This is a genomic window from Providencia sp. JUb39 (assembly GCF_012272845.1).
GTDB lineage: Bacteria > Pseudomonadota > Gammaproteobacteria > Enterobacterales > Enterobacteriaceae > Providencia > Providencia lanzhouensis.
Window position 1 is genome coordinate 2,821,357 of record NZ_JAAWXD020000001.1, and the last position, 230,686, is coordinate 3,052,042.

The following is a 230,686-nucleotide window of genomic DNA, read 5'->3' on the forward strand; positions in this document are numbered from 1 at the left end:
TTCATCCCGACATGCTACCGCGGGCTCAAAATAAGGGGGATTACTCACGATTAAATCATACTGATGGTTAGGCCGTTCGCTAAACGTAATAATGTCCTGATGGAACACTCGCAGCCGTTCAGACCATGGAGATTCATCAAAATTTTCCTGCGCTTGTAACGCCGCAGCGTCATCAAGTTCAACCGCATCAACCTGCACTTGCTCACTACGCTGAGCCAGCATTAAGGCTATTAATCCGCTCCCACTGCCTATGTCCAACGCATATTTTGTTGCATTAAGAGGCGCCCACGCACCGAGTAATACCCCGTCAGTACCAACCTTCATCGCGCAACGATCATGAGCAACAAAAAATTGCTTGAAGGTAAACCCGCCTTTTCGATAACTCTTTTTTTGTTCGCTCATACTGCCACTCTGGTTTAAATAGGATTTGCGTGAATATTCTCAATTTCAATCCACAAATCTGCAAATTTAATCTAATTCTAATAATATTATTCTCACATAATGAGAATGTGATTTGTTAGTGATTTTTTTTACTGCTAAGTTCGAGAAAAAGGAGATGCCATGAACAGTATTAATAGAACACTAGATATCTTATCGTTTGTCACGACTTGCGCGTCTCCAATCACACCGCAAACCATTTCCAAAGAGTTAGATATTCCTCTCTCAACGGTTTATCGGCTTTTAACTATTCTCATAAATTGGGAATTTGTGACTTACTCTAAGCAATATGGCACTTATACCGTTGGTGCGCAGAGTATCAAAACTCAAGAAAAATACTATCACCACAGCTTGTTGATGACCTCGTCAAAATCAGAGCTGCACGCATTAGCGAAAAAAACCCAAGAGACTGCGGCAGTTATCACCGCCAACCTACGGGAAACCATCTGTGTCGATAAAATTGATAGTGAACAAGCCGTACGCTGCTCTTTTATTGTGGGACATGGCAATACCGTGATCCGCGGCGCTAGTGCAAAAACCCTCTTAGCCTACCGTGATGAACAATACCAAGAATTGGTCTTCGAAACTCACGCCAAGCAGCTACACAAAGATAACTATTTACAGAAATTAAAACAGGATCTGATCCAAATCCGTCAACAGGGCTATGGCATTTCTGTTGGTGAAATTGATGCTGGTGTTTTTGGCGCATCGGCACCTGTTTTTAAAGGCAATGATATTTTAGCTGTCGTCTCTGTCATGGCACCCGAATTTCGTGCCGTCAACCGTGTCGATGAGCTAATTAAAGCCACATGCCAAACGGCCCAAAATATAACAAAACTAATTAACTTGGAGTAACTATGACACAACCTTTTCAATGGCAGGGTCGTACTGATGGTGAAACACAGGAACATTTACGCATTCACCAAGTCATCAACCAGCGTTCACCTGCAGAGTTTGCCATTATCGGCTTCGCTTCGGACGAAGGTGTTCGTCGCAATAAAGGCCGCCAAGGCGCTAAAGCTGGTCCTGATGCTATCCGCCGTCAACTTGCTGGCCTGCCTATCCACCAGCCACTGGCTATTCGTGATGTGGGAACAGTAAGTTGTGAGGATGGTAATCTGGAAGCGGCTCAACGCCGACTGTCCGATGAGATAATCTCAGTGTTAGAACAGCGCCAAAAACCCATTGTTTTAGGTGGCGGTCACGAAGTCGGCTTTGCGAGCTTCCAAGGTGTTTTCGATTTCGTTCAAAAACATCAACCAGAAAAAACCATTGGGATCATCAATTTTGATGCACACTTTGATTTACGTGAAGCCCCAGAAGCCACATCCGGTACGCCATTTTTACAATCGTCGCAATTGTGCGCTAAGCATCAGCGCCCTTTCAATTACCTATGTTTAGGCATCGCAGATCACGGTAATACCAAGGTGTTATTTGATACAGCGGATCGCTTAGGTTGCCACTATATTCGCGATAAAGCCTTAACCGCGAGCTTATTACCCCAAGCAATTGAGCAAATCAAACAATTTATAAATTCGGTGGATTACCTGTATGTCACTGTGGATTTGGATGTGTTCTCTGCAGGTATCGCACCGGGAGTCAGCGCGCCAGCCGCTCGAGGGATTTCTACTGAAACATTTGATGAATTATTTAATGTCATCAAATCTAGCGGCAAGATTGCGCTGTTTGATATCGCTGAGTGCAATCCTGAATTTGATATTGATAACCACACATCAAAACTAGCAGCTTACTTGGTTTACCAATATTTATTCTAAAAACAACAAACACAATAAAACGACTGATAAACAACTTTACCTTGTCTTTCAAAATATAAATAAAAGCTTAGTCAACTAAGCAACTAGTTAAAAATAAACAGCACTGAGGTTCGAAATAGCCAACAACACTGTAGCTTGAAAATTAGGCGTATTTATCTCTTTCATTATAAAGATATTTATACCCTTGGATTTCGAGTTACAGCTAGGCGGCTAGAGAGGATATCCCTAGGAGCATACATAAGTGTGTGACTAGGGTAGCCGAACGCGGCCAACAACGCTGTAGATTGAAAGACATGGTATAAATAAAGGGAAAAAAATGACATTCCAAATCGACACACTCACCACCCTCTTCCTGACTGTAGTTTGCCTACTGATGGGTGTTCACCTCAAAAAACGCATTGAATGGCTGCAACGTTTCTGTATTCCTTCACCGGTCATTGGTGGTTTTTTGATCAGCTTACTTATTTGGGGATTAAAATCTTTCGATCTCGCTGAAATTACGTTCGATACCAGCTTGCAGTCATTCTTAATGGTGGCATTCTTTACAACTGTTGGTATTGATGGCAGCTTCCGCATATTAAAAAGCGGTGGGCGCTTACTCATTACTTACCTGTTAATTTGCTGGACATTGGTTATTTTCCAAGACACCTTTGGTGCCGGTCTGGCGCATTTATTAGGTATCGACCCGGTTATCGGGATCATGGCTGGCGGTGTTTCCTTAACAGGTGGACACGGTGGTGCGGCGGCATTTGGTGGTATGGCTGAAGGTCTTGGCGTACAGTCTGCAACTGTTGCGGCTATTGCAGCAGCAACGTTTGGTCTGATTTCAGGAAGCTTATTAGGTGGCCCTATCGCGAGCTATTTAATTAAAAAACACAAAGTCACTATTCAAACCGAAGAACACATTGAAAGCGTGAAAGTTGAAGAGAAATTGGCTGGCAAAATCGATTCTATCGATGCCCATGCATTCTTAAAAATGTTAGCGCTTATTTTAGGTGTAATGGTTGTCGGTCAATTTGCTTCTGCGCAATTTACTAAAGCCACGGGATTCTCTTTACCAAGCTATGTCGGTGCAATGATTATCGCGATTATTGTGCGTAACATTAACGACCAAGTTGAAATTGTTCGTATTAACCAAAAATCCATCAACCTAATTTCAGATGTTTCACTGGGCTTATTCTTAACTATGGCGATGATGTCGCTTAAGATTTGGGAATTGAAAGTCATCGCCCTGCCATTATTCATCATCTTACTGGCGCAAACTATTGCCATCATCCTGTTCGTTGTTTTCGTCGTCTTCAGACTATTAGGCAAAAATTACGATGCTGCAGTAATGTGTTCAGGCATGATGGGACATGGTTTAGGGGCGACACCGAACGCAATGGCAAACATGTCATCAGTCTGTGAGCGCTACAAACAAGTTTCTATGAAAGCGTTTATGATTGTGCCATTAAGCGGTGCTGTACTTATCGACCTCGTGGGAATTCCTTACCACACTTGGTTAATTAACATGCTCAGCTAATGCCACTTCATCCCTCTTACCAACCATACGACAGAGTTTGGTAAGAGGGAGCATTATCAGTAAGCCACTTCCTTGTATACCCCCCGCCAACAAAAACAGGTAAACTCTGCACAAAGCTGATTTTTGTGGTGAACAATTTTGCTAACCTGTTTATAATCAGCGCCCCAAATAGAGGTATATCATGACTGCATCCACTTTTTCTGAACTTGAGCTTGATGAGAGCCTGATCACCGCGCTGACCAATAAAGGTTACGAGCGCCCGACGGCCATCCAAGAAGCGGCTATCCCTCCTGCAATGGATGGACGCGACGTTTTAGGTTCAGCCCCAACCGGAACAGGTAAAACTGCGGCATTCTTATTGCCAGCCATTCAACATTTACTTGATTTCCCAAGAAAAAAATCAGGTCCGCCTCGCGTTCTGATTTTAACACCAACTCGCGAACTCGCTATGCAAGTCGCTGATCAAGCTAAAGAGTTGTGTGCACATAATCATTTAGACGTTGCCACCATTACAGGCGGCGTTGCGTATATGAACCACGCTGAGGTTTTCAGCGAAAACCAAGATATCGTCGTCGCAACCACCGGACGTTTGCTGCAATACATTAAAGAAGAAAACTTCGATTGCCGCGCCGTAGAGATTTTGATCCTCGATGAAGCTGACCGTATGCTGGATATGGGCTTTGCGCACGATATCGAAACTATCGCAGGCGAAACCCGCTGGCGCAAGCAAACCATGTTGTTCTCTGCCACTCTTGAAGGTGAAGCAATTCGTGATTTTGCTGAGCGTCTACTCGAAGATCCTATCGAAATTGAAGCAGATCCTTCACGCCGTGAACGCAAGAAAATCCAACAATTTTACTATCGCGCTGACACGTTAGAGCATAAAACTGCGCTGCTGTGTCACCTTATCAAGCAAGAAGACGTCACCAAATCGATAGTCTTTGTGCGTAAGCGTGAACGCGTTCGTGAAGTTGTCCAATGGCTGCGTGAGGCAGGGATTGAACCTTGCTATATCGAAGGCGAAATGGTGCAAGCGAAGCGTAACGAAGCTGTTCGCCGCTTAGTGACTGGACAAGTTAAAGTCCTCGTTGCAACAGACGTGGCTTCTCGTGGATTAGACATTGAAAACGTCAGCCATGTTTTTAACTTCGACTTACCGCGCACCGCGGATGTCTATTTGCACCGTATCGGTCGTACCGGTCGTGCTGGGCGCAAAGGAACTGCTCTTTCTTTAGTTGAAGCGCACGATTTCCCTCTACTGGGAAAAATCACTCGCTACATCGAAGATCCAATTAAGATGCGTGTGGTAGATTCATTACGCCCAACAACCAAAGCGCCTTCTGAAGCGATGCTGAATAAGCCAAAACCATCTAAGAAAGTGCTGGCTAAGCGTAAAGAGAAGAAAAAAGAAGAGCAAAGCAAGAAAAAAGAAAAAGTACGCCATCGCGATAAGAAAAATATCGGTAAACGTCGCACTCCAGCTGTATCCTCTACAACTACGCCATCTGCAACTGCAGATAGCAATAAAACCAAGTAAAACTCAATCGAGTGATACTGACAAAAGCGGGCTTCGGCCCGTTTTTCATTTATTAACTTAAGTTCATTAACTTATAGACCTTCTCCCTCATAACCCGACTTTCATTGGTTAACGCTTCTGCTTTTATCATATGATTATCTAAAATATCTCGGCAGTTATAACCCTGATTATTTTCCATTCGCCAATCTGCGCCATTTGATAATAATAATTCAGCAACATCTAAAGAGTGGCTATTTAAAGCATCATGCAACGGGGTATTTCCCAAATTATCTCTCACGTTGACCATTAAACCATTACTCAGCAAAATTTCTGATTGAGCCATTCTCCCGCTTTGAGCCGCTAAATGTAAAACTGTTTTTTGCTGAGCTAACTGCATTTTTTTAATTCCCTGCCCGTATGGAGATTCCAATAATACTTTTATAAATTGGCTATTACCTGCACGAACAGATTGCATTGCGAGTTTATCAATATCGCAGTGCTTATTTTTCATTGAAAGCAGCACTTTAAATTCACTAATATTTTCTTTCTTAATTGAATTCTTACAACTTTCTTGCCAATTAAAACTTTGTTTCTGCTCTACGTTTGGAAATTCATTCAACATAGAATCCGCTGTTTTATCAAATTCACCTGTAATCGCATTCCAATTATTCCATGGTTTATGTTTGCACATCATCCTAATAATCTTAACCATTGAATGTGCAATAAAGCTCCTGGTCAACAAACGGTGTGGTAACCAGTCTTTCCAAGAATTATGTTCGCTGTAAGCCATTTTGATACGGTTTCCCAACGCAGAAGGGATTGGTAACGTGTTTTGAAGTGCATCAAGCCAATCATATTGAACAGTATAAAAGCGTATCAAACCTTCATCTGCTTGTTGCTTAGCAATGTTATAATCCATTCCAATTTTATGTACTGTGTTTTGTGCAAGCCCTGAAGGACTAAATGAAATACAAGGTGATTGACTCGCCAATGCGGCTATTGATGCAAGACCGCCCCCTAGAGAGTGCCCTGTACAGATAATATTACCTTTCACGGCTCGATATAAAATATTAGTTAACCCTACCGCCTGAAAGAATTGAGGTTCGTAATATCCTAGCCCTTGCCGAATATTGGCATAAAAATCGACAATATCATTCGTTCCCGCAAAGCAAATAATATACAGACCATTAAAACAACAAATATTCGATTGAAAACCTGTAAATTCATTATTTAAAAGTTCTGCATCTATGCCTAATTCATTAATTTTTGACGTGCTGAGTTTATTTACTCCTTGAATATCACGCCAATTACTATGATAAGCACCTTGTGATAGTAACGCTAAAAGATAATCTTTATTCTGTGCATCTCTTCCTAGAAACTCCTCTCTCGTAACATTTTTAGACCATTTATCACGAGGGCTACATAATGAATCCGAAAATGTATTTTGTTGATATAAATTTAAACCTTCTTCAACAAAAGAAAGTTCGTCCTTACTTACTGTCTGCTGTATTGCTGTACTGAATGGCATAAATTCTCCCTAACAAATGCTGTATGCTGGAAGAATATTGAAATATAAATAACCAAGGGGGGAAATAATCAACTTTGTTAGGGGCAAATAAAAAAGCCATTGAGAACAATGGCTTTTAGAATTTATTAAGATAAGAGATCTATTGACCCCTTAATGTTTATTACAGGCTTTCAGTGAAAGTACGAGTAATAACGTCACGCTGTTGTTCAGGTGTTAATGAATTAAAACGCACCGCATAACCAGAAACACGGATAGTTAATTGCGGATATTTCTCTGGGTTTTTAACTGCATCTTCTAATGTTTCACGGCTTAATACGTTAACATTTAAGTGCTGACCACCTTCTACGCGAACAGTTGGTTTCATTTCCAAAGGAACTTCGCGGCTCTCAAAAGCTCCCAATTCATCTTTAGGAACAACCTGACCTTCGCTATAATCTGCTTTCGCACATACGCAACGAGCTTCATTTGTCTCGCTATCGATTAACCAGAAAGAGTTCAGCAGTGCTGCATTATCACTTTTAGTAATTTGAATACCAGTAATCATCTCGACCTCCACGTTCGAATCAGATTTTGATCAATCTTTGCTAACTGTTTTTAATCGCTGTTGATTGGATAATTGGTCTAACCAACCTGTTTATCTAATATATACCAGCTAGAACCCCCAGATTCTTTGATATTTATCAAATGTTTCGTATGGTAATTAACCATAGCGGTGCATCTTTATGATTTAAATCAATATTCACATTTGGACTTTTTAATTATTTTTGTAAATTTTCAAATTAATTTTAATTACTTTTAGGGAGTTAGCGCGGAACAACACTTTATCTATGCGCCATGAACCAGTAAGCTACGAACTATAAAATACATCACTATGGGATCATTCATGTCAAATACGATGACTTGGCACGACGTAATTGGTGCGGAAAAATCACAAACCTATTTCAAAGAGACTCTCGCGTTTGTCGCAAAAGAAAGAGAAAGCGGAAAAGTAATCTACCCACCGCAAGAAGATGTTTTCAATGCGTTTCGCTATACCGAATTAGCGGACATCAAAGTCGTGATCTTGGGGCAAGACCCTTATCATGGACCAGGACAAGCACACGGATTATCCTTTTCTGTACGTCCGGGAATTAAAGCACCGCCTTCACTCGTCAATATGTATAAAGAGCTTGAAAAAGATATTCCTGGGTTCGTCCGCCCGGGACATGGGTACTTGCTTAGCTGGGCGCAACAAGGGGTTTTACTCCTCAATACAGTATTAACTGTAGAACAAGGCAATGCGCACTCACATGCACATCTAGGCTGGGAAACGTTTACAGATAAAGTGATTCAGGCGATTAATGACCATACTGAGGGCGTTGTTTTTCTTTTATGGGGCTCTCATGCACAGAAGAAAGGTCGCATTATCGATACTAAACGCCACCATGTACTTAAAGCACCTCACCCATCACCACTTTCTGCGCATCGAGGCTTCTTAGGATGTGGTCATTTCTCGAAAGCTAATCAATTGCTTGAACAGCAAGGCCGCGCACCTATTGATTGGTATCCAGTTATTCCTGAATAGATGCATTCTATAGCGATAAAATGCATTGGTGATAAAGTTCGTAGAAGTTCGCAATAGAAAAATGGGATGCTCAGCATCCCATTCTCGTTATATACCCTAAAACTATTTATGCTCTAAACTTATTTAGAAACAATGACCATTGCAGGGCGCAACAGACGGTTATTCAAGGTATAACCCTTTTGCATCACGTTAATCACTTGACCTGCACTATGATCTGGAGATTCAATCATGGTCATTGCTTGGTGAACTTCCGGGTTGAATGGCACATTTGCCGCATCAACAGGCTCAATACCAAACTTAGAAACGGCATCTAAGAACGTTTTCAACGTAAGATCTAAGCCTTCTAGCATCGCTTTGGACTCTTCGTTGTCACGATCAGCTGCCTCAATTGCACGCTCTAAGTTATCAATAACAGGCAACAATTCATTGGAAAACTTCTCAAGCGCAAACTTGTGGGCTTTTTCAATATCTTGTTCTGTACGACGACGAATATTTTCGATTTCAGCGTGAGCACGTAACATCGCTTCGCGTTCAGTTTTACGGGAAGCTTCAAGTTGCTGTTCAAGCTCAGCAATACGCGCTGCTAACGCTTGTTCTTCGGCTTGTAAATCAGCTTGTTGAGTATCAACTTCTTGCTCTGCTTGCACTTTTTGTGTTTCATTTTGCTCAGAAGCTTGCTCATCATGCATGTTTTGTTCTTTACTACTCATGAATATCTCCGCGTATTTAGCAATAATTCTATCTATGAGAGTATTATGGGGATCTAATACAGGGATTCAAGGGAAGTCATACAACGAGGAGTTAAAAAAGTATGCAAAAGGCTAAGATGACACCATCTTCACAATTTAAAACTATCGGTATTGTCGGACACCCAAGGCACCCTGAAGCACTGGCGACCCATGAACTTATCTATCATTGGCTGATTTCAAAAAATTACCACGCAATAATTGATAAACAAGTGGCTAAGGATTTGAAATTAAAAGATGCCAATACAGGAACTTTAACAGAAATCGGTCAACAAGCCGATTTAGTCGTTGTGGTTGGCGGCGATGGCAACATGCTTGGAGCTGCGCGAATTTTATCCCGCTATAACAATAAAGTTATTGGTGTCAACCGAGGTAATTTGGGATTTTTAACCGACCTAGACCCCGACAATGCCCTTCAACAACTGTCCTGTGTTCTTGATGGGGAATATCATGAAGAGCAGCGCTTTTTATTAGAAGCTCAAGTAATCAAGGCAAATCAAAAAGCCCGTAAAAGTAGCGCCATTAATGAAGTGGTTCTGCACCCAGGTAAAGTCGCACATATGATTGAGTTTGAAGTTTATATTGATGAAAAATTTGCCTTTTCACAACGCTCAGATGGCTTAATTATTGCGACCCCGACAGGCTCAACAGCCTACTCTTTATCCGCTGGGGGACCTATCCTAACACCAAATCTAGACGCTATTGTACTCGTGCCGATGTTCCCACACACCCTATCGTCTCGCCCATTAGTTATCAGCAGCGACAGCAGTATCCGCTTAAAATTTTTACGAACCAATATTGATTATGAAGTGAGTTGCGACAGTCAAATTATGCTACCTATACAGGATGGCGAAGAGGTGATTATAAAGCGCAGCTCGAAGAGCCTGAATTTAGTTCATCCAAAAGATTACAATTATTTCAATACATTAAGTTCAAAACTTGGTTGGTCTAAAAAAACTTTTTAAATTTTTCGCACTGCCTCTTTACTGTATAAAAAAACAGGTTAAACTGTATGAAAGCACAGGTGTATATTTAAACAGGAGAGCGCAGATGCTAACCCAACTAACCATCAATAATTTTGCTATCGTTCGTGAGTTAGAAATTGATTTTCGTAGCGGTATGACGACAATTACAGGTGAAACCGGTGCGGGTAAATCCATTGCTATCGATGCTCTTGGTTTATGTTTAGGTAACCGAGGTGAAGCCAACATGGTTCGCCCTGGTGCTCAACGTGCCGACTTGTGTGCTCGCTTTTCACTGTCTGACGCTCAAATGGCAGCAAATTGGCTCATTGAGCATCAACTTGATAATCAAAATGAATGCTTACTGCGCCGCACCATCGCAACCGATGGGCGCTCTCGAGGCTTTATTAACGGTGTCTCCGTTCCCTTATCGCAATTACGTGAACTTGGCGCATTACTGATCCAAATTCATGGTCAACATGCTCACCAGCTATTATTAGATAATGATCATCAACAATCCCTACTTGATGCCTATGCTAATCAGCAAGAATTACTCGCTCAAATGAAGCAAACGTGGCAAAAGTGGCATGAGTCTTGTCAGCAATTAGCTGTTTTTCAAAAACAAATGCAAGAGCGTGAATCTCGCCAGCAATTGCTGGATTATCATTTAAAAGAGTTAAATGAGTTCCTACCCGTTCAAGGGGAGTTTGAGGAAATTGATCAAGAATATAAACAGCTTGCTAATCACGGGCAATTTTTAACTATTGGGCAAACAACAGCACAAATTCTGACAGAAAGTGACGATGCGAACGTTATCAGCCTTCTCAATATGGCAAAAAATGAGCTTTCTGATTTAGTCGCTCTGAATCCTAAATTTTCAGGGTTATTGGATATGCTGGAAGAAGCGGCCATCCAAGTTAGTGAAGTCAGTGATGAAATTAAACATTACTGCGATCAATATGAATTAGACCCAAATCATTTATTCGAATTGGAGCAGCGAATTTCCAAACAAATTAGTTTGGCACGTAAGCATCACGTCACACCTGAAGCCCTACCTGAACTTTTTCAACAATTAGTTGAAGAACAAAATCAGATAGCTAACCAAAATGAAGATTGTGAAGCTTTAAATGCGCAAGTCATTGCTGACCACCAAAAAGCGTTAGAATGTGCGGAACGTTTACATCATGTACGTCTGCATTATGCACAAGAGCTCAGCCAGCTAATTACCAGCAGTATGCACCAACTTTCAATGCCTCATGGTCTATTCACGATTGATATAAAATTTGTTCCCGAACATTTGCAAATTGATGGCGCCTGCAAAGTCGAATTCAATGTCACCACTAACCCAGGACAGCCACATCAAGCATTAGCGAAAGTCGCATCAGGTGGTGAGTTATCTCGCATCGCTTTAGCCATTCAAGTGATCACCGCAAAAAAAATGGATACTCCAGCTTTAATATTTGATGAAGTGGACGTGGGAATCAGTGGTCCAACCGCCGCTATCGTCGGGAAATTACTCCGTGAACTTGGTGAGTCCACCCAAGTTATGTGTGTAACTCACTTGCCTCAAGTTGCAGGCTGCGGTCATCACCATTTTTATGTTAGTAAAGAAACGAACGGTGTGGAAACCGAGACTCATATGCAGTTACTGGATAAAAAATCTAGATTACAAGAACTTGCACGGTTACTCGCTGGTTCAGAGGTAACAAAAAATACGTTGGCTAATGCAAAAGAGTTGCTCGCAGCTTAAATTTCGACAACTTTTTTTATCTCCTGTTGTCTTAGAGTCGATCTGGAAGGTTTTAAATTGTATCAATGTCGATTATCATTGATGTTCTGACTCCAAAAGGAATGAGATATCCATGCGTTATAAATTGTTAACTGCTGCAGCACTATCATTCGCATTAATGTCCACGGGCTGTTCAATGATGGAACGTCTTGTCTATCATCCGGATATTAACCAAGGTAACTACCTAACGGCGAAAGATGTTGCGAAGATTAAAAAAGGAATGACACAGCAACAGGTTGCTTATGCTTTAGGCACGCCAATGATGACTGACCCGTTTGGTTCTCAGACTTGGTTTTATGTTTTCCGCCAAGAGCTGGGGCATGACCCAGTGAAGCAAGAAACATTGACGCTGACGTTTGATCGCAACGGTATCCTGACAGATATCAAAAACGAAAAAAACCTTGAAGCACAACAAGCCATGGAAGCTGGTGAAGTTAAAGCATCAGAACCAAAAGCAGCGGAATAACACCCTATATAGCGTAATGCTTGAGCGTGTATAACTTGAGTATATAAGTAACTACCTGCCCAATTTATATGATGGGATAACAAACAGGTAGTTACTTTAGTGCTTTTATTTATCCCTTTATAGCTTCTCGCCAATACATAAAAGCGCCATTCTCTACGTTCTAGCCTATCAATCGACGCATCCACAAAGAAAAACCTATAAATTAAACACAAAAAACCGAGCTTTCACTCGGCTTCATATAAAATTGATTCGCTCACTGCGCAATATCTTATTTATTATTCTCTTTCGATTTTTCAGCTCGTTTGCGGCGTAGCTCTTTCGGGTCGGCAATCAATGGGCGATAAATTTCGATTCTATCCCCTTCTTGAACGGCATCTCCCAATTTCGCAGGCCGACTATAAATGCCCACTTTATTTTTTTTTAAATCGATATCCGAACGCAACGTTAAAATACCCGATACAATAATTGCATCTTCAATCGTGGTTCCTTCTGCAACCTTTACAGAAAGCAAATATTGCTTTTCAGGTAACGCGTAAGTCACTTCAATATTGATATCAGACACGGTAAACGACCTTAGCACGAGACGTAAATGCTTGAACCATATTGTTGGCCAGCTCTTTGAATATTTTACCGAATGCTAACTCAATCAGCTTATTGGTAAATTCAAAATCAAGATGAAACTCAATTTTACAGGCGTCAGCACTCAAGGGAATAAACTGCCATCCCCCAGATAGAGTTCTAAAAGGACCTTCCACTAACTGCATTTGGATACGTTTATTATCTTCCAGCGCATTTTTAGTAATGAAGGTTTTGCTAATTCCCGCCTTTGAAACCTCAACTGATGCCGTCATTTCTTCTGAATTTTGGCTAATAATTCGGCTTCCAACGCATCCTGGTAAAAAACTTGGATATGAAATCACATCATTCACAAGTTTATACATTTGTTCTGCGCTAAAAGGGACTAACGCAGAGCGACTAATCTGTGGCATATCAATTCCTATCCCCAAAAACTGCGCATATAATAGCACCATTGATGGGTTACTCAAAAAACAAAACCCGTGCAGGGCAAGAAATGCACAATTGCAAAAATATCAGTGTTGAACGATTTCATTCAACGCATCTTAACGTATAATGAATGAACTATGACAAAGAAAAAACCATATAAACCCGGTTCAGCAACAATTGCTATGAACAAACGTGCTCGCCACGAATATTCTATCGAAGAGGAGTTCGAGGCGGGTTTATCCCTACAAGGTTGGGAAGTTAAATCATTACGCGCGGGCAAAGCCAACATTGGCGATAGCTACGTTTTACTGCGCGATGGTGAAGCCTATCTGTTTGGTGCCAACTTTACACCACTGACAGTCGCATCATCCCATGTTGTCTGCGACCCAACCCGCAGTAGAAAACTACTTCTTAATCAACGTGAATTAGACACCCTTTACGGTAAAGTTAACCGTGAAGGTTATACTGTCATCGCTCTTTCCTTATATTGGAAAAACGCGTGGTGCAAAGTGAAAATTGGCGTAGCCAAAGGTAAAAAAGCCCACGACAAGCGTTCTGATATCAAGGATAGAGAGTGGCAATTAGATAAAGCACGTATAATGAAACATTCTAATCGCTAAGTCCTAGCTTTATAGAGTTATTTTCTGTTATACTGCACTCACAACTTGGGGCTGATTCTGGATTCGACGGGATTTGCGAAACCCAAGGTGCATGCCGAGGGGCGGTTGGCCTCGTAAAAAGCCGCAAAAAAATAGTCGCAAACGACGAAAACTACGCACTAGCAGCTTAATAACCTGCTTAGAGCCTTCTCTCCCTAGCCTCCGCTCTTAGGACGGGGATCAAGAGAAGTCAAACCCAAAAGAGATCGCGTGGATGCCTTGCCTGGGGTTGAAGCGTTAAACTTAATCAGGATAGTTTGTTGGTGGCGTGTCTGTCCGCAGCTGGCAAATGAAATTAAAGACTAGACTAAGCATGTAGTACCGAGGATGTAGAAATTTCGGACGCGGGTTCAACTCCCGCCAGCTCCACCAAATTTTAACTGTCAGTGATGTGACAACAACTTTAAAAACAGTAAGTTAGTAAAGTTGAGCAGACAGTAACATTACCCAGAATGGACTTCGAAATGCACGTGAAATGCACGCGCACTAGAAAAATAGAAAAGCTCACTTCGGTGGGCTTTTTTATTCTCTATTGTACTAAGAGATAAATCTAATGAGAAAGGCTTGTATTGAATTACATTCAACAATGCAATATCGATGAAATAAATTTAATGATTTAAAAACACCAAGTTACCTTAAATAAGGTCATTATTTAAACACAATTCTTATACATTATCTTATACACTTGATTTCATATATGACAAAACTGTTCCATTTCTAGCTACTCCTTCTAAAAGAACATTTTGCTTACACTCTCAAGCCTATTCATTTAAGTACTGAATAAAGCAAACTGGTACTTATATATTCAAATTCTTAACATAAAAAATTGTAATATTAGTTGTGGTCGTTAATTTCACGATGTAATCCTAAAAAATCACTGACTAAATTTGATATTCTATAAAAGTCATTTCACTTAAAATTTCACTTCAAAATATTGGAGACTTCATGAATATCACTCAATTATTTCTATTAGCTTTAAATTGTATCAATGAGCATCGGGAACCATCACATACTGAGCAATCAATAATTTATGTATTCTATAGAACAAACATTGCTGGATTGATTTCTATAGATGAATTTATGGACAAATTCGTTGAGCTATCCGTTTACTGTGATTCATCAAAACAAAACAAAGCGTTTGCTATCAAACTTATTGAAAAACATTTACATCTATCAGCAAACAAACTGACAGTGATAAAAAGTATGCCTACCTAATAGTAGGCACTCCAAAACTACTCTTAATAATGAGGAATGCCTAACTAATTCACTTAATAGTTAACGCTACTGAACTTCCCACATCACCTCATTAAAAAATTCTTTAATATCAACACGTAAAATCTTAAGAGCTGAAACCAAAGTATCTATATCTATTTTATTTATTCCTCGTTCATAACGATATAACTGCTGTGCGCTTTTACACCCTATCAGTTGAGCAAATTCAACAGCTGTATATCCAGCGTCACGTCTCAGACCTTTAATCTTATTTCCAATCAATGTTGTTACTAAGCCATCAGAATTCATGCTTCGATACTCCATTCCTATAATTAGACACAATCTATCGGGCTCTCCAATTTATGGATTACTAACTATCCACATTCTTATCTCATTTATAGATAATCAACGAAAGATAATTTTGACTTGATAAATTTAAATTAATCTTCTAATAATATTGACTTTGCTAATGTTTCTTATTATTTATAGGTAATAGACTTATTTCAATAGGCATTACCACTAAAAAATGAAGAGGAATATTTATGAATAAGTTTCTAATTTCTGCTTGTATGATTGCATCAAGTGCTCTGTCCTTTAATGCATTAGCCGCAGACAAAATGACCTCAACTCCCGAAAATATGACATGTAAAGAGTATGTGGACTTAAACCCTAAAAGCTGGGCTCCAGTTGCCTTATGGGTAACATCACAAGATACTCAGTTTAAAAGTGGAGACTGGGTGGCATTATCTGAACAGAGCGTTGCGGAAGCTCCTTTAATCCTTGAGTTTTGCAAGAAAAAACCTGAAGGAACTTTAAAAGATTACCTTGCTAGCAAAAAATAAAATTTTTTAACTGGTAATAGCCGCAGTTTAATCTCTGCGGCTATTTAGATTACTCACAGCAATTCTATTTGCTCTCCCCCCATCCTTGATACCAATACAGTGACCGTTTTATAAACTTCACGGCTTCAATGAGTTAAATAGAATCACTCAATATTAACTGAGATTGATCTATTTATTGCTTTAATGCACGCCCGCCTCTTCGTTGAATATTTCAGTTCGCTTTATATTTGTAGTACTCGATACAACGACTGCATATGCACGCAAAGATACAAATAGCCTTCCTCCAAATCCTGTGGTTCAAATAGGAATGTCACTGCTCATTAATAAGCTATATGGAAATAAATGAAGAAGAATTATGTTTACAAGCGATAATCATCGCGGGATGAATTGTAGTCTTGCAACCATTTTTATGGTACGTGATATATCTAATTGTCACCTTCACATCTTTAACTTCAACTCTGAGTGTGACATACAGAGAAAAATTAGCCTTCGAGTTCTTTCTACCACAATTATCGTAGTTTGAGGCGAGTATTTAATGTCATTGAAGATAACGTCAACACGAGTAGAAAGGAACACTCAGGACACAGATCCCACCAGCTCTACCAAATTTTAACTGTCGTGATGTAATAACATATTAAAAACAATAAATTAGCAAACTGAGCAGACCGTAACATTACCCAGAATGGACTTCGAAATGCACGTGAAATACACGTACACTATAAGAATAAACAAGCTCACCCTGGCGGGCTTGTTTATTTATTCTCAAATTCTGACTTTACCATCTAGTCCTTAGATAACCTAACTTCATAATAATTACCTCAACCTTATACAATAATCTAAAATAGGCTACACTATAATGGAGTATCTCTGTGTGAAAATGTTGAAACAAGCTTATAAAATCAATTAGGTATAGTGTTCAAAATTAGTATTTCACCTTATAAAACTGGAAAATTATGGTATACCTTATCAATAATGACATTGAATTCATTTATGAAAGAAATGTTCTATATTCTAGGAAATTAAACCTAGAACAATCTTTACTATCTCCATCTTCAAGAATATTAAAATATCTTATTGAAAATAATGGGTGCGTAATTACTCAAAGCACTCTTTTTCAGATCGGCTGGGAAGATAAATTAGAATATGTAACAAACAATGCTTTCTATCAGAATATTTCACTACTTAGGAAAGCATTTGAAATCTTGAATCAAAAAAATAAGTTAATTATAAATTTCCCCAAAAAAGGCTATTCATTAGATAAAAATGTTATTATTGAAATAATCACAGCCCCTTCCGATTCCATTAGTATTATCGAAACAGCTGAAACCATCGAAACTGCTGAGACTGCTGAGACTGCTGAGACTGCTGAGACTGCTGAGAAAAATATTAAAGGAACAAAGAAAATTAGACTTGATTTTTTAATATTAATAACAATTCTAATTATATCCCCTTTTTATTTTTACAAAAGCGCTGGAAGTAATAATGATTTGTATAGTTATGATTATTGCGGAAAAGATGAAGGAGTTAACTTTTTTTGTGAAAAAAACAGTATAATTAATGATAATCAATTTAGGAATATTATTAATAAAATAAAAAAATCAAAGTCAAAATACAATTACATCTACTTTAGAAAAAACATTCACAATGAAGTAGGATACTCATTTTTAAACTGTAAATCTGAGTTTATGATAATTAATTTAACCCCAAACAATTGTATTTCATATTATGCTATCGAAAAATAATGAAAAATTAACCAGATTGGTTCTTACATATATTCTAATAACCCTAATTTTTTCTATTCTAATATTTATTTTTTCTCCTGAGAATCACTCTAATGAAAAAATAAGCTGTGACTCTAATATTTACCTTGATGACCAGAGAAATAATATAGTGGCTCATGGGTATTATGTATTCTCTCTTGATGGAGACAATGGGTGGTTAAAGTTAAAAGGTGAAGTAACTAACGAGAACAAATCATACACAATAAATAGAAAGTTATATTTTACCAGCAGTAGAAACTGCTGTGTTTTTGTATTAACCGTGAATTCAATAGTAAAATCCAACGATGATAACTCTCCTGATTCTTTATTATCAAAATTCTTACCTTTGGCATATATAAAGAAAGGAAATAAAATGGACATTTTTATTTACCCTCAAACTGATGGTGGCTACCTATTCACATCTAGTAATCTTTATAGCTTTTATTGTGAAAACTTAAAAAATTAACCCTTAAATATCATTGTGTTATTTTAACTCCAATAGATATACCCCAAAGATTTTCATGGGGGTATATCTATGTACTGAGGATTAGGTTTTGTGCCGACAACATAATAAAATCTAATAAATAATATTATGTTATTTTGTTTTATTTACGCAATGTATCTAAGTAGATATTTAAAGTGAAATGGTATTTTTGTATGTTTTAATTATCAAAAAATATGTTTAATAATTATCCCTACTGACTTATAGGCTTAATTAGTGTTGAGCCTTCTTTATATATTTCAGCTCTTTTTGTATTCGAGAAAGTAAATTTTACATATCTATTCGTATTACTTGATACAGTAACCGTATGCGCACGCATATATACAAAGATACTTTTCCCACGCCCTAATGCTGGAATAGGAATATCATTCACAGTTAATGTCATCTTCAATCCTTTATTGATATCTTCTTTAGCCTGACTGCTTGAAAGTGTCTTTATTCCACCTTTACCATCATCAACCCCCACTAAAAATGCATATGTTGAATAATTAACCCCGGGAGATGCTCTAGATGTTTCAAAAGTACAAGACAAACCGGCATCAAATACACGCTCAAAGTTATCAGAACTGATTTCAATTGCTTTAACCCAACCTGTTTCAAGTGCTCCTTTCGGAAAGGTTTTGTTCAATGGCGTTCCTAATATCTTTTTATTTGTTGCAAAATACACATCTCCCAAAACTTTTTTCGCATCCACAGTTCCTCTGAAGTGACCATCAGCCCCATCAATTCGTCCTCGGAATGTCACCGCATTAAATTCAGCATTACCATTTTTATTAATTTGCCATCCTGATTTACCCGAAACGAAGTTATTCGACTGAATAACATTTCCTATCTTAGCGTTACTAATCGATGCATCCGCGATGAATGACTCGCGCATGTAAATCTGCCCATTTTTCATGAACATCAAGGGTTCCATCTTTCCTCGTGTTGGATTAAAAAAAGCAAAATTATTTGCATTAAACCCAATGAACGATTCAATTTTCCCCGCCTTCACTTCAGCACTAATAACCATACTCGCGGCACTATATTTTTTCCCATCCACCATGATTGTGATGTTTGTATTGTGCATCGCGTACCCGGTATTTTGTTTAAATTCCGCCTGCATCTTGGAGTTAATCAGCGCACCTTGATTATCCAATTTCGCCTGAACTTGCTTCTGTGATTCACTGAAAGACCTGTCTAAATTCGTCACCGCTTTATCAAGCCGAACAACGCCTGCGTTTACCCCATTAATTGATGCGGTCACTTGTGCGTATTTTTCTGCCCACGATTTTCGTTCGTCAGCAAACGCTCGCTCTAACGTTTTATGTTGAGATTGCGACTGTTCATGGTTTACCGTAACCTCTTTCTTCACTTCTTTAATTGCCGCACTATTGACTAATATTGACTCATTTAACCAATCAAGTTCTTGAGAGAGCTGTTTCCCAGCTTCTGTCGACATGAAATGCTCGTTCAAATCCGGCAAGATGGTATTCACATCAAACTCTGACTCTCCTCGTACCCATTGAGTCCACTCGGATTCATTACCCGATTTATCAACAAGTCTTGCTCTGAAGTAAAATACGACGCCAGCGGCTAAACCTGCCATCTCATAGTTTCTTGACGGATAAGGGACATCAGATAACAGCATCAAATCTTCACCATTAGGGGTCTTACTGTACTGAATTTCCGTTTTCAATGTGTCACTGGTATTTTCATCAAACCCCCAATCCAACTTAATGCCAAACACCCTTGGCGAGGCTTTAAAATTGACAGGCTTCGGTGGATTACCCACTTTTCCTGTCAGGCTAGTTTCAGGGGCATTCGCCCAAATACTGGAGATTTCAGACGCATTAACCGCTCGGACTCGCACTTGATATCGACCAGAATAAATTCCATCAACCTCAAACCCTAGCGAGGACGTTCGAGGCACGTTGATCCAGTTACCGTTATCGCGGCGCCACTGCGCTTCATACGCAATCGCACTTTCTGGCGCTTCCCAACTGACACTCAGCGTAGAAAAAGCAATGCCCTGCTCCACTCTAGAATAAGATGAGATTTTGACGTTTTTCGGTGCAGGCTGAACGCGAGGCGGAATAACCGTTACGGGACGTTCGTCAATGCGAGCACCTGAATCGATATGGTCATAATGGTCAGGATTATGGATAGCACCGCTAATGGTGTAAGTGTTATCGCCGTTATCGCTGATATTAATCACTCGATATAGCTGGACCGCTAAGTCATCAGAATCCACCACCCACACGGTCTCTTTCTGTGGTATTTGGGAATATTCAACAGAAACTGTAACCACTTTTTTATTTACTGAAGTAACGGTTCTCCCTTCTGATTTTCCGTCTGGTAAGTTGATGATCAGGCGATCACCCGCTTTAATTGATGTCTCTCTATCAAGAGTAATACTCCTTCCTTTCGCGGAAGAGATACGCCCACCGTTATCACGCCCAGCTAAATTTGAATCAGCTACCGCGATAATATGACCCGGTGAGGGAATTGCCCCTTCTAACCCCGTGGCAAATGTGATCATGCGGTCATTTGCGTTAGTCAGTAATGCCCAGCGACCACGTCGATTCGCTTCACTTCGACGGGTACACCCAATTGCAGAGAGTTCTACTCTACGCACGCCATAACGATGCTGAAGTTTTAAATCTGCGACCGCCTCGATATCATCTTTGCTATGGTTATCAGTATCCGTAAATGAAACCAAGGCTTGGGTGTAGCGATTTTGGATACTGCCCCCCGAGTAAGACGGTTTTCCCCCAACGATATTGGCATTGGTAAATGTACGAAAAATACTGGCTGGCATATCGGCAACCGCATTGACTTTATTGTCCGCCCAGAAGGTCATTCCTCGAAAAATAGCCGCAATATCCCGTAATACGGTATACGCTGCCTCTTGTGATTGAATATACACATCACATAAAAAACGAGGCTCTTTTCCCTCTCCTCCTCGTCCATCAGGCACCCATTCATCACAATACTGTGCGATTTTGTACAAATCCCACTTTTCAATCTGATGGGCTTTGATTCTGTCACCACTGCCATAACGATTGTTCAGGACTAAATCATAAAACACCCAGGCGGGGTTATTGGTTGCCGCCAGCTTAAACGTTCCATCCCAAACACCCGCGTACGTTCGATTCACAGGATCATAATTTGTCGGCACTTTAACTAACAATCCCCCTTTCGGGCGAACACTAATTTTAGGGATACGGTTATTAAATTGACGGGCATTAAATGTCACAAAGAGAAGCGCCGTATTGGGGTAACGTAACTTGGCGTCAATCACCTCGGTGACCGCAGCAATCGAGACTTTATCGGCAATACGAGCGGTATTCTGATTTTTGGTGAGTCGCCGAACGCGCAATTGCCAGCCTGTCGTGGCTGAGGGTAAATCGATACGATGGGTGCGCTGATATTCACTGGTCGTTTTACCATCAAATGCAGACTTAACGAGTTCTTGATACCCAGCACCATCTGTAGATAAATCAATCGCATAGACAATGCGATATCCCGTTGTATCACCATTATCGTGTTGACGCATTAACTGAGGCACTGAAAAGCGAAGGCGAATAGCGGATAACTGCGTATTATTAATCATTCGGATATACGGCTGATCGTCTCGCAGCTCTACCCCCACGGCGATGTCATTATCAACCGACGGTATCCCTTTGATATACTCTTGTTGCTCGCTACCGGGGCGAAACTCCCATGTTACCCCTTCGAAGTTTTTCGTTCCATCCGCATTACCAATTGGCGTCTCATCTAAAAAAATACGCGTATCATCCAAGCCCCCCGCCATTTCCCCCTCAGAAATGGCTAACAGAATTTTTGCAGTCGATTCTGAAAGCAAATTATCTTTGGCTTCTACGGGCGTATGACCGCCCCCGCCGCCACCTTTAGCGCCGTATATCGTTTCCATATTTCACCCATAAAAAAACGGCACTCAAGCCGTTTCCGTATATGATAAAGATTAATTTTGTTATTTTTGGTCTTCGGTATAGATACCCGCGGAGATAATCGCACCTCCGACTTCACGGCGGTCTAGTCCATATAACAGCGGCACAGGATTGCCCTGCGCCGTGGTATTTACAGCACCACCAAATGCATAGGATGGCTTATTATCCGCATCTTGTCGCATGGATAAGCCTTGAGGCTGAGGTGAGAGCATTTGCACCAAACCACCGATTGCCATAGCAGCACCACTCAACGCCAATGCCCCTCCCCATGTCCCTGCAGCGGTAAATGCGACAGAGAGACCTCCCGATAAAAATGCGGCAGCACCAATTAGTGCAACCCCTAAAATAGTTTGGAAGAAACCACCCCGCTTACTCCCTTTAATTACCGGAGCAATGCGAATTTCTTCACTGGTATCAAGATGCAATTCATCTTCAGTAATATTGCGCTGACCTTTGAAAACAGCAAATTCCAGCCCTCTCAGATGCGCATTGGCAAGGAATTGCTCGAATCCATCATAGAGTACCGATAACGCTTTAATCGCTTCACGCGGAGAATCGATAGCAAGCCGATGTTCTCGACCAAATTGGGTACCCAAAACACCATAGAGCCGTATTGTTTTTAAACTCATGCCAGCTCCTTACGTCGTACTATCTTGACCGTTCTATCGCGCCAATAGTCGCTGTAAGGAACAATGCGACTTAGCTGCCCGTAAAGATGATGTAGAAGCATGCCATTCACTATCACACCGGCATGATTAGGGACATTTGCTTGCACTTGCATAATGACCATATCACCGTCTTTTATGTCACCAGAAAACTCAACAAACCCTTCTTGCTGCCAGTTATCCATATACAAGTTTTCACCCTCTTCCCACCAGTGTCTCTCAACGCTGTAATTATGCAGCTCAATCCTGTGCATCTGTCGGTAATAATCCATAATGAGCGACCAACAATCTGCGTGACCAAGCACAAACGGACGACCTTCTAACTCACGCTCAATTCTAGGCTGGATTATGCGGATATCACCTTCCGGATAGGAAGCTATCACCCACGGTAGTCCCGAAGCATCACATTGCAATTTGTCTATTTCGCTCGGTTGAGACGTCACTCCATCCCCGCAATGGCTATGAACAATCGCTATTGGATTGCCCCAATCTTCGGCTGCGGCATAGTCTTCTGGGGAAAGTTCGAAATGATCAGTTGGATTATCGGAAAGATTTCGGCAGGGAAAATATTTTTTGACTCGACTTTTTTGGCAAATCACGCCACACGCTTCTTTAGGGTATTCCGCTTTGACATGCTGAAATATTACCTCTGTTAATTTCTTCGTGATCATCGTACTAACCCCGCGGCAGGGAATCCTCCAAAATCCAAAGGTTCATTTTCGCCAAATCGTTTTTTACAATCGCTAATGAGTCCACCGCACTTATCTAATGCCGGATCATCAACCGGTTCACCACTCTCATCGAAATATTTATTGCCCGTATAATTGCAACCTCGCCCGCTTCGATAATCGCCTTTCATACACCAGAAACAGAGGTTGTGGATTTGGCGACCGGGGATCATAACCCCTTGCAAGTCGAACGGACTCGACAACTCAAATTCAACTGCTTCTCCCGCGACTTCGCTCATTTTTCTGTCGATGAAATAAACCTGTTTGAAAAATTCTTCAGGGTTAGCGGTAGGATTTCCCTCTGGAAAATTCTTAGCATCTAGATAGTGCGCGAAGGTTTCATAAATAGTCACTTTCGCCAGTGCCATATCATCGAATTGCAAGCACAACGAGGATATCAAACCATCGACATTCGCCACTCTTAATAAGGGTCTGGCTGGACTACCATCACTATTTTTAGCTATGCCCTCGATTTCATAAGCCCATGCGCCATATTCATTTCCTTGCCACCAAATGGATTTTGGCTTGATACCCCCCTCTGCAACGTCAATTTCTTCGGGTGTATGCGGCAAGTTGTAGGCATGGAATCGAAGAGTTGGTCCATCAAACTCACTGCCGTCCACTTCAATTAATTGAACCCTACTTCCCGGCTCTAATTTTTGAATGTCAGATATTATATTCATGCACTAAACGCCTGTTCAAAGGTTGCAGTTATAGTGATAGAGCTACCGCCAATTGGCTTTAATGTAATGGAATCAGCTTTCACTCGATATAGTCCTTTATCTCCCAAAGGTGGCACCCATAGAAATGATTTTGCTGTATGTGAGCGAATAAAGGAAAAAATAGGCATTACCTCTGACTTATGCCCCGTATAGGTAAATCCCCATGATTGAGATTCAGTATTGAGACCATCGCCTGAAACTTGCTTATAGCCATCACCAAATGCCACTTCTTTTATTCGATGCTTAAATTCGCCAGTTGGCGAGTCTTGGATTTGAGTTCGCCACTTAAACTCTTCAATCATTATTACCCCTAAATAAAAAAGCCACCCGAAGGTGGCTATGTGAGGATCAATCTAGATAATCTTTACTGATTTAATAATTTGATAGTTTTTCGTGCGTGATCTTTAGCTTCGTCAAAGTATTCGGCTAGCGGTTTACTAGAGTTCAAGTTTGTTTGGTAGACTATATTTGCCAATACGAAATCAACACTATACTCATCACCTTTATAAACATCGACAGGAATGCTGATTTGCTCATCTTCTGGGTTAATGATTACAGTTCCAAGTTTTAATTCCATTACTACCTCTCATTAATTTTTTAATACTGTTCTTATCTTCCAACAGAAACAGCTTTGATTATTTTGTACAAATCACCACCTTCACGCCCCTCTATTGCCATGAAGCGCTTAAGCTTATTATTTAAGGATTGCTCCGCAGCTCGGATATCAACATTCTGCATAGAACCTTGCTGTTGAGCACCACTTACAACGCTGATGCCACCAAAATTAAGATTGACGTTAATCCCACCAGCAGGATGAGTGCCGTAAACTTGCACTCGAGGCTGACTCACTGACATTGGCTGAGAACCACCTACATATCCACCAGATGCATAACCTCTCTTTCCTGCATCCATTAACCGATATAGATTAGCTTTACCTAATTTAGCCGTACTCTCTTTGTCAAATACAAACTCACCCTTGTGAACAACCCCAGCAGGCTCATATTTGCCACCATCCCCAGTGTATCCGCCGCCAGAAAAACCAAGAAAGCCACCTATGGCTGTTCCACCAAAAGCTGCTTTCATAGCATTCAGCATCGCCATTTGCATAAGCATTTTAGTCGTCATTTCTAAAAATGAGCGAGTAAAGTCACTAAAGCTAGCTCTGCTTTTTAAAACAAAATCGGCAACGCTATTACTCATACCTTGAAATACTGATTGGCTAATTTGAGATACGTTACCATAAACATTGGAGGCTTGGTCTTGAAATTCTGCAAATCCCCTTTTAACTCCCGCCTCCCAATTGGTACGTAACGAATCTTCTTTACTGTAATAATCCTCTAATGCCTGCTTCTCTGCTGGTGATTTAGCTTGCTCAAGTGCGATGTCACGTTGGTACATACGGTCAGATTTACCGATGCCCATATCCAGCGCTCGACTCTTAGCTTTTATTTCTTCAACTCGTTTTAGTTGCCTATCTAGCTCTCTATTATGTTGTTTTTGACGCTCTACTTCATCGCCAACTACTGCTAATGCGCGTTGAGAAGCTAATACATATTCTTTTTTAGCCAATAACGATTGCTCATCATTGGTAAGCTTACGTGTCGCTTTTGCTTCTTCTAATACAGCTATTTTGGCTTCCATATCCCAAAGCTTTTTACGCTCTGAGCTAATCACATCAGCAATAGTTTTATGCTCTTTTAATACTTTAAGTTGAGCCTGTAGAGAAACGAGAGCTTCATTAGCTGACTCATCCCCACGAGTGCCATAGTCAGGTCGATATGCTTTAGGTTTCTTTTGCCCTCTCAGTTTTTCTTTCTCATACCGTTCTTTTTCACGACGAATTGCTTCATCCTTGATAGCCTGAGATGCATGCTCTTTATTTTTTATTTCACTTAATTTTCGTTGGTGTTTCTCCTCCGCTGTCTCATATTCTCGCCTTAATGCTTCATCAGCTAAAAGCTGAAACTTTTTAGCCTCTTCCTGTTTTCTTGCCGCCTCATTTCTCGCATTCTCAATATCCCTCTGATATTTCTCTTCGTTTAGTAAATCCAGTTCTCGCCTTAAATCTTCAGGTGTCTGGCCTGTTTTATAATGATGTAGTCCTTTAGCTGCAGGATTTAACTGAAACTCAAGAAGTTTCTCTTCATATTCTTTAATCTTTTGGTCTAGCGTTCTTTCTCGCCCTATATTAAGCATTGCATCCCATGCATCGCTTGCCATATCCTTAACGCCTTTCCAAGCTGACTCTAAAAAACCTAAGTTGTTTTCAATTTGCTGACTACGCTCCTGCATTGCATTGGCATAAGACTCCATCGCTATCTTTGCAGCCTCATGCTCCTTCCCCTGCTCTTGCAGTGTCATTATTTGTTCTAACTGAGTAGCTGTTAAAAAGTGAAGGGATTTATCTAGTTCAGTAACAGCTTTAACCGGCTCCTCTTGTAAACGCTGAAATTGCTTAATTGTTTTATCAACTGACTGACCAACAGCTTTTTCCATTGCCGCAGCTGTTTGAGAAACCATCTCAACAACATCACCAGAAAACTCTCCCGAGCCAACGACTTTTGATATAGCACCAGCCATACCATGCTGAGTAATACCATTTCCTGAGATTTTCCTAGCAAGAGCATCTAATTGTGCCGCAGTTTTTCCTGCATACCCTCCAGTAAGAATAAGTTGTTTGTTATATTCACTAAACTCTTTAGAGCCTTGATATGCAGCAAGAGCGACAGCAGAAGCGGCACCAACAAATCCAAACATAGCAACTCTTGCTGGGGTAATTAGTGATGCTAACGCCTTCAATGAGTTCCCTAGACCACCGAAGGAATCTTTTATCTGACCACCTTGCTGTATCATCACCATCCATACAGGCATTCCTGATGCTAATGATGTGACAATATCCGTCATTTGAGCGGGTAATTGCCGCATAGCATTTCGATATTGACCAATCGTGATTGAACCGTTTAAAAATGCTTTCTCTTGCTCTTTCAGCTTGGAAATCATAGGCGCAGCCTGCTGAGAAATACCCATTTGCGCTGCTTTCAATTCTAAAATTTCAGTTTTGGTTTTTCCTATAAAATCCGTCTGATTTTTAAGAGATTGTAAAAATTCATCTGCGGCTTGCTTTGCTTTATTCGTTGCAGCTTCCTGAGCTAATAATGCTTGCCCTTCCGCAGTCAGAGACATATGCATTCTTTGCAGCTTGTCTCTAGTTTGGTCTAATATGCTGGTATAATCTTTGAATTGATCTTTGGGAAGTAACCCTTTTTTGCTTGCTGCTACTAGCTTTGTCTGCCAGTCATCTAATCGTTCAAAAGCTTTATTTGTAGGGTTCAGCTGATTAAGTAACTCATGAAGCTCTTTGCGCTGTTTTTCAGCTGCTTGAGCTGCTTTTTTCTGATTATCTACACCGCGTTTAAATTGCTCATTCAGGTCTTGGGCTGAGCCATTTACCTTTTCCGCTGTGCTGCCAAACTCCTTTAATTTTTGAGTCCCACGCTCTAAATCAGACGTATCAGCTTTAAGCGAGATGGTTGCTATATCTGCCATTTACCTTTCTCCAGATATAAAAAAACCACCCATCGGTGGTTAGATTAGCTTCTATGTAACTTTTATTTAAATTAATGCCATATTATTCTAGAATTTCGTTTTCCAACATTCGTCACTAACCAGATAACCTTTAAACACACAAAGGATTATTAACATGCTTAGAAAATTGACACTCATCGCAACCCTTTTCATCGCAGCCAATGCTCATGCTGGCAACGAGTTAACTATTAGTAAGTTAGCTAGTGATGCAAATACTAAAACAGCATTCCTTCAAGTTGTAAAAAATAACGACCTCCCATCATGGGTCTTAACTGGTGGTACTGAATCCCCATCAAATACTGTGACTTTAAACGGTAATGAATACCAAGTAGCAACAGCGTGCAAACCTCACAATTGCCCAGCAGAGCGAATTGCGATTATGTACTCTAAAGAAAAGAATGTTATGGCTGGTGTATTCTCTTCAAATAATGAAAAGAACAATACTGAGGATTTACTCTGGTTTAATATCACCGATGATTTATCAATCGATGGGAAAACGGTTTTATTTGCAGCACTTACGGGCAGCCTCGATAATCACCCTAATGATTTCAATTATAAGTAATTAAATCTAACATAATGAACTGGTATCGGTTAAGGATGCCAGTTCAATTACACAAACTTCAACCAATAAAAAACCTGCCGGAGCAGCTTTCATCAATTATTTACATTTCTCATACCATATCTTCTGGAAATCTTCTTCAGATATAGATTCACCTTCAAAATCAAATAATGGGTTTGAAAACATGCGCTCACCATCATTGCTAGAGGAGACTACAACAATAAATCTCTTATACTTATAAGGTAATTCATCTTTAAATGTAAATACTTCTCCGCAAACGTCACCAACAACCTTGCGACTCATACTTACACCTGCAGGGTAAAAATTAACATTTCTCATATCAGCAGCTTGTGGCTGGTGCATAAAATCAATCACAATTTGCTTAGCTCCGTCAATAATTGTCGGTTTTTTACTTATGCCAACTGAGATCCCTACAACAAAAGCTAATAATATCAACAGCAAAATACACAGAACTCGCAAAATTTTAGCATGCACGCCAAATTACCACTCGTTAAATCAAATGATTGAAATGTACCCTCAATGCAGAGTTCAGGCAATAAAAAACCCACCGGAGTGGGTTATTAACACTATTTATAATTGAGCACATGTACATTAAAAATTACGAATATTAGCAATCTCTTCTTGTGTGACTTCTAGAGACTCTAGAGATCTCTGGTATTCATTGGGTTCCATTCCTTCAAATTTTTGATGTCACTCTCATCTATTCATGGTTTTTTTTTTAAATAAAGCTATTATCTATAGAGGAGTCAACTGTTTTCGTACTTGCAATCAGCTAGACCGACACTAATTTCTTGACCTTTGTTGCTATTGTGCAAAATAACTTTAACACCCATTCTGTCGTATATCATATAAGCAAATGTAACCCCTGAATTTTCACTAAAATACACAGTAGCTTTAGCATCAGTTGAAAGCAACTCAAGCTTTGGTGATGTTATAACTACCCCTGTATCAAAGGTTATATTTATCATTGCATTGTTATAATCTGCATGCGGAGTTACTTCCAACTTAACAGTCCCGATTTGCACTCCGTTATATCTATTGCTATCACTAAGGTCATCAGGTATGGAATAAACTCCACAGTTATACTTTCCCGCCAAAGCCAAAATATTATAGTTATTATCTCGATATAACCCCATGTCATTCTCGTTATTAGCAGACAGGGTATATCCAGAAAATAAAATAAACAGGGCGCAAATATACTTAACCATCATTAACCTCATTAATAAATTAGCCCCCTGAATATACCTGAATAGCTTTACTACACATAATCGAACTCTTTAGTTAAAAATAATTATGTGATCTAGAATGCAAGCCCATCCTTGGGTTATGTGTAGGTTAGGCAACTTCCTTCCCGTGAATAATATGGCGTAACGCGCTAATACCGTTCTCATTATAACGGAACGCTTCAACCTGCTTTGATGAGTGAGCTGACTTGTCCAAAAAGAACTTACCGAATTCGTCAGTTTTCAATCCGTTCTTGTTTGCAATACGACCAATTTTATTTGCTGACACTTCTAACCATATTCTTAATCACAAAGAGGGCTTCTGATTTAGAAGCCCTCTAATATTAAACTCGCTTAACTACATAAATTTTACATTAATGACCGGACGTTTTAGCTTCACGACAAGCCTCGAATAAAAACCAGACACGGCGTTCTGTTTCATCAATCCAGTTTTCTATTAGGCTTGTAGTGGAATAATCTCCATGTTCTGCACATACTTCATGTGCTTTTCGAAATTCTGAAGCCAACATTTTATTATCTTCACAAAGCTCAGCAAGCATATCTAAAGGTTCTACGTATTCCGCATTGTTATCGCTAATCCTTTGCATTTTTGATATTTGCCCTATAGAACGTATAGTCACACCACCTATTTTACGAACTCTTTCAGCTATAGGGTCTGTCATGGAGTATAGTTGCTCACTTTGTTCATCAAGCAATAAATGATAATCGCGGAAATGTGGGCCACTCATGTGCCAATGGAAGTTTTTAGTTTTTAAATAAATAGCAAAAATATCAGCCAAGATTGCATTCATTGCTCCACTGATATCTTTTGTTGCTTTTGGAGATAAATCTGTTGGCGTTTTAAGTGGGCGAATTTGTAGTTCTTTAGCTTTACTCATAATTAACTCCTAAAGATAGTCACATCTGTTTTGATATTAAAGATGTTGAAACAAATTATTACACTAATGTTCTTTCTATATATCTCTTAACTGGTTATGAAACTATTTAGCCAACATTGCTTTTCAATATGTGCTGATTATTTTAATTATGTACTTAATGACATCATTCATTGATCTACGTCAAATTTCAATACATTAAATAAATTAACTAAAAAAACAAAATTAAATATTAATCTTTATGTACCTACCTAATTAAATTCAACCTTCAGACTTTAAAGCTAACTTACTGAATTTAAAGTCTTGCAATCCTTAATATGCTAGATTTTAGCTACAGGCAGTTCATTAAAATTTGTCGTGTACGCTGGTGATAACATTTCGCGCTTCATCTGATATCCACTATCACCCCCTTTCACGGCAAACCAGACTTTACCTAAGCCACTATTATTTATTGTGTCTAATGTTTTCATAAGTTCATCGCCATTCTTAAATGGTTTTTGAGTAGAAAACATATCAAACTGAGTAACATCTGAATCTGTGAAGTCAGATAACATTATCCCGGCTTTATAGTAGCGGTAACCATCTCGCCATATAGAATCTAAACCACGCATAACAGCATTAATGATGTCTCGCGTATCGCTGCTAGGGTATTCAAGCTTAATGCTGGCACTGTTAGCATAATCTTCACCTGATGCATGGCTGCTGGTTTGAATAAACAGGTCAATAATTCGACATCGCTGCTTTTCTTCGCGTAGCTTCTCTGCTGCCCGTTCTGCATAGTCACAAATAGCCTTGCGCATGGTTTCGATATCTAAAACTTTCTTACCGAACGAGCGAGAGCATAGTATTTGCTGCTTAACCTTCCTGACTTCTTCAAGCTCAATGCACGATTCGCCATTAAGCTCTCGGAGAGTTCTTTCTAGCGTCACACCAAACGTTTTACGTATTGTAGACACAGGTGCATTTGCCAAGTCTAAAGCGGTATAAACACCCATCGCTCTTAACTTGGCTGAAATCCTTCGCCCTATTCCCCACACTTCTTCAATCGAAATCAGCGACAGTAATTTTCTTTGCCGACTTCTATCAGATAGCTCGACCACTCCTCCCGTTTTCTTCCATATTTTAGCTGCATGATTAGCAATTTTAGCCAGCGTTTTAGTCGGACCGATACCAACACCTACTGGCAAATGAGTTCGCTGCAATATCGTTGATTGAATTTCTCGCCCGTACTCTTCTAAATTAAAGGTATGAACCATGCCAGTGAAATCAAGAAATGCTTCATCAATTGAATACACTTCCAAACGCGGAGCATACATTGATAGCAAAGACATCACTCTGTTGCTCATATCAGCGTATAACGCATAGTTTGAGCTAAAAATGTTAATGCTATTTAGCAGGTAATAGTTTCTTCTCTCATAGTAAAGCTCTCCCATTTTTACACCGAGTTTTTTTGCTTCGGCGGAACGAGCAATGACACAGCCATCATTATTACTCAGAACAATTACTGGCTTTCCTGCTAAGTCAGGCCTGAAAACTTTCTCACAGCTCGCATAAAACGAATTTACATCAACTAAGGCAAACATTACTGAGCCTTATGAATAATGAATGTGACAACGCCAAATATCTGTAAATCCTGCGCATCACCAATATGTATTGGTTGAAAATCAGGATTCATTGGCATCAACATCGGTGGATAAGACTTTAATCTCTTAACAGTAAACTCACCATCAACACTGGCGATAACAATATCCCCATCTTTTGCTACCAATGCGCTATCGACAATCACAACATCACCATCGTTAATGTTAGCGTCAATCATAGAATTACCTTCTACACGCAACATATACGTACTATCTGGGTGCTTAATCAATGTGCTGTTAAGGTTTATTCTTTCCTCCATGTAGTCAGCCGCAGGAGATGGAAACCCCGCAGCCACTCTATCTAAGAATAATGGAATATTGAGAATTGATTCGGAATCGATAGGCTCTAGCTTCATAATGCACCAAATTACTGTATTTATATACAGTATATTGTAAGCATTTTAGTTGTAAAGATCATTTTCAAGTATCAAAAGACTAGAAATATGCAATCCCCTCCTAGAAAATCAGACCTACAGTGTCGTTATTCTTCCTTCATTTACTTTTTATAAAGTAAACTTATGGCTTATAACTATTAACTGCATTGCCGAAAATATGAAATATACATTATTGTTACTAACATCAATTCTAATGGTTGGATGTCAAGGGAGAAGTTATTCAGAATTAACTCCAGCAGAAAAAGCTGAAGTCAGAGCTGCTCATGATAAAAGTGCCAAAATATCTAGAAAATGCAATCGTATAGAAAATCAATCTAAACGTACTGATTGCTTTCTCGATAGAGACGACAATGACTTTAACCGGCTCTATTAATTTAAAGTTAATACTGGAGGCATTACAGCCCCTGACTACTTGTTTATCAACTCAAGAGCCTTTAGCTCCATAACCCTTAAGTCATCAAATATGGTCGCTTTGCTTTTGATGTTAAGTAGATCTAAAACATTGGGAATCACGCTATAGTCAAGTCCCGTAGCACCATTCATACCAACTCTCCACTGTGTACTCATCGCAGAAAATACCAGATATGACTCCCATACATCAGGAACAACTTCAACATCATCAAGATCAGGAGGAAAGCCAAAAGCTCGCTCAAAATTTTTAGCCTCTTGCTTTGTCATTCCCCCATACATTGCTTCAGCGACCGATATTAGTTTTTTTCACGATTACCTAACAATTCATTGTAATACGTTGTTGTAATAGCCCCTGCGGCTGATGGATAGTTGTCAAATAACAACTTCAAATTATCTTCGTTATAAGGCTCTTCAATTGCCCAATCAGCAATAATTTGAGTAAAGAATTTGTTTACTGACTCATTTTTCAACTCTTCCAATTTACTCATTGGTAAATGATTGAACGTAAATGTCACAACCTCCGGCTCGCTTTTGCCAGCCACACGGATTTTTACATCAGCCTTAAATATTGGATTGGGATTCAGAGTGAATTTCGCCATTAGGTTTCCTTAAAAGCCCCGAAAGGGGCTGTTATTATGCGGTAGTGTAAATTTGCATATCTGATTTAAGAGAGAAACGTGCAGATACGTTTTCAACCTCGTTAATTGCAGTATTAGGAACACGCTGGAATGACACACTGGCTGAGTAGTAACGGTCTTCACCAGCCCGTTTATTATAAAAACGAATCGCTGTTAACTGCTTTGTATCATCCAAAGACATTAATAACCCTCGAATAGGTAATTTCGCATCATGAGCAAATGTATAAACCTGCACGATACCCGATTTATAGGTATCAACCGTTTCTGCTTGCTCATCTTCTAAGAATTGAATTTCTTGCGTTTGCTGCTCACCACCTTCTGTTGATAAGGTCATGACTTGGGGCATAACCTCCCATTCTTGAACTGACTTTAGTGTTCCTTTGCCGCCGCCAATCGGAAAACGTTCGGTATCTGTCGTATCAACACCGTCAAGCGTGATACTTGTGTTTTCTGCTGATTTCACACGAAAGACACCGGACATTTGTTTCCACCCAGATGTAACGAGAACAACATCTCCGGCTTTAATGCCACTTGACGCTGTGACAGTAAGTACAGCTTCAGAGGCATTACTTGCCGCCGTAAACTCAACATCTTTTCCGTATTTACTCGCCACATAAACGCGCGAGCCATTAGGAATGTTATAAGCCATTATTAACCTCATTTTTATGCATAAAAAAACCGCCATTTAGGCGGTCGTTTATCGGATTGGATGACATCGATAGGATGTACGTATTGGAATGATGTAGTTGATATCACTGGTAAGTGGCGGTAGCTGATTTGGTTCACTGTCTAGATACAGCGACTCCGTGAGTGTTAGACCATTTTCAAGCTGCTCTTTGATGGCATCAACCAAGCTAATAACCATCGAATCACCATTACCAATCTTTTCAACAACATTAAGTTGAATAACACCTTTTTGAACTGGCATGTCTAACGCTAGACCTAGATTTTCGGTTATGGCTGGCATTATATGTAATTGCAAATATGGAGTACTAATATCGTCAAACTCAATATTTGACCAAGCCACCTTTATCCCTTCTTGCTTAGCAATTTTAGCCACCAGCGCACGAATATACTGATTAATTTCAGATTGTTTCATTTACTTCATCTCTACGATAGCGTCTCTAAAGAACTTACCTACGTTTTCAGCGGTAATTGCAATCATGCCATTAGGAGCTTGTCTTGAATGCCCCATTTCCAACCTGTAGGCATAAGGAACATTGTTAGTAAAATAGATAGCATTCATACCCACTTTGAACTGCTCAAGCACATAATTACCAACCGCCTTAGTCATATTGCCTGATTTATCAACTCGCCCAGTTTCACCATCAGCAGGTGAATCAAAAGTGACTTGCCAATTCCCACGGAATCGCCCTCCTGTATACCCCGGAGGTGCCTTGATATCCATAGAGTCATTAACGCGAACTCGTTTTTTTAACAAACCCCTTTTCGGTGTCAGATTATTAGGGTCTTTTCTCAGTGCTTCATTGTGCTCAAACACAGCTTGATTATAATTAACAGCCGTCTGATTAACTTCCCATAGTTCAGGATTACCAACCGGAGACATTTCAACTAACTGTGCGAGAATCTTGAATCCCGTTTTACTTACTACCGTTTCCATATTTGCTTGAGATTTCTCTACAAACAAATTAACGGACCTCATGAATGAATCAGTCATATCAAGCCCTCAGCTGAGGTTTGTAGCAAATAACAATATCAGCAGGTTTCACGGGGTTAGGCTCATGCACGCGAAGCCAGATACCATCAACAAGAACAGAATCCCCTTTTCGAATATCAACCTCTGGAGAAAGAACCATTTTAATATCCGTAGAGAGAATTAGAGTTCCATCAATTTCATATGGTTTGTACAAAACCTTTACACCAATAATTGAAAATAGAGACTCAGGCTCATGATGCTCAACACCATTATCATCAACCCAATGCTTGCCAGCGCGTTTCACTTGATATGAAGCACCGTACTTTTTCAGTATTCGTAATGCTGTGTGACAACCTCGCTGATAAATATTCATCACTACCTCACTGCAAATGTGTTAATCGCCAAGCCTTCTGAGCTATCAATCAAGCCATATAGCAAACCTTTCAGCCAAGCAAAATTAGGCACGCCAGTATTTGTGCCTTCTGCATACTTCAAGTCAATTGCCCCCTCTATACGCTCAGAAATGATTTCCGCACCTAATGTTGGCTGTAATTCATTCTCTTGTGCTTCAAGTGCAAGGCGACACTGAGCCTGTATAACCTGATTAGGAATCGCATCACTAGCAATTGCAACCCCATCACGAAATAATCCAGTACGAGGAAAAGATAATGGCTGCGTACTGTCGGAACGACTACCCTTCCATTTTTGGGATTCTAAGAAGTCCATAGCAACGATGAGTAATGACTCGAGTGACTTGCTGTCTGACAGAGGTAAATTCCTGACTTTCGCATATGCTTTTAAATCTTCAATACCAGCATAACTATTAAACGTAGGTGAGTTTTTATCGGCATCAATCATGACCACCTCAAAATAAAAAGGGGCACTACGCCCCTATCTTCACTTGCCATCAGTAGTTTTTTTCCTTTTCACTACTTCAGGCTCTATTGCTTTGCTGCATTTTTGCTCTGGGCAGTTAATTTAATCATCACACCTGCTGTCAATTTGTTGCTCGTAAAGTGTTTTTTCCAGTTACCCGCAGTACCTAACTTGGTTAGGTCTGGATTTTTGCCTTTTGATTCATCCCAGCTATAACCAAGCACGCCTACGTTAACAACGCCTTCGCCACGATATCCAATCTCTAGGTTTTCCTTATCATTAATCTCAAATGAGCGGAAGGTTGGCTCTTGTGACTCGATGATAGTCACCGCCCCCGGAACAAGACCAAAAATAGCATCAACTGGCGCACTGTCTGTTACCAAGACGGGTTTACCTAACGTTCCCGGCTGCCCACCATAGATAACCACACCAGCCTCTTCGTATACTTTGTTATCAATCGCTTGGTCAACAATATCGAAATACGTAGTAGAGTGCATGACGAAGAGATTTACACGGTTAAACTTGTCCCCATATCGACGCAGCCCTTTGGTGAGTGTTTTTTTCCCATCTGTAGCAATGTCTGCTGTCACGACCATATCAGTATTACTACCGATAGCTGCCCCCAATGCGGCTAAGGAATATTTAATGTAACCTTCTAGAGATGCATCAGCAGCATCAATACCAACTAGCTCAGAAAATTCAGATACATCTCGTCCTCGACGTTTAAATGCCTCTTCCGTTGTTGCATATGGACCATATTTCCATGGAGCTTTCACTTCAACAGATTCGCCCGCACCAATTTTTTTACTCTCTACTGTCCCTGTTGAATCAACATCACGATGCTCAATCGAGCCACCAATTTGATAGAAAGCACGCTTACGGAAATCTCCTTCAATAAAAATGTTATCAAGCACAATGGCACCATTCGATGCCTGATTAAATACTGCTAAATTATCTTGGCGACGCTCTAAAAACGCTGTTTGCGCCAAGTCGTTGTAAATTACTAAATCGCTATTAGTCGTCGTAGCCATTACTTATCTTCCCTTACTCTTTGGGTAGTTTTAAAAATGTGTCACGTCCGTATCTGCGAATATAATCAGCTTTCTCACTCGCAGACATTTGAGAACGTTTAAGGTGTGCACCACCTTGTTTATGTTTTCCTGCATCCGTCCCTGAAGCAGCAGGGAACAAATGAGGCGCGCTTTCTTTTAATGATTCGACCCATTCAACGGGTGATAGCGGTGTTCGACCGTCTTTCCCCATAATTGGATTACCATCATCATCAACGGCTACGGCCTGACCTTCATCGTTGATTTGGAAAATGCCTTTGGCACGTAAAATTAAGTCTTCTTGTGCGCTAGCTAATGCGCCGGCTTTACCAGCAGCAGAGCGCACTTCATCTCCCAATACACGTTGGCGAAATTTATTAGCAAAAGCCTCAGCCCTTTCCACTCGGCTATTGGCTTCTTTCAGTTGTTTATCAACGTCATTGCGTAAGCGCTCAGTACGTTTATTAATGACTTCATCAATTTTGCCGTCAGCGATTAACTTGGCTTCTTCATCATTTTCAAAACGTTTGAGAATTCCACGTACAGCATCGGGATCAATACCATCAAAACGCTTGAGATTATCGTTTTGCTCTTTGAGCTTACCCAATAACTCATCACGTTTAGCCTTCAACCCAGCTACTTGCTCACCGACTGCTTTATCGATAATGGCTTGAATTTCCGGTGTGATTACAGGTGCCGTTCCACCGCTTCCACCACCAGCTCCATCATCAGCCTGTGAGTAATATTTGCGTTCGATATTCATAAATAACATGTTGTTCCCCTTGGGATTCATTGCGCCTAGCGCGTTAAAATAAAACCAGCCCTTGGCTGAATTTAGACAATAAAAAAGGTCACCGAAGTGACCTTGTTAAATCGTTAATTGATTAGCTATAACCCGCATCCTTAAATGCTCTTTCATCTAGTTTTTTGAGTTGCTCTAACGAAATAAACTCTCCCTTATCGGTATAAAACTCAGAAGGATGCATACCGCCCTCTTTCATTAATCTAAACCGTGTTTCACCGAATACTTGCCGTTGTCGCCATTCTGGTTGTCGCTGTACCCAATCAAGAAAATTGGTCTCTGCTGGAACTTGCCCATCCATTGATGCTCTCGTTCCTGCGTCCATCTCATTCACATCAAAACCTAATTCACGCCATGACTTAGTGATGAAAGTTTCCGTTGAGCGACAATTAAAATGGATTTTACCGGGACCTTGTAGATAGGGGATTTTGTGTCCTATTGGTTTACCTTCCAATGTATACTTCAACCTATCCCGCACAATGCAGACATGAGAGGTTTTATTATCAAGAGTTGATAACCATTGTTTGCAATTGAAAATGTCTTTATTCGCCTCCGCAAATTGCTCTCGTGCAGTGGCTTGCAAGTGATTAATTGCTGTCTTTGCTATTGCTGTCGCGTTAGCTCGACTTAGCTGTAATACGCCATCTTTGTAACCTTGGCTTGCATGGCCACGAATCTTGCAACCAATTTCTACCGAGCTATCACCATTTAAAAAACCATTACGAACAGCATTATTTATACGTGTCATACGGTCAGATTCTAATCCAGTGGCCCATTCAGACAGTAGTTTCCCTTGCAATGGGCGAGACATTACTGAGGAAAACAACATCTCCTCAGTAATGTCCATAAGCGGATATTGACGTAGAACAGCATCAGGCAATAAAGCATCAAGTAATGAGGAATAATAACCCGTTTCATACAATGCATGTTCTCTCATTTCGTCTGTTAGCAACGTAAACGCACTATCAATTGCACGTTTATTAATGGCTTTCACGCTAGACAGTAATGACTCTAATCGTCTTACAGTAAAACTATTTACATCAATAGTGACATCATCTAAGGCTGCAATAAGCGAAGCAGTTAATTCAGAGTCAAACTCATTGAGAGCTTTTATCATGCGCCTTGCAACACCCGTAGAATAACGACCAGAAAACAACGAGTGAGCAATCAATTCATCCCTTAACCGCTCATTCACTGATTTCATGTTTTACCAACCATTGTTGGCTCCTGATTGTTAAGTTCATCGACGACCATATCAACGTCATCAGCGGGGTCGATAACATCATATTTCTGTAAACTTCTCACCAAATCAGACTTGCGTGTTGCACCAGATTGCCATGCAGACACAATTTCACGGATCATAGCGCTATCAGCAATGTGATTAACGAGGTCTTTGTTAATTTCAAAAGACGTATCTTTAGTATCTAAACCTAAGTATTCAGCGCACCACATTAACGCTTTGCTAAACGCATCTGAGACATTTGAGCAACAAATACTGAGAATAGAGGTTTGAGCACTTTGCTCCCCCACAGATTGAATAATCGTTTTGGCTTTACTATCTGCAGAAACTAACTGAGCGCCTAAAGCCACCATGTAATCGCGCTTACTGTCCATAGCTTCTTTAGCCAACATATTTGGCTGAGCTTGAACGTATCCATAAGAACCTTTATCAGGCAATAAGATTGGTGAACGAGAGCCAACCATGACGCCTTTTTCTTGCAGCCAGTCGCGCCACTGCTCACTTAATCCACCAATGTAAGGCTGTACTTGCCCACAAAAAAACACTGAATCTTCGTAGTCTGCAGAATTTCGATAATGCCCTAGGTTGATTTTTGCTAGCCCTAACAATGGAGCTTCATCAATAGTGTGATCGTTATTCTGAGCGCCAATAAACGTAAATGGAATTTCATCCCAAGCACCACTACCTGCACGTTCAGGAATATATTCAGAGTGGATTTGATACACATTGCTACCAGCTGGCTTGCGATATACTCTACAGATAAACTTGCCATCTTCTATCGCTAGTACTCGGTATTGAATGGTATCTTTAAATCCAAAACCATCCTCTTCCTCAACCATTTCACGAAGAACCACCAACGTTAATATGGTTCGACCGTTGATACGGTCTGCTCGCCAGTTAATGATATCCTCAGCTTGATATTGAAATATGTACGGGAGCTTAGAGTCGCTGTTGTAATCAACATATAGCCCATGTCGTCCCACTTCCAATACCGATTCAAGAGAGGATTGAGCTAATTGGTAAATGCTTGAACCTGCGCCATCTGCATCATCTTTTAAACAAGACAGTTTTTCAGTAACCGCAACTAATGGGTCTTTCTTGAATGCCATCCCTATCATACCGTTACGAGTGTAACCTGTTATTGGGTAAAACACCGCACGGTCTTGATAGTCCTTATTACGTTTCTTTTTACGCTTGTTGTCTTGTTCTTCAAGTTCAGGAAGATAATTTTTTATGTCATCCCCACCCCGACAAACAGCGCGAACTAACTCCCACTGAGGAGCAGCCGTTTTATACTCCGGTCGAGTAAAATCAACATTATTTATACTCATCAGAAGGTTGTTCCTAAGTTAATTTCAAATGCTGGTCGTTTAACGTTCCGTCTACTTACAGCAAAATATCTAAACCCATCAGCATCATGTGATGTGTAATCGTGAAGTGGTTTATCTTTCCAGCAACCTCGTTTGTCATCCCACTCTTTTCGGTATGCTTCGAGATGAGCAATGCCTTCACCACATTTATGTTCGTCAAAGACACACAGAGGAAGAATTTCACGTACAGCCTCAATACCTTCATCAATAGAAAGCTTTGGCACTACGTCAAATTGAATCGAGTAAATTTGCCCGTCAATTTCATACCCTTCACGAGCTAGTTCTCTACGCGATTTCGCATCTGAACCAAATTCACGGTTATCAATATCATGTGGTCCATTATGACTCGCGTATGTGTAGCCTTTATCTTTCAGCACTTTCATATAATGTCTTAGACCTTCACCACTGTTTGAGTAATGGTCTATCACGTGGAATTCATTACCGACTTCACGAATAAACCAGATTGACGTTGAATCACCAACGCCGATATCCCAATACGTATGAACAGGTAAGTGAGAATTATCAGGAAGTGTGCCAATGCGTTTATTTTCGTACAGAAAGCGGAATTGCTTAGCATAGTAAGCACCTTCAACTGATTGCTGGAATGCCTCTGAGGGTATTGACGGGTATTCCCGCCTCATATCATCGCCAAGTGTTTTTTCTTTTGCGTAGTACCACGCTTTCTGATGCTCATCTAAGTGAATGCCATGCTTGCGGGATAGCTCATCAAAATAATCGATTAATCGCTGCGGCAATTGCTCAACAGGATCAATCGCATACTCAGGATTCTTCCACCATGAAAAGAAAAAGAATTTCCAATCTAAGTTAGATAGAGTTTTACACTGAATTTGCGCTTTCTCGGCCGACTGACAATAATCATAAAAATAGCCCGCCCGCCCCTCAGCAGTACTTTCAATTGTTGTAAAACAGTCACTTGATACAGCTTCAAACGCACCAGTAACTATCTCACGAGCTTTTTCAGGGTACTTTGCACATATCTTTCCGAACTCAGATACATGCAAGTATCGAAGAGTGCCACCACGAAATGACGTGCTGATATAAAGTGACCCTCCTTTACTAAAAACCAATTCACCCGCCGCATCATTACTCGCCGGATTTGCAGCTTTAATTTCTTCGGGTAGCTTTTCGTAGGCATACTTTATTTTTTCTCTGAATAACCGTTTGGCATCGTTCAGTGTATGAGCTATCAACGCACATTTAGCAGCTTCAAATAGCGCCGCATCTAATTGGATAATGCAAACCTCAGTCGTAAAACCAAGCTGACGAGCCTTTAAGATAATGTTTCGCGTATGCATCCCTTCAAAGTATTCAAGCTGCTCAGGCGTCATTTTAAATCGAACTGGCTTACCTTCTTTGTTGGTGATCCAGTACAAGTGATTCAGTCGCCAGAGCTTATCTCTTAATAATGCAAGATATTCTGGCTTCATACTTATTCCTTCGATAGGTCGTCCATCAGTGACGATATAGAGTCGGATACTTTATTCTGCTGTGCGTCATCCAGCCCATATGCCTGGCGCTCAAGTCCAATTAGGTTTTTAAGTGTCTCACTTAATGCTTTAGCAGATTTAACACGTTCGGGGAGGGAGATGATTGAATTGTAGAGTTCATTGAGTTTGTCTCGCCCATTGCTATCAGGCTCAAACATTAATTCACCTAGCTTCCTTAAAGCAGGTACATCAGTACATTCAGCGGATAGCTCATTAAATAAACCGTTAGTTAACTCCCTAGCCCTGCGAATATCCCCCCTATGTTCAATGCGAACATTGGCAATGACTTCAGCATTAGCTTCGATAAGTTGCCGCTCAGAAATAGCCTTCTCGGCGGCAACCAGAGTGGCAACCTCTCTTTTGGCAACCAAGTTTTCAGCCCTAGCCTTAACCTTTGCCTTTAAATCTCGTTCCCATCCTTCTTTCTTTGCCCGTTTACTTATCGCTTGATGGGTTATCTCATATTGAGAGGCTATTTCTCTTATAGACATTACGCCAGCTCGGTAAGCCGACTCAATAGCCTCCCAATCTGGTCTTTTGAACATTATTCACCCTCATGATAAATCAAAAAGCCAACACAAAAACAAGATTTGTATGATTTCACAAAAACCTTTAATTTGATTTAAATCAGAATAATAATAATTAAATTAATGTATTTTATATATTCATTGTTAATTCCATTGCCAAATACAATATTTAGTATTATTGCAATCTCCCTTATTGTGTTCGTTGCAATAAGGGATTTTTTATCTACGCACTTATCTTTACATCTTAGTAGCCAATTATTTTGTCGATTGGTTTCACCAAAAACCTTGAAGTCTTTTAGCAAGAAAACAACTTGTCCTTCAAGTATGAATATTTCTTAAAGAATTTCTCATAACAAATTAAAAACTCACCATTTTGAGCTTTATTATTTACAATAAAAAACCCGCACTAGGCGGGTTGTCTATTACAGTAATTACATTTGTACTTGTTAATAAATTAATGTCGTAACAAGTAATTGACTTGTGATTCTATTGAAATATCAATACTCTTTGCCTGTCAAAACCATTAACACTAGCAAAGTTAAGGTATTCATCTAAAAGTTCTGGCGGCATAGTTGGTGTACGCGATAATACCCATAAGTAATCTTTATTAGATCCCACAACTAGCGAATATTGATAGTTGTCATCAAGCTTAATAATGTTATAGCCACCGTAAAAAGGACCGAAAAAAGACACTTTCAAGGCACCTACATCCAACGATTCAACAAAATAAGCTTTTCCTATGCTCTCTTTCCACTTTTTCCCGTTTGAATCCCATCCTCTATTGACTACCTTTACACCACCATCATTGCGTAGAGAATAGCTTGCAGAAACTTTACTTAGCCCCTTTTCAAATCGATTATCTATTCTAGCCACTTCATACCATTCACCAAGATAGCGAGATAGCTCAAAATGTTTAATAGGGGTTATGTCAGATGGCACCTTAACACTACACCCATTAAGTAAAAGCATACTTACAAGCATAAAAACTGACTTTATCTGCATTACAACCTCACAGAAAATTTATCTATAAGATACTTTCGCATAAAAAAGAGTGTAGAGCGACTATAGTGATTTAATATTTCGTAACTATAGAGCCCTAGCATTTAAATAAAGTCATTGCCGCGCTAACCCGAATTACCCTAACCAGTGTGGTAAAGCGATTGATGATAATATTAAAAGAATACCGACTAAAAGGTATTGAAAAACATGAAGCATACGGATAAATAACTCTTTTAATATCATAGAGTGTACCCCTTATTGCTAATGTTATTTTATTATCAAAATGAATAGCACCACCTAAAATATAGCAGCTCTTTTTAATTTGTCAGATATCATATCTCACTAAAGCACTTAGCTATTGCTTATAATCATCTATCACATTACATATCGTTCCAATAAACAATCAAATTATTCTGCTATAATGAAAGACGACCTTTGTAGCTTATAACCTCACACAATGTAAGGAAGGAAGTATGATTAAAAAATTCAGTTTCCTCATATGCTCACTAGTTATCGTTATGAACTTGGCTGCCTGCAATACGACTAAAGGCGTAGGTAAAGATATAGAAGCCAGTGGAGAAGCCATACAAAGAGCTGCTGAGTAAAATTAAACTTTGCCCAATCCTAAAAGTTTAGATATAAATACATCCTCTTGAGCCTTAATATTTAAGAAATAAAATAGCATAGCCCGTATTAATTGATGAAATTGAATGTTTGACGTCAGATTCATCATTATAATTTTTAGGGTGAATTTTCATTAACTGATTCTAACTTATAAGAGATATTACATATGAAAAGAAGAATAATTATTGCTACATTAATGACATTATTTATTCCAGCCATTGCGAGTGCTTCATGCGAAAGCGTTGTTGAAGAAATTACGCAAAAAATTATTAACAATGGCGTGCCTGAAGAGAGCTTTACCATTACCGTCGTTTCAAATGAAGAAGCAGCCTCACAACAAGGTACTGTTGTAGGTAACTGCTCTAATGAAACACAGAAAATTATTTATACAAAAAAATAACTCATGCTATGCAGAGGGCTCTAAATGAAGCCCTCTCGCTTTTTATTCTAGTTGTAGAACGCCATATTATTCAGAACTTGAATAAGCGATCAAGCCTACATATATAATTTCGTCACCTTCACTAATAATGTCAATTCAATTGTATAAAGCTGTTCTTCTTCGTGCGCAAATTCATATAATGGCTTAATTTTCTACTATGTTAATACAAACTTACTAAGTTGAGTGATAATCCCATTTGGATTAGAAAATAAATAGTGATACTATTTTCTCGCTGGTCAAGGATGACTAGCCCTACAATAATTATGAGTTAATCTTAAAAACTCCCCTTTAACTGAAGGTTTTTTTATTTTTTAGGAACAGTCTTATTCACTTATTTGTGAAATTAGCATAGCGCCTTTCAATTAAAAATTGCTTTATTTCTATGTTTGTTGTTGTTTAATTTTCCGGATTACTTTTTTGCAAAAAAATCGCCATTTCTCGAGGCTCTGCTTTGTAATATCTTATTGAGATTACTACCTTTTTAAGGTTGCCCCCATTCACGATTAACGTATAGTGACGCTTATTCATAAGTAGTTATTCTCATTTAGCCTCGATATCTGGGGCATTTCTTTATTGTTCAATTTTCCGTATTGCTTTCCTATTGAAAATATACTTATACTACTGGATTAAACTTTCATTACATAAGAGAACTGTATCAATATATATATGTATAATAACCCCGTTACTCTCTTACTAATATTTATCCCTACTCTTGCCTGCATCCTATTGATTATTGTTAAAGATAAAAAACAACCAAATATAACGACACTTTTTTTAAAATTCTCTATCTACCTGTTAAGCACTCTGACTTTCATAAATTTAATTTTTTTTGCAAGGGCATTTACTGATTGGTATTAACGTAAACACTCGGTTCTAATGTAATCTTGCAAACCAAGTATCATATTCTTGGATTCTGCGATTCGCTGCCTGAGTAGCCAATAATTTCCGATAGCGGAGTCAGTAGGTCTGGCGGTTGTTCCATCATCCAAGCCGGAGGTGGAATTGGTTTCGACTTTCTGGCAGCTGGCTCGAATGTACACCCGCTCAGGATTACGCTCAGCAGCAATACGCAACTCATCAATTTCAATTTTTGCATTGGCTAGTTCCTGAATATGTTTAGTATCGAGTTTATGGAGAGATTGGACACGTTCTTGGTAATCCTCATTAATTTTGACCTGCTCTGTCAACTCAACGAGTAGTCCGGCATTTTTGGTATTTAACTCACCTATCCTCTCGTGTTGTTTCCACATTCCCCATATCGCTATCAATGCGACAATAAATAACAATACGCTGACTTTATTCATGGCGATTACCATAAAGACGTTTAAAAATTAACTTGCCGACCTTTGTAATGCTCGATAGCTTTTTGGCAACGCTTCTCTAAACTTACCTTGTCAGTGCCACCACAAGTGTCGTCTCGAAGTGCGTATACGCCAATTGCCAAGTAGATGGGTAGACAGATAATAAAGTAGGATAAGCATAAGCAAACTCGCCAAGACACACGGTTTTTTCTACCTCTCGTCTCGTCATTAGCCCTTTCCACGCCTTCCCCCCTGCATATATCCAGCGTTTTAGTTCATTACATGCCCCAGCTTGGTCACCAGCATTAAGTTTTTTAAGTAATGTTGAGCGCGAGAAAGCACCTATTCCCACGTTATAAGTAAATGAATAAAGTGCCGCTCTGGTGTAATCAGGAATATTGACTTTAATTAAGGGGTTTACTGCTTTAGCAACGATTGCTAAGTCTTTTTCCAGTAACTCGTCACACTCGACTTTTGTATAGGTTTTCGTCGGAATAATGTCCGAACCTGTATGTCCATAACACACCGTAAGAACACCAACTACATCACGGTAGGGCTTGGGCTCATATCCCTCAAAATTAGTCACCATTGCAATAGTTAATGTCATCAGCCCACCTGTCACAGCGGCTATTTTTATTTTATTTGGTATCTTTGTCACTGTCAGCCTCTCTTAATTTGAATTCTTTCCGTTTGTAGTACCAATTCACCAAGAAGGTAGCGACAGTACAGATAATCCCGATGAGCACCGCCCACTGATCTAGTGATAACGCCCCAGCTGCAGTAGTGATAACTCCAAGAGCATAAGAAAAGGGGCTAGAGTATTTTTCGTTCATACGCATATCACCCCCAACGGAGTGGTCCAAGATTTGGTTAATAGAAAGCCACCAGCTATAAAAACTAGAAGGTGTTAATGAAGTCAGTTGAAATTTAGGCAATAAAAAAGGTCACCGAAGTGACCTTAGTAAATTCTAGATAATTAATTTTTTTTCTTACCAGTTATAGCATCGTAAACAACACTTAAACCATAAATAATAATGGCTAGAGGCAACCCCCACTTCACATCTCCGGAGATGACACCATAATTTTCGAGTAATGTAATTATGCCCGCGAAGACAATAAATATACCAAAAAACATAAATACCTCATTCATGTATATGTGAGAATACCATTATACATAAAGATTAATTTAGCTTACATCTTGAATAGAGATAGCCGTACACAATCACCATTCGTCAAATGATTTAGATTGATTAAAATATTGAGGTAATCGCGTATTTAGCGCACCAAAAAAGACTTAAATCTAAACAGTACAATTATGATTTACTAACTTTAGCTTTGAACGACGAATTCAAACAAAAAACTGCACTAGGTAGGATATTTTCATCGTATTACCTCGCACTTCTACTGGTGCAACATGCACATATTTTAATAAGGTTATATCCTGAAGCTTTAGCTGCTGCTATTGCATGTATAGCATTAAATAGGTTACCTAGGTAGAAACGATTTGAAGTCATCGGCATTTGTTTACAGCCAACTTTGTGTATTTTGTAATTACCTTTTGGTCCCATCGTCGTCTGAATGTAATAGTTCATACATCTCCGCATTTACATTGTACAAAAGATTTATAACTTATGGACCGCCATCGAGGTATCGAACCCCGACTCTTAGTTTTGCTAAGACTAAATACTCTTCCAATTGAGTTAATGGCGGAATGATTTTACATCCAGTAGACCAATGCAAGGGAGGCTAAAAGCAGCCCTAAAATAGTTAGTGCATTTTGCGTTAGTGACAAAATTCGTTGATAAAAGGTAGGTAAGTTCATAGGTGATCCCTTAGGAAATGAATCCTTTGGATACCGCATCTATTTTTAAAATAAAAACTCGCAACTGCAAGATTTGCTTTTATAGCAATGAGGTATGATGTCACAGCTATTGTAACACATAACTCTCTCACTGGGGGGTTGTAATGATATATAAAACAAAAAAACCCCGCTTTTTGCATGGTTTCATAATCTATACGTTAATTAAGCTAACGTCATATTAGATTTACAGAAAATACATTTAGCACCAGAAGGGTTACTTTTTGTTACTTCAAAATGGTATCGTCTGTACTGAGACCCTTTACAGCAAGGGCATCTCATAAAGATATCGCCCTTAAAGCGCCACCACGTTTGCCGCAGCTGGACCTTTTGCGCCATTCTCTACTGAGAAGCTAACTTTTTGTCCTTCGTTCAGCGTTTTGAAGCTGTCACTTTGAATTGCAGAGAAGTGTACGAACACATCTTTGCTACCATCAGCAGGCGAAATAAAGCCAAAGCCTTTAGATTCGTTAAACCATTTTACTAAACCAGTCATTGTATTAGACATATTGAATTCCTTTGAATTTTTAATTGTTGCCACATGGCGTATAGGTTTGATGTTTCTTGTTACTTATGGAACTAATTAGGAGGAATTCACTACGAATGGGTATCTATGGGATAACGCTAAACGGGGGAACTTTTCAAAACTTGCTTTCATAAATAGGTCTGTACTTCCAAACCGATGTGCACATTTACTCATACCTCCTTACGTATAGCAAGTTTTTTATCATAGGTACTACAATTATTTTAATAATCAATCTGGCTTTAACGATATATTCGATACAATCTCAGAGAAATAACCCAATGATAAATAAATATTTAATGCTCTAACAACCTATACATCAAATACTATTTAATAAAAGCTACGTAAAACGCAGCTTTTATTAGTAAAATGTGGTTACGCTAGAATAACGTTATCTTGTTGGTCCCATGCAGAACCCATCATTACAACTAGCAAATCCAGCTATCGCTTTATTAGAGAAAGTGTGGATAAATTTTGGGTTAGTCCATACATTTGGCTGGACATACAACCTTACTTTATTTCCAGTTGTATAATAGTAATAAGCTTGCTGAAAAAACTGATCATAAGATGATGTCCACTCTGATTTATTAGAAACTGCACAGGCGACAACATCGCCACCATGATTCACTCCTTTCACACAAAAATAGCGCCCCCCTTCTATTTGTCCCGAACTAAAATTAACTAAAGTCACATCTGAATAATATTCAATCTTAGGGTCCAATGTGTCTATAGCAAATGCAGTCGGGGCAATTAATAAAAATACAGGGAATAAACTACTCAATCTCATACAATTCACTCAAATTTTGCAGAAAATAAAGCTACACTGAAGCGAAGCTCATAAGCTGCTCACCTAGTAGTCATTCTTATCACAATATCAGCTATTTTACGATCGTAAAGTATTTTATTAAATATTCTCAACATGTTTCCTGCCTACATATATCTCTCCCCTCTACAGAATGTTTCGATGTTTAGTTAATAGAAAATTCACCAGCCACACAATCTAGTGTAAATTAATGAATTCATTTAATATTTAGGTTAACTTAGAGGCTCAACCTGCGTGACTTACCGAAGTAATGGTTGATTAACTTCGGGGGGAGGTTTTTGATATATGCATTTCCATTTAGCTAGCGTTCAAGGTGTTGATTTTACGAAAGATACAAGTATACTTGATATAACAATGTGTGATGATAACCAATCACGTTTTTCATTTAAAATAGAAATTCCCAATGCAACTGTAGCAGGTCTAACCTTAAAAGAGACTGAAAAACTTGCCATTCAACACGCAAAAACCAACTTTATAAATTGTTAAATTTTCTTTCATATAATATGCCAAAGGTTACATATTTTAACATTTGGCATTATGACTGTCTTGGTTTAGTTAAACTATTAAGATATTCTGAGTGTATAAATAATAAAAAATATAAGTACAAATACTATTTAAATATAAACTTAATTTTTAGCACTAATTAATTACTGTAAACTTCTGAAGTTATAAATTTGCCCATGTATCACCCATACCACACCATTTAGATTAGCCTACTTATTACTAGACACTACCAAACGGTCTTAGCTTGATTGTTATTGCCTAGAATCTAATTCCTATGTAAAAAAACATATCCCGGTTCATTTCAATTGTTATAATCATCATTTTTTACTAAATTTATACATATGTATTTTATTCTTTATTCTTTATTCTTTATTCTTTATTCTTTATTCTTTATTCTTTATTCTTTACATTACAGCACAGAGAACATGCTGTAACATTTGTAAAAAAGTCTTTTTTAGCAATGTAAATAGCAAGCTCACAATCATCAAAACTACCTAAAAATAATCTATGTGTAGGGTCTGGAATTTTTTGACAGTTCTCTTTATGTAATTGATGAGTAGCACAATAATCAATTAATGTATCAATGTAATAATTCATATTATGACCCTTTTTATGGAATATATTAAGATACAGGATTGTTAATGCATTTAAAAAAATCATTCAACCATTTATATACTCATCTTCATTATAAAACAATTTAAATCTATTTATTATGAAAGCGAATAAAATATAGCTTCATATCACATTATAGAACTATAATTTCAGTAAAAAATTACGAATAAATAAAAAAACTAGTCAATGAAAGCTTATCCCTCTGAATTAAGTAAATTTACTTAATTATGGTACATCTATTTTATCCTGCAAACATTAGATTCTAACAATAATCTCTAAAAAACACATATAGCACAACTTTAATTTACCCTCCTATTAAAATTCAAAAATAAACAAAGATTGATTTACTATAAGACATTACAATTAACTTTATTTTAATATTTTTATGGTGAGTTATATTTATTTTAGATTTAATTACCAGATATATACTTTATGTCTATCTTTGACCAAACTTAACATCAAGTCTTATATGAATTTTAAATACAAAAAACCCCACCTTTTGTGGGGCTTATAATCTATATGTTATTTAAGCTGGCTTCATATTAGATTTACAAAAAATACATTTAGCGCCATATGGATTGCTTTTTGATACATCAAAGTGATAGCGTCTATATTGAGATCCCTTACAACAAGGGCATCTCATATTAATGTTGTCTTAAAGTGACACCACATTAGCAGCCGCTGGACCTTTTGCGCCATTTTCTACCGAAAAGCTGACTTTTTGTCCATCATATAATGTTTTGAAATCATCGCTTTGAATCGCAGAGAAGTGAACAAATACATCTTTGCTTCCATCTTCAGGAGAGATGAAACCAAAACCTTTAGATTCGTTAAACCACTTTACTAAACCTGTCATTGTATTAGACATAGAATTTCCTTTAATTTTTTGATTGCCATAAGGCATAGATGAGGTTTGATTTTTATTTTTACTTATGGGAATTAATTATAAGGAATTCGCAATGAAGGGGTATCTTAGATAACGCTAAATGGTGAACAACTTTAAACTGACTAGCATAAATAGGCCTGTACTTCCAAACCGATGACTTGATTAAGCCATACAAACACTGGGATAGCAAATTTAATTTTCACTCTCACCATAAAAGCGTTGATTTTGCTTAAGACACCACACATTCATCATCAATAACTTTTCCAAACAAATCATATTGATAACCAACTTATTATCAATCCAATTATTTTTGCAATAGTATTGATTTGATTAACTAAGGTTACATATGAAAAATCCTCGCTAGGTGACTTATGTAAATATGGATGATTTCGTTCATCCCGACAGTTATACGCTAACATAGCTTTTATGTTCAATATTCATATGACTGGAAGAACCAATCATATGAATAACTTTGAAATTCTGAGCATTATTTTTAATATCATAACCCATATCGCAGTCTTAATGACTGAGGATAAGGATGAAAATATTTTTGATTATTCAAATAGTTATCAGGGTACTCAGATAAATAGTGCGTAATTAATGTTAATGGAGCCAATAAAGGCTGTGTTCCTTGGCGGTATTCGAGGATTAACTTACTCAATGCTTGCCTTTGGTTTGATGTCAGATAGCGTTTAAAGTAACCTTGGATATGCATAAGCACATTAGTGTGATTGCGCCTAGTTGCTTGGTGTTGTAATAAATTCATAAACTTATTTCGATACTCATCAAAATAAGAGTCGATTGAATCCCATTCATTGTTACTAGCAACAAAACGACCAAGTTCTCGATAAAGAGGTTGTGAATGAGCCAATAAAAGGAGCTTATATCGAGTATGAAAGTCGATTAATGAGTGACGATTGAAGGCGTTTTTCTTTAGTTCATTTAGCTCATGAAGAGCAAATACCCGTATAATAAAATTTTCGCGAATATGGGGATCACTTAACCTACCATCTTCCTCAACTGGTAACCAAGGCATTACTTTTAGTAATTGTTCAGTAAAAAGCCCCATTCCAGATTTTTTATTACCATTGCCAACAGAATCATACACTCGAACCCTTTCCAAGCCACAGCTAGGTGAGTTTTTACATACAATATAACCACTTAAATCTGAAAGCCCACTCAAATAGGCGGTCGAAAACTGGACCATTTCTTCAGTTAAATCGCCTTCCCGACCATCACTGAATTTGAGCCTAACGTTATTTTCTTCAGATTTAACTAGCCTCAATGCGGGTCTAGGTGTAGGTAAGCCAATTGCCATCTCTGGGCATGCTTGTTGGTATTCGAAATAATCTGATAACTCATCTACAGCAAAATGAAAACGCTTATGACCACCATCAAATCTAACACTATCACCCAATAAGCATGAGCTAATACCTACAGTGATTTTTTTACCTGATGTATTGCTCATATCACTAGAGGTAAGAAGATTAACCATCATTGCCACCTTATATGAATCACTTATATACGAAATTGGTTTATAGTAATAATTGAAATTCATATTAGTAACATTGCACTTTATTTACTAGCTTTATAAACCATGACTCTCCACTCTAATAAAACAAACAAAAAAGCCCCACAAATATGAGGCTCTTAAGCTGCTGACGTTGTAGTCATTCTTATCACAATATCAGTTATTATTTTATTGAATTTTCTCTACATACCCATCTAACTCTAACTTTATATCCAACATCATCAACATTCCGTCAATGACCCCCTCCGCTTTTTGAAGTTTTTTCCCTATATGGGTATCTGAGCATTTATGTTCTCTAGCTAGCTGCATAAATGTTTTCCCAAATAAATAATAATCCAGTAGCAGGTCATGCATCTCTCTATTCTTTATACTTAATTGAGCCATACAGCTAGAGATAATCATTGCGTCATCTTCACAACATTGAGGTCGAGATTTCACCTTACTAGGTATTAAGCGGCTAAATCCTGCAGCTGTCGAATACCATTGAACTGACTCGATGTTATCCGCAGCCCATGCGCCCCACATTTCTAGTACTTGTTGAATATTACGCATCCGTTACCTCGTATTAATTTGCGAGCTTTTGCCGTCGGATTCAGCGTTAATACGTTTAGCTATAGAAATGGCACTATCTGATTCTTTGGCGAGATTTGAAGTGCCTCTATCTCTTGTCTTGTACATAGTCATTAATCGCCCATTTATCACAGCATGACTTTCAGCATTAACATCGGTAGAGTATTTTTTTACTGTCGCGCGATAACATCCCAAGTACCTAGAAACCTCTGCCATATTTCCATATGTCCTAATAAGCAATTCAGGTATAGTCGTAATTTCAGCTTTCATAAATCCCCCATCTGGTAAGTGATCCCCTGCTGATACCAATCAGGCAATGTGAACTCAATCCTACCTATTACACCGCTAGCCCGTAGCGCCTGAATCCTTTTAAGCTCAATCTTCATGTGTTGATATAACTCATCCATTTGCCACGGTTTCAACTTCACTGAAGTACCGGCTAAACGAGCTACGCGATCAATGGTCATTTCGCTGTAAGTGATAACAGCGTGAGCATTGAATTCGTGTGGGTCTTCGCCGAGTTTTCGATGGCAACCTACACAGTGAGCGAAAGCATTAAAGGGATGGTATCGGGTTGATTTGTGTCGTCGTGATTTGAAATGTGAACAGTGGAGTTTTGAAGGTTCGTGTCTAAATTGTCTTCCGCAGTAGTCGCATTCATAATTTGCTCTTTCTCGGACCAACTGCGAAAACACAATATCGTGCTTGTCGCGTTTTAATGCCATTTATTTCTCCTGAATACCCCACTCAGCGACTACAATCACAACCATCGGGTTTTCGCTTAACTCTATCGTCCTCATAGTATCTACTGCATGCGGTAATATAAATTTGCGCTTTAACATTCCAGCACACTTCCTGACCGCATCATTTGATTTATGAATAGCCCAGCATAATTTAAGGGTAGTAAGTGCGCTCATAAACACTTCAGCCTCATCTCTCATCTCTCTTGTTGCTCCTTAAGTTTCATATACTCCGAGTTATTGGGAATGATGATTGGGATGCCTTTCTCAATACACCATTGTTCATGCTTCTCCATCATTAGAAGCATCCGTGCTTTATCCATCTTGCGGGTTTTCTCACGCTCTCCGTTTTCATCACGACCTAGCCAGTGACCGACAAAATATTCATGAGTTTCTTCATTAGTGATTGGCTTTGATAGAACGACTTCACCTGCCCCATTTTTAATATCAATGACAACACCACGCGCACGTAGCCAATCGCCTGTGGTTTCTATCCACATGCGCCATGTTCTGTTCATTGGTATTGTTCTGAGGTCACGCCATTCAGTAATTCTGATTCGATATCGCTTACCAGTTTCTGTTAATTCTGAGAGGGTTTTGAATATGCCTTTGAGATTAGATTTGTGGAGACAGATGCCATCTGTCAATTAGCCTCCTATTTTACCCTTGCGAAAATTAGTTTTGAGGCGTAGCCTAATAACGTTAACTCGTTAATTAATCAGTTTTTACCTAGCGGCCATCGTATAATGGCTATTACCTCAGCCTTCCAAGCTGATGATGTGGGTTCGATTCCCACTGGCCGCTCCAATCGTCTTATCGCTCCCCTGACTTAAATCCATATTTGTTTTTCCAATCGGCAATGATTGATAACGCTTTGTCACGCTTAGTGGGTATCACTAGGCTTTCAAGTTGCAAAACTGGATCAGGTATTTTCTCACCTAATTTAATACGATTAGCCATAGCCTTAAGCTCCGACGCGCAAAGTTTTATAACCTCTGAATCCGATAAGTTTCGACTTCGCATTTCTGAGTAAATTTTAGTGACCATCCAATAACAAGCGTTCGACTGCCAATTAAATCTACGCCAACCTCGCTCAGAGCAATACTTCTTGAACATGTCGTATAGTTCAGTTTCTGTGGGCAATCCGAGCTGAGTAAAGTCTTCCTGTTTGCACCACTTGATGAATTGACCGACTGCGGGGAAAAAAGGCGAATCACTTGCCCTCGCGTGTCTCATTCCGTTTTGAAGTTGCTCGCGGGTAGTAATTCCATTTTCAGCAAAGGCGGCAACCCACTGTCGCTTAGCCGCGAGCTCGTCACTTTCATTTTTGAATATGGTGTTTACTGCAGCAGGAAAGATTTGTTTCAGGTTTCGGAATAACACATCAACGAGTTGCTCAGCTTGTGGGTTTACTACTTTTTGCGGCGTACTGTCTTGAGCAATTTTAGCCAGTGCGCCTGCATCACGATTAGCAATTGCAGTTTCCAAATGAGATTTCATATAAATTCATTCTCCCATGCTTCACGAGTATTCCAGCTTTGTGTTGGCTCTTGCTCTACAGCTCGTTTGTTTCGGTTTGGTTGCTGACTTTGAATGACTAAAGTCGCCCATTTTTTGCGAAGTTTTGCAGGAGATAACACGACGCTACACCAGAAGGAATCGCGATTAGCCCATTGGAATAATCGGCAAATATCTTTGTGGGAATACCCGTCTAGTTGGCGCATCAAGCGAATATCATTAGCCCATGATGACCAGTTTGGCTCTTTGGATGTAGGACTGATTATCAACACTTGCGAGTAAATCCATTGAGCTGCCTTAAGGTCATCAGCATTTCCCCACTTATTACCTTTGGGGGAACAAACAACAGCATCAGCCTTCAAGGTTAAAATGTTATCCAGTGAGTGGTCAGAGGATTCGTTAGAATTCTCGGACGAAAAATTATTAATATTATTGTCTTTGGTAAGACTGTTTTTGGTGTTGGGTGATTTCGCCAAACTAGAAACCTTTTTTTGCCCAACTTTTTGGGCGATTTCGCCCAACTTTTTTTGTGGTGTTTTTGGGCGTTTTTTGGGCAGTCTTTCTAACTGCCATTGTTCAAGATTTACGTTGACACTTACCAGCTTAAATCCGCCGATTTTTCTGAGATTGATAATTTTTCTCTCAGCCAAAACCTTTAACGCATTACCGATATCAGAGTCATCTAACCCTGTCATTTCTGCTAGATAGGTGTTGGTTACCTTATCCTCTGATTTATTCCAGCCATATGTGCAATCAATCACAGCATCGAATACCTGATGCTCTCTTCCAGCCATTTTTAGCTTTGGCTTGAGCCTACTGATACTGGTAGCTAGACGCATATAGCCATTATCAAGACTAGCCACTTGCTCCCCCGATTTATCAGCCAATCGTCGCTTATTAGCAAAATCCACATGCCTAACAATACTCATAGCGCCCTCCATATCGATTTGTTGTGTAATTAAATTTTTTATTCATGTATAATTACCTCTGTAGTTTCTATTTAAATAAGTTCTATTTGAGCCTCACTTTGTGCCACATTTGAGGCTTTTCTTTTTTAGAACATTGAAACTTGCTTACTAGACTGCTTCGTTCTTCGCTTACTTCCCGTTGGTTGCTTGTCACCATATTTTTCTATCCATGTCTTAGCTGCGTGATAACAATCCTCAAACATTGCTCCACGACGACTAGCTTGTGAGCATCTTCTAAAGTGAGATAACCCCTCATCAGCGGCTAATTCTAAAGCCCCCCCTGATAACCTGAATCAGTGAGTTTTTTAATGATGTTGCTGCGGATAAATTCATCAGGACTCATTGATATTTACCTCCTGTAATGAACCTGTTTTCCATAGCGAAAACTCAGCCATTTGCTTCCACAAAAAGCGATATTCCTCTTCACTAATTTTCTTTTCACCCGGCAAAACAAAATCAATTATCCCTGCCGCTGCTAATATCTCGCATAGCTCAGGTATCTTTTCGGTTCTACGAGTGATAGTTGAATCATGAACGCCTAATGATTTAGCGATGACGGTTTGAGATGTTGTTCTGATAACTTGATAAGCGGTTGCCACCAAGTGATTAGATACAAATCGATTAAACGATTTGCGTGAATTTGCGTTTTCCATAATTTATATTCCTTCATATACAGTTAATCCGTTGCCCACGATCCTGTGGGGGTGTTCATATTTGGTAAAGCTGCCGCTTTATCAGCGACTCCGTAGCAGTCAAGAATCCTGCGATTGTTAAAGAGCTAAAATTTATGCTGTTTGCGGAGGGAAAACATCATCTAGGGAGCATTTTGCTCCAAGTTTTTGCAGTGCCTCGACAATTACTCGACAATCATTAAGGCTAGGTGTTCTGATGTTTGACTCGTAGTTTGCGATACGAGATTGACCCCACCCGATTGATGAAGCTAAAACAGACTGAGAAATTCCTAATTTTTTTCGCTGTTCCGCAATGTTATTCATATGAGCATCCTCCATGTTTACAAGCCACATTACACACAATATGTGATTACCTGTCAATCACGAATTGTTTGAACACTTAAACCACATTTTGTGTTAAAAGATTAATATGAAAAAAATAAATGAAATCATTGGCGAAAGACTAAAATCTATTCGTGAATCAAGGAAGTTAAGCCAAGCGCAACTGGCAAAGCTGTGCGGGTATTCTGCTGCTTCTAGAATTGGAAATTATGAACTCGGGGAAAGAAAAATAAGTGCTGATGATGCATTGGTCATCAGCGAGGCACTTGGTGTATCACCAGCAGAGTTAATGTTTGGTGCTCAAAGCGATCAAGTTATTAGTAATTACGAATACCCATTACTGACCAAAATTCAAGCAGGCGCGTTTACCGAAAATAGTAACTCTTATACAGAGAAAGATGCCATCGCATGGATACCTACAGCGAAGAAAGCAAGTGATCGCGCTTTTTGGCTTGAGGTTGAAGGTCATTCAATGACAGCAGCACAAGGAGGTAAACCTAGCTTTCCTGAAGGAATGTTGATACTTATTGACCCAAAAGAACCAGTGAATATTGGTGATTTTTGTATCGCTAGGCTAAACGGTAACGAATTTACATTTAAAAAATTAATTAGAGAATCAGGGCAAACATTCCTTGAACCTCTTAACCCGAAATTTGATTTAATCCCAATAAATGAAAACTGCGAAATCATAGGTAAAGTTATAAAGTGTCAATGGTCTGATGACACCTTTTGAGGAGAAAGCATGGCATTCAATGATATTGAACTAGCAAATATTGAAAAGTGCATGGAATTTTTCTTAGAAAAACGCCGCCCAGCAGAACATCTAAGAGATGAGCTCGATTTACAGTATCGTATTGAAGATGACTCGGTCGTTATATTCGAGGTTAGACAGCTAACATGGAGTGATTCAAGAGTAGAAGAACCTGTAGCAAAAATAATACATAACAAAATCACAGGCTCTTGGTCACTACTATGGATGGATAAAGACAGTAACTGGCATCATTACGATGAAAAAATGTTAGGTAGTTTTTCAGATGCTATTAAGCTTGTAGAAGATGACTTGCAAGGTTACTTTTTTGGTTAATGGAGCTTTCAACATAAAGCAACACAGCCCAAAAAAAACACATTAAACCACTGATAATATAGTCATCTTTCAATACACAGTGTTATTCTACTGTTACTAGTTACCTTCAATAGCCATTAATCTGAGTAGATGAAAAAATTGTGGAAGTACATAAAGGACCATAAGTTAGTAATACTGTATTTTATTGCTATAGTCATTATTGCTTTCTTGATTGACTTTGATGATGACGCGTTTTGGCAAATATGGTCGATGGTTTTCTGATGCATGACGCCCCTTTAGGGTGTGATTGACAGAGCAAAAGTAAAACTTAAATTTGGTTGACGCGTTTTGTCAACCAAAGCCAACAAACAAAAATAATAATAACTGTATCGCTTATTTTAACGCCAGATTATTCATGTTTAACAAGATTAAAGGCTGAGCAAATGGATGTTATAAAAATAACCAACCTATCTGAGGTTTCGTTAGTTATAAATAGGATTATAAAAGGCGAACAGTTAGATATAGATCAAATTGATCTATCGGAACTAGCTAATGTAAAAATTAAAGCTTTTGGTGAAGGAGACCAGTTTACAGGTCAATTAACATCCTCAATTTGTAATGGATTGAGAGACTTCCATAATGAACTTCTAAAGGTTTACTGTATTATTAGGTATGGCTCTGATAACCTAAGATACCTAAAAGACTCAGAAAAAGAAGCTTTAGAGGTAATATTCAAGATAGAACCTGGTTGCACTCAGTTATTAGCAGAATTTAAAGATGCAATAACTGCGTGTGGGGATGCATTCAAAAAGGTGACTGAAGGCATGAATGGGAATTTAAAAGCTACCTGCTATATAGTGACAGTGCTCACAATTGCTGGGTACTTCGCTTTGGACAACCATTCAACTAGGCAGGCAGAATTAGAGAAAGAAAAAACAGAGCTATCAACTACACTGGAGCTACAAAAAACACTCAAAGATGGGATCATTGAAGCCCTTAAAGTCAATGGTGGGAAGCCAGCTATCCTTGATGAAATAGAAGCTAAGTCATCACAAGCATATGAAAAAGCACTAAAACCATTCTCTAATGCTGATAAAGTAGAGATATATTCAGCAGGGAAGACATCAACTCTTGGAAATAAAGAGCTTAATGAATTCTTAGCAAACCCTACACCAAAACTAGAAACAAAAGACTCCATTAAGAATTTAGAAATAGAAGGGATTAAGCGCAGCCCAGATAAGCTGACTGTAACTTGCAGTGAAAAAGGGTCAGATATTTCATTTCCCCTTTACGTTGACCTAAGTTTCATCACTCAAACAGAGGTCGACATCTTGTTTGATGCATTTAAGAAAAACAAACCTGTCACAGTTCAAGGGAGCTATAAGGAGCGTTCAGGTTTAATAGAAAGAGCTAATGCTTCAACCATAACTCATTACCAACAGAATTAACCCCCCCAGCCCTTCTCTCGAGGGCTTTTTTGTATATAAAACCCACGTCACCTAAATGGATAACCATATGAAAAAAATCATGCTTTTATCAGCTTTAATTTCGTTAACTGCCTGCTCTTCAGGAAAAAATGAAAATCCGCCAACACAAGTAGGAATGGCTAACCCTGCTTCTGTTTATTGTGTGAAAGTTGGCGGGAAACTAGATATAGTTAACACCAATGATGGACAAGTCGGATATTGCACCCTCCCCTCTGGTGAAAAAATTGAAGAGTGGTCTTTGTACAAAAGAGATCACAAATAAACATAAGAGCCCTAAGGGGCTTTTTTTATGCCCTCACGCCCCTACGAATGTGAATTAAATCACAAATCGTGTCTAAAGATAAAATATTTTTCATTTAAAATCATCACGTTAGTATATAAATCGATAATTAAACACAATTTGTGGTTGACATTAAAATCACGATTTGTGAATATTATAAACATCAACGGAACACAGCTCGTTGGTGCTCTTTAACAACGATGATAGTGAGCTGTGTATTAACTATCAGAATGGAGTCGCTGATAAAGCGGCAACCTTCTCAGAAGGTTTTTGTGAGAATAAGGTGTTCACTCACTCCAGAGAGTTCTGCCCCGACATGGGAAACCGCCCTGTCAAAACAGATATAATTAAGGGTTTCAATCCTTATTCTCACCAAAACCAACTATTTGGAGGGCATATGGCAACTATTTATGTGAAAAAATCACGCAAACCAGAATTTTTGCGAGGATTATCTAGAAATAGGCGTCACGCTAGACGAAAAGCTGAAGCTATTTCGAAAAAAAATATTGAAATGAAATTGGATTCAATATCTCCAACAAGAAAAAATGTAAAACCAATTAGCCGAGTTGAAAAAGCAATATCAATTCACAGTACTAAAGTTTATGACTCAGTAGATAATACCTGCTTACCCAACGCTAGTATTTACTCAGCCAAATATCGTAAATCAGGAACGCTATTAGAATCTGGCGAAGTAACGGCAAGAGCTTAAAAGCCCATTCAGTGAGTGAGCTATGGTGAGTAACTAGGAGGAAATGAAAGTATGATTTAAAGAGTTTACATCACACGGTAGACAGGTTTTGGTAAAAAAAACGCATAACCCTGATGAGTCAAAACTATCTGTTCGTTTCTGTTGGTTTGAAGAAAACTTTCAAGTTAAATTCGGAACTTCTTTTAAGTTCAATGACATCAGCGAAGAAAGCTTTAATAAATCCAAACCCTTAGAGATAAGTACTTCGAAGTAATCAACCAAGAAGAAACCGACAAAGTTGTGGCGGCAATCATGCCAGAAATTTAATCATTCATCGAGTAGCAATACTTACTCTAGCGTCTTTACGAGGGCGCTAAGTTGAATAACAAAGGAGATTCATGTGTGTAAAATTTATTTATTAAAATATCCAGTGAATTGTCTAACACATTCTGAGTAATAATCTGGGTTAATTATAAATTCATTGGCGTATCTCATACTCAAATGCTTTGACGAATCATGGAGAATGTCTTTATCCAACAGTGAGTTAATAACAGGGTCATTTCTTTTCCCGCCTAGAAACTCCTTTCCAGTGTCAATGAACATGGCTAGATAGCCCTTTTCATCTTCGGAAAGATTTGAAATAACAGATGATATTTTATTTTGATTTTCCCGTTTTATTGCTTTTTCCTTTATGGGTTCAATAATACCGAAAGTTAATTTATATACTCTTTTTGTTGCGTCTGAAAGTAGGAAGCTGACTGGAATAATAGAAAGAATAGCGTTGATATTATTTACCGAACCAATGATCGGCTTTGCGTTAATAAATTCAAAAAATGATTCTGGTAAAAGCACCCACAGAGCGACCAAATACAGTAACCACACCATAGCAAACCTCAGCGATACTTGATTTTTCAAATAGGCAATTACTGCCTCAATCCAATTTGGCATGGCTGTATATCTCTTATCTGTAGAGGTGAGCGGATTATAGCCTATTTCTCTCTGTAGGGGTATAGAGGGAACCACCTCGCCTGACGTGGTTAAAAGCAGGCAATTTGATACTTATTTCACTCAAAAAAAACACACATAAGGAGGCAAAATGCCACACGCTAAAGCATCAGTAGATATTAATTTGAAACTCATTCTGTCTGATGAAATGCAACCAAAAGTAAAAGGTATGGCTGAAATATCCGTACCTGAAAATGAGCCAAATATTCAAATGCTATTGGATGAATTTGTGAAAAATCTAATCGGGAATACCGCGGTGAAAACTGCACTCAAAAAAGCCGCATTAAAAACACTAGTCAGAGACATTATCCATTAAAAAAGACCTACATCTTTCATATTTAACCGAATAAATATTACCAACACCAGGGTACTTTCTATCGCTATCGCAAGATAAGTGAGGATTTCGCACATCCGGAGATAAGCATGAATATTGATAAATACAAACTTTGTTTAGCTCAATCACAAGCTGGAATTGCACGCTATCTCAAGGATGAGAATGGATGGAGCGAAGCAAATGAAACATTAAAGAAAGCATATGGAGTCAAATATGAACGCAAAGCAGAAATACATAAAACAGCAAATATTCGCCCTACTGCGCGAATCTGACATGACTGATAAGCAAATAGACGAATTAGTCGCTGATTGGAAATTTAAGCAGCAATGCGAAAAAACAAATCGAATCCTACGTCAAGTTAACTCTCGTGGGTCATACGCATTCACGTAAGGATGAGATATGAAAACTTCAGAATGTGAACTAAAGCAAAGGCTGGATGCCGAGAAAAGACGCAGAGAGCGCGAAGAAGAAGCTGAATACTATCGCATGGAAAGCTTAGGTGTTCAGCAGCAATCGACCCCTATTCGATGGATGAGAGGTGAATATGGGTAAATATCTAGTTAGATGCTTTCCATCTCATCCTATAAAAGAAGTAGCGTTAAACTCAGCGATAGAGCAAATCAAATTATCTAGGCAAGGAAAGCCTCAAGATATAAACGCATCAGGGAAGCAACGCGAAGCCACAAGTGTATGGCAATCAAATCTAGCAATGTCGAAATTTTTCCCTCCTCTACCAGATCACATCGAACAGCAACGGATTGCAGAAGACCTGATGAGATATGCGCGTTATATAGCGAAAGGAATCGCTCCAGACAACTACGGCTATGGTCAAGGTAGAAATATGGGCGACTAAATTTAGGAGGTAATTATGAGTGAGGTATACAAAGCAATAAGTAATGTTGCCAAGGAACTAGCAGAAAAAGGCATTAGTAAGGAAAAACCAGAAGGTGGTGGCGTTAATTATGCGTTTAGGAGTATTGATGCGGTATATAACGCCCTAGCCCCCGTATTAGTTAAGCATGGATTGCTTATCTTAACTCGCTGTACTGAGCGCTCTGTATGTGAACGAACTAGTAAGGGCGGAGGCGTATTAAATTATGTCACTGTAAAAGCTGAGTTTGATTTTGTGTCTGTCTCAGATGGCAGCAAACACACGGTCATGACTTATGGTGAGGCGATGGATAGCGGAGACAAAGCCACAAATAAAGCAATGTCGATTGCATACAAGTATGCAGCATTTCAAGCGTTCTGTATACCGACCGAGGAAACGGCGGTTGACGCTGACTCGGAGGTACATGATGTAGCACCAAGAACACCAGAGCAAATATTAAGTGATTACACAGGCTTTTTGTATAAAGCAACTAGCGAACTAGTGATCACAAATGAATACAAAAAAGTATGGAATGAACTCAACGGAAACAGTACTCAGCAAGAAGAGTGTAAACGGTTAACAGGAATAAGAATTAACGAACTTAAAAAGGCGGCATAAATGGCAGATAGAGGAGTAAATAAGGTCATCATTATTGGTTATCTAGGTAATGACCCAATAGTTAGATATGCACCAACTGGTACTGCATTTGCTAGTTTTTCAGTTGCGACAAGTGAAATATGGAATGACCGAAATACTGGCGAACAAAGAGAACGCACTGATTGGCATAATATTTCCATACAAGGAAAGTTAGCGGAAATAGCCGGACAATATCTAAGAAAAGGCAGTCAAGTTTATATCGAAGGTAAACTCCGAACTCGTAAATATCAAGGGAATGATGGGCAAGAAAAAAATATTACTGAAGTTTTTATAGGCATCAATGGAACAATGCAAATGCTAGGTAATAATAGCCAAGCAAGAAGCTCGGAACCACGACAGCAAACACAGCGGCCTAGTCAACACCAACAACAAGCATCACAACATATTGAACCACCGATGGATTTTGACGATGATATTCCCTTTGCCCCTATCGGACTCCCCTATCCTCGCCACGCTATTTATTTGATTTAACCAAAGGATATATTTGCAAGGATGCAATAAAAAAACCGTCAACTTAGACGGTATAATTCTAACAAGGGAATTAATCATTAAATGAAGCTTAAACCTAGCCCCAACAACCAAAGTACACGAATAAAAACAAATAGATACTATTATTTTGAAAGTTTGCAAAAAAAAACCGACGCATGGGAGCATCGGCAAGGACTATAAAAATAATTAGAAAGTTCTAATTAACTATAGGCTATAAATTTAAAAGGCTGATGAAACGTTTTAATCCTAGCGATTAAACAAATGCAATGAAGAGGAATGAATATGATTGAGAAGCCGATTTATTATATATCAGCGGAAAGAACAACCATTAAAAAGAATCACTTCTTACTTTGCATCGTTGCAGTCTCTGGTGATGGTTACGAACTTTAGCTGAAAAGAAGTTTGTTGTAAAACCGACAAGGCGGCAAATACGGAAGGTAACTAAATTTGTAATAAATCACATTAAAAGGTGGAGTGATGGATAAATCAAGGCTGCAATTTGAAGAATGGTTTAAAAAAAAGTATCCGTTAATTGAGTCTCAATCAGAAAATACTTTACTTCAATCCGTAAAACGTCAATGCCACAAAGCATGGCAAGCATCACTCCAGAGTTTAGAGGTTGAATTACCAACTAAAGAACCTAACCCATCACAAGGTAATAGCTACGCGTTTGGGTATAACAGGGCTATTACAGAATCAATTGAATTATTAAAGAGACGGGGAGTGAAAATAAAAAATGAAAGTTAGCGATGAATTATTAGAAATAGCGGCAAAAATTGAACTTGAACTAAAAAATAGTAAATCATCTAAGATTAATATTGAGATAATGAAGCATGAAGCTCAAATTCTAATTTATCACTTTAAGGGGCTAAGTAGAAATAATCCAATTGGCTACATGTCAGTAACCGGAGTTGAAAATATACACGATTGTGGCTGTTCTACTGTGTATGAAGAATCAGACGATAAACGAAACATTCCTGTATACATCCAATATTAAATAACCATGCCAATAATCGGATATATATTACTGCTTGTAATACGAGGTTCTACTGTAAAATAGCAAGAATGTGAGAGCCGTAATGAGGCATCTAAGAGAGAATCAATAATTAAATCCATCTATAGCAAAATATGGAGACTATTATGCATACAAACCTTTCTGTTGAGTGCTTACCAATATCTAAATACTGCGAATTGTTTGGTGAGAGCACTGATGCAATCAATAAACGAGTTCAAAGGCGCTTCTGGCAAGAGGGAGTGCATGTATTAAAGGTCGATGGTTCAAAGGAGCGTTGGATTGATATAAAGGAAGTCAACAAGTGGGTCAGAAAAAACAAGCAGGATACCTATTACCAAGAGGCGTAACCATCCGTCAAAATAAAACCAAAAATACGTTGGTTATTACATTCACTTATAAAGGGGTTCTGTGTAGGGAACCCCTATCCAGACTAACCGTAGATAATAAAAATATTAAATATGCAGAAAGGCTACTCGCTGAAATTCAAAATAATATTGAAAAAGGTACATTTAATTATCACAAGTATTTTCCTAACTCTAAAAAATCAAATTTCTTCGGGGATAATAATCGTGAAAAAAGAGTTATTGATTATTTGGAGGAGTATCTTGTAATTTGTGAAACTAGAAATCTGTCACCATCGACTATCAAAGGCTATGAAAAGTGTAAAAATGCCTTATCAGATTTACACCAATTCCATGTTTCATCACTTACTCCTGCTATTCTTAAAAATTGGATACAGAAGCAAACGACAGTATTAAAAACTATCCGTAATCAGCTCTCTTTCTTGCGTAGCTCGCTAGATGAAGCCATTACTGATGGGATTATATCAATTAATCCTGTCAGCTTAGTATCAGCATCAAGATATCAATCAAAAAATAGTGGTGCCGAAAGTAACTATATTGTTGATCCATTATCACCTAAAGAAGTCTGCGCCCTACTCGCTGCGGCAAGATATGAGCAATGGAAAAACTTATTTCAGTTTGCCATTAATACTGGTTTAAGAAGCTCTGAATTATGTGCATTGAGATGGAGTGATATCGATTTCATAGAAAATACCGCACACGTGCAATCCGCCAGCGTCGTCGGTGTTATTAAGAAAACCAAAACCAAAGCAGGTACCAGAAAAGTTGAATTGAATAATGAAGCCATGAACGCCATAAATGAGCAAAAGCAATTCACATATATGAAAGATGGTGTAATTTTTGAAGACCCGAAAACAAATAAAGCCTGGGCAGGCGCTGATGCAATCAGAAAGAAAGCATGGGTGCCAACGCTGAAGAAAGCAGGTATTCGGTATCGTAATCCTTATCAAACGAGACATACCTTTGCTACAAGACATATCAGCCAAGGTGCTAACCTGTTTTGGTTAGCTGGGCAAATGGGACATAAGGGACCTGAGATGTTGTTTAGGCACTATGGGGGGTATCTTAAGGAGTATGATGGGGGGACTGTGAATTCTAGCCATGCCTTCATTTGTTAATATTAAATAAAAATTCCTAGCTTAGCTATTATAGCTTATCATGAAAAATGATTATTTAGATTAATATTATGGTGGTTTATATGGACTTTCAAAAAATATGTAATAATACTGATATCATTGAAAATTTAAATTTATCTTTTTCTAAAGATTTTGATAAGAATTCAATGCTTAGAATAATTGAATTATACAAGCTAAGAGATCTGGTCATGGGGTATCTTGAAGAACAAGAAAGCATAATCCCTCCGCCTAAAGATGATAAAATTTATAGACAACACTCAATTTATACGTCTTTATTACATAGTATTGACTTATTAATTTATAATTTTGTTAATGATGAGTCACTAGTTGTTCTTCATAGAGAGCCTGTGAAATTAACTATGGGCGTTTGTACTAAAGGTTTATTTAAAGAAGGATATAGTTTTCCTCGACAGGATCGAGGATTGAAGGAAATTCAAAATTTATATGTTAATAGAAATGATGAAATGATAGGAAGTATGTTTTTAGATTTTTCCACCGCGATTTTTTCTGCTTTTGAAATGTTTATTTCTGATGTTTATTACCTAAAAGAAAGTAAAGAAAAAATTGCCAACAGTGAGAACTATTATCATAAAAATATTCCAGCAAAAAACAAAATAGACTCAGTGTTAAAACTTTGTCAAAAAACTGAGAAACCAATAAGTAAGGAAGATAAAATAAAATTCTTAGAATGCATTAATGTTCTTAGGGAAATGAGAAATACTATTCATACATTGGGATATTATACAAAAGATAATGATATAACATACAGCATTAACGAGATGACTGTTTTTCTAAAAAAATCCCACCCTGTGACAACTAGTGATCATAGGTTTCATTTTTTGATATGTAGAGATATTTTGGAAATATATCGAAAAATTTGCAATATATTGAATGTTGAGCAGATAAAATATATAGATTTTAGCAAAAAACATATTTAATACTGATTATGTAATTTCATCACTATATTGAATTTTAGCTCATTCATGTAGTTGGGTTTTAAACACGCTCTCCAATATGAAGACCCCATGACCTCCGTGTGCACGTCTAGTGCACATGATTGAATCCCCTTCAAAATACCCTTTAATAATCAATAAATTGAAAAAGGTCGAATGCGGATTCAACTCCCGCCAGCCCGCCAATTCATCATTAGCGGGCTTTTTTATATCCTGCGCAGCCTAATATAATATAACCTAACTACCACTTTAGGCTGCCTCCAACAACCCATCAATGATGCATCATTTCATGCACAATATCCTTACCGCTCATAGAATATGGATAATACGTTGGCCAATTCTCTAATTGAGTCAATAAAGCCTCTTGAGATTCATTTCCCATATAGAGATGAAAATGCCCAGCTTTTTCTGGCGCAATAATATGATCACTGAATTGGATAAACTTAGGAGCTTGACTCTTTCTATCCTTACACTCAAATAAATAACGGACGCCCTTCTTACCCGAAGAATAATTTAAAACTCGGTAACCCGCGTAATCATATTGGCACTGAGCGACCTTATCCCCTCGGTGGAATTCAATAGTATTATTCTCAATACCAATCATATCCACATCGGTTTTATATCCTTTGGCATAATAATCTCGATATTCTTGCGCTGTTTTATCCTTATTCTTTGCAGCCTTATCCTGCAGTACAGGATCTAACGTTCCATTAGCAAGATAAGGCTCCACAGATTGCCAAACACCGTCCCAATCACTCAATTGACGGTCTTTAATATCACTATTATCAAAAATACCTTTTGCAGCATTGCGTTGTGCTTCCGTTTGCGGCTTATCATGATGATGTTCATGCGCCATTGCTGTGTGACTGAATAAACCAGCAAGCACAAGTAATGAAAGAATATTTTTTACCATCATTTTTCTTCTCTCGTTTGAACAAAATTCCCAAAACGCTTATTAAAGCGAGCAACGTTCCCTTCCTGTGAATGGGTTTTCTGTTTCCCTGTATAAAACGGGTGTGAATGAGAGGACACATCGAGAAGAACATATGGATAACTTTGCCCTTCAAACTCAACAGTTCTCTCTGTTTTTATCGTCGACCCAACTTTGAAATACACATCAGCAGCGGTATCGTGAAAAATCACTGTCCGATAATCCGGATGAATATTCGGCTTCATAGCCCCTCCATTTGTTATGTTATAATATAACAATAATATTTTTTTTCATCGTTGACTACTCTTTTTTAGCCTTAATATTTGTATGGTTTATTCAGCTTATTGTTGGCTGATGATTAAAAATACCAAACAGTACGATCGGAAAACCAAACGAGAGCGATGAAACAAATCCAAAGTTGATGGTAAAAATTGTAGTCAATGATGAGTAATGAAAGAGTTTAATGATCAATAGCAATTCATTTTTATAAGAAGAGAATTAAGGTAGAAGCAATTCTAAACTCTAGATTTTGATAACAATTAATACTCCGCTATCGCCCTACCCATAAAAAATTCACCGTTCAAAACATCATGTTAATTGTATATTTCTCATCAAGGGCTCCAACTTGACAGTATTTAATCCGACATAACTACTATTAAGTTACTATTTAGATAAAACAACTGTATTTTTGAATTAGCAAGGATAAACATCCGTATTTTATCGCGCCGTTTACCTGAAAAATGACGCCCTACTCTATGATTGTTTCATTAAATTTAATATAAGAATAAAGAAATAACCTAATTTAGTCTGAACCAAACAGTTTTAATAAAAAAAACTAATGATTATTTTTATATCTTACTCGTCTACGCATTTGAGGTTTTATACTTATTTAATTAGAATTTTTGCCTATTGATGTTAAGCACTACTCAAACTTATATGTCATGAAGGAAATGAAAATGACAGGAAAATATCCTATTGCCAAAATAGTGGGGAGCAGAATAAAAACACTTAGAAAAGAGTATGGGTTAACAGGAACAGAAATTGCTTCGTATTTAAATGTGAGTCAACAACAGTTTTCTCGTTATGAACGTGGTATCAATAGAATTGATATAGACTCTTTAGTTATGATAGCTGATTTTTTTAAGGTGAGCATACATTACTTTTTTGAAGATATTTCAACAGTACAAATAAATAATTGGATGGTGAATACAGAAACGTATTAATAAGCAATTGCATTAGACCTAGCAAGCTGTAGCTTTTAAGGATCCCCTTATATTTATTTATCCTCTTCAAGAATAATCTATGTTCATGTTTTTGGGCACTATAAATCGTTAAAATTAATGAACACTTAGATTTCCATCACATCACTGTGGTACCGATGTATATTGGCATCACATTATTAACCTACTAAGGCAAAGTCTTAGTTTATTAAAATTAATACTATCTATTAAGGATTTAAAAATGAAAAAGACGTTATTAGCCTCTTCTGTTATCGCATTAACTTTAGGTGCGGCATCCACTGCATTTGCAGTAGATGTAGGAAGCGGTACTATTGAATTTAATGGCACAGTGAATACTGGTGCTTGTTCAATTGCACCATCGTCAATCAACAAAGAAGTTCAATTAGGTTCGATACCTGCAGTATCATTAAAAACTGCGGGTGCACAAGGTCCTAACGTAGACTTCACATTAGAGTTATCTAACTGTGTATTAGACCCATCTGCAAGCGGAACAGATTTTTCTAAAGTAAAAGTCAGCTTTACAGGGCAGATGGATCCTGCGGGTAACTTATGGGCAAACAGCGGTACTGCACAAAATGTTGGCGTATTATTCCAAAATGATGCAGGCCAAAGCATCAAGTCAGGCGATACTATTACCCAAAATATGACTGCTGGAGCCAATACCATTAATTTATCTGCACGTATGCAAGCGTTAGGTCAAGCGACTTCGGGGTCTGTTAAATCAACCGTAGCTTACGTTTTAGATTACCAATAATTTTTAAGATTAATATTATATAATCATTATATTAAATTTTAATTAGTAATTAATTTACTGGGTATGCTGTGTCTTTTAGTTATAGCATATCCAGGTTTATTGAAATAATAAAAATAAAAACAATATTTTATAGCATACTCCGGCCAATAAAAATGAACAAATTTAATAAAAACATAGTGACTAGTTTAATTTCTAGCTTATTTCTATATACAAACTATGTTAATGCGGACTCTGTTCAATTTAATCAGGATGCTTTGTCTATTTCAGGTGACACTAATATTGATTTGAGTTCATTTGAAAAAGGAACCTCACAGGAAGGCTCTTATTTCTCTAATGTCTCTGTCAATGGACGAAGAATAAACTTTTTTGATAAAATCGATTTTCTCAAAAGAGATGGCGTTGTACAGCCTTGTATTTCAAAAAATCTAATAGAAACTATCGGTCTAAAAAAAGTATTTATCGATAAGATACCTACGTGGGCAGAAGGTCAATGCTATGACTTATCTGTTCAAGATAAGAATATTACATCGCACTTTGATGATGAAAAGCAAGAGCTCGCATTATCAATACCACAAGCCTATTTTTTATATTCAGATGAAAACTGGGTCCCCCCAATGCAACGTGAAGTGGGTATTAATGCACTTGTATTGGATTATAATATTATTGAAAACTACATCAAATATAAAAATACGCAAAATACAAATAACTTAAGCTCATTTGGTACCATTGGTGCTAACGTTGGGCGCTGGAGACTCAGGAGTAATTATCAATTCCAAAAAGATTTTAATGACAGTAAGAATGATAATTTCAAATGGGTTCAAACATATATTTTTACTGATTTACCCGATTTATCAGCTAAATTTTTTGCAGGAAAATATTATACTGCGAGTCAAATTTTTGATTCCGTACGCTTTAATGGTGTCAGTGTTTTTACTGATGATAATATGCTACCTGCAGCTCTAAGAGGTTATGCTCCGAATGTAACAGGGACAGCAACCAGTAATGCAACTGTCGTTATCTCTCAGAATGGTCGTATATTAAACCAAGTCAAAGTTGCACCTGGACCTTTTTCAATTGATAACTTAAGTTCTGCTTTATCTGGAACATTAGATGTAAAAATAACCGAAGAAGATGGGTCGGTGAGAGAGTACCAAATATCATCAACAAATATCCCATTTTTAACTCGACCTGGCATGTTGCAATATAAATTAAATGCAGGTCAATTAGCCCCAATGGATGATAAAAATGTCGATAATAACTTTATCTCAACAGAATTTTCTTGGGGATTATTGAACAACTTATCCGCCTTTGGTGGATTATTTGCAACATCAGATAACGAATACCATGCATATAATGCAGGTATAGGCTTAAATATGGAGCGTTTTGGGGCCATATCATTTGATATTACGCAGTCTAAAAATCGTTTACATACCACTAACTCAGGTACTGGGGAAAGTTATAGAATCAACTATGCAAAACGATTTTCCAATTCAAGTCGACTTGATTTAACGGGATATCAATTCTCAAATGAAGGATTTATGTCCGTAAATAATTTTATTTATACAAAAGGTAATCCAACGAATATTAATTATCGCCAAAAAAATGTTTTTACTACTTCATTTACACAACAAATTCCTGATTTAAATTCAGATGTGAGTTTAAGCTATTCGAGAGAAAGCTATTGGAATGAATCTAAAAGCAACGATACTTTAAACTTATCATTCAATAAAACGATTAATAATGATTTTTTTGATAATGCACTTTTATCATTATCTATTAGCGAAAGTAGCTATGTGAAAGGAAAACGATCTAAACAAGCTTATCTTTCTTTAAGCGTTCCTTTTGGTGGCGAAAAAAATTCACGTTTACAATATTTTGGTTCTTACAACGACCGTGATAAAAAATACAGTAATAACGTTAGCTACCATACAAATATAGACAACAACAATGTCAGTTTAGGGCTATCAACAAGAGACTTTTTTGATAACACAACATTAAACACGTCGGTATATCGTGATACTCAGTATGGTACGGCTCAAATGACGGGTTCATATGGTAATGATTATCGTACCTTAAGTGGATCCTTAAATGGCTCATTAACCGTTACGCGTCAAGGTCCTGTATTGCATCGCAGAGTATATGATAATCAGGCAAGAATGGTTATTGATACCGATAACGCTAAAGATGTTTCTATCAATCAAGATGAGTCGATTACCAATAGATTTGGTTTAGCGGCAATTAGTAATGTACCAACATACTACAAATCCACTCAGTATATTGATCTGAATAGTGTCCCTGACAATGTCAATATCGATGATAGCGTGATTGAATCAACATTAACGGATGGTGCGGTTGGCTATGCAAAACTCAATACGATTATTGGTGAAAAAGCGTTAATGACCATTCACTTTCCTGATGGAAAAACACCGCCATTTGGTGCTTTAGTTTATGATTCAGCAAAAGATACTGTATTAGGGATGATTGCAGAAGATGGTCAAGTTTATTTGACTGGAATTCAACCTAATCAAAAATTAACCATTAAATGGAATGGTGGGCAATCATGTCAATTAGTGATTGGAAACCAAAACATCCAAAATATTCATAATATAATTTGTAATAAAGAATAAATACCATGACAAAATTTAAATTAATTATTAGCAGTTTATTATTCACTAGCACATGTACATATGCATCAATTTCAGCTGATCGCACACGTGTTATTTATGATGAAGCCAGTAAAGGAGTGAGTATCGTTGTTGAAAATACGGATAATAAAGATCCTTTTTTAGTGCAATCATGGATTGAGAATGAAAATGGTCATAAAATTAATGAACCATTAATTGCATTACCACTATTACAGCGCATTGACCCTAAGCAAAAGAAACAGGTAAGAATCAGCGCATCAAAAAATAATCTTAACGCTGCGAAAGATAAAGAAACCTTATTCTATTTTAATATCTTAGGGATCCCCCCTAAAAGTGAAATGGAAAATGCAGTTGAAATTGTTATTCAATCACGATTTAAGCTTTTTTATCGCCCAACAGGATTAAAAAAATACCCTGATAATAATTGGCAAAAAGAGTTAAAAGTTGAGAAAACAGGCAACGGATTAAAACTTATCAATCCAACGCCATACCATGTTGTTGTGATTAACATTAATGACAATTTGAGCAAAGTTGATAATTTCCAAGAAATTATCATTAAGCCAAATAGTAATTCGGTGTATTCATTACCTGATAACAAAACAAAATCACCGAAAATGGTCGTAACGTATATTGATGATTATGGCTCACCAAAGCTATTAAATTACACCTGCCAAAGTACAACCTGTACATTGGTCAATGATAAATAGGAAGAAATGATGGCCCCCTATTTTAAGAAAGTCGTACCCATTATTTTATGTTGCTTCTCATTTTTGAGCTTTAATGCCTTTGGCGCAGTAACGAATTGTCAACCTGCTTATGGTGGTCCATATTTACAGGAGAATATTACCTTTAATATTACAAGCAGTAGCACCTCTATTACATCAGGAACGACATTAGCATCAGCAACATCTTCAATTATGACTCTCAAATGTGATTTTACAGGCAGCGTAGCGGCGCCCAATCATGTTTATTTTAAAAATGCCCTCTCTGCGCAAACTAAATCTCTTTTGCTGAACAGCGGAGTTACGGTGACTCAGCAAAGTGCAATTGGTGGAGGTACAATTGCCACCATTACAGGCTCAAGTGTTCCTAACCTAGATTTAGGATATTGGACTCAACCGGCGGTAGGAACCTCAGTAAATATAGGGATTATGTATAATTTTACCGTCATAAAAGGGACTAATGCTTTGAAACCCTTTGATACGGGCAATGTTATATTGGGATATCATGAAGATTATCAAGGTAAATCTCTTGGAGCCTTTGTTTACATCCGTATCGTGGGTAATTTAACATTACTTTGCCCTACACCCGCAGTCAGTGTAACCGCATCAAATAATGGTAGTGTTAACTTTGGAACGATTTCACCGAAACAAATGAACGCAGGTGAAGTCGTAAGTCGCACATTTAACCTAGGTATGGCGGTTCCTCAAAATTGTGAAACAGGGTTAAATGTTTCAGTGCGATTTGAACCTAACAATAATACGGTATTGGGAAACAAATACCTTGATATGGGGAACGGATTGCAAACTGTTATCAAAAGTAACGCAACAGAATTAAATTTCAATCAAAACTATGCGATTGGTGAAATTAAGCCTCAAGCTCCTATAAATGTACCTTACACCGCTACCTTAAGTCAGATTAGCGGACAAACAATAACCTCAGGTCCCTTTTCGAAAACCATACGAGTTGTTGTTTCTTATTAGTCACCTTGACCACCTGTTATGATAAAAATATCTATCGCAGGTGGTCTTCATTCAAAAATATAACCTTAAATAGACAGTCATCATTTGACATTTTTTCGGAGTTGTTATACTAAATATCAAGCCCCCTCATAAGGAGTAACTTAGATGAAAAAGTTAACCTTAGTCCTAGTCGATGACCATCCAATTGTCCTATCGGGATTAAAAAAAACATTATCCCAATCACTCCATTTTTCTATTGAAGGGGAATTTACGAATGATTCAGATCTGTTTGCTTTTTTAAATAGCCACACTGTTGATGTCATTGTTACTGACTATATGATGCCCAATAACACACAATCCAGTGATGGACAAAATTATATCCAATTTCTACGCCGAAAGTACCCAAACACTGCATTAGTCGTATTAACGATGATCTCCAATCCAATGATTATCCAAACGTTATACGATAACAATGTCAATGCGGTTGTCTCTAAAGAAGCGCCATTGCCAGAATTAATCAAAGCAATCACTTTAGCTGGTCAAGGAAAGCAATACCGCCATCCTATTGTTGATTTAACAACAACGATGAAAAGCCGCAATGCCTCCACACTGGATGAAAGAGTGAAAACACTTTCACCTCGAGAGTTAGAAGTATTACGATTATTTGTACAAGGCAAGCCAATTGTTGACATCGCAAGGGTGCTCAACAGAAGTGATAAGACGATTAGTCTACAAAAAAATGCTGCAATGCGTAAATTAGGTGTTGAAAATAACCAAGCACTGATTAGCTATTGCATTACACACCATTTGTTTGATTAATCTGATTTAGCCAATTGGTTAATTCATCACAAATTACCATATAGGTCTCCGCGATATTGGTTATTGTTGTTTCTCTACTTAACCTTTCTTCTAGTACTTGGAGTCTACTAGCAAAATCGCGTTGTTTTACACTGACTAATGCCCCCCGAATACGATGAGAAAGCTGTTTTACAACGTCGATATTATTATCATTTACGGCTTGGTAAAGATCATGAATATCAGCCGTAAAATGTTGAATAATATTCGCTCTATCACTGCTATCAAGTGGATTAATCAACTCCATCGTGACTGTATCCGAAGGTATAATTGAAGAATAGATAGGGAAAAAACGATTAAATAATTTAACTAAAGTTTCTAGGTCAATGGGCTTCACTAGCCAAGTATCCATTCCTGCGGCTAAGCAGCGCTCCTCTTCATCCTTTAAGCCATTGGCTGTCACGCCAATAATTGGACACGTCTCACCTTCACTACGCAATTGCTTAGTTAATTCATAGCCATTGCGATAAGGCATATTGACGTCAGTTAAAATAATATCGATAACTTGATTATCCCAAACCACTAAAGCTTCCTCGCCATCACTTGCCATAAAGACTTCGCAACCGAGTAATTCTAATTGTTCTTGAAGCGTAACTTGGTTAATTGGATTATCTTCTGCCACTAAAACTCGCAAAGAATATTCATTAGCATATGAAGGTGTTTGCAGGATTGGGCATGTTAATGGTAATGCTGAGTTATCCTTATTCTTTAATAAAAAGAGCTGCTGATTAAATTCCGATAAACGGAAACTTGCATCATCACTGACCCATATTTTTCCATGCCAATCTTGAGGTAAAGAGAAATCCTGAATTAATATACTGACAGCAATAACTGATGATGTGTCTTCAGGTAATTCCGCTTCGGTGAAATAAACTTTTGCCCCCCATTGGATTAACCAATTATAAATATTACTGGTTAATAAGGGATCGATTGTTCGTAGCCAGATATTCGAGCCCGCTAAACTCTTCCACTGAATATTGTTTTGGTCGAATTCTAACGGTAAGGTAATTTGGAAAGAGCTACCTACCATAAGTTCACTGGTTACGCTAATTTCTCCCCCCATAAGTTTTACCAACTCGGCACAGATAAATAAGCCTAAACCAGTACCACCATAGGTATGCTGCCCGGAATGAGCTTGATAGAAAGGCTCAAACAGTTTTTCTTGCTGTTCTTGGCTGATTCCCACACCAGTATCATTGACAAACAATATTATATTGTTATTTGTGCCATTCCTTAATTCAATTGTGACCTTTCCATTATGAGTAAACTTGATAGCATTACTGACCAAATTACCAAATATTTGTTGTAGCCTTGTAGCATCACCGATTCTGGCAGCATAGATATCGGGATCAATAATAGCAAACAACAGCAACTTTTTCTGCTGAGCTAGCCCTTGATATAACTGAACGGTTTGTTGTATTAAATCGAGTAGATCAAACGATTTGTGTTGGATATGGATTTGGTTAGCTTCCATTTTACTGATATCAAGAATATCCCCAATAAGGTGCATTAATAACTGAGACGTTGTTGACATCCTATCAATAAAGTGTTTTTGCTTAGGTGATAACGCGGTATTTTCTAATAATTCTAATGTCCCGATAATACCATAAAGTGGTGTGCGTATCTCATGGCTCATTGTAGCTAAGAAATTAGACTTCGCTTGATTCGCTTCTTCTGCAAGGCGTTTAGCATGATTAAGCTGTTTTTCAGTTTCAGCTTGTATTGTGATATCAGTAAATGCGCATAAAATAACAGGGCGCTGCTGATACTGAGTTGCAGTACTAACAATATATAATACGTGTTCCCCTGATTTTAAAACAGTTGTAACTTGTTTCTGATCAGAAATAACACGGCTCAATAGTTCATTATATACAATGGAATCGCGAGGAAAATTTGTATTGGGTATATTTAACCAATGCTGGGCGAGCTCATTTGCAAAACGAAGATCTTGAGTTTCTTTATCAATAACGCAAAGCCCAATCGGCGTTGTTGCAATCAATGTTTGATTAAACGCTTCGCTTTCGACGATAACTTGCTGAGAAAGTATTGCTGGCTGTAGAATTTTTCTATGGTACCACTGCTTATATCCCCAACCACATAAAAGGCTAAAAAGTAGAGATATAACAAGACTAATGGGTAACCACATATTATCTTCGAAAAATGCAGCATAACTAATTCTGTAATAGCCTATCCAATCTGTATCTTTAAAACTTAGCTTCATGACTAAGCCATTTTGAGTATAAAAAATACCTTCCGATGGCTCAAGAGGCACTGGAGAATCCCCGAGTAATAAACCAAAGTCATCATGTAATAACCAGAATTCATGCCTCAATGTTGGGTTCAATACTTTCTCGAGCACACTGAGATGATCTTTACTTAATAGAGAAACCGCATAAATATTCTTAGGGGAGAGATGAGCATTTTGCCATAAATTAGCATCAAAACCTGCGGGAACGATACCCAGCAAGTTATTTTTAAATTTATCTGCTTTTAGCCAAATAACGGGTATCTCTTGTCCGTCGTGTTGTATGCTAGCAAACCGTTTATTTATTAATGGTACATTATCTCTAATGCTATCGGTTACTGCACGAAACAACTCAGGAGATATGGCGGTATTCCCCATTAGCGTGCCTACTGATGGGACGCTAATACTGATATAGTCATGTTCATTAATAAAGAACACCGCAGCCGCAGGGTAGTATGATCTCCCCCAAAATGTGGAGTAAAAATCAGCTAAATATGCGCCTAGTGAAAATAAGATACTCGGGACTCTCGAACACTCTAAATTGTTGCCACACGCTAAAGTAAATGGCATTGCGACTATAGATTCTTTTCCTTCTAGTAGTCTTAATGGCCAATCTTTCGGTAAGAACTGATCATTTATTGAATAAGTTCGACTTTCTAGCAGTTCTGATAAATCCTGATTTTGTTTATTTAATGCTTTTAAAAAAACTTCTTGTTCGAGCAAATAACCAATAAAAGATTTGAATTCGACTTCTAATCGTCTAGTTTCATGGTGAACGATTCTATTGGCACTCCAAAATAATGTTGCGATTAATACCAATAAAAGAGGCAGAGTAACTGTTAATATACTATTAGTACGCCCAGAGCTGCGTGTTATACGAGAAAAAGCAGTGGGTAATTTATTTGGCATAGTACTATTCTCTGCTATGATAGGTCTAATCCAATATATTTATCATAATATAAAATAAACCGACTAAACAGAAAAGTTTTAGCTTTAATACCTATACAATTGCTGATGTATAATAATCTTTTAAATCATCAAGTTCCCAGCCAAATCCGTTTAAACCTGAAATATACATAGATAACTTAGGGTGACGCCCAATGGTATAAAATAATCTGTGATAAAAATCAGGAAAGTTGACCTCAATAATTAATAAATATTTAAATAGTACATCAACAGTGAGAGCGTTCTCACCACGCTCGTATCGAGATAATTGTTGTTGACTAATTCCCAACTTTTTTGCAACACACTCCCCACTAACTCCCTTTTCTATGCGGTATTCCTGCATGCATTTTCCTATCAGTTGACTGATATAATATAATTTTTCTTTTTTCATGATAGATAACGACCTTAGTGTCATAAATTAAATCTACTTCCTAACCCTCAAATTATAACTAGGTAGATAGCCCTATAATATAAGGTATTCCTTATTCGATAATGAATATTGCTAGCTTCACAATAGTGACATAATCAAATGGATTCATTAAATATTTTTATATTTATGGCTATGGATTATTTTCTATAATATACATGTAGAGTTAAGTTTACATATGATTTCAAATCTTTCATATTAGATCATATTTTATTTAAATATTTATCAAGCACAACAACCTATTATAAATAATAATATTCTGTTTTTTTTAATTCCAAACACTACTTTCTTATATAGAAAAACTTATAATTTTAATTAAAAATAAAATAAGGCACTAATTCACACTCAAATAATGAGTGATGATAAATACTATTTTTACGTTTATCGTTTACATTGAGATCTAAAATGTACTTATATGATTTTTAAGATATAAAATACAAACTGACACCATAAGCCCAATTAACATTAGACCCCGAGTCTTAAATTTATGATTTTTTATAACTTATAAATCAGGTATCTAGCCAATTTAGTTTGACAAACATCACTTAACAGCCCCATCGTATCCATGAAAATCTTTCACATTAAATGCTATTTTATTCTGTCTTGCATATTATTTGAGCACAACAGTAAAAGTGAAAGAAAAATCATTTATAATCAATTCATTGCATTAACCTACCCCAATCTATTCTAAAATAAATCCCCCTCTAAATTAATTTAACACAACATTAACAAATATGCATTTATCCCTTCGGAAAAAGTGTAAACGATTATTTACCCTCAATTTACTCTATTAGCTTTCTTTCTATAGAGCAGCATTAAATGAAGATAAGTTAAAAATAAAATGCTAAGAAATGAATTTTTTTTAAGATGATTCTCAAGAGAAACAAATATATTATCTATTAGGGATAAACTCAAAAAACACAAGTCAAATTAATTGCCTCGCTCACAAGGGAATGCCTTTAGAATCCCCCATTTATCCCCTACTTTACCATCATGAAATTTCTTCATGTTCGAAGTGAAATTAAGTCGCTTTAACTCCCCGCCTCGCTCTGGCATAAATTAAACATATTAACTTACTGGCTACATAAAAATTGATTAGTGAGAAAACGTGCAACATCTCTGTAATCAAGAAATAAACGCCGTTTTCCTATTAGAGCTAGGATGCAAAATCATGAATACAGAATTTACCTTTAATATTACGCGCAGCATTTTTAATGAAAACTACAATCCATCGGAAAACACGCGAATTACTACTAACTTTGCGAATTTAGCCAGAGGCAAAAGCCGCCAAGAAAACCTGCGTAACGCATTGGCGATGATCAACAATCGTTTCAATTCACTCGCTTATTGGGATAACCCGAAAAGCGATCGCTATGCTGTTGAATTGGAAATTATCTCTGTCGAGATGAATATCGAAGAAAACGGCAGCGCCTTTCCTGTCATTGAAATCTTAAAAACCAACATCATCGATAAAAAAACGCAGCAACGTATTGAAGGGATTGTGGGGAATAATTTTTCATCCTACGTACGGGATTATGATTTTAGCGTTTTACTCTTGGAACATAATAAAAACCAAGCAGAGTTTAGCATTCCGACTAAATTTGGCTGCCTGCATGGCAATATTTTTAAATCGTTTATTAATTCCGAAGAGTACAAAGCGAACTTTAATAAATCTCCCGTGATCTGTTTAAGTGTCTCAAATAGAGATACCTACCATCGCACTGGGAATCAACACCCTATATTAGGCATTGAATATCAGCCAAGTAACGCCTCTTTAACGGAGCAATACTTCGCCAAAATGGGCTTACAGGTTCGTTACTTTATGCCGAAAAATAGCGTTGCTCCTTTGGCCTTTTATTTTACGGGAGACTTGCTGAGCGACTACAGCAACCTTGAGTTAATCAGCACTATTAGCACCATGGAAACGTTCCAAAAAATTTATCGTCCTGAAATTTATAATGCCAATACGGTGGCGGGTGAATGCTATCAGCCGAGCTTAAATCAGCAGGATTATTCATTAACCAAAATTGTTTATGACCGTGAAGAACGCAGCCAACTTGCCATTGAACAAGGTAAATTTACTGAAGAGCACTTCATTAAGCCTTACCAAACGATCCTTGAAAAATGGTCGGCAAGCTATTCCGTTTAATAGAAATCGGTCAATTTAATAAAATCGCGTATTTATAAAAAATAAAATAAAAGGTCACCTGCAATGAAAATATTATTACCCACTTCCACAGCCGGTAGCTTACCAAAACCATCTTGGTTAGCAGAACCAGAAAAACTCTGGTCTCCATGGAAATTGAACAACGAAGAACTTATCGCTGGCAAACAAGATGCCCTGCGTTTATCACTGGACGATCAATTACGTGCAGGTATCGACATCGTGAGCGATGGCGAACAAACTCGCCAACACTTTGTGACCACCTTTATTGAACACTTGAGTGGTGTGGATTTTGAAAAACGCCAAGTGGTAAAAATTCGTGACCGTTACGATGCTAGCGTACCAACCGTTGTGGGCGCTGTGGCTCGCCAAAAGCCAGTGTTTGTGGATGATGCTAAGTATCTTCGTCAACTCACTGACAAGCCGATTAAATGGGCATTACCAGGTCCAATGACCATGATCGACACGCTCTATGATAACCACTATAAAAGCCGCGAAAAATTGGCGTGGGAGTTCGCTAAAATTCTTAACCAAGAAGCGAGAGAGTTAGAAGCCGCAGGCGTCGATATCATCCAATTTGATGAACCCGCATTTAACGTATTTTTTGATGAAGTCAATGACTGGGGGATCGCTGCCCTCGAAAGAGCCATTGAAGGACTGAAATGCGAAACCGCAGTACATATCTGTTATGGTTATGGCATTAAAGCCAACACCGATTGGAAGAAAACATTAGGTTCTGAGTGGCGACAATACGAAGAAGCTTTCCCGAAACTGCAAAGCTCAAATATCGATATCGTTTCACTGGAATGCCACAACTCCAATGTCCCGATGGACTTGATTGAGCTTATCCGTGGTAAAAAAGTGATGGTCGGTGCAATTGACGTGGCAACCAACACTGTCGAAACCCCGGAAGAAGTCGCCAATACATTGCGAAAAGCCCTACAATTTGTTGATGCAGACAAACTTTACCCATCAACTAACTGTGGCATGGCGCCATTATCTCGCGATGTTGCCAGAGGGAAACTCAACGCGTTAAGCGCAGGCGCAGAGATCATCCGAAAAGAACTTGGCGCAAAATAAATTATCCCAGATTTGGCGATCTCATCCATCGCCAAATCTCATCATTTTTAAACCCTTCATCGCCACTCACACCCTTTATTCGTATTTACTGAAAATCTCTGAAATTCTTTCAGCTATTATCACAGAAACCCTCTATCAATGTTGCTGTCTAGACATTTTCCCTCCTATACTTTTTTTGCTCAAAAAGTGACTAATAACAAAATAACTGGAAGGAAATAATCATGAAATTATCTCTACTAGGATGTTTATTGGCAGCTTCATTTTCTTTGCACGCTTATGCCGCAAGCGAGCCACCAATCCGATTAGTGATCCACGGGGGAGCCGGTACTATTACCAAAGACACCATTACTCCAGCACAAGAAAAAGAGTATCAAGAAAAACTGACCGAAGCCTTAGAAGCAGGCTATGCGGTACTCAATAAAGGCGGTAGTAGCCTTGATGCGGTACAAGCCTCTATTAATGTGATGGAAGATTCCCCGCTATTTAACGCAGGAAAAGGCGCCGTTTTTACCCACGAAGGCAAAAATGAAATGGATGCGTCGATTATGGATGGCAGCAACCGTAAAGCGGGGGCTGTGGCAGGTGTCACCAACATTAAAAACCCGATTAATGCTGCTTATGCCGTCATGACCAAAAGCCCTCATGTCATGATGGTTTCTAAAGGTGCTGAGCAATTCGCCGCAGAGCAAGGTCTTGAAATCGTTGACCCATCCTATTTCCGAACTGACTTCCGTTGGCATCAACTTCAAAAAGCCAAAGAAAAAGAGAAAGTGGTACTCGACCATGATGGTAAAACTGCCGCTCTCTTTATTGACCCAATGATGTATGACTACAAATATGGCACCGTTGGCGCGGTCGCCCTCGATAAAAACGGTAATATCGCCGCAGGGACATCCACAGGCGGCATGACCAACAAACGCTTCGGTCGTGTTGGTGACTCCCCTATCATTGGTGCAGGGAACTACGCTGACAACAATACGGTCGCTGTTTCAGCAACAGGCTCTGGCGAAATGTTCATCCGTACCGCAACCGCCCACAATATCGCTGCTCAAGTCAAATACAACAAAACGCCTATCGACCAAGCCGCCCGTAATGCACTGGATGAAGTCAAAGAGCTAAACGGAAGTGGTGGTGTGATTGTGTTGGATAAAACAGGTAACTACGCAATGGAGTTTAATTCAGAAGGGATGTACCGCGGAACAATCAGTAACGATGGTAAACCGCAAGTCGCAATTTATAAAAACGATTAAGTACCTAGCGATTAAACTCGCTACGCCATAAAAATACAAAAGCCCATCAATGTGGGCTTTATAAACTCTATATCTATAAACAACGGCTCTCAGCCTAATGACTTTTCAACTGCGCCACTGGCCAAATACCCTTTATGAAACGCGGCTTGCCTTGGAGAGATACGCGCAACCGCCTCTGCTGAGCAAGAGGCATCCACCAGCACAAAACTGGCATCATCCCCTTTCGCTGGCCACACTTGCTTGCCCTTTTCATCCAGTGGCAATACGTTGCCCGTGGCGATAGCAAGGGAGCGAGATAATGCCAACTCATCAGGGCGCGTGTACAACTGCGCATATAAATTGGCTTTTTCTAACATATCCCCGAGACCAAATGGCGACCAGTGATCGATCACACTGTCAGTCCCTGTCATCACAAACACACCATTTTTATTCAGCGTTTTTAATGGCATATGTAATGTACCGATAGGCACTGTCGACGCTATCGTAATCTGCTGCTCAGCCAAGCGTTTTGCCATCACATCGGCATCTTCAGGATTTAACATAGCTAACGCAAATGCATGGCTAATCGTCACCTTGCCACGCAAGCTGCGGTTTTCATCCACGGTTTTTATCATATAGTTGATAGCAGCAAGTCCTGCCGGGCTTGTCTCATGCAGATGGATATCAACCCCTTTGTTATAATCCAGCGCAATCTGGAACATCGCATCAAGGGATTTTTCCATCGCGCCATCCACATTGGTCGGATCTAACCCTCCCACATAGTGTGCACCCGCTTGCATCGCTTCTCGCATCAAAGGGACTGATTTTGACAGCAACAAGCCATGTTGAGGGAATGCCACAATTTCACACGTGAGATCTTGCTGACGTTTATCCAACACTGTTTGCAGTGCTTCAAGGTTTTTTAATCCAGAAACAGGCTCAATATTGCAATGGCTGCGCGCGATGGTCGACCCATGAGATTGAATCAAATCAATCAGCGCATGCGCTCTTTCTTGCGTGAAAGGCTGCAATTCAGGCAACATTTTCTGTTCAAGGGCTATCATATCCATAATGGTTTTACCTTCACGGGACTGTGGCGCTTGCCATGGTCCTCCGTAAAAGGTTTTATCCAGATGAATATGCATATCTCGAAATGCAGGAAGCATCAATTTGCCTTGCGCACTGTACGCATTCAGAACGGTATTTGGATGCTGTTTATTGGGTAACACCGCCACGATTTTACCATCATTAATTTCGATGGTTTTTAGCTCAGTTTGTGTCCCCATCACCGTTCTATCACGGTAATTAAAACCAGTTTCGAGTAACGTATCATCAAGATAATAATGTTTATCTGTGATACGAGAAACACCGGACTGCGGTACGCTTTGCGCCGCCGCACCCGCAGATACTGAACCTAATAATGTACAAGCCGCCACCACTTTTGCACTTGTCGTCAGAAACTCTCTACGTCCAGATAACTGTTCTACATCCATAACAACTCCTTATCATCGAGAGTTCGACCTCATCGTATGAGATCGAACGAATGAGGCTTAGCCTTGAATAATATGGGTTCCCGTCTCGCCACGTAATGCCGCAGGCAGCGCTTCAGGAGTCGTGATAATCACACGCTGACCACCATTAGCGATAAACGATAAACTGGCTTCAATTTTCGGTAGCATGCTCCCCGCTGGGAAATGCCCCTCCGCCATATAGCGCTGCATATCCGTCGTTGAGGTTTCACCGAGGGCTTTTTGTTCCGGTTTGCCAAAGTGAATACACACTTTTTCGACGCCCGTGGTGATGATTAAAATGTCCGCATTGAGCTCTTTCGCCAGTAGCGTAGTCGATAAATCTTTATCAATAACAGCATCCACACTTTGATAACCGCCCTGTCCATTATTCACAACAGGGATCCCTCCGCCGCCAGCCGCAACAACCACATAATCATGTTCGGTCAATGTACGAATTGCTGCTGATTCAATGACACGTTTAGGTTCAGGAGATGCCACCACACGGCGATATCCACGCCCTGAATCTTCAACAAAGTGCCAATCTGGGTTTTCCTGCTGTAATACATCCGCTTGTTCTTTACTGAAAAACGCGCCAATCGGCTTAGTCGGTGCAGCAAAGTTCGGGTCATTTTTATCGACTTCCACTTGGGTCACTACCGTTACCGCTTGGCGATGTTGCTGTTTCGCTAATACGTTAGTAAGTGCTTGCTGGACTAAATAGCCAATCCCCCCTTGAGTATCCGCCACACAGTTAGCCAGCGGTGTCAGTGGTAATCCTTCCGTCACATGAGCAATTTCAGCGCGACGCAAATCTAACCCTACCTGCGGCCCATTACCGTGAGTCAGCACAATATTGTAATTACCTTTGAGCATATCGCTGATGTGCTGAGCCACTTCTTGAACCGCTTTTTCTTGAGCTTCAATGGATTGGCTGCTGTTATCTTTAATAATACTGTTGCCCCCGATGGCAACAACCACGAGTTCTTTCATGATTAAGGATCCTGATACCGAATATTTAGCAGATAGTGGGTGTACCGCGCACACCCACTATAAAGATTGGCGTATTACACTGATTTACTCAGTTTTTCAGCTTTTTCAGCTTGTTGCTGCTCCACTGATTGGCGACCATCTAAAAAGTGTTTGATAACAAACAAAGCCGCCATCATGAGGTATGCGTAGACAAACATCAATGCCGAACCTGTTGCAATACCCACGGCCGGAGAATGGATGATGCCAAAGAAGACCAATACCGCACCCACTGCCGCTGCAATCGCACCACGTAACGGCTTGTTTAAGATAGCGAAGATAGCGATACAGCCCCATAACATACTTGCCAATGGTGCACCGTTGCCTAAGTGAACCAGACCTTGATAGTAAACGCCTTTATGTAAAAGAACTTCCGTACCAATCGCGCTTGCAGACGTCCCTGCCGCTCCCATGACACTGTTAACCATCGTCAATGCCCAGTTCGCAATCCATGGGAATAGGCAGATAAAAATCACAGGCACTTCGACTTTCGGTGTTTCTCGCACCACTTGGTTGGCTGTCACCACACCGATAAACACTAAGATAGGGACAATGGCCGTCATTGGGATCACCGCGAGCATAAATGCTCCGATACCAAATAACGGGACGATAAACATAGTGATACCAGATGCTAAGGTATAACCCACACTCGCGCCCATCGCTTTCCAACCCGCATGACCCACATACACAGTCACAGGGAATGGGTTGCCTAGCACGACGCCCACGGTTGAAGATAAACCGTTTGCTAGCATCACCTTACGTGTGTTGTATTCATCACCCGCTGCGTGAGCACTTTCAATATTTTCAAGGTCAAAGATGTAGTTCGCTAAACCTAAAGGTACCGCTGAGGCTAAGTACGGCAGTGCATGAGGTAAACCTTGGAAGAAGCTATCCACATGGATGCTTGGCGGATTAAAACCAAATGACGCCATGGATGCCGTAATCGCTTCTGGGCTTTGTAAACCCGAAATCCATGCTAAGGCAGAACCCGCGATAAGCAGCAGCAACCCTGTAGGAATACGTGCAAAGATAGGCTTTTTACCAAACCAGTTGATGAAAATTAACAGTAGGACAATAAACGATACCGTTGGTGCTTCAAATGCTTGCAGCATCGGGTTCATTGCCAGTAACAATAATCCGAGACCCGATAAGCACGATAATAATACGGTACGTGGGATCATTTTACGGATGGTTTCACCCAGGAAAGATCCACCCACTAAAATCATTGATTCCACAAAGCACCAGACCAGCGCAATTTGCAGAGCAAATTCAGGATCTTTGGTGGTTTGGTAAACCGGCATGATCACTAAGAAGGTTACGGTGAAGATAGAAGGTGCGCTTGGCCCTGATGGCAATGCCGTGACGTCATTTCGTCCCGTTTGTTTGATCATCTGCTGACCAAAGTAAGCGTAACTTACACTGGCAAGCAATACAGCAAAACCAAACGCTGGCGCGATACGACCATAAACAATTTCCGCTGGGATGCCGACAACAAAAATCAGTAAGCCCATCATGGTGAGTAGGTTCGTGAGGTTATTGGTCATCAAACCAAAATAGGCCGCCAAATCACCACGTTTCCATTTAATATTTAATAGACTCATATTCTTACTCCCATTCCCCTCACACCTAGCAGCACGTTGTTGACGGTCTATCTCTTATGCCACTGAACAATTCAGGGAATGCGTTGCTTTATTTTTATCGCCCGGCCGAAGCCGGGCATTATTTTTTGCTTAGTGAGTTTTGGGCTCAATACCACTATGCATAGTGTTTCGCGTAAGAAAGCATCGCTTTTTCGAAGCAATCAAACGGAGGATGTACAATCCCTGCCCCAATCATTCCAATACCTGCATCTTTATGCGCAATCGCCGTGTTAATCACCGGAAGAATGCCACTAGCGGCAACTTTCGTGATATCAATCGCTGTCGGAATTCCCATAAAACCTAGCAATGGAATGGTGACGTTCGGGTTCTCACCAAGGGTGATTTCACGCATTTGGCGAGAGAAATCCACTGCTTCTTCAACAGTTCCCCCAACAAGTGCCACGATAGCCGGTGCTGTTGCCATCGCAAATCCACCAATTCCGTAAGTTTCTGTGATAGCCGAGTCACCAATATCTAAACCTGAATCTTCCGGTTTATAACCCGCGAACATTGGACCAATCACTTGCTGAGAAGGACCTGTAAACCACTGCCCCGGTAACCCGCTAATGCGTAAACCAAACTCATAACCATTACGTGCCATGGTAGTCACGACAGTACTGTATTCAATGCCGTGCGCCGCATCCATTGAGGCTTTACACATTGCCATCCATGTAGGACCCGAGAAATAGTCACTACTTGCCACGAAATCAAACACTTCTTTTTGCTGTGCAACCGTAAAATTGGTTTGAATAATTCCCGTGGTCAGCGCTTGGATCAGCAATGTTGTTCCCGCATTGTTACGGTTATGGCATTCATCACCCATATGTAACGCTTGTGCCAACATTAAGCGCAGGTCGATTTCACCGACGATTTTCATGGCGTCACGCAGCATTGGACCCAGTACATCACGCATCCAATTCAAGCGGTCAATAACGCTTTGGTCATTGGCCCCCATGCGTAAGATTTTTGCCATCTGCTCACTCAAGTTAGTGAATGCGCGGTTACCGTAAGTTTTGTTTTCGACAATATGCATAAACATCGATGCAGATGTCACGCCCGCCATTGACCCTACGCAATCATGTTCATGGCATGGGGAAAAGATAATTTCACCCGAAGCTGCAACACGTTCCGCATCCGCTAAGTCTTTCGCCAATCCTTCAAAAACTAAAGCACCTGTCACCGCGCCTTTCATTGCGCCACACATATCTTTCCATGCCACTGGTGGACCAGCATGTAGAATGGTGTTTTTCGTCATGCCCGGTACCACATTAATGGCTTGGTCATAACCCACGAGCACAGGCTGGGACTGAATAATACGCTCAAGCGCTTGTGCGTTCGCCACTGCAATTTTTTCTTGTAACGCCGCGTTGCCTTCAATTTGGTCAAGCGCGCGGATCACAGCAACGTTACCTTGCCCCGGCGGCGTCCAATTTAGCTGAGTCACCGGAACGTGCTGTTTTTTCAGATCATCACTGAACATCTCAATGCCAATATTGATAACGTTCAATGGTTGTTTAAATAATGAAGTCATTACGCTTTCTCCCCTTTCCAGACAAACTCACGTCCTAATAAACCTGTATTGGTACTGCTACTCGCCCAAATCACACCTGCGTCGGTGAGCATCTTGACCTGTGCATCCATCGATGGCGTATCTTGGTCAGTACCCAGCACATAGCCAAGGATCACCAGTTCACGCCCTTCTTGTTTCGCTATCTCTTTTGCTGTTTTGATAGCGTCAATCATCACACCGACCGGATCCTCATGAGAGCCAAAGCCAAGCACGAAATCCATCATGATCACACCAACTTCTGGGTCACGAGCTTCTTGCAGTAAACGCTCGATGCGGTTTGTTGGATCGATCATTGGGTGTGGCTTACCGTTGGTAAAATCATCATCGCCAAAGTCGAGGAAGGTATGGGCAACACTTTTATTGATATCTTTCAGACGGTAGTCAGGGTTAGGTTGAATATTGCTGTAGACGTCATCGTATTTTTCCAGCGCTGCAAACATGGCTTCATCACACAATGTGCCGCCACAGAAAAGACCACGAATGTATTTTTGTTCCGGTTTGAGTAACGCTCTAACTTCATCAATTAAAGGTAAGTTGAGAGGGTGAAGGTCTAAATCTTCTTTACGAATGCCAGTCAGTAAAACCGCTTTCAAAGCAGCTTCTTTGGTACCTTGGGCAAAAGTTAAGCCTGGTTTATCATCCGGCAACGGTTGACTACCTAAGAAACAAACCACCACTGGCTTATGGCATTTTTCAGCTTGTTCTAACACTTTTTTGGCAACCATAGGTGCTGGTGGCTTAGAAATGAGTGCAATGACTTGGGTTTCATCATCCGCATCCAGCATTTTGAGTGCATCAATCATCATGATGCCGCCAATTTTTTCACTTAGGTCACGCCCCCCTGTACCGATTAGCTGAGAAACTCCGGCGCCAAATTCATGGATACGCACACTAAGTTCTTGGCTCCCCGTACCGGATGCCCCAATAATTCCGATGCTACCGCGACGAACATTGTTACCAAAACACAAGGCTGTCCCATTGATGATCGCTGTTCCGCAGTCTGGTCCCATCATCAACAGCCCTTTTTGACTCGCCAACTGTTTCAGCGCCAGCTCATCGTCAATCGAGACGTTATCGGAGAACAGCATCACGTTGAGATCATTTTCCAGTGCAATACGCGCTTCACGAGCCGCAAATTGCCCATTAACCGAAATAACCGCTAAGTTGGCATCAGGAATGTGCGTTTTTGCAGAGTTGATTGTGGCGTATTTGGCTTCATGCTGCCCGCCGCCTTGATTTTTCTTATTAAACAGATCTTCGATAGCAATCAATGTCGCATCATTGGCTTCATCGCTAGGTCCTTTAATTACTATCATTAAATCGCCGTTTTTGGCTTCTTCTAATTCTGGTGTTAATAAACCTAAGTTTCTTAATACGCCTTTATTCATTTCTGTTGCCATTGCCACAAAGGCTTGCTCAACATTTTCAAGTTGGTTGGCTTTGGTGGAAATAGACATCAATGACACTGAATCAAAATAGGTATTCTTTTTTATGACCACTTTAGTCGACATGTGTTTCTCCGAAATAATGAGTCAGAAACAGCGCATCGCGAATGCCAAATAGCATGTCGCAACCTGAACTAGACCCGATATTTAAAATCTCTAAAATTTGTGGATAAATATTTGTTTCTCGCCCATCAACTAAACATTGAATTAGTTGATGTATATTCTCGCGATACTCTTGGTTTAATGCTTTTTCTAACGTGATGGCACTGATGGGTGTTGTATTCGCCTTGCTTTGCGAAATCCCTTGATAAAAACTCGGATAGCAGGAATTCGCAGGGTGGTGTTTCAACAACAAAAAAGCCATTAGTCCCACTAAATAATCATCTCCCGAAGGTGTTAATCCAATTCCTAATCCAACAAACTGGCTCACAATATTCGTCAATGCTTGGTACCGTTTATTGATTAATAAATTAATTAAGCTAGAGCGTAATTCATTTAATTTTTTTGATGATTCAAGATAAAAACAATTATCCCCTTGGTAGTTAAACAGAGAGTGTGTTTTATCATTTAAAATAGAATCAATTTCGTTAATTTTAGACTGAAGAAAATAACGGTATTTTTCTTCGGTTAATTTTTCATTAATAAAATAAACCGTTGGTGGATTCCATTTCTTACATAATAAAAATGAAACAGTATATTTCTCACCAATATGGATTTCATTATTTAAAATATAAACAGAATCCCCCGCAGTAATATTTAACGGTGAAAAATCCTTATTAATAATTCGGCAGCTATTAGGAGCATTATCCGTTTGCGAGCCAAGCAAGGTATAAAGTTGGTTATCAATTGAAAAATTAATGGCTTTATTAAAAACTTGCTCTATATTCCCTGTTAATGATGGCTGATGCAAAAGATGCAAGAAATGTACATCAGCCGTTAACCCATAAATGCTTTGCCGCTGAGATTGGTGTCTGTTCACAATCCCCCTTATGGGTGGTTACGCACCCGCTGCAATCAGTAATTCAGCAATTTCGTGATAGCCTTTTTCCTGTGCCAGCTCTAACGGCTTTTTACCGTATTTATCTGTCATATGAGGGTTGGCACCATGATCTAACAGCATTTTTACGATTTGCTGCTGTTTTACGCCACCATCATTCAGCACAATTGCTTCTAGTAATGGAGTCCAGCCGACAAAGTTGGTGTGATTAACGTTAATGTCCGTGTTTTCCAGTAATTCACGTACAATTTCCACATGCCCTTTTTCACTCGCTGGCGTGATCCCAACACCACCAAAACGGGTTAGTAAATCTAAATTGGGATTAGCAGGTAATACTAAACGTAATAATGTTAAATCATTATTTAGGCAACTTAATAAAAATGGGTTAAAACACGTTTGGTCTTGTTTATTAATATCAGCACCCGCATGAATAAGAAAATCAACGCACTCATAGTGCTGATTTAAACTGGCATTCACAATAGCAGTGCGACCTTGTCGATTGGTACTATTAATATCAACACCTTTTTCAAGGCAATTTTTTAAAATAGCTAATTGACCTTGTTCTGCTGCTTTAAGAAAATCTTGAACGAGTGTGTTTTCTGTCATAACGCTCTCCACATTTAGCTATTTCAATTTTCTGATAGCCAAATTAAATATGAATTAAAGATTATTTAGCATGGTTAGAGCATAACAATTGCCATTAATAAATAGAATCCATTTAAATTTAATTCATCAATCTGCCACCTTATTATTGATTTAAATTCAACAATCGAGCATTTTTGTGCGTGAAAGCATCCTTCACTGACCTTTTCTGATGTTTTTTTGTCTATTTTCTATGCGATTTGACCAAATAATTTTGTTAATCTGTTTGCCCATTTTTTCTTTCTTCAATTTTGTGACAGCCATCAAATCAAAGGTTTTCAAATTGTTAATATTGTGATTTTTTTGTTTATTAATCCGATATTCCCTAATGACTAATTTTTTATTAAATTCAATAATATTAATTAGTTTGAATGTAAACATGCGTTTCATTAGTTGCTTTTTTGAGTGACATAAATTAAATACTATTTATTGTACAGAATAGATAAATATCCCCGCAGAGGGCTATTAAAAACAATCGATAAAAAGCCTGTTTTTTAAGCTATTGAATTGTATTCACAGAAAACGTTATTTCGGCTAATTTTCACGCACTTTGGGACACGACACATGAACTCTATTTTTACTGAAGAAAATTTATTGACCTATACCACCGCGGCTAAATTTGCCAGTTTCAGTAAAGCGGCCGAAGAACTTGGGATTACCACCTCCGCGGTGAGCTACACTATAAAACGTATCGAAACTTATTTAGATGTCGCACTGTTTATCCGCGATACCCGTAATATTGAACTGACCGAAGCGGGATACTATTTTTATCGCAAAGCCACCGACCTTCTGAATAATTTTCATCTCATCAAAAAAAGTATCGACTCCATTGAACAAGGGATTGAAGCCCGTGTTCGCATCTGTATCAATCAGTTGATCTACACCCCTTACCATACAGCGAAGTTGCTACAAATCTTGAAAAAGCAATTTGGTACTTGCCAGATCACTGTGACCACGGAAGTGTATAACGGTGTTTGGGATGCCATTATTAATAACCATGCGGATATTGCGATTGGGGCGCCGGGTACACTCATGGATGGCGGCGGGATTGATTACACAGAAATTGGTGCCATACACTGGCAGTTTGCCATAGCGTCTAGCCACCCTTTAGCCTTAATGCCTGAGCCAATTGCCGAAAGCCAGCTTCGCCTCTACCCAAATATTATGGTGGAAGATACGGCGCATACCATCAATAAACGCGTTGGGTGGCTACTGCACGGGCAAGAGGCGATTCAAGTGCCTGATTTCAACACAAAATGCCAGTGCCAAATCTTGGGTGAAGGGATCGGATTCCTACCCGACTATATGGTCAAAGAACATGTAAAAACCGGAGTCCTAGTCACTAAGCAAATACAAAACCCAAGGCAGGATTCTCACATGCTATTAGCCACTCAACACTCTGCGACAGGGCTAGTCACCCAATGGATCAGAAAAGAGTTTATGGCAAATGGGATCTTAACGGAACTTTACAGTGATTTGCTCAAGCCCATCGCCAATTAACGCGGTTCTAATTGATGAGCTAACTGCTCCGCCAATACTGAAACCATCTCCGATGATTCTTTGTGAAAATGCATCGCCAGTTCCATCTCTTGGGCAGGAGGAAACCCCTCTTCTGCTGTCAAGATTCGATGCTGGGGTAATTTCGCACGTACAGGTAACAGGCTAACGCCTAATCCGTCGGTAATCGCACTTTGGATACCCGCTAGGCTAGTGCAAGTGTATGTAATGTGCCAAGGGCGTTGTTCATTATCTAGCAACCTAAACATATCATTCCGATACAGCCCATTCTCTGGAAAAACAATCAGAGGAACAGAATCTGTGGGAAGAACATGTTGCTGGCGACTCGCTAGCCAGCAAAGAGGCTCTGACCAATGATAATCACTATGAAACTCCCCTTTTCGTTGTTTCACAATGATCAAATCCAACTCACCATGTTGATAGCGTTGCTGTAGTTGGCGACTCAACCCGCTAGTCACCTCTAATCGGACATTCGGATGCGCTTGCATAAATGCCGCCAACGTCGGTGTCACCAATCCCGATGTCAAATCTTCAGGAAACCCTAATCGCAGAGTTTGAATAATCGCATTTCCTGTTATTTTCATAAAAAACGTATCGTTAAGTGCCAGAATATTTTTCGCATATCCAAGCAACATTTCCCCTGTTTCTGTCAGGGTTAACATCCGGTGCCCTCTTACAAACAACGATTGCCCAACAAGACTTTCTAATCGCTGAACTTGCTGGCTCAACGTCGATTGCGTTGAATTTAATTGTTGTGAAGCCACCGTAAAATTTCCCGTTTCTGCGACGGTAACGAATGTTTTCAATAATACAAAATTAAGCAACGAATTCATTTTTTTAATACCTGAGATTTAATTATTTAATTTTTAAATATCACAGTTTTTGATTAGATTGAAGGGAACAACGCATTTGATGGACATTACTGAAATGACACCATGTCAGCTCATCAGTAATCTTATTAGAATACTCGATAAATCAGGAGCACAAACCATGCTCGATAAACAATTTTTACAACATGCAATCACCCTCGCCGCTGACAATGTTGCCGCAGGTGGGCGTCCATTTGGTGCAGTGGTCGTCAAAAATGAGCAAATTATTGCCACTGGCGTGAATCAAATGTTGGAGCGACACGACCCTACCGCCCACGCTGAATTACTCGCATTACGCCAAGCAGGAGAGGTGCTAAATAGCGTCAGACTCGATGATTGCACCGTTTATGCTAGCGGTCAGCCTTGCCCTATGTGCCTTGCTGCGATCCGCATGTCTGGCATTAAACGTGTTGTTTATGCCTATTCGAACCAAGATGCTGAACCTTTTGGATTATCAACAGAGGCGATAGCTGAGGCATTAAGAGTCTCTCCTGACCAACAAAGTGGTTTGCAATTTATCCAATTAAAACCGAAAGATGAGACGCAATCCATGCTGTATCAAACTTGGTGGCAACGGCATCACGCGTAAATATGAAAAAACCACTTTCAGCCTCTTTCGGCTTGATTCTGACGATTGCCCTTGTCGGCATCAATTTACGCCCCTTTATGACAGGGCCTGGGCCAGTCATCGAAAATATCATTCAAACCACCGGAATGAGCTACCAGAGCGTTTCGCTGTTAACGCTAATCCCCATGTTACTCATGGGTTTTGGAGCTTTGGTCGTCCCCGCATTAAATCAAAAATTAGGTGATAAGTGGGGTATCAGCCTCGCGATGCTACTGCTGCTGATAGGCTCTTTCTGCCGATTATTTGTTTCTGATGCGAACGCACTGTTAATGACCGCATTTTTGTGTGGAATGGGAGCGGCTTATATTCAAGCGGTTTTCCCCGGCTTGATAAAATTTTCGTTTCCACAAAAAATGGCCGCCATGACGGGATTATATTCAGCTACCTTGATGATCGGTGGCGCGCTGGGAGCACAATTAACACCGCTAATTACCCACCGTTCAGGGAATTGGCAAAGTGGGCTTGCATGGCTGGCATTACCAGCGCTGATCGCCCTGATTGCCGTCATCATGAATATTCGCTCTTCGGACACGAAAAATACGCCAGCTCAGCTGAGTGTATTGACCTACCTTAAGCAGCCCAGAGCGTGGCTATTAATGGCGGGATTTGGTTTGGTGAATGCGGGCTATGCAACTGCCGTGACATGGCTGGCGCCTTTCTTTCAACAACAAGGATTTAGCGCCACAGAAAGCGGTTCTTTGGTGGCGATTTTAACTATTTTTCAAGCAGCTGCGGCACTGATGATCCCGGTATTAGCATCCCATAATGTTGACCGTCGCTTTTGGCTCACTGTCACGCTGGTGAGCCAAGCATTGGGATTTGCCGGGTTAATCCTGTTTCCTAATACGCTACCGTTGCTGTGGGTAGGTCTGCTGGGCTGTGGACTGGGTGGCTGCTTCGCCTTAACCATTATTACCTCTTTAGATCATATCCCTCATCCTGCTAGCGCGGGGATCCTGACTGCCTTAATGCAAGCAGGCGGTTTTATCATCGCCGCTTTTGGACCTTTGGTTGCGGCAGCATTACAGCAATTTAGTCACAGTTTTACCCCTGTTTGGTTGCTGCATTGTGTCCTGGTTATGATGACATTACTGCTATTTTTGCGTTTAAATCCTAAAAGATATCACCAGATTTTTAGCGTGAAATAAGCTTAGTTACCAAGGAGATGGCCTCATTGCCATCTCTTTCACGCTACGCAGTGGTTTTTTCTTGCGCCAATGCAGATTTTGGTAACCCAAAAATTTTGTCAAATGCCCAGTTAAAGAAAAAAGTATAAATCGGGATAAAGATAATCAGGGCAAAATCTAAAATAAGTGCCTGCCAGAGCGATATTGATAACCACCATGCAATCAGTGGAATCAAAAATACCACCAACGTTAGCTGGAATAACACCGCATGAGCAAAACGACGTCTAAACGTTCTAATTCTTGATTTCTGCTTTGATTCCCAATATTCAAATACCACATTGAAAATAAAATTCCATGTCACCGCAATCGTGGTGATCACCAGTGCTAAAGGTCCGGTGGTTCCCGCAGAATTCCCCGAAAGAAAAGCCAGTGCCAACGATGAAATCATCCAGCCAATGACTTCGTAGCTCGTAATAAAAACCACTTTGCGTTTAATACCTTGCATATTTTATCTCATATTCTGTTTGCCGAAGGCTGGTAAATTAAATCAACATTAATGATAATAAAAGTCAGCTACTATCAACAAAACTGAAAGGTCTAAGATGCCATTTAATAGCGAAAACCTGATGATTTTCTTAACTGTGCTCGATAAAGGCTCTTTTTCCGCAGCGGCAAGAGCGCTTCATCGAGTCCCTTCCGCGGTTAGCATGGCGATTGCCAACCTTGAAGCAGAGCTTGGTTTTTCACTGTTTGAACGCCATACGCGAGAACCCAAACCCACAGAACAAGCGCTTTCCCTCGCCCCTTATGCACGAAATATTGTGGATAATTTGCGCCAATTGAATGTTTTCTCACGAGAACTCACTCAAGGTGTGGAAAGTACACTCACGATCGGAGTTGCTGAAGGGGTTAATCCCAATGTGTTAGTTGATGCATTGTACACGCTGAGTCAACGTTATCCGTTGATGCATGTGGAGCTGATCACCGCTCCTCAAGATGATATTTTGCCACTATTGCACAGTGAGCGCGTTCAATTGGCTATCGCTTTTGGTGGGTTATATGTCAATGCTCAGGAACAATTCGAATGTATTGGTTATGAATCATTAACAGCGACCATCAGCGCCGATTACCCCTCTAATAAACCGAATAATGCATTGTATATCGAAGATCTTGTTCAAACACGCCAGATTATTGTCGCGAGCCCTCACCACCCTATCAGTGATTTCCGCTCTATTGTTTCTAGCCATTATTGGCGTACGGATAGCTTCACGATGGCGTTAGAATTAGTTAAAAAAGGGATGGGTTGGGGAAATTTACCGGCTTCATTAATCAAAACTGATTTAGAGGCGGGTTTACTCAAGCGTTTAGAATTTAAAAACACCCCGAATGGCTTAGTGCTTCCTATCCATGTCGTCTGTTTAAAAGGTCAAGTACTCAAACGCGGCGCCCAAGAGTGTATCGAGCTTTTAAAAACAAATATGTACTAACAAATTTCAGTAATTTCAGGATCGGCTCAATCCCTCCTCCAAAAGTTAGGTAAATCCCCATTTACATCATAAAGGTAGCCCGTATCCGCGATACGGCTCTTTTGTTGGTAAACAGTGTTTGTTGATCAATTGTGAAAATCGCTTGATATTGCCAATGCTTTTAAAGATAATAATTATCAATATCATTCTTATTGACAACAAAATTTCTGTGGTGAAAAACATGACCAAGCCACTTTCTGACATTATTGAAGAAACCACAAAATCAACCTCATTGACTGATTTTGCTGCTAAAAATGGGCTTATTGAAAGCCAAAAATTATTAGGTACATCAGGAAAAATCGCCATTGAGCACCGAGGTGAAATTTATCAATTGCGTCAAACTCGCACAGGTAAATTAATTCTAACCAAATAGTTTTTAGTCTTCACAACGTAGTTTGTTTTAAAAATACAGTTAGTTTTAAAAACACAATTAGCTTTAAAAACACAATATATCTCGCAAGCCACCTAAGTCGTCATGCTAGGCAGCCAGCTTAACTCTATACATCAGGACACAGTTTCTTATGGTGTTTATTACGGGCTTTGCTGCTGTAAATCTGGATAACCTCAAGGCGAACTTTCGAACCCTATCATCGCTTGTTGGGTTCAAATACCCCTTTTCCCCTATTCCGTTGAAAGCGTCTTTGTCTCAACACCCTATAAACACGCCATAACGCTCTGATGATAAATCAGTTTTTAACGGTGCATCGCACTCATCAAAGAGTTAACAATTTTTAGGGAGTATCACCTGTATGTCTCAAGTATTACGCTTATCTGTGCTGGCGAGTGCCTTGCTGCCTCTAATGGCAACCGCACAGACTGAAAAATCTCCAACTAATAATAACCATTTAGCTAACAGTCACCACGATGTGATGACGGTTTATGCCACGGGTAATGAGCGAGATAGCTTTAATACACCGATGATGGTTACCGTCATTAAAAATGATTCACCAGAAACCAAAACAGCCAATAATGCTAACGATATTTTGCGAAAAGTACCGGGCATTGCACTGACAGGAACTAGCCGTACTAACGGTCAAGATATCAGCATGCGCGGGTTTGACCGTCGTGGAATTTTGACGCTAGTCGATGGCGTTCGCCAAGGTACGGATACCGGGCATATTAACGGAACATTTCTTGACCCTGCGCTTATCAAACAAGTGGAAATCATTCGCGGTCCGTCAGCACTTTTATACGGCAGCGGTGCTATGGGCGGCGTGATTGCTTGGGAAACCGTGAATGCGAAAGATTTACTGCGTGAAGGTCAAAACCAAGGTTTCCGCGTTTTCACTCAAGGCGCTACCGGGGATCACAGTTTTGGCTTTGGCGGCTCCGCTTTTGGTAAAACCGATGATTTTGATGGTCTATTCAGCTTTGTGACGAAAGAAAGCGGTGATGTTCGCCTTGGTGGCGGCGAGAAAATGGATAACAAAGAAACCATTGCCAATATGCTTGGTAAAGGCACATGGCAACTGGATGATGCGCAAACCCTGTCTGGACAAGTTCGTTATTACAATAATGATGCTTATGAGCCAAAAGACCCGCAACAGCTCGCCACCAGCAACGATAATAAAAAGGTTAACCGCACAACGCGTCAGCGTGATTTGCAAGCAACCTATCAATTAAATCCAGACGATAATTCATGGCTCAATTTAAAAGCGACTCCGTATTACTCTGATGTGAATATCACCTCCAAAGGGAAAGAGTCTAACTACGAAGGACGCAGCCAAAAAACGTATGGTATCAAACTGGATAACCGCTCCGATATCTATGAGTTACCACTCGCTGCACATAACTTTACCTACGGTACTGAAGCGTATCGTCAAAAACAGACTCCTTACGCTGGAACCACTCAGTTCCCTGATGCAGAAATCACCTTTGCGGCTGGCTTTATTCAGGATGAGATTACCTTAAAAGATTTGCCTGTTTCCTTCATTTTGGGAACTCGCTATGACAACTACAAGTCCACCTCCAAGGGCAATAAAGATGTCAAAGAAGATCAATGGTCATCAAAAGCGGCAGTAAGCATCACGCCAACCGAGTGGTCAATGCTGTTTGCGTCATACTCTGAAGCTTTCCGTGCTCCAACAATGATGGAAATGTACAACGATTCCCTTCACTTCAAAGGTGGTCCTATTTCCAACTATTGGCGCCCTAACCCAGACTTAAAGCCTGAGTCCACACGGACTGCGGAATATGGTTTTGGTTTACGCTTTGATGACTTACTCATGGCTCGCGATAACCTGCGCTTCAAAGCCAGCTATTTCGATACAAAAGCTAAAGATTACATTAACACTTACGTCAATACAGACCGTGTTAACTGGAATAACAACTACACCACATCCATTAATACCAAGCGCGCTAAAATTTGGGGAACGGATGTGTCATTGGATTACACCACCGACTACTTTGCGTGGGGTCTCGCCTATAACCACACTGTCGGGGTCAATGAATATACAGGCAAAGCCATTGAATCCATTAAACCGGATTCACTCACCAGTAACCTCTCCATTCCAGTTGCAGACAGCGGTTTCTCTGTGGGCTGGTTAGGTGAGTTCACTACTCATACCGATTTCGATAAAACATCCAAATTGAAGCAACAACCGGGCTACGCCGTTCATGATTTCTATCTAAATTATCAAGGAGATGGAAGTCTTAAAGGGTTAGATACCAGTGTTGTTTTAGGAAATGCTTTTGACAAAGAGTATTACTCCTCTCAGGGGATTCCCCAAGATGGCCGTAATGCTAAGCTGCTCGTCAGCTTCCAATGGTAATTCACACTACATAAAGGAGAAACCTGTGAATTCAGCACTTTTCGAACGTTATCAACAAGCCAAAGCAGATAATAAAGCTAGGTATGCGAGAGACCTCGCTGCTTATCTGAATGTTTCTGAAGGGGAATTACTGCATAGCCGCGTTGGGCGCGATAAGGCTAAACGCCTGAACATTGATGCGCCAACGTTATTAACTGCTTTGGAAGCTGTCGGTCCAGTCAAGGCTATTACCCGTAATGAGTATGTGGTCCATGAGCAAGTCGGTCGCTATGAGAATGCTAAATTTAGCCCTCATGGCGGTTTAATTCTCAATCCACGCGCACTGGATTTGCGTATGTTTTTCTCTCATTGGGACAGCATTTTTACGCTCTCTGAAGAGGCTAAACGAGGTGAACGTCATAGTATCCAATTCTTTGATAAACATGGCGATGCACTGCACAAAGTGTATACCACTGATGAAACCGATATGGATGCATGGAATGCGCTTATCGAAAAATACATGGCCACCGAAAACCCACTATTAACCGTTGAAAAAGTACAACCGCACCACGCACAGCCAATCAGCGATGAGCTAAAACAACAGCTTGACCAAGAGTGGCGCAATATGACGGATGTTCACCAATTTTTCATCTTATTGAAGAAAAATAACTTAAGCCGTCAACAAGTGTTCCGCGCGGTCAGTGATGATTTAGCTTGGCAGGTGCCAAATGATTCATTCAGTCAGCTGGTTAACACTGCTTTCGCTGATCAAAACGAAATTATGATTTTCGTGGGTAACCGTGGATGTGTACAGATTTTCACAGGCAAAATCAAACGCTTGATGCCACACCAAGCAGAAGGTTCTGACACCAAGTGGCTGAATATTTTCAACCCTGATTTCACGCTGCATATGATTGAAAATGGTGTTGCAGAGTGTTGGGTCACTCGTAAACCAACAGAAGATGGTTTTGTGACAAGCCTGGAAGTGTTTGATGACCAAGGCAATCAAATCGCACAAATGTACGGACAACGCACTGAAGGGACGCCAGAGCAAGAACACTGGCGCCAGCAAGTCATGTCCCTGCCAAGAATCTAACACAGGTATTTGACGATGAAACAATGGCTTCTAATGGTAATCACACTGGCAACCTCATTGGTTGCCCATGGCGCTGACCGTTTAGTGACACTCGGTGGCGATGTAACTGAAATTGTCTATGCGCTCGGCGCACAAGATAGTCTGGTTGGGCGCGACAGTAGCAGTTTACATCCCGAGCAAGCAACTAAGTTGCCCGATGTCGGCTATATGCGAACACTGAACCCAGAAGGCGTGCTCTCTTTGCGTCCAACGTTGGTGCTCGCCAGTGAGCTTTCCCAACCTTCAATTTCATTAACCCAAATTGAAAAAAGCGGCGTTAAAGTGATTAAAGTGACAGGAAAACCGAAATTAGAAGCCATTCCTGAGAAAATCACCACTATCGCACAGGCAGTGGGATTACCCGAAAAAGGGAAAATATTAGTCGAACAATTTAATGCCGAGCTACTCGCCATCCCCACCAGCCCTCTGAATAAAAAAGTGGTTTTCTTAATGAGCCATGGTGGAATACAACCGATGGCAGCTGGGCAAAAAACGGCAGCCGATAGCATGATCAAGGCCATTGGTGCACAAAATGCAATGCATAACTTCTCTAGCTATCGACCACTATCTCAAGAAGGTCTTATTTACAGCCAGCCAGACCTCGTCGTGATCTCTGAGCAAGGTGTGAAATCCATAGGTGGCGTTGACAAAGTTTGGGAATTACCGGGGTTAGCACTCACTCCTGCAGGAAAAAATCGTGCTCTTTTAGTCGTGGATGATACTGGCATGCTTAGCTTCAGCTTAAGCACCCCCAAAGTCATGCAGCAGTTAAGAGAGGCGTTAGAAAAAAGCGAATGAGCCGTTTTAAGCACCCTTTATTTAAAATTTTGATGTTATTGGTGCTACTGGGGGCAGTCACTGTGGCTGCCTCCACCGCTGGTGCAATTAACTTACCGTTAAAAGCGCTTTGGTTTGCACCATCAACCGATCCTGACTGGCAAATTTGGCTCACCATTCGTCTACCAAGAGTGTTACTCGCCATTTTAGTGGGGTTAGCTTTAGCGGTTTCCGGTGGGATGATGCAAGGATTATTTCGCAATCCTCTCGCCGACCCCAGTTTATTAGGGATAAGCAGTGGTGCCGCATTGTGTGTGGCAGCATTCATCATTTTACCGTTCTCCTTACCCACATTAATGCTCAATTACGGTCATCTTGGCGCAGCATTCGTTGGCAGCTTAGCGGTTTCACTGATCATTTTTAGCCTCAATCGTATGTCTAATGGCAATTTGGCACGGCTGCTATTAGCAGGAATTGCCATCAATGCCCTATGTATGTCGCTAATTGGGGTACTGAGCTATATGAGTAATGACCAACAGTTACGCACATTTAGCTTGTGGATGATGGGGTCATTAGGCAATGTGAATTGGACATCGCTAGCGATTGCCGCCAGTGTGATTCTCCCCACTTGCTTACTCTGCTTTTGGCAAGGCAATACATTGAATATTCTGCAACTAGGGGATGAAGATGCCCACTATTTAGGGATAAATGTTGAACGCAGTAAGTTCGTTTTATTATTCCTAAGCGCCCTATTAATTGGCTGCGCCGTTGCTATGAGTGGTGTGATTGGCTTTATCGGGCTCGTTGTTCCTCACTTAATCCGTATGACATTGGGACCCGATCATCGTTGGCTTATTCCTGGTTCTGCCATTGTGGGTGCTTGCTTACTCTTAGTTGCCGATACCCTTGCTCGCACTTTAGCCGTTCCCGCAGAAATCCCCGTGGGCTTATTAACGGGTTTGATTGGCGGACCTTACTTTTTATGGCTAATACTGCGGCAACCCGCAGGAAGGATCTAACCGATGCCCAATTTACTCGATGCTAAAAACCTCAGTTATCGTATTAATAATCGAACATTAATCGATGATATCAGTTTGTCTATACAGCAAAATCAAATGGTGGTGATTATTGGTCCTAATGGTGCCGGCAAATCCAGTTTATTGAAATTGCTTACAGGCTACACATCTCCCTCTCAAGGTGAGTGTCAGCTAGAAGGTCGCCCATTACCTGAATGGGAACCGCAAAGCCTTGCTAAAAAACGCGCCGTGATGAAACAGCATAGCCATTTACAATTTGCGTTCAGTGTTGAGGATGTTGTGGCGATGGGAAGAACGCCTTACGGTTCTGAACATAAGCAGCGCGCTATTGATATTGCGATGGAGCAAACCCATTGCACCCCGCTACGCCATCACGATTATCGCCAATTATCCGGTGGTGAACAGCAGCGTGTTCAACTTGCTCGCGTGTTAGCTCAGTTATGGCAACCAGAGCCAACGCCAGCCTGTTTATTCCTTGACGAGCCCACTTCTGCCCTTGACTTATACCACCAACAGCACAGTTTACGGCTATTGCATCAGCTTACCCGTGAAAGGCCGCTAGGCGTTTGTTGTGTGTTGCATGATTTGAACCTTACCGCGCTCTATGCCGATAAAGTGTATCTTATTCATCAAGGGAAATTAGTTGTGGCTGGAACGCCGCAAGAAGTGTTAACAACCGAGAATTTAACCCAGTGGTATCAAGCGGATTTAGGAGTGCAGCCGCATCCAGAAACGGCAACCCCCCATGTATATCTACGTCATTAATAAACAGTCGCGGCATTCATCATGCTCTATCACATAATGAAGACCGCGACTTAACTTCATAATAAATTGAAGTATTTATTTGGCTTAGGGGGCATCGGTAGTTGCTTAGCGTCAATCATGTCTAGGGCATTGCGTTCAAGCCCCGTGCATAAAGCATTCAGTGGCAAGCTGTTGTCCAGCACATCGAATGGGTCTTCCAATTGCTCCGCTAATGCATCCCACGCTAAAAACGTATAGGAAACAAACACGGAAACCAAAGGCGTCATGTAGTGTAAATCCCCCACCAACGCAAACGGCAATAATGTACAAAATAAATAGACCGTACGTTGCAGGATCAATGTATAAGCGAATGGGATCGGCGTATTCGAAATACGTTCACAGCCACCTAAAACTTCAGATAACCCGTTCACATCTTTATTGATAGACTGAAACAGCACATCGCTGATCAGATTGTTATCTCGCAATGCCCCGACACTCAAACCAATATGCATAAGAATTCGGCTGGTGGGAAAAGGGCTTCTAATAACATCTAAAAAAACATCTCGCGGCAATAAACGATACAAATCTATATTTGGGTTAGTACGTCTAAGTTCGTGATTTAAGCTCCAACTAAACGCAATCAACAAATTAGCAAATGTGCGATGCGCTTCAGGATCATTCGGCAATAATCCTTTTATGTTTCTTAAAATATTACGTTGGTTGGTTAATATTGCGCCCCAAAGCGTTCTTGCTTCAACTAAGCGGCTGTAGCAGGCGTTATTACGGAACCCCAAAAAGATAGCTATTGCTATCCCTAATAAGCTAAATGGGGCTATTGTCAGATGGATCCCTAATTGCTCGTACCATTGATAGATTAAAATAGCGACAATGGACATCATAATATTAAGCGATAATCTAAAGGTAATTTTAGACAACACGGAACCGTGCCAGTCGAACAACCTAAAGAACCAGTGTTGATGCGGGCGAATGACCATAAATTAATAATAATTGAAAGGATAGCTATGTGTGATGATTATCACATAAATTATTTTGGCAATCCATATTTTGATGATCTCATCAGTTTACTCATCTTAAGCTAAATAGTTTAGTAATAAACTATTTAATTGTTTATCTATTCTATCATCTATTTATTATTTTTCATTTTTTAAGATTTCAGGTATTGACTCAGATTAATTTATAATTAATTTAACCTAGGCAATACTGGCATTTGAAATACTTATTTAATTTAAAATTAATAACCAAGTAAATTAAACAATTTATATACAGCACGCAAATATAATCAATTGATTAATTTCTGGTTATATTTTGATTAAATATCAACTAGCTAGCATTGTATTAAGTTAAATCCTTAAGGAACTCTTAATATTAGCGGCAATATTACCGTTATCATTTAATCATCATTTAAAAAATGATTAATATAATTCCAATTATAAAAAAATTAATAAAATTTTAATTTATTAAGAATGGTTGTTTGTTTATGAAAAAAACAGAATATTTTCTAAAAAAATTCCGTGCGCTAATCATGAGTGACAAAAGTTATCTCACGAATAAATTTATTAAAAAATTAGGGTATTACCCTAACTTTAATGCGCCGAAAAGCTTTAATGAAAAAGTGAATTTCCGTATGATCCATGACCGAAATCCACTGCATAGTCAATTCGCCGATAAACTCGCGGTGCGTGACTATGTCACGCAGACTATTGGGCAAGAACATATCGTTCCTATTCTCGCCACTTATCAACATGTGGATGAAATTGATATTACGAAACTGCCCCAGCGCTTTGTATTGAAATGCACCCACGACAGCGGCAGCAGTATTATTTGCACCGATAAATCACAGTTTGATTTACAAAAAGCCAAAGACAAGCTGTCATTCCATTTACTCAAAAATCTCTATTACATTACTCGTGAACGCCATTATAAAAATATTCCTGCGCAGATTATTTGCGAGGAATATATCGATTTGTTTGAGCAGAAAAAGAGAAAGCTAGTACCCGAAACCTGCCGCATTCATTGTTTCTCGGGTAAACCCGTTTACGCAGAAATCGATTATACCGACGAAGATGGCACCGAGTTTATCAACCTTTATGATACGGAATGGCAATTGCAGCCGGTCAGTTTTGGTTATCCTCAAATGCTAGAACCGGTCAGTGAACCAACACAATTTAGAGAGATGCTAAGATTAGCTGAAATTTTAGTGACGCCATTCGATTATTGCCGAGCTGACTTTTTAATGGCAGAAAACAAACTCTATTTTAGTGAACTTACCTTCGCACCCAATGCGGGACGTACCGTGATCTGCCCACTCTCTTGGGACTTTAAACTTGGAGAGTTATGGGAGCAGAAAATCACAACGCCAAACATGCTTCATTCACGCAAACCTGAGCTCGTACTCGCCAACCTCAATAAGAAAAAATAGCCATAAAAAAACGCGCTACTCATTCAAGATAGCGCGTTTTTTTGTTTTCATTACTAGTGGCGAGCAATTTATCAAGCACGGTCAGTTTGCCAATACACTTGCCTTACGACGTAAACTGGCAATCAGCATATAAATTGCCGTCACTAACAGCACAATAAAGAAGAAATTCGTTAACCCGCTATGTTGTTCTAACATTGTTCCCGCTGCGATAGGTCCCATCGCAGAGCCCACACTATAACTAAATAACATCACTTGGGTCGCTGCCACAATAAATGACGAGTCCAAATTATCACACGCTAAAGTGATCGCTATCGGATACAAGGCAAATGATGACATTCCTAGCAGGGCTAGCGCCACAATCATCACCACATAATCTGATGAGATGTAAATCATACCCATCGCAAAAACACCTAATAATGAAACCATGGCTAATAATAAGGTTTTGCTCATCATTACCGACAATTTACTGATCACTGGCTGAATCAACATGCCACCCAAAATAATGGATGCCATCAAAACACCAACTTGATCCGTCGTAAAACTATCTTTTTTCAGGGATAGCGGCATTAACCCATAAATGGTTCCCATCACGATACCGGATACCATACAGCCCATAATGGCTGGCTTACTTAAACGAGTGATCTGCTTAAATGATAATTTTTGATGCAAGCCACTTGCTGGTTGCCCTTGGCGTACCAATAAAGGCGGTAAAATTGCCACTAGCAGTAAGCCGAGTACCACAATAAAAGGAACAACTCCCTGAGTACCAATCACACCAATAGCAAGCTGCCCAAGTGTTGTTCCCCCATATAATGAGGTCATATAGAAACTCAGTCGTTTTGCTCGCTCTTTTGGGTTATCGCCAATCAGTAACCAAGATTCCACCACCACGAAAATCCCTGCTACCGCAATACCCGCAATTAAACGGTTTGGTAGCCAAGCTTCAAGCGTCGGTGTCCATGGCAGTAAAACAACCGTTGCTGCCAACATTAATAGGAAACTAATAAAGGAGAGACGGTGACCAATTTTTGCGATCACGGGCTCAATCATCATTGAGCCAATTAATAAACCAATATAGTAGGCACTCGCTAACCAGCCTGCATATTGTGTATTAATGCCAAAGCTACCCATTGATAGCGGGATCAAGCTCATCAGGTAACCTGAAGCAATAGCAAATAGTGTTAAGCCTGCAACCGGTACAAAGGTATTGTCGCCTTTACGCATTAACATGGTGGACATTTTCACGTCCTACTCTCCAAAAAAATAAGATAAATATTGTGCGCTGCAGACGTCGATAATCACGGCAAAATCATTCATAGAAATGAATATATTTTAGCGACTAGTGCAGTGATGAAATTAAATAGATGAGGCTAATTTGAGCGCAATATAGATCTTTCAAGGCGGGAATGACAATGAGAAAAACTAATGATGACTAGTAAATTTATTTATGTGAGAAAAATCACGTTTTTTTATGCAGTAAAACCCCCTGAAAAATCGCCACAAAAACAAACAATTCATTTATTATCAATATGATAGATGAATAACCGAAAAATCCCTATCGTTACTTTTTGAAACACAATTCTCTGCTTTTATTCCTTCTTCCAAAATATATTTATCACTTTTCTTAAAAAGAAATTTATTCAAAACTAATTTTGCTAATTAATTAGCCTCAAGCTTATCAATATACTTAATTAGTGGTATTCATTATTCATAAATTATTATCTTACTTTAATAATTGTCTTTTGATTGCTTTATAATTGCCTTCTAACTCCCATTTGTCTTCTAACTAGTTTTTGCTGTGGCAAGGCGGTAAGCATCAGTTAGCCTGGGGAGCATACATTAGTATGTGACTCAGGTAACTTATGCGAAACCAACACAGCCACAGTGAAAACTAGGACGAAGCAACAGTCTTCTAACTAGTTCGCGCTGTGGCAAGGCGGCAAATGAGCTAATCCCTAGGAGCATACACTAGTATGTGACTAGGGTTAGCGAGTGAAGCCAACGCAGCTAGAGCGTGAACTAGGACGAAGACAAGCGGCGCCATAAAGTTGTCCGACTGATACCGAGAAACTCCGCCACCGCCTTACGATCCCCATTAAACCTTGCCATCACTTCCTCTAGTGTCTCGGTTCCTTCCTGCGTCTTTGCCGGATTTACCTCTGTTCGCCTTTCTGGCGATAGCATCTTGAGCATGTCTGGATTGATGCTTTTATCCGCATAGGCACTGCAATAGAGCGCGACACGCTCCATTAAGTTACGTAATTCTCGTACATTGCCTGGCCATGAATAGGAGAGAAAAAAGTCTCGACAACTGAGAAGTTGCTTAACTCTAAAGGCTGGAAGAGGCAGTTGTAATCCGGCAAAAGCAAGTTTCAATAATCGTTCTGCAAGCGTGAAAATATCCTCATTACGCTCTGATAGTGCGGGAACTTTCATGCGAAGAACACCTAGGCGATAAAAAAGATCGCCACGGAATTTGCCTTGCGCTACCCATTCATCAAGGTCGCAGTGGGTCGCACAGATAACACGAACGTTAACCTGTAGCGGTCGATATCCTCCTACTCGTACCACAGAACGCTCTTCTAACACACGCAATAACCGAGTTTGTAACGCTATTGGCATCTCGCCGATTTCATCAAGAAAAAGGGTTCCCCCATTCGCTAGTTCAAACAACCCTGCTCGACCGCCTCTGCGCGAGCCAGTAAATGCGCCTTCTTCGTAACCAAACAATTCCGCTTCCAGTAATGTTTCAGGAATGGCACCACAGTTGACGGCCACAAATGGCATTTGCTGTTTACTGCGTTTTTGCTGATTAAACAAACTGTATTCGTGATGAATAGCTTGGGCCACCATCTCTTTCCCCGTGCCACTTTCACCTTGTATTAACACCGTAGCATCTGAACGGGCATACAACATAATGGTTTGCCTAACTCGCTCCATCGCGGGCGACAAGCCAATCAGGTCATTAATTGTGTGTCTAACTTTTGCTGTATTCTGCTGAGGGTAACGTGATTGCTCAGTCACATGGCGATGGGACATTCTGCTAAGTTCGATAGCATCAGAAAAGGCTTGTCGAATGGTCTGTGTCGAGTAGATAAAAATCCCTGTCATACCCATTTCTTCAGCAAGATCTGTAATTAATCCCGCTCCCACAATGACGTTTACCCCCATGGCTTTTAGTGCTTTTAGTTGGGCTCGAGCATCTTCGGCAGTGACATAACTGCGCTGTTCAATCTGTAATCCAAAATTATGTTGAAACTGCTCTAACGCAGGGATAATTTTTTGATAACTAATAATGCCGACTTTATCGCTAATTTCTCGCGCTTTCGCTAATGCTTGCATCACATCAAAGCCGTTAATATTTACAATAATAACGGGAACCGAAACATGACTTTTTAAATAAGCCCCATTAGAGCCTGCGCTGATAATCGCGTCACAGTGTCCTTCTTTTAAACGGCGCCGAACTTCTTCTGCGGCTTGCTCGAAACCAATATTCAGTGGGGTGATGTCAGCTTGAGCACTAAATTCAGGACTAATATCACGAAACAACGTGTAAAGACGAGATACTGACACCGTCCAAATAATGGGCTTATCCATTGTTCTCCTCCACTGGGTTTACTCTACGCTGGGTTTGCTTCGCGCTGTGATGTTTCATTTTTGTTTCATGAAACAATATATCGACTCAATGAAACATGCTAACCAATTGGTTAAAAAATGGCTTTCTTGTCACATAAAAATAAAAGATTTTATCTTATTGATATTTAAAACTTAATAATAACTTCACTCTTTCCTTCTGAACTGGCACGTCAATTGCTATCAACTATATTTAGTAAAAGTCATGTAGTTAGTAAAAGCCATATCGTTAGTAAAAATCATTTACACATGATTAACCAACTCCGAGGTGTTTATGTCTAGCCGTTCCGCAGGTCAAAAATTTCGAGATGCCGTTAACAGCGAATCCCCTCTGCAATTGGTCGGTACTATCAATGCAAACCATGCACTCCTTGCTCAACAAGCTGGCTATAAAGCCATTTACTTGTCTGGTGGCGGCGTTGCCGCTGGTTCATTAGGGATCCCAGATTTAGGTATTTCTACACTGGATGATGTGCTGATTGATATTCGCCGCATTACTGATGTCTGTGATTTGCCGTTAATGGTGGATGCGGATATTGGCTTTGGTCCCTCCGCATTTAACGTAGCCCGTACCGTCAAATCGATGGCGAAAGCAGGTGCTGCTGGGCTGCACTTGGAAGACCAAGTTGGCGCGAAACGTTGTGGTCATCGCCCTAATAAAGAAATTGTGTCCACTCAAGAGATGGTTGACCGAATCAAAGCTGCTGTCGATGCAAGAACAGATGAAAATTTTGTCATCATGGCACGCACTGATGCGCTGGCCGTTGAAGGGCTTGAGGCAGCTTTAGAGCGAGCAAGTGCTTACATCGAGGCGGGTGCAGATATGCTGTTTCCCGAAGCGATTACTGAGTTAGGCATGTATCAGCAGTTTACTCGTCATACGCAAGTGCCTGTATTAGCTAACTTAACTGAATTTGGTCAAACTCCGCTGTTTACTTTAGATGAGTTACGAAGTGTCGGCATTGCCATCGCCTTGTATCCACTTTCCGCTTTTCGCGCCATGAATAAAGCCGCTGAGCAGGTATATACCACCTTACGCCAGCAAGGCACCCAGAAAAATGTCGTGTCACTTATGCAGACTCGTGAAGAGCTCTATAAATCCATTAATTACTATCAGTATGAAGAAAAACTGGATGCGTTATTTTCACAAAATAAAAAACGCTAATTTCTTTTCTTACAGCACATAAACCGTGAATCGAGCAAGTTGTAATCTCTTCTGCCCCCTACAAGGAATCAATGATGAATGAGCAACTTAAAAGTACTGGTTTCAAACCCAAAAAATCAGTCGCCTTATCAGGCGTAACCGCTGGCAATACGGCACTTTGTACCGTAGGCCGAAATGGTAATGACCTCCACTATCGGGGCTATGATATCCACGATTTAGCCACTCAGTGTGAATATGAAGAAATCGCCTATTTACTTATCCACGATAAACTCCCTAACCGCACTGAATTGTCAGCGTACAAAGAAAAACTTAAACCTCTAAGGGGTTTGCCGACAAATGTAAAGCAAACATTAGAGTCCATCCCTGCCAATACGCATCCGATGGATGTCATTCGCACTGGCGTTTCGATGATGGGCTGTGTATTACCAGAAAAAGATGTACATACAGTCGCTGGTGCTAAAGATATTGCCGACCGATTACTTGCATCTCTGGGTTCCATTTTGCTGTATTGGTACCATTTTAGTCACCATGGTCGCCGTATTGAAACCATGACTGACGATGACTCCATTGGCGCCCATTTTTTGCATCTGTTACACGGTAAAAAACCGTCTGCTCAGTGGGAAAAATTCATGCATATTGCCTCTATTTTATATGCAGAACATGAGTTTAACGCCTCAACATTTGCAGCTCGTGTGATTGCTGGAACGGGTACTGATTTTTACTCAGCAATTACAGGTGCCATTGCGGCGTTAAGGGGACCGAAACATGGTGGCGCTAATGAAGTTTCATTAGAAATTCAGCAACGCTATGCCTCTATAGAAGAAGCTGAGCAAGACATCGTGGCTCGAGTTAAAAACTCAGAAGTTATTATCGGCTTTGGTCACCCTGTTTATACCTTGGCGGATCCCCGCCATCCAATCATCAAATCCGTCGCCTTGCAGCTTTCAGAACAAAGTATGAATCGGCATTTGTATACCATTGCAGATCATATTGAATCCGTTATGAAACGTGAAAAAAACATGTTTCCTAATCTCGATTGGTTCTCTGCGGTGGTTTATCACTTAATGGGCGTTCCTACGGCGATGTACACCCCATTGTTTGCCATCGCACGGATTGCGGGATGGTCAGCTCATGTGATTGAACAACGCCAAGATAATAAAATTATTCGTCCTTCAGCAAACTACACTGGCCCAGAAAATAAACTCTTTGTTCCCATTGAACAGCGCTAATTAAGGTAAAAATAATGACCACGCAAACTCAAACGGCTCCACATGTTCAATTTGATAAAGTGATGACGGATATTGTCGATTATGTTATTGATTTTCCTATCACTTCAACGTTAGCATACGATACTGCCTATTACTGTTTACTGGACACACTAGGCTGTGGAATGGAATCACTTGAATATCCGGCTTGCAAAAAGTTATTAGGCCCTATCGTCCCTGGTACACACGTCCCAAATGGCACAAAAGTTCCCGGAACACAATTTCAATTAGACCCTGTTCAAGCTGCATTTAATATTGGAACCTTATGCCGCTGGTTAGACTTCAACGACACTTGGCTAGCCGCGGAATGGGGACACCCTTCCGATAACCTAGGTGGTATTTTAGCCACCGCGGATTGGCTTTCTCGTGAAAATCTCGCTAGAGGCAAAAAGCCGTTAGTGATCCGAGATGTCCTCACAGCCATGATCAAAGCTCATGAAATTCAAGGCTGTATCGCTCTCGAAAACGCGTTTAATAAAGTCGGCCTTGACCATGTCATTCTGGTCAAAGTGGCATCAACCGCCGTCGTGGCTCAAATGCTAGGACTCTCTCGTGAGCAAATTCTCAATGCTGTTTCCCTTGCATGGGTTGATGGTCATAGCTTACGTACCTATCGACACACTCCAAACACAGGCTCCCGCAAGTCATGGGCAGCAGGTGATGCCACCTCGCGCGCAGTTCGCTTGGCACTCATGGCGCAAAAAGGAGAAATGGGCTATCCAACTGCATTAACTGCCAAAACATGGGGCTTTTACGACTCTCTGTTCCGTGGTCAGCCGTTTAAATTCCAACGACCTTATGGCTCTTATGTAATGGAAAATGTATTGTTCAAAATTTCTTTTCCGGCAGAATTTCACGCTCAAACCGCAGTTGAAGCCGCTTTACAATTGCATGAACAACTTAGTTCAATGGGAAAAACCACTGACGATATCGAGTCTATATCAATTCGCACCCATGAAGCTTGTGTGCGCATTATTGATAAACAAGGACCATTACAGAACCCGGCAGACCGCGATCATTGCATTCAATATATGGTAGCAATTCCGCTTATTTTTGGTCGCCTTACCGCATCTGACTATGAGGATAGTATCGCTCAAGATAGCCGAATTGATGCACTACGTGCCAAAATGCATTGTCATGAAGACCCTGAGTTTACACAGGATTATCATGATCCTGACAAACGCTCTATCACCAACGGTCTGACTATCACATTAAAAGATGGGCAAACCTTGAGTGAAGTCGTTATCGAATACCCTGTTGGCCACAAACGCCGCCGCCTAGAAGGTATGCCGCTGTTACTTAAGAAATTCAGAACCAACTTAGCGCGTCAGTTCCCTGAAACTCAGCAATTGCGAATTTTAGCTGCTGCATTGGATAAACCATTATTTGAAAATATGCCTGTTAATGAGTTTCTCGATTTATGGGTAATTTAGTTTTGCTCTGTTGTTGATTTACAGACAGTCAAAGGCTCCACTCCATCGAATACCGTTGACTGTCTGTTCATCACAAATACCACGGTTTATGGCATTTGTGGCACTAGTGTAGAAATATCATCTTGTCCCGTGGTAACATTTTCCGCTGGTACTAATGACGCCATCACTTCTTCCCTTAATTTTTCTACCTCTTCATCAATTTCTTGACGCATTTCTGGTGAACATTTTTCTAGTAACTCGCTTAACGTACCCATAATCCCTCCGGTTTCACTAAGTGAGATGCATATTCCGCATCTGCTGATTTAATCAACTTGATATAAAATTGACTCTCGTCACGACCCTTTTTATGGCCTGCACATAACACAATTCCACAACTTCTTGGATCAAACGCAAAACAAACTCGAATAGGTATCCCCGAAACTTGGATCCTGAGTTCTTTCATATGAATAAATTTAGAAAGTTTTAATCTATCTGCATAAGGGCGCCCTAAATGAGGTCCATATTCAGAAAGAATCAAAAGCATCGAAAGTACTTTCTTTTTTACTTGATAGTTTTGAATCTCTAACCAATCGTCAAACAAAATCCTCGTTCTTATCGTCCATGTCAACAAAACAAATCTCCTTACTTTAAGAAAAAAACTCAACTCTCTGGTTATTAAGAAAAACTCATTTTCTAAAAAAACAGAAATCAAATAACCGATTAAATACGGGGTATTGCTGTTATAACGAAAAAATTAAGTAGATTAAATAAAAAAAGAAACTCGATAAAATGAATGGAATGCGCTTCGCAGAAATCGCGGTAAGAATAAAATAGACGAAATAATATCAAAGTAAATTATTAAATTTTATTTGCTTATTTTGATTATAATAGAAACAAAAAAAGCCCCAGTTTACTCAACTAGGGCTTCAAAAATATCAGTCTAGGAATTTACTTTAGCAATCTCGCTCTCACTGATTTGCCTTTGATTTTACCTTGCTGTAATTGCTTCCACGCTTTGTTCGCCACTGATTTTTTAATAGCGACATAGGCATGCATGGGGTGAATCGCAATTTTACCAATATCATCCCCTTCTAGACCAACCTCTCCAGTTAATGCGCCCAGAATATCCCCAGGACGTATTTTGGCTTTTTTACCGCCATCTAGGCATAAGGTTGCCCATTGGGCTTCTAATGGTGTAATGCGCAATCCTGTCGGCTCTGGCAGCCAATTCAACTTCATGTTAAGCATCTCTTCGAGCACGTTTGCGCGTTGGGCTTCTTCTGGTGAGCATAGGCTTATTGCTAAGCCGCTTTGTCCTGCACGAGCTGTACGACCAATGCGATGAACATGCACTTCAGGATCCCAAGACAATTCAAAGTTAATCACCATTTCCAGTGCTTTAATGTCTAAACCTCGAGACGCCACATCCGTCGCGACCAAGACTCGGCTACTACCATTTGCAAATTGGACTAAGGTTTGGTCGCGATCGCGCTGTTCCATATCACCATGCAAGACTAGGACACTTTGACGGCTATCCATTAAAGCATCATAAACCGCCTGGCAATCCTTTTTCGTGTTACAGAACACGACACAAGAAGCTGGCTGTTCACGGCTTAACAGCTTTTGCAGTAAGTCAATTTTGTCATGTCGAGACACTTCATAAAACTGCTGCTCCACGTCAGGTAATTCGTTAACCGAATTAATTTCAATGGTTTGTGGATTATTTTGGATACGTCGGCTAATTGCTGCAATGCTATCCGGCCATGTTGCTGAGAATAAAAGTGTTTGTCTATCTTCTGGCGCGAAAGAGATTACTGCGTCAATATCATCCGCAAACCCCATATCTAACATGCGGTCGGCTTCATCAAGTACCAGTGTCTGTAAATGATCTAACCGCACCGTTTCTTTATGTAAGTGGTCAAGCAAACGCCCTGGTGTTGCCACCAAAATATGTGCTGCATGCACTAAAGAATCACGCTGAACACTAAAAGGTACACCACCACATAAAGTTAAAATTTTGAGATTAGGAATATAACGCGCTAAACGGCGTAATTCATTCGCGACTTGATCCGCTAATTCTCTTGTTGGGCATAAAACGAGGGATTGGGTATTAAAGTTTTTTGCATCAATACGTTGTAATAGCCCCAGACCAAAAGCAGCCGTTTTTCCACTTCCTGTCTTAGCTTGGGCTCGCACATCTTTGCCAGCAAGGATAGCGGGTAATGCCGCTTCTTGAATTGGGGTCATGGTTAAAAAGCCCAATTCATTGAGATTGGAGAGCTGCTCCGCAGGAAGCGCATTTAGTTCAGCAAATGAGGTCACAGTTAACATTCCGAATAAAATAAAAGAGATCATCACGAGGGGTCATAGCCCCTAGTACATGATACTAAAAAATAAATTGATAGCGAGTTTGACTGGTATAAATATGATTAGCTTTGGCAATGATAGGTCTTGCGCCATCTGATTCAGCATGCCCTAAACCATCAAATGGGTATTGCGGAGCCAACACTATTCCAGAAAATGGTGTATAGGTTTTACTTTTACCTAAAACGGAGACCAAATAGTTCCCCGTATACAGATGGATTGCAGGTGATGTACTCATCATATTCATTTGCACATCACCATTGGGAGAATCCAGTGTCGCCACAATTTGTCGACCATCGACCACTGACTCATCAAACACAAAAGCATGATCGTACCCACCTACCGCTTGTTGCTCTTCATCTTGCAAAAAGTCACAACCAATGCGTTTCTTTTGCCTAAAATCGAAATAGGTGTCAGTAACTTCGCGCCATTCTCCCGTTGGGAGCCCTTCATTATCCTGCGGCAAGAAATACGCAGCCTGCATTTGGAGATCATGCTCAAATGCAGTGCGATCTGATTGTTCACCCGCAAGATTAAAATAGGTGTAATTAGTCAGGTTAACCGGGCAATCTTGGTTACATTGATATCGGTAGTTAATGACTACTTGGTTATCATCAGTGAGCTCATAATGCACTTCAACTTTTAATTCCCCCGGAAAACCTTGGTCACCATCAGAAGATACGAGGGTAAAAATCGCTTGCTGTTGGTCAGGCTGAGCGATTGACCACACTCGATAACTGAAGTTATCACGCCCACCATGCAAACAATGTGCACCTTGATTATGTGCAAGTTGATACTTACGACCTTCAAGATCAAAAGTGGAATTTGCAATGCGATTTGCGACTCGTCCTACCGTTGCGCCAAAATAGACTCGCTGCTCCATTTGAGCGGCCATATTCGGTGATCCTAAAATGATATCGCGTTTACCACTCGCCAACGGTAATATACAACTCACCCAGCTGGCGCCTAAACTACTCAAAATAATTTTCATTCCCTGTTTATTTGTGAGTGCTACGACCTTCGGTGTGCGCAGAGTGTGACGTTGTTGCTTGGTAAACTGCATTTTTCCCTAATATTCCTTATATTTCCACTTATCGTGTAACCAACATAATTTAACAATAATAAAACGAATTCTCGATAACGTAAAAAGAAAAAAGCTGAGCGCATAATACGTCAGCTTTTTCAAAAATGCTTAATGATTAAATAAGAATTAATGCAAACAATCTTTATCATAAGGGTCTAAGTGGGTCATAACATCCAGCACTTGTGGATTTTTCATTAATTGTTTCCGTACGTTTACCGCAATATCATGCCCTTCTAGAATTGTCATTTGACCATCTAACTCTAAATGAACATCCACAAGGAAAAAGTCGCCAGATTTGCGTGTTTTCAAGTCGTGGAATCCTTTAACTCCAGGGATACCTCGAAGAACATCGCTCAATTGTTCAAGCGTTTCTTCATCAGCCCCTTTATCCATTAAGTCTTGCATAGATTGATAAGTGAATTTGAATCCCATTCGGAAGACAAATGTCCCCACAATTAAAGCAGCAATAGGGTCAAGAATGCGGATACCGCATAAACTACCAATAATCCCGATAGCAACGACTAATGAAGAGGCTGCATCAGAACGCGCATGCCAAGCATTCGCCACTAACATGCTAGAATTAACTTTATTTGCTACATGCAGCATGTAGCGGAATAAGCCTTCTTTCGCAACCAAAGCCGTTAATGCAGCAACTAATGCAATCGTATGAACTTCTGGGATTAAATCTGGGTTAATCATTTTTTCGACCGCAGACCACCCCATTCCCACACCCACGATCAACAAAATAATCCCTAAAATAAGGGATGCACCATTTTCATAACGGAAATGACCATATGGGTGATCGGCATCTGGCTTCTTATGGCTTTTTTTATTCGCAATAAGGACAACAAAGTCTGCAACTAAATCCGAAAGTGTATGAATACCATCAGCAATTAAGCCTGAAGAGTGGGAAAATATCCCAACAATAATTTGCCAAATAGACAATAGTGTATTCACCGCCACACTGATCAAAGTGCTTTTTTTTGCAGCTTTAAATTTCTCTTGTTGTAATTCGAATTCATTTTTCCCGGAAGCTGGGATTTCATGTTTATGCATAGTTTATTTTCTTAATGAAAAACAAAACAATTATCATTTAAATATAGTTTATTTTCAATGACTTAATCAGGGTCAATGATATTCTCATATTGTTTGTTAAATGTCTCATAATAAATTGTAAATAATTGATTATATTGATTGAGAATAGTTATTCTTTATTTTTCTATCCTTGATAAGATAAAAAGCCATAATCAGATAAAAGCTATAAAGGAAGATATTCATGACTAACCTATCCTCTATTATAGATAGAGTGTAGGTTCATCTTTATTAGATAGCCATGTTACTGTGAATTCAATATCACAAAATCATAAGTGTAATATGACTTATAAAATGATAGGTATATAATCAAATTAAAATAACAAATGAAGAGGTGGCTATGTATAAGAAAATATTGGTTCCTATTGATCTGTTAGAAGATGATTTAAATTCAAACATCATCAAACATGTGGAAGATTTGGCAACGTTGGGTAAGCCTGAGATTCACTTTTTCTCAGTGATCCCAAGTGTAGAACTATTTTTTGGTATTGAAGTCGCTATCTTACCTGAAAGCCATAAAAACTCGGCTGAGCGTGCAACACTCGCAATGCGGGCATTAGAAGAAGTGATCAAAGATACTAAAATTCCAAGTTCTCAAATTACATGTCAAGTGAGTATTGGTTCAGCAAAAGACGAAATTTTAGATTACGCAAAAACCATTAATGCCGACCTGATTGTCGTCGGTTCTCATCATCCAAGCACATCTACTTATTTATTAGGTTCAACTGCATCCGCCATTGTACGCCATGCGCAAACATCAGTGTTTGTCGTTCGTTAATCTAAAGCTTACGAAATAAAAATGCCGCATCATAGAAAACTGATGCGGCATTTTAATGCATTATTTCTTAACAGAGTTCATTAATTTATCGTCTGTCGACCAAATGCGATATTTCACTTCCATATCTTTTGGCGCATAAACAACAATTGGGAGTTTGCTGTTATAACGAACAAATGCTTCATCACCTAATTGAGTGGTAATAAAGCGATCTTTTGCAGGTTCGCTACAAGCCATCATTGTTGAGGCAGGTCCTTTGACTTCGTCTAATTTGTAGTAGTTATATCCCCAACCCTCTAAGGTTTTTTCTTCTAAGTCACCCATAAACCATTGGCGATTACAATCTGCTTTAATGGTTTTTCCGATAACCAGCTCAACCATGTAGTCATATTCATTTTGCTGAGTATCAAGCTGGATCACATGACGAGTCATACCAGATTCTGCTTTCGGGTAAGGCGCGATCTTTCCTAAATCTTCAGTCGCCATTGCACAAGAAGACACTGCCACCGCAGCCATTACAGACAAAATCGCTTTTTTCATCATAAAATTCCTATTGGTAAAAAAATAACAACATTAAAAACTAGGGTTTGATACATAGTAGGTCAATTCAACCACTTTAATCACTATAGATGATTCTTAATTACAAAAATATAGATAACTCATTAATCCTTTAGTGATAATACTTAATATTAGTATAAGGATCATAAAATTAATAAAAATTATGTAAATCCGCCCTATCCATATGTACATAAAACAATCAATGGTTATACTGAAAGTGAGGCTTAATTCATTATGAGGAGGTAGTATGTTATCTGCTGATCAAGATTTAGTTTCACAATTAATCTCCACACACCCCCGCTTTCAATCTCTCTATGAGAAGCATCACCAATTAGATAAAGAAATTAGCAAGCTTGAAGGACCTTCAGGTGCCGGCTATAACGAACAGGTTGCCAAACTTAAAAAAGAAAAATTGCATCTAAAAGATGAAATGCAGAGAATAATGCAAACCAGTCGATAAGGTGCCTTTAAACCGCAGCTAATCTTACTTTACCAAATACATTGGGGTCTTAGCTTCAATGCATTAGGCTCCAATAAGTTAGCTACAACACAATTGGCGATAATACAGTGTTAATGGCATAAGAAATTTCTCTTATGCCATTTTTGCTATTAATGGGGGAAAAAATGCTTTTATATTGATTTAAGCGCCTATAAATAGTTGCCATAAAGATATATATTAAATATATCTTTATTTAAGGAGAAGCGATGATGGTGGGTAAAAGAATATCGAGGGAAATCGTAACGATAGAAAAAATGATAAAAATCTATGAAAAGGCACATCCTGCTCCTGAAAACAACCCAGAACATTACCAAATACTTTTTTCCTATGCCGTAAAACGCCTAAATAAATGCCGTTATGGTGAAGAAAAACCAGCCTGTAAACAATGCCCTATACATTGCTACCAACCAAAGCAACGTGAGCAAATGAAAATCATTATGCGTTGGGCCGGCCCTAAAATGCTATATCACCATCCTATTTTAGCAATTCGTCATCTCATTGATGATAAAAAACCTGTCCCGGAGCTACCTAGTCGGGAGCGTACTACATCCAACCTAAAAAAATGATCTTATCGACAGAATATTTCACCACACCAATTCAGAATTACATCACTGAGAAAAACAAATTTATCGGTGTAAATGTTAAATATATTTAACGCCAACTTGTTCGTTAGCCTCGTGTGTTTTTTTCACTATCTTATTGGTTTTTTATCAGTTTTTAAACTCACTCACGTTGTCTCCTCAATTTTCATCTAATCTCGATAAAATGACTTTAGCTCTCTATCATGTTTCTATTTCCAGAAATGACGTTCATATAAAAATTAGTAACCGAACATAATTAATAACCAAAAACCATGCTTATGAAATATGCAAAAATGATAACACTGATTAATTAATACTAAAAATGAGATATAAATCTCAATATTTAGCTTAATATGCATATCTTGATAAAAAACAAAAATCAATATGATTTAATAATTTTATCAATAATGTCATTAACGATTTTATACATTAGATAAATTTATTATTAATGCTTTTAACGAATATACCCTAAATAATTTGCATCACTATTATTTATGATAAGACACAAATAATGACTACTTACCTTTAAAAGACAAAAAAACAATGAAAAAGCGTAAAAAAATACAAAATATTAAAATCTAGAAAATACCAAAAAACTGGAATTTAAAACCACAGTTACCGGTAACTTGTAGAATAAATGAATAGAACACTAAATGGGTTACTCGGAAAAACCGATTAGTTTTCCTATAAGCATCGTAAAAAGCATATTTCGAAACATTTATTAATACTTTAATTTACGATATGACATATAAAAAAACAGCTCATATAATTTCAATCATCAAGGTTATAGTGATTTTTTATATCAATAGAATTTAAAAACTTGATATTTGATTTCGACTATTACTTAAAGAGCTAATTTTAATAAAGGTGCTACCATGAACAGTCAATTAAGTCATCAGGTGATAAAAAAAGTACGCATAGATAAAAGTAACCCACATGCGATACTCGATTTAACCTCTAAGGGTCTTATCATCATAGAAAAAGGGTCAATCTTGCTGGAGACTCCAGCCGCAAATGAAAGCCTACATGAAGGTGATATTCTTTACCATAAACAGGGGTCATACTCGTTTAAAACAGAGAATAATGCATTAGATGGCGAATTCTTATGGATCTCATTGGATGATAAGTTTTTACGTGAGTATTTATCTCATTACGGATCACAATTAAGTGAGATTGAGCGAGCTGACAATGTCGCTAATGACATCATCAAGTTTACAACAAGCCCATTAATTAATGAGTTAAAAAATAGCTTAGAATCATTTATTCAAACTCAATATCCTGAAATGATCCTTAAATTAAGGATTAATGAGCTACTTTTGTTATTATCTTATAGTGAACAAGGTGCAACCCTGTTGTCCAATTTACGCCAGCTCAGTAATCGTCAAGCTGAGCGTTTACAGACATTCATGGAAAATAATTATTTAAAAGAGTGGAAGTTAAATGAGTTTGCCAGAACGTTTGGCATGGGCTTAACAACATTCAAAGAGCTATTTCATACTGTTTATGCGACATCACCACGTTCTTGGATCAGTGAGAAGCGCATCATGTATGCACACCAATTATTGATAAATACGTCGATGAGTATTGTAGAAGTTTCTATGGAAGCCGGCTTTTCAAGTCAGTCTTACTTTACTCAAAGCTATCATAAGCGCTTTGGTTATACCCCCAGTAGGTCGCGTAAAGCCGCCTAGTACCTTCCTCACGTTATATGCCCTGTCAGTATAGGATTAATGTCTTAGCTACACTGACAGAAAGGCAACCCCGCAATAAATCATATCGTTGAAAATAAAAAAAGAGCCTACTATTTAAGTAAGCCCCTTCTTTTTATTTAGAACCTTATTAATCAGTTCGCTTGAATCACTTTCAAATCAATAATTGACATTGAGTTTGGCGGCACTTCACCGGGAATACCTTCTGGGCCATAACCACCTTCAGGCTCAATATAAATTTTGACCATTCCGCCAACACCCACTTTCTCTACGAACGAGTTCATGGGTGGTGGAAGCTGATCATAAGGTAACACCATTGGATTTTTTTCTGTATGCATAACGGTCACCTTGCCATCGGTAAGTTGTTCTCGCATGATCAATGTGATTTTTTTGTCTTTCACATTTGTAATTGGTGTACCTTTTTGTAAAACCTTATAATAAGTATAATTATCTAACTTACTGTATTTCTGCTGTTTTATATCCTGCAGGATCTTCTGATTCCGCTTTTCATTCTCTTTGGCAATAGTCGTATTATCCGTAGATGGGATTTGGATAATGGTCGGCGCTTTACCTGTAGGTGACTTTTTGCTCGCTCTTAATGCATCATTCTCTTCACGTAACTGAGTCACGCGCTGATTAAGATCCCTAATTTGCGCTTTCAGTCCCTCATCTGTTGAAAATGATTTCAAGGATGCCAACTCATCTTTTGCTTTCTTCAAACTATCTTGAACACTAGCAAGCTCCAGCTTAGATTTGTTATCCGCCGCTGTTTTTTCATCGAGCTGCTTCTTGAGTTGAAGCAATTCCTGATCTTTTTTCGAGAGATTCTCGGCATTAAATTTTTCAGCATCTAACTTTAACGCATTCAATTGTTTGTTCGCATCTAGCAGCTTTTGCTCGATGTCTGCTTGCTGTTTGTTGCGATTGGCAATGTCACCTTCAAGCTTAGCAATCAATGCTTCTTTTTCTTTGGCTTGTGACATCAATTGAGTATTTTGAGACTCTAGCTGCTGTTTATCAGACAGTTGCGCTTTTAACGAATCTTGAATGCCTTTATTCTCTTGATCTAACTTTGTTAAAGCTTCTTCTCGGCCTTTGAGTAAGCTAATTTGCTTATTCAATTCCGCAGTTAATTCTTTGACTTGTAGGTCAGTATCTTTGCCTGCAAGTTCAGTCTGTTTTTCTAATTCAGCACGCAGTTTTTGCACTTCAGTATTTGCTTGTGCTAACTGTTTTTTCGCATCCGCATAGCTTTGCTCATTCGATGTTAGCTGCGCTTGTAACTGTGCGTACTGATTTTGGCTATCCGCCAGTTGCTTAGCTATTTTTTCATGGGCATTTTGCTGAGTAACCTGTTGTTTCTTCGCTTCTGCTAACTCAACATCCAGTGCATTTTTTTGCACTAACTTAGCGGTTTGCTCAACTAATGTTGCTTGAATTTTATCGTTCTGCTGTGATTTTTCAGCGAGTTGAGTCAAAAGCTTCTGGTTTTGCTCAGATAAAGCTTTAACTTGTTTGTCGCTAGCTTGAGCCATCAACGCGGCTTTATTTTCCAGCTCTTGCTTCACGTTTTGCAAGTCTGTACTAGCCTTAGCTAGCAGCTGCTTAGATGTAGCTAATTCAGCTTCTACCACAGATTTTTGTTTTACTTTATCTGCCAGTTGCTGATTTTGTTGTTCAAGCTGCTTAATCGCGTCTTGCTGTTGTTTCAGTGCTAATTGGACATCATTTTTTTGCGCTTGAGCCTGCTTTAGCTCATCTTCACGCTGTTTCAGTAAGGCTTGTTGCTGTACTAAGTTGGCACTTACAGACTTCAGCTGTTCATCAGTATTACCAGATGACTGCAATTGCTGCTTCGCGTCAGATTGCAATTTGGTAATCTCGGAGGTTAATTGCTCGATGCGCTGATGAGCATCCGTGACTTGTTTGTCTTTGTCAGCCAACTGCTGCTTCATTTGCGCGGTCAGTTGCTGATTCTGTTGTTCAAGCAGCTTAACCGCATCTTGTTGTTGCTTGAGTGCTAATTGGACATCATTTTTTTGCGCTTGAGCCTGCTTTAGCTCATCTTCACGCTGTTTCAGTAAGGCTTCTTGCTGTACTAAGTTGGTACTCACAGACTTCAGCTGTTCATCCGTATTGCCGGATGACTGCAATTGCTGCTTCGCGTCAGATTGCAGTTTGGCAATCTCGGATGTTAATTGCTCGATGCGCTGATGAGCATCCGTGACTTGCTTGTCTTTGTCGGCAAGTTGTTTTTTCGCATTTGTCGCTTCAATCACACCATCACTCAGCTGTTTTTCCAACTGTTTGATAGTGTCTAATGACTGGCTATTTTGTTTGGTAAGGTTATCCAGATTAGCTTGTTTTTCAGCAATCACTTTCTGCGATTTAGCTAATTCACTATTCAGCCCATCGATAACAGCTTTATTATCAACAGATTTTACAACACTTTGTAATTGCTCAATTTGCAACTTACTTGCTGCAATGTCGCCACTGAGTTTAGCTATCGTCGTTTGCTTTTCAGTAATGATGCGATTTAATTCAGCAATGTCTTTATTGTAGTTAGTCAGCTTAGTGACTAACTGACCATCAGTTAGCAGCTTATTGTACGAAATCAGCTCACCAACACCTTGAGCAACGCCAAAGCGATACAGATTTTTTAATTGCTGCTGCTCAATGAGTTTTGCCAACTGAGCCAGATTGACTGAGTTTTCAGTCCCTGCTTTCTTCGTGAAATTCGAAGAATATAAGCCAAGAGGATCAATAATGACTTGGTATTTGGCAAAATCCTTCGCCAAATACTTAGGATTCCATTGATTGCCTTGTAGCAAATAGGAAGATGCAGGCTGGTAAGATTGAGACTCAGAAGGCAACAAACAGACGTCGATAGCAGGTTTTATTTCTGTGCCTGCTACTTGGGCTGGTTCTGCTACTTGAACAGGTGTTTTAGGCTCAATAGTCGTTGATGCCGATGCTTTTGTATTTTGAGATTGAGATGACGTCACCGCATTCGATGATCGCTGAGCCACCTTTTTCTCTTTAGTATTCTTTGCTTTACCCGCCGTAACTTGACGGTTTTCTTTCGGTACAGGAACTGGCGAAAGAGAGGATAAGACATCATAACCTTGGGCTTGTGATTTAACACTCAGTGGTACTTCGACAGGTCGAGGCTTTGGCTTTTGACCTTCATTTTCAGATTGAAGGTAAGTATCAAAGTCATCGATGACATTGTTAAAACGCTCCGCATAGGAAGCTGTTGAAAAACATGTCGAAAAAAGTGCCAGAGAGACACAAAGCCTTAGGTTAAGTCTCATAATCCATTAATTTTCTGCAAAGTTGATTCCGTTGATAGCACTGCGTTGTAACGCACCTTAGCACAAAGAACTTTTGTTTTAGATTCAATAGCCATTTGCAATAGCTCAATGGTATCTGGGCTAGCAGTTGCTTCGATTTGTTTGTATAGCTGATTAATTTCACTCACTTCTTTAAATGATCCTACCAGACGGTTGTAACTTTCTGGTGATAACGTTTTCAGTGAACTGAGTTCTTTAATACAAGTATTTAGTGGCGCAACACCCTGCTGCTCAACAGCATTTGGTGAACGATCTAAAGCATTATTTAAAACGTTCTGAGATTCAGGGTAAGAATCATCAGCCTTACTATTTTGCTGTGAATTATTCGTTGCTGCTGTGGTGGTTTGAGAATCAGCTAATGCCGTCTTTTGCGCATTTGGACCAGTGACACAGCCAGAAAGTAAAGCCGTGCTTACCGCAAGCAAAGACGCGACATAAAATTTATTTTTTAAAAACATATATTTACCTTACCAGTACTTTTCTTCGCTATTATTATGATGTCCTAGAAACCTAGTGTAAGCTAAAAACTCGCTATTTTCTATATAGCCGAATAGAGAAATAGAGACTTCTCATAAATCTTATGCATTTTTATTTTTCGCCAATTTAGTTTTACAACCACAGAATTGTTATTTTAGTACATTAATACTCATATCTCTCTAAATAAGATATCGCATACTTGTGTATATTGATTATTCTTGCACATTAATTAACATCAAAAACACATTTTATTAGTAATAAATCAAATAAGCGTTGCTCGCTCATCCTATCTCTCAGGTTTTTATAAACTTAGTCTAATTAATTAAATTAAAATCATCATATTACAAGCAGGTACATTTACTCAGTCAAAAATTGAAAATACTCACATTTTGAGATATCTCAATGAAATGATAAAGATCACTTCGATAACAAAGATAGGTATTGAGTAAAATAAAATTCTACACTTATTAAAGCAGCCAATGAATAGCAGTTATCTTAAAAAGATATTGAGCTTAAATTAACGCATAACGTGATGTAACGCAGATTTTTATTTTAATACTGGAAAGGTACAACAAATTAATTGTGGGTTTGAATGAGAGAATTAAATAAAAATACCATGATTAATTGAGAAGATTCATGCCCAGTTATTAACTGGGCATGAAAAACAACACTTAAGCTTTGCTAGGACGTAATGCAGGGAATAGGATTACATCACGAATAGTATGGCTATTGGTAAATAGCATGACCATACGGTCAATACCAATACCTAAACCTGCTGTTGGTGGTAAACCGTGCTCTAATGCGGTCACGTAATCTTCGTCGTAGAACATCGCTTCATCATCACCTTCGTCTTTCTGACGAACTTGTTCAGCAAAACGTTCTGCTTGGTCTTCTGCGTCATTTAACTCAGAGAAACCGTTACCGATTTCACGACCACCGATAAAGAATTCGAAACGATCAGTAATGAATGGATTATCATCATTACGGCGCGCTAATGGAGAAACTTCAGCTGGATATTCTGTAATAAAGGTTGGTTGAATTAAGTGGCTTTCAGCAACTTCTTCAAAGATTTCGCACTGAACACGACCTAAACCCCAGCTCTTCTCAATCTTGATACCGATAGACTGCGCGATCGCAACTGCTTTATCCATATCATCCAGGTCAGCAACGTTAGTTTCTGGACGGTATTTGCAAATAGCTTCTTTCATCGTCATTTTGGTAAATGGTTTACCAAAATCAAACTCTTGTTCACCATATTTAACAACGGTATTGCCTAATACTTTCTGCGTTAAAATACGGAACAAGTCTTCAGTCAGCACAATCAGGTCACGGTAATCAGCATACGCCATATACAGTTCCATCATTGTGAATTCTGGGTTATGACGAGGAGATAAACCTTCGTTACGGAAGTTACGGTTGATTTCGAATACGCGTTCAAAACCACCGACAACTAAACGCTTCAGATACAGTTCCGGCGCAATACGCAGATACATATCGATATCTAATGCATTATGGTGAGTCACAAATGGACGTGCAGAAGCACCACCCGGAATAACTTGCATCATCGGAGTTTCTACTTCCATAAATCCATGCTCAACCATGAAGTTACGAACTTCCGCTAAAATTTTAGAACGGATGATGAAAGTGTTACGAGATTCATCGTTAGCAATCAGGTCAAGGTAACGTTGACGATAACGAGTTTCTTGATCTGATAAACCGTGGAATTTATCTGGTAATGGACGCAGAGCTTTAGTCAGCAAACGAACTTCATGACAGTGAACGGTCAATTCGCCAGTTTTAGTTTTAAATAAACGACCTTTAGCGCCTAAAATGTCACCTAAGTCCCATTTTTTGAACTGTTCGTTGTAGATGCCTTCTGGCAGATCATCACGTGAAACGTAGATCTGAATACGGCCACCAACATCTTGTAATGTTGCAAATGACGCTTTACCCATGATACGACGAGTCATCATACGACCCGCAATAGTCACTTCAATGTTCAGGTCTTCCAGCTCTTCTGCTGATTTTTCACCAAATTCAGCGTGAAGCTTATCGGAGACATTTTCACGACGAAAATCATTTGGGAATGGAATACCCTGTTCGCGCAGCGCAACCAGTTTTTCTTTACGGGCTTTGAGTTCGTTATTTAAATCGGGAGCTTGTTCTGCACCCTGTTGCTCTTGAGACATTTTTTCCTCACAGGCCAGCTTTTAAACTAGCTTCAATGAATTTATCCAAATCACCATCCAGCACGGCTTGCGTGTTACGCGTTTCCACACCAGTACGTAAGTCTTTAATGCGTGCATCATCAAGGACGTAAGAACGAATTTGGCTTCCCCAGCCAATGTCCGATTTATTCTCTTCCATCGCTTGCTTATCTGCGTTCTTCTTCTGCATTTCCAGTTCGTATAATTTCGCTTTTAACTGGCGCATAGCTTGATCTTTGTTTTTATGCTGTGAACGGTCGTTCTGGCACTGAGTCACAATGTTGGTCGGTATATGGGTGATACGCACTGCAGACTCTGTTTTGTTAACGTGCTGACCACCGGCACCCGAGGCACGGTATACGTCGATACGTAAATCAGCAGGGTTAATTTCGATATCAATATCATCATCAACTTCAGGATAGATAAACGCTGAACTAAATGAAGTATGACGACGACCGCCGGAGTCAAATGGGCTTTTGCGCACTAAACGGTGAACACCCGTTTCTGTTCTTAACCAGCCATAGGCATAATCACCGATGATTTTAATTGTTGCAGATTTTAAACCCGCCACATCACCATCTGACTCTTCGATAATTTCTGTTTTGAAGCCTTTTGACTCAGCCCAACGCAGATACATACGCATGAGCATACTTGCCCAATCTTGCGCTTCTGTACCACCAGAACCTGCTTGTAAGTCGATATAGCAGTCAGCACTGTCATATTCACCGGAGAACATACGGCGGAATTCAAGCTGCTCTAACTTGCCTTGCAGTGCTTCTAACTCAGCGCCCGCTTCGTTGAACGTTTCTTCATCATCAGCTTCTACCGCCAATTCCAATAAACCTTCTACGTCTTCAATGCCTTGGGTCAGTTGATCAATTGTCTCAACAATCGCCTCAAGGGAAGAGCGTTCTTTGCCAAGTGCTTGAGCGCGTTCTGGTTCATTCCAGACATCCGGCTGCTCAAGTTCTGCATTCACTTCTTCTAAGCGTTCTTTCTTGGCATCATAGTCAAAGATACCCCCTCAGAACCGTTGTCCGTTCAGACAGGTCCTGAATTTTGCTTTTTACTGGGTTTATTTCAAACGTCATTTTCACTATCTTATAGTTGATCAATAAAGATAAATATTTCCATTCACGAACCGTTTAGTATAACGGAATTCCTGTCAGGTTTATAGGGAATCAATCCTCTATTTCTGAACGAACTTTTACCGTGGTTTTAATCGGGCCAAATATGTTCAATCATCAATTGCACATTTTTATTACCGCGAAACTCGTTCACATCTAACTTAAACGCAATTTTCGCTTTTTTGACGCTATTATCTGGCCATCTACGGACATCAATATTGAACATAATGCCATCCAACATCGGTCCTCCATTGACGGGTTCTAACATCAATTTTAGATGTTTCTCGCCCACCAGTTTTTGTTGCAATAACTGGAAGTGCCCATCAAATACAGGTTCAGGAAAAGATTGCCCCCACGGACCACTTTCGCGAAGTAATTCCGCCGTCTCTAATGACAGTTGATTACGCAATAATTCGCCGTCACTCCAAATAACGCCCGATAATTGCTCAGGTTGAATAAGTTCTCCCATCAGCATTTCAAAATGGTATTTGAATGCGTCAAATTTGCTCTCTTCAAGCGACAGACCCGCAGCCATGGCGTGCCCACCAAACTTTTGCATTAAACCCGGTTGCAGCGTATTTAATCGCTCTAATACATCGCGCATATGAACGCCCTGCACTGAACGACCAGAGCCTTTTAATAACCCATCTCCGGCAGGTGCGAACGCAATAACGGGGCGATGGAATTGCTCTTTAATTCGTGAAGCTAAAATCCCAACCACCCCTTGATGCCATTCGGGATGATATAGCGCTAAACCGTTCGGTAACTGATTTTCGCTGTATTCTATTTTGTTAAATAGCACCAATGCTTCTTGCTGCATACCCGCTTCAATTTCACGGCGGGTCTGATTTAAACCATCTAACTCATTGGCTAGTTGGCGTGCATGTGCCATATCATCCGTCAGCAGTAATTCAATGCTAACTGACATATCATCAAGCCGACCCGCAGCGTTAAGTCTTGGTCCCAGCGCAAAGCCAAAATCATTCGCGACCAGACGAGAGGCATCTCGTTTGGATACCTCAATTAACGCTTTGATCCCAGCGCAGCAGCGCCCTGCTCTCACTCGGTTCAACCCTTGATGCACCAGAATGCGGTTGTTCGTATCCAATGGCACCACGTCTGCTACAGTACCCAGTGCGACTAAATCAAGGTATTCCGCTAAATTAGGCTCGCTGATCCCTTGCTTTTCAAACCACTGCTGCTGACGTAAATGAGCTCTTAACGCTGACATTAAATAAAACGTTACCCCAACACCCGCCAGTGATTTCGAGGCAAATTGGCAATCATTAAGATTCGGGTTGATGATAGCATCCGCTGTCGGTAGCGTTTCTCCCGGTAAATGGTGGTCAGTAATAACCACTTTCATCCCATACTCGTGAGCAGTCACCACACCATCATGAGAAGAAATACCGTTATCTACCGTAATAATCAGGTCCGTTCCCTGCTTATAGGCTTCATCCACCACTAATGGCGTTAAACCATAGCCGTTTTCAAAACGGTTCGGGACGATATAGTTTAAATTCCTATACCCCATCGCTTTAAGCGCACGGATAGCTAATGCTGTGCTCGTTGCACCATCAGCATCAAAATCCCCAACGATAGTGATTTTTTGGTGCTCCACCAGCGCCAAATAGAGCAGCGTTAGTGCATTTTCAACCCCTGATAGCGAACGGTAATCAAGCAAATTAGACGCTTTACGCTCCAATTGAGCGAGAGAAGTTATCCCTCTAGAGGCATAAATGCGCTGCAAAAGTTCAGGAACATTAGGTAATGCCGCGGCATTACCTGTTAATTCTCGTTGACGTAAAAAAGTTTCGACATTCACAATGATGATTATTTCTGCTCAAGTATTTGGAGTAATTCGTCAGGTTTTAAAAAGCCAGGGAGCACTTGTCCGCTTGGTAAAATAATGGCTGGCGTTCCCGTAACCTTAAATAATTGACCTAATTTCAAATGATTACCTAAATCAATTTTGCAGTCATCAATCATGGCAACTTCGTCACCTTTGAACGCTTTAGTCAACGCATCTTTTGGTAACGCATTACACCAGATTGATGCCATCTGTTTTGCTGTGTCGCTCTTCATTCCTTGACGTGGGAACGCTAAATAGCGCACTGTTACCCCTTTGCTGTTTAACTCACCCACTGTTTCATGTAATTTCTTACAGTAACCACAGCTAATATCAGTAAAGACCGTTATCGCATATTTTTCATTGGGTGCTTTGAAGATGATCATCTCGTTTTTCAACGCTTCCATCTTCTTCAGTAAAGGTTGGTTACTGATGTTCACCGGTACTTTTCCGCTGAGATCATAAATTGGACCTTGTAACAGGTATTTACCATCGTCCGTCACATAAATTACGCCGTTATCCGTTTCCACCGTATTTAATCCCACAATTGGGGAAGGCTTAATGGATTCCACTTGCATATTATAATGTGCCAGTTTTTCGATAATCAGTTTTTCTTCCGTTGCGCCATAAACCGATGCCGTAAATGACGCGATGCAGGCGGCTAAAACAAGTAATTTGCGTTTCATATTTATCCTTTCACCCATCACCCTCTCGGATGATGCTGCTCATGTAAAGCACGTAGCCGCTCAGTGGCGACATGTGTGTAAATTTGGGTTGTGGATAGGTCACTGTGACCTAACAACATTTGTACAACGCGCAAGTCCGCGCCGTGATTCAATAAATGGGTTGCAAAAGCATGCCTTAATACGTGAGGAGATAACGCATCCCCATCAATATTCGCAAGAACGGCATAATATTTTATTCGGTGCCAAAATGTCTGGCGGGTCATCTTTGTACCACGTTTGCTTGGAAATAAAACATCGCTAGTTTTCCCATTCAGTAAATCTGGGCGCCCCTGCGCTATATATTTTTCCAGCCAGTAAATCGCCTCTTCTCCCAGAGGGATCAAACGCTCTTTATCACCTTTACCAACGACTCGAACAACGCCTTGACGCAAGCTGATATCCGAAAATGTCAGCCCCGTCAGCTCAGAGACTCGCAAGCCACAGGCATACAATACTTCCAACATGGCTTTGTCTCGTAACTCGAGCGAGTCTTCAGTCGCAGGTGCATTCAGCAAATCTTCAACTTGTTGTTCACTAAGATCTTTGGGTAATCGCTGCGGAATTTTGGGTGCTGCGATCACCGCGGAAGGATCATCCGCTCTTATCTTTTCGCGGTAAAAATATTGAAATAACCGGCGAATCGAACTTAATAAACGCGCAGAACTTGCGGCTTTGTATCCGCCATCAATACGTTCTGCGAGAAAAGATTGTAAATCAATCGACTGAACACTTTCCAAATGCAATTGCTGTGCATCCAACCATCTATCTAATGATTGGAGGTCATTACGATAAGATGCCAAGGTGTTTTCAGCAAGATCTTGCTCCAACCAAATTGTATCAAGAAACTGTTCAATTAACGGATTTAGTTGTTTACTTTCCACGCCAGATCCTATGCCTCTTTATGATTACAGTGCAATCTATTATGCCTGATTGTAGCACCATCTGTTACAATACGTCCCTCGTGATAAAAACCAGCGCTGGATATAGTAATAATATATATGAAAATAGGTCTTTTTTACGGTTCAAGTACCTGCTACACCGAAATGGTCGCAGAAAAAATACGTGACATTCTTGGTGATGATTTCATTACCCTCCATAACGTCAACGATACACCGCCAGAATTAATGGAACAGTACGACGTTCTTATTTTGGGGATCCCTACGTGGGATTTCGGTGAAATTCAGGAAGATTGGCTAGAAATTTGGGAAGCGCTTCCCAAACTTAACCTTGCGGATAAAATGGTCGCAATGTATGGCATGGGTGACCAAGTTGACTATAGTGAATGGTTTTTAGATGCACTCGGTATGCTATATCATCAGCTTAAACCGACTGGCGCACAATTTATTGGCTTTTGGCCGACTGAAGGTTATGAGTTTGAAAGCCCGAAACCGCTCACGGAAGATGGTGAGATGTTTGTGGGTCTTGCATTAGATGATGTGAACCAGTTTGAACAAACCGATGAGCGAGTCGCACAATGGTGTGAGCAGATCCTACAAGAAATTGAAGCTGCTCTTTAAGCGCCAAAGACAACTAACTGCAATATCAAATATCAGGGTATTGCAGTAGTAATTGATTGAGATTACGCCAATTCTCTTCGGAAACAGAATCCTTTGCAATCCACAAGCGAAGCTTCTGGGGCTTACCTTGCAGTGCATTAAGCGTTAATAAAATACCAAAGCGGCTACACCATGGCGCTTTGATAATTTCCCACTCATTCTTTTTCCATTGAAGCTTATTGCCATTCACCAATACAGCCACACCTTTGACTTTACTGATATTTTTTTGGCTTTTTGCCCAACTAGCTACCAATACGACTAATAATGGTAGCCAAATCATTGAATTACCTGGAGCCCATGGCGCAACAAGCAAAATAATGCCCGTTACCCCATGAAGACAGGTGGAAAAAAGCTGAGTTTTCCATGAAATGGAAAGATTAGATTTCCACAGGACCACGATTTTTATTTCTTTCTTGAATGAGTTTAATCATAGAGAACAGTTCTTCGTCCTCCGGACGCCCGTGATTCATCAGCCAATTGAACAAATCCGGATCTGGACACTCGAGCAGGCGCACAAAAACGCGCTTATCGTGGTCTGTTAGCTCGTCATATTCATATTCATAAAATGGCATGATAGAAATATCAAGCTCACGCATGCCTCTCCTGCACGCCCAATGAATTCGCGCCTTGTTATTGATATCGATTTGACTTTGCCCGCTAGGCATTCCATTATCCATTTCACTACGACCTTTTGTTGCAGTTGACTGATAAGATTGATTATTTTAAATACTCTATCAGATAATCTGTCAATAAAACATGTCACACTCTACATAGTTCACATTTTAGGTTGTAAAATACCGTTTTTCTACAAACTATTTACCCTCTTATGCTGAATAATAGGTTAATGGCACTTTAGTTCGGTTTGAGGCTTGCAATGTGACCTAGCTATTTTACCATTAAGCACCATTATCAAATAAAGAACAACAGGTGAAATCATGACTTCCCATGTAGACAACGCACAACAGTTTCCCCTTGATTCTCAGTCTTTACCCCTTGTTTTGATTTCACTGGAAAACTGGGAACTTATCCACCTACACGGCGCTGATGCAGAAAAATATCTGCAAGGACAAGTCACCGCCGATATCAGCACACTTGAGCACGCACATACACTAACCGCACATTGCGATCCAAAAGGAAAAATGTGGAGTGACCTACGTTTATTCCAGCACTTAGCCGGTTATTCTTATATTGAAAGACGCAGTGTTGCTGATGCCCAACTCGCAGAGTTAAAAAAATACGCTGTTTTCTCTAAAGTCACTTTTGAAAAGAAACCAGAACTGAAATTACTGGGTGTGGCAGGTCAAGGCGCACGAGAAGCGCTTTCATCCGTGTTCGCCACACTACCCGATACCCAAAACCAAGTCATCGCAGAAGGCAACAGTACCCTTCTACATTTTGACCTTCCCGCAGAGCGATTTTTAATTATTACAGACGAAGCGACTGCGCAAAACATCACCGAGACCTTAAATGCGACATTGGTTTCTGACCAACAATGGTTAGCATTAGAAATTGCGGCGGGCTTTGCCGTTATCGACCAAGAAAATAGTGCCCAACATCTGCCACAAGCTGCAAATTTACAAGCCATCCCTCACGGAATTAGCTTTAAAAAAGGCTGCTATACCGGCCAAGAAATGGTTGCACGCGCCAAGTTCCGTGGTGCCAATAAACGCGCGATGTACTGGCTAACGGGCACTGGCTCCTCACTTCCAACTATTGGTGATGGTGTTGAGTGGCAACTCGGTGAAAACTGGCGCCGTACCGGAACAGTACTAGCCGCCGTGCGTTTAGGGAATGGAGAGCTTAGCATCCAAATCATCATGAACAACGATATGGAAGCGGATAGCGTGTTTCGCGTTATGGGTGACGAGCAAAGTCGCCTGACCATTGCACCACTGCCTTATTCATTAGAAGAAGATAAATAATTGGGGTTTTTATGTCATCTGCAATAAGTAATAAGCCACTCGACGTTTTGAATTTTGGGGCTTTTACTGAAGTCGTCCAATTTTTGATGGAGCTCGATAAACTGAAAAGCGTTTATCGCAAGAATAAATTATTAAACCGTGAAAGACACGAAAACACCGCCGAACATAGCTGGCAGTTTGCTGTTGCTGCTATGGCTTTTGCCCCTTATGTGCCGGGCGTTAACCTTGAACGCGCCATTAAACTTGCGCTCGTTCATGATATCGTCGAAATTGATGCAGGTGACGTTTTGGTATTTGATAATGCCGCTCGTGAAGCCATTCATGATGAAGAAGTCAAAGCAGCTAACCGCCTGTTTAATCTACTGCCAAGCCCGCAAAATGCTGAATTCTTAGCATTATGGAATGAATATGATGCCGTCGAGACATTGGAATCGAAATATGCCAATGCCATTGATAGAGCCATGCCGATGTTATTGAACTTGCATAATCAGGGCCAAAGCTGGGTTGAAAACCATATTCGTTATGAGCAGGTCGTCAGTAAATGTGACTATATTCAGGAGATCCTCCCTGAATTTTGGTTGCAGCTTAAACAGCAATTAGAGCAAGCCCACCAAAAAGGCTGGCTGCTGTAGTTAAAAAAATAAAACAAAAAACGCCAGATCAATATCTGGCGTTTTTATATTAAAAAGCTAAAAAATTAATTACATATACTCATCGATAGGCACACAAGAGCAATGTAAATGACGGTCACCATAAACATCATCAAGGCGTTTTACCGCTGGCCAGTACTTGTTCACTCGTGTTGCGTGAGATGGGAATACCGCCAATTCACGGCTATAACCATGTGTCCACTCTTCCGCCAACTCAGTTTGAACGTGTGGCGCATTGACTAACGGGTTATCTTCCAGCGTCCATTTACCTTGAACCACTTGATCAATCTCATCGCGGATAGCCAGCATTGCATCGATAAAGCGATCGATTTCCACAATACTTTCTGACTCAGTAGGTTCGATCATCAACGTACCTGCCACTGGGAATGACATGGTTGGCGCATGGAAACCATAGTCAATCAAGCGCTTAGCAATATCCAGCTCACTAATGCCCGTATCTTTCTTGATTGGGCGCAGATCCACGATACATTCATGAGCCACATACCCTTCTTGTCCGGTATAGAGGATCTCATAGCGACTCGCTAAACGCTTCGCAATATAGTTCGCGTTTAAGATTGCCACTTGGCTGGCTTTTCTCAGCCCATGGGAGCCCATCATGCGGATATACATCCAGCTAATTGGCAGAATAGAAGCGCTACCAAATGGTGCAGCAGAAACCGCACCTTGTTCGGTCAGCATTTCTTGAGTGACGACAGAGTGCCCAGGAACAAACGGCGCTAAATGTTTTTTCACACCGATAGGTCCCATACCAGGGCCACCACCGCCATGAGGAATACAGAAGGTTTTATGTAAGTTCAAGTGAGACACATCCGCGCCGATAAAGCCCGGTGTTGTCAGCCCCACTTGAGCGTTCATATTCGCACCATCTAAGTAAACTTGCCCGCCATATTGGTGGATAATTTCACACACTTCGCGAATGCTCTCTTCATACACACCATGAGTTGACGGGTAAGTCACCATCACGCATGAGAGCGCTGCACTGTGCTCCTGCGCTTTTTCTCGCAGGTCAGCAAGGTCAATGTTACCTTCATCATCACAACGTACCACCACCACTTCCATACCCGCCATATGAGCAGAGGCTGGGTTGGTTCCGTGAGCAGAGGCTGGGATCAAACAGATATTACGTGCGCCTTCATTGCGGCTTTCATGGTAACGACGGATAGCTAACAGACCCGCATATTCCCCTTGAGCCCCTGAGTTAGGTTGCATACAGACGGCATCATATCCTGTCAATTGCACTAGCCAGTGAGAAAGTTGCTCAATCATTTGGTGATAGCCTTGTGCCTGCTCCGGTGGGCAGAACGGATGTAATTCACCAAATTCAGGCCACGTAATTGGCAGCATTTCAGCAGCGGCGTTAAGTTTCATGGTGCAAGAACCTAATGGGATCATCGCTTGGTTCAACGCTAAATCCTTGCGCTCTAAGCTGTGCATGTAGCGCATCATTTCCGTTTCGCTATGATAACGATGGAAATTTGGATGGGATAAAATCACGTCATCACGCAACATGGCTGCAGGAATTGCACTTTCACTTTCCGAAACTTGCTTATCTAATTTTTCGAAATCCAGTTTTTGGTCAGTACCCGTGATCACAAAGAACAGTTCGTTGAGATCTTGGCGAGTGGTAATTTCACTGAACGTAACGCCCACTGCACCGTGAATATCTGTGCGTAAGTTTATTTTTGCTTTTTCAGCGCGCGCTAAGACAGCCGCTTTGTCTGCCACTTCGAGTGTCAGAGTATCGAACCACGTTTTATGGCGCAGAGCGATGCCTGACTCTGTCAGCGCTTTCGCAAAAATTGAGCTAAAGCGATGAATGCGCTGAGCAATCATTTTCAAGCCTTCAGGCCCATGATACACCGCATACATCGCGGCAATATTGGCCAGTAAAACTTGGGAAGTACAAATGTTGGAGTTCGCTTTTTCACGGCGGATATGCTGTTCACGAGTTTGCATCGCCATACGTAGCGCAGTATGACCTGCAGCATCACGAGAGACCCCGATAATCCGCCCCGGCATTGCACGTTTGAATTCATCTTTACACGCAAAGAATGCAGCATGAGGACCACCGTAACCCATTGGTACACCAAAACGCTGCGCTGAGCCGAAAACAATGTCAGCCCCTTGTTTTGCAGGTGCTGTCAATAACACTAATGCCATCATATCGGCAGCCACACAGCTGACAATATTCTTCGCTTTTAGTTTGGTAAATAACTCGCTGTAATCATGAATATTCCCTGTGGTGCCAACTTGTTGCAGTAATGCACCAAACACACCTTCGTGCTCCAGCACTTTTTCCGCACTGTCGACAATCACTTCAAAGCCAAATGTGCCTGCACGAGTCCGCACAACATCAAGGGTTTGAGGATGGACGTCATCCGCAACGAAAAAGCGTTCTGCATTTTTCAATTTACTGATGCGTTTTGCCATCGCCATGGCTTCTGCTGCCGCTGTCGCTTCATCCAGCAAAGAAGCTGATGCTAAATCTAAGCCCGTTAAATCAATCGTTAATTGCTGGAAATTCAGCAGTGACTCAAGACGACCTTGGGAAACTTCGGGCTGATAAGGGGTATAAGCCGTATACCAGCCTGGGTTTTCGAGCAAATTACGTAAGATAACAGGAGGAAGGATCACTGGGGCATAGCCCATGCCGATATAACTTTTATAACGTTTATTTAGGGAAGCAATCCCTTTTAATTCTGCGAGCGCTTCTTGCTCGGTTGCACCACCGCCGACTCTTGGTGGCTCAGGCAGTAAAATGGCTTTCGGGACAATTTTGTCCATTAAATTATCGAGGGAAGTCGCGCCAACAGTACCTAACATGGTTTTTATTTGTTGTTCTGATGACCCTATATGGCGCGAGATAAATTCTGAACGGTTTTCTAGTTGACTCAGTGACATCGACATATCTGTGTTCCCATCCTTTTTGCTATGCGTAGCGTAGGTTATTAGACTCTAGCGATGATAAAACCTATTGATAAACTGCGAGATAAGTAGACTAGTTCAAACTAACCTTGGTTAAAAAATATTCATTATTTTCTTGATATTTCGCACTGTAGCCAGCGATTACGCTACAGTGCGAAACATGATGCAGTAGATTACTCTTCCGCAGCGATCATGCTCAGATAACCTTGAGCGTCGATAAGGTCAGCTAACTGAGAGTCATCGCTCATCTTAATACGGAAAATCCAGCCTTCTTGATATGGCGATTCGTTCACCAGTTCTGGAGAGTCGCTGAGCGCACTGTTAACTGCAATAATTTCACCACTAATCGGTGCATAAATATCGGATGCTGCTTTCACAGATTCAACGACAGCACAGTCGTCCCCTGCGCTCACTACATCACCCACATCGGGTAAATCAACAAACACCATGTCGCCTAAAGTTTCTTGCGCATGTTCAGTAATACCCACAGTGAACTCACCATTTCCTTCATCACGCAGCCATTCGTGTTCGCGGGTATATCTTAATTCTTTAGGTGCATTGCTCATTTCTAGCCTCTCTTGTGATTCTGACCATATGTTCTTGAGAAAAAGTTTTTGAGAAAACGTTTTAAAATCAATTTGTATTAGAAAATATCTAATTACACTAATGCTTTACCTTCACGGACAAATCCTGGTTTTACCACTTCAACCGGCATTTCCCGCTGACGAATTTCAACGATGGCGTGATTTTTAATGTCACTCGGTACACGCGCTAGCGCGATACTGAAACCTAACGTTGGAGAGAATGAACCACTAGTGATCACTCCCTCATGCAATTTACCTGATTCATCTGTAAAGCGCACAACCTGTTCAGCACGTAAAATGCCTTTTTCGCGCATCACGATACCCACTAGCTTATCGGTACCTTTAGCTCGCTGTTTTTCCAGCGCTTCACGGCCGATAAAGTTTCTGTCTTGCGGTTCCCAAGCAATTGTCCACCCCATATTGGCCGCTAATGGAGAAATAGACTCATCCATATCTTGCCCATAGAGATTCATACCCGCTTCAAGACGTAGAGTATCACGAGCGCCTAAACCTGCTGGATGAACGCCTGCCTTCAGTAATTTATGCCAGAAATCCACGATATGCTGTTTCGGCATCGCAATTTCATACCCTTTTTCACCGGTATAGCCCGTAGTCGCAATAAACAGATCACCAGTTTGAACACCATAAAAAGGCTTCATATCTTTAATGGCAGCACGTTGTTCTTCGGTCAGCAACGTGTGAACTTTTTCTTGAGATTTCGGACCTTGAACGGCAACTAACGCCAAATCATCACGTACAGTAATCGCGACCGCATAATCTTTCGCGTGCTGCTCAATCCATGCAATGTCTTTGTCTCGCGTCGCAGAGTTAACCACAAGGCGGTAGAAGTCATCTTCAAGGTAATAAACAATCAGGTCATCAATCACACCACCTGATGCATTCAGCATACCGGTATACAGTGCGCGACCTTTGATGGTGAGCTTAGCAATATCATTGGCGAGAAGATAACGAAGAAAATCACGGCAACCTTCGCCATGTAGGTCAACAATCGTCATGTGGGAAACATCAAACATTCCTGCATCGGTTCGAACAATATTATGTTCGTTGATTTGCGAACCATAGTGCAGTGGCATCATCCAGCCATGAAAATCCACCATTTTTGCGCCGCAGGCTATATGCTCATCATATAGAGTCGTTTGCTTTACCATGAATACCCTCTTTACATTACTGTGTCTGATGGGGTGATTGCGTAATGAACGGCATAAATTTTTTTCTGTGAATCCCGTTTCATCAAAACGCAAATCATCGGATTTGATTCAAAACTGCTAACATTCGAAATTGGATGCTATAAATAAAAATAGGGTGATGTACTCTCTGTATTACTGATTGCGCCCTCACATTACCAGTGGTTTTTGTTAAATAATTGAGAGCGATCACTCAATCCCTTCATATTTGGCTTATTAGTGCGCAAAATATCATCGTAATTGAGACTTAACCCAAAAATGTGGATAAATTAGGAAAAACACATAAATTAGAAAAACTAATCCGAAATGACGGGTAAATTAGTTTTTCTCAGTTATTGATAGGCAAGACGGGATGCGAACAAGATGGAATGATAAATAAAAAACCTGAGTATTTAGAATTAAACACTCAGGTTATTAGGAAGAGAGAATTTAGGCGGAATTAAGCGTTATTAGTCGGTAGTTGCTTTAGCCATTTCGGCATATCCGATAAGCCCATCGCGTGGTTCAGTAATTGAGGTTTAACACCCGGTAAACTGTCCGCTAAAACAAGACCAATATCTCGCAACAATTTCTTCGCAGGGTTGTTGCCATCAAACAGTTCACGGAAACCTTGCATTCCCGCTAACATCACCGCTGCGCTGTGCTTGCGGCTACGTTCATAATCACGTAAATAGAAATATTGACCAAAATCTTTGCCTTCACGATGTAGCCTTCTGATTTCACCAATCAGCATAGCGACGTCCATAAAACCAAGATTCACCCCTTGGCCCGCCAAAGGATGAATGGTGTGAGCCGCATCCCCGAGTAGCGCTAAACGCTGCGCCGCAAACTGACGCGCATAACGTCCGGTTAATGGGATAGTTAAACGGTCGCTTTCTAATTGGCAAAAACCTAAATTAACATCAAATGCGACGGTCAATTCTTTCTCAAATTCTAACTTATCTAAATCTTGACGACGCGCAGCGGCTAAGTTTGGCTGAGACCAAACAATCGAACATAAGTGCGGGTCGCTTAGCGGTAAGAACGCGAGGATGCCTTCCCCATTAAAAGCTTGGCGAGCAATACCTTCATGGGAACGTTCGGTTCGAATGGTTGCTACCAGTGCGGTATGTTCATAATCCCAGAAAGTGAGCGGAATATCTGCATGACTACGCAGCCATGAATTTGCGCCATCAGCCCCGACTATCAAGCGAGCCGTCAGCATATTTTCATCATCTAACGTGATGAAAACGTCATTTTCTCCCCATACCACCTTCTTGATGGTTGCAGGGGCCAGTAAAGTTACATCACGCAATTGACTGGCTTTTTGCCATAAGGCATCGCGCACCACATTGTTTTCAACGATATGCCCTAAATGGGAGAGATTTTGGTCTTTAGCAGAAAAAGCAATACGACCGAAACTGTGGTTATCCCACACTTCCATCCCGCTATAGGCGGCAGCACGCATCCCTTTGATTGCTGACCATACATCTAAATGAGTCAATAATTTTTCACTGGCGGCATTGATTGCCGACACGCGTAGCGCATGGGGATCGTTAGCAGAGAATGGCGTTTTAGGTGGATGGTTTTCAACGACCGCCACACGTAAACCACTGCCTTCGAGTCCACATGCCAGTGCGAGTCCAACCATACCACCACCGGCGATAACCACATCAAACGATTGCATATTTTTATTCCTCTTAGTTTTGTGGTTATTTATGTGCGACCCAGCCAAGGGTTTGGCGGGCTAAAACATCACGAACAGGCGGCAACATCTCCATCGCCATCAGACCTAAATTACGCCCCACAATTAATGGGAAGCAACGATTAGCAAATAAGCGCACCAGACCATCGGTCATGGTGACTGTTTTTTCTCGATCGGCTAATCGGGTTTGTTGGTACTGACTTAGCAATGAATAACTGCCAATATCTTGCTGATTATCATGAGCATTGACGACTAACTCAGCTAATTGCATGACATCACGGATCCCAAGGTTGAAACCTTGCCCTGCAATTGGGTGTAATGTTTGCGCTGCATTTCCCACCAGCGCAACACGGTGACTGACAGGATTCACCGCTTTTCTTAACACTAATGGGTAACAATTACGTTTACCAGCTTGGGTTATTTCCCCTAAACGCCAGCCAAATGCTTGCTGTAATTTGCGAATAAAGGTTTCATCATCCCACGCATTAATATCGTCAGCATGTTCTTGGTGATGACACCAAACTAACGAGCTACGCCCTTCGGACATAGGTAATAATGCCAAAGGACCAAATTCAGTAAAGCGTTCGAAGGCACGCCCTGCGGGGTCAATCGATGTTTTCACATTAGCAATAATTGCCACTTGTCCATAATCATCTTGCTGCCATTGCATATTGCAAGCTTGACCAATCGCAGAACGGCTACCATCCGCCGCCACTAATAAACTGCCCGTGATTTGCTCACCGCTGTCTAACGTGACAGTCACGTTGTCCACTGTACGCTCAACATGCTCCACTTTAGCGGGACAATAAAGTGTAACGCCGGGTGCTTTACGTAACAGTGAAAATAAACGAGCGCCTGCTTCATGCAATTCGATCACATTACCCAATTCAGTGATTTGGTGATCTTCAGCATGAATATTAACGAACCCTGCATGCCCTCTATCAGACACATGAACGTGATTAATGGGGGTAACGCAATCAGCAAATGCAGACCAAACACCTATCGACGATAGGTACTGGCAAGTGCCGTGCGCTAACGCAATCGCTCGTGCATCAAAGCCCGGATGCTGATTATCCGGTTGAGATGCTTCGATTAGTGATACCGAAACACGTCCTTGACTGAGTGATGAAATTGCCAGTGCCAATGTCGCGCCAGCCATTCCTCCCCCAACAATAATCACATTCATAGGTTGTTAATTACCTTCTATTATTACTTTTTACTGCTTAACCTAAGCGTTTTTTAGCCGCCGCCATTAACGCTTCAATTTCATCAGGATCTTTAACGACCATCGCCGTTAAGTTTTCATTCCCATCTTCAGTGATAAGAATGTCGTCTTCGATACGTACGCCGATACCACGATATTGAGGCGGTACGTCAGCATCTGGCGCAATATATAATCCTGGTTCAATGGTTAGCACCATGCCCGGCTCTAAAATGCGGTCTCTTTCTACACCGTAAAAACCGACATCATGAACATCTAAGCCCAGCCAATGGCTTAAACCATGCATAAAAAATGGATGATACGCTTTGTTTTCGATCAATTGTTCGACGTCACCCTGCAAAATGCCTAATTTCACTAAGCCTTCTGTTTTAATGCGAACAATTTGACGAGTCACTTCGTGGATACTGGTGCCTGGGCGGTAAAGTTCTAATGCGGTGTTAATAGATTGAAGAACGATATCGTAAATTTCACGCTGTTCTTTGGTGAATTTTCCATTCACAGGGAAAGTTCGGGTGATATCCCCTGCGTAACCTTCTAACTCTGCACCGGCATCAATCAGGACTAAGTCCCCATCTTTCATCGCACATTCATTTTCTGTGTAGTGCAAAATGCAGGCGTTTTCGCCACTACCGACGATGGTGTTATAAGATGGGAAACGCGCACCATGGCGAGTAAATTCATACTCAATCTCACCACAGAGTTGGTATTCATACATATTCGGGCGGCAAGTTTCCATTGCACGAATATGGGCTAATGCTGAAATTTCACCCGCTTTGCGCATGACGGCCATTTCTGCATCCGACTTAAATAGGCGCATTTCGTGCACCATTGGACGCCAGTCAATGAGCGTGCGAGGGGCTTTTAAGTTGCGACGGCTTCCTCGACGCAGAACATCCAATGCACCGAAAACCAGTTTATCCGCGTAATCAAACTCACCTTGGGCGTGATAAACCACATCGAGACCATTGAGTAATTGATAAAGCTGGTCAACGATTTCATCGAATGGCAGCGCTTTATCAATACCTAATTTTTCTGGTGCAGCATCTTGTCCTAAGCGACGCCCAAACCAAATTTCTGCGGTGAGATCGCGAACACGGTTGAATAGCACGGTGTGGCTATGTTTCTCGTCACTTTTTATTAAAACTAAAACCGCTTCTGGCTCACTAAATCCAGTCAGATATAGAAAATCACTGTGCTGGCGATACGGATATTCGCAATCCGCATTACGTTGTGCTTCAGGTGCTGATAAAATAATAGCAGCACTTGCTGGCGCCATTTGAGCCAATAATGCATTACGACGAGAAATAAATTCCTGCTTATTCATACCGTTATTGCCTTATTATTTGGGTTTTAGGTTGGTTGCTTGTTTGATAATTAGCTAAAAATCAAACGGCAATCAGTTCAAATTAGGTAAATCCGTTCCTTAACCGTAGGTGACTGGCAATGCAGAAAGCCTACAGTTAGTGGGTCGCTACCTAATATTATAGATTAGTGAAGAACGGGCTTGATATTCTCAACAGCGGTTGGGCCTTTTTTCGGCTCAGCCAATGCGATATAACACAGTTGAACGGCAACTCTCACATATTCAACAACTTCTTCTAATGCTTGCTCTAACTCTTCTTGGTCTTCTTCTTCATCATAACCAAGCATACCGATGTTACGTAGATCAGTAATTACTTCACTAATCTCTTTTTTATCAGTCAGTTTAGGTTGAGCAACGCCAATGCCAAGTAAGAAGTGGTTAACCCAGCCAGCTAGTGCGTCCGCATGGTCAAACACAGAAGCGTCTTCATCTGGAAATAGCATATTGAATGCAAATTCGGTGTCATCTAATGCTTCAAATGTGAGGTCATACAGTTCACGCAGCGGTTGTGAAACGGTTTGCGGAAACGCAAGTCCGTCATTTGCTAGATCATGAACAAGGGTTTGCCAACCGAGGTCACGGCTTCCTCCACAAATCAGTCCGGTTATTAAACCATGGATCTCGGCGGCAGTCAGTGCGATTGAGTGCTGTTGGAGTAAGTTGTCCAACGATTCATAGTTAGGTAAAGATTTTTGTATAGACATCTGAATTCGTCATGTTAGCTTGGGATTCGTGATATGCTACCACCAAGGATAGCCGCTAGACCAGTCTGCTTTTTTTGTCTGAGTTATTATTAGCTTATTTTTATTCTAAACTAGTAATATATCGCCAATGCCTATCTAAGCATAAGCTATGCAAAAATTAACAACATTTACGCCAAATGTCCTACTTTTATTGGCGAAAAAGATTTTAGTATGGAGGTATCATGTCCGCACAACCCGTTGATATTCAGATTTTTGGGCGCTCTATGCGCGTTAATTGCCCAATAGAACAAAAAGAAGCGCTCTTAGAGTCAGCTAAAGAATTAGAAGAACGCTTAAAAACGTTAAAAGACCGAAGCGGTGTTACTAACACTGAACAACTTATTTTCATTGTCGCATTGAACGTCTGTCACGAATTAGCACAAGAAAAGACAAAAACGCGCGATTATGCTTATAATATGGAAGAGAAAATAAAAGTATTGCAGCAGACGATTGAACAAGCGTTGCACGATCAGGTGAAAATCACTGAGAGGCAGGTATTGCCCCTAGAGTAAATATGCTTATTAATCAATCACTAGTAAAAAAATAAAACGAAAAATTAGGTTGCATTTACACTCTAATTTCGTACAATGAAATCACTGAGTAACGAAAGTTCTCAAAACAAATTTCTCTGAGATGCGCGTCAGTGGGTAAGTCCCCTGAGCCGATATTTCATACCAAACAGAATGTGGTTATTGCGCTGGTGAGCATGCCTGATTCGCTCAGGAAGCCTAAAGGTTGCTAAACTGCGTTCACCTTGAACCAAGGGTTCAAGGGTTACAGCCTACAACGGCATCTTGGAGACCTCCCTTCTATTTAGTCTTTTCTATATTCTTTGCACAAAATCTCAAACCCACACTAAAAATTACGTATTCCTTGCGATATACTATTTTGTAAATTTTTCCACGAGTTATCAACTTGATATTAGGAATATGATTTATGGAAATGGTTATGTCAGATACGTTATCTTCACTACGTCAGCAAATCCGTAAATCTATTCGAGCTACCCGGCGGGAACTGACGCCTGAAGTCCAAGATGATGCGGCACAACGCATTATCGCCCACACACTTAATCACCCAAAAGTCACACAGGCTAAAACTATCGCCCTATTTCTTTCGTTCGATGGTGAAATTAATACATGCCCATTAATCCAAGCCCTTTGGGATCACGGTAAACAAGTTTATCTTCCCGTTATTCACCCTTTTAATCCTCACCACCTATTATTTTTGCACTACACGCCGAAGACTATCTTAGTAAAAAATAAATTTAATATTGAAGAGCCACAATTGAATGTATTAGATGTATTACCTATCGAGCGACTGGATATTATGATGATCCCGCTGGTGGCTTTTGATAGCCAAGGGCAACGATTAGGAATGGGAGGCGGATTTTATGATAGAACATTGGCAAATTGGAAACAAACTGGCTTTTATCCTATTGGACTCGCCCATGATTGTCAGTTAGTTGAAGATTTACCTGTCGCGCACTGGGATATTCCGTTACCAGAAATTATTACCCCGAAAAAAATATGGCGCTGGTAAATACCAACGCCACTGTGCTTTTAATGAAATGTTTTTAATGCATCGACTGATTAGAACAACAGACGAGCGCGGATGGTGCCTGGTAGAGATTTTAATTTCAGTAATACTTCATCCGCTTGGCTTGGTGACTGCGTCAATACATCAATAACCACATAGCCCACATTCCCTGAGGTTCTCAAGTATTGCCCAACTACGTTAATGTTATTTTCAGTAAACACTTGGTTGATACTGTTCATGATACCAGGGCGGTTTTCATGAATATGCAGTAGACGGTTAGTATCATCCATATGCACTGGCAGCGAAACTTCAGGGAAGTTAACCGCAGATAATGTTGAACCGTTATCTGAGTATTTTGCCAGTTTGCTTGCCACTTCTAAACCGATATTTTCTTGCGCTTCTTCCGTTGAACCACCGATATGTGGAGTCAGGATAACGTTATCGAATTTAATCAACTCAGAAATGAATGGGTCATTAGGATCGTTGTTTGCTGCTGGTTCCGTTGGGAATACGTCAACTGCTGCACCTGATAATTTCTTGCTTTCTAACGCTGAACTTAATGCAGGAATATCAACAACAGTACCGCGTGATGCGTTAATGAAAATCGCACCTTGCTTCATTTGCTCAAACTGCGCTTCGCCAAACATGTTTTTCGTGCTGGCCGTTTCAGGTACATGTAAGCTCACCACATCACTCATTTTTAATAATTCTGGTAATGAACGAACTTGAGTAGCGTTACCTAATGGCAATTTGTTTTCGATATCATAGAAGTAAACATCCATACCGATACCTTCAGCTAAGATCCCTAACTGTGTACCGATATGACCATAACCGACAATACCTAAGCGCTTGCCACGAGCTTCAAAGCAGCCTTTCGCTTGTTTTTCCCAGATCCCGCGGTGAGCTTGCATATTCGCTTCAGGAATACGACGTAACAGAAGTAATAACTGACCTAATACCATTTCCGCCACGGAACGGGTGTTGGAAAATGGTGCATTAAAGACAGGAATACCGCGCTTCGCTGCAGCATCGAGATCAACTTGGTTGGTTCCAATACAGAAACATCCCACAGCCACCAGTTTTTCTGCTGCGGCAAAGATCTCTTCCGTCAAATGAGTACGGGAGCGGATCCCCACAAAACGTGCATCTTTAATCGCTTCTTTTAATTCTTCGTCCGACAGCGCACTTTTGTGATATTCGATATTGGTGTAACCCGCTGCTTTGAGGTTATCCACAGCACTTTGGTGAACACCTTCAAGCAGTAAAAATTTAATTTTGTCTTTCTGCAAAGATACCTTGACCATTTACCCTACCCTATCGTACTTAATTTTTGACCGATGAATTTCGTATGAACTCAAAATAATTCGAGATGCACGCCATGAAATTAAGGCACTCCAGCCCCCTCACATGCACCTTGAAATAAAACGAGAATACCAACATAGCAAAATTCAGCGCAGTAGCAATACAAACGATTGCTTAGACTCTGCTAAAAAGTGTGATGAAAAAGAAGTTATGTGGTGGAAAATCTAGAGTGGTAACACAAAATAAGCATTTTGCCCACCCAATGGGCATTTGTGTGAGATATATCACCAAAATAACGGAAGGTAAAAAAAATTTAAATAATTTTCATGTTGATGATATTTACAAAAGTCATTAACCATCAAACTATTTAGTCAAAAACACACTAATCAAAAACAAAATAAGCCAGTGAACTCAAAAAGCCACTGGCTTATCATTACATTCGGATTAATTACAACTTAATGGTTTTTACGCCGTCAGCTGTTCCCATCAGCACGACATCCGCGCCACGGTTAGCAAATAATCCAACTGTTACGACACCAGCAATGCCATTGATTTTATTTTCTAATGCGACTGGGTCGAGAATTTCTAAATTGTGAACATCTAAAATAACGTTGCCGTTATCCGTCACCACGTTTTCACGGTAAACCGGCTGCCCCCCCAGTTTGACTAACTCACGAGCCACATAGCTACGCGCCATTGGGATCACTTCCACTGGTAGAGGGAATTTGCCCAGTACGCCCACCAGCTTAGATTGGTCTACGATACACACGAATGTTTTAGCAATGGCAGACACGATTTTTTCACGAGTTAACGCTGCACCGCCGCCTTTGATCATGTTCATGTTACCGTCAACTTCGTCAGCACCATCAACATAAACATCTAATGAATCCACGCTATTACAATCAAAAACGGGAATACCCAAGGATTTTAATTTTTGCGTTGATGCTTCAGAGCTAGAGACTGCGCCTTCGATTTGCCCCTTCATTGTTGCTAATGCATCAATAAAGTGAGAGGCAGTAGACCCCGTACCAACACCAACAATGGTGCCTGGTCTGACATATTCTAATGCTGCCCAACCTACTGCTTTTTTTAATTCATCCTGAGTCATGCGAGAGCCTTATTACTGAAATAATGAGTCATTAAGTAGATGCTCAATAGTATATACCGGACACCCAGCAAGTTGCAGTATTGTTATTAGGGATTGTGCACTACTTCTTATGAAAAATACCCTTTAGGAATATTTGCAAGTGTTATCCCTAAAAATATGGCATAGTGATTGGCAGAATAACAAGAAGGAGAGTTTTTGATGAAGCGCCCTGATTATCGCGCCTTGCAAGCACTGGATGCCGTCATTCGTGAACGCGGATTTGAACGAGCAGCACAAAAATTGTGTATCACCCAATCTGCGGTTTCTCAACGAATCAAACAGTTAGAAAACCTTTTTGGTCAGCCTTTACTCGTGCGCACCGTTCCGCCGCATCCGACTGAACAAGGTCAAAAACTGCTAGCGCTGCTTCATCAAGTAGAATTACTCGAAGAACAGTGGCTTGGAGATGAAAACAGCGGCTCTACCCCATTATTGCTCTCCTTAGCGGTCAACGCCGATAGCTTGGCAACCTGGTTCTTACCTGCATTGAATCCCGTACTGGGCAACACCCCTATTCGCTTGAATATTCAAGTGGAAGATGAAACTCGTACCCAGGAACGTTTAAGACGCGGTGAAGTAGTCGGTGCTATCAGTATTCAGCCACAAGCGTTACCGGGCTGTTTAGTCGATAAACTGGGTGCGCTAGACTATATTTTCGTGGCATCTCCTGGCTTTGCGGCTAAATATTTCCCTGAAGGTGTTACTCGCGCATCGCTACTAAAAGCGCCTGCCGTGGCTTTTGACCACTTAGATGATATGCACCAAGCCTTTGTACAACAAAACTTTGGTCTATCGCCAGGTAGCGTCCCTTGCCATATCGTTAACTCATCGGAAGCGTTTGTGCAGCTAGCAAAACAGGGCTCAACATGCTGTATGATCCCACACTTGCAGATTGCCAGCGAATTAGAAAATGGTGAACTAATCGATTTAACACCGGGGTTGTGCCAGCGCCGTATGCTTTATTGGCATCGTTTTGCGCCAGAAAGCCGCACAATGAAGAAAGTGACTGACGCCCTGCTGAAAACAGGACGCCAGATGCTAAAACAAGATGATGAAATTGCGGCTGAAATTAACGCTTAATTTCAAAAACCACATCGACTTGATCATTAAAATCAATACTTTGTTGCTCATAGGTCTCATCAACATTGAGATCTTGAGCAGCAGCTTTCAGCGAACCACCACGGCTACGCATCGCCATTGGGTATGGCACATCTGATGGAGCATTGTAATTAATGCTGTAAATCGGTCCTAACTGCGCATTAAACCCTTTCGCCAACGCTTCAGCCTGCTGTTGAGCATTCTTCATCGCTTGGTCACGCGCAGCATTACGATATTTCTGCGGATCATTCACACCAAATTGGACTGAATTAATTTCATTCAATCCTGCTGCTAATGCACCATCGAGTAGAACATTCAGTTGATCCAGTTTTTTCACTTTCACTTCAACAGTTCTTGTCGCGGTATAGCCTTTTAAGGATGCTTTTGCAGACGAACTATAATCATAATTTGGTTGCGTACGCACATTGGCAGCTTCAATATCTTGCTTTTCAATTCCATTTTTCTTTAGGAATTCATAGTATTCAGCAACACGCTTATCAACGGCGGTTTTCGCAGCAGCGGCATCTTTATTGGTCACTTGCACATTAATGCTCAGCGTGGCCATATCTGGCGCCACTTTCACAGCACCACTTGCTGATGTCGAAATATGCGGCCCCTCTGGTGCGGCGCTTGCCAATGACATGGTTGGTACCGCAAGACCTGCCAGCAGGGCAGCAACAACGATAGATTTCAATTTCACAGAACCTCCCAATGGTATTTTTCTCTACAAGAAAAAGGAAGTTCATCATAAACTTCCTTTGATTAAGGTTCACATTATCATATTCAGCGCAAACTGCGATTCAGAATAATGCTAATTAATAACCCAAACCATGCATCGCGAGTTTAAATGCAATAAACCACATGACACAACCGACAAACAGGTTAATAAAACGCTGAGAACGTGGTTTATTCAGTATAGGAGAAAACCAAGCGGCTAACATGGCTAATAAGAAAAACCACACAAATGAAGCCGTCAAAGCCCCTGCTGTAAACCATGGACGTAATTGACTTTCTAATTGCCCACCCACGCTACCTAACACCACAAACGTATCTAAATACACATGAGGGTTAAGCCAAGTGACCGCAAATAAAGTCACAATCACTTTCCAGCGTGTCATCGTTTTGCTTTCTAGCTGTAAGACCTCATCATCTGGGGTCATCGCTGTACGAAACGCACCATAACCATACCAGGCTAAGAATGCGACTCCAGCCCATGTAATTAACGCCATTAATAACTCAGATTGGCTTAATAGAGCACTACCGCCAAATACACCAGCAATAATTAAAATCGTGTCACTTAGCGCGCATAACAATGCACTCATTAAATGAAACTGTTTGCGACTACCTTGTTGCAATACAAACGCATTTTGTGGTCCCAACGGTAATATCATTGCAGCCCCAAGCAGAGCCCCCTGAAAATAAATCGTAAACATGCAATTTTTCCTAATAATTATTCAGATTATCTGCAAAGAATGATATCCAGAAAAAATTATTAGTGAAAACGATTAACTCTAATGGACCATAAGTAGAGCTAATCAGGATTGGCAATCAAAAAGAGTAGAAAGTAAGGATGAAGTTAAGGACAAAGTGCAAATAAAAATGGCGCAACTTTTAGATCGCGCCATTTTTAAGGATAAATGCGTTAATACTTATTCAGCAGAAATATTTTTTGCGCTGGTATTAACTTGGTGAAGATGAACATCCATTTGCGGGAATGGAATACCAATATTGTGCTTATCAAGCGCACGCTTAAAGTTTTCCATTAAATCCCAATAAACCGGCCAAGTATCGCCATTCGTTGTCCAAAAACGTACTAAATAGTTTAATGAAGATGGTGCCATTTCATTTAAACGGATAGTCACGCCTTTATCGTGCAGAATGCGCGAGTCAGCAGCAACGATATCACCCAATACTTTTTTAACCACATCAATATCAGAATTGTAAGCAACACCGACCATAATATCTTGGCGACGAAGCGGCTCACGAGTCACGTTAATGATGCTGTCACCAATAATTTTACCGTTTGGGATCACCACGATACGGTCATCTGCAGTTCTCAATGTAGTTGAGAAAATTTGCACGCTTTGTACTGTACCGTCAATCGCACCAATTTTAACAAACTCACCCGCTTTTAATGGTCTGAATACCACCAGCAGAACGCCCGCAGCAAAGTTACCTAATGAATTTTGTAATGCTAAACCAACCGCTAAACCGGCGGCACCCATTACCGCGATGACAGAGGCAGTTTGTACGCCAATTTTGCCCAGCACAGCAATTAGGGTAAATGCCACAATGGTATAGCGAGCAATAGCAGATAAGAATTCGCTAACAGTGGAGTCAATTCCTCTCATTGTCATCACGCGATTCAAACCACGGCTAACCCATTTAGCAATCATCAAACCCACAATTAAAATAACAAGTGCGGAAACGATATTGACGACATACTGGACTAGCAGATCCTGATTTGCCACAAACCAATTTGTTGCATCATTCAATGCGCCTGTAACATCATCAGTATTCATATGTATATCCTTTTCGATCAAATTTAGACTAGGAAAACTCGCTCAATTCAATTAGTAACCTTAGAAACTATTAGTAAATAATTGAATAACACGCTTAAAATAATAGCTATAAATTATCAAAATATAAAATTAATCGATAAATAAAATGTTATTTATCGATTTTCGATAACAAATTCACGGTAGTCATCCAACATATCAAAAAAGTCATTTACACCACAAAAGGCAATACTTTCATTATCATAGTAACTCATGCCTTCTTCTAACCCATCCGTCTCAAAAGCTAATTGGTTCGCACGGATCATCACCTCCTCATCATCAAGAATAAGTGTGTATTCGTGACCAATAAACTCCCATTGCTTTTCGCTGCCTTTAATCAGTTCATAATTTTCTGCGATGGTGTCCAGTAAACTGAGGTCATTTTTGATTTCCTCATTTAACCAATAACCGATAGCTTCATGATCCATTGAAAATTTAGCGGTAATACTTCCTGTAATATCCTTTAAGAATTGGTAGTCCATATGCAATACCTCACACTTTGCGTCTTTGAATTAAGTATAACGCGAGTCAAGCGGGTTTGCTTAGCGCTATTACGGGCTGTCAGAAAAAATTAATGGTCGTGACTATTACGCTGCATAAATATATTTATTCGATTAAGATTGATACACACTACCCAACTCGGTAATAGGAACGTTAATGATTAATCGATTAGACCATTTAGTCTTAACCACCACAGATCTTGATGCCTGCCTTGATTTTTACCAACGTATTTTAAAGATGTCTGTGATCACCTTCGGTGAACAACGTTTTGCCCTGCAATTTGGTCAGCAAAAGATAAACATTCACCAATATGGGAAAGAGTTTGAACCTAAGGCACATTTGCCTGTTCCAGGATCGTTAGATCTCTGCTTTATCAGTGATATTCCACTGATTGAAGTTCAAAAGCATATTGAACAGCAAGGTGTGAAAATTATTGAGGGGCCAGTACAACGAACGGGTGCTACCGGTAAGATTATCTCTTTGTATATCAGAGATCCTGATTTGAATTTAATTGAAATTTCACAATATCTTTAACACTCACCTAGCCATATTCGTATTCTTTGCTAAAAGAAAGATAGAAAAAACCCCAAAAACTGAATTCTCAATTCTTGGGGTTAAGCAAGTATGATTCTATCTATCGCTGATTAAACAGCCGTTTGGAAAATCACACCATCGGCTTTTTCAGTGTACTGATCCAGTCGGTCAAAGTTCAGATAGCGGTATGTATCTTCCGCAGTCTCGTCGACTTTATTCATAAACTGTTGGTACTCAGCTGGCGTTGGTAAGCGACCTAACAGAGAAGCAACTGCGGCTAACTCTGCGGATGCCAGATACACATTCGCCCCTGTACCTAAACGGTTAGGGAAGTTACGAGTCGATGTAGAAACGACTGTCGCACCATCAGCCACGCGTGCTTGGTTACCCATACACAGTGAACAACCTGGGACTTCGATACGCGCTCCGCTCTTACCAAATACGCTGTAATAACCTTCTTCAGTTAATTGCGCTGCATCCATCTTGGTTGGTGGCGCAACCCACAGGCGAGTTGGTAATTGACCTTTATGGGAATCCAGCAGCTTACCTGCCGCACGGAAATGACCAATGTTAGTCATGCAAGAACCAATGAATACTTCATCGATTTTTTCATTCTGAACATCAGACAGTAAACGCGCATCATCTGGATCATTTGGTGCACACAGAATTGGCTCTTTGATCTCGTTAAGATCAATTTCAATCACTGCGGCATATTCTGCATCAGCGTCGCCTTCAAGTAACTCAGGGTTCGCTAACCAGTTTTCCATACCTTTGATACGACGCTCAATGGTACGACGGTCGCCGTAACCCTCTGCAATCATCCACTTCAAAAGAACGATGTTAGATTGCAGGTATTCGATGATTGGCGCTTTATCCAGTTTGATAGTACAACCCGCCGCAGAACGTTCAGCTGATGCATCCGCTAATTCAAATGCTTGCTCAACTTTCAGCTCAGGAAGACCTTCAATTTCCAGAATACGACCAGAGAAAATGTTTTTCTTACCTTTTTTCTCGACAGTCAGTAAACCGTCTTTAATCGCATACAGTGGAATAGCATGAACGAGATCACGTAATGTAATACCCGGCTGCATTTGTCCTTTGAAGCGAACTAATACAGATTCTGGCATATCCAGAGGCATAACACCGGTTGCCGCGGCAAAAGCCACTAAACCAGAACCTGCTGGGAATGAGATACCAATTGGGAAACGGGTATGTGAGTCACCACCAGTACCAACAGTATCTGGCAATAGCATACGGTTTAACCAAGAGTGAATAATACCGTCGCCCGGACGCAGAGAAACCCCACCGCGATTCATAATAAAATCAGGCAGCGTATGGTGCGTGGTAACATCGACAGGTTTTGGATAAGCTGCCGTGTGACAGAATGACTGCATGACTAAATCTGCAGAGAATCCTAAACACGCTAAGTCTTTCAGCTCATCACGCGTCATTGGACCCGTAGTATCTTGAGAACCGACAGACGTCATTTTAGGTTCACAGTATTCACCAGGGCGAATACCTTGACGACCGCATGCACGACCGACCATTTTTTGTGCTAATGAGTAACCACGATTGCTTTGTGCAACAGGTTTTGCAAGACGGAACATATCCGTTGCACCTAAACCTAATGCCTCGCGTGCTTTTGTGGTTAAGCCACGACCGATGATCAGAGGAATACGACCACCAGCACGAACTTCGTCGATTAACACATCCGTTTTTAATTCGAATGTTTCTAACAATTCGTTAGTTTCGTGATTACGAACTTCACCTTTATATGGATAGATATCAATCACATCGCCCATATTCAGCTTTGATACATCCACTTCAATTGGCAGTGCACCCGCATCTTCCATTGTGTTAAAGAAGATAGGGGCAATTTTACCGCCCAGCACCACACCGCCGCCACGTTTGTTAGGCACGAATGGAATATCATCGCCCATAAACCATAAAACGGAGTTCGTTGCTGATTTACGAGAAGAACCCGTACCGACAACGTCACCCACATAAGCCAGCGGGAAACCTTTTTTGTTCAGTTCTTCGATCTGTTTAATTGGACCTACGCTACCCGCTTCATCAGGAACGATACCATCGCGTGCGTTTTTCAGCATTGCTAAAGCATGCAGAGGGATATCTGGGCGCGACCATGCATCTGGTGCAGGAGATAAATCATCAGTGTTTGTTTCGCCAGTCACTTTAAAAACAGTCACTGTCATTTTTTCAGCTAATTCAGGGCGCTGGTTGAACCAATCGGCATTCGCCCATGATTCAATCACTTGCTTAGCATGTGCATTTCCCGCTTTCGCTTTTTCTTCTACATCGTAGAAGTTATCGAACATGAGTAGAGTATGGGAAAGTGCTTTCGCTGCGATGGCAGCCAGTTTGGCATCATCAAGCGCTTCGATTAGTGCGTGAATATTGTATCCGCCCTGCATGGTACCAAGCAGTTCAATAGCTTTTTCAGGGGAGATCAGAGGGGAGGATGTTTCGCCTTTTGCGATCGCGGCTAAAAATCCAGCTTTAACGTACGCTGCTTCATCGACGCCCGGTGGAACACGGTTGGTCAGCAGGTCTAACAAGAAATCTTCTTCACCTTTGGGTGGGTTTTTCAGTAACTCGACTAGTGCAGCTACTTGTGACGCATCTAATGGCTTAGGGACAATCCCTTGAGCGGCACGCTCGGCTACGTGCTTACGGTATTCTTCTAGCACGACGTTCTCCTCGCTTCTTTGTTATTTATATACCCGGCTGTCTGCACCATCCTGAAAAAATTATCATCCGGTGCCAGGTCAGAGGAATTTGCTCACATAATCTCAATGGCGATAAAATTATGTCCAGCTTCGGGCAATCAGCATAGCAGAATTTAAACGTAATGTTAATTCATTCACAAGAAAGTAACATTCTTCTGCTAACTAAACCCATTAACAAACTTTATAGGGCAATTTTTAAGCTTGAAACATCATAATCCATTATAAACATCCATTAAGACCTTACTTTTTATAATCCATTTCATAACTGAAAGCACTCTAATTAGTGCCTTTTTTCATCCCTTATCACAAATTATATTTAATAACTCATTTTTACTTATCTGACTAATTGATAAGGCAAATCATTGCGATTGGTTTAAAATTTTTTAACGGATTTTATGGGGTTTATTGGCGTTGGAGCAATGCAGGTTTAGGATAAGATAATTAAGGAAAATATAAATTGATATCATTTTCTTCATTGAAATAAAAAAGACCAAAACATTTCTGCTTTGGTCTTCAATTCGCTTATTTTTTGCTAAAAAAGAAAATTATTTTTTCTTTTTCGCTTTCGCGTTTGGTAAGTCAGTGATGCTACCTTCGTAGATCTCTGCAGCCATACCAATTGATTCGTACAGTGTCGGGTGAGCATGGATAGTTAATGCTAAATCTTCAGCATCACAGCCCATTTCGATTGCCAAACCGATTTCGCCCAGTAATTCACCACCGTTAACACCAACAACCGCACCACCGATAATACGGTTAGATTGCTTGTCAAAAATCAGCTTAGTCATACCTTCAGAGCAGTCAGATGCGATTGCACGACCTGATGCAGCCCATGGGAATGTTGCTGTTTCGTAGCTGATGTTTTTCTCTTTCGCTTCTTTCTCAGTTAAACCAACCCAAGCAACTTCTGGCTCAGTATAAGCGATTGATGGAATCACTTTAGGATCGAAGTAGTGTTTCAGACCAGAGATAACTTCTGCTGCAACGTGACCTTCGTGAACACCTTTGTGAGCCAGCATTGGTTGACCAACGATGTCACCGATAGCAAAGATGTGCGGTACGTTTGTACGCATTTGTTTATCAACATGGATGAAACCACGATCATCAACTTCAACGCCAGCTTTACCTGCGTCTAAGTTCTTACCGTTAGGTACGCGACCGATAGCCACTAACACAGCGTCATAACGTTGTGGTTCAGCCGGTGCTTTTTTACCTTCCATTGAAACGTAGATACCATCTTCTTTCGCTTCAACAGCAGTCACTTTAGTTTCTAACAGTAAGTTGAATTTCTTGCTGATTTGCTTAGTGAATACTTTAACCACGTCTTTATCCGCAGCTGGGATAACTTGGTCAAACATTTCAACCACATCAATTTGTGAACCCAGTGCATGGTATACAGTACCCATCTCAAGACCGATGATACCACCACCCATTACCAGCAGACGCTCTGGAACTTCTTGCAGTTCTAATGCATCTGTTGAATCCCAAATACGTGGATCTTCATGAGGAATAAATGGCAACTGAATTGGACGTGAACCCGCAGCAATGATCGCATTATCAAAGTTGATAGTGGTGCTGCCGTTTTCGCCTTCAACAACCAGTGTATTCGCGCCAGTAAATTTACCCAGACCGTTAACTACGTTAACTTTACGGCCTTTCGCCATACCCGCTAAGCCGCCGGTCAGTTGAGTAATCACTTTTTCTTTCCACAGACGAACTTTGGAAATGTCAGTTTTTGGCTCGCCAAATACGATACCGTGTTCAGCTAATGCTTTAGCTTCTTCGATAACTTTAGCAACGTGCAGTAATGCTTTAGAAGGGATACAACCAACGTTCAAACAAACTCCACCAAGAGTTGAGTAACGTTCTACCAAAACAGTTTCTAAACCTAAGTCAGCGCAACGGAATGCCGCAGAATAACCTGCTGGGCCTGCACCAAGCACAACGACTTGGGCTTTAATTTCAGTACTCATCATGACCTCTTTTTGTTTTGTCCAGCGGGGCCGCCGAATAAACGAATTTTCCACTGGTAAAGTACACACCGCAAGCAGTTTACAGAATTGTTAACATCCTGAAAAGGCTGAATACGTGACGTAACTCCCAACCTTTCGTTGCAACAGCGAAAAACTCTGCCCCAGCCTAAATAAAACAGACCGGTCAATTGACCGGTCTTATTAGTTACATTACCAGACGGCGAATATCGCTCATCAGTTGTCCAACTAAAGTGATGAAGCGTGCACCATCAGCACCATCAATCACACGGTGGTCAAATGACAGAGACATAGGCAGCATCAGGCGTGGAACAAACTCGCTACCATTCCAAACTGGTTTGATAGAAGAGCGAGACAGACCCATAATTGCCACTTCCGGTGCATTCACAATCGGTGCAAAACCGGTAGTTCCGATACCACCTAAGCTAGAGATAGTGAAGCAACCACCTTGCATGTCAGCGGCGGTCAGTTTGCCTGCACGTGCTTTCTTAGACACTTCACCTAGCTCACGAGATAACTCCATAATGCCTTTTTTGTTCACGTCTTTGAAAACAGGAACAACTAAGCCATTTGGCGTATCTACAGCGATACCGATGTTGATATATTTTTTCAGGAACAGACGCTGTGCATCTTCTGAAATAGAGCTGTTGAAGCGTGGCATTTCTTCCAGAGCACGAGCAACCGCTTTCATTACGAAGACCAATGGAGTGATTTTCACATCCAGTTTTTTCTTCTCAGCTTCTTTGTTCTGCTGCTTACGGAACTCTTCAACTTCAGTGGTATCCACTTCTTCCATCAGAGTTACGTGCGGGATCATGACCCAGTTACGGCTCAGGTTAGCGCCAGAAATTTTCTGGATGCGACCCAGCTCAACTTCTTCAACTTCACCAAATTTGCTGTAATCAATTTTCGGCCATGGAAGCATACCCGGTAAACCACCGCCAGCTGCTGCTGGTGCTTCTGCACGTTTGATTGCATCTTTAACGTAAGCTTGAACGTCTTCACGTAAGATACGACCTTTACGGCCTGTACCTTTCACTTTCGCTAAGTTCACGCCAAATTCGCGAGCTAAACGACGAATTACTGGTGTTGCGTGAATATACGCATCGTTCTCAACAAATTCATTTTTGCTATCAGCTGCTTTAGCTGGCGCAGAGGCTACTGGCGCGGCTGCTGGAGCTGCAACTGGTGCAGAAGCAGGAGCTGCTGTAGGTGCAGGTGCTGCACCCGCAACTTCGAAAGTCATAATCAGGGAGCCAGTTTTGACTTTATCGCCAGTCGCAATCTTAATCTCTTTAACTGTACCTGCGAATGGTGCTGGTACTTCCATTGATGCCTTGTCGCCTTCAACGGTGATTAAAGATTGTTCAGCAGTTACGGTGTCGCCAACTTTTACCATGACTTCGGTAACTTCAACTTCATCACCACCGATATCTGGTACGTTAACGTCTTTGATTGCCGCTGCTGCTGGTGCGGCAGCTGGTGCTGCTGGAGCAGAAACCGCTGCCGCAGGCGCTGCGCCTGCAACTTCGAATACCATGATCAGCGAGCCAGTTTTCACTTTATCGCCAGTCGCAATCTTAATCTCTTTAACTGTACCTGCGAATGGTGCCGGTACTTCCATTGACGCTTTATCGCCTTCAACGGTAATCAGAGATTGTTCAGCCGTGATTGCATCACCTACTTTAACCATGATCTCAGTGACTTCAACTTCATCACCACCGATGTCTGGTACAGCAACTTCTTTCAGTGCTGCAGTAGCAGGAGCAGCTGGTGCCGCCACTGGAGCCGCAGGCGCTGCTGCTGGTGCAGATGCACCTTCTGCTGAATCAAAAATCATGATTAATTTACCAGTAGTAACTTTGTCACCCACTGCAATTTTAATCTCTTTAACCACACCCGCTTGTGGAGATGGGACTTCCATAGAAGCTTTATCACCTTCAACAGTGATGAGCGATTGCTCTGCTTCTACTTTATCACCAACTTTTACCATTACTTCGGTGACTTCAACTTCATCAGCACCGATATCTGGCACTTGGATTTCAATAGACATTGATTATTACCTCTTATGCCAAACGTGGGTTAACTTTATCTGGGTTGATGTTGTATTTTTTAATCGCTTCTTCAACGACTTTAACATCAATCTCACCACGTTTAGCCAATTCACCTAACGCTGCAACGATGACATACGTTGTATCCACTTCGAAGTGGTGACGCAGGTTCTCACGGCTGTCAGAACGACCGAAACCGTCAGTACCTAATACACGGTACTCACTGGCTGGAACATAAGTACGGATTTGCTCAGCAAACAGTTTCATGTAGTCAGTCGATGCAACAGCTGGTGCATCATTCATAACTTGCGCTACATAAGGTACACGTGGCGTTGCTGATGGGTGCAGCATGTTCCAACGCTCACAGTCTTGACCATCACGCGCCAATTCAGTGAATGAGGTTACGCTGTATACGTCAGAACCAATTCCGTATTCCGCAGCCAAGATATCGGCAGCTTCACGAACGTGGCGCATCATAGAACCAGAACCTAATAACTGCACTTTACCTTTGCTGCCTTCAACTGAAGCCAGTTTATAGATACCTTTACGGATACCTTCTTCAACGCCTTCTGGCATTGCGTGCATGTGATAGTTTTCGTTCAGAGTCGTGATGTAATAGTACACGTTCTCTTGTTTCTCACCATACATACGCTCTAAACCGTCTTGCATGATAACCGCAACTTCGTAAGCGTAAGCTGGGTCATAAGAAATACAGTTAGGGATAGTCAGTGATTGAATATGGCTATGACCATCTTCGTGCTGTAAGCCTTCACCGTTTAGTGTTGTACGACCAGAAGTACCACCAATCAGGAAGCCACGAGCTTGTTGGTCACCTGCTGCCCACATTAAGTCACCAATACGTTGGAAACCAAACATAGAGTAGTAGATATAGAATGGGATCATAGGCAGGTTGTTAGTGCTGTATGATGTTGCAGCCGCTAACCATGAAGAGCCTGCGCCCAGTTCGTTGATACCTTCTTGCAGGATCTGACCTTTAGAGTCTTCTTTATAGTAAGCAACTTGCTCACGATCTTGCGGTGTATATTGCTGACCTTTCGGGCTATAGATACCAATTTGACGGAATAGACCTTCCATACCGAAAGTACGTGCTTCGTCAGCGATAATTGGTACTAAACGCTCTTTGATTGAGTTGTTTTTCAACATGACATTCAGTGCGCGAACGAATGCAATTGTTGTTGAAATCTCTTTAGATTGTTCTTCCAGTAATTGACTAAAATCTGACAGAGCTGGAATTTCCAGTTTTTCATCAAATTTAGCGCGACGAGCTGGTAAGTAACCGCCCAGAGCTTGGCGACGTTCGTGCAGATATTTGTATTCTTCAGAATCTTTATCGAAAGTGATTAATGGCAGTTTTTCGATTTGATCATCAGCAACTGGCACATTGAACTGATCACGGAAGTGGCGAACGCCGTCCATGTTCATTTTCTTAACTTGGTGAGCAATGTTTTTACCTTCTGCTGTTTCACCCATACCATAGCCTTTGATGGTTTGAGCTAAAATAACAGTTGGTTTGCCCTTGGTTTCTTGTGCTTTTTTAAATGCTGCATATACTTTCTTCGGATCGTGACCACCACGGTTCAGCGCCCAAATTTCGTCATCAGTCATATCTTTCACTAATGCAGCCGTTTCTGGATAACGGTTGAAGAAGTGTTCACGTACGTATGCACCATCGCGTGATTTAAATGTTTGATAGTCACCGTCAAGGGTTTCGTTCATCAATTGAACCAGTTTGCCGGTTGTATCTTTACGCAGCAGTTCGTCCCAACGGTCGCCCCACATAACTTTGATAACTTGCCAGCCAGCACCACTGAAGATGCCTTCTAATTCGTTAACGATTTTACCGTTACCTGTTACTGGGCCATCAAGACGTTGCAGGTTACAGTTAATAACGAAGACTAAGTTATCTAACTTATCGCGAGTTGCGATAGTAATTGCACCTTTAGATTCTGGCTCATCCATCTCACCATCACCTAAGAACGCATAAACACGCTGTGCTGAAGTATCTTTCAGACCGCGGTTATCCAAATATTTTAAGAATTTAGCTTGGTAGATAGCATTGATTGGCCCCAGACCCATCGATACGGTTGGGAACTGCCAGAAGTCAGGCATTAATTTAGGGTGCGGATAAGAAGACAGACCATTGCCACCAATTTCTTGACGGAAGTTATTCATCTGCTCTTCAGTTAAGCGGCCTTCTAAGAATGCACGCGCATAGATACCAGGGGAGATATGTCCTTGGAAGAAGACTAAGTCACCACCGTCATTATTGTTATGAGCACGGAAGAAGTGGTTGAAGCAAACTTCATATAAAGTTGCGGAAGACTGGAATGATGCCATATGGCCACCCAGTTCTAAATCCTTTTTAGATGCACGCAGAACGGTCATTACAGCGTTCCAGCGAATTGCAGAACGGATACGGCGTTCTAAATCCATGTTACCAGGGTATGCAGGTTCATCTTCAACAGCAATTGTGTTGATGTAATCAGAACTACCAGATGCACCAGCGGCAATGTTAACACCGCCTTTACGTGCTTCGCTTAATACCTGTTCGATAATAAACTGTGCACGATCAACACCTTCTTCACGGATGACCGATTCAATCGCCTGTAGCCAGTCGCGAGTTTCAATCGGATCCACGTCATTTTTTAACATATCTGACATGGTGTATTCCTTATCTGTTATCTATTTTATATGGTTATGTGGAGCCTATCTTCCTGCCATTTTCTTCATGTTAATGAAAACAGCAGGAAGATAGGCCCTAATGTAGTTGCCGCTTTATCTCTAATTAAGAGTACTCACAGTAATGTAGACGCAGCAGTCAGGATCTACACTACCAATTTTAAATCTGGTCTAGCTTTGAAGCTGATCTAGATCTGGATGTTGCTGTAAGCGACGTAATGAACGCTCTCGGCGAGTTTGCTCACGTCCAATGTCCAGTAGCAAATCTTCAATAAAAGCAAGATGTCGATGAGACGCTTCTCTCGCTTTTTCCGGTTCCCTTGCGACAATAGCAGAAAAAATCTGTTCTCTATGCTCGCTTACTGCGTTGTACATCTCTTTTCGGGTATATAGGAACTCAAAATTCTGGCGGATATTTTGCTCTAACATAGGGATCATGCAGCGTAGCAAATGTAACAGCACTACATTATGAGCAGCTTCCGTTACAATCAGTTGATACTGTAATACCGCATCTGATTCCGCGTTAAGATCACCACTTTTCTGAGCTGATTTAATCAATTCATAGCTTTGGCGAATACGCTCTAAATCTTCTTCCGTACCACGTAATGCCGCATAGTAAGCAGCAATGCCTTCTAATGCATGGCGCGTTTCAAGAAGATCTAATTGAGATTCTGGGTTACCAGCAAGTAATTCGGTCAATGGGTCACTAAAACTTTGCCACATCTGTTTTTGTACAAATGTGCCACCACCTTGACGACGAGATAGAAGACCTTTGGCCTCTAAGGTTTGAATAGCTTCACGCACTGATGGTCTTGAGACATCAAATTGCTTAGCAAGTTCACGTTCAGGAGGCAGCTTTTCGCCGGGGCGTAAAGTCCCCTCGAATATGAGATGCTCAAGCCGCTGCTCGATTACATCTGATAACTTTGGTTGGCGAATTTTACCGTAAGTCATAATCTGCCATTTTTATAGTGAGTAATTATTGATTATCTAGTACCCAGTGTTAATTGGTCATACCAATTATTTTATGGCTTAATAAAGTAACAAAGTATTCACTATCTGTCCATAAAGACCTTGAGCTAAATCATAAAATCCTGCAAGTTTTAACGATTTATTTTAAAAAAAGCATTAATTAATAACCAAGCCTTGATTAAACAACACACAAATTTAACAAAAAACATGACTTTTTATGCCATTAAAATCAAAACTGAACCGTTACAGCTTACCAATTAATGCATATAAACTCAAAAAATGCGAATACTAACCCAAAGAGTAAACGTTGCGCATATTTTTACAAAAAAATGCCACAGCCATAGTTAATGATTTGTTAAATCCATAATTAGCAAAAATATACATGCGTAATTAATCATATGAGAACTGCATACCAATGGTAAGAAAATGTCCCGTAAATATTCAGTGCAATTCAATAATCATGAAAGAGTGTTCAAAATATAATCGCTATCTATATAGTCATTCATTTTTAGGGGGGAGATGTATAATCTATCCCCCTTATCTTTGTAGCCTCTCGGTCTAGCAGCTTAAATTAGCTCAGACTAGCTTTCAGGTTCAATGAATCGCATTGAGAGATCTAATGCCTGAATGTGTTTCGTCAATGCGCCTACTGAGATGAAATCAATACCTGTCAATGCAAACTCTCTAATCGTTTTATCTGTCACATTTCCTGATACTTCTAAAGCAGCCTTGCCATCTGTGAGAACAACGGCATCTTTCATCATGTCAGTCGTAAAGTTATCAAGCATAATAATATCCGCTTGAGCTTTGAGTGCTTGTAATAGCTCTTCTAGATTTTCGACCTCTACCTCGATAGGAACATCTGGGTGTGCTTGGCGAGCAAGCGATACTGCTTGGGAAACAGAACCTGCCGAAATAATATGATTTTCTTTGATTAGATAAGCATCAGACAAGCCTAATCGGTGATTATATCCGCCGCCCATAAGCACTGCATACTTTAATGCGCTCCGCAAACCAGGGATAGTTTTACGAGTATCTAATAATTTAGTTCGAGTACCTTCAAGAAAAGCCACATACTTTGCAGTCACAGTGGAAACCGAAGATAGCGTTTGTACAAAATTCAACGCTGTTCTTTCACCAGTGAGTAGAATTTGAGAAGGTCCTCGCATCTCGCATAATACTTGGTCTGGTGAAACCTTATCGCCGTCTTGAACCTTCCAATTCACCTTAACTTTATTACCAAGTTGGTAAAAAACTTCTTCTAGCCATTTTTGCCCGCAAAAAACCCCCTCTTCACGAGTAATAATTCGAGCTGTAGCTTGGGAATCTTCATTCAATAGCTGCCCTGTAACATCCCTTTTATAATCAACGACCTGACCGAGATCTTCTTTTAGAGCAACATTGACCATAAAAGGAATATCGGTAATCAATCTTGCCATTAACAGTTTGCGTCTTTCTTGTTCATCATAGCGTCGTGTAGTCATTATTTACTCCAAAATATGCACCCGTATGGATCTCAACTATGCTAATCTTTCTTAATTACGGGTACTTACAAAAAAGAAAAGAGCATACTATGGATACTGATATGAAAATACATGATGGTTGGCTAAATAATGTGACTCATATCCCTTCCCCACATCATGATGACCGCCCAGAGGACGAAGAACCTTCACTTCTTGTCATTCACAATATCAGCCTTCCACCAGGGCAGTTTGGTGGCCCTTATATTAACCAGCTATTTACTGGCACTTTAAACCCCGAAGAACACCCATTTTTTGATGAAATTAAACATTTACGTGTTTCAGCCCATTGCCTCATCCGTCGTGATGGTGAAATTATTCAATATGTTCCTTTCAACAAGCGTGCATGGCATGCAGGGCAATCTAATTATCAAGGGCGAGAAAAATGTAACGACTTCTCTATTGGCATCGAGTTAGAAGGTACGGATTATGAAGCCTTCACTGAAGCTCAATATATAGCTTTAGCCAAGCTCACTAAGTTACTGATAACTGAATTCCCGCAGATCGAGCAGAATATTACAGGTCATAGCGATATTGCTCCCCATCGAAAAACTGACCCAGGCCCTTACTTTGATTGGCAGCACTATAAAAACGCACTCTAAGCTTTGCCAATTGATAATTTTACGAATCATCCGCCTATTATCTTAGCTAATGAGGATAACCACCCCATTAGCCCTCTTTCTGATATGCCTCTATTTATATCAGCCTGACAAACTCATTTTTATTAGAAAAAATATTCTTGATATATTTTTGCGAGAGCGCTCGAAATAAAATGAGACAACCCACCATTTGCAAGATCACTTTACAAAACCGCTCGTAACCTGAATTTTCAATTCGTATTTTCACTAAAAATGTCTTTTATGATGGAACCTCACACTATCAGAGAGGTTTTACTTATGGATCAGAAAGGATTTTCCTTAATCGAAATAATGGTTGTTATCGCAATAATTTCAATACTCAGTGCTGTTGCTATACCGGGCTATCAAAGCTATATGCAAAAAGCAGCCATGACCGATGTACTACAAACTATCTTGCCTTATAAAAACAGTGTAGAGCTGTGCAGCTTTAACCAAGGCCTTTTAGCCAAATGTAATTCAGGAAAAGAAGATATACCGAGCAATATAAAAGGAAAATACCTAAAACAGATTGATGCAAAAGCTGGCGTCATTACCTTTGTTGGAGACAAAACCTTAACAGGTCTTACGGGTATATTGACACCTACCAGCTCAACAGCCACATCGCCATTTGCATGGAGTATCAGTTGCCAAGCTGATACTAATGCGGATCTAAAAAAACTTTGTGAAAAAACACTGAGCTTCTAATTAAGGGATTAACATGCGCACATCTAGGGAAAGCCATTATATTTTCAAAGAACTCAAAGTGCTTTGTGACAAAAACTATATCGTGATTATCGATTACAACGAAAAAAGGTTATCCATCGCCACGATAGAAAAACCTAATGATAATTTATTATCCACATTACGTTTTATTGCCAGCGTACCTGTTTGTTATGAAATATGGGCTAAAGAAAAAATTGATCATTATTTCAATCGCCATACTTTAGAAATCAATGAAGATGAAAATGCTTATCCGACTAACACTATTGAACCTATCAACGTGCCATCTCCTGCCGTTGATTTTGTCGATGATTTATTAAAGATGGCGGTAAGAAAGCGAGCATCTGATATTCACCTTGAACCAACCAAGCATAGCCTAAAAATTCGCCTTAGAGTGGATGGGAAACTCTACGTTATTCCTTCACCACCACATGAAATAAGCAATGAGGTTATTGCTCGAATAAAAATATTGTCAAAAATGAATATTGCGGAAAAAAGAATCCCTCAGGATGGGCAAATGAACTGGAGCTTTGAGCGTAAGAACTTTAGCATCCGCCTTTCCAGCATGCCCACACTTCATGGTGAGAAATTAGTTCTGAGATTATTAAATACACAGTTGAAATACTCTCTCGAACAAATTGGAATGTGCCCGACTTTATTACCCCTACTAAAAAACACATTACAAAAACCGCAAGGGTTGATTCTCGTGACAGGCCCCACAGGTAGCGGTAAAACTGTCACACTTTATAGTGCGCTGGAATACCTTAATCAAACATCAAGAAATATATCCACCATTGAAGACCCTATTGAGATCCCCCTAGGGGGGATCAATCAAACACAGGTACACGAAAAATATTCACTTACTTTTGCTTTTATTCTTCGTGCGCTCCTTCGACAAGACCCTGATGTTATTATGATTGGTGAAATTAGAGACGAAGAAACGGCTCAAATAGCTGCTAGAGCTGCACAAACAGGTCATCTTGTTCTCTCAACACTCCATACTAATTGTACCGTTAGCGCCATTACACGTATGGAACAACTAGGCGTTGACAGAAACCAGCTTCAATCCTGTTTAAAAATGGTTATCGCTCAGCGATTAGTTAGAAAACTTTGCACATACTGCAAACAAGAAACGGCACGCATTACACCGATAAACTCAATACAGAATATTAGCGAATATCACTCTACAGGGTGCGAACACTGTTTTTCAGGATTTATGGGGCGTACCGCAATTTATGAACACCTAGATCAAACACAACTCGACTTTCTATTAAAAGACAATGGTAAATTAACTGATAATTTCAAAAGTCTATTTCAGGCAAGCCTTGAGCGAGTTGAAGCTGGAGAAACAACATTACAAGAAGTTTATTCTGTTATAGGACAAGGAGAGTAAATTAATGTTTGTATATCATTACACTTCACTTGAAAATAATTCGTATATAACTGATAGCTTAGTAGCAAAAAACAAGCAACAAGCTTTCTTAGAGATAATCAAACGAGGTCAAACGCCAATATCAATAAAATTGAAATCTATATTTATATTGGATATGGAAAATTTAAACTACAGAATTCATTTTTTTCATCAGCTAAATATACTATCTTCCTCAGGAATTAGTTTATTAAAATGCTTTCAATTACTTCAACTTAATTGTCATTTACCTTTTTGGAAGAATCTCATTAACCAAGCGATCAATGATCTAGAAAAAGGTATTAACTTTATTAAAAACCTAGAAAAGCATCCGCATGTTTTTAACAGTACAATAATTAGCTTAATCGTAATCGCCGAAAAGACAGGAAAATATGATGAAAGCTTTTTGATTATCAAAAATATGCTTGAACATAACCAGAAAACATCAATCTTAATAAAAAAAGCCCTACGTTATCCAGTTACCCTCGTAGGGTTTTCAAGCCTATTACTTATCATCATGCTAGTTTTCGTCATCCCTCAGTTCGTTGAAATTTACGAAAGCTTTCAACAGGAATTACCTGCTATAACAAAAGTGGTCATTATAATATCAAATACTCTGATTGATAATATTCAGTGGATACTGTCAATACTAACCTCAACTATCTTTTTATTTATTAAATATAAATCCTTTGCATTCAAAAAACTGACTTTATTAATGCAATATTTCCCTTATATCAATAACATCATCAAAGCCAAAAATTTGAACATCTACTTTTTAACATTATATTCCACATTAAAATCAGGATTACCTCTCTTGGAATGCCTTGATTGCTCAACTAAAACGATAGTGCATCATAAATATAAGAAAGAATGTCATGAAATTTATCATACCATCCTTAGAGGAGCCTCACTATCTGATGCAATGAAAAATACACAACTTTTTCCAAAACTAGCAATTCAGTTAATTTCTTTGGCAGAAGAATCTGGCAAGCTAGAATATTTTACATTATATTTATTGAAGTATTACTCACAGCAATATAAGACTATTACAGAGCATCGCCTTAAGAACCTTGAACCTATATTACTCTTATTTATAGCTATCATTATCTGCCTAATAATGTTTGCAATGTATTTACCAATATTTAAATTAGGCTCAGTCATTTCTGGAATGTAACTTATTGCTTAAAGAAAATAGTTAAATTTAGATAGTAAAAACAGATTGGAATCACACATATATCCATAACATGATAACTTGACTCAATTGTATACAGACAAATTAAAACTTTCAGTGTAACCTGACTTATTTCCCGTGAACTAATGAATCATTTATGTCTTATATAGTTGCCCTCACTGGGGGGATAGGAAGCGGTAAAACAACCGTTGCCAACGAATTTGCTAAACAAGGGGTACCCCTTGTTGATGCTGATATCATCGCACGCCAAATGGTTGAACCTAATACCCCTGCATTGATCAGCATTCAGCAGCACTTTGGTCAAAACGTGTTAAACCATGATGGCACCTTAAATAGAGGCTTTTTACGGTCAGTTGTTTTTTCCGAACCAAAAGAAAAAGCGTGGCTAAATGCACTGCTTCATCCTTTGATACAACAAGAAACACAGAAACAACTTCAGCAGGTTAACTATCCTTATGTTTTATGGGTAGTCCCCCTGCTTATTGAAAATAAAATTTCGCATTTAGCAGATCGTGTTCTTGTCGTAGATGTAACAAGAGAAGAGCAAATAGAGAGAACCATCCGGCGAGATGACACTAACCTAGAGCATGTTATTAATATATTAAATGCTCAAGCATCTCGAGAAGAAAGGTTGTCGTATGCTGACGACATCATCACTAATCATACAAATAATACTGAGCTGCCAAATAGAGTTGCAGAACTACACAAACAATACCTAGCACTTGCAGCACAAAAAGAATAGGAATGAGCATGAGCGAAAAAATCGAAACGACTTTGGTTACTTATGAATATCCAATGAATGAAAAAATTCGTTCTTGGCTGCGGCTTGAAACATTATTAATGCAAATCTATGAACAGAGCCAGATAACCTCCTACTCTTCTGGAATCGCCTTTTTCCGTTCTGTTTCTGAACTGATTGAAATTTTAGATAGAGGTGAAGTTCGCTCTGATCTTATCAAAGAACTAGAAAAACAAAAAAGTAGGCTACTCAGTTGGGCCGATGCCCCAAATGTTGATAAAACATTAATCACCTCTCTTTTAAATGACCTAACGCCGAAAATAAGCAGTTTAATGTCCGCACCTCGATTTGGTCATCAGCTACGTAACGATAAAATTATTAGTATGGTTCGCCAACGCCTCAGTATTCCCGGTGGATGCTGTAGCTTTGATTTGCCCACCCTTCAACTGTGGCTAAATATTCCCCAATCAGATAGAGATAACGAAATCAAAAACTGGCTAAATAGTTTAGATCCACTGCATGATGCCTTACAAACCGTGTTATCACTAATCCGTCAAAATGGAAGTTTTGAATCAGCCGAATCTCACAATGGTTTCTTTCAAGGTAATGTCGAAGGAAAAGAGCTTTTACGTATTAGGTTATCGCCAGAGCATTTGATATACCCTCAAATTTCAGGACATAAAACGCGCTTTGCCTTACGTTTTCTTCATATCGATAGCGAGAATGGTATACTCCCAGACGTAATTCGTTTTCAGTTAGCCTGTTGTTAGTTTGAGAGTCCATGTATGAATGAAATTATTGAAGTCAATTGTCCGACTTGCCAAAAAGTCGTGACTTGGAATGAATCCAGCCCTTTCCGCCCATTTTGCAGTAAGAGATGTCAACTGATTGATCTAGGCGAGTGGGCAGCAGAAGAAAAACGCATTGAAAGCCAAGGTAATATTTCCGATAGCGATAATTGGAGTGAAGCACCTGAGCATTAATTTCACTTTATCTGTGTTGATAATGAAAATAGCCAAATCTCTGCATTAGGCTATTTTCATCTTCATTACTAGCGACTTGCTGTTATGCGTCCTTCGTTAGCATATCAACAATCACGCGATTAGCCGGTGGAAACTCTTCAGCGACTAAGCTTTGCTGCTCAACCCAACGTGATTTTTGCCCTTCTTTTCCATAGGGATCATTTTCCCAGCCTGAAACCATAAAGAAGTAGAGCGTAATAAATCTATCGTCAAATTCATGATCAACTTGATGGAATAAATCACAGTCAATCACCGCAATACCCACTTCTTCTTCCAATTCGCGGATCAGTGCGTCCTTCGGGTCTTCCCCTTTTTCTAGCTTCCCACCAGGAAATTCCCAAAACCCAGCCATGTGCGTGCCTTCAGGTCGCTGAGTAATAAAAATATGTTGCTGAGAATTACGAATGATCCCAGCGGCAATATGCAGATGTTTTTTTTCCATAATTTCTTCACTAAAAAGGCGGGTTTCCCCGCCTTTATTGATTATTTATTAAATTCTAAATTAGTTTAAGCGGCCATGGCACTGCTTGTATTTTTTACCAGAACCACAAGGGCATGGATCATTACGACCAATTTTATTACCTTGGGTTGCAATCTTCGCTTCTGCTTCTGTCATTAGAGATTCAGCTTCTGCCTCATGGCTTAAATGCTGTTTCTTCGCCAGACGTTCAGCTTCTTCACGACGTTGTTGTTCTAACGCTTCAACTTCTTCCGGTAAACGTACTTGTACTTTTGACAAGGTACTGATCACTTCATATTTCAATGCTTCCAACATGTTAGCAAACATACTGAAGGATTCACGCTTGTACTCTTGTTTTGGATCTTTTTGTGCATAGCCACGTAAATGGATACCTTGACGTAGATAGTCCATGGAAGCCAAATGCTCTTTCCATAATGTATCCAGCGTTTGCAACATAACGCCTTTTTCGAAGTTACGCATGGCTTCGGAGCTAACGATCTCTTCTTTACGTTGGTAAATTTCAATCGCTTTTTCCATGATACGCTCACGCAAGGTTTCTTCGTGAAGTTCAGGCTCTTTGTCTAACCACTCTTGAATTGGTAAGTCGAGGTCAAAATCGTTCACTAAACGTTTTTGCAGACCATCAATGTCCCACATTTCTTCCAGTGATTGAGGCGGAATATACGCATCAATAATAGTGGTAAAGACATCTTCACGAATGCTGTCTACGGTTTCTTTAATATCGCCGCCATCCAGCAATTCATTACGCTGAGTATAGATAGCGCGACGTTGGTCACTTGCCACATCATCATACTCAAGTAACTGTTTACGAATATCAAAGTTACGGCTTTCAACTTTACGCTGTGCGTTAGCAATTGCTTTTGTGACCCAAGGGTGCTCAATAGCTTCGCCCGGTTTCATACCCAGTTTTTTCATCATGCCCGTTACACGGTCTGATGCGAAGATACGCATTAAAGCATCTTCCATTGACAGATAGAAACGTGATGAACCAGCATCACCTTGACGTCCCGCACGACCACGTAACTGGTTATCGATACGGCGAGATTCATGGCGCTCTGTACCGATGATATGTAAACCACCAGCTGCTAACACTTCATCGTGACGAATTTTCCAGTTCGCTTTGATTTCATCAATTTGTTCTTGCGTTGGGTTCTCTAACGCAGCCACTTCTGACTGCCAGCTTCCCCCTAACATGATATCGGTACCACGACCCGCCATGTTAGTTGCGATGGTTACAGCGCTTTTTTGCCCCGCGTTAGCAATAATGTCAGCTTCCATTGCGTGGAATTTCGCATTCAATACGTTATGAGCAATTTTTGCTTTAGTCAGCGCATGAGAAATTAATTCAGATTTTTCAATCGAAATAGTACCAACCAGAACTGGCTGACCTTTGGCGGTTTTATCACGGATATCTTCAATAATTGCTTCAAATTTGTCTGCTTCAGTCATATAGACTAAGTCAGGCATGTCTTTACGAACCATTGGACGGTTAGTTGGGATAACAATCGTATCCAGCTTATAAATTGAGCTAAATTCGAATGCTTCGGTATCCGCAGTACCGGTCATACCCGCTAGTTTTTCGTATAAGCGGAAATAGTTCTGGAAAGTAATCGATGCCAATGTTTGGTTTTCATTATGGATCTCAACACCTTCTTTTGCTTCAACAGCTTGGTGCAGACCATCAGACCAACGACGCCCTTCCATTGTACGGCCAGTATGCTCGTCGACAATGATAACTTGGTTATCTTTAACAATATAATCAACATCACGAGTAAACAGCGCGTGGGCACGTAAACCGGCCATAACGTGGTGCATCAGCATGATGTTTGATGGTGAATAAAGCGATTCACCCTCATCCATTAATCCTGCTTTTGCTAGTAATTCTTCAACGAGAACTAGACCGCGCTCTGTGATTGTTACCTGACGAGATTTTTCATCAACAGAGAAGTGACCTTCGCCTTGGAAAGTGTCCGAGTCTTCTTTTTCTTGGCGAATTAATTTCGGGATCAGTTTATCCACTTTAATATACAGGTCTGAGCTATCTTCCGCTGGACCAGAAATGATCAGTGGCGTACGCGCTTCATCGATAAGAATGGAGTCCACCTCATCCACTAATGCATAATGCAATTTACGTTGAACGCGATCTTCTGGGCTAAATGCCATATTGTCACGTAGATAATCGAAACCAAACTCATTGTTGGTACCGTAAGTAATATCTTCCGCATAAGCTTGGCGCTTAGCAGGTGGAGCCATACCCGATAAGTTAATACCAACAGTTAAGCCTAAAAACTCGAATAATGGACGGTTATTTTCCGCATCTCGTTTTGCTAGGTAGTCGTTCACTGTAACAACGTGAACCCCTTTGCCTGATAATGCGTTAATGTATGCTGGCAGCGTTGCAGTTAGTGTTTTACCTTCACCTGTACGCATTTCTGCGATGCAGCGCTCGTTCAGTACCATACCACCGATTAACTGAACATCGAAGTGACGCATACCGAAGACACGTTTACTTGCTTCACGCACTGTCGCAAACGCTTCAGGGATCATATTTTCAATACTTTCGCCTTGTTTTAAACGCTCACGAAATTCTACGGTTTTGGCTTTCAGCTCGTCATCCGATAATTTCTCAAACTCAGGCTCTAGCTTGTTAATTTTTTCCACTTCTTTACGCAGACGGCGCAGAGTACGGTCATTACGGCTACCAAATACTTTGGTTAATAATTTAGTTAACATATTTTTTCTCAGGTAAATCAATTAATTATTTGAATCGATGATTTTTGACACGATGAGAAACGACCCAATGGTAGGCTTAACATCGTTAAATGGATTTAGGCGATAAAGGGTCCAGCCCGAATGCCATATACCTGAGCAACCCAAATTGCGGGCTGATAAACAGTAAAGAGAGGGTATATATGTTCGCTAGCTTGAGTCGTCGCCACATCCCATTGTAAAGATCGCTGCGCCAACATCGCGTACAGCGTATCTAACATTAATTGAGGGGCAAATAGCGTCTCTTTTTGTAGCTTACTTTTGTCAGTATCTTCATCTTCTGTCGCTGAAAAGGCAAAAGTCAGTTGGCGGATAACATTACGTACCGCATGCTGCTGCCAGTAATTGACGGAGTAAGAAGATGAGGATGAAGAGCGTTGAGAGTTCTGCTGAGCAAATAAGTTATCGAAAGCATTTACAGCTTGGCTTTGTCGATTGGCTGGCGCAGAATTAACTTGAGCTTGCTGAGATTCTGATAAGGCATTTAAAATTGTAGGCAAGCCAACACCCGTAGCCACAACACCTAATAACAGGTGGGACCAGAAGTATCGTCTACCTAAATGTCGCCAAAAATTTAAAATGCCCATCAAACTCTTATATAATTTATAGATTAAAGTATGATTCCCAATTATGTTCTGACATCTTTAGCAATCGCGTAAAATGAGAGTTCACAATGAGAGATAGTCATCCACAAGCACTTTTCGATGTTCTCGAAGAGTCTCTGGCAAAAACATCAAACACTTTACAAACTATTCAGCGAAATGCAAAAGCTATTCTAAAATTGAATCGTGTTGTAAAAAGTTTGCTGCCAGCGGAAATTAAACCCATGTGTCGGGTGGCAAACTACCGTAATAACATTATGGTTATCGAAGTGGCTAATGCCAGTTGGATGACCCGCCTTAATTACGAGAAAATGAATCTTACTTCTGCATTAAGGTCGTCTATTCTACCATCTTTATCTTCCATCGACATCAGAATCAACCCCGATCTTATACGAAAATCTAAGCAAAATAGCTCATTGAATAAGCAATCAGTGAATCATAAAGAAAATCGTAATCAAAGAAAGATTAGTACGCAAACCGCTGAGCAGTTATTAAGATTAGCGAAAAAGAGTCCGAAGGGATTAAAAGAGAAGTTTGAGCGGCTGGCTGCATTAGCCGGAGAGAGTACTAATGCAACCAACAGAAAAGACTAACTCTGACTGGCAGAGATAGCCGCATAATAGAAACTATTATGCGAATACAGTCGAAGGCGCTTTGAATGCCAGAGGTAATTCAGCTTCATCTTCAAAGGTGACCAGATCCCAAGCAGATTCTTTAGCCAGAACCGCTTGCAGCAATTTGTTATTCAGTGCGTGACCCGATTTGAATGCAGTGAATGCACCAATAATGTTATGTCCACACATGAATAAGTCACCAATTGCATCGAGCATTTTGTGACGAACGAATTCATCTTCAAAGCGTAAACCATCTTCGTTGAGTACTTTATAGTCATCAACGACGATAGCACAGTCAAAACTACCGCCTAAGCATAGGCCTTTCGATTGCAGATATTCAATGTCACGCATGAAACCGAAGGTACGCGCGCGGCTAATTTGGTTTACAAAAGATTCCGCAGAGAAATCCATTGCATAGCGTTGCGTGCTGCTATCAATTGCAGGATGTTGGAAATCGATAGTGAAATCAAGGCTAAAGCCATTGTATGGGGACATTTCTGCCCACTTATCACCATCTTCAACACGTACAGTTTCTTTAATGCGTAAGAATTTCTTCGCACAATTTAATTCTTCAATACCGCCATCTAGCAGTAAGAAAACAAACGGTGCAGCACTGCCATCCATAATCGGGATTTCAGGCGCATTGACTTCAATAACAATGTTATCGATGCCTAATCCTGCTAAAGCAGCATTCAAATGTTCAACCGTCGAAATACGTACGTTATCTTCGTTGACTAAGCAAGTACATAACATCGTATCGCGAACTGATTTCGCATCTGCCGGAAAATCTACCGGTGGATTAAGGTCAGTACGACGGTAGATGACCCCGGTATTGGCCGGTGCCGGACGTAAAGTAAGCGTAACTTTCTTGCCGGTATGTAAACCAACACCAGTCGCTTTAATAATACGTTTAAGTGTCCGTTGTTTGATCATCGTATTTTCTCGCAATGTTATAAGTCCTACTGGCTATCTTAATTGATAACCAGTAGAAAATTTTAGCACAAAAAGCGGAAAAACCAATCTAATTAAAAATTAATCGGCCTGTTTACGCAAGAAAGCTGGGATATCTAAGTAATCCGGCTCTTTATTTACTTGTGTATTTTGGTCGTTAACGGCTTTTGCAGCTGGTTTTTCATCATTTAATGAAGACATGCTATTTTGCATTTGCTGATAGCGTTGCTCCATAGAAGCTTGCTGAGACATTTTATTGCTCACTAAAGTAATTTCTGGACGCTTGTCCATACCAATACCAGTAGCAACAACAGTCACGCGCAATTCTTCATGCATTTCTGGGTCTAAAGAGGTACCGATTACGACAGTCGCATTATCTGATGCGAATGCACGAATGGTATTACCCACTGTTTCAAACTCATCCAAGCGTAGGTCAAAACCAGCAGTGATGTTGACCAGAACACCACGCGCGCCAGACAGGTCGATATCTTCCAGAAGTGGGCTAGAAATTGCCATTTCAGCAGCTTCTTCCGCTCTATCTTCACCACGAGCCACACCAGAACCCATCATCGCGTAGCCCATTTCTGACATCACAGTACGTACGTCAGCAAAGTCCACGTTCATTAAGCCTGGGCGGGTGATCAGCTCAGCGATACCTTGAACTGCACCTTTTAATACGTCGTTAGCTGCACCAAAAGCATCCAGTAAAGAGATACCACGACCAAGTACTTTCAGTAACTTGTCGTTAGGGATAGTGATCAGCGAGTCAACGTGCTTAGACAGCTCAGTGATACCCGCTTCCGCGAATGCCATACGCTTTTTGCCTTCGAAATTGAATGGCTTAGTCACGACAGCAACGGTTAGGATACCTAATTCTTTAGCCACTTCAGCAACGACTGGTGCTGCACCCGTACCAGTACCACCGCCCATACCTGCAGCGATGAACACCATATCTGCGCCATCAAGAGCATTGCGCAGTGCTTCACGGTCTTCTTCTGCCGCATTACGGCCGACTTCTGGGTTTGCACCCGCACCCAGACCTTTAGTAATACCGGTACCGATCTGAATGGTTTGTCCGACTGCGGTTTTACGCAGGGCTTGTGCGTCGGTGTTGACTGCAAAGAACTCAACACCCTCGATGCGCTCGCGTACCATGTGTTCAACGGCATTTCCGCCGCCGCCGCCAACGCCGATGACTTTAATCACCGCATCGTTGGTTAGCTCCATTGGTTCAAACATAATGTCTCTCCGTTTTGTGCTTACTATTGAAGCTAATAATATGCTTCTAAATAAAAATTAAAATTCTTTTCTCAGCCAGCTGGTAAGCTTACTAAACCACCCGCTAACTGAAGCACGTTTTTCCGTCTCGGTATCATCGCCAAGGTGGCTTTCTTTACCGTAATGCAGAAGCCCTACCGCTGTGGAGTAGTACGGCTCCTGAGCATAATCCGTTAATCCTGTTATATTAAGTGGGGTACCGATTCTGACCTGTGTATGGAACACTTTTTGAGCGCATTCAACTAGCCCGTCAATCTGTGCTGCCCCACCCGTCAAAACTATCCCTGCCGCTAAGTGGTGTTTGACACCTTGCTGGCGTAACTGTTCCTGTAAATTTAAAATTTCTTCATTCACTAAATTTAACAGCTCAGTATACCGTGGCTCAATCACTTCCGCTAAGGTTTGACGCTGTAAACTTCTCGGTGGACGACCGCCAACACTCGGTACTTCCACCGTTTCATCTTTACTCACAATCGAACCGACTGCACAACCGTGACGCACTTTAATCGCTTCGGCATCTGTTGGCGGCGTACCAAATGCGTAAGCGATATCACTTGTCACCACATTACCTGCGTATGGGATCACTTTGGTATGACGCAAAGCACCACCCGTATATACTGCCATGTCCATTGTGCCGCCACCGACATCAACAACACAGACACCTAATTCGCGCTCATCTTCAGTCAACACACTGTAGCTTGCAGCAAGACCGGCAAAAATAAGCTGATCAACTTTTAACCCGCAACGCTCAACGGCTTTCACAATGTTCTTTGCCATATCGTTATGGCAAGTGATCAGATGAACTTTAGCTTGCATACGAACACCAGAAAGACCGACTGGATTTTTAATGCCTTCTTGGTAGTCAATCGCGAATTCTTGCGGGATAACATGCAAAATTCGGTGTTCGTCTTTAACTCGGACAGATTTCGCCGTATGAACTACGCTGTCTACGTCTTCTTGTGTCACTTCTTCTTCTGAAATTGGCACCATACCAATTTCATTTTGGCAGCTCACATGTTTACCTGATAATGCAAGGTAAACAGAAGAAATTTGGCAATCTGCCATTAATTCAGCTTGGTCAATCGCTCTTTGGACGCATTTAACAACCGACTCAAGATCGTTAACGCCACCTTTGTCCATTCCGCGAGATGGACAGCTTCCCACCCCAATAATATTAACCATACCATCGGGCAGAATTTCTCCTACAAGGGCTGACACCTTGGAAGTTCCAATTTCAAGGCCTACCACTAATTTTCTGTCCGTTGCTTTAATCATTTGCTTCTGCCTATCTGCCTAATTTGAGTTATTAGCAATTTGTCTTATTGGAAGCCTTGCGGTGCGTCAACTAATAGAGGAGCCCACCCCACCGCTGCCCCACTGGTATAACGCAAATCAACATAGTCGACGCGTTTATCAGTCGTTTGCTGTAAGAGCGGATAAAGCTCGAGAAAACGGTTTAACCGCTCTAACACATCTTTTTTCCCAAGTTCGACTCTTACATCATTATCTAAAATAATCTGCCATGCATGGCGCGCTGTCATAGAAACGGATTTTAGTTTCAAGTTATTTTTCGCCAAAATACCACTTAGCACAGCAAATTCTTTCAAAACCTCTGTTTGGCTTCCTTGCGGACCATACAGCAACACATAATCGCCTTTACCATTTTGACTTGGTGGAAGGGTAAATACGCGCCCTTCTTGGTCGACCATGTTTTGGTCATTCCATCTTGCGTAGGGTTTGTACTCCGCAATATGGATTTTTAATTCATCCGGCCACTGTTTACGCACTGTCACTTGACGTATCCACGGCATCATACTGATTTGGTTTTGAATCGCATTCACATCCACCGTCATAAAGGTTCCCGGCTGACCTAATGACAAAATTGCCTTTCGCACATCGTCATTGGTGGTGTAGTTGCGCTCTCCCGTTAATATCAGTTTGGACATTGGCAGCCTATCGGCATCCTTCATCCAGTTCATCACAGTCCAGCCGCTCCACACAATGGTGCCGACAACCATCAGGAAGAAAATTAATCCGCCCAGAAAAGCCCCATTACTTGGCCTTGAGCGCGGATCTTCATCTTGCTGACCGCTATTGTGATTATGATGCCTTACGTTTAACGCTGCCTGTGACATATCAACTAGCCAATTCCAAAATACGTACCACTAACTGCGAAAAATCCAAACCTGCTTGACGCGCAGCCATTGGAACTAAACTGTGACTGGTCATTCCTGGCGAAGTATTTACTTCGAGTAAATAGAATTCCCCGTCACTATCTTGCATCACATCAACCCGTCCCCAGCCACGACAGCCTACCGCTTGATAAGCTTGCATTGCGATATCTGCCAGTTTCGCTTCAAGGTCGCTTGTTAAACCACTTGGGCAGAAATATTGAGTCTCATCAGACAAATATTTTGCTTCATAATCATAGAAAATACCCGGTGGCTGAATACGAATCGAAGGCAAAACTTCGTCCCCCAGTACCGCTACCGTATACTCAGGACCACTTAACCACTTTTCAATCAACAACGTATCGTCAAACTGGAAAGCAAGCTCAATGGCTTCTGGCAATGCATCCAGAGCATCAACTTTGCTCATTCCAACACTGGAACCTTCCAAACTCGGTTTAACGATAAGTGGCAGCCCTAAGTGCTTAACTTGCTGAGCTAACTGCTCTTTTTTAATATTAGTATATTTCTGCTTGTTAAGTGAAATATATGGGGAAACACTTAACCCTGCGCCTTGCCAAAGTTGTTTGGTGCGTAGTTTATCCATACTCAGCGCAGATGCCATTACGCCACTGCCGGTGTATGGAAGCCCCAGAAACTCAAGCATTCCTTGGATCGTACCGTCTTCCCCGCCACGACCATGTAAGGCGATAAACGCTTTATCAAACCCAGCTTCTTTTAATGTCACAACAGGAAAATCTTGGGTATCAATTGGATGCGCATCAACGCCTGCTTGGCGTAATCCCGCCAATACAGCATTGCCAGACTGAAGTGACACTTCACGTTCAGCAGATGTGCCGCCAAAGAGAACCGCGATTTTTTCTGTCATGCTTATTCCTCAACCATCGGTGGCTGTAATTTCGTTTCTGCTAGGTTTTTGGCTATTTTACCAATATTTCCTGCGCCTTGAACTAAAATTAAGTCGTTATCATCAAGAACTTGTGCCAGCATATGTGAAACTTGTTCAGGTTCTGCCACAAAAATAGGATCAACCTGCCCACGACTGCGGATTGTACGGCATAATGAGCGGCTATCAGCTCCCGGAACTGGCTTCTCACCCGCAGAATAAACTTCCAGCATTAGCAAGACATCTACCTGCCCTAGCACGTTTGCGAAATCATCGTATAAGTCACGAGTACGCGTATAACGATGAGGCTGGAAAACCATAACGATACGTTTATCTGGCCAGCCTGCGCGAGCGGCTTTAATCGTGGCATCCACTTCTGTTGGATGGTGACCATAGTCATCCACCAGCATCACTTCGCCTTCTTTACCATTCACATTACGCAGCACGTAGTTACCTAGGAAATCGAAACGACGACCTGTTCCTTGGAATTCCACGAGTGCGGACAGAATGTGTAAATCGTCGATGCCTTCTTCGGTTGCTACCGCAACAGCTGCCGTTGCATTGAGCGCATTGTGGCGACCAGGTGCATTTAGCACAACAGTTAATTCTGGCATGCCTTCACGAGCAATCGTGAAAAAGCCTTGATTCCCTTTTTGCTCGTACTTGGTGATACGAACATCCGCATCGTCACTAAAGCCGTAAGTGGTAATGTAACGACCGATTTTTGGTAATAATGAGCGGATCACTGGGTCATCGATACACATCACTGCACGGCCATAGAATGGCAAGTTATGCAGGAAGTTGATGAAGGTATCTGTCAGGTTTTCAAAATTGCCCTGATAGGTATCCATGTGATCAGCTTCAATATTTGTCACAACTGCAACAAGTGGCTGTAAATGCAAAAATGATGCATCACTTTCGTCCGCTTCAGCGATTAAATAACGGCTGCTACCTAAGCGAGCATGGGTTCCCGCTGATTTCACTAATCCGCCATTCACAAATGTTGGGTCTAAGCCCGCTTGAGCGTAGATCCCAGAAATCATTGCCGTTGTCGTTGTTTTACCGTGAGTTCCCGCCACTGCGATACCATGACGGTAACGCATTAATTCAGCCAGCATTTCAGCACGGCGAATCACTGGGATACGCAGCTCTTTTGCAGCTTGAATTTCAGGGTTCTCTGCAGAAATAGCCGTAGAAACGACGACCACACTTGCGTTTTCAACGTTTTCAGGACGATGGTTAAAATAGATAGTGGCGCCTAACTCAGTCAGTTGCTGAGTCACTGCATTAGGTGCTAAATCTGAACCACTAATTTCATAACCTTCGTTAGCCAACACTTCAGCGATACCACCCATGCCAGCACCACCGATGCCGACAAAATGAATGTGCCGTACTCTACGCATTTCTGGCACCGATGTTCTTAATTTCGCTAACTGTTGTGTATTCACTGTATTTCGCTTCTCTATAAATTCTGTCTACATTCTATTTTGTATGGTCAGGCTATTTCGCAACATCGCAAATAACCGCCGCAACACGTTCGGTTGCATCCGTGATGGCACAGCTATAGGCTTTATCTGCCATCGACAATAATTCAGCTCTATCCCACTTGTTGAGTAACTCGACAACAGCTTCGGGTGTAAACTGCGGTTGTTCAATAATCTTCGCAGCCCCGGCTTGTTCTAAAGGCAATGCATTCCAATACTGTTGGCGGTCTTTATGCTGGAAAGGAACAAAAATCGCGGGTAAACCTGCCGCAGCTATCTCACTGACAGTTAATGCACCTGAACGACAAACCACAATATCAGCCCATGCGTAAGCTTGCGCCATATCATCAATAAATTCAGTCACTTTAAACTCAGAATTGCCTGAATTTTTCAAACAATCATTATACAGTGCTTCTGTCGATTCCTTACTGCCTTTTCCAGCCTGATGCCATATATTTAACTGTTTGCTCACATTTCCAGCGACTACAGGCATGACTTGATTTAAAATTCGTGCCCCTTGGCTACCACCTACAACTAATACGCGTATCGCACCTTCACGACCCGCTAAGCGCTCTTGTGGCGCAGGCAATGCCAATACATCTTCACGCACAGGGTTACCTACAACGGGTGCATCAGGGAATGCACCAGGGAAAGCTTGTAAAACACGTTTGGCAATTTTTGATAACCATTTATTGGTTAATCCCGCGATCCCATTTTGTTCATGGAGAACAACAGGGACGCCACATTGCCAAGCCGCGATACCGCCGGGGCCAGATACATAACCGCCCATACCAAGAACGGCATCAGGTTGATAGCGCTGAATAATCGCTTTCGCTTGGCGAATGGCTTTATAGATACGCCAAGGTGCACCAATTAATGCACCAATGCCTTTGCCTCTTAAACCCGAGATTTGAATAAACTCAATATCAATACCGTGTTTCGGTACTAAAGTGGCTTCCATGCGATCTGCTGTACCTAACCAGCGAATTTCCCAACCTTGAGCCTGCAAATAATGCGCCACAGCTAAGCCGGGAAAAACGTGTCCCCCAGTTCCGCCTGCCATAACGAGTAATTTTTTTGCCTGACTCATTTGGAACTCCTTACAAACGCCTGAGCTTTCTCAAGTCGTGTCTCATAATCAATTCTAAGTAACACAGCGATCGCCGCTGACATCACTAATAAACTCGATCCCCCATAACTGATTAACGGGAGTGTTAAACCTTTGGTTGGCAACATGCCTGCCGCAGCTCCCACGTTAACCAATGCTTGGAAGGTAAACCAAATACCGATGGCACACGCGAGATATCCACCAAATAATTGCTTGGTCAGTAGTGCTCTACGCCCTACCATCATCGCTCTAAACGCCAGCATGAATACCATCAGTAACACCAGAACCACACCTACATAACCCAGCTCTTCAGCCAGTACGGAGAAAATAAAGTCAGTGTGTGCTTCCGGTAAATATTCTAACTTCTGTACTGAGTTGCCCAGACCTTGACCAAGTAGCTCGCCTCGACCAAACGCCATCAAAGATTGCGTTAACTGATAGCCACTACCAAACGGGTCATCCCACGGGTTTAAGAAGGATGTCACGCGGCGCAAACGATACGGTTCAAAGACAATCAAAGCCAGTACGCCTACACCACAAGCCGCGATACCGATAATAAACGGCGCTAAACGCGCACCGGCTAAAAACAGCAACCCTAACGTAGTCACAACCAGTACAACTACCGTTCCTAAGTCTGGCTGCAACAGCAGCAATAACGCCATCATGATCAAAATACACATCGGTTTTACGAAGCCGAAAAACTTGGTGCGTACTTCATCTGACTTACGAACTAAATAGCTGGAAACGTAACAAAACAGCGCGAACTTCGAAATTTCTGCGGGCTGAATTTTCACAATACCGATGTCAATCCAACGTGATGCCCCGTTGACGGAACTACCAGCCACCAACACCACTGCCAGCATGCCCAATGCGCCCATCAGCAAAATAAAGCTGTATTTTTCCCATGTTGCCATCGAGACCCGCATTACCCCTAAAACCAGAAGAAATGCGACGACTAAATACACCACGTCACGCTTAGCAAAATAAAATGGGTCATCCGTTAATCGTTGTCCTACTGGCATCGATGCGGAGGTCACCATAATGAAGCCGATTGCCGCCAGACCGAATGCTAACCAAACCAAAGTACGGTCGTAGAGCGTCGTGCCTGAAATCACGCCATTCTTTTCACCGATGATCCAGTTTTTTAAACGCAAAGCACCCGGTATGGTCATTAACCTAACTCCTTAGCGAGTTGAGCAAAAACATCACCTCGCTGCTCAAAACTTTTGAACTGATCTAAGCTGGCACAGGCTGGAGACAACAGCACCATGTCGCCCGATTTTAACAATGGCGCAATTTGGCGCATACTTTGTTCCATCGTATCTGTCAGCACAGATTTTTCTGGTGCGAGTTCCGCTAATTGCTGACCGTCACGACCAAAACAATACAAACGGTAGTTATCCGCCGAAATGTATTCTTTGAGCGGAGAAAAATCAGCTGACTTGCCATCACCACCCAGCAATAAGTAAATGTTACCATCCACATGTAACCCATTGAGTGCAGCTTCTGTACTGCCCACATTGGTTGCCTTCGAGTCGTTGATCCAACGCACACCGCGGTTGAAAAAGACCAACTGGAAGCGATGAACTAAACCGGCATACTCTTTTAAGACTTTAAGACTCGCATCACGCGGGATTGCCACGGTATCAGCTAAGGCTAATGCAGCCAGTGCATTCATATAGTTATGCTGCCCAGTCAGATGCATTTGCGCCACATCCAACACCTCTTCACCTTGAGCAACTAAGACACGTTTTTGCGTATCAAAGTAGTAATCACCGCTATTTAAACCAAAACTGGTGTATTGGCTAACACTCTGGTCATGTGGGAGCGTTAGCGGGTCTTGCGCGTTCACAATGCAGTGTTGCGCATTATCATAAATACGTAATTTTGCTGCGCGATATTGCTCAAGCCCCAATGGATAGCGATCCATATGATCTTCAGTCACATTCAACACGGTCGCAGCCGCTGCACGTAGGCTAGACGTAGTTTCCAATTGGAAGCTAGACAGTTCCAACACAAACAGGCTATGCCCTTGATTGAGCAAAGAAACTGCAGGAATACCAATATTCCCGCCCACACCAACGGAAATTCCAGCTGCTTTCGCCATTTCTCCCACAAGGGAAGTTACCGTGCTTTTACCATTAGAACCTGTGATTGCGACAATTGGCGCATCCGCCTCACGGCAGAACAGCTCAATATCTCCCACAATCTCAATACCGTTGCTTGCAGCTTCCTGTAACTGTGGCGTTGCTAACGCAATGCCTGGGCTGGCAACAATCAGATCCGCTTGTTGCAGCCATTCATTATTTAAGCTGCCACTATGACAAACAACATTCTCAGGCAGTTTATCAACACCAGGTGGCACAGCGCGGGTATCCATCACGCGAGGAACAACCCCACGAGCAAGGAAAAAGTCAACGCAGGAAAGCCCGGTTAAACCTAAGCCGATAATCACTACGTTTTTACCCTGATACTGCTGAGCCTGTGAACCAATCATCTTAACGCACCTTCAATGTTGCTAGTCCAATCAGAACTAACATGAGAGAGATAATCCAGAAACGCACGATAACGCGTGGTTCCGGCCAACCTTTCAATTCATAGTGATGGTGAATTGGTGCCATACGGAAAATTCGTTGACCACGTAATTTGAAGGAGCCAACTTGTAAAATCACCGACAGTGTTTCAACCACAAACACACCGCCCATGATCACTAATAAGAATTCTTGGCGCAGTAAAACAGCGATAGTTCCTAATGCTCCACCTAATGCCAAAGAGCCCACATCACCCATAAATACTTGTGCTGGGTAGGTGTTGAACCATAAGAAGCCTAAACCTGCCCCAACAATCGCCGTACACACAATCACTAATTCCCCCGCGTGCGGTAAGAATGGAATGTGTAAATAGTTAGCAAAGTTAACGTTACCCGTCGCCCACGCAACTAAAGCAAAGCCCGCTGCGACAAACACGGTTGGCATAATCGCTAAGCCATCTAAGCCATCGGTTAAGTTAACGGCGTTACTGGTTCCAACGATAACGAAGTAAGCCAGTAAGATGTACAACACCCCTAATTGCGGCATCACATCTTTAAAGAATGGAACCACTAACTGAGTTGCTGGTGTATCTTTACCAATCGCATACATAGAGAATGCAACAACAAGCGCCAATACTGATTGCCAGAAGTATTTCCAACGTGCAATCAAACCACGGGTATCTTTTCGAACAACTTTGCGGTAATCATCAACAAAACCAACAATACCGTAGCCCACTAAAACCAGCAGCACACACCAGACGTATGGATTATCTAAACGCGCCCATAACAGCACTGACATGCAGATAGAAAATAGGATTAAAATCCCACCCATCGTTGGCGTGCCACGTTTACTAAAGTGAGATTCAGGGCCCTCGTTACGTACCACTTGCCCAATTTGCATTTTTTGCAAATAAGCTATCAGGTGCGGTCCCATCCACAGAGCAATAACTAATGCTGTCAGCAAACCGACAATGGCTCTGAACGTCAAATAGGAGAAGACGTTAAAAGCAGAAAATTTATGAACCAATAATTCGGCTAACCAGACTAACATTCGAAGCACTCCTTCAATGCATTCACGACATCTTCCATCGCGGAGCTGCGTGAACCTTTAACTAAAATAGAAACAACATCATTCTGCTGTGCTAGCGGAATTAGTCGGGTTAATAAATCTTGTTTCGCGGTAAAATGCTCGCCACGTTCGCTAGATTGGCTAATGATTTCGCTTAACTGTCCAACACTAAGAACTTTATCCAAACCCGCTTGCTTCGCGGCTAAACCAACACGTTCGTGGCACTCATGGGCATAATCACCAAGCTCCCCCATGTCACCGACAACGAAAATGCGATAGCCCGGCATTTTCGCCAGCACATTAATCGCCGCAATCATCGAACCATCATTGGCATTATAGGTATCGTCCAGTACGACTTTCGTCTCACTTAAACTCACTGGGAATAAACGCCCCGGTACCGCTTTCGTGGTGGCTATACCTTGTTTGATATCTTCTAAGGTTGCTCCCACAGAAATGGCTAATGCACTTGCCGCTAAAACATTGGCAATGTTATGCACACCCGGTAATGGCAATGTGATCTCAACCTGCCCTACCGGCGTATGTAGCGTAAAATCGGTTGTCAGCTGTTTGATTTGAATATCTGAAGGATAGAAATCCGCTTTTTCAGTCAGCGAGTAATACCAAACGGTTTGACGAGGGTTAAATTGCCACTTATCCGAGTAGCTATCTAAGTTCACAATAGCCGTGCCTTCTTCTGGCAGACCTTGGTAGATTTCACCTTTGGCTTTAGCAACGCCTTCTGGGGAACCAAAACCAGCAAGATGCGCACCAAATAAGTTATTCACTAATGCAGTTTCTGGCTTAACAATGTTGGTCGTGTATTCAATTTCATGTGGGTGATTAGCCCCCATTTCGATCACGGCAAATTGGTATTCATCCGTTAAACGGAACAGAGTCAGTGGAACACCAATATCATTATTCAAGTTACCCGCGGTATATAACGTTTTACCGCGTTGCGCCAGAATCGAGGCGGTCATCTCTTTCACGGATGTTTTGCCAGAAGAGCCAGTCAACCCGACCACTCTCGCTTTAGATTGTTGGCGAACCCAAGCGGCGATTTGCCCCATCGCGATACGCGTATCTTCAACAATCACCTGTGGGCAGCTCACTTCCAGTTGATGGTCAACTAACAGTGCTGCGGCACCCGCATCCACCACTTGAGCGGCAAAGTCATGGGCATCAAAACGCTCGCCTTTTAAGGCAATAAACAGGCAGCTAGCGTCGATTTTACGGCTATCGGTACTCACGTTTAATAACGTTAATTCGTTATTGCTCGCTTTTTCAATGCGACCGTGAGTGATTTGTGCCAGCTGGGTTAAGGTCATAGGGATCATGCCATCACCCCCAACAATCTTGCGACAGTCAAGCGGTCTGAATAATCTAAACGGCGAGAACCAATAATTTGATAATCTTCATGACCTTTACCTGCCACTAAAATCACATCATCAGGTTGTGCTTGTAAGATAGTGTTGGTAACGGCTTCTGGGCGCCCAGGGATCGCAAATACGCGGCTAGAATCCAAAATACCCGCCATGATATCGTTGATAATATCCAGCGGATCTTCGCTGCGAGGGTTATCGTCGGTGATCACTACTTTATCAGCGTATTGTTCAGCAGAAGCACCCATCAGTGGGCGCTTGCCCTTGTCTCTATCACCGCCACAACCGAAGACACACCACAGCTTGCCTTTACAATGTAAACGCGCTGCCGCTAACGCCTTTTCTAATGCGTCAGGGGTATGAGCATAATCCACAACCACAGTTGGCTTGCCTGCAACGCTGAAAACTTCCATACGGCCACAGACTGGCATTAATGCGTCGGTTGTTGCTAAAAGCTGCTCTAATGGATAATCCATCATCAATAGCGTCGCCATCGCCAGCAATAAGTTGCTTACGTTAAACGCCCCCATTAATGGGCTTTCAAACGAACCTTCACCCCAACTTGACGTGAAATGAATGGTTGCGCCTTTATCGTGATAATCCACGTCAGTGGCTTTTAGCCATGGACCTTGCCAGTTAGCCGGAATACGATTTTCCATCGTCACGGCACAAGCTTGCGGCAAGCGTTGTAACCACTTCAGCCCGACTTCATCATCAGCATTAATAATTTGAGTTTTGGTTTGATGAGTAGAAAACAGTAACCACTTAGCGGCTTCATAGTTAGCCATATCACCATGATAATCAAGATGATCACGGCTTAAGTTAGTAAACACTGCCGCGTCAAATTGCAGAGCAGCAACACGACCTTGCACCAAGCCATGAGAAGAAACTTCCATCGCCGTCAACGTCGCTTTTTTATTCAGTAATTGAGTCAGTTCTAATTGGATATCAACAGCGGATCCCGTGGTGTTCTCGCTTGGAGAAACGTGCCCCAGTAGCCCATTACCTACCGTTCCCATCACTGCTGATGTTTCGCCTAATCCTTTTGCCCATTGTGCAATTAATTGCGTGGTGGTGGTCTTACCGTTGGTCCCCGTCACACCCACTAATTTCATTTTGAAAGAAGGTTGATGGTAGAACTCACCCGCTAATGCGGATAAACAGTTGTTTAGGTCGTTAAGGTAAATGACAGGCACACCATGAATAAAGCGAATTTCGCCTTCTTCTGCTTCGCCTTGTGCTTCTGCGATAACTGCAGAAACCCCTTGTGCAATAGCTTGAGGGATATAGTGTCTACCATCTGACTGATGGCCTTTTATAGCAATAAACAGATCGCCCGCGGCAGCCTTTCGACTGTCTAGCGTCATCTCTCGTAAAGAGACATTTGTTGTACTCACACCAAATGGGGCGAGGAGTTCACAAAGATTACGATCTGCCACTTTTAACCTCTTTTTGACTGTTCACGATTTCACTTTTATCGTCTGTTTGCAATGCATCTGGCTCAACGTTCATGAGACGCAAAACCCCGCCCATGATAGAACCAAAGATAGGTGCAGATACTGCACCTCCGTAGTACTTACCGGCTTTTGGATCGTTGATTAACACAACGAGGGCATAGCGCGGGTTGCTTGCGGGAGCAACCCCTGCGGTATAAGCGATATATTCGTTGATATAGCGCCCTTCAGGTCCGACTTTTTTCGCGGTACCTGTTTTAATTGCAATACGATAGCCTTTAATTGCGGCACGTGTTCCACCGCCACCTGGCAGAGCAACACTTTCCATCATATGCACAACGGTGCGCATTATTGGCTCAGGAAACACTCGCGTCCCCGGAACAGGCGGGTCGACTTTAGTAATCGATAACGGGCGATATATCCCAAAACTACCGATCGTTGCATAGGCACGCGCAAGTTGTAATGGAGTCACCATCTGCCCGTACCCGAAAGAAAAGGTGGCCCTTTCTAAATCAGACCACCGTGTTTTTTTACTTGGAAAGATGCCACTACTTTCCCCGACTAACCCCAGATTAGTCGGCTTGCCAAACCCAAAGCGGCTATACACGTCCACCAACTCTGTAGCAGGCATCGCTAACGCTAATTTTGAAACACCAACGTTACTCGACTTCTGTAAAATACCCGTAATGGATAACTCTGCGTAACGCGCAACGTCTTTGATTTCATGACCATTAACGCGGTATGGATAGGTATTTAATACGGTATTTTCTTTTATAATTTTGTTTTGTAGCGCACTCATGACGACAAGTGGCTTCACGGTTGAACCTGGTTCAAAAATATCCGTGATAGCGCGGTTGCGCATGAAATCCATCGGCGTACCCGCTAGATTATTTGGGTTATAGGATGGACTGTTTGCCATCGCTAAGATTTCCCCAGTATTCACATCCACTAGGATTGCCACACCGGACTCAGCTTTGTTCTCTTGAACGCCTTTCGTCAGTTCGCGATACACAATAGATTGAATACGCTCATCGATACTGAGCATCAAGTTATGTGCTGCTTGGCTATCGACTGAAGAGACGGTCTCAATAACACGTCCATTACGGTCTTTACGTACCGTACGTTCACCCGGAGAGCCTTTTAACCAACGGTTAAAGCTTTTTTCCACCCCTTCAATGCCTTCGCCATCGATATTTGTTACGCCTAATAAGTGGGCTGTAACCGGACCTGATGGGTAATATCGGCGAGATTCTTTACGTAAATAGATTCCTGGAACTTTTAGTTTGCGGACATATTCACCGATGGAGGGGTTAACTTGACGAGCGAGGTAAACAAAGCGCCCTTTCGGGTTAGCAGAAATTTTGGTGGTGATTTGTTCAAGAGGAATATCTAATGCATCGGCGAGAGCTTTCCAGTGTTCATCGTTACTAACGCCGCCTTTTTCAAAAACTTCTTTAGGGTCAGCCCAGATAGCGTTAACCGGAACACTGACTGCTAATTGGCGACCTTCACGGTCACTGATCATTCCTCGAGCCGTTGATACTTCTTGAACGCGAAGGGAGCGCATGTCTCCCTCTTTAACCAGTTTTTCCGGGGCAATAATTTGTAGGTACGCAACGCGAGTCAACAACCCTGCTAGTGCCAACCCAATACATCCACACAACAAAACAAAACGCCAGCGAACAAAGCTGGTGACTTCTTCTGTTTTCTTGTTCTTAGCGGGTTTGGTTGCTTTCATTCTTAACCTTCGTTATTGCTTGGAAACAATAATGTTTTCTTGGGATGGCTCCACATGAACCATTTGTAATTTCTCAACAGATAGACGCTCAACACGGCTGTGACTGGCTAACGCATTCTCTTCAAGGATCAAATTTCGCCATTCGATATCGAGAAAATCTTTCTCTTCATACAGCTTATCTTTGGCGGCAGTCAGCAGTCGTGTTTCATGAGCGGTGGTCACCACAAACACAGCGCTAATCACTATCGCGGCTAGCAAAATCATCGGAATAATTCCGTAACGAAATAAATCGCGACCGATGACTCTGGCTAAACTGTGTCTTTCTGGTGTCATTACTCTACCGCTCTCTCTGCAAAACGTAACACCGAGCTACGTGCTCGTGGGTTTTCGTCAACTTCAATCTCGGAAGGCTTCATTTTGCCTAATGCGCGTAATTTAGCGGCACCTAGCTCTTTGATTTGCGCTTCTGTCAGCGGGATCCCCGCAGGAACAGAAGGTCCGGTACTGTTTTGACGAATAAAGCGTTTTACTAATCTGTCTTCCAATGAATGGAAACTGATTACGGATAAACGCCCTTCAGGTGCTAAAACAGACATCGCACCATTTAATGCTTTCTCAATCTCTTCCAGCTCGCTATTGATATAAATACGAATCGCTTGGAAGCTACGGGTTGCTGGGTGCTTGTGTCGGTCTTTAATCGGACTGACTTTGGCAATCAGCTCGGCCAAATGGCGCGTACGCGTTAGCGGCTCTTCTTCTGGATTATGGTTACGCTCAACGATGGCTCTTGCGATGCGCTTTGCAAAACGCTCTTCACCAAATGTTTTTAATACCCATGCGATATCGTCAGCTTCTGCCGTCATCAGCCATTGCTGCGCTGATTGACCACGCGTTGGGTCCATTCGCATATCCAGTGGTCCATCACGCATAAATGAGAATCCACGCTCTGGGTCATCTAACTGCGGCGAAGAGACGCCGAGATCCAGCAACACTCCATCAATCTTGCCCACTAAGCCTTCTTCTTCCACATAATCTGCAATTGCTGAAAATGGGCCATGCTTAATCATAAAACGTGGGTCATCAATTCCTTGAGCAGCTTTAATCGCCTCTGGGTCACGGTCAATGGCAATCAAGCGACCTTGCTCTCCCAGTTGGCTTAAAATCAAGCGAGAGTGTCCACCGCGACCAAATGTGCCATCAATATAGATACCATTTGGTTTAAGATTTAAGCCGTTCACTGCTTCATCGAGCAGTACTGTTACATGTTTAAATTGCTGCTGTGTCATTGTTATAGTGACAAATCCTGTAGACGGGCGGACAGCGGTTCGTCGGCTAGACGCTCAGCAGCGATGTCATTTTCCACTTGCTGGTACCACATCTGTTCATCCCAAATTTCAAATTTATTTATTTGGCCCACCAACATGACCTCTTTTGTTAGCCCTGCGTGTTGACGCAGCGTGCTAGCTAGCAAAAGACGTCCTGCATTGTCTATCTGACATTCACTGGCATGACCAAGTAAAAGGCGCTGTACTCGACGTTCTGCGGGATTCATGGTGGATAACTTAGACAGTTTTTCCTCAATGATTTCCCATTCGGGTAAGGTATAAAGCAGCAGGCATGGCTGGTGAAGGTCAATGGTACATACCATTTGCCCTTTCGATTCCTCGCTCAGCATTCCTCGATAACGAGTAGGCACGGTTAGCCGCCCTTTGCTGTCGAGATTAACCAGTGTAGCCCCACGAAACATACCTGATTTTTCCCCTTTATTTCCAACTGCCCCACTTTACCCCACAATTCTCCACTTATAAAGTTTACGAATGGTATGAAAACGTTGTCAAGCCAGCCGCACGTAGCTTTAGCTTTATTTACAGAACGTTTTAGAAAAGAAAAAGTGGGAAAAAATCTTACTTGGAAAGAAAAAGAGAAATAACGAGTTGATATAATTCACTTATTTATAAAACGCAGGTAAAACATATTTAAATCTATTTCATTGCTGCAAAATCATACAAATTTGAGTAAATGATATATACGTCTCATTTTTAATCAGTTTATTTCGTGTCTATTTTTTACCTTTTGATCATCATTTATTGATGATTATTTAAACAAAACTACCAAATAATACGTATTTCAATATAAAATCATTATATTTCAACACATTAAATAACTGTTTTAATTCACAGTGTTATTTTGCTGACAATAATTTGCTCATTGTATTTATCGGTTTTTTTATGGGTAAAAAAAAATTAATTTGTCAAAAAAACAATCGATGCAAAATAATCAAAAAAAGTATTAGGAAAATTCCTAAAGTGAAATATTTACAGGATAACGCAATAAAAAAACCGTAATCACCCATAAATTTCACCAAAAAAAAGCCCCTAATAGATAGGGGCGGATATATTACTAAGAATCTTGGTTAACATCACTAACTATTAAACTGGTTTTTTCACCATTGGATAAGGTTTATCCACTACTGTTTGCGACCTAAACTACCACGGCGACATAAGTCCCTGCGAATTCGACGAATTCCAGTTTCTGGCTTCTGCTTCTCGTCTAGGCTGGCTAATACCAATTCTAAAATACGCTCTGCGATATCGCGGTGGCGCTGAGCAAGAGACAGCACAGGGCAACCGAGGAAATCCAGCAATTCGTTATCACCAAAAGTACTGATAACCATGTTTTCTGGTAAACGACCATTGCGTTTCAATGCCACATCCAACACGCCTTGCAGTAAAGAAAATGACGTTGTGAATAACGCATCCGGCATCGCGTTACCGCTATCTAGCCAATGAGAGAAAACATCTGCTGCAGCATCGCGCTCATAACTATTGGCGTAGAGGTAATTGACTTCGCGAGAGTCCCCTTCCCATGCCTTACGAAAACCTTGCTCACGTAAATAGCTAACAGAAAGTTCAGGTAATGCCCCGAGATACAAGACCGATTCAGCTGAGAATTTGCGTAATTCTTTAGAGATCATCAGCGCATCTTCTTGGTCATCACCGACCACGCTAATGAAATGCTCTTTTTCTAATGCTCTATCCAGCGCGATGATAGGCAGTGAACGGTTTGCCCAACGCTGATAAAACGGATGTTCAGGAGGTAACGCGGTAGACACAATAATCGCGTCAACTTGGCGCTGAAGCAAATGTTCCACGCAACGAATTTCATTGTCAGGTTGGTCTTCTGAACACGCAATTAAAAGCTGATATCCGCGCTGACGAGCCTGTCTCTCTAGATAATTGGCTATACGGGTATAGCTCGTATTTTCAAGATCAGGGATCACCAACCCGATAGAGCGAGTGCGACCTGCGCGTAACCCTGCAGCGACTGCGTTTGGATGGTAATTGTGCTCTCTGACGACTGCCATCACTTTTTCTACAGTTTTATCGCTGACTCGATACTGCTTGGCCTTGCCGTTGATCACATAACTAGCCGTTGTGCGGGAAACACCCGCTAGACGGGCTATCTCATCCAGTTTCACGTTAACCTCTTTGCAATTTGGGAAACAGCCCCGAGTCATTCGGGGCTTTAATCCGCTCTATTCTACCTGCGGCAGATAAATTTTTCATCGCATAATTTTATCGCCACGAGAAACACCAACGATCCCTGAGCGTGCAACTTCAACAATTTCAGCAACACCACGCACAGCTTCAAGGAATGCATCCAGTTTATCGCTTGTTCCTGCGAGCTGAACGGTGTACAGCGTTGGTGTCACATCCACGATTTGACCACGGAAAATATCGGCACTTCGCTTAATTTCATCTCGCCCATAACCGGAGGCTTGCAGCTTCACTAGCATAATTTCACGCTCGATATGGGCTGACGCTGTCAGCTCGCTCACTCGCAGCACATCCACCAGTTTATGTAGCTGTTTTTCAATCTGCTCTAGTACCTTGGCATCCCCTTTTGTCTGGATGGTCATCCGTGACAATGTCGGATCGTCGGTCGGTGCTACGGTCAAGCTTTCGATGTTATAACCGCGCTGTGAAAAAAGCCCAATCACGCGAGATAGTGCCCCTGATTCATTCTCTAATAACACTGATAAGATACGACGCATGATCAAGTCCTCTCCGTTTTACTTAACCACATTTCATCCATTGCTCCACCACGGATTTGCATTGGGTAAACATGCTCAGTTTCATCAATATTAATATCTACAAACACCAGACGCTGGTTTTCATTCACTTCGACTAGCGCTTGTTTTAGCTTATCTTCAAGTTCATCTGGGGATGCTATTGAAATCCCCACATGCCCATAAGCTTCAGCTAATTTTGTGAAATTCGGCAATGACTGCATATAGGATTGCGAGTGACGACCTTGATAAATCATGTCCTGCCACTGTTTTACCATGCCAAGGAAACCGTTATTCAGGTTCAGAACCAGTACCGGTAATCCATATTGCAGCGCAGTTGAAAGCTCTTGGATGTTCATCTGAATACTGCCGTCGCCAGTCACGCATACCACGGTGGATTTAGGGTGCGCCAGTTTCACGCCCAAGGCTGCGGGCAAACCAAAGCCCATGGTGCCTAAGCCCCCTGAGTTAATCCAATGACGCGGTTTATCAAACGGATAATAAAGTGCAGCGAACATTTGGTGTTGCCCCACATCTGACGTCACATAGGCTTCACCGTTGGTTAAGCGGTAAATAGCCTCAATGGCTTGTTGTGGCTTCACTTTGTTTGGATTTAATGCGTATTTTAGGCACTGTTTTTCGCGCCAAATACCGATTTCTTTCCACCACGCTTGCAGTGCAGCGGTATCTTGCTCGGCAGCCGCATGGTCCAGTTGAGCAATCATCTGTTCTAACGTGAGTTTTGCATCGCCAACAATGGGAATATCCGCTTTGACTGTTTTCGAAATTGAGGTTGGATCCACATCAATTTGAATTACAGTGGCATTGGGGCAATATTTTTCTAAGTTATTGGTTGTACGGTCGTCAAAGCGAACACCAACCGCAAAAATCACATCAGAATGATGCATCACTTTATTGGCTTCGTAGGTACCATGCATGCCGAGCATACCCACCGATTGTGGGTGAGTTTCGGGGAATGCGCCTAGCCCCATCAATGTTGATACCACGGGTAACTGAAGTTTTTCAGCTAATGTCATTAGCTCCGCAGAGCAATTGGCATTGATCGCACCGCCGCCGATATACATCACGGGCTTCTTCGCTGCGACTAATTTGGTCAGCGCTTTCTTAATTTGACCTTTGTGCCCCTGTAAGGTCGGATTGTATGAGCGCAGTGAGACGGATTCAGGATAGCGATAAGGGAATTTAGCGGCAGGATTCACCGTATCTTTTGGAAAGTCGATCACCACAGGTCCTGGGCGCCCACTCGCCGCAATATAAAACGCTTTTTTGATGGTTTCAGGGATCTCTTTCGCGTGTTTAATGAGAAAACTATGCTTCACGATTGGGCGCGAAATCCCCACCATATCGCACTCTTGGAATGCATCGTTCCCAATCAATGAGCTGGCAACCTGCCCCGATAAAACTACCATGGGTACGGAGTCCATATACGCGGTAGCAATACCCGTTATCGCGTTGGTTGCGCCAGGTCCTGACGTTACCAACACCACGCCGACATCCCCTGTTGAGCGCGCATAGCCATCTGCCATATGCACCGCAGCTTGTTCATGACGCACTAAAATATGCTCTACGCCACCCACGGTATGCAGTGCATCATAAATATCGAGAACCGCGCCTCCCGGATAGCCAAATACGTGCTTAACTCCTTGGTCAATCAATGACTTGACGACCATTTCTGCTCCCGACAACATCTCCATGAGTTTGCCCTCAGACTATTTGCAAGTTAACAGAGAGCCGTACGACCCTCTTTAATTTTTATTAAGTTAGTCATAAATTCAGCTATTAACATATCCCTACCATTTGTGGGACGCAAATTTGATTTCACAGAGAAATTAAGGAAGATTTCATTTTGTCTTGAACATGAAAATTCGGCAGATTCATTGACTAGTTTTCAATCAAAATAGAGCGGAAATAACTAAAAGATAAGCAAAAATAGTGGCAACGCGATTTTACATAAATAGCAGGTAAAACAAAGCCCTTCAGGGATAACCACTGAAGGGCTTGGAAAGTATGATTAAATATCGAATTACTCTTGATACATGGATTCAATTTCTAATCGGTAGCGCTCTGAAATAATTTTACGTCGTAATTTCAGCGTAGGCGTTAATTCACCTTTCTCCATTGAGAAGTTGCTTGGTAACAGTGTAAAACGCTTCACTTGATGGAAGTTTTCCAGATTTTTTTGTAGCTCTTTAAGACGACCTTCAAACAGCGCAACAATTTTAGAATCTTTTAACAGTTCCAAACGATCACGGTATTTTAAGTTAATTGAATTTGCATACTCTTCAAGGCTGTCATAGCAAGGCACAATCAGCGCAGAAACAAATTTACGTGCATCGGCAATGACGGCAATGTGCTCAATGAAACGGTCTTGACCTAAAACCCCTTCGATAACCTGTGGCGCAATATATTTCCCGTTAGACGTTTTCATTAAATCTTTTAGTCTATCCGTAATATATAAGTTGCCCTGCTCATCGATTTTTCCGGCATCCCCTGTACGTAACCAGCCATCAGCTGTGAATGTATCTATCGTTTCTTGTGGGCGATTATAGTAGCCTTTCATGACGACAGGACCTTTGACTTGGATTTCGTCGTTTGCTCCAATGCGTACAGAAATGGCAGAAAGCGGCGTACCAATAGAGCCTAATGGGTATTTATTCGCTTCCCAACACGAAACTGTCGCGCAGGTTTCACTCATCCCATAGCCATATTTAATATCCACTCCCGCAGATAAGAAAAATGCGATGACATCATCATCGAGACGTGCGCCCGCCGCTGGCATAAAACGAATACGACCACCGAGCCCTTGGCGAATTTTGCTCAGAACCAGCTTATCTGCCAATGCATATAAGCGGTTATTGATAAATGAAAGCGATTTACCTTTTGCCATCGCCTTCACTTTTTGCTTCCCTATCGCAATCGCCCATTTGAAAATTGCACGACGCATGAAAGGCGCTTGGGATACTTTACTTTGTACTGCACTGTAAACTTTCTCATAGAAACGCGGTACGGCACACATCACCGTTGGTTTAACATCAGTAAGTGCCTCTTTCACCAAATTAGTATTGGTTAAATAGACATTGCGCGCGCCGCTGTGCATGACATAAAAACTCCATGCGCGTTCAAAAACGTGAGAAAGCGGTAGGAAACATAATGAAACATCGTCTTCGGACAGTTCTAAACGGTTGTCATGAAGATAAAGCTGGGCTGCCATATTGTAGTAATCCAGCATCACCCCTTTCGGTTCTCCCGTGGTGCCCGAGGTATAAATAATGGTGAATAAATCACTTAAATTTTGAGCTGCAATTCGCGCATCTAATTCAGCTTGATATTGAGGCTGAGCGAGGGACATAAATGTCGATAAGTGCATGCTGTTAGCCACTTGCCCATCTAATTCAACATTATCGTCTAATGCAATGATAGCGGAGAGCTGTGGGCAATGTGTGAGTAATTGGCAAGCAACTTGATATTGTTCTTGAGCACCAACAAATAGGATCTTAATGTTGGCGTCATTAATGATATAGGCGGCTTGATCAATACTGCTTGTGGCATAGAGAGGTACCGTCACGGCTTTGATTTGTAGTGCCGCGATATCAACCAAAGACCAATTCATACTATTATGAGCAAAAAGCCCAATATTCTCTTGCGGGACAACGTTCATCGCCAAAAGCTGACGGGCAATCGCGGTGGTTTTGGTGTCTACTTCCGCCCAAGTCAATTCTGATTGATGTCCGTTGTCCCATTGACTGAAAGCTATCCGATCCGCTGACTCGCTCGCGTCCATTCTGGAACGTATGCGGTTAACAATATGATATGGATATAGATTTTCAGTAATCAAAGTGTATTCCCTATAGGTCATTAGAATTTTAAGTCATTCGGCAAACTCACAAACAACCTAATCTTAATACTTTTTATTATTTCAGCTTACATCTGTTAGCTGAATATTTGGAGTGTATAGCGGAAAGATAAACGAAGAAAGGAATAAAGTGTAAATTTTTTGCAAATGCTACAGACACAACAAAACTCGCCATTTTTTTCATCATGGCGAGTTAGTATTTAGGGGAATATGCTAAGGTTGCCTTAGAATGAATTGAGCCAATTTAGCTTACAGCTGTTCTATCATTTGGCAAAACTGCGCTTTCATCCATTGATGGCCTTTATCTCGTGCCGTCGATTCATGCCACGTTAAATAACATGGGCGAGAACTCTCTTCCCAAGGCAATGATAAGGTACGCAGTTGCAGCTGACTTGCATGATGTTCCACTAACCATTTGGGTGCAATAGCCACTAAATCTGTTTGTGCCACAATGTTCAATACACTGTTTAAGTCCGTTCCTTGATAACTGACAGTGTGGGAAAGTTCCGTATTATGGTAATACAGTTTGCTAAATGACCCAATATTATCCATTGCCATAATAGCGTGTCTTTCACTCACTAACATTTCTTGATTAATAGTATCTTCAATTCTTGGATGGTGATTAGCGACAACTAAAACCAATTCATCATTAAATAAAATCTGATGTTGATACTCGGGTTTTTCGAATTGATTATATCCCAAGAAAAAATCTATCTCTTGGTATTTTAATTGATGCGCTATGTTATTCCCTAAAAAAGAATGAATAAAAACTTGAACATTTGGCGACGCAATTTTAAATTTATCAACAATTGTTGCCGCTAAGCGAATATCTAATGGAGAGCAAATAGATAAGCTAAATGCTCTTTCGCTTTGCTTAGGATCAAACCCTGCCCCCGGTAATTCATTATGCACCAATTGAAGAGCTTGCCTTACTGGTCCAAATAATTGTTTTGCGCGCGAAGTCGGTTGAATTCCACGCCCATAGCGAACAAATAATTCGTCATTGAACATGGATTTCAAGCGGGATACGGCGTTACTTACTGCAGGCTGAGACATACCGAGAACTTGCGCTGCACGAGTGACATTTTGCATTTGCATCACAACATCAAAAACAGTTAATAAGTTCAAATCAACATTGCGCAGATGAATATCGCTACTTTCTTTTTTTGCTGTTGAGATCGTATCAAAATCAGTCATTTTTAACTCCACTAAATATATTTATCATTTTTAATTAATGAACATGATCCATCAAAGCAATATTGACGAAAAATATAAAATCATTAAATATTATTTTTAAAACAACTTATACATGATAAGTTATTTCGCTTTCCCTGCATTTATTAAAACGACGCTTCTATTCTTTTTGCCCATAAATTAGAATCGAGGTATAGATATCATCATAAAATGCAAATATTCATCAGTGTAATGGGTACATGTAACTTATTAAAGTCAGCATCATTCCGATAAAAATAATAAAACAATTTCAAGAATAAATCATAATAAATCTCTTCTATAAACGCGTTTGAATCTCATTATCAGATTAATTTTTAATTATTTATTTATTAGATAATTAACCTTATTTGAAGCATAACCGCGATCAATACCAATGAAGTCTGGTATCTAACCTCTGCATACTTTCATTACATAAACATAATAAAAATCATTACGTTATAGAAATATAGTTATGCCATTAATTTTTAGGTGAAATTTTAGCCTGATTTTTACGCCCTTATATAGGCAAAAACATCATGAAAATTATAAATATCAGACGTAAATTCCAATAATCAGTAACAACACACTTCCAAGCATTTAGCGCTCAAAAAATTAAGTTTGACATTATTATTGGAATCACGTATCAATAAATACAGATTATTTGAAATTCAAAGAGAGACAGTTAACCATGACATCTTCTATCCGCCTACTAAGCCTACTACTACTCGCAGCCAATTTGCGCGGTATGCTTATGGATGGAAAGTAAAACAAATACTGTCCACTAACATAAAGAAGCCCGCGCAACCAGCGGGTTTTTTTATGCCTGCGGCTAAATGGGAATCCAACAAACAGAATTAAAAACAACAAAATTTAGTCTATGAGGAACACATTATGAGCAACCAAGTTATCATCTTCGACACAACCTTACGTGATGGCGAACAAGCCTTGCAGGCCAGCTTATCAGTTAAAGAAAAATTACAAATTGCTTTTGCATTAGAGCGCTTAGGTGTCGATGTTATTGAAGCTGGGTTCCCTGTCTCATCCCCGGGTGATTTTGAGTCTGTTCAAACTATCGCTCGTGAAATTAAAAATAGCCGTATCTGCGCATTAGCACGCTGTGTTGAAAATGATATTGATGTGGCAGCAGAATCGTTGAAAGTAGCTGAAGCATTCCGTATTCATGTTTTCTTAGCGACATCCAATTTGCACATGCAGAAAAAGTTAAATAAAACGTTTGATGGCGTGATGGACATGGCGATTAACTCTATTAAACGAGCGCGCCGCTACACTGATGATGTGGAATTTTCATGTGAAGACGCGGGTCGTACAGATATTGATAACTTATGTCGCATTGTCGAAGCTGCCATCGGCGCAGGCGCAACCACCATTAATATCCCAGACACTGTCGGCTACACAACCCCATATCAATTCGGTGGCATTATCTCTTCTTTATATGAGCGTGTCCCTAACATTGATAAAGCCATCATCTCCGTTCATTGCCATGATGACTTAGGCATGTCGGTCGCTAACTCCATCAGCGCCGTTCAAGCTGGAGCTCGACAAGTGGAAGGTACCATTAATGGATTAGGCGAACGCGCAGGAAATACCGCGTTAGAAGAAGTGATCATGGCGATTAAATTGCGTGAACAGATGTTAGGTGTGCACACCAATATCAATCACAAAGAAATTTACCGTACCAGCCAGTTAGTTAGCCAATTATGCAATACCCCAATTCCTGCCAATAAAGCCGTTGTGGGCAGCAACGCATTCGCGCACTCATCAGGGATCCACCAAGATGGCGTGTTAAAAAATCGCGAAACTTACGAAATTATGACCCCTGAATCCATCGGCTTAAAAGAGCAACAATTAAACTTAACGTCCCGTTCAGGTCGTGCCGCTGTTAAACACCGCATGGAAGAGATGGGCTATAGCGAAGGTAAAGATTTTAATTTAGATGAGTTGTATACCGCATTCTTGAACTTAGCGGATAAAAAAGGGCAAGTATTTGATTATGATTTAGAAGCTTTAGCCTTTTTCGCGAAACAGCAAGACGAAACTGACCACTTTGTCATGGATTACTTTAGTACACAGTCAGGTTCAAGCATTGTTGCCACTGCGACCGTCAAAATGCAGTGTGGTGAAACAGAAAAATCAGAGGCGGCAACCGGAAATGGTCCTGTTGATGCTATCTATCAAGCGATTAGCAAAATCACAAACTACCCAATGAAATTGGTTTCTTACCAATTGTCCGCGAAAGGTCAGGGTGAAAATGCCTTAGGACAAGTGGATATCGTCGCTGAATGCTTTGGTCGTCGTTTCCACGGTATGGGATTAGCAACGGATATCGTTGAATCATCCGCAAAAGCCATGGTACACGTATTAAATAGTATTTGGCGTGCAGAACAAGTCGAAAAAGAAAAACAAAAAATCTCTGACCAAGAGTCACAAATTAATACAAAGGAAGCGGTGTAAACATGTCTACGAATTTTAATATTGCGGTATTAGCGGGCGATGGAATCGGCCCTGAAGTGATGGCTCAAGCCCATAAAGTCTTGAACGCTATTAGTAAGCGCTTTGCTATCACAATTTCAACCAAAGCCTATGATGTGGGCGGCGCCGCCATTGATAATCACGGCGAGCCATTACCGCAAGCAACAGTCAAAGGTTGTGAAGAAGCTGATGCCGTGTTATTCGGCTCAGTCGGTGGTCCAAAATGGGAACATTTGCCACCGGACAGCCAGCCTGAACGTGGTGCATTATTACCATTGCGTAAACATTTTAAATTATTCAGTAATTTACGCCCTGCTCGTTTATATCAAGCATTAGAAGCATTTTGCCCATTACGCGCCGATATTGCCGCTCAAGGGTTTGATATTTTATGTGTCCGTGAATTAACTGGCGGGATCTATTTTGGTCAGCCAAAAGGACGTAAAGGTGAAGGTGCTGAAGAACATGCTTTCGATACCGAAGTTTATCATCGCTATGAAATTGAACGCATTGCCCGTATTGCCTTTGAATCTGCGCGTAAACGTAGCCATAAAGTGACTTCTATTGATAAAGCTAACGTTTTACAAAGCTCCGTATTATGGCGCGAAGTAGTTAACCAAATTGCCAAAGAGTACCCAGACGTTGAAGTGAACCATATGTATATCGATAACGCGGCGATGCAAATGATCAAAGCCCCTTCTCAGTTTGATGTGGTGCTGTGCTCGAACTTATTCGGCGACATTATTTCCGATGAGTGCGCCATGATCACAGGATCAATGGGTATGCTGCCTTCCGCCAGCTTAAATGCTGATGGCTTTGGCTTGTACGAGCCTGCTGGCGGTTCAGCTCCAGATATCGCAGGCAAAAACATTGCCAACCCAATCGCACAAATTTTATCAGCATCCATGTTATTACGCTTCAGTTTGAACCAAACGGAAGCGGCTGATGCTATAGAAAGAGCCGTGAATAAAGCATTAGAAAATGGCTATCGCACTGCGGATTTAGCAGGCAATGGTCAATCAATCAGTACCAGTGATATGGGTGACATTATCGCCCGTTATATTGAAGAAGGGGTTTAACATGTCGAAGACTTTATACCAAAAATTATATGACGCTCACGTTGTCCGTGAAGTTGAAAACGAAATCCCTTTAATTTATATCGATCGCCATCTGGTACATGAAGTGACTTCACCGCAAGCGTTTGATGGTTTAAGAACCAAAAATCGCCCGTTACATCAACCAAGCAAAACATTTGCAACCATGGATCATAACGTGTCAACGCAGACTAAAGACATCAATGCCTGCGGCGATATGGCGCGAATTCAAATGCAAGAGTTGATGAAAAACTGCGAAGAATTCGGCGTGACTTTATACGATTTAAACCATCCATATCAAGGTATTGTCCATGTTATGGGGCCAGAGCAAGGTATCACTTTACCGGGTACAACCATCGTGTGTGGTGACTCTCATACTGCCACTCACGGCGCATTCGGCGCATTAGCTTTTGGGATTGGGACGTCCGAAGTTGAACACGTCATGGCGACTCAAACCTTGAAACAAGCGCGAGCCAAAACCATGAAAATTGAAGTGGTGGGTAAAGCGCCTGCTGGGATCACGGCAAAAGATATCGTCTTAGCTATTATCGGCACCACGGGTAGCGCAGGTGGAACCGGCTACATTGTCGAATTCTGCGGTGACGCAATTGAAGATTTGAGCATGGAAGGTCGCATGACCGTCTGTAATATGGCGATTGAATTAGGCGCTAAAGCCGGCATTATCGCCCCCGATGAAACCACCTTTAATTATATGAAAGGTCGCCAATTTGCACCGAAAGGTCAAGATTGGGACGATGCAGTCGCGTATTGGAAAACGTTGAAAACCGATGATGATGCAAAATTTGACAAAGTGATCACCATCCAAGCCGAGACGATTGCACCACAAGTCACTTGGGGTACCAACCCAGGGCAAGTGATCGCTATTAACCAACCGATCCCTGCTCCAGAATCGTTTGCCGACCCCGTCGAACGCGCTTCTGCGGAAAAAGCCTTGGCGTACATGGGATTGGAATCAGGTATTAAGTTATCCGACGTGAAGATTGATAAAGTTTTTATTGGCTCTTGCACTAACTCACGTATTGAAGATTTACGCGCTGCGGCTGCCATTGCTAAAGGTAAAAAAGTCGCATCTGGCGTACAAGCCATTGTGGTACCGGGTTCAGGCCCCGTCAAAGCCCAAGCGGAACAGGAAGGCTTGGATAAAATCTTTATCGATGCGGGCTTCGAATGGCGCTTACCGGGCTGTTCAATGTGCTTAGCGATGAACAACGACCGTTTGAATCCGGGTGAACGCTGCGCATCCACCAGTAACCGTAACTTTGAAGGTCGCCAAGGTCGAGCGGGTCGTACCCACTTAGTCAGCCCTGCAATGGCTGCTGCCGCAGCGATTAACGGTCATTTTGCTGATGTTCGTGACATTCAAATCTAAAGGAGAAAATCATGGATAAGTTTATTAAGCATGTTGGGATTGTTGCCCCTTTAGATGCCGCAAACGTCGATACCGATGCCATTATTCCAAAACAGTTTTTGCAGAAAGTGACGCGCACAGGCTTTGGTCAGCACTTATTTAATGACTGGCGTTTTTTAGATGATAAAGGTCAGCAACCTAACCCTGACTTTGTTTTGAACAAACCTGTATTTAAAGGCGCTAGCATTCTGTTAGCCCGTGAAAACTTTGGTTGTGGTTCATCTCGCGAACACGCACCGTGGGCATTGACCGATTTCGGTATCCAAGTGGTTATTGCACCAAGTTTCGCCGATATTTTTTACGGTAACTCGTTTAACAACCAGCTGTTGCCAATCAAATTAAGCGAACAGCAAGTGGATGAGATGTTCAGCTATGTGAACAGCCACGAAGGCTGCCAGTTTACTGTCGATTTAGAAGCGCAAACCGTCACCGCCGGCGAGAAAGTGTATACTTTCGAGATTGACAGCTTCCGCCGTCATTGCATGATGAATGGCTTAGACAGCATCGGTTTGACGTTACAGCACGTTGATCAAATCAAGGATTACGAGCAAAAGCTCCCTGCCTTTATGAATTAATCTCCAGCCCACTTCGGTGGGCTTTTTGTTGCTCATAAAAGTAGAACTCAATTCCTATAAACAACATCTATCAATAAACCCTTCCCCATTATTTCCTAATATGCAATTATTCAATTAATTGCCTTTTTATATTTTTCAAAATAGTTCGCGTTGTGGCAAGGCGGCAAAATGAGGATATCTCGAGGAGCATACTTTAGTATGTGACCTGAGTAGCCGAGTGAAGCCAACGCAGTCACAGCGTGAAATATGAAGAAAAATAGGAGCATACATAAGTATGTGACCTGAGTAGCCGAATGAAGCCAACGCAGTCACAACGTGAAATATGAAGAAAAAAGAAAAAAAGCCGATATGCATTCACATACCGGCTGGTAAAAATACCATTACTCAATAAAAGGGGGAGTAAACCTGCAACAGACAGGTCAATAGAGCTACTTACTGCCCCCTATTATCTACGGAATATAGGATATTAAAATTGATACAATTTATTCTGGAGTTCCTCTTTTATGTCTAATTCTCGATTACAAACGCAATTTGTACGCTTGTGGCAGCATTTTCAGGGAAAAAACAGTGAAACCACATTGCAAGATATTGCCGATATTTTGTTTTGCTCTCGCCGTCATGTTCGCACCCTGCTCAATAATATGCAGTCCCATGGCTGGCTCAGTTGGCAAGCAGAATCAGGACGAGGAAAACGCTCCTCATTAATTTTTCATATCAATGGATTAGAGCTACAACAAGCACAGGCTGAGCAGCTTTTAAAAGAAGAAAGTATTGAAAAACTCGTGGCGCTCGTTGGCGATAAAGAGACTATCCGCCAAATGGTCTTATCTGAGCTTGAGCGAAGTTATCGACAAGGTAAAAACTTACTGCGCATCATTTATTACCGTGATTTTCCTAACTTACTTCCTGGCACCCCAATGCGCCGCTCTGAAATCCACTTAATGAGCCAGATATTTAATGGATTAACTCACTTAAATGAGGAAAAAGGGGAAGTGGAAGATGGTATTGCTCACCACTGGCAAGCCATTAACGAACAGCATTGGCGCTTTTATTTACGTCCAGCTATCTATTTCCATCATGGACGTGAAATGCAAGTCGAGGATATTATCCACTCTTTATTACGATTAAAGCAGTGCTGGCCGCTATTCTCACATATTCACTCGGTCACTTCTTCGCAGCCTTATGTGATTGACGTCCATCTGAGCCATCCTGATACACAATTTCCGTGGTTACTGGGTAGCCCACATGCCGCCATTCTCCCGAAAGAGTGGGAAACCATCAGCGGCTTTAGTCAGCGCCCTATTGGTACGGGTCCTTATGAAGTCGAAACCAATATCCCGCAGAAACTCACCATCAGCGCTTTTGACCGCTATTTTGGCTATCGTGCCTTGTTGGATGAAGTAACCATTTGGGTGGTTCCCGAACTATCTGAGCAGATGGTGTGTACCACATTAAAAATGGATGGTGATAAACGCCACAATGACTCTCTCGAAAGCCGCATGGAGGAAGGTTGCTATTTTCTGTTATTCGACCAACGCTCCGACATTTCTCAACGGGAAGATGTGCGTAAATGGCTGTGCAGCTTTTTAACTCCCGTCAACCTACTGGCACACTGTGAATCCTTCTATCAGCGTCACTGGGCGCCTGCTTACGGGTTATTGCTTCATTGGCATCACAGTAAAATGCTTTCCCAACGAACCAAACCTGAAGACTTAACTGAGCTAACTGTCACTTTTTATCGTCATCATCATGAATTCTATGCCATTAGCCAAATCATGAAGCGAGTATTAGAAACTCAGGGCGTGACGCTTAAAATTAATATCGTTGATTATGATGATTGGTTTAATGGGGATGCTAAAAGCGATATCTGGCTCTCCACCGCCAACTTTTATAAGCCTCTTGAATTCTCTATCTTCGCTACGCTGTACGAAATGCCACTATTGCGCCAATGTTTGGGGAAAAACCTCGATGAAGAGTTACAACTTTGGCGCCAGCAAAAATTAGATGTGGAATCTTGGTGTGAGAGTTTGATTGATTCCCAGATCTTCCATCCAATTTTTCATCACTGGTTAGAGCTACAAGGGCAAAGAACGATGCGGGGTGTTCGTATGAATACCTTTGGCTGGTTTGACTTTAAATCAGCTTGGTTTAAGCCAACTGAGGATAATGCACAGAATTGATGATAGTTATAAACAGTTAGAGTGAGTAAAATGGATTTTATTCACTTTTTCTGTGGATATCCATGTGAACAACCAGATAGTAATCAGGGTATATCCCAACTGTTCATTTCTAACAAAAAATCACACTAAAAAATAAAACATTATAAATCATGGCAATAAATGAATTTCACACCAGATATCCACTGTGAGTTTTTCCGTGTTTTTTTGTTAGGAGTTCAACTGAGCAAAGATCAATCAATGCATGTTTTATCCACAAGGAATGTACTTAACTTACTCGCTTTTTGTGACGAGCTTCAATAAATGACATTAGTCAAGGCTGTAAATGCACACAGTAATCGCAGTTTTTCACAGTTATCCAGAAATCCTGTGGATAACCTAGTGCATGATCCTGTGATTATCTTGGGATGAAGTTGAATAACCCTAAATATTCATAATCCCGTCTGTGATTATTATCTAATATCTATATATATATCATGAAGTTAAATACGGTGACTAAAAAGTGTTATACTCACCCTATCTTGTGACCATTTTCTTGGTTATTTTTTAAACACAATCAAATTCAGTCGACTATGTCTTTTATACCGCCTTCACCACCAGAAAATGAAACCGTCTTATTAGCGCGAGCCCAAGCCCTTGCTGGCTATACGCTTGGTGAGCTAGCAACTATTGCAGGTATCCCAATTCCCCCCGATCTTAAACGAGATAAAGGCTGGGTCGGGACATTGTTAGAGTTTTTTTTAGGTGCGACCGCAGGCAGTAAAGCCGAACAGGATTTTGCAGATATTGGCGTGGAGCTTAAAACAATCCCAATCGATCGCCATGGCGCACCATTAGAAACGACATTTGTCTCTGTCGCGCCCCTCACGGGCAATAGCGGTCTAACATGGGAAAATAGCCATGTACGCCGCAAATTATCTCGCATTTTGTGGTTTCCGATTGAAGGTGAGCGTCAAATACCACTTGCCCAGCGACGTATTGCTAACCCTCTGATTTGGAGCCCTTCTGCGCTTGAAGAACAACTTTTACGCCAAGATTGGGAAGAGTTAATGGATTTAATTGTGCTGGGAAAAGTCGAAACCATCACGGCTCGTCACGGACAAGTTTTACAGATTCGTCCCAAAGCGGCGAATAATAGAGCACTAACCGAAGGTATAGGAGAATTTGGACAGCCAATAATGACATTACCGAGAGGTTTCTATTTAAAAAAAGATTTTACGGGTCCATTATTAGCGCGGCACTTTAACCTCGGTTAATTGGTCAAGGCATCGCCTGTGCCAAACAGACGATTTTTTATTCCATTTTTAAGGCAATAAGATGTTTGAGTGGTTCTTAGATCCCCATGCTTGGATGGCATTGGCAACATTAACAATTTTGGAAGTCGTACTGGGTATCGACAATATAATTTTCTTAAGTATTGTCGTCAGCAAATTGCCTGCCCATCAACAAAATAGCGCCAGACGTATTGGGTTAATCGCGGCAATGGGAATGCGTTTGGCACTACTAGCGTCTATTGCTTGGCTCGCTCGCCTCACCACGCCACTCTTCACATTAGCTGAACATACCGTTTCCGCCCGCGACTTAATTTTGTGTGCCGGTGGCTTATTCCTCATTTGGAAATCCAGTCAGGAGATTTTCGATACCATTGAAGGGGAAGACGATGAGGGGATAGCCCAGAAAAAAGTCACTTCATTCTGGGGAGCCATTATGCAAATCGCAATTTTAGATATTATCTTCAGTTTAGATTCGGTGATCACTGCCGTGGGGCTATCTGACCATCTGTTTATTATGATGGCAGCCGTGATTATGGCGGTCATGATCATGATGTTCGCCGCGAAACCTATTGGTGATTTTGTGGAGCGTTATCCTTCCGTCAAAATCCTCGCACTCTCTTTCTTGATCCTTGTGGGCTTCACTTTGTTACTTGAAAGTGTTCAGGTACATGTATCAAAAGGCTATATCTATTTTGCTATGTTCTTCTCCATGTCAGTGCAAATGCTTAATATTCTGCGCAGCAAAAAGTGGAAAATGAAAAACAAGCAATAAATGAAAAATAAATAGTCATAGCCAAGTTAGCGTAAGGCGTCCTTTGCTGCGGCAATAGCGCCTTCCACCGCTTTTTTAGCTTGAGGGCTGTTTTTCCAACAACTTGACCCCGTTAGTGCAGCACCCGAAATTAAAATTTCATCATAAGAAGCTTCACTTAACTGCGCTAAAGACGAAAACCCCATTTGTTCTAATCGGCTAATGACCGTTGATCCAACACCCTTCACTGCTAATAGAATTTGCTTTTCTGAGTCTGAAAATGGCATAAATCATCCTTTTGGCTGTAAAACAGCCGTAATTGAGCGTATATTTTGTAATTAACCTATTTCTTAATCTAAAATTCTGAGCGGTCTATAACAGGTTGAGTTACCTGCCCTATATATCTGTTTTAGCAAATAGGAAATAACAACGGTAAAGTCATTGACGACTCGCGATAGAAACTAACATGTCGCACTAAAAATTCTATCTTGTAGGTATTTATTATGTATAGCAACAAAATATCCAATACTCGCCATATGTCGATGACATTATCTGATGGGCGCCTTTTGTGTTGGTATGAATCTGGCCCTAAACAGGGGTTCCCCGTGATTTTTTGTACTGGCGCAGGGATGAGCGGTACACTGGGCTTTGGTATTGACCGTCTTGATGAGCTAAATATTCGCTTAATCACCCCTGAACGTGCCGGACTGGGTCAATCCACCTTTGATGAGCATAAATCCCTACAACGCTTTGCTCAAGATATTAAAGAACTTCTGAATGCTCAAAAATTGCCGTCATTTTCCGTTATCGGTTTCTCTCAAGGTGCCGTTTTCGCCATGGCACTCGCCCGCTACGCTTCCCCTGTTTCATTATCACTTGTGTCAGGGCAAGACCAATTTGAGTTTCCAGCAATCCGAGCACAATTAAAGCAAGATGTCATTAATATGCAGGAACAAGCCATTCATACCCCCGAGGCTTTATCAGAATGGTTGATGCGCAATGTGACTTCACAATGGTTACTGGCGTTTATTCTTAACTGTAGCGCAGAAATAGACCAGCAGGTTTATAGCGAAGAGAGCTTCTTAGCCGCTTACAGTGACTGTATGGAACGTGCATTTATGCAAGGTAACCAAGGCTATGTTCAAGATCTCTTAATCGCCCTACAGTCTTGGCAGTTCAATCCTGAAGATATCCGTTGCCCTGTCGCGCTGTGGTATGGCGAGCAAGATGTGAGTTCTGTGCATTCCCCTGATTTTGGCAAAACACTGGCTCAGCGCTTTCCTGATAGCGAACACTTTTTGTTCTCACATGAAGGCGGCTCAGTTCTGTGGACACAAGCCTATTCCATCCTTGCCCAATTGAAAGAACACCGCTTTTAAGTATGAAATATCGCCGTTAGGCATAAAAAAAGGTGCCCAATGAAACATTAGGCACCTTAAATAACGAACTAAAACTTATTTCTTAGACGCTTGGATATATAACAGTTCCAATGCAATCGTTGCTGCGGCTAATGCCGTAATTTCTGATTGGTCATAGGCTGGTGCGACTTCCACCACATCCATCCCTACAATATTCAGTGACTTAATGCCACGCAGCAGTTTTAACGCTCTATCAGATGTTAACCCACCAATCACTGGCGTACCGGTTCCTGGTGCAAAGGCAGGATCCAGACAGTCAATATCAAACGTCAGATAAACGGGCATATCACCCACGATCTCTTTGATCTGAGCAACCATGTCATCCACACCACGATCATTCGCTTGAGCAGCATCCAATACCGTGAAACCGTTGTCAGAATCATGCTCAGTACGAATACCAATCTGCACAGAATGATTTGGATCGATCAGACCTTCTTTTGGTGCATGATAGAACATGGTGCCGTGGTCATACAGACTGCCATTACCGTATGTGTCAGTGTGCGCATCAAAATGCACTAACGCCATTTTACCAAAATGCTTAGCGTGGGCGCGCAATAATGGCAATGTCACAAAGTGGTCACCACCAAATGTTAAGCAACGTTTACCGGATTCCAACAGCTTTTCAGTGTGAGCTTGCAGTTTGTCGCACATATCTTGCGCATCACCGAATGCAAACACCACATCACCGCAGTCAACCACGTTGAGTTTGTTTTTTAATTTAAAATCCCACGGCCAACGGTGGCTTTCCCATGCAAGGTTAGTGGAAACCTGACGAATAGCAGCAGGTCCATGACGGCTACCCGCACGTCCTGAGGTTGCCATATCAAATGGAACACCCGTGATCACCCAATCAGCATCGGAGCTGTATGGTTGGAAATTTAACGGAAAACGTAAAAAACCAAATGCGTTTGAAACCAGTGAATTATCAACCTGATTTCCTAATGTGCTATTAATCATCACTGTTCCTTAATCATTCATCTTCTAAGTAAGTGTAACCGTACAACCCACTTTCAAACTCGTTCACAAAATCTTTTTGCAGCTCGTCACTCAGCCCTGTGCCTTTCACTTGCTCAATAAAGCTTTCTAACAGCACTTCAGGAACCAGCTTCACATATTGCAGCATATCGGCGACTGAATCGCCCTCTTCACTTTGCAGGTAACGAATGCTGCCTTGGCTATCAACCCACACATCGATGGCGGCTGTATCACCGAATAAGTTGTGCATGTTGCCTAAAATTTCTTGGTATGCCCCGATCATAAAGAAACCAATCATCGGTGGATTTTCTGGATCATACGCTGGCATTGGCATGGTGGTTTCCACTCCATCACCGTCAACATAATGATCAATAATACCATCTGAGTCACAAGTGATATCTAATAATACCGCGCGTCTGTCTAACGGCTTATCTAAACCTTCAATTGGCAAGACTGGGAACACTTGGTCAATACCCCAAGCATCAGGGAGCGATTGGAACAGCGAGAAATTCACATAGAATTTATCCGCCATACGCTCTTGCAGCTCATCAATAATTGGGCGATGGGCGCGGTTGCTAGGGTCTAAATCTTGCTGAATACGACGACAGATATTTAAGTATAGCTCTTCTGCCCATGCGCGTTGTGTTAAGTCCAACACGCCATGCGCATACTGGGTATGTGCTTCTTGCAAGTCAAACTGGCTATCGTGCAACCATTCACGCAGAGAACGGCTATTGCCTTGATGCTGCATGGATTCCCACGTTTCCCATAACGAAACCAGTGAACGTGGTGCGTCTTCGCTCGGAGGTGTGGTTTTGGTGAATTCGTTACGCTCAACCCCAATCACGTTAGAGACTAGCACGGTATGGTGAGCGGTCAATGCACGCCCAGACTCCGTGATCACTGTTGGGTGTGGCAAGTTAAATTCTTCACACGCATCGCCAATCGCCCAAATCACGTTGTTCGCATATTCGTTCAAGCCATAGTTAACCGAACAATCTGACTGAGAACGCGTACCTTCATAGTCAACGCCTAAACCACCGCCCACGTCAAAGCACTGAATGTTGACACCTAATTGATGCAACTCGACGTAGAAACGGGCTGACTCACGAACACCTGTCGCGATATCACGAATATTCGCCATTTGAGAGCCTAAATGGAAGTGCAATAATTGCAGGCTATCCAAACGGTTCGCATTACGTAAAATTTCAACTAATTGCAGAACTTGTGTTGCTGCCAATCCAAATTTAGATTTTTCACCACCACTCGCCTGCCATTTACCTGAACCTTGAGATGCTAAACGAGCACGAACACCTAAACGAGGCGTCACTTCCAGCTTCTGCGCCTCTTCAAGCACCATCTCGATTTCAGACATTTTTTCGATAACCAGATACACTTTGTGACCCAGTTTTTCACCAATTAATGCCAGACGAATATATTCGCGATCTTTATAACCGTTACACACAATCACAGTGCGAGTGCGACCTGCGTTGGCTAATACTGCCATTAACTCCGCTTTTGAACCCGCTTCTAACCCTAAAGGCTCACCAGAATTCACTAGCGATTCAATCACACGGCGTTGTTGGTTAACTTTAATTGGGTAAACTAAAAAATAGTCGCCCTTATAACCATAAGATTCGCGCGCACGTTGAAACGCTGCGTTAATTGAACGCAAACGGTGTTGCAAAATTTGAGGGAAACAGAACAGTGCAGGTAAACGTAAATGTTCCTGTTCTTCTTTAACTTGGTAGACTAACTCAGCTAAATCAACAAAGGTGTCGGGGTTTTCAGGATTCGGGCAAACACAGACATTTCCGCGCTCATTCACCTGATAGTAACCACCGCCCCAATACGCAACATTGTAAGTTTGGCGCACTTTGCGAGCGATATTATCATTCATAATAAACTCCTAGTATGGAGGGGTGAGTGATGCGTTCTCCTTCCAGACAAGCAGCGACCAAGCGTATGATGCAACTGGGCAGTAATGTCAGGGAAACAGCGATACTCAGATTGTAATTAAAAGTGCTTAGAACTTCTAAACGGTGACAATATACATCCACAGACTTAGCAGATTACTCTTTGAGATTACTGACTAAGTATTAAGGATCTATGATAGGTATGACGGTAACTTCGCGATGAAGTCAACATAGACAGGAAAGTAAAAGCCAATGTCACACGGCGATCCGCGTAAGACGGTTGGATACTGTTATTCAGCAGATTATGGATCATCGCCCATTAACCCCCAATATAACTGTTTTCCCCTTGAAAATTTTAATTAATATTAAAATTCAACCGGTTATAAACATTCCTGATAGAAAGCAGACTCATGGCTGACCTGCTGGTATATAGCGGGAAATTACAACCATCCGCTACGGTCGCAGTTTATACCTCGAATAGCCCCAAAATGCAAAAGCAAATTATCTAAAATTTCACATTTACGATAAAACTAACTGAATTAACCATTTATGCGCTTATCATTTTAGGCTTAAAAACAGGTAGAAATTATTCATTGAAAAGTCTAGAATAGCCGTCTAGATGTTAAAACATCCAACTATAATGTTCTTTGAATTCTTAAGGTATTAATCTCATGTCTACACACCTCTTTACTTCTGAGTCCGTATCAGAAGGGCATCCTGATAAAATTGCAGACCAAATTTCTGATGCGGTCCTTGATGCTATTCTTGAACAAGACCCAAAAGCGCGCGTAGCTTGCGAAACCTATGTCAAAACCGGCATGGTCATGGTTGGTGGTGAAATCACTACCAGTGCATGGGTCGATATTGAAGAAATTACGCGTAAAACCGTTCGTGAAATTGGTTATACCAGTTCAGACATGGGCTTTGATGCCAACTCTTGCGCAGTATTAAGCGCAATTGGTAAACAATCACCAGACATCAACCAAGGTGTTGACCGTGCAGATCCTTTAGAACAAGGTGCTGGCGACCAAGGCCTCATGTTTGGTTATGCAACTAACGAAACTGACGTATTAATGCCAGCACCGGTGACTTATGCACACCGTTTAGTGCAGCGCCAAGCTGAAGTCCGCAAAAATGGCACACTGCCATGGTTACGCCCTGATGCGAAAAGCCAAGTTACCCTCCAATACGATGACAACAAAATTGTCGGTATTGACGCGGTAGTTCTGTCCACACAGCACTCAGAAGATATTGACCAAAAAGCTTTACACGAAGCGGTAATGGAAGAGATCATCAAACCAGTTCTGCCTGCTGAATGGTTATCTCCAGCCACTAAATACTTCATCAACCCAACAGGTCGTTTCGTTATCGGCGGACCAATGGGTGACTGCGGTTTAACGGGTCGTAAAATTATCGTTGATACATACGGCGGTATGGCTCGTCACGGTGGTGGTGCATTCTCTGGTAAGGATCCATCAAAAGTTGACCGTTCTGCTGCCTATGCTGCGCGTTATGTTGCAAAAAACATCGTTGCTGCTGGTCTAGCTGACCGTTGTGAAATCCAAGTTTCTTACGCTATCGGTGTCGCAGAGCCTACCTCTATCATGGTAGAAACTTTCGGTACTGGTAAAGTTGACGAAGCATTGCTAGTGAAATTAGTCCGCGAATTCTTTGATTTACGTCCTTACGGCCTGATTCAAATGCTGGATTTATTACACCCAATGTACCAACAAACCGCTTCTTACGGTCACTTTGGTCGCCCACAATTCCCGTGGGAAAAAACCGACAAAGCGGCACAACTGCGCGAAGCTGCTGGTCTATAATTTTCGCTAACGTCACTGACGCTAAACGCAAAAATCAGCTTAAAAAACCCATCTTAATGATGGGTTTTTTTGTATCTAAAATTGCTCACTGATGTGATGAGTTAAATAACTTTTCTATTCGCCTCATTTTTTGGGTCGAATAACTAAATTAATTGACTCTCTCGTCTTGATTACTTTTCAGTACGTTGAAATAACTGAAAAATGGTCATTCCTGCTATCATTGCCAACGCAAACAAAATACCTTGAGTCAGCCCCATACCGGTTAATAAAATGGCAGGTCCCGGGCAAATTCCCCCAAGTCCCCAACCTAAACCGAACAACACGCTGCCTATCACTAATTTTTTATCAATAACTTTACTGGTTGGGATCTGCAATGGGCAATTCAGTACACTCGTTTTGCGCTTTTTCACTAACTGGAATGCGATACCGCTTATCACCATTGCCACTGCCATGGTAATCAACAAAGAGGGATCCCAATTCCCCGTGATATCCAGAAATGCCAAAATTTTTGCGGGATTACCCATACCAGCTAGTAGTAAGCCCAGTCCAAATAAAATACCGGAAACTAACGCGATAATAATTGGCATTACTTTATCCCCTTAACCCAAAGTGGTTAATCACAGCGACCGTGATAAATGCCACCAGCATAAAAATAACGACCGCCACCATGGAACGACGGGAAAATCTCGCCATGCCACAAATGCCATGCCCACTGGTACAACCGCTACCTAATCGTGTCCCAAAGCCCACTAACAGCCCCGCAGCTATCAGTAATGGCGTGCTCGTTGCGATAGTGACTTCTGGCGTATACACAAAGGTAATAAACAGCAATGGCGCAACTAAGATCCCGACAATAAACGCCAGTTTCCATGCTGTGTCCCCTTTAGTGGGTTTAAGGACTCCCGCTAAAATCCCGCTGATCCCTGCAATTCGCCCATTAAAAATCAATAATATTGCCACCGCTAAACCAATCAACACACCGCCAATCGCCGCAGAGCCTGGCGTAAAATGCGCCCAATCAATCGTCATTTTAATTCCCCTTCACAGGACAATAGAGTTGATACAACGTATTGAGTAAGGTGAATAATTTCTCATCCGCAATAGAGTAATAGATTCGCTTACCTTCTCGACGCGTCGCGACTAATCCTTCATTTCTTAATACGGTTAACTGCTGGGATAACGTCGGCTGCACAATCCCTAACGAGGCTTCTAAATCACTAACACAAGCCTCGCCTTGTGTTAACTGGCACAGCAATAATAATCGGTCTGGATTCCCGAGTGTTTTTAATAATGACGCAGTTTGCGTTGCTGCTTGAGTCATTGCTAAAAGCAGCTGTTCTGAGTTTGGTTGTTCACTCTTTGACATCATTGGATCTCTTGTTACTATGTATAACATTATACCATTTAATAATATATATTTTGATATATTGAATGTCAATTATCACTTGTTGTTACTATATGACTTCACGTATTCTTGAGGACATGAAAACAATCCGAGTACCCATTCTGCTTCAACAGCGAGTGATGAAAACCCTACGTGAAAAGCTCGCGTTAGCTGAAGAAAAACTGGAACAGAAATTTCCAGAACCCACTATCAACTATAAACAGCGTGGAACCACCGCGGGCAGCGCCTATTTAAAAGATTGGGAAATTCGCGTTAATCCAACGTTGTTAATTGAAAACCCAGACAATTTTGTGGACGAAGTGATCCCCCATGAGCTCGCCCACTTACTGGTTTACCGTGTATTTGGACGTAAAGGGGTCGCCCCTCATGGCAATGAGTGGAAATGGATGATGCAGACTGTTTTAGGGGTAACGGCGAAACGGACTCACAACTTTGCGGTGACCAGCGTCAAAAGCCAAACTTTTCGTTATCTTTGTGGTTGCGACACAATTCATGAACTGACCATTAGAAGGCATAACAAAGTTGAGCGAGGGGAAAATCAGTATTTATGTCGAAAATGCGGGGAAATCCTCAAGCGAGAAATTGAGTCAGCGGCAGAGTGTTAATTCCCTGCCGCATCAAGAGGTAGAACCGAACTTAAGCGAACTCCGTCATCACTAATTTCGCGATTTCAAAGTAAATAATCAAGCCAGTACCATCAATAAATGTCGCGATAAATGGCGCAGAAACCACCGCTGGGTCAACCTTCAGCTTCTTCAGAACCATTGGAATAATAGAAGAGACAATCGCACTCCACACGGTAATAGCCACAATCGTTAAGCTCACCACGATAGTCACTTCATGACCCACACCTAAGATCCAAGCACGAATTAACGCCGCGCCACCAATGGTGACAGCCACTAAGAACGAGGTTGAAACTTCTTTTTTCAATACCGCACCGAGGTTACGTAAACTCACTTCCCCCAACGCCATCGCTCTCACGAGGGTCGATGTGATCTGAGTTCCGCTGTTTCCGCCGGTACCAATCAATAATGGAATAAAGAACGCCAGTGAAATGGCGGCTTCAAGTTGCTCTTCGAACGCTTTCAGCACGGTTCCAGTATAGGCTTCCGCCACAAACAGCATTAATAACCACACAACACGCTTACGCCATAAAGTGACTGGACTGGTGGTTAAATACGGCTCTTCGAGTGGCGTAGTCGCCCCCTGCAATTGTGCATCGAGGGTATTTTCGTCTTCAATAAGTTCTGCAATATCTTGAGGACGTAATACACCCATTAACTTACCGAACTGAACAACGGGGATCATGTCCAAACCACTATGATTAATTAAATCATAAACATCATGGCGTGATTGTTCAGGGGAAACAGAGAAATAATTGTGGCGCATAATATCCGACACTAATAAATCTTCTGCTGAGGCAAGTAATGATTTAACGGACAGAATTCCATTTAAATAGTTTTCACTATCTACAACAAATAAATACGTTGGAATTTGTTCGCCTTCGAGATGTTCAATAAGACTTTTCTTCACACATGCCACAGAGTCGGCAACCGATACCGGCAAATATGATTGGCTCATATAAGCGTGAACAGTTGAATCATCAATTTTAGTTGGCTGTGATTGATTAGACTTTTGACGAGCGTCTTTCATCGCGGACTGTGCAATAGCTACTGCACCCGCTTTGTTCTGGGTAGAAAATGACATTTTTTTAGTCCCTATTACTGTTGTTTACTCAAACAGTACTCACATAGGGGCGAAACCAGATGAGAGAATGCGATTGCTATCTCTTCGTCTCGGTTTTAGCACTATACAACGTATCCTGAATCAATCAGGAAGTTACATGGGGATATACCTTCGGTCGATATATCCTGTCCTAATCTTGGGCGTCTCTCGACGTCGTCAGATCAGTAACCTATGTTTGTATAGGAGCCTCGCCTAACGAGTTACTGCACTTTGGATGCGGCGCGAATTATACCCACTGAGTGTTCAATTACCACCCTTTTACCCCTCTCTTTTTTTAATAGCCCACCATCGTTTAAGTTTTGTTTAAGTTAATGTATATCAAGAATTCACCGTGTAACCATTTGTAACTTTAATAGAAACTTATATTATTCATAATACATAAAGTCATAATCACGCTATAAATTACTTTATTATTTTTTTGATTATCTTTTGCCGCTAAAATACATGGATTAATAAACAAAAAAGCCACCTTATTTATATTCATAATAAGATGGCAATTAATGAGGCATTTAATTTTATATTATCGAAAATCGATTAAGCGATTTCTGTGTCGCCTTGTAATTGGCAACTGCACGCTAAAACATAGCCATTAGCAATTTCGTCTGCGGTTAATGTCATGGTGCTACTGGTTGTATAATTCCCCGAAAGCACTTTGGTTTTACAGCTACCACATACCCCTGCGCGACACGCGGCAATTACCGGTTGTTTATTCTGTTCTAACGCAGATAAAAGCGATGTTCCCACTGGTACAGTGAAATTCGCTAAACGGTGACGAATTTTTAAGTTCAGTACCTCTTCACTTACGGCTTCATCACCACCAGTAGTAAAGCGCTCCATAAAGAAGTGATCCGCTGGCACGCCTAGTGCCTTAGAAAATTCCTGCACATTTTTCATATATGGAACAGGCCCGCAAGTCATTACCACTCGCCCATGAATATCCGGTACTAACTCCAGCAATTTTTCTTGGCTTAAACGACCTTGTGCAACACCACCGTTATCAGGGGTTTCTGGCATGATGCACAGTTGCAAACGTTGCGGATATTGTTGCACCAATCTTTGCCACTCATTGGCAAAAATGACCTGCTTTTCATCTCGTACATTAAACAGCACTTTAACATCCGTTTCCGGGCGATTCGCCATCAGCCAACGGGTCATCGACATAATCGGCGTGACACCACAACCGGCTGCTAACATTAAATATTGGTGGCTTTGAACATTGGCACAAGTAAACTCCCCTTGCGCCTCAGACAACCAAAGATAATCCCCTGGTTTTACTGCTCCAGTCAGCCAACAAGAGCCTGTCCCCTCGTCTAATCGTCTCACTGTAATGGAGATAAAACGGCTTTGCCCCGGCGATGAAGACAAGGTGTAAGCACGCATCACGTCATCACTGTTTTTGATACTCACCAGCGCATACTGTCCTGGTTCATATTGGTAAAAATCATGATTAATCAGATTAATAGTCCAAACATCAGGGGTTTCCTGCACAATCGAGTGAATTTGCATTCTGTTCGGACATAGGCTTGTTGGCATGGTCATGGGTTACTCCTTGCAAGGGGGAAAGCCGCTTCCCCCTTGGTTTCCATCAAATTACGCAGGCAGGATTTCCGCCAGATCTTGTTCAACCGTGGTAATGCTGCGCATACCGAATTTTTCATTCAGAATATTCAGCAGATTTTCGGTTAAGAAGCCCGGAGCCGTTGGACCGGTGTAAATGTTTTTCACACCCAGAGCAAGCAGGGTTAACAAGATCACAATGGCTTTTTGCTCGAACCAAGAGAGAATCAGGCTCAGTGGTAAGTCATTCACACCACAACCTAATTTCTCTGCTAAGTTCACCGCTAACATAATGGCAGAATAGGCATCGTTACATTGACCCACATCCAGTAAACGCGGTAAGCCTTCTAAGGTACCGAAGTCCAGTTTGTTGAAACGGTATTTACCGCAAGCTAGCGTTAAAATCAGGCAGTCTTTCGGTACGCTGCGAGCGAAATCCGTGTAGTAACTGCGCTCACCACGGCTACCGTCACAACCACCGACTAAAAATACGTGGCGTAATTTTTTCTGAGCAACAAGATCAATCACCGCATCCGCAGCGCCCAACAGGGTTTGACGACCAAAACCGACGGTAATTTTGTGTTCGATTTCAGTGTATGGGAAGCCCGCCATTTCCTGCGCTTGCGCTATCATTTCCGCAAAACTGTCGCCTGTAATGTGTTTCACACCCGGCCAACCCACAATGCTGCGAGTCCAGATACGTGCTTTATATTCACCCACATCAGGGTCGATAATGCAGTTAGAGGTCATTAAAACAGGGCCCGGGAACTTAGCAAATTCCACTTGCTGATTCTGCCAGCCACTGCCGTAGTTACCCACTAAATGAGCGTATTTTTTCAGTTCAGGATAACCATGAGCAGGCAGCATTTCACCGTGAGTGTAAATATTAATGCCTGTGCCTTCGGTCTGTTCTAACAACATTTTTAAATCTTTCAGGTCGTGACCTGAAATCAAAATACATTTACCGGCAACTGGGCGCACGTTAACTTCCGTTGGAACTGGATGACCAAATTCTCCGGTTTCACCTGCATCCAGAATTTCCATGATTTTGAAGTTCATCATGCCGATAGCCATTGCATTGTCGAGCAGCTCATTCATATCCGCTGGCAATGTGCCTAACCACGCCATAATTTCATGGTATTGAGCATAAATCTGGTTATCAAACTGACCTAAAACGTGAGCATGCTCCATATACGCCGCCGCACCCTTCAAGCCATACAGGCACAGCATACGTAAACCATGAATATCATCACCAATTTGCGCTTTATCGACATCTAACGCAAATTGTGCCGCTTGCTGTTGCAGAGTCGCAATATCCTGCCCTGCTAATTGCAGGTTGATTAGCGGGTGATTAAATGCCACTGCGCTATTCACTGACAGGCAGTGTTTGATTAATTTATCACGCAGATAAATGGCTTCACGGGCATAACCAATAATACGTTCAGAATCGAAGTTAACGTTGGTCAATGTAGAGAAGAAAGCGCGCGGTGCGAAACTGTCCACATCATGATCAATAATGCCCAGTTCACGAGCCACCACCGCACTTGCAGATAAGCTTTGCAGGACAGCAACTAATAAATCTTGCAGGTCTGAAGTTTCAGCGGTTTTACCGCACATACCTTGCGAATAAGCGCAGCCATTGGTTGCTGGAGTTCTAATTGTTTGTTCACATTGCACACAATACATGGAGGAAACCTCTTTAAGTTGCATTTCATATACAACATTAAGATTACCCCTTTTAAATAAATAGAAAAGCACCTTAAAATTCTATTTGCAGGTTTGTTGATCTACATTAACTTTCACTATAAATAAGAATTATTCAATGTTGTAAAATAGGCAGTTTCACTAAGCCCAGTTGATTTTTCGCTGGGGTTTCAAAGCAGTATTGCTATACTATGTTTATCATTCATACTTCATAAGTTATTGTTGTTAAATCATTTTAAGAGAATCAAAAAGCGATGATGCAGGCTAATTCGACTCCAAAATCAGACAACAAAACCCATTTTAGTTTTTTACGTCACGTGAAAGAATCTGATAAAACACCACTCAAAGTGCTTGTTTTAGCTGCTATTATTGGTGCCGTCGTTGGGCTGATAGGCTCCCTGTTTATGCTAGGGACTGAGTGGGTCAGCAATATTCGTATCGCGTCTGTTAACCAATATGTCACCAACAAATGGTTGGTGATCCCTGCCATGTTTGTAGCTTCTGCCTTATTAGCTATGCTCGGCTACTATTTGGTTAAACGCTTTTCACCTGAAGCGGGAGGCTCTGGGATCCCAGAAATCGAAGGGGCACTGCAAGATTTGCGCCCTGTCCGTTGGTGGCGCGTGATCCCAGTGAAATTTATCGGTGGGTTAGGTACGTTAGGCTCCGGTATGGTGCTCGGTCGTGAAGGTCCCACCGTGCAACTGGGGGCGAACATTAGCCAAATGTTTTATGACCTATTTCGCCTCAAAGATAATGAATCTCGCCATACATTATTGGCTGCGGGTGCCGCTGCTGGTCTTTCTACCGCCTTTAATGCCCCATTAGCGGGGATACTGTTTATCATCGAAGAGATGCGCCCACAATTTAAATACAGCCTTATTTCCATCAAAGCCGTGTTTATTGGCGCCGTCAGTGCCACCATTGTCTTTCGCCTAATTAATGGCGAAGCCGCAGTATTGAATATTGGGCAGTTCTCCTCTGCCCCCATGGAAACCCTGTGGCTATATCTGATTTTAGGCATGTTATTTGGAATTGTGGGCATTGGCTTTAACCGCTTCTTACTCTATCTGCAAAGCCTATTTTTAGCTTTCTACCAAAATAAAGTATCACGGTTTGTTTTGATGGGTGGTTTGATTGGAGGTAGCTGCGGCGCTATCGGTGTATTTGCGCCAGAAGTTGTGGGTGGCGGCTATAGCGTGATCCACCAAATGGTTGCCAATAGCTTCACTATCACCATGCTGATGGTATTTTTTGCCTTGCGCTTTTTAACCTCAACCATCAGCTTTAGTTCTGGTGCGCCGGGAGGGATTTTCTCGCCGTTATTAGCCCTTGGCACACTGTTTGGCGGAATTTATGGTTATGCCGCACTGGAGCTGTTCCCAAATTATTCAATTGAGGTTGGTACCTTTGCAATAGCCGGCATGGGAGCGTTGTTTGCCGCGACAGTGCGTGCGCCATTAACGGGCATTGTCTTAGTGTTGGAAATGACCAATAACTATCAATTGATTTTACCGATGATTATTACCTGTATTGGCGCAACAATGGTGGCGCAATTCTTAGGGGGTCGACCACTTTATTCAGTGTTACTCGAAAAAACCTTAGAGCGCAGCGAAAAACAAGCAGCAGCGTCTAATCCCTAAAATTCATTTTATCCCTCACCATAGAACGCAAAATGGGTTGCCTAGGCAACCCATTATGTTGATGACAAAGAGGGATAAAAGCGTGGTTTTTCCCTCTTTGTGTTATCAGGCGAAAATCAATAAATTGATTTCCCTCGTTAATTTTACAACCTATTATCTTCGCTATCGCAGGTTATTTTTTCTTAGCAATCAGCGTTGCAAAGTTCAGTTTAATTCGGTTACCTTGCGCATCGGTTCTATGCAAGTGTCCTGGGTTTTCATTGTATTTGAGAATTTCCCAGTCTTGATAATACTGCTGTAATTCACCTGGTTTTAAGAAGCACTTAAATGGCACCATATCCAGTGGCGCATCCGGCGTTTCTACCGCGCATACAACAATATTAATTCCACCCTCTACAGTGTGTGATTGCATATCCGCGATAATGTCAGCAATTTTATCTCGTTGTAAGAACATCAACACGACGGTAGAAATAATCAAATCATAGTCACCTTGGATCTGGTGGCTATTAATGTCATATAGCGCAGTATGGATATTTTCTATGCCCGATTGCTGCTTAACAGTTTCGATGGCTTGAATATGGTTTTGGTTAATATCCACTGCTGTCACATCGTACCCTTGCTGAGCAAGGTAGAAGCTATTACGCCCACGACCTGAACCTAAATCCAATACTTTGCAAGGTTTTACTAAGTTATTCTCGCAAAGATAGCGCACTTCAGAGTGAGGCACGCTGAGATCATACCGCTTATAAAACTCAATTTCAGGACGGCATAAAAAAGAGAGTTGGCAACGCATATCATCGCTGCAATCGGCAATACGATGCCAGACTTGCGGTTGGATCACTGGCGGTTGATTTTGTGTATCAAACGTAAATTTTTGCTCGCTGCCGTCTTCAGAAAAAATAATAAAATCGAGGGAGCCTTGTAACACTTTCAATTGGGCGAATGTATCTTCTTTGGTGTTATGGCGGTCTTGGAACATTAACGGAATCGAAGCCTTATCCCAAACAGGCAGGGTTTTGTAGCACACTAATTCAGTCATGGGGTCACCTTTAAGTTGCATATTAAATACATCTTATGCCGTTCATCTTAATAGTGCAACGTTTTCATAGATAAAGAATGAATGAGTTGATGTGCATCAACCTCCTGCTGTACAGGAGGTTAAACTCGGAATCTTGGACTTAGTAACCCAGCTGCTCTGCACTCAGTCCCATAAATTCAAACGGTTTGGTATCAACATATTGCGCGGTCGCATCACCCGAATAAATATGGCTTTGCTCTTCACCGAGATCTAATTTTTTCACTTTTCCGGTCTCATTGGAAAAATCAATTTTCTTTAGATCCGTCCAAAAAATATTTGGCGTTAAAGCAGACTCAAAGAAATAGAGTTGACGCTTGCTATCAACCAGTGTGCGCCAACGGGTAGATGAAATCTCAGGGGACGTTTCAGACGTTAAACCGTATGGAACAGACACATTACGAATAACCCCAAACACACTGGCAACCGCTTTATTTGGCGTTGTTTTTTGTGGAATAGCATTAATGTAAAACTGCGCTCGAGCGAAACGATCCGCTGAGCGGTTGGTCCCTGGTAGCATTACCGTGCCACCAATACCTTGCCAATACTCTTGCATTGCTAACTGCTTTTCATAAGCCGGAGAGTTAGTCATGACTTGGTATTTACGGCTATGGTGAATGACTTGTTTGCCATCGATATATTCGATAATCGCGCTATCACCACTCGCATCGGAAAGCGACAAGTGCAAAGTCGCTAAGCGATTTTGTCCCGGAACCTTATCAGTCGCAACGATCAGTGGCGTTTTTTCTAATGCGGCAACAGCTTCTTCAACCGTGGCATAGTTGTCCAGCATATATTGCGCCCATAGCGAAATAGACAACGCGGGCTTTTTATTATCTAACTCAGGGTATTTCGATTCGGCGAGCCAAAGTAAGTTTGCCACTAACCCTTTTTCATTAACGCCATCCGTCGTAGAAATATCGTAACCTGACGCTATCACACTACCATATTTGGATTTCCATTTGAGTGATTGCGGCCCTGCTGCGCCATTTCGCTCCATACCTCGTGGAAAAATCCATAAATTGGTACCCACATCATATTTCCAATCCATGGTTCTACCGGTCATGATTTGTTGGTCTTCCCCGAGATAAACAACGCGGGTACAAGCCTGAGAAACCATGGCAGGAACATAAATTGCAGCGATGGTTAAGAGCGTAACAATGCTTTTCTTCACAAATCGCATCTTGCCTCCAAATGGTATTGAATGAGTAGCGCAGATAAGCCACGCGAATAAATAACTACTATTTATATTAGACAGTATATCGTTTTCGGCGTGTTATTAGAGGATAGATATTGAAACAAAATGCAACAAGGATTAACTCACTTCATCAAACTGTTGACGTTTTTCAGTGAGTTAATCCTATTAAAAGATTGGGATGGTTAGCTGGCGCTATTATTTTTTCTTTGCAGAAAACCATGAGCGTAATAATGCCGCTTTTTTCTGATTGTCTGGAATATTCAGTGCAGAGTCATACAAGCTAATTGAAATTTGGCAAACTGTTGCAGGTGATTTTTTCCCAGCCTTCACATCAATCAGCATGGTAACGTCATTTCCGTATTTTTCCGTTAATCCGATTCTCAGGGAGTCCATCAATGTCTGATACTCTTCTTCAGATAACGTGGTACGCTTCTCGCTTGTTTCGCTAGAAATCAACAAGGCATTGATTGCACTCACTTGTTTTAATAAGACATCTTGGCTTTTTTGTGGCGGAATGACATCCGCAGGATCCCTTAACTGTGGGAATAACGCGTCATAACACATTTTCCCGGATGGGTCTTGCTCTAACAATGATTTGATATTGTCGTTCACTTTAGCGACAAAATTAATCACTGTTTCATCGGAGGCATAAGGCATGCGCTCAACGACCAGATTCATTGATTGGCTAACAACCTGATCCAATAATTGACGACGTAAGTCTTCGTTTGCAGGATCATATTGAGACATTAAAGGCTCAAAGCTCTGGTAAGTGACCGGGCTTAATTTTTTGATCGTGACTAAAATCGGCAGTTCTTTTTCAACTTGAGCAATGGCCTCTGAATGAATTTCGCTATTACTTTCCGTCGATAGTACGTTGTTGTCTTTACTTAACCAGTAAAAACCCAGCGCAAAGATAATAAAAATGATGCTAACGACTACTGCGATTTTGCGTGAACTGTTTGTATTCAAAGTGAATCTGCCTTTTAACAATCTGTCTTTTAACCATTTGTTGTTAACAACAAAAGCCAAAAAACCAATACTCAATAATAAACTCTTATTATTATTCT

Annotated in this window: 223 protein-coding genes, 2 tRNA genes, 2 other RNA genes, 4 pseudogenes and 1 riboswitch (1 of these 232 cut by a window edge); of the genes and pseudogenes, 89 read left to right on the top strand and 142 right to left on the bottom strand. The window is 41.1% G+C overall.

The features are described 5' to 3' along the window. Nucleotides 1-402 carry the 5' portion of a tRNA(1)(Val) (adenine(37)-N(6))-methyltransferase TrmN gene (gene trmN, locus HFU86_RS13145; RefSeq protein ID WP_187129434.1) on the bottom strand. 333 nt of this gene lie to the left of the window's left edge, so 402 of the gene's 735 nt are visible here — the first part of the coding sequence; it begins with the start codon at nt 400-402; the stop codon falls past the left edge of the window. Nucleotides 403-561: 159 nt separating this feature from the next. Here trmN and HFU86_RS13150 point away from each other — a divergent pair, with 159 nt between their 5' ends. From HFU86_RS13150 to srmB, 4 genes are all read left to right on the top strand, one after another. Beyond that, nucleotides 562-1,293: an IclR family transcriptional regulator gene (locus HFU86_RS13150; protein WP_132495610.1), complete on the top strand. Its 732-nt coding sequence runs from the start codon at nt 562-564 to the stop codon at nt 1,291-1,293. A 2-nt stretch (nt 1,294-1,295) separates the two neighbouring features. Then, nucleotides 1,296-2,213, top strand: coding sequence for a formimidoylglutamase (gene hutG / locus HFU86_RS13155; RefSeq protein ID WP_187129435.1), 918 nt, complete (start codon nt 1,296-1,298; stop codon nt 2,211-2,213). 316 nt (nt 2,214-2,529) lie between these two features. Beyond that, nucleotides 2,530-3,735 carry a sodium/glutamate symporter gene (gene gltS / locus HFU86_RS13160; protein ID WP_187129436.1) on the top strand — a complete coding sequence of 402 codons (1,206 nt, stop codon included), beginning with the start codon at nt 2,530-2,532 and terminating at the stop codon, nt 3,733-3,735. A 181-nt stretch (nt 3,736-3,916) separates the two neighbouring features. Then, complete coding sequence (srmB, locus tag HFU86_RS13165; protein ID WP_187129437.1) at nt 3,917-5,272, top strand: ATP-dependent RNA helicase SrmB; 1,356 nt, start codon at nt 3,917-3,919, stop codon at nt 5,270-5,272. Between the two features lie 52 nt (nt 5,273-5,324). Here srmB and HFU86_RS13170 read toward each other — a convergent pair whose 3' ends face one another. Continuing rightward, nucleotides 5,325-6,779: an ankyrin repeat domain-containing protein gene (locus tag HFU86_RS13170; protein WP_132495616.1), complete on the bottom strand. Its 1,455-nt coding sequence runs from the start codon at nt 6,777-6,779 to the stop codon at nt 5,325-5,327. A gap of 160 nt (nt 6,780-6,939) precedes the next feature. Then, nucleotides 6,940-7,323 carry an autonomous glycyl radical cofactor GrcA gene (gene grcA, locus HFU86_RS13175; protein ID WP_108478520.1) on the bottom strand — a complete coding sequence of 128 codons (384 nt, stop codon included), beginning with the start codon at nt 7,321-7,323 and terminating at the stop codon, nt 6,940-6,942. A 339-nt stretch (nt 7,324-7,662) separates the two neighbouring features. On the opposite strand from grcA, the gene ung reads away from it, so the two are divergent. Continuing rightward, nucleotides 7,663-8,343, top strand: a complete 681-nt coding sequence (gene ung, locus HFU86_RS13180) for a uracil-DNA glycosylase (RefSeq protein ID WP_187129438.1) — start codon at nt 7,663-7,665, stop codon at nt 8,341-8,343. 119 nt (nt 8,344-8,462) lie between these two features. On the opposite strand, the gene grpE is transcribed toward ung, so the two are convergent. Next, the gene (gene grpE, locus HFU86_RS13185) at nt 8,463-9,053 is read right to left on the bottom strand and encodes a nucleotide exchange factor GrpE (RefSeq protein ID WP_036949413.1); all 591 of its coding nucleotides are present in this window, start codon (nt 9,051-9,053) and stop codon (nt 8,463-8,465) included. A gap of 116 nt (nt 9,054-9,169) precedes the next feature. Here grpE and nadK point away from each other — a divergent pair, with 116 nt between their 5' ends. The 3 genes from nadK (at nt 9,170) to bamE (ending at nt 12,306) form a co-directional block, all read left to right on the top strand. Next, nucleotides 9,170-10,054: an NAD(+) kinase gene (gene nadK / locus HFU86_RS13190; RefSeq protein WP_181478775.1), complete on the top strand. Its 885-nt coding sequence runs from the start codon at nt 9,170-9,172 to the stop codon at nt 10,052-10,054. An 85-nt stretch (nt 10,055-10,139) separates the two neighbouring features. After that, a complete protein-coding gene (gene recN / locus HFU86_RS13195) occupies nt 10,140-11,801 on the top strand; it encodes a DNA repair protein RecN (RefSeq protein WP_187129439.1) in 1,662 nt (553 codons plus the stop codon). A 112-nt stretch (nt 11,802-11,913) separates the two neighbouring features. Beyond that, a complete protein-coding gene (bamE, locus tag HFU86_RS13200; protein ID WP_036949409.1) occupies nt 11,914-12,306 on the top strand; it encodes an outer membrane protein assembly factor BamE in 393 nt (130 codons plus the stop codon). Between the two features lie 268 nt (nt 12,307-12,574). Here the strand turns inward: bamE and HFU86_RS13205 are convergent, their stop codons facing one another. Further along, nucleotides 12,575-12,868, bottom strand: coding sequence for an RnfH family protein (locus tag HFU86_RS13205; protein ID WP_187129440.1), 294 nt, complete (start codon nt 12,866-12,868; stop codon nt 12,575-12,577). Beyond that, a complete protein-coding gene (locus tag HFU86_RS13210; protein ID WP_036949406.1) occupies nt 12,861-13,295 on the bottom strand; it encodes a type II toxin-antitoxin system RatA family toxin in 435 nt (144 codons plus the stop codon). The genes HFU86_RS13205 and HFU86_RS13210 overlap by 8 nt, the downstream gene beginning before the upstream one ends. Nucleotides 13,296-13,448: 153 nt before the next feature. Between HFU86_RS13210 and smpB the strand changes: the two genes are divergently transcribed. The 3 genes from smpB to HFU86_RS13225 all read left to right on the top strand — a co-directional run bounded on the left by smpB (nt 13,449) and on the right by HFU86_RS13225 (nt 15,185). Next, the gene (gene smpB, locus HFU86_RS13215) at nt 13,449-13,931 is read left to right on the top strand and encodes an SsrA-binding protein SmpB (protein WP_006814817.1); all 483 of its coding nucleotides are present in this window, start codon (nt 13,449-13,451) and stop codon (nt 13,929-13,931) included. Between the two features lie 47 nt (nt 13,932-13,978). After that, nucleotides 13,979-14,342: a transfer-messenger RNA gene (ssrA, locus tag HFU86_RS13220) on the top strand. Nucleotides 14,343-14,915: 573 nt separating this feature from the next. After that, a complete protein-coding gene (locus tag HFU86_RS13225; RefSeq protein ID WP_006661272.1) occupies nt 14,916-15,185 on the top strand; it encodes a hypothetical protein in 270 nt (89 codons plus the stop codon). Between the two features lie 66 nt (nt 15,186-15,251). Here HFU86_RS13225 and HFU86_RS13230 read toward each other — a convergent pair whose 3' ends face one another. Further along, nucleotides 15,252-15,491, bottom strand: coding sequence for a helix-turn-helix domain-containing protein (locus HFU86_RS13230; protein ID WP_036952407.1), 240 nt, complete (start codon nt 15,489-15,491; stop codon nt 15,252-15,254). 233 nt (nt 15,492-15,724) lie between these two features. On the opposite strand from HFU86_RS13230, the gene HFU86_RS13235 reads away from it, so the two are divergent. Both HFU86_RS13235 and HFU86_RS13240 read left to right on the top strand, forming a co-directional pair. Beyond that, nucleotides 15,725-16,024 carry an HdeA/HdeB family chaperone gene (locus tag HFU86_RS13235; protein WP_006658701.1) on the top strand — a complete coding sequence of 100 codons (300 nt, stop codon included), beginning with the start codon at nt 15,725-15,727 and terminating at the stop codon, nt 16,022-16,024. A gap of 953 nt (nt 16,025-16,977) precedes the next feature. After that, nucleotides 16,978-17,766: a winged helix-turn-helix domain-containing protein gene (locus tag HFU86_RS13240; protein WP_187129441.1), complete on the top strand. Its 789-nt coding sequence runs from the start codon at nt 16,978-16,980 to the stop codon at nt 17,764-17,766. Nucleotides 17,767-18,479: 713 nt separating this feature from the next. Here HFU86_RS13240 and HFU86_RS13245 read toward each other — a convergent pair. From HFU86_RS13245 to HFU86_RS13275, 7 genes are all read right to left on the bottom strand, one after another. Beyond that, complete coding sequence (locus HFU86_RS13245; protein WP_187129442.1) at nt 18,480-22,202, bottom strand: host specificity protein J; 3,723 nt, start codon at nt 22,200-22,202, stop codon at nt 18,480-18,482. Nucleotides 22,203-22,262: 60 nt separating this feature from the next. Beyond that, nucleotides 22,263-22,868, bottom strand: a complete 606-nt coding sequence (locus HFU86_RS13250; RefSeq protein ID WP_154609903.1) for a tail assembly protein — start codon at nt 22,866-22,868, stop codon at nt 22,263-22,265. Continuing rightward, nucleotides 22,865-23,575, bottom strand: a complete 711-nt coding sequence (locus HFU86_RS13255; protein WP_154609904.1) for a C40 family peptidase — start codon at nt 23,573-23,575, stop codon at nt 22,865-22,867. The genes HFU86_RS13250 and HFU86_RS13255 overlap by 4 nt, the downstream gene beginning before the upstream one ends. After that, nucleotides 23,572-24,315 carry a phage minor tail protein L gene (locus HFU86_RS13260; protein WP_036952415.1) on the bottom strand — a complete coding sequence of 248 codons (744 nt, stop codon included), beginning with the start codon at nt 24,313-24,315 and terminating at the stop codon, nt 23,572-23,574. The genes HFU86_RS13255 and HFU86_RS13260 overlap by 4 nt, the downstream gene beginning before the upstream one ends. Further along, on the bottom strand, nt 24,312-24,656 hold the full coding sequence (locus HFU86_RS13265) for a phage tail protein (protein WP_036952417.1): 345 nt from the start codon (nt 24,654-24,656) through the stop codon (nt 24,312-24,314). Before HFU86_RS13265 ends, HFU86_RS13260 begins: the two co-directional genes overlap by 4 nt. Before the next feature lie 62 nt (nt 24,657-24,718). After that, nucleotides 24,719-24,931 (bottom strand): hypothetical protein, encoded by a 213-nt coding sequence (locus tag HFU86_RS13270; protein WP_036952419.1) that lies wholly within the window; start codon nt 24,929-24,931, stop codon nt 24,719-24,721. A gap of 32 nt (nt 24,932-24,963) precedes the next feature. Continuing rightward, nucleotides 24,964-27,900 (bottom strand): phage tail tape measure protein, encoded by a 2,937-nt coding sequence (locus tag HFU86_RS13275; RefSeq protein ID WP_187129443.1) that lies wholly within the window; start codon nt 27,898-27,900, stop codon nt 24,964-24,966. A gap of 154 nt (nt 27,901-28,054) precedes the next feature. Between HFU86_RS13275 and ivy the strand changes: the two genes are divergently transcribed. Continuing rightward, nucleotides 28,055-28,501, top strand: a complete 447-nt coding sequence (gene ivy, locus HFU86_RS13280; protein ID WP_036952423.1) for an Ivy family C-type lysozyme inhibitor — start codon at nt 28,055-28,057, stop codon at nt 28,499-28,501. Between the two features lie 96 nt (nt 28,502-28,597). Here the strand turns inward: ivy and HFU86_RS13285 are convergent, their stop codons facing one another. From HFU86_RS13285 to HFU86_RS13380, 20 genes and pseudogenes are all read right to left on the bottom strand, one after another. Continuing rightward, nucleotides 28,598-28,993 (bottom strand): hypothetical protein, encoded by a 396-nt coding sequence (locus tag HFU86_RS13285; RefSeq protein WP_051422677.1) that lies wholly within the window; start codon nt 28,991-28,993, stop codon nt 28,598-28,600. 272 nt (nt 28,994-29,265) lie between these two features. Further along, on the bottom strand, nt 29,266-29,730 hold the full coding sequence (locus HFU86_RS13290) for a hypothetical protein (protein ID WP_132494950.1): 465 nt from the start codon (nt 29,728-29,730) through the stop codon (nt 29,266-29,268). A 124-nt stretch (nt 29,731-29,854) separates the two neighbouring features. After that, nucleotides 29,855-30,037, bottom strand: a pseudogene (locus tag HFU86_RS13295) (hypothetical protein); the annotation flags it as partial. 79 nt (nt 30,038-30,116) lie between these two features. Then, a complete protein-coding gene (locus HFU86_RS13300) occupies nt 30,117-30,641 on the bottom strand; it encodes a Dps family protein (RefSeq protein ID WP_006659243.1) in 525 nt (174 codons plus the stop codon). A 317-nt stretch (nt 30,642-30,958) separates the two neighbouring features. Then, nucleotides 30,959-32,221, bottom strand: a complete 1,263-nt coding sequence (umuC, locus tag HFU86_RS13305; RefSeq protein ID WP_187129444.1) for a translesion error-prone DNA polymerase V subunit UmuC — start codon at nt 32,219-32,221, stop codon at nt 30,959-30,961. Beyond that, complete coding sequence (gene umuD, locus HFU86_RS13310) at nt 32,221-32,634, bottom strand: translesion error-prone DNA polymerase V autoproteolytic subunit (protein WP_108479719.1); 414 nt, start codon at nt 32,632-32,634, stop codon at nt 32,221-32,223. Before umuD ends, umuC begins: the two co-directional genes overlap by 1 nt. Nucleotides 32,635-33,081: 447 nt before the next feature. Further along, on the bottom strand, nt 33,082-33,363 hold the full coding sequence (locus tag HFU86_RS13315) for a DUF1799 domain-containing protein (RefSeq protein WP_117162450.1): 282 nt from the start codon (nt 33,361-33,363) through the stop codon (nt 33,082-33,084). 17 nt (nt 33,364-33,380) lie between these two features. Further along, a complete protein-coding gene (locus HFU86_RS13320; RefSeq protein ID WP_036952433.1) occupies nt 33,381-33,683 on the bottom strand; it encodes a phage tail assembly chaperone in 303 nt (100 codons plus the stop codon). A 34-nt stretch (nt 33,684-33,717) separates the two neighbouring features. Beyond that, the gene (locus HFU86_RS13325; protein WP_036952436.1) at nt 33,718-34,371 is read right to left on the bottom strand and encodes a phage tail tube protein; all 654 of its coding nucleotides are present in this window, start codon (nt 34,369-34,371) and stop codon (nt 33,718-33,720) included. 48 nt (nt 34,372-34,419) lie between these two features. Then, nucleotides 34,420-34,821 (bottom strand): phage tail terminator-like protein, encoded by a 402-nt coding sequence (locus tag HFU86_RS13330; RefSeq protein WP_187129445.1) that lies wholly within the window; start codon nt 34,819-34,821, stop codon nt 34,420-34,422. Further along, nucleotides 34,822-35,400, bottom strand: coding sequence for a hypothetical protein (locus tag HFU86_RS13335; RefSeq protein ID WP_187129446.1), 579 nt, complete (start codon nt 35,398-35,400; stop codon nt 34,822-34,824). A gap of 1 nt (nt 35,401) precedes the next feature. After that, entirely contained in the window at nt 35,402-35,752 is a 351-nt protein-coding gene (locus HFU86_RS13340; RefSeq protein WP_006659251.1) for a hypothetical protein, read from the bottom strand. A gap of 2 nt (nt 35,753-35,754) precedes the next feature. Continuing rightward, nucleotides 35,755-36,237 carry a DnaT-like ssDNA-binding protein gene (locus tag HFU86_RS13345; protein WP_187129447.1) on the bottom strand — a complete coding sequence of 161 codons (483 nt, stop codon included), beginning with the start codon at nt 36,235-36,237 and terminating at the stop codon, nt 35,755-35,757. An 83-nt stretch (nt 36,238-36,320) separates the two neighbouring features. After that, the gene (locus HFU86_RS13350; protein ID WP_036975048.1) at nt 36,321-37,286 is read right to left on the bottom strand and encodes a major capsid protein; all 966 of its coding nucleotides are present in this window, start codon (nt 37,284-37,286) and stop codon (nt 36,321-36,323) included. A 13-nt stretch (nt 37,287-37,299) separates the two neighbouring features. Beyond that, on the bottom strand, nt 37,300-38,076 hold the full coding sequence (locus HFU86_RS13355; protein ID WP_036952450.1) for a hypothetical protein: 777 nt from the start codon (nt 38,074-38,076) through the stop codon (nt 37,300-37,302). Between the two features lie 112 nt (nt 38,077-38,188). Beyond that, on the bottom strand, nt 38,189-39,310 hold the full coding sequence (locus HFU86_RS13360; protein WP_187129448.1) for a hypothetical protein: 1,122 nt from the start codon (nt 39,308-39,310) through the stop codon (nt 38,189-38,191). Further along, the gene (locus HFU86_RS13365; RefSeq protein ID WP_187129449.1) at nt 39,307-40,677 is read right to left on the bottom strand and encodes a DUF4055 domain-containing protein; all 1,371 of its coding nucleotides are present in this window, start codon (nt 40,675-40,677) and stop codon (nt 39,307-39,309) included. The genes HFU86_RS13360 and HFU86_RS13365 overlap by 4 nt, the downstream gene beginning before the upstream one ends. Further along, nucleotides 40,677-42,164 (bottom strand): terminase, encoded by a 1,488-nt coding sequence (locus HFU86_RS13370; RefSeq protein WP_187129450.1) that lies wholly within the window; start codon nt 42,162-42,164, stop codon nt 40,677-40,679. The genes HFU86_RS13365 and HFU86_RS13370 overlap by 1 nt, the downstream gene beginning before the upstream one ends. A 2-nt stretch (nt 42,165-42,166) precedes the next feature. Continuing rightward, complete coding sequence (locus tag HFU86_RS13375; protein ID WP_187129451.1) at nt 42,167-42,769, bottom strand: hypothetical protein; 603 nt, start codon at nt 42,767-42,769, stop codon at nt 42,167-42,169. 468 nt (nt 42,770-43,237) lie between these two features. Continuing rightward, nucleotides 43,238-43,753, bottom strand: a complete 516-nt coding sequence (locus tag HFU86_RS13380; protein WP_187129452.1) for a lipocalin family protein — start codon at nt 43,751-43,753, stop codon at nt 43,238-43,240. 470 nt (nt 43,754-44,223) lie between these two features. Between HFU86_RS13380 and HFU86_RS13385 the strand changes: the two genes are divergently transcribed. Together HFU86_RS13385 and HFU86_RS13390 are read left to right on the top strand one after the other, a co-directional pair. Next, the gene (locus tag HFU86_RS13385) at nt 44,224-44,355 is read left to right on the top strand and encodes an entericidin A/B family lipoprotein (RefSeq protein WP_154631331.1); all 132 of its coding nucleotides are present in this window, start codon (nt 44,224-44,226) and stop codon (nt 44,353-44,355) included. A 185-nt stretch (nt 44,356-44,540) separates the two neighbouring features. Next, nucleotides 44,541-44,774, top strand: coding sequence for a DUF1161 domain-containing protein (locus HFU86_RS13390; RefSeq protein WP_132494933.1), 234 nt, complete (start codon nt 44,541-44,543; stop codon nt 44,772-44,774). 893 nt (nt 44,775-45,667) lie between these two features. On the opposite strand, the gene HFU86_RS13395 is transcribed toward HFU86_RS13390, so the two are convergent. The 7 genes and pseudogenes from HFU86_RS13395 to HFU86_RS13420 form a co-directional block, all read right to left on the bottom strand. Then, nucleotides 45,668-46,063, bottom strand: coding sequence for a lysis protein (locus HFU86_RS13395; protein ID WP_442959164.1), 396 nt, complete (start codon nt 46,061-46,063; stop codon nt 45,668-45,670). A gap of 136 nt (nt 46,064-46,199) precedes the next feature. Beyond that, entirely contained in the window at nt 46,200-46,772 is a 573-nt protein-coding gene (locus HFU86_RS13400) for a glycoside hydrolase family protein (protein ID WP_187129453.1), read from the bottom strand. Then, nucleotides 46,753-46,953 carry a phage holin family protein gene (locus HFU86_RS13405; RefSeq protein WP_154631328.1) on the bottom strand — a complete coding sequence of 67 codons (201 nt, stop codon included), beginning with the start codon at nt 46,951-46,953 and terminating at the stop codon, nt 46,753-46,755. Before HFU86_RS13405 ends, HFU86_RS13400 begins: the two co-directional genes overlap by 20 nt. Before the next feature lie 793 nt (nt 46,954-47,746). Continuing rightward, a tRNA-OTHER gene (locus tag HFU86_RS13410) sits at nt 47,747-47,824 on the bottom strand. 325 nt (nt 47,825-48,149) lie between these two features. Beyond that, nucleotides 48,150-48,311 (bottom strand): annotated as a pseudogene (gene ymcF, locus HFU86_RS20325) (cold shock small protein YmcF); the annotation flags it as partial. Then, nucleotides 48,268-48,480: a transcription antiterminator/RNA stability regulator CspE gene (cspE, locus tag HFU86_RS13415; RefSeq protein ID WP_006661258.1), complete on the bottom strand. Its 213-nt coding sequence runs from the start codon at nt 48,478-48,480 to the stop codon at nt 48,268-48,270. The pseudogene ymcF (HFU86_RS20325) and the gene cspE (HFU86_RS13415), both read right to left, overlap by 44 nt. 406 nt (nt 48,481-48,886) lie before the next feature. Continuing rightward, entirely contained in the window at nt 48,887-49,282 is a 396-nt protein-coding gene (locus HFU86_RS13420) for a subtilase family AB5 toxin binding subunit (RefSeq protein ID WP_154631327.1), read from the bottom strand. A gap of 321 nt (nt 49,283-49,603) precedes the next feature. On the opposite strand from HFU86_RS13420, the gene HFU86_RS13425 reads away from it, so the two are divergent. Continuing rightward, on the top strand, nt 49,604-49,804 hold the full coding sequence (locus HFU86_RS13425) for a hypothetical protein (protein WP_154631326.1): 201 nt from the start codon (nt 49,604-49,606) through the stop codon (nt 49,802-49,804). Between the two features lie 408 nt (nt 49,805-50,212). Here HFU86_RS13425 and HFU86_RS13430 read toward each other — a convergent pair whose 3' ends face one another. The 9 genes and pseudogenes from HFU86_RS13430 to HFU86_RS13460 form a co-directional block, all read right to left on the bottom strand. Then, nucleotides 50,213-50,419: a hypothetical protein gene (locus tag HFU86_RS13430; RefSeq protein ID WP_154631325.1), complete on the bottom strand. Its 207-nt coding sequence runs from the start codon at nt 50,417-50,419 to the stop codon at nt 50,213-50,215. 553 nt (nt 50,420-50,972) lie between these two features. Continuing rightward, nucleotides 50,973-51,077, bottom strand: a pseudogene (ymcF, locus tag HFU86_RS19795) (cold shock small protein YmcF); the annotation flags it as partial. 12 nt (nt 51,078-51,089) lie between these two features. After that, nucleotides 51,090-51,302 carry a transcription antiterminator/RNA stability regulator CspE gene (cspE, locus tag HFU86_RS13435; RefSeq protein WP_108479704.1) on the bottom strand — a complete coding sequence of 71 codons (213 nt, stop codon included), beginning with the start codon at nt 51,300-51,302 and terminating at the stop codon, nt 51,090-51,092. A gap of 517 nt (nt 51,303-51,819) precedes the next feature. Beyond that, on the bottom strand, nt 51,820-52,815 hold the full coding sequence (locus HFU86_RS13440; RefSeq protein ID WP_154631324.1) for a YbgA family protein: 996 nt from the start codon (nt 52,813-52,815) through the stop codon (nt 51,820-51,822). A gap of 204 nt (nt 52,816-53,019) precedes the next feature. Continuing rightward, nucleotides 53,020-53,403: an antiterminator Q family protein gene (locus HFU86_RS13445; RefSeq protein ID WP_154631323.1), complete on the bottom strand. Its 384-nt coding sequence runs from the start codon at nt 53,401-53,403 to the stop codon at nt 53,020-53,022. A gap of 3 nt (nt 53,404-53,406) precedes the next feature. Further along, complete coding sequence (locus tag HFU86_RS13450) at nt 53,407-53,691, bottom strand: hypothetical protein (RefSeq protein ID WP_154631322.1); 285 nt, start codon at nt 53,689-53,691, stop codon at nt 53,407-53,409. Then, complete coding sequence (locus HFU86_RS13455; protein ID WP_006661255.1) at nt 53,688-54,146, bottom strand: hypothetical protein; 459 nt, start codon at nt 54,144-54,146, stop codon at nt 53,688-53,690. Before HFU86_RS13455 ends, HFU86_RS13450 begins: the two co-directional genes overlap by 4 nt. Continuing rightward, nucleotides 54,147-54,362: a DUF7740 domain-containing protein gene (locus tag HFU86_RS20330; RefSeq protein WP_442959165.1), complete on the bottom strand. Its 216-nt coding sequence runs from the start codon at nt 54,360-54,362 to the stop codon at nt 54,147-54,149. Further along, entirely contained in the window at nt 54,359-54,808 is a 450-nt protein-coding gene (locus tag HFU86_RS13460; RefSeq protein ID WP_036968321.1) for a hypothetical protein, read from the bottom strand. Before HFU86_RS13460 ends, HFU86_RS20330 begins: the two co-directional genes overlap by 4 nt. An 85-nt stretch (nt 54,809-54,893) precedes the next feature. On the opposite strand from HFU86_RS13460, the gene HFU86_RS13465 reads away from it, so the two are divergent. After that, nucleotides 54,894-54,968 (top strand) — tRNA-Gly (locus HFU86_RS13465). A gap of 6 nt (nt 54,969-54,974) precedes the next feature. Here HFU86_RS13465 and HFU86_RS13470 read toward each other — a convergent pair. From HFU86_RS13470 to HFU86_RS13485, 4 genes are all read right to left on the bottom strand, one after another. Beyond that, nucleotides 54,975-55,661, bottom strand: coding sequence for a replication protein P (locus HFU86_RS13470; protein ID WP_187129454.1), 687 nt, complete (start codon nt 55,659-55,661; stop codon nt 54,975-54,977). After that, nucleotides 55,658-56,608: a replication protein gene (locus HFU86_RS13475; RefSeq protein WP_255425982.1), complete on the bottom strand. Its 951-nt coding sequence runs from the start codon at nt 56,606-56,608 to the stop codon at nt 55,658-55,660. Before HFU86_RS13475 ends, HFU86_RS13470 begins: the two co-directional genes overlap by 4 nt. A gap of 371 nt (nt 56,609-56,979) precedes the next feature. After that, nucleotides 56,980-57,300, bottom strand: a complete 321-nt coding sequence (locus HFU86_RS13480) for a hypothetical protein (RefSeq protein ID WP_187129456.1) — start codon at nt 57,298-57,300, stop codon at nt 56,980-56,982. A 132-nt stretch (nt 57,301-57,432) separates the two neighbouring features. Continuing rightward, nucleotides 57,433-57,642 (bottom strand): helix-turn-helix transcriptional regulator, encoded by a 210-nt coding sequence (locus tag HFU86_RS13485; protein WP_126437208.1) that lies wholly within the window; start codon nt 57,640-57,642, stop codon nt 57,433-57,435. Nucleotides 57,643-57,748: 106 nt separating this feature from the next. On the opposite strand from HFU86_RS13485, the gene HFU86_RS13490 reads away from it, so the two are divergent. The 5 genes from HFU86_RS13490 to HFU86_RS13510 all read left to right on the top strand — a co-directional run bounded on the left by HFU86_RS13490 (nt 57,749) and on the right by HFU86_RS13510 (nt 61,199). Beyond that, entirely contained in the window at nt 57,749-58,393 is a 645-nt protein-coding gene (locus tag HFU86_RS13490) for a LexA family protein (protein WP_126437210.1), read from the top strand. Nucleotides 58,394-58,402: 9 nt separating this feature from the next. After that, on the top strand, nt 58,403-58,744 hold the full coding sequence (locus tag HFU86_RS13495) for a DUF3024 domain-containing protein (RefSeq protein ID WP_006658129.1): 342 nt from the start codon (nt 58,403-58,405) through the stop codon (nt 58,742-58,744). 422 nt (nt 58,745-59,166) lie between these two features. Beyond that, nucleotides 59,167-60,171, top strand: coding sequence for a hypothetical protein (locus tag HFU86_RS13500; RefSeq protein WP_036951022.1), 1,005 nt, complete (start codon nt 59,167-59,169; stop codon nt 60,169-60,171). 67 nt (nt 60,172-60,238) lie between these two features. Then, complete coding sequence (locus HFU86_RS13505) at nt 60,239-60,472, top strand: putative hemolysin (RefSeq protein WP_187129457.1); 234 nt, start codon at nt 60,239-60,241, stop codon at nt 60,470-60,472. A 415-nt stretch (nt 60,473-60,887) separates the two neighbouring features. Then, nucleotides 60,888-61,199 (top strand): transcriptional antitermination N peptide, encoded by a 312-nt coding sequence (locus tag HFU86_RS13510; protein WP_187129458.1) that lies wholly within the window; start codon nt 60,888-60,890, stop codon nt 61,197-61,199. A gap of 390 nt (nt 61,200-61,589) precedes the next feature. On the opposite strand, the gene HFU86_RS13515 is transcribed toward HFU86_RS13510, so the two are convergent. Then, the gene (locus tag HFU86_RS13515) at nt 61,590-62,126 is read right to left on the bottom strand and encodes a super-infection exclusion protein B (RefSeq protein ID WP_154631194.1); all 537 of its coding nucleotides are present in this window, start codon (nt 62,124-62,126) and stop codon (nt 61,590-61,592) included. A 148-nt stretch (nt 62,127-62,274) separates the two neighbouring features. Here HFU86_RS13515 and HFU86_RS13520 point away from each other — a divergent pair, with 148 nt between their 5' ends. From HFU86_RS13520 to HFU86_RS13570, 12 genes and pseudogenes are all read left to right on the top strand, one after another. Continuing rightward, the gene (locus HFU86_RS13520) at nt 62,275-62,499 is read left to right on the top strand and encodes a hypothetical protein (protein ID WP_006658121.1); all 225 of its coding nucleotides are present in this window, start codon (nt 62,275-62,277) and stop codon (nt 62,497-62,499) included. Between the two features lie 107 nt (nt 62,500-62,606). Continuing rightward, nucleotides 62,607-62,789, top strand: a complete 183-nt coding sequence (locus HFU86_RS13525) for a host cell division inhibitory peptide Kil (protein WP_187129459.1) — start codon at nt 62,607-62,609, stop codon at nt 62,787-62,789. Nucleotides 62,790-62,916: 127 nt separating this feature from the next. Beyond that, nucleotides 62,917-63,069 (top strand): hypothetical protein, encoded by a 153-nt coding sequence (locus HFU86_RS13530; protein ID WP_154631310.1) that lies wholly within the window; start codon nt 62,917-62,919, stop codon nt 63,067-63,069. Further along, nucleotides 63,062-63,370 (top strand): hypothetical protein, encoded by a 309-nt coding sequence (locus HFU86_RS13535; RefSeq protein WP_036975068.1) that lies wholly within the window; start codon nt 63,062-63,064, stop codon nt 63,368-63,370. Before HFU86_RS13530 ends, HFU86_RS13535 begins: the two co-directional genes overlap by 8 nt. A 15-nt stretch (nt 63,371-63,385) precedes the next feature. Next, complete coding sequence (locus HFU86_RS13540; RefSeq protein WP_036975070.1) at nt 63,386-64,006, top strand: ERF family protein; 621 nt, start codon at nt 63,386-63,388, stop codon at nt 64,004-64,006. After that, a complete protein-coding gene (ssb, locus tag HFU86_RS13545) occupies nt 64,007-64,516 on the top strand; it encodes a single-stranded DNA-binding protein (RefSeq protein WP_154631308.1) in 510 nt (169 codons plus the stop codon). Nucleotides 64,517-64,932: 416 nt separating this feature from the next. Continuing rightward, nucleotides 64,933-65,019: pseudogene (locus tag HFU86_RS20335) on the top strand (DUF7279 family protein); the annotation flags it as partial. Beyond that, on the top strand, nt 65,012-65,281 hold the full coding sequence (locus HFU86_RS13550) for a hypothetical protein (RefSeq protein ID WP_187129460.1): 270 nt from the start codon (nt 65,012-65,014) through the stop codon (nt 65,279-65,281). The pseudogene HFU86_RS20335 and the gene HFU86_RS13550, both read left to right, overlap by 8 nt. After that, nucleotides 65,271-65,531 carry a hypothetical protein gene (locus HFU86_RS13555; protein ID WP_187129461.1) on the top strand — a complete coding sequence of 87 codons (261 nt, stop codon included), beginning with the start codon at nt 65,271-65,273 and terminating at the stop codon, nt 65,529-65,531. Before HFU86_RS13550 ends, HFU86_RS13555 begins: the two co-directional genes overlap by 11 nt. Nucleotides 65,532-65,674: 143 nt before the next feature. Further along, nucleotides 65,675-65,896 (top strand): excisionase, encoded by a 222-nt coding sequence (locus HFU86_RS13560; protein ID WP_255425983.1) that lies wholly within the window; start codon nt 65,675-65,677, stop codon nt 65,894-65,896. Beyond that, nucleotides 65,851-67,029, top strand: coding sequence for an Arm DNA-binding domain-containing protein (locus HFU86_RS13565; protein ID WP_187129463.1), 1,179 nt, complete (start codon nt 65,851-65,853; stop codon nt 67,027-67,029). Before HFU86_RS13560 ends, HFU86_RS13565 begins: the two co-directional genes overlap by 46 nt. Before the next feature lie 80 nt (nt 67,030-67,109). Continuing rightward, on the top strand, nt 67,110-67,985 hold the full coding sequence (locus HFU86_RS13570; RefSeq protein ID WP_187129464.1) for a hypothetical protein: 876 nt from the start codon (nt 67,110-67,112) through the stop codon (nt 67,983-67,985). A 286-nt stretch (nt 67,986-68,271) separates the two neighbouring features. Here HFU86_RS13570 and zinT read toward each other — a convergent pair whose 3' ends face one another. After that, a complete protein-coding gene (zinT, locus tag HFU86_RS13575; protein WP_432206739.1) occupies nt 68,272-68,913 on the bottom strand; it encodes a metal-binding protein ZinT in 642 nt (213 codons plus the stop codon). Then, nucleotides 68,913-69,176, bottom strand: coding sequence for a type B 50S ribosomal protein L31 (locus tag HFU86_RS13580; RefSeq protein ID WP_036951056.1), 264 nt, complete (start codon nt 69,174-69,176; stop codon nt 68,913-68,915). Before HFU86_RS13580 ends, zinT begins: the two co-directional genes overlap by 1 nt. Nucleotides 69,177-69,887: 711 nt before the next feature. Here HFU86_RS13580 and HFU86_RS13585 point away from each other — a divergent pair. From HFU86_RS13585 to HFU86_RS13610, 6 genes are all read left to right on the top strand, one after another. Beyond that, nucleotides 69,888-70,154: a helix-turn-helix domain-containing protein gene (locus tag HFU86_RS13585; protein ID WP_255425984.1), complete on the top strand. Its 267-nt coding sequence runs from the start codon at nt 69,888-69,890 to the stop codon at nt 70,152-70,154. Nucleotides 70,155-70,392: 238 nt separating this feature from the next. Then, entirely contained in the window at nt 70,393-70,926 is a 534-nt protein-coding gene (locus tag HFU86_RS13590; protein ID WP_187129466.1) for a fimbrial protein, read from the top strand. Between the two features lie 152 nt (nt 70,927-71,078). After that, nucleotides 71,079-73,553, top strand: a complete 2,475-nt coding sequence (locus tag HFU86_RS13595) for a fimbria/pilus outer membrane usher protein (protein WP_187129467.1) — start codon at nt 71,079-71,081, stop codon at nt 73,551-73,553. A gap of 5 nt (nt 73,554-73,558) precedes the next feature. After that, complete coding sequence (locus tag HFU86_RS13600) at nt 73,559-74,278, top strand: fimbrial biogenesis chaperone (protein WP_187129468.1); 720 nt, start codon at nt 73,559-73,561, stop codon at nt 74,276-74,278. Nucleotides 74,279-74,284: 6 nt separating this feature from the next. Next, nucleotides 74,285-75,274: a fimbrial protein gene (locus HFU86_RS13605; RefSeq protein ID WP_255425985.1), complete on the top strand. Its 990-nt coding sequence runs from the start codon at nt 74,285-74,287 to the stop codon at nt 75,272-75,274. A gap of 144 nt (nt 75,275-75,418) precedes the next feature. Next, nucleotides 75,419-76,072 (top strand): response regulator transcription factor, encoded by a 654-nt coding sequence (locus HFU86_RS13610; protein WP_187129469.1) that lies wholly within the window; start codon nt 75,419-75,421, stop codon nt 76,070-76,072. Here the strand turns inward: HFU86_RS13610 and HFU86_RS13615 are convergent. After that, nucleotides 76,050-79,262, bottom strand: coding sequence for an ATP-binding protein (locus HFU86_RS13615; protein ID WP_187129470.1), 3,213 nt, complete (start codon nt 79,260-79,262; stop codon nt 76,050-76,052). The genes HFU86_RS13610 and HFU86_RS13615 overlap by 23 nt on opposite strands. Before the next feature lie 91 nt (nt 79,263-79,353). Then, nucleotides 79,354-79,689, bottom strand: a complete 336-nt coding sequence (locus tag HFU86_RS13620; protein ID WP_006661219.1) for a helix-turn-helix domain-containing protein — start codon at nt 79,687-79,689, stop codon at nt 79,354-79,356. A gap of 1,207 nt (nt 79,690-80,896) precedes the next feature. Here HFU86_RS13620 and HFU86_RS13625 point away from each other — a divergent pair. The 3 genes from HFU86_RS13625 to HFU86_RS13635 all read left to right on the top strand — a co-directional run bounded on the left by HFU86_RS13625 (nt 80,897) and on the right by HFU86_RS13635 (nt 84,219). Then, complete coding sequence (locus HFU86_RS13625) at nt 80,897-81,874, top strand: DUF1852 domain-containing protein (protein WP_187129471.1); 978 nt, start codon at nt 80,897-80,899, stop codon at nt 81,872-81,874. A 63-nt stretch (nt 81,875-81,937) separates the two neighbouring features. Beyond that, entirely contained in the window at nt 81,938-82,969 is a 1,032-nt protein-coding gene (locus HFU86_RS13630; RefSeq protein ID WP_132495706.1) for a methionine synthase, read from the top strand. 221 nt (nt 82,970-83,190) lie between these two features. Beyond that, the gene (locus HFU86_RS13635) at nt 83,191-84,219 is read left to right on the top strand and encodes an isoaspartyl peptidase/L-asparaginase family protein (protein ID WP_187129472.1); all 1,029 of its coding nucleotides are present in this window, start codon (nt 83,191-83,193) and stop codon (nt 84,217-84,219) included. 89 nt (nt 84,220-84,308) lie between these two features. Here the strand turns inward: HFU86_RS13635 and HFU86_RS13640 are convergent, their stop codons facing one another. The 8 genes from HFU86_RS13640 to HFU86_RS20205 all read right to left on the bottom strand — a co-directional run bounded on the left by HFU86_RS13640 (nt 84,309) and on the right by HFU86_RS20205 (nt 93,419). Further along, nucleotides 84,309-85,691, bottom strand: coding sequence for an amidohydrolase family protein (locus HFU86_RS13640; protein ID WP_187129473.1), 1,383 nt, complete (start codon nt 85,689-85,691; stop codon nt 84,309-84,311). 57 nt (nt 85,692-85,748) lie between these two features. After that, nucleotides 85,749-86,699: a carbamate kinase family protein gene (locus HFU86_RS13645; protein WP_187129474.1), complete on the bottom strand. Its 951-nt coding sequence runs from the start codon at nt 86,697-86,699 to the stop codon at nt 85,749-85,751. Nucleotides 86,700-86,773: 74 nt separating this feature from the next. Next, nucleotides 86,774-88,336, bottom strand: a complete 1,563-nt coding sequence (locus HFU86_RS13650; RefSeq protein WP_132495712.1) for a xanthine permease — start codon at nt 88,334-88,336, stop codon at nt 86,774-86,776. A gap of 154 nt (nt 88,337-88,490) precedes the next feature. Further along, nucleotides 88,491-89,906, bottom strand: coding sequence for a DUF1116 domain-containing protein (locus HFU86_RS13655; protein WP_036951080.1), 1,416 nt, complete (start codon nt 89,904-89,906; stop codon nt 88,491-88,493). Further along, the gene (gene fdrA, locus HFU86_RS13660; RefSeq protein WP_187129475.1) at nt 89,906-91,456 is read right to left on the bottom strand and encodes an acyl-CoA synthetase FdrA; all 1,551 of its coding nucleotides are present in this window, start codon (nt 91,454-91,456) and stop codon (nt 89,906-89,908) included. Before fdrA ends, HFU86_RS13655 begins: the two co-directional genes overlap by 1 nt. After that, a complete protein-coding gene (locus tag HFU86_RS13665) occupies nt 91,446-92,369 on the bottom strand; it encodes an oxamate carbamoyltransferase subunit AllH family protein (protein ID WP_187129476.1) in 924 nt (307 codons plus the stop codon). Before HFU86_RS13665 ends, fdrA begins: the two co-directional genes overlap by 11 nt. 18 nt (nt 92,370-92,387) lie before the next feature. Further along, a complete protein-coding gene (locus HFU86_RS13670) occupies nt 92,388-92,993 on the bottom strand; it encodes an ankyrin repeat domain-containing protein (protein WP_132495718.1) in 606 nt (201 codons plus the stop codon). Between the two features lie 192 nt (nt 92,994-93,185). After that, nucleotides 93,186-93,419, bottom strand: a complete 234-nt coding sequence (locus HFU86_RS20205) for a hypothetical protein (RefSeq protein ID WP_187129477.1) — start codon at nt 93,417-93,419, stop codon at nt 93,186-93,188. A 174-nt stretch (nt 93,420-93,593) separates the two neighbouring features. On the opposite strand from HFU86_RS20205, the gene HFU86_RS13680 reads away from it, so the two are divergent. Beyond that, complete coding sequence (locus tag HFU86_RS13680; RefSeq protein ID WP_036951088.1) at nt 93,594-94,529, top strand: LysR substrate-binding domain-containing protein; 936 nt, start codon at nt 93,594-93,596, stop codon at nt 94,527-94,529. On the opposite strand, the gene HFU86_RS13685 is transcribed toward HFU86_RS13680, so the two are convergent. Beyond that, nucleotides 94,526-95,380, bottom strand: a complete 855-nt coding sequence (locus tag HFU86_RS13685; protein WP_132495720.1) for a LysR substrate-binding domain-containing protein — start codon at nt 95,378-95,380, stop codon at nt 94,526-94,528. The genes HFU86_RS13680 and HFU86_RS13685 overlap by 4 nt on opposite strands. 157 nt (nt 95,381-95,537) lie before the next feature. Between HFU86_RS13685 and HFU86_RS13690 the strand changes: the two genes are divergently transcribed. Then, the gene (locus HFU86_RS13690) at nt 95,538-96,005 is read left to right on the top strand and encodes a nucleoside deaminase (protein ID WP_132495722.1); all 468 of its coding nucleotides are present in this window, start codon (nt 95,538-95,540) and stop codon (nt 96,003-96,005) included. A 2-nt stretch (nt 96,006-96,007) separates the two neighbouring features. After that, nucleotides 96,008-97,192 (top strand): cyanate transporter, encoded by a 1,185-nt coding sequence (locus HFU86_RS13695; protein ID WP_187129478.1) that lies wholly within the window; start codon nt 96,008-96,010, stop codon nt 97,190-97,192. A gap of 43 nt (nt 97,193-97,235) precedes the next feature. Here HFU86_RS13695 and HFU86_RS13700 read toward each other — a convergent pair whose 3' ends face one another. Continuing rightward, complete coding sequence (locus HFU86_RS13700) at nt 97,236-97,676, bottom strand: PACE efflux transporter (protein ID WP_036951098.1); 441 nt, start codon at nt 97,674-97,676, stop codon at nt 97,236-97,238. Nucleotides 97,677-97,773: 97 nt separating this feature from the next. Between HFU86_RS13700 and HFU86_RS13705 the strand changes: the two genes are divergently transcribed. The 7 genes from HFU86_RS13705 (at nt 97,774) to HFU86_RS13735 (ending at nt 105,161) form a co-directional block, all read left to right on the top strand. After that, nucleotides 97,774-98,658: a LysR family transcriptional regulator gene (locus HFU86_RS13705; protein ID WP_187129479.1), complete on the top strand. Its 885-nt coding sequence runs from the start codon at nt 97,774-97,776 to the stop codon at nt 98,656-98,658. Nucleotides 98,659-98,878: 220 nt separating this feature from the next. Next, nucleotides 98,879-99,070 (top strand): hemin uptake protein HemP, encoded by a 192-nt coding sequence (hemP, locus tag HFU86_RS13710; RefSeq protein ID WP_132495728.1) that lies wholly within the window; start codon nt 98,879-98,881, stop codon nt 99,068-99,070. A 376-nt stretch (nt 99,071-99,446) separates the two neighbouring features. After that, entirely contained in the window at nt 99,447-101,468 is a 2,022-nt protein-coding gene (locus tag HFU86_RS13715; RefSeq protein WP_187129481.1) for a TonB-dependent hemoglobin/transferrin/lactoferrin family receptor, read from the top strand. Between the two features lie 25 nt (nt 101,469-101,493). Continuing rightward, nucleotides 101,494-102,543: a hemin-degrading factor gene (locus tag HFU86_RS13720; protein ID WP_132495732.1), complete on the top strand. Its 1,050-nt coding sequence runs from the start codon at nt 101,494-101,496 to the stop codon at nt 102,541-102,543. 15 nt (nt 102,544-102,558) lie between these two features. Next, nucleotides 102,559-103,380 carry a heme/hemin ABC transporter substrate-binding protein gene (locus tag HFU86_RS13725; protein ID WP_187129482.1) on the top strand — a complete coding sequence of 274 codons (822 nt, stop codon included), beginning with the start codon at nt 102,559-102,561 and terminating at the stop codon, nt 103,378-103,380. Further along, entirely contained in the window at nt 103,377-104,378 is a 1,002-nt protein-coding gene (locus HFU86_RS13730) for a FecCD family ABC transporter permease (RefSeq protein ID WP_132495736.1), read from the top strand. The genes HFU86_RS13725 and HFU86_RS13730 overlap by 4 nt, the downstream gene beginning before the upstream one ends. 3 nt (nt 104,379-104,381) lie before the next feature. Beyond that, nucleotides 104,382-105,161, top strand: coding sequence for a heme ABC transporter ATP-binding protein (locus HFU86_RS13735; RefSeq protein ID WP_036951109.1), 780 nt, complete (start codon nt 104,382-104,384; stop codon nt 105,159-105,161). A gap of 56 nt (nt 105,162-105,217) precedes the next feature. Here HFU86_RS13735 and HFU86_RS13740 read toward each other — a convergent pair whose 3' ends face one another. Next, a complete protein-coding gene (locus tag HFU86_RS13740; RefSeq protein WP_132495738.1) occupies nt 105,218-106,135 on the bottom strand; it encodes a bestrophin family protein in 918 nt (305 codons plus the stop codon). 503 nt (nt 106,136-106,638) lie between these two features. Between HFU86_RS13740 and HFU86_RS13745 the strand changes: the two genes are divergently transcribed. Next, the gene (locus HFU86_RS13745; protein ID WP_187129483.1) at nt 106,639-107,580 is read left to right on the top strand and encodes an ATP-grasp fold amidoligase family protein; all 942 of its coding nucleotides are present in this window, start codon (nt 106,639-106,641) and stop codon (nt 107,578-107,580) included. 81 nt (nt 107,581-107,661) lie between these two features. Here the strand turns inward: HFU86_RS13745 and HFU86_RS13750 are convergent, their stop codons facing one another. Then, the gene (locus tag HFU86_RS13750; RefSeq protein ID WP_187129859.1) at nt 107,662-108,804 is read right to left on the bottom strand and encodes an MFS transporter; all 1,143 of its coding nucleotides are present in this window, start codon (nt 108,802-108,804) and stop codon (nt 107,662-107,664) included. A gap of 795 nt (nt 108,805-109,599) precedes the next feature. Then, nucleotides 109,600-111,177, bottom strand: coding sequence for a propionate catabolism operon regulatory protein PrpR (prpR, locus tag HFU86_RS13755; protein ID WP_187129484.1), 1,578 nt, complete (start codon nt 111,175-111,177; stop codon nt 109,600-109,602). Nucleotides 111,178-111,487: 310 nt separating this feature from the next. Here prpR and prpB point away from each other — a divergent pair, with 310 nt between their 5' ends. The 3 genes from prpB to HFU86_RS13770 all read left to right on the top strand — a co-directional run bounded on the left by prpB (nt 111,488) and on the right by HFU86_RS13770 (nt 115,076). Continuing rightward, nucleotides 111,488-112,378: a methylisocitrate lyase gene (prpB, locus tag HFU86_RS13760; protein ID WP_187129485.1), complete on the top strand. Its 891-nt coding sequence runs from the start codon at nt 111,488-111,490 to the stop codon at nt 112,376-112,378. Nucleotides 112,379-112,452: 74 nt separating this feature from the next. Further along, nucleotides 112,453-113,607 carry a bifunctional 2-methylcitrate synthase/citrate synthase gene (gene prpC / locus HFU86_RS13765; protein WP_187129486.1) on the top strand — a complete coding sequence of 385 codons (1,155 nt, stop codon included), beginning with the start codon at nt 112,453-112,455 and terminating at the stop codon, nt 113,605-113,607. A 14-nt stretch (nt 113,608-113,621) separates the two neighbouring features. Continuing rightward, on the top strand, nt 113,622-115,076 hold the full coding sequence (locus tag HFU86_RS13770) for a bifunctional 2-methylcitrate dehydratase/aconitate hydratase (RefSeq protein WP_132495748.1): 1,455 nt from the start codon (nt 113,622-113,624) through the stop codon (nt 115,074-115,076). A gap of 86 nt (nt 115,077-115,162) precedes the next feature. Here the strand turns inward: HFU86_RS13770 and HFU86_RS13775 are convergent, their stop codons facing one another. The 5 genes from HFU86_RS13775 to HFU86_RS13795 form a co-directional block, all read right to left on the bottom strand. Further along, nucleotides 115,163-115,330 carry a hypothetical protein gene (locus HFU86_RS13775; RefSeq protein WP_187129487.1) on the bottom strand — a complete coding sequence of 56 codons (168 nt, stop codon included), beginning with the start codon at nt 115,328-115,330 and terminating at the stop codon, nt 115,163-115,165. Further along, a complete protein-coding gene (locus tag HFU86_RS13780; protein WP_336431773.1) occupies nt 115,318-115,686 on the bottom strand; it encodes a type II toxin-antitoxin system RelE/ParE family toxin in 369 nt (122 codons plus the stop codon). The genes HFU86_RS13775 and HFU86_RS13780 overlap by 13 nt, the downstream gene beginning before the upstream one ends. 317 nt (nt 115,687-116,003) lie before the next feature. Further along, nucleotides 116,004-117,377 carry an ATP-dependent RNA helicase DbpA gene (gene dbpA, locus HFU86_RS13785; protein ID WP_036951234.1) on the bottom strand — a complete coding sequence of 458 codons (1,374 nt, stop codon included), beginning with the start codon at nt 117,375-117,377 and terminating at the stop codon, nt 116,004-116,006. 64 nt (nt 117,378-117,441) lie between these two features. Beyond that, the gene (locus HFU86_RS13790; protein WP_132495750.1) at nt 117,442-118,482 is read right to left on the bottom strand and encodes a galactose-1-epimerase; all 1,041 of its coding nucleotides are present in this window, start codon (nt 118,480-118,482) and stop codon (nt 117,442-117,444) included. Nucleotides 118,483-118,629: 147 nt separating this feature from the next. Further along, complete coding sequence (locus HFU86_RS13795; protein ID WP_036951121.1) at nt 118,630-119,559, bottom strand: cation diffusion facilitator family transporter; 930 nt, start codon at nt 119,557-119,559, stop codon at nt 118,630-118,632. Nucleotides 119,560-119,935: 376 nt separating this feature from the next. Between HFU86_RS13795 and HFU86_RS13800 the strand changes: the two genes are divergently transcribed. Beyond that, on the top strand, nt 119,936-120,373 hold the full coding sequence (locus HFU86_RS13800; protein ID WP_132495754.1) for a universal stress protein: 438 nt from the start codon (nt 119,936-119,938) through the stop codon (nt 120,371-120,373). Nucleotides 120,374-120,433: 60 nt separating this feature from the next. Here the strand turns inward: HFU86_RS13800 and eco are convergent, their stop codons facing one another. Then, nucleotides 120,434-120,910 (bottom strand): serine protease inhibitor ecotin, encoded by a 477-nt coding sequence (gene eco, locus HFU86_RS13805; protein ID WP_036951124.1) that lies wholly within the window; start codon nt 120,908-120,910, stop codon nt 120,434-120,436. Between the two features lie 265 nt (nt 120,911-121,175). Here eco and HFU86_RS13810 point away from each other — a divergent pair, with 265 nt between their 5' ends. The 3 genes from HFU86_RS13810 to HFU86_RS13820 all read left to right on the top strand — a co-directional run bounded on the left by HFU86_RS13810 (nt 121,176) and on the right by HFU86_RS13820 (nt 123,699). Next, complete coding sequence (locus tag HFU86_RS13810; RefSeq protein ID WP_036951125.1) at nt 121,176-121,388, top strand: DUF465 domain-containing protein; 213 nt, start codon at nt 121,176-121,178, stop codon at nt 121,386-121,388. Nucleotides 121,389-121,636: 248 nt separating this feature from the next. Further along, nucleotides 121,637-121,993 (top strand): nitrous oxide-stimulated promoter family protein, encoded by a 357-nt coding sequence (locus HFU86_RS13815; RefSeq protein ID WP_187129860.1) that lies wholly within the window; start codon nt 121,637-121,639, stop codon nt 121,991-121,993. A gap of 890 nt (nt 121,994-122,883) precedes the next feature. Then, nucleotides 122,884-123,699: a helix-turn-helix transcriptional regulator gene (locus HFU86_RS13820; protein WP_132495756.1), complete on the top strand. Its 816-nt coding sequence runs from the start codon at nt 122,884-122,886 to the stop codon at nt 123,697-123,699. A gap of 152 nt (nt 123,700-123,851) precedes the next feature. Here HFU86_RS13820 and HFU86_RS19800 read toward each other — a convergent pair whose 3' ends face one another. From HFU86_RS19800 to xerD, 7 genes are all read right to left on the bottom strand, one after another. Further along, the gene (locus HFU86_RS19800) at nt 123,852-127,031 is read right to left on the bottom strand and encodes an FKBP-type peptidyl-prolyl cis-trans isomerase (RefSeq protein ID WP_255425986.1); all 3,180 of its coding nucleotides are present in this window, start codon (nt 127,029-127,031) and stop codon (nt 123,852-123,854) included. Beyond that, nucleotides 127,028-127,528 (bottom strand): hypothetical protein, encoded by a 501-nt coding sequence (locus tag HFU86_RS13830; RefSeq protein WP_108478264.1) that lies wholly within the window; start codon nt 127,526-127,528, stop codon nt 127,028-127,030. The genes HFU86_RS19800 and HFU86_RS13830 overlap by 4 nt, the downstream gene beginning before the upstream one ends. A 690-nt stretch (nt 127,529-128,218) precedes the next feature. Continuing rightward, the gene (lysS, locus tag HFU86_RS13835) at nt 128,219-129,736 is read right to left on the bottom strand and encodes a lysine--tRNA ligase (RefSeq protein ID WP_036951129.1); all 1,518 of its coding nucleotides are present in this window, start codon (nt 129,734-129,736) and stop codon (nt 128,219-128,221) included. Between the two features lie 7 nt (nt 129,737-129,743). After that, nucleotides 129,744-130,845 (bottom strand): peptide chain release factor 2 gene (gene prfB, locus HFU86_RS13840; protein WP_108478266.1). Its coding sequence is split into 2 segments (ribosomal slippage): nt 129,744-130,766 and nt 130,768-130,845, totalling 1,101 coding nucleotides; the frame shifts between segments, so codons are not numbered across the junction. Nucleotides 130,846-130,972: 127 nt separating this feature from the next. Next, a complete protein-coding gene (gene recJ / locus HFU86_RS13845) occupies nt 130,973-132,706 on the bottom strand; it encodes a single-stranded-DNA-specific exonuclease RecJ (RefSeq protein ID WP_187129488.1) in 1,734 nt (577 codons plus the stop codon). An 8-nt stretch (nt 132,707-132,714) separates the two neighbouring features. Beyond that, complete coding sequence (gene dsbC, locus HFU86_RS13850) at nt 132,715-133,416, bottom strand: bifunctional protein-disulfide isomerase/oxidoreductase DsbC (RefSeq protein WP_187129489.1); 702 nt, start codon at nt 133,414-133,416, stop codon at nt 132,715-132,717. 17 nt (nt 133,417-133,433) lie between these two features. Beyond that, the gene (xerD, locus tag HFU86_RS13855; protein ID WP_132495764.1) at nt 133,434-134,336 is read right to left on the bottom strand and encodes a site-specific tyrosine recombinase XerD; all 903 of its coding nucleotides are present in this window, start codon (nt 134,334-134,336) and stop codon (nt 133,434-133,436) included. A 117-nt stretch (nt 134,337-134,453) separates the two neighbouring features. Between xerD and fldB the strand changes: the two genes are divergently transcribed. After that, entirely contained in the window at nt 134,454-134,972 is a 519-nt protein-coding gene (gene fldB, locus HFU86_RS13860; RefSeq protein ID WP_187129490.1) for a flavodoxin FldB, read from the top strand. A 25-nt stretch (nt 134,973-134,997) separates the two neighbouring features. On the opposite strand, the gene HFU86_RS13865 is transcribed toward fldB, so the two are convergent. Both HFU86_RS13865 and sdhE read right to left on the bottom strand, forming a co-directional pair. Further along, a complete protein-coding gene (locus HFU86_RS13865; protein ID WP_132495768.1) occupies nt 134,998-135,408 on the bottom strand; it encodes a protein YgfX in 411 nt (136 codons plus the stop codon). Continuing rightward, a complete protein-coding gene (gene sdhE / locus HFU86_RS13870) occupies nt 135,389-135,655 on the bottom strand; it encodes an FAD assembly factor SdhE (RefSeq protein WP_187129863.1) in 267 nt (88 codons plus the stop codon). Before sdhE ends, HFU86_RS13865 begins: the two co-directional genes overlap by 20 nt. 291 nt (nt 135,656-135,946) lie before the next feature. Between sdhE and ygfZ the strand changes: the two genes are divergently transcribed. Further along, on the top strand, nt 135,947-136,933 hold the full coding sequence (ygfZ, locus tag HFU86_RS13875; protein WP_187129491.1) for a tRNA-modifying protein YgfZ: 987 nt from the start codon (nt 135,947-135,949) through the stop codon (nt 136,931-136,933). Nucleotides 136,934-136,944: 11 nt separating this feature from the next. After that, nucleotides 136,945-137,565: an HD domain-containing protein gene (locus HFU86_RS13880; RefSeq protein WP_187129492.1), complete on the top strand. Its 621-nt coding sequence runs from the start codon at nt 136,945-136,947 to the stop codon at nt 137,563-137,565. Nucleotides 137,566-137,634: 69 nt separating this feature from the next. Here HFU86_RS13880 and gcvP read toward each other — a convergent pair whose 3' ends face one another. From gcvP to HFU86_RS13915, 7 genes are all read right to left on the bottom strand, one after another. Further along, nucleotides 137,635-140,511 carry an aminomethyl-transferring glycine dehydrogenase gene (gene gcvP, locus HFU86_RS13885; RefSeq protein WP_187129493.1) on the bottom strand — a complete coding sequence of 959 codons (2,877 nt, stop codon included), beginning with the start codon at nt 140,509-140,511 and terminating at the stop codon, nt 137,635-137,637. Between the two features lie 191 nt (nt 140,512-140,702). Further along, nucleotides 140,703-141,095 carry a glycine cleavage system protein GcvH gene (gene gcvH / locus HFU86_RS13890; protein WP_036951141.1) on the bottom strand — a complete coding sequence of 131 codons (393 nt, stop codon included), beginning with the start codon at nt 141,093-141,095 and terminating at the stop codon, nt 140,703-140,705. Nucleotides 141,096-141,187: 92 nt separating this feature from the next. Then, on the bottom strand, nt 141,188-142,282 hold the full coding sequence (gene gcvT, locus HFU86_RS13895; RefSeq protein WP_132495776.1) for a glycine cleavage system aminomethyltransferase GcvT: 1,095 nt from the start codon (nt 142,280-142,282) through the stop codon (nt 141,188-141,190). Between the two features lie 475 nt (nt 142,283-142,757). Next, nucleotides 142,758-143,984 carry an FAD-dependent 2-octaprenylphenol hydroxylase gene (gene ubiI, locus HFU86_RS13900; RefSeq protein WP_108478269.1) on the bottom strand — a complete coding sequence of 409 codons (1,227 nt, stop codon included), beginning with the start codon at nt 143,982-143,984 and terminating at the stop codon, nt 142,758-142,760. 25 nt (nt 143,985-144,009) lie between these two features. Then, nucleotides 144,010-145,188, bottom strand: coding sequence for a 2-octaprenyl-6-methoxyphenyl hydroxylase (gene ubiH, locus HFU86_RS13905; protein WP_187129494.1), 1,179 nt, complete (start codon nt 145,186-145,188; stop codon nt 144,010-144,012). Between the two features lie 37 nt (nt 145,189-145,225). Next, entirely contained in the window at nt 145,226-146,548 is a 1,323-nt protein-coding gene (gene pepP / locus HFU86_RS13910) for a Xaa-Pro aminopeptidase (RefSeq protein ID WP_187129495.1), read from the bottom strand. A gap of 164 nt (nt 146,549-146,712) precedes the next feature. Next, entirely contained in the window at nt 146,713-147,291 is a 579-nt protein-coding gene (locus HFU86_RS13915; RefSeq protein ID WP_036951150.1) for a YecA/YgfB family protein, read from the bottom strand. A 221-nt stretch (nt 147,292-147,512) separates the two neighbouring features. On the opposite strand from HFU86_RS13915, the gene zapA reads away from it, so the two are divergent. From zapA to HFU86_RS13930, 3 genes are all read left to right on the top strand, one after another. Beyond that, nucleotides 147,513-147,842: a cell division protein ZapA gene (gene zapA / locus HFU86_RS13920; protein WP_036951152.1), complete on the top strand. Its 330-nt coding sequence runs from the start codon at nt 147,513-147,515 to the stop codon at nt 147,840-147,842. 110 nt (nt 147,843-147,952) lie between these two features. After that, a non-coding RNA gene (gene ssrS / locus HFU86_RS13925) (6S RNA) lies at nt 147,953-148,135 on the top strand. 143 nt (nt 148,136-148,278) lie between these two features. Beyond that, the gene (locus tag HFU86_RS13930; protein ID WP_187129496.1) at nt 148,279-148,869 is read left to right on the top strand and encodes a 5-formyltetrahydrofolate cyclo-ligase; all 591 of its coding nucleotides are present in this window, start codon (nt 148,279-148,281) and stop codon (nt 148,867-148,869) included. Nucleotides 148,870-148,919: 50 nt separating this feature from the next. Here HFU86_RS13930 and serA read toward each other — a convergent pair whose 3' ends face one another. Continuing rightward, entirely contained in the window at nt 148,920-150,170 is a 1,251-nt protein-coding gene (serA, locus tag HFU86_RS13935) for a phosphoglycerate dehydrogenase (RefSeq protein ID WP_132495784.1), read from the bottom strand. Between the two features lie 446 nt (nt 150,171-150,616). Continuing rightward, nucleotides 150,617-151,276: a ribose-5-phosphate isomerase RpiA gene (gene rpiA / locus HFU86_RS13940; protein ID WP_108478272.1), complete on the bottom strand. Its 660-nt coding sequence runs from the start codon at nt 151,274-151,276 to the stop codon at nt 150,617-150,619. Nucleotides 151,277-151,474: 198 nt separating this feature from the next. Here rpiA and HFU86_RS13945 point away from each other — a divergent pair, with 198 nt between their 5' ends. Beyond that, nucleotides 151,475-152,395: a LysR family transcriptional regulator ArgP gene (locus HFU86_RS13945; protein ID WP_036951157.1), complete on the top strand. Its 921-nt coding sequence runs from the start codon at nt 151,475-151,477 to the stop codon at nt 152,393-152,395. Here the strand turns inward: HFU86_RS13945 and HFU86_RS13950 are convergent. The 4 genes from HFU86_RS13950 to HFU86_RS13965 all read right to left on the bottom strand — a co-directional run bounded on the left by HFU86_RS13950 (nt 152,385) and on the right by HFU86_RS13965 (nt 155,453). Continuing rightward, entirely contained in the window at nt 152,385-153,113 is a 729-nt protein-coding gene (locus HFU86_RS13950; protein ID WP_132495785.1) for an oxidative stress defense protein, read from the bottom strand. The two genes, HFU86_RS13945 and HFU86_RS13950, sit on opposite strands and share 11 nt — an antisense overlap. 115 nt (nt 153,114-153,228) lie before the next feature. After that, nucleotides 153,229-153,846 (bottom strand): arginine exporter ArgO, encoded by a 618-nt coding sequence (argO, locus tag HFU86_RS13955; RefSeq protein WP_132495786.1) that lies wholly within the window; start codon nt 153,844-153,846, stop codon nt 153,229-153,231. A 216-nt stretch (nt 153,847-154,062) separates the two neighbouring features. Then, on the bottom strand, nt 154,063-154,935 hold the full coding sequence (gene mscS / locus HFU86_RS13960) for a small-conductance mechanosensitive channel MscS (protein WP_036951161.1): 873 nt from the start codon (nt 154,933-154,935) through the stop codon (nt 154,063-154,065). A gap of 152 nt (nt 154,936-155,087) precedes the next feature. Further along, on the bottom strand, nt 155,088-155,453 hold the full coding sequence (locus HFU86_RS13965) for a YacL family protein (RefSeq protein WP_036951163.1): 366 nt from the start codon (nt 155,451-155,453) through the stop codon (nt 155,088-155,090). Between the two features lie 175 nt (nt 155,454-155,628). Here HFU86_RS13965 and HFU86_RS13970 point away from each other — a divergent pair, with 175 nt between their 5' ends. After that, entirely contained in the window at nt 155,629-156,006 is a 378-nt protein-coding gene (locus tag HFU86_RS13970) for a VOC family protein (protein WP_132495787.1), read from the top strand. 110 nt (nt 156,007-156,116) lie between these two features. Here HFU86_RS13970 and acnB read toward each other — a convergent pair whose 3' ends face one another. From acnB to nadC, 6 genes are all read right to left on the bottom strand, one after another. Beyond that, nucleotides 156,117-158,714, bottom strand: a complete 2,598-nt coding sequence (gene acnB / locus HFU86_RS13975; RefSeq protein ID WP_187129497.1) for a bifunctional aconitate hydratase 2/2-methylisocitrate dehydratase — start codon at nt 158,712-158,714, stop codon at nt 156,117-156,119. Nucleotides 158,715-159,298: 584 nt separating this feature from the next. Further along, entirely contained in the window at nt 159,299-160,726 is a 1,428-nt protein-coding gene (lpdA, locus tag HFU86_RS13980; protein WP_036951171.1) for a dihydrolipoyl dehydrogenase, read from the bottom strand. A gap of 205 nt (nt 160,727-160,931) precedes the next feature. Continuing rightward, on the bottom strand, nt 160,932-162,797 hold the full coding sequence (gene aceF / locus HFU86_RS13985; protein WP_187129498.1) for a pyruvate dehydrogenase complex dihydrolipoyllysine-residue acetyltransferase: 1,866 nt from the start codon (nt 162,795-162,797) through the stop codon (nt 160,932-160,934). Nucleotides 162,798-162,810: 13 nt separating this feature from the next. Continuing rightward, nucleotides 162,811-165,477: a pyruvate dehydrogenase (acetyl-transferring), homodimeric type gene (gene aceE / locus HFU86_RS13990; RefSeq protein WP_036951175.1), complete on the bottom strand. Its 2,667-nt coding sequence runs from the start codon at nt 165,475-165,477 to the stop codon at nt 162,811-162,813. A gap of 189 nt (nt 165,478-165,666) precedes the next feature. Continuing rightward, entirely contained in the window at nt 165,667-166,449 is a 783-nt protein-coding gene (gene pdhR, locus HFU86_RS13995) for a pyruvate dehydrogenase complex transcriptional repressor PdhR (protein WP_036951176.1), read from the bottom strand. 599 nt (nt 166,450-167,048) lie between these two features. Next, complete coding sequence (gene nadC, locus HFU86_RS14000; RefSeq protein WP_187129499.1) at nt 167,049-167,951, bottom strand: carboxylating nicotinate-nucleotide diphosphorylase; 903 nt, start codon at nt 167,949-167,951, stop codon at nt 167,049-167,051. A gap of 101 nt (nt 167,952-168,052) precedes the next feature. Here nadC and ampD point away from each other — a divergent pair, with 101 nt between their 5' ends. The 7 genes from ampD to yacG all read left to right on the top strand — a co-directional run bounded on the left by ampD (nt 168,053) and on the right by yacG (nt 173,646). Continuing rightward, nucleotides 168,053-168,589 carry a 1,6-anhydro-N-acetylmuramyl-L-alanine amidase AmpD gene (gene ampD / locus HFU86_RS14005; protein WP_187129500.1) on the top strand — a complete coding sequence of 179 codons (537 nt, stop codon included), beginning with the start codon at nt 168,053-168,055 and terminating at the stop codon, nt 168,587-168,589. A 294-nt stretch (nt 168,590-168,883) separates the two neighbouring features. Next, the gene (gene ppdD, locus HFU86_RS14010) at nt 168,884-169,309 is read left to right on the top strand and encodes a prepilin peptidase-dependent pilin (protein ID WP_187129501.1); all 426 of its coding nucleotides are present in this window, start codon (nt 168,884-168,886) and stop codon (nt 169,307-169,309) included. Between the two features lie 13 nt (nt 169,310-169,322). Next, nucleotides 169,323-170,717, top strand: coding sequence for an ATPase, T2SS/T4P/T4SS family (locus HFU86_RS14015; protein WP_187129502.1), 1,395 nt, complete (start codon nt 169,323-169,325; stop codon nt 170,715-170,717). Between the two features lie 4 nt (nt 170,718-170,721). Then, complete coding sequence (locus HFU86_RS14020) at nt 170,722-171,906, top strand: type II secretion system F family protein (RefSeq protein WP_187129503.1); 1,185 nt, start codon at nt 170,722-170,724, stop codon at nt 171,904-171,906. A 154-nt stretch (nt 171,907-172,060) separates the two neighbouring features. After that, complete coding sequence (gene coaE / locus HFU86_RS14025; protein ID WP_187129504.1) at nt 172,061-172,666, top strand: dephospho-CoA kinase; 606 nt, start codon at nt 172,061-172,063, stop codon at nt 172,664-172,666. Between the two features lie 8 nt (nt 172,667-172,674). Further along, nucleotides 172,675-173,433 carry a cell division protein ZapD gene (gene zapD, locus HFU86_RS14030; RefSeq protein ID WP_187129505.1) on the top strand — a complete coding sequence of 253 codons (759 nt, stop codon included), beginning with the start codon at nt 172,675-172,677 and terminating at the stop codon, nt 173,431-173,433. Between the two features lie 15 nt (nt 173,434-173,448). Further along, complete coding sequence (yacG, locus tag HFU86_RS14035; RefSeq protein ID WP_187129506.1) at nt 173,449-173,646, top strand: DNA gyrase inhibitor YacG; 198 nt, start codon at nt 173,449-173,451, stop codon at nt 173,644-173,646. An 82-nt stretch (nt 173,647-173,728) separates the two neighbouring features. On the opposite strand, the gene mutT is transcribed toward yacG, so the two are convergent. From mutT to secM, 3 genes are all read right to left on the bottom strand, one after another. Then, nucleotides 173,729-174,127: an 8-oxo-dGTP diphosphatase MutT gene (mutT, locus tag HFU86_RS14040; RefSeq protein ID WP_187129507.1), complete on the bottom strand. Its 399-nt coding sequence runs from the start codon at nt 174,125-174,127 to the stop codon at nt 173,729-173,731. 60 nt (nt 174,128-174,187) lie between these two features. Further along, nucleotides 174,188-176,899, bottom strand: a complete 2,712-nt coding sequence (gene secA, locus HFU86_RS14045) for a preprotein translocase subunit SecA (protein ID WP_187129508.1) — start codon at nt 176,897-176,899, stop codon at nt 174,188-174,190. Nucleotides 176,900-176,994: 95 nt separating this feature from the next. Further along, entirely contained in the window at nt 176,995-177,522 is a 528-nt protein-coding gene (gene secM, locus HFU86_RS14050) for a secA translation cis-regulator SecM (RefSeq protein WP_132495798.1), read from the bottom strand. Nucleotides 177,523-177,608: 86 nt separating this feature from the next. Here secM and HFU86_RS14055 point away from each other — a divergent pair, with 86 nt between their 5' ends. Next, complete coding sequence (locus HFU86_RS14055) at nt 177,609-178,130, top strand: DUF721 domain-containing protein (protein ID WP_132495799.1); 522 nt, start codon at nt 177,609-177,611, stop codon at nt 178,128-178,130. A 36-nt stretch (nt 178,131-178,166) separates the two neighbouring features. On the opposite strand, the gene lpxC is transcribed toward HFU86_RS14055, so the two are convergent. From lpxC to leuO, 21 genes are all read right to left on the bottom strand, one after another. Beyond that, a complete protein-coding gene (lpxC, locus tag HFU86_RS14060; protein WP_006660764.1) occupies nt 178,167-179,084 on the bottom strand; it encodes a UDP-3-O-acyl-N-acetylglucosamine deacetylase in 918 nt (305 codons plus the stop codon). A gap of 99 nt (nt 179,085-179,183) precedes the next feature. Next, the gene (ftsZ, locus tag HFU86_RS14065; protein ID WP_036951193.1) at nt 179,184-180,341 is read right to left on the bottom strand and encodes a cell division protein FtsZ; all 1,158 of its coding nucleotides are present in this window, start codon (nt 180,339-180,341) and stop codon (nt 179,184-179,186) included. A gap of 57 nt (nt 180,342-180,398) precedes the next feature. Continuing rightward, entirely contained in the window at nt 180,399-181,655 is a 1,257-nt protein-coding gene (gene ftsA, locus HFU86_RS14070) for a cell division protein FtsA (RefSeq protein WP_036951194.1), read from the bottom strand. A gap of 44 nt (nt 181,656-181,699) precedes the next feature. After that, nucleotides 181,700-182,515 carry a cell division protein FtsQ gene (ftsQ, locus tag HFU86_RS14075; protein WP_036951195.1) on the bottom strand — a complete coding sequence of 272 codons (816 nt, stop codon included), beginning with the start codon at nt 182,513-182,515 and terminating at the stop codon, nt 181,700-181,702. A 1-nt stretch (nt 182,516) separates the two neighbouring features. Continuing rightward, a complete protein-coding gene (locus HFU86_RS14080; protein ID WP_036951196.1) occupies nt 182,517-183,437 on the bottom strand; it encodes a D-alanine--D-alanine ligase in 921 nt (306 codons plus the stop codon). 2 nt (nt 183,438-183,439) lie between these two features. Then, nucleotides 183,440-184,858 (bottom strand): UDP-N-acetylmuramate--L-alanine ligase, encoded by a 1,419-nt coding sequence (murC, locus tag HFU86_RS14085; RefSeq protein ID WP_222717691.1) that lies wholly within the window; start codon nt 184,856-184,858, stop codon nt 183,440-183,442. A 97-nt stretch (nt 184,859-184,955) separates the two neighbouring features. Further along, nucleotides 184,956-186,029 carry an undecaprenyldiphospho-muramoylpentapeptide beta-N-acetylglucosaminyltransferase gene (murG, locus tag HFU86_RS14090; protein WP_187129510.1) on the bottom strand — a complete coding sequence of 358 codons (1,074 nt, stop codon included), beginning with the start codon at nt 186,027-186,029 and terminating at the stop codon, nt 184,956-184,958. Beyond that, a complete protein-coding gene (gene ftsW, locus HFU86_RS14095) occupies nt 186,026-187,219 on the bottom strand; it encodes a cell division protein FtsW (protein ID WP_036951199.1) in 1,194 nt (397 codons plus the stop codon). The genes murG and ftsW overlap by 4 nt, the downstream gene beginning before the upstream one ends. Next, on the bottom strand, nt 187,219-188,544 hold the full coding sequence (gene murD, locus HFU86_RS14100; protein WP_036951200.1) for a UDP-N-acetylmuramoyl-L-alanine--D-glutamate ligase: 1,326 nt from the start codon (nt 188,542-188,544) through the stop codon (nt 187,219-187,221). The genes ftsW and murD overlap by 1 nt, the downstream gene beginning before the upstream one ends. A gap of 1 nt (nt 188,545) precedes the next feature. Continuing rightward, entirely contained in the window at nt 188,546-189,628 is a 1,083-nt protein-coding gene (gene mraY, locus HFU86_RS14105) for a phospho-N-acetylmuramoyl-pentapeptide-transferase (protein ID WP_036951201.1), read from the bottom strand. After that, complete coding sequence (murF, locus tag HFU86_RS14110) at nt 189,622-190,980, bottom strand: UDP-N-acetylmuramoyl-tripeptide--D-alanyl-D-alanine ligase (RefSeq protein WP_187129511.1); 1,359 nt, start codon at nt 190,978-190,980, stop codon at nt 189,622-189,624. The genes mraY and murF overlap by 7 nt, the downstream gene beginning before the upstream one ends. Continuing rightward, a complete protein-coding gene (gene murE / locus HFU86_RS14115) occupies nt 190,977-192,464 on the bottom strand; it encodes a UDP-N-acetylmuramoyl-L-alanyl-D-glutamate--2,6-diaminopimelate ligase (RefSeq protein ID WP_187129512.1) in 1,488 nt (495 codons plus the stop codon). The genes murF and murE overlap by 4 nt, the downstream gene beginning before the upstream one ends. Continuing rightward, nucleotides 192,451-194,217, bottom strand: coding sequence for a peptidoglycan glycosyltransferase FtsI (gene ftsI, locus HFU86_RS14120; RefSeq protein ID WP_036951204.1), 1,767 nt, complete (start codon nt 194,215-194,217; stop codon nt 192,451-192,453). The genes murE and ftsI overlap by 14 nt, the downstream gene beginning before the upstream one ends. Before the next feature lie 12 nt (nt 194,218-194,229). Next, on the bottom strand, nt 194,230-194,550 hold the full coding sequence (gene ftsL / locus HFU86_RS14125; protein ID WP_036951205.1) for a cell division protein FtsL: 321 nt from the start codon (nt 194,548-194,550) through the stop codon (nt 194,230-194,232). Next, complete coding sequence (rsmH, locus tag HFU86_RS14130) at nt 194,550-195,503, bottom strand: 16S rRNA (cytosine(1402)-N(4))-methyltransferase RsmH (RefSeq protein WP_108478287.1); 954 nt, start codon at nt 195,501-195,503, stop codon at nt 194,550-194,552. Before rsmH ends, ftsL begins: the two co-directional genes overlap by 1 nt. A gap of 2 nt (nt 195,504-195,505) precedes the next feature. Continuing rightward, nucleotides 195,506-195,964 carry a division/cell wall cluster transcriptional repressor MraZ gene (gene mraZ, locus HFU86_RS14135; RefSeq protein ID WP_036951207.1) on the bottom strand — a complete coding sequence of 153 codons (459 nt, stop codon included), beginning with the start codon at nt 195,962-195,964 and terminating at the stop codon, nt 195,506-195,508. A gap of 720 nt (nt 195,965-196,684) precedes the next feature. Continuing rightward, nucleotides 196,685-197,695, bottom strand: coding sequence for a catabolite repressor/activator (gene cra / locus HFU86_RS14140; protein ID WP_036951208.1), 1,011 nt, complete (start codon nt 197,693-197,695; stop codon nt 196,685-196,687). Between the two features lie 84 nt (nt 197,696-197,779). After that, nucleotides 197,780-198,271: an acetolactate synthase small subunit gene (ilvN, locus tag HFU86_RS14145; protein WP_036951209.1), complete on the bottom strand. Its 492-nt coding sequence runs from the start codon at nt 198,269-198,271 to the stop codon at nt 197,780-197,782. 2 nt (nt 198,272-198,273) lie between these two features. Then, the gene (gene ilvI, locus HFU86_RS14150; RefSeq protein ID WP_132495805.1) at nt 198,274-200,001 is read right to left on the bottom strand and encodes an acetolactate synthase 3 large subunit; all 1,728 of its coding nucleotides are present in this window, start codon (nt 199,999-200,001) and stop codon (nt 198,274-198,276) included. Between the two features lie 329 nt (nt 200,002-200,330). Further along, nucleotides 200,331-202,088 carry an AMP-dependent synthetase/ligase gene (locus HFU86_RS14155; RefSeq protein WP_187129513.1) on the bottom strand — a complete coding sequence of 586 codons (1,758 nt, stop codon included), beginning with the start codon at nt 202,086-202,088 and terminating at the stop codon, nt 200,331-200,333. Between the two features lie 321 nt (nt 202,089-202,409). Then, entirely contained in the window at nt 202,410-203,357 is a 948-nt protein-coding gene (leuO, locus tag HFU86_RS14160) for a transcriptional regulator LeuO (protein ID WP_187129514.1), read from the bottom strand. A gap of 906 nt (nt 203,358-204,263) precedes the next feature. Here leuO and leuA point away from each other — a divergent pair. The 7 genes from leuA (at nt 204,264) to HFU86_RS14200 (ending at nt 213,180) form a co-directional block, all read left to right on the top strand. Further along, nucleotides 204,264-205,844, top strand: coding sequence for a 2-isopropylmalate synthase (leuA, locus tag HFU86_RS14170; RefSeq protein ID WP_132495809.1), 1,581 nt, complete (start codon nt 204,264-204,266; stop codon nt 205,842-205,844). 2 nt (nt 205,845-205,846) lie between these two features. Next, nucleotides 205,847-206,938, top strand: coding sequence for a 3-isopropylmalate dehydrogenase (gene leuB, locus HFU86_RS14175; RefSeq protein ID WP_187129515.1), 1,092 nt, complete (start codon nt 205,847-205,849; stop codon nt 206,936-206,938). A 1-nt stretch (nt 206,939) separates the two neighbouring features. Beyond that, nucleotides 206,940-208,343, top strand: coding sequence for a 3-isopropylmalate dehydratase large subunit (gene leuC, locus HFU86_RS14180; RefSeq protein WP_036951215.1), 1,404 nt, complete (start codon nt 206,940-206,942; stop codon nt 208,341-208,343). An 8-nt stretch (nt 208,344-208,351) separates the two neighbouring features. After that, on the top strand, nt 208,352-208,957 hold the full coding sequence (leuD, locus tag HFU86_RS14185) for a 3-isopropylmalate dehydratase small subunit (RefSeq protein WP_187129864.1): 606 nt from the start codon (nt 208,352-208,354) through the stop codon (nt 208,955-208,957). 503 nt (nt 208,958-209,460) lie between these two features. Then, complete coding sequence (sgrR, locus tag HFU86_RS14190; RefSeq protein ID WP_132495813.1) at nt 209,461-211,137, top strand: HTH-type transcriptional regulator SgrR; 1,677 nt, start codon at nt 209,461-209,463, stop codon at nt 211,135-211,137. Nucleotides 211,138-211,706: 569 nt separating this feature from the next. After that, a complete protein-coding gene (gene mutH, locus HFU86_RS14195; protein ID WP_108478291.1) occupies nt 211,707-212,390 on the top strand; it encodes a DNA mismatch repair endonuclease MutH in 684 nt (227 codons plus the stop codon). Between the two features lie 61 nt (nt 212,391-212,451). After that, nucleotides 212,452-213,180: a TerC family protein gene (locus tag HFU86_RS14200; protein ID WP_036951219.1), complete on the top strand. Its 729-nt coding sequence runs from the start codon at nt 212,452-212,454 to the stop codon at nt 213,178-213,180. A gap of 26 nt (nt 213,181-213,206) precedes the next feature. Here HFU86_RS14200 and HFU86_RS14205 read toward each other — a convergent pair whose 3' ends face one another. Further along, on the bottom strand, nt 213,207-213,446 hold the full coding sequence (locus HFU86_RS14205; RefSeq protein WP_036951220.1) for a Pathogenicity locus: 240 nt from the start codon (nt 213,444-213,446) through the stop codon (nt 213,207-213,209). Between the two features lie 216 nt (nt 213,447-213,662). Here HFU86_RS14205 and HFU86_RS14210 point away from each other — a divergent pair, with 216 nt between their 5' ends. After that, on the top strand, nt 213,663-214,538 hold the full coding sequence (locus HFU86_RS14210) for an alpha/beta fold hydrolase (protein ID WP_187129516.1): 876 nt from the start codon (nt 213,663-213,665) through the stop codon (nt 214,536-214,538). 75 nt (nt 214,539-214,613) lie between these two features. On the opposite strand, the gene speB is transcribed toward HFU86_RS14210, so the two are convergent. Beyond that, on the bottom strand, nt 214,614-215,534 hold the full coding sequence (gene speB / locus HFU86_RS14215; RefSeq protein ID WP_132495816.1) for an agmatinase: 921 nt from the start codon (nt 215,532-215,534) through the stop codon (nt 214,614-214,616). 13 nt (nt 215,535-215,547) lie between these two features. Further along, nucleotides 215,548-217,452: a biosynthetic arginine decarboxylase gene (gene speA, locus HFU86_RS14220; protein ID WP_132496657.1), complete on the bottom strand. Its 1,905-nt coding sequence runs from the start codon at nt 217,450-217,452 to the stop codon at nt 215,548-215,550. A gap of 687 nt (nt 217,453-218,139) precedes the next feature. Between speA and metK the strand changes: the two genes are divergently transcribed. Further along, the gene (gene metK / locus HFU86_RS14225; RefSeq protein ID WP_187129517.1) at nt 218,140-219,291 is read left to right on the top strand and encodes a methionine adenosyltransferase; all 1,152 of its coding nucleotides are present in this window, start codon (nt 218,140-218,142) and stop codon (nt 219,289-219,291) included. 170 nt (nt 219,292-219,461) lie between these two features. Here the strand turns inward: metK and HFU86_RS14230 are convergent, their stop codons facing one another. The 3 genes from HFU86_RS14230 to HFU86_RS14240 are packed head-to-tail and all read right to left on the bottom strand — an operon-like array spanning nt 219,462 to nt 220,657. Continuing rightward, nucleotides 219,462-219,878, bottom strand: coding sequence for a DUF6691 family protein (locus tag HFU86_RS14230; protein ID WP_187129518.1), 417 nt, complete (start codon nt 219,876-219,878; stop codon nt 219,462-219,464). Nucleotides 219,879-219,882: 4 nt separating this feature from the next. Further along, a complete protein-coding gene (locus HFU86_RS14235) occupies nt 219,883-220,320 on the bottom strand; it encodes a YeeE/YedE family protein (protein WP_187129519.1) in 438 nt (145 codons plus the stop codon). Nucleotide 220,321: 1 nt separating this feature from the next. Then, nucleotides 220,322-220,657, bottom strand: a complete 336-nt coding sequence (locus tag HFU86_RS14240; RefSeq protein WP_132496803.1) for an ArsR/SmtB family transcription factor — start codon at nt 220,655-220,657, stop codon at nt 220,322-220,324. A 116-nt stretch (nt 220,658-220,773) separates the two neighbouring features. Here HFU86_RS14240 and HFU86_RS14245 point away from each other — a divergent pair, with 116 nt between their 5' ends. After that, nucleotides 220,774-221,301, top strand: a complete 528-nt coding sequence (locus tag HFU86_RS14245; RefSeq protein WP_165906952.1) for a SprT family zinc-dependent metalloprotease — start codon at nt 220,774-220,776, stop codon at nt 221,299-221,301. 31 nt (nt 221,302-221,332) lie between these two features. Here HFU86_RS14245 and HFU86_RS14250 read toward each other — a convergent pair whose 3' ends face one another. The 3 genes from HFU86_RS14250 to hcp form a co-directional block, all read right to left on the bottom strand. Further along, nucleotides 221,333-222,403: a magnesium transporter gene (locus tag HFU86_RS14250; RefSeq protein ID WP_036951226.1), complete on the bottom strand. Its 1,071-nt coding sequence runs from the start codon at nt 222,401-222,403 to the stop codon at nt 221,333-221,335. A gap of 73 nt (nt 222,404-222,476) precedes the next feature. After that, nucleotides 222,477-222,649, bottom strand: a riboswitch (M-box (ykoK) riboswitch). 327 nt (nt 222,650-222,976) lie between these two features. Beyond that, nucleotides 222,977-223,981 carry an NADH oxidoreductase gene (hcr, locus tag HFU86_RS14255; protein WP_036951227.1) on the bottom strand — a complete coding sequence of 335 codons (1,005 nt, stop codon included), beginning with the start codon at nt 223,979-223,981 and terminating at the stop codon, nt 222,977-222,979. Between the two features lie 51 nt (nt 223,982-224,032). After that, nucleotides 224,033-225,685: a hydroxylamine reductase gene (gene hcp, locus HFU86_RS14260; protein WP_036951228.1), complete on the bottom strand. Its 1,653-nt coding sequence runs from the start codon at nt 225,683-225,685 to the stop codon at nt 224,033-224,035. Nucleotides 225,686-225,957: 272 nt separating this feature from the next. On the opposite strand from hcp, the gene clcA reads away from it, so the two are divergent. Further along, the gene (clcA, locus tag HFU86_RS14265; RefSeq protein WP_187129520.1) at nt 225,958-227,346 is read left to right on the top strand and encodes a H(+)/Cl(-) exchange transporter ClcA; all 1,389 of its coding nucleotides are present in this window, start codon (nt 225,958-225,960) and stop codon (nt 227,344-227,346) included. Nucleotides 227,347-227,518: 172 nt separating this feature from the next. On the opposite strand, the gene tehB is transcribed toward clcA, so the two are convergent. The 3 genes from tehB to HFU86_RS14280 all read right to left on the bottom strand — a co-directional run bounded on the left by tehB (nt 227,519) and on the right by HFU86_RS14280 (nt 230,588). Beyond that, entirely contained in the window at nt 227,519-228,406 is an 888-nt protein-coding gene (gene tehB / locus HFU86_RS14270; protein ID WP_187129521.1) for an SAM-dependent methyltransferase TehB, read from the bottom strand. Nucleotides 228,407-228,524: 118 nt separating this feature from the next. Then, the gene (locus HFU86_RS14275) at nt 228,525-229,604 is read right to left on the bottom strand and encodes a linear amide C-N hydrolase (RefSeq protein ID WP_187129522.1); all 1,080 of its coding nucleotides are present in this window, start codon (nt 229,602-229,604) and stop codon (nt 228,525-228,527) included. A gap of 210 nt (nt 229,605-229,814) precedes the next feature. Then, on the bottom strand, nt 229,815-230,588 hold the full coding sequence (locus tag HFU86_RS14280; protein ID WP_255425987.1) for a topoisomerase IV: 774 nt from the start codon (nt 230,586-230,588) through the stop codon (nt 229,815-229,817). Between the last annotated feature and the right edge of the window lie 98 nt (nt 230,589-230,686).

Bases quoted from the DNA above. Each gene is read 5' to 3' on its own strand.
- HFU86_RS13150 (WP_132495610.1), top strand. From the start codon at position 562: ATGAACAGTATTAATAGAACACTAGATATCTTATCGTTTGTCACGACT.
- hutG (WP_187129435.1), top strand. From the start codon at position 1,296: ATGACACAACCTTTTCAATGGCAGGGTCGTACTGATGGTGAAACACAG.
- gltS (WP_187129436.1), top strand. From the start codon at position 2,530: ATGACATTCCAAATCGACACACTCACCACCCTCTTCCTGACTGTAGTT.
- srmB (WP_187129437.1), top strand. From the start codon at position 3,917: ATGACTGCATCCACTTTTTCTGAACTTGAGCTTGATGAGAGCCTGATC.
- HFU86_RS13170 (WP_132495616.1), bottom strand. From the start codon at position 6,779: ATGCCATTCAGTACAGCAATACAGCAGACAGTAAGTAAGGACGAACTT.
- grcA (WP_108478520.1), bottom strand. From the start codon at position 7,323: ATGATTACTGGTATTCAAATTACTAAAAGTGATAATGCAGCACTGCTG.
- ung (WP_187129438.1), top strand. From the start codon at position 7,663: ATGTCAAATACGATGACTTGGCACGACGTAATTGGTGCGGAAAAATCA.
- grpE (WP_036949413.1), bottom strand. From the start codon at position 9,053: ATGAGTAGTAAAGAACAAAACATGCATGATGAGCAAGCTTCTGAGCAA.
- nadK (WP_181478775.1), top strand. From the start codon at position 9,170: ATGACACCATCTTCACAATTTAAAACTATCGGTATTGTCGGACACCCA.
- recN (WP_187129439.1), top strand. From the start codon at position 10,140: ATGCTAACCCAACTAACCATCAATAATTTTGCTATCGTTCGTGAGTTA.
- bamE (WP_036949409.1), top strand. From the start codon at position 11,914: ATGCGTTATAAATTGTTAACTGCTGCAGCACTATCATTCGCATTAATG.
- HFU86_RS13210 (WP_036949406.1), bottom strand. From the start codon at position 13,295: ATGCCACAGATTAGTCGCTCTGCGTTAGTCCCTTTTAGCGCAGAACAA.
- smpB (WP_006814817.1), top strand. From the start codon at position 13,449: ATGACAAAGAAAAAACCATATAAACCCGGTTCAGCAACAATTGCTATG.
- HFU86_RS13225 (WP_006661272.1), top strand. From the start codon at position 14,916: ATGAATATCACTCAATTATTTCTATTAGCTTTAAATTGTATCAATGAG.
- HFU86_RS13230 (WP_036952407.1), bottom strand. From the start codon at position 15,491: ATGAATTCTGATGGCTTAGTAACAACATTGATTGGAAATAAGATTAAA.
- HFU86_RS13235 (WP_006658701.1), top strand. From the start codon at position 15,725: ATGAATAAGTTTCTAATTTCTGCTTGTATGATTGCATCAAGTGCTCTG.
- HFU86_RS13240 (WP_187129441.1), top strand. From the start codon at position 16,978: ATGGTATACCTTATCAATAATGACATTGAATTCATTTATGAAAGAAAT.
- HFU86_RS13245 (WP_187129442.1), bottom strand. From the start codon at position 22,202: ATGGAAACGATATACGGCGCTAAAGGTGGCGGCGGGGGCGGTCATACG.
- HFU86_RS13250 (WP_154609903.1), bottom strand. From the start codon at position 22,868: ATGAGTTTAAAAACAATACGGCTCTATGGTGTTTTGGGTACCCAATTT.
- HFU86_RS13255 (WP_154609904.1), bottom strand. From the start codon at position 23,575: ATGATCACGAAGAAATTAACAGAGGTAATATTTCAGCATGTCAAAGCG.
- HFU86_RS13260 (WP_036952415.1), bottom strand. From the start codon at position 24,315: ATGAATATAATATCTGACATTCAAAAATTAGAGCCGGGAAGTAGGGTT.
- HFU86_RS13265 (WP_036952417.1), bottom strand. From the start codon at position 24,656: ATGATTGAAGAGTTTAAGTGGCGAACTCAAATCCAAGACTCGCCAACT.
- HFU86_RS13270 (WP_036952419.1), bottom strand. From the start codon at position 24,931: ATGGAATTAAAACTTGGAACTGTAATCATTAACCCAGAAGATGAGCAA.
- HFU86_RS13275 (WP_187129443.1), bottom strand. From the start codon at position 27,900: ATGGCAGATATAGCAACCATCTCGCTTAAAGCTGATACGTCTGATTTA.
- ivy (WP_036952423.1), top strand. From the start codon at position 28,055: ATGCTTAGAAAATTGACACTCATCGCAACCCTTTTCATCGCAGCCAAT.
- HFU86_RS13290 (WP_132494950.1), bottom strand. From the start codon at position 29,730: ATGATGGTTAAGTATATTTGCGCCCTGTTTATTTTATTTTCTGGATAT.
- HFU86_RS13300 (WP_006659243.1), bottom strand. From the start codon at position 30,641: ATGAGTAAAGCTAAAGAACTACAAATTCGCCCACTTAAAACGCCAACA.
- umuC (WP_187129444.1), bottom strand. From the start codon at position 32,221: ATGTTTGCCTTAGTTGATGTAAATTCGTTTTATGCGAGCTGTGAGAAA.
- umuD (WP_108479719.1), bottom strand. From the start codon at position 32,634: ATGAAGCTAGAGCCTATCGATTCCGAATCAATTCTCAATATTCCATTA.
- HFU86_RS13315 (WP_117162450.1), bottom strand. From the start codon at position 33,363: ATGTATGGGGGAATGACAAAGCAAGAGGCTAAAAATTTTGAGCGAGCT.
- HFU86_RS13320 (WP_036952433.1), bottom strand. From the start codon at position 33,683: ATGGCGAAATTCACTCTGAATCCCAATCCAATATTTAAGGCTGATGTA.
- HFU86_RS13325 (WP_036952436.1), bottom strand. From the start codon at position 34,371: ATGGCTTATAACATTCCTAATGGCTCGCGCGTTTATGTGGCGAGTAAA.
- HFU86_RS13330 (WP_187129445.1), bottom strand. From the start codon at position 34,821: ATGAAACAATCTGAAATTAATCAGTATATTCGTGCGCTGGTGGCTAAA.
- HFU86_RS13335 (WP_187129446.1), bottom strand. From the start codon at position 35,400: ATGACTGATTCATTCATGAGGTCCGTTAATTTGTTTGTAGAGAAATCT.
- HFU86_RS13340 (WP_006659251.1), bottom strand. From the start codon at position 35,752: ATGAATATTTATCAGCGAGGTTGTCACACAGCATTACGAATACTGAAA.
- HFU86_RS13345 (WP_187129447.1), bottom strand. From the start codon at position 36,237: ATGATTGATGCCGATAAAAACTCACCTACGTTTAATAGTTATGCTGGT.
- HFU86_RS13350 (WP_036975048.1), bottom strand. From the start codon at position 37,286: ATGGCTACGACGACTAATAGCGATTTAGTAATTTACAACGACTTGGCG.
- HFU86_RS13355 (WP_036952450.1), bottom strand. From the start codon at position 38,076: ATGTTATTTATGAATATCGAACGCAAATATTACTCACAGGCTGATGAT.
- HFU86_RS13360 (WP_187129448.1), bottom strand. From the start codon at position 39,310: ATGAAATCAGTGAATGAGCGGTTAAGGGATGAATTGATTGCTCACTCG.
- HFU86_RS13365 (WP_187129449.1), bottom strand. From the start codon at position 40,677: ATGAGTATAAATAATGTTGATTTTACTCGACCGGAGTATAAAACGGCT.
- HFU86_RS13370 (WP_187129450.1), bottom strand. From the start codon at position 42,164: ATGAAGCCAGAATATCTTGCATTATTAAGAGATAAGCTCTGGCGACTG.
- HFU86_RS13375 (WP_187129451.1), bottom strand. From the start codon at position 42,769: ATGTTCAAAAGACCAGATTGGGAGGCTATTGAGTCGGCTTACCGAGCT.
- HFU86_RS13380 (WP_187129452.1), bottom strand. From the start codon at position 43,753: ATGCAGATAAAGTCAGTTTTTATGCTTGTAAGTATGCTTTTACTTAAT.
- HFU86_RS13385 (WP_154631331.1), top strand. From the start codon at position 44,224: ATGATTAAAAAATTCAGTTTCCTCATATGCTCACTAGTTATCGTTATG.
- HFU86_RS13390 (WP_132494933.1), top strand. From the start codon at position 44,541: ATGAAAAGAAGAATAATTATTGCTACATTAATGACATTATTTATTCCA.
- HFU86_RS13395 (WP_442959164.1), bottom strand. From the start codon at position 46,063: ATGTGGAAACAACACGAGAGGATAGGTGAGTTAAATACCAAAAATGCC.
- HFU86_RS13405 (WP_154631328.1), bottom strand. From the start codon at position 46,953: ATGCGTATGAACGAAAAATACTCTAGCCCCTTTTCTTATGCTCTTGGA.
- cspE (WP_006661258.1), bottom strand. From the start codon at position 48,480: ATGTCTAATACAATGACTGGTTTAGTAAAATGGTTTAACGAATCTAAA.
- HFU86_RS13420 (WP_154631327.1), bottom strand. From the start codon at position 49,282: ATGAGATTGAGTAGTTTATTCCCTGTATTTTTATTAATTGCCCCGACT.
- HFU86_RS13425 (WP_154631326.1), top strand. From the start codon at position 49,604: ATGCATTTCCATTTAGCTAGCGTTCAAGGTGTTGATTTTACGAAAGAT.
- HFU86_RS13430 (WP_154631325.1), bottom strand. From the start codon at position 50,419: ATGAATTATTACATTGATACATTAATTGATTATTGTGCTACTCATCAA.
- cspE (WP_108479704.1), bottom strand. From the start codon at position 51,302: ATGTCTAATACAATGACAGGTTTAGTAAAGTGGTTTAACGAATCTAAA.
- HFU86_RS13440 (WP_154631324.1), bottom strand. From the start codon at position 52,815: ATGGTTAATCTTCTTACCTCTAGTGATATGAGCAATACATCAGGTAAA.
- HFU86_RS13445 (WP_154631323.1), bottom strand. From the start codon at position 53,403: ATGCGTAATATTCAACAAGTACTAGAAATGTGGGGCGCATGGGCTGCG.
- HFU86_RS13450 (WP_154631322.1), bottom strand. From the start codon at position 53,691: ATGAAAGCTGAAATTACGACTATACCTGAATTGCTTATTAGGACATAT.
- HFU86_RS13455 (WP_006661255.1), bottom strand. From the start codon at position 54,146: ATGGCATTAAAACGCGACAAGCACGATATTGTGTTTTCGCAGTTGGTC.
- HFU86_RS20330 (WP_442959165.1), bottom strand. From the start codon at position 54,362: ATGAGAGATGAGGCTGAAGTGTTTATGAGCGCACTTACTACCCTTAAA.
- HFU86_RS13470 (WP_187129454.1), bottom strand. From the start codon at position 55,661: ATGAAATCTCATTTGGAAACTGCAATTGCTAATCGTGATGCAGGCGCA.
- HFU86_RS13475 (WP_255425982.1), bottom strand. From the start codon at position 56,608: ATGAGTATTGTTAGGCATGTGGATTTTGCTAATAAGCGACGATTGGCT.
- HFU86_RS13480 (WP_187129456.1), bottom strand. From the start codon at position 57,300: ATGGAAAACGCAAATTCACGCAAATCGTTTAATCGATTTGTATCTAAT.
- HFU86_RS13485 (WP_126437208.1), bottom strand. From the start codon at position 57,642: ATGAATAACATTGCGGAACAGCGAAAAAAATTAGGAATTTCTCAGTCT.
- HFU86_RS13490 (WP_126437210.1), top strand. From the start codon at position 57,749: ATGAAAAAAATAAATGAAATCATTGGCGAAAGACTAAAATCTATTCGT.
- HFU86_RS13495 (WP_006658129.1), top strand. From the start codon at position 58,403: ATGGCATTCAATGATATTGAACTAGCAAATATTGAAAAGTGCATGGAA.
- HFU86_RS13500 (WP_036951022.1), top strand. From the start codon at position 59,167: ATGGATGTTATAAAAATAACCAACCTATCTGAGGTTTCGTTAGTTATA.
- HFU86_RS13505 (WP_187129457.1), top strand. From the start codon at position 60,239: ATGAAAAAAATCATGCTTTTATCAGCTTTAATTTCGTTAACTGCCTGC.
- HFU86_RS13510 (WP_187129458.1), top strand. From the start codon at position 60,888: ATGGCAACTATTTATGTGAAAAAATCACGCAAACCAGAATTTTTGCGA.
- HFU86_RS13515 (WP_154631194.1), bottom strand. From the start codon at position 62,126: ATGCCAAATTGGATTGAGGCAGTAATTGCCTATTTGAAAAATCAAGTA.
- HFU86_RS13520 (WP_006658121.1), top strand. From the start codon at position 62,275: ATGCCACACGCTAAAGCATCAGTAGATATTAATTTGAAACTCATTCTG.
- HFU86_RS13525 (WP_187129459.1), top strand. From the start codon at position 62,607: ATGAATATTGATAAATACAAACTTTGTTTAGCTCAATCACAAGCTGGA.
- HFU86_RS13530 (WP_154631310.1), top strand. From the start codon at position 62,917: ATGAAAACTTCAGAATGTGAACTAAAGCAAAGGCTGGATGCCGAGAAA.
- HFU86_RS13535 (WP_036975068.1), top strand. From the start codon at position 63,062: ATGGGTAAATATCTAGTTAGATGCTTTCCATCTCATCCTATAAAAGAA.
- HFU86_RS13540 (WP_036975070.1), top strand. From the start codon at position 63,386: ATGAGTGAGGTATACAAAGCAATAAGTAATGTTGCCAAGGAACTAGCA.
- ssb (WP_154631308.1), top strand. From the start codon at position 64,007: ATGGCAGATAGAGGAGTAAATAAGGTCATCATTATTGGTTATCTAGGT.
- HFU86_RS13550 (WP_187129460.1), top strand. From the start codon at position 65,012: ATGGATAAATCAAGGCTGCAATTTGAAGAATGGTTTAAAAAAAAGTAT.
- HFU86_RS13555 (WP_187129461.1), top strand. From the start codon at position 65,271: ATGAAAGTTAGCGATGAATTATTAGAAATAGCGGCAAAAATTGAACTT.
- HFU86_RS13560 (WP_255425983.1), top strand. From the start codon at position 65,675: ATGCATACAAACCTTTCTGTTGAGTGCTTACCAATATCTAAATACTGC.
- HFU86_RS13570 (WP_187129464.1), top strand. From the start codon at position 67,110: ATGGACTTTCAAAAAATATGTAATAATACTGATATCATTGAAAATTTA.
- zinT (WP_432206739.1), bottom strand. From the start codon at position 68,913: ATGGTAAAAAATATTCTTTCATTACTTGTGCTTGCTGGTTTATTCAGT.
- HFU86_RS13580 (WP_036951056.1), bottom strand. From the start codon at position 69,176: ATGAAGCCGAATATTCATCCGGATTATCGGACAGTGATTTTTCACGAT.
- HFU86_RS13585 (WP_255425984.1), top strand. From the start codon at position 69,888: ATGACAGGAAAATATCCTATTGCCAAAATAGTGGGGAGCAGAATAAAA.
- HFU86_RS13590 (WP_187129466.1), top strand. From the start codon at position 70,393: ATGAAAAAGACGTTATTAGCCTCTTCTGTTATCGCATTAACTTTAGGT.
- HFU86_RS13595 (WP_187129467.1), top strand. From the start codon at position 71,079: ATGAACAAATTTAATAAAAACATAGTGACTAGTTTAATTTCTAGCTTA.
- HFU86_RS13600 (WP_187129468.1), top strand. From the start codon at position 73,559: ATGACAAAATTTAAATTAATTATTAGCAGTTTATTATTCACTAGCACA.
- HFU86_RS13605 (WP_255425985.1), top strand. From the start codon at position 74,285: ATGATGGCCCCCTATTTTAAGAAAGTCGTACCCATTATTTTATGTTGC.
- HFU86_RS13610 (WP_187129469.1), top strand. From the start codon at position 75,419: ATGAAAAAGTTAACCTTAGTCCTAGTCGATGACCATCCAATTGTCCTA.
- HFU86_RS13615 (WP_187129470.1), bottom strand. From the start codon at position 79,262: ATGCCAAATAAATTACCCACTGCTTTTTCTCGTATAACACGCAGCTCT.
- HFU86_RS13620 (WP_006661219.1), bottom strand. From the start codon at position 79,689: ATGAAAAAAGAAAAATTATATTATATCAGTCAACTGATAGGAAAATGC.
- HFU86_RS13625 (WP_187129471.1), top strand. From the start codon at position 80,897: ATGAATACAGAATTTACCTTTAATATTACGCGCAGCATTTTTAATGAA.
- HFU86_RS13630 (WP_132495706.1), top strand. From the start codon at position 81,938: ATGAAAATATTATTACCCACTTCCACAGCCGGTAGCTTACCAAAACCA.
- HFU86_RS13635 (WP_187129472.1), top strand. From the start codon at position 83,191: ATGAAATTATCTCTACTAGGATGTTTATTGGCAGCTTCATTTTCTTTG.
- HFU86_RS13640 (WP_187129473.1), bottom strand. From the start codon at position 85,691: ATGGATGTAGAACAGTTATCTGGACGTAGAGAGTTTCTGACGACAAGT.
- HFU86_RS13645 (WP_187129474.1), bottom strand. From the start codon at position 86,699: ATGAAAGAACTCGTGGTTGTTGCCATCGGGGGCAACAGTATTATTAAA.
- HFU86_RS13650 (WP_132495712.1), bottom strand. From the start codon at position 88,336: ATGAGTCTATTAAATATTAAATGGAAACGTGGTGATTTGGCGGCCTAT.
- HFU86_RS13655 (WP_036951080.1), bottom strand. From the start codon at position 89,906: ATGACTTCATTATTTAAACAACCATTGAACGTTATCAATATTGGCATT.
- fdrA (WP_187129475.1), bottom strand. From the start codon at position 91,456: ATGTCGACTAAAGTGGTCATAAAAAAGAATACCTATTTTGATTCAGTG.
- HFU86_RS13670 (WP_132495718.1), bottom strand. From the start codon at position 92,993: ATGACAGAAAACACACTCGTTCAAGATTTTCTTAAAGCAGCAGAACAA.
- HFU86_RS20205 (WP_187129477.1), bottom strand. From the start codon at position 93,419: ATGAAACGCATGTTTACATTCAAACTAATTAATATTATTGAATTTAAT.
- HFU86_RS13680 (WP_036951088.1), top strand. From the start codon at position 93,594: ATGAACTCTATTTTTACTGAAGAAAATTTATTGACCTATACCACCGCG.
- HFU86_RS13685 (WP_132495720.1), bottom strand. From the start codon at position 95,380: ATGAATTCGTTGCTTAATTTTGTATTATTGAAAACATTCGTTACCGTC.
- HFU86_RS13690 (WP_132495722.1), top strand. From the start codon at position 95,538: ATGCTCGATAAACAATTTTTACAACATGCAATCACCCTCGCCGCTGAC.
- HFU86_RS13695 (WP_187129478.1), top strand. From the start codon at position 96,008: ATGAAAAAACCACTTTCAGCCTCTTTCGGCTTGATTCTGACGATTGCC.
- HFU86_RS13700 (WP_036951098.1), bottom strand. From the start codon at position 97,676: ATGCAAGGTATTAAACGCAAAGTGGTTTTTATTACGAGCTACGAAGTC.
- HFU86_RS13705 (WP_187129479.1), top strand. From the start codon at position 97,774: ATGCCATTTAATAGCGAAAACCTGATGATTTTCTTAACTGTGCTCGAT.
- hemP (WP_132495728.1), top strand. From the start codon at position 98,879: ATGACCAAGCCACTTTCTGACATTATTGAAGAAACCACAAAATCAACC.
- HFU86_RS13715 (WP_187129481.1), top strand. From the start codon at position 99,447: ATGTCTCAAGTATTACGCTTATCTGTGCTGGCGAGTGCCTTGCTGCCT.
- HFU86_RS13725 (WP_187129482.1), top strand. From the start codon at position 102,559: ATGAAACAATGGCTTCTAATGGTAATCACACTGGCAACCTCATTGGTT.
- HFU86_RS13730 (WP_132495736.1), top strand. From the start codon at position 103,377: ATGAGCCGTTTTAAGCACCCTTTATTTAAAATTTTGATGTTATTGGTG.
- HFU86_RS13735 (WP_036951109.1), top strand. From the start codon at position 104,382: ATGCCCAATTTACTCGATGCTAAAAACCTCAGTTATCGTATTAATAAT.
- HFU86_RS13740 (WP_132495738.1), bottom strand. From the start codon at position 106,135: ATGGTCATTCGCCCGCATCAACACTGGTTCTTTAGGTTGTTCGACTGG.
- HFU86_RS13745 (WP_187129483.1), top strand. From the start codon at position 106,639: ATGAAAAAAACAGAATATTTTCTAAAAAAATTCCGTGCGCTAATCATG.
- HFU86_RS13750 (WP_187129859.1), bottom strand. From the start codon at position 108,804: ATGCGTAAAGGCGACAATACCTTTGTACCGGTTGCAGGCTTAACACTA.
- prpR (WP_187129484.1), bottom strand. From the start codon at position 111,177: ATGGATAAGCCCATTATTTGGACGGTGTCAGTATCTCGTCTTTACACG.
- prpB (WP_187129485.1), top strand. From the start codon at position 111,488: ATGTCTAGCCGTTCCGCAGGTCAAAAATTTCGAGATGCCGTTAACAGC.
- prpC (WP_187129486.1), top strand. From the start codon at position 112,453: ATGAATGAGCAACTTAAAAGTACTGGTTTCAAACCCAAAAAATCAGTC.
- HFU86_RS13770 (WP_132495748.1), top strand. From the start codon at position 113,622: ATGACCACGCAAACTCAAACGGCTCCACATGTTCAATTTGATAAAGTG.
- HFU86_RS13775 (WP_187129487.1), bottom strand. From the start codon at position 115,330: ATGGGTACGTTAAGCGAGTTACTAGAAAAATGTTCACCAGAAATGCGT.
- HFU86_RS13790 (WP_132495750.1), bottom strand. From the start codon at position 118,482: ATGCAGTTTACCAAGCAACAACGTCACACTCTGCGCACACCGAAGGTC.
- HFU86_RS13795 (WP_036951121.1), bottom strand. From the start codon at position 119,559: ATGCATAAACATGAAATCCCAGCTTCCGGGAAAAATGAATTCGAATTA.
- HFU86_RS13800 (WP_132495754.1), top strand. From the start codon at position 119,936: ATGTATAAGAAAATATTGGTTCCTATTGATCTGTTAGAAGATGATTTA.
- eco (WP_036951124.1), bottom strand. From the start codon at position 120,910: ATGAAAAAAGCGATTTTGTCTGTAATGGCTGCGGTGGCAGTGTCTTCT.
- HFU86_RS13810 (WP_036951125.1), top strand. From the start codon at position 121,176: ATGTTATCTGCTGATCAAGATTTAGTTTCACAATTAATCTCCACACAC.
- HFU86_RS13815 (WP_187129860.1), top strand. From the start codon at position 121,637: ATGGTGGGTAAAAGAATATCGAGGGAAATCGTAACGATAGAAAAAATG.
- HFU86_RS13820 (WP_132495756.1), top strand. From the start codon at position 122,884: ATGAACAGTCAATTAAGTCATCAGGTGATAAAAAAAGTACGCATAGAT.
- HFU86_RS19800 (WP_255425986.1), bottom strand. From the start codon at position 127,031: ATGAGACTTAACCTAAGGCTTTGTGTCTCTCTGGCACTTTTTTCGACA.
- HFU86_RS13830 (WP_108478264.1), bottom strand. From the start codon at position 127,528: ATGTTTTTAAAAAATAAATTTTATGTCGCGTCTTTGCTTGCGGTAAGC.
- lysS (WP_036951129.1), bottom strand. From the start codon at position 129,736: ATGTCTCAAGAGCAACAGGGTGCAGAACAAGCTCCCGATTTAAATAAC.
- dsbC (WP_187129489.1), bottom strand. From the start codon at position 133,416: ATGAAACGCAAATTACTTGTTTTAGCCGCCTGCATCGCGTCATTTACG.
- fldB (WP_187129490.1), top strand. From the start codon at position 134,454: ATGAAAATAGGTCTTTTTTACGGTTCAAGTACCTGCTACACCGAAATG.
- ygfZ (WP_187129491.1), top strand. From the start codon at position 135,947: ATGACTTCCCATGTAGACAACGCACAACAGTTTCCCCTTGATTCTCAG.
- HFU86_RS13880 (WP_187129492.1), top strand. From the start codon at position 136,945: ATGTCATCTGCAATAAGTAATAAGCCACTCGACGTTTTGAATTTTGGG.
- gcvP (WP_187129493.1), bottom strand. From the start codon at position 140,511: ATGTCGATGTCACTGAGTCAACTAGAAAACCGTTCAGAATTTATCTCG.
- gcvH (WP_036951141.1), bottom strand. From the start codon at position 141,095: ATGAGCAATGCACCTAAAGAATTAAGATATACCCGCGAACACGAATGG.
- gcvT (WP_132495776.1), bottom strand. From the start codon at position 142,282: ATGGTAAAGCAAACGACTCTATATGATGAGCATATAGCCTGCGGCGCA.
- ubiI (WP_108478269.1), bottom strand. From the start codon at position 143,984: ATGCAATCGTTTGATGTGGTTATCGCCGGTGGTGGTATGGTTGGACTC.
- ubiH (WP_187129494.1), bottom strand. From the start codon at position 145,188: ATGAATGTGATTATTGTTGGGGGAGGAATGGCTGGCGCGACATTGGCA.
- pepP (WP_187129495.1), bottom strand. From the start codon at position 146,548: ATGAATAAGCAGGAATTTATTTCTCGTCGTAATGCATTATTGGCTCAA.
- HFU86_RS13915 (WP_036951150.1), bottom strand. From the start codon at position 147,291: ATGTCTATACAAAAATCTTTACCTAACTATGAATCGTTGGACAACTTA.
- zapA (WP_036951152.1), top strand. From the start codon at position 147,513: ATGTCCGCACAACCCGTTGATATTCAGATTTTTGGGCGCTCTATGCGC.
- HFU86_RS13930 (WP_187129496.1), top strand. From the start codon at position 148,279: ATGTCAGATACGTTATCTTCACTACGTCAGCAAATCCGTAAATCTATT.
- serA (WP_132495784.1), bottom strand. From the start codon at position 150,170: ATGGTCAAGGTATCTTTGCAGAAAGACAAAATTAAATTTTTACTGCTT.
- rpiA (WP_108478272.1), bottom strand. From the start codon at position 151,276: ATGACTCAGGATGAATTAAAAAAAGCAGTAGGTTGGGCAGCATTAGAA.
- HFU86_RS13945 (WP_036951157.1), top strand. From the start codon at position 151,475: ATGAAGCGCCCTGATTATCGCGCCTTGCAAGCACTGGATGCCGTCATT.
- argO (WP_132495786.1), bottom strand. From the start codon at position 153,846: ATGTTTACGATTTATTTTCAGGGGGCTCTGCTTGGGGCTGCAATGATA.
- mscS (WP_036951161.1), bottom strand. From the start codon at position 154,935: ATGAATACTGATGATGTTACAGGCGCATTGAATGATGCAACAAATTGG.
- HFU86_RS13965 (WP_036951163.1), bottom strand. From the start codon at position 155,453: ATGGACTACCAATTCTTAAAGGATATTACAGGAAGTATTACCGCTAAA.
- HFU86_RS13970 (WP_132495787.1), top strand. From the start codon at position 155,629: ATGATTAATCGATTAGACCATTTAGTCTTAACCACCACAGATCTTGAT.
- lpdA (WP_036951171.1), bottom strand. From the start codon at position 160,726: ATGAGTACTGAAATTAAAGCCCAAGTCGTTGTGCTTGGTGCAGGCCCA.
- aceF (WP_187129498.1), bottom strand. From the start codon at position 162,797: ATGTCTATTGAAATCCAAGTGCCAGATATCGGTGCTGATGAAGTTGAA.
- aceE (WP_036951175.1), bottom strand. From the start codon at position 165,477: ATGTCAGATATGTTAAAAAATGACGTGGATCCGATTGAAACTCGCGAC.
- pdhR (WP_036951176.1), bottom strand. From the start codon at position 166,449: ATGACTTACGGTAAAATTCGCCAACCAAAGTTATCAGATGTAATCGAG.
- nadC (WP_187129499.1), bottom strand. From the start codon at position 167,951: ATGACTACACGACGCTATGATGAACAAGAAAGACGCAAACTGTTAATG.
- ampD (WP_187129500.1), top strand. From the start codon at position 168,053: ATGAAAATACATGATGGTTGGCTAAATAATGTGACTCATATCCCTTCC.
- ppdD (WP_187129501.1), top strand. From the start codon at position 168,884: ATGGATCAGAAAGGATTTTCCTTAATCGAAATAATGGTTGTTATCGCA.
- HFU86_RS14015 (WP_187129502.1), top strand. From the start codon at position 169,323: ATGCGCACATCTAGGGAAAGCCATTATATTTTCAAAGAACTCAAAGTG.
- HFU86_RS14020 (WP_187129503.1), top strand. From the start codon at position 170,722: ATGTTTGTATATCATTACACTTCACTTGAAAATAATTCGTATATAACT.
- coaE (WP_187129504.1), top strand. From the start codon at position 172,061: ATGTCTTATATAGTTGCCCTCACTGGGGGGATAGGAAGCGGTAAAACA.
- zapD (WP_187129505.1), top strand. From the start codon at position 172,675: ATGAGCGAAAAAATCGAAACGACTTTGGTTACTTATGAATATCCAATG.
- yacG (WP_187129506.1), top strand. From the start codon at position 173,449: ATGAATGAAATTATTGAAGTCAATTGTCCGACTTGCCAAAAAGTCGTG.
- mutT (WP_187129507.1), bottom strand. From the start codon at position 174,127: ATGGAAAAAAAACATCTGCATATTGCCGCTGGGATCATTCGTAATTCT.
- secA (WP_187129508.1), bottom strand. From the start codon at position 176,899: ATGTTAACTAAATTATTAACCAAAGTATTTGGTAGCCGTAATGACCGT.
- secM (WP_132495798.1), bottom strand. From the start codon at position 177,522: ATGGGCATTTTAAATTTTTGGCGACATTTAGGTAGACGATACTTCTGG.
- HFU86_RS14055 (WP_132495799.1), top strand. From the start codon at position 177,609: ATGAGAGATAGTCATCCACAAGCACTTTTCGATGTTCTCGAAGAGTCT.
- lpxC (WP_006660764.1), bottom strand. From the start codon at position 179,084: ATGATCAAACAACGGACACTTAAACGTATTATTAAAGCGACTGGTGTT.
- ftsZ (WP_036951193.1), bottom strand. From the start codon at position 180,341: ATGTTTGAACCAATGGAGCTAACCAACGATGCGGTGATTAAAGTCATC.
- ftsA (WP_036951194.1), bottom strand. From the start codon at position 181,655: ATGATTAAAGCAACGGACAGAAAATTAGTGGTAGGCCTTGAAATTGGA.
- ftsQ (WP_036951195.1), bottom strand. From the start codon at position 182,515: ATGTCACAGGCAGCGTTAAACGTAAGGCATCATAATCACAATAGCGGT.
- HFU86_RS14080 (WP_036951196.1), bottom strand. From the start codon at position 183,437: ATGACAGAAAAAATCGCGGTTCTCTTTGGCGGCACATCTGCTGAACGT.
- murC (WP_222717691.1), bottom strand. From the start codon at position 184,858: ATGCGTAGAGTACGGCACATTCATTTTGTCGGCATCGGTGGTGCTGGC.
- murG (WP_187129510.1), bottom strand. From the start codon at position 186,029: ATGAGTCAGGCAAAAAAATTACTCGTTATGGCAGGCGGAACTGGGGGA.
- ftsW (WP_036951199.1), bottom strand. From the start codon at position 187,219: ATGACCATACCGGGTGCTTTGCGTTTAAAAAACTGGATCATCGGTGAA.
- murD (WP_036951200.1), bottom strand. From the start codon at position 188,544: ATGATTGGTTCACAGGCTCAGCAGTATCAGGGTAAAAACGTAGTGATT.
- mraY (WP_036951201.1), bottom strand. From the start codon at position 189,628: ATGTTAGTCTGGTTAGCCGAATTATTGGTTCATAAATTTTCTGCTTTT.
- murF (WP_187129511.1), bottom strand. From the start codon at position 190,980: ATGATCCCTATGACCTTAACCCAGCTGGCACAAATCACTCACGGTCGC.
- ftsI (WP_036951204.1), bottom strand. From the start codon at position 194,217: ATGAAAGCAACCAAACCCGCTAAGAACAAGAAAACAGAAGAAGTCACC.
- ftsL (WP_036951205.1), bottom strand. From the start codon at position 194,550: ATGACACCAGAAAGACACAGTTTAGCCAGAGTCATCGGTCGCGATTTA.
- rsmH (WP_108478287.1), bottom strand. From the start codon at position 195,503: ATGACACAGCAGCAATTTAAACATGTAACAGTACTGCTCGATGAAGCA.
- mraZ (WP_036951207.1), bottom strand. From the start codon at position 195,964: ATGTTTCGTGGGGCTACACTGGTTAATCTCGACAGCAAAGGGCGGCTA.
- ilvN (WP_036951209.1), bottom strand. From the start codon at position 198,271: ATGCGTCGTATCTTATCAGTGTTATTAGAGAATGAATCAGGGGCACTA.
- ilvI (WP_132495805.1), bottom strand. From the start codon at position 200,001: ATGGAGATGTTGTCGGGAGCAGAAATGGTCGTCAAGTCATTGATTGAC.
- HFU86_RS14155 (WP_187129513.1), bottom strand. From the start codon at position 202,088: ATGGACGCGAGCGAGTCAGCGGATCGGATAGCTTTCAGTCAATGGGAC.
- leuO (WP_187129514.1), bottom strand. From the start codon at position 203,357: ATGACTGATTTTGATACGATCTCAACAGCAAAAAAAGAAAGTAGCGAT.
- leuA (WP_132495809.1), top strand. From the start codon at position 204,264: ATGAGCAACCAAGTTATCATCTTCGACACAACCTTACGTGATGGCGAA.
- leuB (WP_187129515.1), top strand. From the start codon at position 205,847: ATGTCTACGAATTTTAATATTGCGGTATTAGCGGGCGATGGAATCGGC.
- leuC (WP_036951215.1), top strand. From the start codon at position 206,940: ATGTCGAAGACTTTATACCAAAAATTATATGACGCTCACGTTGTCCGT.
- sgrR (WP_132495813.1), top strand. From the start codon at position 209,461: ATGTCTAATTCTCGATTACAAACGCAATTTGTACGCTTGTGGCAGCAT.
- mutH (WP_108478291.1), top strand. From the start codon at position 211,707: ATGTCTTTTATACCGCCTTCACCACCAGAAAATGAAACCGTCTTATTA.
- HFU86_RS14200 (WP_036951219.1), top strand. From the start codon at position 212,452: ATGTTTGAGTGGTTCTTAGATCCCCATGCTTGGATGGCATTGGCAACA.
- HFU86_RS14205 (WP_036951220.1), bottom strand. From the start codon at position 213,446: ATGCCATTTTCAGACTCAGAAAAGCAAATTCTATTAGCAGTGAAGGGT.
- HFU86_RS14210 (WP_187129516.1), top strand. From the start codon at position 213,663: ATGTATAGCAACAAAATATCCAATACTCGCCATATGTCGATGACATTA.
- speB (WP_132495816.1), bottom strand. From the start codon at position 215,534: ATGATTAATAGCACATTAGGAAATCAGGTTGATAATTCACTGGTTTCA.
- speA (WP_132496657.1), bottom strand. From the start codon at position 217,452: ATGAATGATAATATCGCTCGCAAAGTGCGCCAAACTTACAATGTTGCG.
- metK (WP_187129517.1), top strand. From the start codon at position 218,140: ATGTCTACACACCTCTTTACTTCTGAGTCCGTATCAGAAGGGCATCCT.
- HFU86_RS14230 (WP_187129518.1), bottom strand. From the start codon at position 219,878: ATGCCAATTATTATCGCGTTAGTTTCCGGTATTTTATTTGGACTGGGC.
- HFU86_RS14235 (WP_187129519.1), bottom strand. From the start codon at position 220,320: ATGACGATTGATTGGGCGCATTTTACGCCAGGCTCTGCGGCGATTGGC.
- HFU86_RS14240 (WP_132496803.1), bottom strand. From the start codon at position 220,657: ATGTCAAAGAGTGAACAACCAAACTCAGAACAGCTGCTTTTAGCAATG.
- HFU86_RS14245 (WP_165906952.1), top strand. From the start codon at position 220,774: ATGAAAACAATCCGAGTACCCATTCTGCTTCAACAGCGAGTGATGAAA.
- HFU86_RS14250 (WP_036951226.1), bottom strand. From the start codon at position 222,403: ATGTCATTTTCTACCCAGAACAAAGCGGGTGCAGTAGCTATTGCACAG.
- hcr (WP_036951227.1), bottom strand. From the start codon at position 223,981: ATGACCATGCCAACAAGCCTATGTCCGAACAGAATGCAAATTCACTCG.
- hcp (WP_036951228.1), bottom strand. From the start codon at position 225,685: ATGTATTGTGTGCAATGTGAACAAACAATTAGAACTCCAGCAACCAAT.
- clcA (WP_187129520.1), top strand. From the start codon at position 225,958: ATGATGCAGGCTAATTCGACTCCAAAATCAGACAACAAAACCCATTTT.
- tehB (WP_187129521.1), bottom strand. From the start codon at position 228,406: ATGCAACTTAAAGGTGACCCCATGACTGAATTAGTGTGCTACAAAACC.
- HFU86_RS14275 (WP_187129522.1), bottom strand. From the start codon at position 229,604: ATGCGATTTGTGAAGAAAAGCATTGTTACGCTCTTAACCATCGCTGCA.